This is a genomic window from Murinocardiopsis flavida (genome assembly GCF_003014485.1).
GTDB lineage: Bacteria > Actinomycetota > Actinomycetes > Streptosporangiales > Streptosporangiaceae > Murinocardiopsis > Murinocardiopsis flavida.
Window position 1 is genome coordinate 55163 of sequence record NZ_PYGA01000004.1, and the last position, 226808, is coordinate 281970.

Consider the following 226808-nt stretch of genomic DNA (forward strand, 5'->3'; position numbering starts at 1 on the left):
GGCCGACGTGGTCGTCGCGACCACGGGGATCGGCTTCCGCGGGTGGATCGAGGCGTGCGAGACGTGGGGGCAGGCGGCGCCGCTGCTCGCCGCGATCGGCGCGTCCCGGGTGCTGGCGCGCGGCCCCAAGGCGAAGGGGGCGATCCGCGCCGCCGGGCTGACCGAGGAGTGGTCGCCGCCGTCGGAGTCCTCCAGCGAGGTCCTGGACTACCTGCTCGACGGCGGCGTGGCGGGGCTGCGGGTGGCGGTCCAGCTGCACGGGGAGCCGCTGCCGGACTTCTGCGCGGCGCTGCGCCTGGCCGGTGCCGAGGTCATCGAGGTGCCGGTGTACCGGTGGACGGTGCCCGAGGACGTCGACGCGCTCGACCGGCTCATCGACGCCGTCGCAGCGGGCCAGGTGGACGCGGTGACGTTCACCAGCGCACCGGCCGCGGCGGGGCTGCTGGAGCGTGCGGCGCGCACCGGCGGGGCCGGGCCGCTGGAGCGGGCGCTGCGCGGCGACGTGCTGGCCATGTGCGTCGGCCCGGTGACGGCCGCCCCGCTGATGGACCGCGACATCCCCACGGTGTGGCCGGTCCGCGCCCGGATCGGCGCCCTGGTCAAGCACCTCGCCGAGGAGCTGCCCGAGCGCAGTCCCGCGCTCGCCGCCGCGGGGCACCGGGTGCGGCTGCGCGGGCAGGCCGCGGTGGTGGACGGCGAGCTGCGTCCGCTCTCGCCCGCGCTGATGCGCGTCCTGCGCGTGCTCGCCCGCCGCCCCGGGCGGGTGTGCCCCCGCGCCGACCTGCTCCCGGCGCTGGGCGCCGACGCCGACGCGCACGCGGTGGAGACGGCGGTGGCCCGGCTGCGCAGCGGGCTCGGCGCGCCGCGGATCATCCAGACCGTGGTGAAGCGCGGGTACCGGCTGGCGTTGGACACCGCCGACTGCCCGCCCGAGGAGCGCTGACGTGGCGGCCCCGGCGCTGCTGCTCGCCGTGCACGGCACGCGCGACCCCGCGGGCGCCGCTGTGGCGCGCGGGCTCGCCCGGAGCACGGCCGCGCTGCTGAACGGGCCGGAGCGCCCGCCCGGCGACCCGGACGCGCGGCGGGTCGCGGTGCGGCTGGCGTTCGCCGACGTGCTCTCCCCCGATGTGGCGCAGGTCGCGGCGCGCCTGGCGGGGCCGGCGGTGCTGGTCCCCGCGTTCCTCGCCGCCGGGTACCACGTCCGCGCGGACATCCCCGCCCAACTGGAGCGTGCCGGCCGCGGCGACATCGCCGTCGCCCCCGCGCTCGGCACGCACCCGGCCCTGGTGCGGACGGCGGTGCGGCGGCTGGCGGGCGCCGGGTGGCGGCCCGGCGACGCCGTCGTCCTCGCCGCCGCGGGGTCGAGCGACCCCGCAGCGGCGGCGCAGGCGGGCGAGGCGGCCGACGCCGTCGCGGCGGCGCTGCCGGGAACCGTCCGCCCGGCGTTCATCGCCGTGGGGACGCCCGGGGTCGCCGACGCGGTCGCCGACCTGCGCGCCCGCGGGCACCGCAGGGTGTGCGTCTCCCCGTGGCTGCTCGCACCGGGCGTCTTCCACCGGCGCCTGGGCACGGCGGGGGCCGATGCGGTCGCGGCCCCGCTCTGCCCCTCGGCCGCGGTCGCCTCGGTGCTGGCCGACCGCTACCTCGCCGCTGCGCGGACCCACAGCGGGGTGGCACGCACCACGTCGTGACCTGCGGGCTCCGGACGGCGATCGCCGTCCGGTAGGCGGCGGGCGCACCGTTGCGGCCGACGGCGCCGCGTGCGGGGGACCGCCGGGTCACGCGGTGACCGGGCGGGGCTCGTGGCGGATCAGGATCACGCCGTAGCCGACGAGCCAGGCGGCCCACAGCAGCCAGCCGGAGAGGCCGACGAGTCCGTAGAGTTGGCCGTGCTCCATGACCAGCGGGGTGAGGGTGGCCGAGGCGAAGTTGAGCGCGGCCGACAGCAGCCCCAGCCCGGCGTGCCAGCGGGGGGTCAGGCCCGCGCGCGCACCGCCGATGGACAGTCCGGTGAGGGCGACCGCGAGGAAGGTGCCGTTGAGGGTGAACAGCGCCTCCTCCAGCGCCCAGAGAGCCTCGACCGCCGAGCCGTCGTGCGCCGCCTCGGCCAGCGCGAGCCGGAGCGCGATGACCCCGGCGAAGGCGCTGTTCTGCAAGATCAGGCCGGCGAACCCGACCAGGGACCACGCTTCGCCGCGTTCGCGCTCAACGGGCCACAGCGCCGCGACCGCACCGGCGCCGAACAAGGTGGCGAGCACCCAGGCTGCGGGCGTGAGTGCGCTGGAGAGGGCGACGGCGCCCTGCTGCGTTCCGAAGAACGCGGCGGCCTCGCGGGGCGCGGCGCCGGTGAGGGGCAGCCCGGCGGGGACGAGGACCGCGTTGCCGAGGACGATCATGATGACGAAGCCGATGCCGCTGAAGCCGCAGACCCGGGAGAAGGTCATGGCGGCGGGCCTACCAGATTTAAGTTTTCGTTGCATATATTCAATATAGATAGCAGTAATCCAAAAGGGCAATCATGAGTGCAGAGACAGGCAGGCGCCGCTACGACTCGCTGCGCCGGACGATGCAGGCGCAGGAGACCCGGGCCGAGATCGCCCGCGCGGCCCTCCGGCTCTTCGTCGCCAACGGCTGGGCGGCCACGACGATCCGCGACGTCGCGCGCGACGCCGGGGTGTCCGTACCGACCGTCTACGCGGCCTACGAGCACAAGAAGGGGCTGGTGTGGGCCCTGGCCGACGCCGCGGGGCTGTCGGCCGACGTCCCGCGGATGCTGGCCGAACTGGAGGGGGAGGAGGCCGACCCCAGGAGCCAGCTCGCGGCGATGGCGGGCTTCGACCGGCGCCTGTACGAGCGCGCCGGCGACGTCATCGTGCTGCTGCGCGACGCCGGCCGCACAGAGCCCGAGCTGGCGACGCTCTACGTCGAGGCGCGCCGGCGGGCCGACGAGACCCGGGTGCAGACGTTCTCGTCCTGGCCGCCCGGTGTCCTCCGGCCGGGGACCGACGTGACCGCTGCCGTCGACGTCTACGCGGCGCTGTGCAACATCGACGTCTACAGCACGCTCACGACGGAGCGCGGCTGGCACCCCGACCGGATCGAGCAGTGGTGGAGCGGCGCCCTCGCCCGCGAACTCCTGGCCTGAGGCCGCGCCCGGGCGCGGCCTCAGCCGTCGATCGTCTGGTAGAGCGTGGTCCAGAAGTCGTGGATGAGCCACGCCGAATCCGGGGTGGACATCCCGACCTGGGGTGAGCAGGATTCCGGTAAGCCGTTCGGCCGGGTCGGCGTAGGTCGTGGTGCTCCATGGCCGACCTGTCATCGAGACAACCGAACGGACCCGATGAGTTCGCGGCCCGCGGCCGGTCCAAACTCGTGACACCCGAGGAAAGGACACAGCCATGTCAGAGCTTCTCGTCGACTTCATCACCTCCCTCGACGGCTACGCGTCGGGAGAGGGCTGGCCCGGGTTCTGGGGCCTCGAAGGCCCGGAGTACCTCGCTTGGCTCGGTGAGCAGCCCGAGGTCACCTACCTAATGGGAGCGAACACCTACCGCCAGATGTCAGGCTTCGCCGCCGGGGAGGTCCCGAATGGCCAAGACGCGTTCAGGGCCGAAGAAGAGGCGTCCGTCGACGAGCTCACGCAGGCGTCCAAGGTGGTGTTCTCCTCCTCGCTCAAGGAGCCACTGACATGGGCCAACTCCACGCTCATCCGCGACGACGCCGTCGAGACGGTCCGCGCCATGAAGGAGAACGGCTCGGGGCTCCTCAGCACGATCGGCAGCCTCAGCCTGTGCCGGTCCCTGCTGCGGGCCGGACTCGTCGACCGCTTCCGGGTCGGGATGTTCCCGGTGATCACCGGGGCCACGGGTGCAGAACGCATCTACGACGGCTACCCGGACGTCGCCCTCGAAATGATCGGGCACCGGACCTTCGACGGCCGCATCCAGCTGGTCGAGTACACGCCGCGCGTGCTCGAGCACCCGCCGCTCGCTGCCCCTGCGTGACGCCGCCCCGTCCGCAGGCGTCGAACGCCACCGCCCGCCGCCTGGCACCTGCCCGACGGGCGGTACGTGGTCGACCTGCGCGGTATCGACGTGATCTCCAGCGTGTTCATCCGCCACGACAACCAGCCGGTTTGTGAGGTGACCGGCACCCTGGTGCAGGCCACCAGGGCTGATGGCGAGCGGCGACCCCGAGAAGCCGCTCCTCTGCCGTGGCCCGGCGCGATGAGTCTGGCCCCCAGAACCGGTCTACACCCCCTGACACGGATACCGGTGGGCCGCGCGCTCCACCGGCCCATGGAAGACCGCAGCAGAAGGTGAGCACGACCGCGATGGGCAAGATCTTCAGCCATATGACAATGTCCCTGGACGGCTACATCGCCCAGCCGGATGACCAGGTCGGCGAACTGTTCGACTGGTACCACGCCGGGGACACCTCCGTACCGAACCCCAACGAGGACGTCTCGTTCGCGGTTGACGATGCGGGGGCGCAGGCATGGCGGCGCCTGACGGAGAACACCGGCGCGCTGATCGCCGGTCGGCGCCTGTTCGACATCGCCGGCGGCTGGAACGACCAGCACCCCGCCGACGCGCCCGTCGTCGTGGTCACCCACCGCCCGCCCGAAGACGCCGCCGAGAAGTGGCCGAGGACGACCTTCGCCGGCGGAGTGCGGGAGGCGGTCGGTCGGGCCAGGGAGATCGCCGGCGCCAAGGACGTCGTCATCGCCAGCGCGAGCGTGACACAGCAGGCGCTCGCCCTCGGCCTGGTCGATGAGGTCTGCGTCAGTCTCGTGCCGGTGCTGTTCGGCGACGGCGTTCCCTACTTCTCCGCGCTTGAGGGCGGGCACGTCATGTTGGAGGACCCGGTCGCCATCCAGGGCCGGCGCGCCCTGCACCTCATGTATCCGGTGCGCCGTTAGGCGCGGCGAGGCCGGCGCTCCTGAGGGCTGAAGGCCGACAGGCAGGCCGCCGGCCGGCCGTTCCGATCAGTGATCCGCTTGCGGACGCGTGTGCCGGCGGCCTGTTCCCTCCTGCCGGTCTTACAGGTCGGTGAGCGTGGGCCCTCTTCGAGGGGGACCCCGCAGGGCCACGATGCCCGGAAGGCCGCGCGCATGAGGTGGCCAGGCCCCGGAAATGGACTCCCGGCCGGAATTATCAGGTACCTTATAGTCAAGTATCAGGTTCCTGATTGTGAGGTGGATCGTGAAGGTCATCGTGATCGGCGCGGGGATGGGTGGGTTGACCCTCGCCCAGGCGCTCCGCCGCTCGGGCATCGACGTGGCCGTGCACGAGCGCGACCGCGCCGCCGAGGCCACGGGCGGGTACCGGCTCCAGCTCGACGGGACGGCCTGTGAAGCGCTGCGCCGCCACCTCGCCCCGGCCCACTACCAGGCCTTGCTGGCCAGCTCAGCAGGGCCGCAGGCGTTCACCCGCTTCGCCGTCGCCGACCACCGCATGCGCCTGATGTTCGCCGATCCGACGGACCGCTCGGCGGAGACCCTGATGATCGGCCGGATCCCGCTGCGGCGGCTGCTGGCCCACGGCCTCGATGACGCGCTGCACTGGGGTTCGGAGTTCACCGGCCATGAGGTGCACCCCGACGGCACGGTCACCGCGCACTTCGCCGACGGCGGCACCGACCGCGCCGACCTGCTCGTGGGCGCCGACGGCGCGGGCTCACGCGTCGCCGCTGCGCTCGCCGGGCGGCCGACCTCGGCCCCGGCCGGAGTCAGCGGTATCGCCGGCCGCACCCCACTGACCGCCGAGACCCGGGACCTCGTCCCCGATCTGCTGGCCGCTGGACCGGCGCTGGCGTTCGGCCCGGGCGGGATCGGGCTGTTCCTCACCCGCCACGACCCGGACGCACGTCCCATGGTCGACCCCGCCACCTGCACACAGGTCGCGGCGATCACCGAACCCCCGTCGCTGATCTGGGGCCTGATGGCGCCGGACCGCACCTACCCGCCCGGCTGCCGGGGGCTCGACGGCGCCGGGCTGATCCGGGCCACCGACGCGCTCCTGCGGGGCTGGGACGGGTCGGTGCGCGCCCTGGTCCGCGCCGCGGCCCCCGAGACCACGGCGTTCTTCGGCTTCCACGCCGCCGACCCCGCCGCCGACCTCACCCCCTGGCCGGCCGGCCCCGCGACGGCGCTGGGCGACGCCGTGCACGCCATGCCGCCCACCGGGGGCCGCGCCGCGGCCACGGCGATCCGCGACGCCGACGTCCTCGCCGGGGAACTCGCCCGCGTGCGGGACGGGGAGTCCACCATCCCGCTGGCGGTCCACCGCTTCCAGGGCCGGATGAACGGCTACGCCGGCGACGCCGTGCGCACGTCCATGCAGCCGCTGCGCTGGGTGCACCGGCTCGCGACACCCATGGGGACCCGGGCCGCCCGGATCGCGCTGCCGACGATCACCGCGGCCGCGCGGCTGGGCCGCCCGCTGGCGGGGACCCGCAATGGGTGACCCGCGTCCCGGCGAGGGGACGTGGGCCGAGGGCGAACCCGAACTTCCGCTGTGGGAGCTGATCCAGACCTCCTACGCTGTCGCGCGCGGATTCACCGAGGTCTTCGGCGCCGTCGGGCTCACCCCGATCCAGTTCGGCGTGCTGGCCTCGCTCGCCGATGGCGACGACGACCTCAGCCAGGCCGACCTGGCGCGCGCCGTCAATGTGCGCCCGCAGAGCCTCGGCGAGGTCGCGACGGGGCTGATCGGGGGCGGCCTGGTGGAGCGCGAAGGGCCTGGCGGGCGCGGCCGCCGGGCGGGGCTGCGGATCACCGCGGCGGGGCGCGCGCTCCTCGACCGCGTGCTGCCCGGCGTCGCGGCGTTCAACGCACCGGAGTCCACCGGACTCTCCGCGGCAGAGTCCGCCGAGCTGATCCGGGCCCTGCGCACCATCCGCGAGACCCTGTCCGGCGGTCGGTGACCGCACCCCCCGCGAGGGCGCGGCGGGCGCATGCGCACGATGGAACCACCTGGCCCCTTGCGGACTCGAAGGTGCGGGCGCCTTCCTCGGCGCGCGGAAGGGGACATGTGGACTTCTGGTTCTTCGGTGCCGCGGGTGTGGTGCTCATTGCCGTCGGGCTGTGGCGCGGTGTCCCGGTAGTACGGCGCGTGTCCCTGGCGCGGCGGCTGCGGTCCCAGGGGCATCGCGTCGAGGGCCTGGTCGAGTGGGTGTCCTCGGTGGGGCGCAACGACCACGGTGTGTGCAGCCGGGAGTTCCTGATGTCGTTCCCCCTGGCCGAGGGCGGAATGAAGCGTCTCACCTACACCAAGCCGACGGGTTCGCTGCACCCGCGCCCCGGCCGCACCGTCGAAGTGCGCTACCCGCCCGGCGACCCCGGGGCCGCGGTCGTGGTGGGAACGGAGGGGGCGGCGACGCGGCCGCCGGTGCGGAGGGTCACCAGCGCCGCTGCGCTGTTCCTCATCGGAACGGGCCTGCTCGTACTTACGGTGTTCCTGCCCGAGGTCCGCGAAGGATGGCTCACCGGTCTTCTCGGCCCCGGCGACGCGTGGCCCGACGGCCTGCTCACCCTGGCGGCGGTCGTGGCGGTGGCACCGCTCATCGCGTTCGCGGCCACGGTCTCCCACCTCGCGCAGGGGTTCCACGAGTGGTGGGACCACGCGGTGGGCCGCCGTACCCGCGGCGTGGTCACCGAGATCTGGCCGGAGCAGGTGTCCGAAACGCGGCAGGTGCAGCCCCTGTGGTCGCGCCGGGGCCAGACGTCCATCAGGACCGTCGAGTACACGGCCCAACGGTTCGCCGTGCGCTTCACCACGAAGAAGGGCCGGGTCGTCCAGGAGACCTGCGCGCACCTGTCCGTAGGCGACGGTGTCCTCCTCGGACAGGAGGTCGGTCTGCGGTACCGCCGACGCGACCCCACCCGATTCCACGTCGCCGAAGCCCTCTCCTACTCGCCCGGCCACGAACTCGCCGTCCTGCTGGTGCTGCGCTTCTGGCCGCTGTGGACGCTGATCCTGATCGCCGCCTACCTCATCTGGTGGACCTGAGGGCCCTGCCGCGGCCCCGGCGCCCCGACAGCCTTTCGGGCACGAGTGCGATAAGCACCGACGAACCGTCCGAAAAGGGACTGACGTCGGTCGGCGCGGGCCGTTTCCCGGCGGGTCCGGACCGTATCGGCGGCGGGCGTTGGCGCCTCCGCAGGGGTGGGCAGGCTCCCGCATGCCGCCGATCCCTGCCGACTGGAGGATGGATTTGAACGCGACCGGACGCCGGTCCCACATTCCCGACCCCCGTGAGGACCGCGCCGCCGGTGCCCTGCTGGGAGCGGCCGCGGCACTCGTGATCGCCGGTGCGCCGACCCGGGCGGCGGCCGGCCTCCTCGGGGCCGGGACCGGCGCCGACCACGGCACCGCGCACCCGGGACACCTGGTTCGCGCCGTGCTGGAGCGCATCGGCGACCCCGGCGCCGTTGCCGGGGCCGTGGACGGCGACGCCGAGCGCTCTTGGGCGCTCGCCCTGCGCGCCCTCGTCGCAGGCGACACCGCACCGCCCGTCCGGGCGGGGGAGGGGAGCCACCCCGCGCAGGTCGCGCTGCGGGCCGCCGCCGAGGCCCCGGTCCCGCCGGACGACCCGGCGCGCGGGTCGTTCCCGTGCGGGCACCTCGTGGGCGCCGTGCACCGCGCCCACGCGCTAGACCGTGCGGTCCGCGGCGGCAACGGGCACGGGGACCCCGGCGGGCGCGGCGGGTGGGACGCCGCGATGTACGCCGGCGCACTGGCGGGGGCGCGCTGGGGCGCGTCCGGGATACCGCTCGACGCGCAGCGGCGGCTCTCCGAGGAGGCGGCGCCGCGCGCGTTCATCGGCAGCGCGCTGACTGCGCTGCGCGGCAGCGACCCCGGCACCTGGCCCGAACAGCGGAGCAACGACCCCGGCGCCGACCCGCACCTGGTGGTCCCGTTCCGGGTGGCGCACCCCGACGATCCCGGTGTCGTCCTGTGCAACATGCCCTTCGCCCGTGCCTGCGCGGACGCCGAGGCCGTCGTGTCGCTGTGCCGGCAGGGCACCGAGGACGGCCCCGCGCACCTGCGGCCGGCGGACCGCTCCGACGTGTGGCTGTTCGACCGGCAGGGCGCCAACCCGAACCTGGCGTTCGTGCTGGACGACGCGGCGCGGATGGTCGCCGCCATGCGGGCCGAGGGCAAGCGGGTGCTGCTGCACTGCGCCGCCGGCCAGTCGCGCACGCCCGCGGTGGCGGCGCGGTACGCCGTGCTGGCGCGGGGCGCCGAGGTGCGTACGGCGCTGCGCGGCGCGATCCGCGCGGTCGGCGGGCATCTCAACACGCCGGAGTTGGCGCGCACCGTGGCGTCGCTGAGCGGTGTCGCCCTGGCCGACCCGGTGGCCGAGCTGTTCCCGGCCGGGCTTCCGACGATGCGGCACGCCCTCGATCGTTAGGATTTCGGGATCACCGGGCGGCGGGTCGCACACCAGGGCTAAGGTAAAATCCGCGCAATCAGTTGACCGGGTGCCGGTTGGGGCGGTAGACACTGGTGTAGTCCGGTTCGAAATCGGTCGAACCCGGATTTTAGGCGCAATCGCCGCAAAGATCACCACGACTACCCAGAGGGAGATAAAAGGAACGTAACGCGATAACCACGTGATTAGTTCCACAATCTGCCCAAAACCGTCGTCGTGACCCTCCTGTGATGGTTACTCTCGGTCGCGGCGGTCTTCGAGACCATTCCAGCTCAGACCGCACACGACGCCTCGCCCCATGACTCCGGGCGTCGTAGCGCACTGGCCGACACCCCGCCCGCGAGCGGGATGCGAGCGCGCCTCCCTGTCCCCGTTCAAAGGACCCTTCGCTGTGGGCCGACACACGCCCGCGCTTGTCGAGCGCATCAAGTCCAAACGCCTGATCGTCCTCACCGCCGCCGCCGGTGCCGTCCTCGTCACCGGCGGCACCGCCGGGGCCGCCGCCGTCGGCGGCGAGCTGGTCGGCGACCCCGGGAACGCGGCGAGCAACGCCGCGGCAGGGCCACCCGAAGCCCAGACCGCCGCACCGGCGGCACCCTCCTCGCCCGCCCCGAAGAAGGACGACGCCGCCCAGCAGAAGCGCGACTCCGCCACCAAGCAGGCGAACCAGGCGGTCGACGCCCAGGCGAAGGAGTCCAAGAAGCAGGAGAAGCAGGAGCCCGACGAGCAGCCGCAGAGCAGCGGTGGCGGCGGGTCCGATCTCACCCCCAGCGGCGAGAGCGGGAGCTGCGAGATGTCGATGTACAGCGAGCCGCAGCCCACAGCGAGCGGCGAGCAGTTCGACCCCAGCGCCATGACCGCCGCGCACAAGACCCTGCCGATGGACACCATGGTCAAGGTCACCAACCCCGACAACGGCAAGAGCGTCACGGTCCGCATCAACGACCGCGGCCCCTACGTCGACGGCCGCTGCCTGGACCTGTCGACCGCGTCCTTCACCAAGATCGCCTCGGCGGGCCAGGGCGTCGCCGACGTCGACTATCAGGTCGTGAGCTGACCGCACCCCCTTCCCCCCTCCCCTCGCGTGGGGCCCGCCGTTCGCGGCGGGCCCCACGCGCGTCCGGCACCGCGGCCTCCCCGACCGCGCGGTGCCGAAGTGGCAGAATGCCGCCAACGGTCGGCGTGGGGAGGGAGGCACGGGTGTTCCGCACCGCATCGGATTGGGTGATCTCGCCCACCGACCTTGTCGACACCATGGAGTGCGACCACCGCAGTGCGCTGAAGACCGCCCTCGCCGCCGGTGTCGAGGGCGCGCCGGCGCCCGCCGACATCGACCCGCTCGTGGCGCGCCAGGGCGACGCGCACGAGCGCGCCGAACTGGAGCGGCTCCAGGGCCTGTTCGGCGCCGGTGTCGTGTGCGTCGACAACCCCGAGCCCACCGATTCCGCGCTGCGTGCCGCCGCCGACGCCACCGCCGCGGCCATGGACGCCGGCGCCCCCGTCGTCTACCAGGGGTCGTTCTACGAGCCGCTCGCTCCGGGCATCGCGTTCCACGGCCGCGCCGACTTCCTCATCAGCACCCGGGCGGACCCCGCGACCGGCCGGATCGACTCCGGCGCGCCCGCCGGGTACGAGCCGTGGGACACCAAGCTGGCCCGCCACCCCGGGCCGTCGGCGATCCTCCAGTTGTCGGCCTACGCCGACGCGCTGGGCCGGGTCGTGTCCGCGCCGCCCGAGCGCATGCACCTGCTGACCGGCGACCACCGGGTGCACACCCACCGCGTCGCCGAGTTCACCCCCATCCTCGGCACCGTGCGCGACCGCCTGGTCGCCCGGCTGCGGTCGGACCCCGCCCTGCCCGCGCCGCTGTGGGGCGAGCCGCGCCCGGGCTGCGACCGGTGCGGCTACGCCGCCTGGTGCACCGAAGGCAGGACGGCGGCCCGGCACCTGTCCCTTGTCGCCGGGATCCGCACCGACCAGGCGCGCCGGCTCGCCGACGCCGGGATCGACAGCATCGACCTGCTCGCCGTGGCCGCCGACGACGACCGGCCCGCCCTGCTGCCGCGCCACTCCTACGACCGGCTGCGCGCCCAGGCGGCGATCCAGGTCCGCCAGGACGCCACCCGCACGGCCGCCGACCCCACCGGCGAGGTCATCGCCGAGGTCTACGCCGACGAAGGGCTGGCGTCGCTCCCGGCGCCCAGCCCCGGCGACGTGTTCTTCGACATGGAGGGCTTCCCCTACTACGAGGGCGAGGACGGCCGCGGCCTGGAGTACCTGTTCGGCGCGACGACCGAGGAGGAGGGCGGCGGCGACCGCTTCCACGCCTTCTGGGCGCACGACCGGGCCCAGGAGAAGGCGGCGTTCCAAGGGTTCGTGGACTTCGCCGTGGCGCGGATCGACGCCGACCCCGACGCCCACGTCTACCACTACGCCTCCTACGAGGCCGACCGGCTGAAGCTGCTCGCCGCGACGTTCGGCACCCGCGAGACCGAGGTCGACACGCTGCTGCGCGACCGCAGGCTGATCGACCTCTACACCGTGGTCAAGAAGAGCCTGCGGGTGTCGCAGCGCTCCTACTCCATCAAGTACCTCGAACCGCTCTACCTCGACAGCGGGCGCGGCGGCGAGGTCACCACCGCCACCTCCAGCATCGACGCCTACGCCGAGGCCGTGTCGGCGGCCGAGTCGGGCGACACCGAGCGCGCGGAGAAGGTCCTCGACGGCATCGCCGCCTACAACCGCGACGACTGCGTGTCGACCGCCCGGCTGCGCGACTGGCTGGAGGACCGCCGGACGGAGCGCGGCATCCGCGCCCGCCCCTACGGGACGGGGGAACTGGTCACCGAGGACGAGAGCGAGCGCGCCGCCGAGCGGCGGCTGCGCAAGGAGGAGGCCGAGGCGCGGCTGCGCGCCGTCACCGACCCGCTGCTCGACGGCGTCCCCGCCGAGGCGCAGGAGCGCGATACCGCCCAGGGCGCGCGTGCGCTCCTCGCCGCGCTGGCCGGCTACTACCGGCGCGAGGAGAACCCCTCGTGGTGGGAGTACTTCCGCCGGCTGGCGGCGCCCATGGAGGAGCTGGAGGCCGACACCGGGTGCCTCGTGCCCGTGCGCCTGCGCGCGGGGGAGTGGCAGGACCCGGAGGGGCGCCAGCGCAAGGCGCGCCGGGAGCTGGAGGCGCACGCCGACCCCGCGCGTCCGCACCCCTTCACCACCGGCGACAAGGTGCGGCTGCTCTACCCCGGGCCGCCGGGGCAGGCCGCCGACGCCGTCGACGCCACCGTCGAGAAGGCCGACGGCAGGCGCATCACCCTGGTCGAGACCGCCGACCCCGGCGACCGCTACGCCCGCGTCCCGACCGCCGTGCTGCCCGGCGCGCCGGTGAAGGCGTCGCCCAAGGACACCGCGCTGCTGTCGCTCACCGAGGAGGCCGTGGCCGCACTGCCCGGCCTGCCCGACTCCGCCGCGCTGGACCTGCTGCGCCGCGACCCGCCCCGGATGCGCGGCGGCGGCGCCCTGGCCGGCCCGGCCGAGCACGGCGGCGACCCCGTCGCGGCCGTCATCGCGGCGGTCGACGCCCTCGACTCCTCCTACCTCGCGGTGCAGGGCCCGCCCGGCGCGGGAAAGACCTACCTGGCCGGGCGGCTCATCACGCACCTGGTGGCGGCCGGCCGCAGCGTGGGGGTGTGCTCGACCAGCCACAAGGCCATCGAGAACGTCCTGGCGGCCGCAATGAAGGCCGGGCGCCTCGCCGGGACCGAGATCCCCTGCGCCAAGCGCCCCTCGGGCAAGCCCGACCCCGGCGCCGCCTGGGACCAGCCCAAGACCATCCCGAACCTGCTGGCGTGGCGCGCCGGGCAGAGCGGCGGCCACCTGGTCGGCGGGACCGCGTGGAACTTCGCCAACAACGCGGTCAGCGTCGACCCGTTCGACGTGCTGATCATCGACGAGGCCGGGCAGTTCGCGCTCGCCGACACCCTCGCCGTGTCGGCGGCGGCGCGCAACGTCGTACTCCTGGGCGACCCCCAGCAACTCCCGCAGGTCGTGCAGGGCACCCACGGCGAGGGCGCGGCGGCGTCGGCGCTGGAGCACCTGGTCGGCGGCGAGGAGATCATCGACGCCGGGCGCGGCTACTTCCTGGACCAGACCCGCCGCATGCACCCCGCTGTGTGCGCGCCGGTGTCGCGGCTGTCCTACCGGGGGCTGCTGCACGCCCACCCCAGCGCGGCCGAGCGAACCATGAGCGGGGTCGAGGCCGGGCTGTACCGCCATCCGGTGCCGCACCACGGGCGCACCACGCACAGCCCCGAGGAGGTCGAGGCGGTGGTGGCCATGGCGGCGCGGCTGATCGGCCGCTCGTTCCGGGAGCCCGGCGCGACGGCCGAGCGCGAGATCACCGGTACCGACGTCATGGTCGTCGCCCCCTACAACCTCCAGGTCCGCGCGCTGCGCCAAGCGCTGTCGGACGCCGGGATGGCCGACGTCCGGGTGGGCACGGTCGACCGCTTCCAGGGCCAGGAGGCCCCGGCCGTCATCTGCTCGATGACGGTGTCGAGCGGCGCCGAGGCGGCCCGCGGGCTGGACTTCGTCCTGTCGCGCAACCGGTTGAACGTTGCGCTGTCGCGCGCCCAGGTGGTGGCGGCGCTGGTCTACGCGCCGGGGCTGGTGGTCGCGGCGCCCCGCTCGGTCGCGGAGCTGCGCGTCCTCGCGGGCTTCGCCGGCCTGTGCGGCGCGGCCCGCGACTGGCCGCTGTAACCGCCGGGGCCCGCTACCCACTGGTGCCGGGAACGGGCGCCGGTTCGGCGTCCCTTATGCGCTCCGGGGTCCAGTACTCCCCGTCCGGGACCTCGCTCTCGCGGGTGGCGCACGACGGGACGGCCGCGGCTCCCAGCGCGATCACCACCGCTGCCGCCAGAACGAGCAGCTTCGTGCGCGTCACGGCTCTCTCCGTCCCTGTGGCCGCGGCGGCGGGCGCCGTGGCGGCGGATCAGTCGAGGCAGAACTCGTTGCCCTCGATGTCCTGCATCACGATGCACGACTCGTCGAATCCATCGGCGGTCAGCAGTCGCACGCGGACCGCGCCGAGCGCGACCAGCCGTGCGCACTCGGCCTCAAGTGCGGCCAGGCGCTCCGCTCCCACGAGTCCGGTGCCGACCCGCACGTCGAGGTGCACTCGGTTCTTGACGGTCTTGCCTTCGGGAACGCGCTGGAAGAACAGCCGCGGGCCCGCACCCGTGGGATCACCGCAGGCGAACGCGGAACCCTGGCGCTCAGGCGGCAGCGCGCGCTCGAAGTCGTCCCAGGTCGCAAACCCGTCCGGCGGCTCCGGGACGACGTACCCCAGCACCTCGCACCAGAAGCGGGCGACGCGCTCGGGCTCCGCGCAGTCGAAGGTGATCTGGACCTGCCTGATAGACGCCATCGGGCCAGCGTAGAGGCGGCGGCGTGGCACGTCCACGGGCCCGCCCCCGGCAGCCCCCTACGAAAGTCGATCGAGGGCACTCACTTGGTCGATCCGCGAACCTCCGCGATGACGGTGCGGCGGCGCCGCCGCGGTTGCGACGCTGGCGGCGAGCCGGACGGGCCCACCCCGTCCACCGTCGAGAAGGGGGACCCATGTCCGACCCCGCCGCCCGCACGGCCGCCGAACCGCGGCGCCCGGAGACCAGCACCCCGCCCGCAGACACCCGCGGACGCCCCGTGTCCCGACGTGTCCCGGCCCTTGTGCTGTTCCTCCTCGCCCCGCTGGTGGGCGAGCTCCTTCTCGGCAACCTGCCGCTGGGCTCCCCGTCGACCCTGGCGGCGCTGCCCGTGCTCACGCTGCTCTACGGCGGGGGAGCGGTGCTCATCCGCGAGGTCGCCGTCCGCGCGCGGCGCGGCAGGCCCACGGTGGTGCTGCTCGCCCTCGCCTACGGCCTGATCGAGGAGGGGCTGGTCACCCAGTCGCTGTTCAACCCCTCCTACGCGACGCTCGACCTGCACGGCTACGGGATCGTGCCGGGACTCGGCGCCTCGGCTCCGTGGGCGCTGTTCGTGCTGTCGATCCACTCGGTGTGGAGCATCGTCGTGCCGATCGTCCTGGTCGAGACGCTGTACCCCTGCCGCCGCGCGACGCCCTGGCTCGGGCGGCCGGGCCTCGCCCTGATGTCGGCCCTGTACCTGCTCGGCGCGCTTGCCATGGGTGTCGCCACCCTGTTCGCGGAGTGGTTCGGCGCCGGGCCCGGCCGGCTCGCGGGAGTCGCCGTGCTCGCCGCGCTGCTGGTGACGGCGGCACTGGTGCTGCCGCGGCGCGACCGCGCCGGTGGCGGCGGCCGCGCGCCGCACCCGCCGGCGGCCCTCGCCGCAGCGGCCCTCGCCGGGGGCAGCGCCCTGTTCCTGCTCTACCACTTCGGTGCCAGTATGCGAATGCTCCCGGCGGGCGCCGTGACGGCGGCGATGCTGGTGCTGCTCGTCGGCACGGCGGCGGCGGTGCTGGGGGAGTCCCGGCGTGCGGGGTGGCAGCCGCGGCACGAGTTCGCGCTGGCCGCGGGCGCCATCCTGGTCTACGCGTGGGCGGGGTGGCTGGTCCAGATCGGCCAGTACGGCGCCCACCCAGTGGGGGTGGCCGTCCAGTGCTTCCTGGTCGCCGCGGCCGGAGGGCTGCTGCTCGCGGGACGGCGCCGGCTCGCCGCCCTCCCGACAGGTCGGACCGTCGACGGGCGCTAGGCCCGCTCCTGCGGTTCGTCCATCCTCGTCCCTGCTTGTACGGATTCCGCGCGGCGCCGGAGTGGGGCGAACCCGCAGGGCGACGCGCGGCACCAGGGCCAGGGTGCGGTCATCGCCCGCCGGAGGCGGCGGAGCGCCCTCGGATGCCGTCCAGGAGGTACATGGTGCGGCGGTCGTAGTCGTCCCGGGGAGGCCGCGTGCCGTGCTTGAGAGCGAGGGCGTTGTCGAGGACGAGTGCGTGGAGGTCGCCCGCCGTGAACTCCGGCCGCAGCGCACCGGAGGCTCGTGCCGCGGCGATGAACTCCTCATTGGCCTCGCTGCCGACCCGGCAGATCTCCATGAGCTGCCGCGAATGCGGATATGTCTGCAACAGGACGTCGTTGAAGGCGGGCTGGCGGTACTGGAGGTCGCGTATCGCGGTGAGGTAGTACGCGATCCGCTCGACGGCGCCGACGGACCGCGTGTGCTCGATGACGGCGAACAGCTCACGCGCCACGACCTCTTCGATAACGGCGTCGATGAGGCCGATCCGCCCGCCGAACCGGTTGAAGATCGTGGCCTTGCTCACCCCTGCCGCCTGGGCGACCTTCTCCAGCGGCACCGTCAGGCCCTGCCCCTGGAAGGCGCCGATCGCGGCGGAGCGGATCTGCTCGGAATTGCGCCGGGCGTCGGCGCGCAGCCGGGGTTCCGAAGGCGCCGCACCGGCCATGGCCCTCACCGTCTTCCTGATCACCCGCCGTCGTAATTTGACTCGCTTGGTCAGTTTACCTATGGTCGCAGACGGAAGCGAAACTGACCCGTGTAGTCAATTTATGGGTTCGCCCACCGCCACGCTCCGTGGGCACTCAGGAAGGTCACGAACATGATCGTTGTCACCGGCGCCACCGGCGGGCTGGGCGGCGCCACCGTCGAGCACCTCCTCAAGCGCCTACTCGCCGACCGGATCGGTGTCAGTGTCCGCGACACCGCCAAGGCCCGGCACTTCGCCGACCGCGGCGTGCGCGTGCGGCAGGGCTCCTACGAGGACCCGGCCGCACTGCGCGCCTCATTCGCCGGTGCCGAGCAGGTCCTGCTGGTGTCCGGCAACGACCCGGCCGCCGACATGGTCGGCCTGCACCGCAATGCCATCGACGCCGCGGTCGCGGCCGGCGCCCGGCGGATCCTCTACACGAGCCAGCAGGGCGCCGTCCCCGGCAACCCCTACCGGCCGTCGGACGTCCACATCGCCACCGAAGCGATCCTCGGCGGCTCCGGAGTCGCCTGGACCGCACTGCGCAACGCCGCCTACGGCCCGCTCGACCTGGTGCTCGGCCCGTGGCACCAGACCGGCGTCATAGCCCAGCCCGCAGACGGCCCCGTCCCGTACACCGACCGTGCCGACATCGCTGAGGCCACCGCGGCCCTCCTCGCCGGCGAGCGCTCCGTCGACGGCCCCGCCACCCTGGCCGCGCCGACCGCCGTCACCTTCGAGGATGTCGCCGGGATCGCCTCCGCCCTCACCGGTCGCACCATCAAGCGGGTCGTCCTGGACGACGACCAGTGGATCGCCGACCAGATCGCGATCGGTGTGCCGGAGCAGATGGCCCGATTCATGCTCACCTGGTACCAGGCCGCCCGCGCGGGCCACTTCGCCGAAACCGGCCCCCTACTGGCCGAACTCCTGGGCCGCGAGCCCCGCACCACCGCCGACCGGCTCGCAGCCCACGTCGCAGCCTGACGCCCGGCTGGACGCTCCTCGGTGGACTCCGCATCGTCGGCGTCTTCCGCTGGTCCGCCGGCTGATCCGAACGAAACCGCCTAGTCGTGCGGGACGTCCTTGACGAACAGCAGCGCGTCGATGCCGGGCAGGTGGGTCGGGTCGATTGGGGCGTAGCCGAACCAGGGGGACACGCGGGGCGCGGGCGGCGCGGCGCCGAGGGCGGCGGCCAGCCGCGCGGTGTCGATGACGCAGCGGTCCTCCGGGAGCGCGTACAGGAGCCCTTCGAGGGTGTCGGGCGGCGGCGTGTCCACCCCCTGGTGCCGGATCGTGCCGAGCGCCGTTGCCAGGAAGGCGTAGTCGGCGCCAAGGTGGGCGCTCACCAGGGCACCGGCGCTCCACCACTCCGGCCGCAGGTCGTCCGTCAGCCGCATGGAGCTCTTCGCCCGCTGGAGGTGGCCGTTGTGGGCGAAGACGAGTACCGGGCCCTGTTCGGCCAGGGCGAGGAGGTTGGCGGCCATCATCTGGTCCCGCACGCCGACCAGGCGGGTCATGCGGCCGGGTGAGGTGTCGGCCATCCAGTAGTGGTAGCGCAGCAGGCCGACGGCGGTTCGGCCGTACAGGCGCGCCCGCTGCCAGGCGTCCCGCGAGGTCGCGGCGATCAGGTGCGGCGTCTGCTCGTCGAGCAGCGCCACCAGGTCGTCGGCGAGCACCCGCAACTCCGCGGCAGCGGCCGACCGGCCCGCTGACCGGGCCGGGTCCATCATTGCGGCGGGTTCGGTCCAGGGGTCGTCGGCGCCGAGCAGGCGGGCGAGCGTCTCGGCGGTGCAGGGGAGCAGGTCCGCGTCCACCCGGGCCGCGAGGTAGGTGTGCAGTGCGGTGAGGGCCTGCCGGGGACTCGCGGCGCCGGTGATCTCCAACGGGCCGTCGAACCCGGCGAAGCGGACCCGTTCGGACGCCGGCCGGCCGTCGTTGTAGGCGCGCATCCAGCGCACGAGTTCGCGGTTGGCGGCCGATGCGCCGAACCCGTGGCTGAACCCGTGCTCCATGGCGTCGTCGAGGGTGCCGGTGCCCGAGGTGACGTAGTCGTTCACGGCCAGCCCCGCCATGCAGTCGCTCTCGATCGCGATCGACCGGTAGCCCTCCTGCTCGATGAGCTGCCGGAAGAGGTCGTTGCGCACGTCGAGGAGGATGTCCGCGCCGTGGGTGGGCTCGCCCAGGGCGAGCAGCCGCGGTCGGGACGGGAGCAGCCCCATGACGGCGGCGGCGTCGGCGGCAAGGGCGGTGTCTTCGATTCCATTGACCATGACTAAACGGTATCGTTGAACCCTCGGTTGAACCTTTCTCGCGATATCGGCAGGATAATGCGGCGGAACCCTCAAAACGGCGGCAACCTCAGGCCGATCGACCTGGCGCGCGGACACGGCCTGTCCACGCAGGCGGTCCGCAACTACGAGGAGGCCGGCATCCTGCCCGCCGCCGACCGCACCCCCCACGGGTACCGCACCTATACCCCGCTGCACGCTGCGGCGCTGGACGCGTTCCTCGCCCTGGTGCCCGGGCACGGCCACCCGACGGCGACGTCGATCATGCGGGCGGTGAACGAGGGCGCGACCGAGGAGGCGTTCCGCCTCATCGCCCAGAGCCACGCCCAACTCCTCGAGGACCGCAGGACCCTCCAGGCCGTGGAGTCCGCCCTCCGCGACCTGGCGCCCGCCGCGGCGTCCGAGCCCGATGCGCTGTCCGATGACCATGCCCCGGTATCCGGCCTCCGCGGCATGTTCATCGGGCCGTTGGCGGCCAAGCTCGGCCTCCGGCCCGCGACGCTGCGCAAATGGGAGCGCGCCGGGCTGGTGCGCCCGCGCCGCGACCCGTTGACCGGGTACCGCGTCTACGACGAGGACGACGTCCGGGACGTCCGGCTGGCCCACCAGCTCAGGCGGGGCGGCTACCTGCTGGAGCAGATCGCCCCGCTGATCGCCCAGGTCCGCACGGCCGGCGGGTTGGCGCCGCTGGAGTCCGCGCTCCACGACTGGCACACCCGGCTGTCCACGCGCGGCCGGGCGATGCTGGCCGGGGCCGCCGAACTGGACGCCTACCTCCGCGAGCGCTGATGGCGCCGACCCGGGGCGCTACCCGCCGTCCTCCAGGCTCGTGAGGAGCTTGCGCAGCAGCGCGGCGAGCGTGGCCTGCTCGTCCGGTGTGAGGCCGCCGATCAGGGCGAGTTCGTTGGCGATGTGCCCGTCGATGAGCCCGTCCGCCAGGCGGCGCCCCTCGTCGGTGAGGGACGTCCGCACCAGACGCCGGTTCTCGGGGTCGGTGGCCCGGGTGACCAGCCCCTTCGCGACCATGCGGTCGATGCGGTTGGTCAACGCGGCCGGGGAGATCATCGCGGCACCGGCGAGGTCGCTCATGCGCAGCGTGCTGCTGTCGCCCGCGCGCAGCAGGGTGGCGAGGATGTCGTACTCCCAGGCCTCCAGGCCGTGCGCCGCGAAGTAGTCCTTGAGGCCCTGGTCGAGCAGTCGGGACGTGCGGAAGATCCGCACCACCACGCCGATCGGCGCGGTGTCGAGGTCGGGCCGGACGGCTCCCCACCGCTCGATGATCCCGTCCACTGCGTCGGCCATGGCAGCAGCCTAGCGCTTCGACGTCGAAGCGTTTGACACCGGCACGACGCAGGCATACCTTTCGGTGCGATAGGAAATTACGATGTCGAATCATTAGCCATGGAAATATCAATGGCGGGTTCTCCCGGCTTCGTGACTTCGAGCGGATCGACGACTCAGGAGAGGTCATGCACTACATCGTCATCGTCCGGACCGACACCGTCCCGGACAGCGACCTTGGCCACTACCTCGCCAACGTCGGCGACACACTGGCCCGGCACAACGGGCGGCTCCTCGCGTTCGGCGCCCCCTCCCGGCTGGAGGGCGGCGTGGCCTACACGAAGACGGCCGTCATCGAGTTCGACTCCGAGGCGGCCGCCACCGGCTGGTACCACTCCGACGCCTACCAGGACCTGGCGTCTTGGCGTATCCAGACCCTCGGGCACGAGGTCGACATCAACCTGGTCCCCGGCCTGGGGCGCTGACCGCCGCCCGCCCGCGCGGCGGCGTGCGGGGCGGCCCCGGTGCCGCGGGGGCGGGGCGGCGCCGGGGCCGGGTTCGCGGGCTGTGCCGGGGCCGTGCTCAGGGCACCAGCAGCCACCGTCCCCGTTGTCCGCCGCCGGCGACCTTGTCGTAGGCCGTCGCGGCGTCCGCCAGCGGCACCCGGCCGGCGACTCGCACCTCCAGGACGCCGGAGGCGGCGAGGGCGAGCAGCTCGGCGAGCCGCGCGCCGTCGGGTTCGACGTTGACGATGCCGACGTCGATGCCCCGCTCGGACACCGCCGGGGACGCCGCGGTCACGCCGGCGAACGTCCCCCCGTCGCGGAGCGCGGGCAGGACCGCCGCGTGCAGGACGGCGCCGTCGACGACCGCGTCGAACGCCGGGCCCGGCAGCTCGGTGACGAGCGCACGGGCCCCGGCCCGCAGCACGAAGTCGCGGTCGGACGCACGCGCCAGACCGGTGACGGTCCAGCCGCTGTGGGCCGCCAGCGCGACGGCGTACCCGCCGACAGCACCGGCGGCGCCGGTGACCACCAGGGTCCGGCCGTCGGCGGGGCCGAGCCGGTCGACCAGCTGCGCCGCTGTCAAGGCGTTGACCGGGAGGGAGGCCGCGCCGACCGGATCGAGGCCGTCCGGCAGCGGTGCGGCGGCCGCCGCCGGAACAACGGTCTCCGCCGCGTGCGCGCGGACCGGGGCCGCGACGTCGCGGTGTACGGCGGCGACCGGGTCGCCGACCGAGAATCCGGTGACCGCCGCCCCGATCCCGGTGACGACGCCGGTGAGTGACCAGCCGAGCCCGACCGTGCCGGTGAGTCCGAAGACGGCACGGGCCGGTCCGCCGGCGAAGAGCGTGTCGACGGGGTCGACCGACGCGGCCGTGACACGGACCCGCAGGTCGCCGGGGCCCAGCGGGGGGAGCGCGACCTCTTCGAGGGTGATCGCCGGGGAGTCGGGCGCGGAGACGAGTGCGAGCGTCATGATGGTGCTCCTTCCGAGGCGTGGACTCCTCCACCATCGGTGCCCTACTCTCTTTTGGGAAGTAGGCACTTTAAAGTGGTGTAGGTACCCAGAGGTAAGCCATGGATGTGACCACCGCCGACGGCCCTGCGCCGCGGTTCAACGCGTTCGCCGCCTCCTGCCCCAGCCGGCGGCTGCTCGACACGATCGGCAACAAGTGGGCGAGCCTCGCGATCGTGGCGCTGGGTCTGAAGGGCCCGATGCGCTTCTCCGAGCTCGCCGCGCGCATCGAGGGGGTAAGCCAGAAGATGCTGACCCAGACCCTGCGGGGGCTGGAGCGCGACGGCCTGCTGACCCGCACGGTGACCCCGTCGGTGCCCGTGCGCGTCGACTACGAGCTCACGCCGCTGGGCCTGTCCCTGCTGGAGCCGATCCGCCACCTCAAGGAGTGGGCCGAGGCGCACATGGGCGAGGTCGACCGGGCGCGCGCGGAGTACGACGGGGCCGGCGCCTGACAGCGTGCCGCCGAGCGGCCCGTACCGCGGCGCACCGCCGGCCGCACACCGCCGTCCCGGCGGCGCGCACCGCCCGTCCACCGGCGCCCACTGGACCGGCCGCCGCGTGCGGCCGTGCCGCGGCGGGGGACGCCGCTACGGTGCCGGCCGCAGGACGAATCCGACCTGGACGAGCAGGGCGCGGAGGTAGCGGGTGGTCTCGGCGGGTCCGGGCGGTTCGGGGTTGAGGAGCAGCTGGTGGATGACCGCCCCTTCCATCATGTCGATGAGCAGGTCGACGTCTGCCGTCGGGTCGAGGTAGCCGTCGGCCTGCGCCCGGCGCATCGTCGCGCGTGCGCGCTCGCGGCGCGGCAGCACATGGTGCGTCCGGTAGGCGCGCAGCAGGGCCGGGTGGCTGGGCCCGGCGGCGAGCAGGTGGGCCGACAGCGCCCGGAACCGCCCGTTCGCCAGGATCTCGCCCCACCGGGGGAGCAGCAGTTCGATGGCGTCCGGCAGCGGGGTGTCGGGGCCGAGCTCGACAACCACGGCGGGCATCTCGTCGCGGACGGTCTCGATGGCCTGGGCGAGCAGCTCCTCCTTGGTGCGCCAGCGGCGGTAGACGGTCACCTTGGTCACCCCGGCGCGCTTGGCGATCCGCTCGATGCCGCACTGGTCGATGCCGCGCTCCATGAGGAGTTCGACGGCGGCGCGCAGGATGGCGGTGTCGGCCTCGGGGTCGCGCGGGCGGCCGGGCCCGCTGCGCCGCGCCTGCCCGGCCGTCATCGCACCACCGACCCGGTCTCCAACGCCGCGGCCAGCCAGCGCCGCAGGCCCTCCGCCGTCGACCCCCGCCACGCGAGATGGCCGTCGGGGCGGACGAGCAGGGCACCGCTCTCCGGGCACCCCGCACCGGGGTGCAGCACCGCGACCCCGGCCCCCAGCCGCTCGCGTGCCGCCGCCGCCAACTCCGGCACCGGCGCGGCGTCGGGCGCGAGCAGCACCCACCCGGCGCCGAGCGCCCGGGTGAGCCGCACGGGCGTGCCGTCGTCGCGGCGGCACTCGCGGTCGGGGATGCGGTCGCCCGGCCGCAGCCCGCCCTTCGCGGTGCGGCCGCCCAGCGGGCCCTTCCGGTAGGTCACCCAGAGCTGGGACGCTGCCGCGGTCGCCTTGCGCTGCATGGCCGGCATCCCGAGCAGGGGGATGAGCGCGTAGTCGCGCACCAGCCGCGTCACCGCGCCCTCGCCCACCAGCAGCCTGGTGTTGGTCGTGGTCGTGCTGAGGACCTCGGCCGCCAGGGGGCGCCGTTCGGCGGTGTAGGTGTCGAGCAGCGCGTCGCCGGCCCGCCCGTGTGAGACGAGCGCCAGCTTCCAGCCCAGGTTCTCGGCGTCGCCGATGCCGGTGTTCATGCCCTGCCCGCCGATGGGGCTGTGGATGTGGGCCGCGTCGCCCGCGAGGAGTACACGCCCGCAACGGTAGTCGGCGGCGAGGCGGCGGTGGACGCGGAAGACCGAGGTCCACACCGGGTCGGAGACCTTCGGCCCCGCCTCGCCCGAACGCACGGGGATCAGCTCGGCGAACCGGTCGAGGATCTGCTGCTCGCCGAGCCGCTCGCCGGTCTCGGACGGGGGGAGGTCCGCCATCAGCCGCCAGAGGTCGCCGGAGCCGTTCCGCTCCTCGTCCTTGGTGCGCATGGGCATCGCGAGCACGAGGCCGTCGCGGTGGAACCACCCGGACGACATCGAGCGGTCGCGGTCCCAGGTGGCGTGCACGTCGGCCAGCAGGAACCGCTCGACCACGGACACGCCGGGGAAGTCGATCCCCGCGGCCTGCCGGACGGCGCTGTGCGCGCCGTCGCAGCCGACCACCCGGTCGGCGCGCAGGGGCGGCCCTTCGGCGGTGTGCACGGTCACGCCGTCGGCGTCCTGCTCGACGCCGGTGATCCGGATGCCCCACTCGACCTCGGTGCCCAGCTCGGCGAGCCGGCGCCGTAGTTCGCCCTCCACCTGCGCCTGGGAGATGAACAGCGCCTGCGACGAGTCCTCGGCCATCGGCGCGAACCGCATCGTGGTGAGGCGGCGGCCCTGTGCGTGCATGGCTATGCCTTGCGGGGCGAGGGCCTGCTCGGGGAGGTCGCCCAAAGCGCCGAGCCGGTCGAGGACCTCCACCCCGCGCGCGTGCAGGATGTTCGCGCGCGAGGTGGCCGAGGGCCCGTCCGCGCGGTCCACCACTCGGACGGGGACGTGCTGTGCGGCGAGTGCGCAGGCCAGCGCGAGTCCCGTGGGACCGGCACCGACGACCAGGACGTTGTTCGGCTCTCTCATCGCTCCGCTAATTTTGGATACGTATACGTTTACGTATCCAAATTAGCACCGCCGCGCCGACCCCGCCAGGCGGGCCCATGCGGATGCGGCCGGGGCGGGACCGGCACGGCGCGCGGCGGTGCCTTCTACCGACGAGGTCCAGCCGCCCTGACCGCCGAGCGCGCGGGGCTCTCGCGTGTGCGGGGTGCGGCCGGGGCCGTCACCGGTTTCCCCGGGCCGCCGGGCGGCGGTGGGCAAGAAAATGGGGTGGACCCGGTGGCCGGTGGCCGCCTAGCTTGGGTGATTCCCTATGTGAGGACCTTGCGCGCATGACGCAGCCTGCTCTTTAGACCTGACTCTTCTGCACCGCATCGGTCGCCGACCACGCCGTTGGCTCTTTTCCCCATGCTCTTCGTCAGGTCTTCAGAGAGATCATGTCTGCACATCCTCATACCGTGCTGCCCTGGGCGGTGCGGCGCACCCGCCTGCCCCTGCTCGCCATCCGGTGCGCTGCGTGCCCGTCCGGCCGCGCCTCCACGGGCAAGGGCCGGTTCCGCGTCAACGCCAACGGCAAGCTCCTCGACGTCTGGCTCCTGGTCAACTGCGTCTCCTGTGACTGGACCGCCAAGCTCACCGTCCACGACCGCGTCCCGGTCCGCGCCCTGCCCGCCGACCTGCTGGCCGGGTACACGGCCAACGCGCCGTCCCTCGTCGCCGACACCGTGCTCGACCCGTTGATCGCCCGGCGCAACCGGTTCGCGCTCGATTGGGACGGGTGCTGGGAGCTCCACGCGCCTCCCGTTGCCGAGGATCCGTGGCCCGCCCACATCGCGGTCGCCTTCGACGATCCCGTGCCGATCCGCCCCGAACGGCTCATCGCCCGAGGGCTCGGCATCAGCCGCGCCGAGATCGCCCGCCGTGTCAAGATCGACATCCCACTGAACCGCAGGACGAAGCGGGACTTCTCCTTCGACCTGGTGTGGCCGGTTCACTGATCCGAGGCGCCGACGAGGCGCCGACCGCCGGGGCGGACCACGGCACGGCCGCGGTCCGCCCCGGTCACCGCCGGCCCCCGTTCCCGCCCCGCCCCCGCGCGTCCGCCGGTCGCGCGGGGGCGGGGCGGGCCCTGCCGATGGCGGTCCCCGGGGATGGCAGGATCGGGGCCATGACGGTGGTGTCGGGTGATTTCACGGTGACAATGGACGAGTTGCGCGCCGTCGCGCGCTTCGTGGCCGAGAGCGCCCAGGAGGACCTCCCCGTGTTCGAGGAGGCCGTTCCCGACGATCCCCGTCCACGCGCGGCCCTCGACGCCGCATGGCGGTTCGTCCACGGCGCGAACCGGACCCGGCTGCAACGCGTCACCTCACTCGACGCGCACCGGGCCGCCAAGGACGCGGGCACCGAAGCGGCGCGCCTCGCCGCTCGGTCCGCGGGCGACGCCGCATCGGCCGCCTACCTGCACCCGATATCGCGGGCCACCCAGGTCGGCCACATCCTGCGCGCCGCGGCGAGCGCCGCGCGCATCGCCGAGTTGAACGCCGACGGCGACCCCGCTGCCGCTGACCTGCTGCTCGAACGGGCCCGGCGGCGTGCCACGCCCACACTGGTCGCCGTCCTGTCCCGGTACCCGCCGGCGCCGACCGCCAAGAATCGCGTGGCGCACCTCATGAGCGCCTTGGACGCCTCCCTGCGCGCCGCGGACTGAAGAGGACCGATCGCACGAAAACGCCATGGCGGGGCCTACCGCGGCCTCACTACACTGCCGCGCATGGCATGCCGCATCAGTGAACTGGTCATCGAGGCCGCCGACCCGGAGCGGCTCGCCGACTTCTGGAGCCGGGTCCTCGGCTACGTCGAACTCGACCGGGAGGACGACGGCAGCATCGAGATCGGGCCGCCCGGCGGCGGCCCGCTGCCCACTCTCGTCCTCAGCCCCAACAGCACCCCGCGGACCGCGCAGCTGCGGCTGCACATCGACGTCAGCGCCACGGACCGCGACCAGGACGCCGAGCTGGAGCGGCTGCTCGCCCTCGGCGCCAGGCCCGCCGACGTCGGCCAGACCGGCGCCGAGAGCTGGCACGTCCTGGCCGACCCCGAAGGCAACGAGTTCTGCCTCCTGCGCACCCGGCTCCAGCCCGGCTGACCGCGTCCGCCCCGCAGACCCGAGGCCCGGGTGCGGCCGGGGGACCGCCCGGCGGCGGTCAGCGTCCGACCGCGCCGTCGATGAGTTCGCGGAGGATGTCGGCGTGGCCGGCGTGGCGGCCGGTCTCCTCGATCATGTGCGCGAGCGCCCAGCGGACGCTGGGAGCGGGGCGGCCCGGCCGCGGCCGGGGGACCGGCGCGCCGAGGTCGGCGCACCCGTCGAGGACGGTGTTCGCGCGCCCGACCGTCGCCCGGTAGCGGGCGACGACGTCGGCCGCGCTGTCCGCCGGGTCGGCCCGGAACGTGGCGGGCCAGTCGGTGACCGCCTCCCCGAGGAAGATCGCGCCCTCGACGCACGTCAGGTGGGTGAGCAGGCCGAGCAGGTTGGTGCCCGACGGCACCCCTGCCGTCCGGACCTGCGGTTCGGGAGCGTCCGCGACCTTCGCGGCGATGGAATCCCGGAGGTAGTCGAGGAAGCCGCGCAGGACCGCGGCCTCGCTGCTGCCGGTGCGGGGCGGCGGGGTGTCGCGGCGGCGGGTGCGGCGGGAGGCGGTGGGCATGGTGGTCTCCGTGGTTCGTCGGGCGGCGCGGCGGGAGGTGATCGGCGGCCCCGGTCGTGCGGGGCGCCGTCCCTTGTCACCAGCGCAGTCTCGCCGGAACCGGCACGATTTGGCACGAGTTCTTGCGGTTCTGGCAAGCTGGTCGGATGGACCGCGCAACGGAAGACGTACTCGACGTGGTGGGGCCGCGGCTGCGTGCGCTGCGCCGCGACCGCGGCATCACCCTCGCCGACCTCGCGGCGACCACCGGGGTGTCGGAGAGCACCCTGTCGCGGCTGGAGAGCGGCCAGCGCCGGGCGACCCTGGAGCTGCTGCTGCCGCTGTCCCGCACCTACGGCGTCCCGCTGGACGACCTCGTCGGCGCCCCGAGCACCGGCGACCCCCGGATCCACCTGAAGCCCATCCAGCGGCACGGGATGGTCTTCGTTCCGCTGTCGCGGCGGCCGGGCGGCACGCACGCGTTCAAGATGATGATCCCCGCTCGGCCGCAACCGCTCGAACCGACCCCGCAGACCCACGAAGGCTGTGAATGGCTGTACGTGCTCAACGGGCGCCTGCGGCTGGTGGTCGGCGAGCGCGACCTGATCCTGCCGCCCGGCGAGGCGGCCGAGTTCGACACCTCCGTGCCGCACTGGCTGGGCAGCGCCGACGGCGGCGCGGTCGAGCTGCTCATCCTGTTCGGCGTGCACGGGATGCGCGCCCACGTGCGCACCGGCCCCGCCTCCGAGCCCCGTTGACCGCTCCCGACCCGCCCGCGGCCGCCCCTCTCCCCGCAGCGGCACACCGGCCGGGGGCGGTGGTCAGCGCCGGGTCCCGTCCGCCCGGTCCGCGGCGGGCGGGGCACCGGCGTCCGTCCGGCCCATCCGGTGCAGCAGCCGGGCCTGCCGCGAAGCCCCGTCGGGGGGCGTTCCATCGGGGGCGCCGAAGAACCGGTGCGTCGTATCGGCACTGGTGGGGGACTCCCGGAGGGTGGCGTAGATGCGGGCGAGATGCGCGTCGATCCACGCGACGAGGTCGGTGTCGAGGAGGTCGTCCGCTCCGATCGCCCGCGCCAGGTCCCATGTGTGGACGGCGGCGTCGGTGATGCGGACGGCGAACGCCTGCCGCGCGCCGATCGCGCCCAGCGGGTAGTCGACCTCGCGGTCCATCGCGCCGGGTGCGGCGAACGCCGCCGCACATGTCCGCGCCGAGCGCGCGAAGGCGCCGAGCGGGTCGTCCCCGAGGGCGTCGGCGTCGCGGAGCCGCAGGAACTCCCCTGCGCTGCCGCCTTGCACCAGGCGCGCGTAGTCGAGGTTCCCGCGGGCCATGTGGTTGACCAGCCGGCGCACGTCCCAGTCGGGACAGGGCGTCGGCCAGGCCCACTGCTCGGTCCGGACCAGGCGCAACCGTCGCTCGAACCCCGCGTTGGCACGGTCGAAGCGGTCGAACAGCCCGTCGAATACATCGGTCATGGGCCCGACCCTGCCGCAACGCGGAGCTCGGCGCTGGCGGGTATCCGACACCGCGTGCTCTCCGCCTCGGCCGCGGAGCTGTCGGCCCGCAGTGGTCGGTGCCGACCCGGCCGGGAACGCCCCGTGGCGCGATGAGTTCCGGCCGGTCCGCGGGTCTGTTCCGGTGACCGTCGCGGGGACGTCCCGCGGCGCCCCGGAACGCGACACAACGGAGGATTTCCATGACGACCGCGCCCAAGGACCCCGCCGCCGCGCCGCCCGGCCGCCCGCCGGTCGTCGACATGGCCACCTGGCAGGCCGCCCGCGACGAACTCCTGGTCCGCGAGAAGGCCCACACCCGCGCGGGCGACGCCATCGCCGCGGCCCGCCGCCGCCTGCCGATGGTGGAGTTCGACGGGACGGTCGAGGTCGTCGGGCCCGACGGCCCGGTCCCGTTCCTCGACCTGTTCCAGGGCCGCGGCGAACTCCTCGTCTACAAGCACATGTGGTACGACGGCGCGCCGCACCAGGGGCAGTGCGAGGGCTGCACCGACGCGGTCTGGCACCTGCGCGACGCCGTCTACCTCAACGCCCGCGGCGCGTCGTTCGCCGTCCTCACCACGGGCCGGTGGGACGAGGTGGCCTCCTTTGTCGGGTTCATGGGCTACACCCAGCCCTGGTACTCGGTGCGCGACGTCGCCGCGCCGGTCGGCGAGAACATGGGCGACCTCGCCTGCTTCCTGCGCGACGGCGACCGCGTGTTCCTCACCTACACCACCACGGGCCGCGGCATCGAGGCGCTCAACGGGTCCTTCGGCCTGCTCGACATGACCCCGTACGGCCGCGGCGAGGCGTGGGAGGACAACCCCGAGGGCTGGCCCGAGGGGCGCCACGCGTGCTGGTACTGGCGCACGGCCGCCGACGGCACCGCCGCCTGGGGCCCGACCAGCCGCCCCGTGCCGCAGTGGACCCGCCCCGGCGCGGACCCCGTGGAGACCCTCGGCAGGCAGGGCGACCGGCACTGACACCGCTGCGCCGGCCCCCGCGGGCCGCCCGCGGGCCGGCGGCCGTCATGCCCCCGGGGTGCCGATCCGCCAGTGGTAGCCGTCGGGGTCGGTGAGGTGGCCGGCGTAGTCGCCCCGGTCGGTCCGGGCCGCTGCGGCGGCGACCCGGCCGCCGGCGGAGTCCGCGGCGGCGAGGAGGCCGTCGACGTCCGCGCGGGACGCGGCGGTGTGCGTCAGGACCAGCGCGGAGAAGCCGTCGCCGCGCTCGTCCACACCGGTGTCCTTGGCGAGGGCCTTGCGCGTCAGCAGGCCCAGGCGGCACGCGCCGTCGGCGACGGCGAAGTCGATGAACTTGTCGCCGTAGTCGTGCCGGACCTTCATGCCCAGCGCCTCGTAGAACGCCTTGGACGCGTTCGGGTCGGCGACGCCGAGGTAGGCGGCGGTCTCGGTGGGCTTCGGGGGGACGGGGGCGGGGCCCGCGTCCTTCTTCTCGGCGGCGGCCAGCTTCCAGACGGCCCCGTCCGGCGCCCGGTAGACGGCGGCGAACTCGCCGAAGAACTCCTTCTTCGCCGGTTTGACGACGGTCGCACCGTTGGCGGTCGCGGCGTCGAGGAGGGCCCTGACCTCGGCCGGTCGGGCGACGATGGCGGACAGGACGTAACCGCGGAATCCCGAGGCCGCCGGGTCCGCGCCGGTCTCGGCCGCGAGCGCGTCGAGCGCGTGGAGGTCGAGCCGTCCTTTGCCGTGCAGGTCCAGGTCGGCGGTGTGGTCGTGGTCGGTGGCCGCGGCGGAGAACGCCGACGAGTAGAAGGCGCCCGCGGCCTCCACGTGCGGCACACCGAGAGTGATGGTGTCGAGCGAGAGCGGCATGGCGTGGTTCCTTTGTGTGGTCAGAGGGCGAAGAGTCGTGCTGCCGGCGCCTTCGGGTGCGCGGTGCGGCACCGGTGGGCGCGCCGGAGGCGCGGTGGCCGGTGCCGTGCATGGGCACAACGCTACGCAGCGCCACCAGGCGCGTGCTTCTCGATTCCTGACCGGTCCGGCCGGAGGGGACGGCTCGCAGCGGCACGGGGCGGACATCGGTCAGGAATCGAGAAGCCCCAGGTCGCCGGCCCCATTAGCGTCGGGACCGCTGGACACGGATCACGGAGGGAGTCGCAGGGTATGAGCGAGAACACCGGTGCGAAAGGCGCGGACGGCTTCTCCGCGGAGGAGCGCGCCGCCATGAAGGCACGCGCCGAGGAGCTGCGCAACGAGGCCAAGCGCGGTCGCGGCGGCAAGGAGGCCGCCGAAGAGCTGGACGTGCTGGCGAAGATCGAGGAGATGGCGGCGCCCGACCGCGCGGTGGCCGAACGCATCCATGCCATCGTCACCGCCAACGCCCCGGAACTGGCGCCGAAGCTGTGGTACGGGCAGCCGGCCTATGCCAGGAAGGGCACGGTCGTGTGCTTCTTCCGCAGCGGACACACCGACAAGGAGCGGTACTCGGCCCTCGGCTTCACACCCGAGGCGAACCTCGACGACGCCAGCGGGCTGTGGCCCACGTCCTACGCGGTGACCGAGCTGAGCGGCGACGCCGAGCAGGCGATCGCCGACCTCGTCAAGAAGGCCGTGAGCTGACCCGCGGCGGCTACAGCAGCTGGACGATCGCGGCGGCGCCCACGACCACGACAAGGGCGCGCAGCACCGCGGGGCTGAGCCTGCGGCCCAGCCGCGCGCCCGCAAGGCCGCCGAGCGCCGAGCCGACCGCGAGGAGCACCACGGCCGTCCAGTCGAAGTCGGCGGAGACGAGGAAGAAGCACGTCGCCGCGGAGTTCACCACGGCGACCAGGACGCTCTTGACGGCGTTGAGCCGGTGCACGGTCGTGTCGAGGAGCACGCCCATCAGGGCGATGTAGATGATCCCTTGGGCCGCGGGGAAGTAGCCGCCGTACACGCTGGCCAGGGTGACGCCGGTCACCAGCAGGGGGCCGCCGTCGGGCCGGGCCGGGCCGCCGGTCCGCTCGCGGCGCCGCAGCACGGCCGCGCGGATCCGCGGTTGCAGGACGACCAGGACGACGGCGAGCCCCACCAGCGCGGGCACGATCCGCTCGAACGCCGCTGCGGGCAGCGCCAGCAGCAGCACCGCCCCGGTGACGCCGCCGACGAGCGCGCCGGTGCCCAGTCTCAGGAGGAGCCGGGCCTGGCCGCGGAGTTCCGCGCGGTAGCCGATGGCGCCGCTGATGGCGCCGGGGATCAGGCCGAGCGCGTTGGAGACGGCGGCGGTCACCGGTGGCAGCCCGGTGGCGAGCAGGACGGGGAAGGTGATGAGCGAGCCCGACCCCACAACGGTGTTGACGGCTCCGGCGCCGAGGCCCGCTGCGAGGACGGCGGCCATCTCCCACGGGGTCACGGGGTCCGCTGCCGCACGGGCCCGGTGGGGCCCGAATCGGGGGGCGCGGTCCGTTCCGTCCGGCGTTCGGCACCGGGCATGGTCATCATGGGGTCGACGCTAGGCCCCCGATACTTCGCCCGGCACCGAAGGGTCCCGGTGGCGCAACGCCATTGACGTGACGAGTGCGAGGATGTGTTCACGGCCCTGGTGACCCCTGGCCGGAGGCCCCGTTGATGGCCGCACGCGGCGCCCGGGGCCGGTCAGGCCGCAGGGTGCGGGGAGCGGCGGGTGAGCACGCGGGGGCCGTCCTCGGTGATGGCGACCGTGTGCTCGGAGTGGGCGGTGCGGGAGCCGTCGGCCGAGCGGATGGTCCAGCCGTCAGGGTCGTAGACGATGCGGCCGGTCGTGCGGGCGAACCAGGGTTCGAGTGCGATGGTCAGCCCCGGCTTGAGCTTGAGGCCGCGGCCGGCCTTGCCCTTGTTGGGGACATGGGGGCTCTCGTGCATGGTGCGCCCCAGCCCGTGGCCGCCGAACTCGGTGTTGACCGGGTAGCCGGCCTTGTCCGCGACCGCGCCGATGGCGGCCGAGATGTCGCCAAGCCGGTTGCCGGGACGGGCCGCCAGGATGGCGGCTTCGAGCGCATCCTCGGTGGCGCGGACGAGGCGGACGTCCTCCGCCGCCGGGGTGCCCACGATGACGGTGCGGGCGGAGTCGGCCACCCAGCCGTCGATGGCGACCGCGATGTCCATGCTCAGGACGTCGCCGTCGCGCAGCGTGTAGTCGAACGGCAGCCCGTGGAGGACGGCGTCGTTGACCGAGAGGCAGATGACGTTGCGGAACGGGCCTTCGCCGAAGGACGGGGCGTAGTCCCAGTAGCAGGACTCGGCGCCGCGCTCGCGGATCATGGCGCGGGCGCGGTGCTCCAGGTCCATGAGGTTGACGCCGACGTCGGCGGCCTCGCCGAGTTCGGCCAGCACCTGGGCGACGAAGCGCCCGGTGACGTGCATCCGCTCGATCTCCTGCGGGGACTTCAGCTCGATCACGGTTCTCTCTCTTCACATCGGCGATTGGTATAATAATACCAAGCCACCGGTGGCGGTATACAAATACCAGTCGTAGCATGGCGGCATGGTCCGCCACCCGCTCACACCCCAGCAGATCGAGGCCGGCCGGCGGCTCGGGGCCGTGCTGCGCGAGGCGCGGGCAGACCGCGACCTCGGCGACGTCGCCCACGAGGCCGGTATCTCGCCCGAGACCCTGCGCAAGATCGAGACCGGCCGGCTCCCGAGCCCGGCGTTCGGCACGATCGTCCGCCTCGGCGACGCCCTCGGCCTACCCCTGGACGCGCTCGCCGCGGCCTGGCGCACCGCCGTCCCCCTCGAAACCGCCCCCTGACCCGACCCCGGTCAGGCGAAGTCGAGGACCACTTTGCCGAAGGCCTGGCCGGAGGTGAGGTAGGCGGCGGCGTACTCGGCCTGGGAGAACGGGAACACGCGGTCGACGGCGGGGGCAATGGCGCCTTCGGTGAGGGCGGGGCGCAGGGCCGAGGCGGTCTCGGCGGCGATGGCGAACAGCTCCTCGCGGGTGCGGGTGCGGAACGTGCTGCCGATCAGGCGCACCCGGCGGCGGCCCAGCTGGTCCAGGTCGATCTCGGCGTGCCGCCCGGCCAGGTGCCCCAGGTGGACGATGGTGCCGCCCACAGCGGTGGCGGACAGCGCCTGCACGAGCGCGTTGCCGCCGAGGTGGTCGATCACCAGGTCGGCGCCGTGTCCCCCGGTGGCGTCGAGCACGGTCGCGGCCCAGTCGGGGCGGCGGGTGTCGATCGCCACATGGACGCCGTAGCGGTCGAGCCGGGTGCGCTTGACCGGGTCGGTCGAGGAGCCGATGACCGTGGCGGCGCCCGCGTAGTGCGCGATCTGGGTGGCGAGGACGCCCACACCGGTCGCCGCGCCGAGCACGAGCACGTGCTGCCCCTCGCGCAGCCCGCCCTGGACGATGAGCGCGTCGTACTCGGTGATGGCGGCCGAGGGGGTCGCCGCGGCCTGCACCGCGCTGAGGGTGAGGGGGACGGGCATCAGCAGCCGGTGGTCGATCGCGATGAAGTCGGCGAACGCCGAGGTGGCCATGTACATGACGCGGTCGCCCACCGAGGTGGTGGGCACCCGCTTGCCGACGGCGGCGACCTCGCCCATGCCGTCCATCCCGGCGATGGGCTGCTCGCGCGCCGCGAGAGCGGGGTTCACCGTGTAGCTGCCGTCGAGGACGAGCAGGTCGGCGCGGTTCAGCGCGGCGGCGTGCGTGCGGACCAGGACCTGGTCGGGCCCTGGAACGGGGACGGGCACCTCCTCGAAGCGCCATCCGCCGTCGCGGATGGCGATCGCCCGCATGGTGGCCGGGGGCGGCTGCGCCACCGACCGCGCCCTGCGCGGCCGTCTGATGCGCTTGGCGATGCGGTCGCCCTGCCGTGGGGTGCTGCTGTCAGTGGCGCTGCTGTCAGTGGCTGTCCTGTCTCTGCGTGCCGTCACACGGGGTCAGACGTACGGGAGGCCCGTATAGTTCTCCGCCAGTTGCGCCGATGCGGACCGGGACGACGCGATGAACTCCAGGTGCGCCGACTGGACGCGGCGGTCGAACGCGCTGCCGTTCGGGTCGCGGTGCAGCAGGCCGGTCATCCACGACGAGAAGTGCTCCGCGCGCCACACCCGGCGCAGCGCGGTGTCGGAGTAGCCGTCGACGAGGGTGTGGTCGCCGGTGGCGTGCCAGGAAGCGAGCGCCTCGGCGAGCAGCGCGGCGTCGTGCATCGCCAGGTTCAGCCCTTTCGCGCCGGTGGGCGGGACGATGTGCGCGGCGTCCCCGGCGAGCAGCAGCCGCCCGTGGCGCATGGGCTCGCAGACGAAGCTGCGCATCGGGGTGACGGCCTTGTCGGTGATGGGGCCGGTGGCGAGCTCCCAGCCGCCGTCGCGCAGCGCGAAGCGCGCGGCGAGCTCCGCCCAGATCCGGTCGTCGGGCCAGTTGCCGACGTGGTCGTCGTTGCCGACCTGGAGGTAGAGGCGGCTGACCCGCGGGCCCCGCTGGCTGTGCAGGGCGAAGCCCCGCTCGTGGCGGGCGTAGATCAGCTCGGTGGCCGACGGCGGCACGTCGGCGAGGATCCCGAGCCAGCCGAACGGGTAGGACTTCTCGAAGTGCCGGACCCGCTCCGCGGGGATCGACGGGCGGCCGATGCCGTGGAACCCGTCGCAGGCCACCACGAAGTCGCAGGCCAGCACCTGCTCGCCCGCCGCGGTGCCGTATCGGATGCGGGGACGCTCGCCCTCGATCCCCTCGATCGCGGTCGCCGCCGCCGCGAACCGGACGTCGCCGCCGTCGGCCAGCCGGTGCGCGATCAGGTCCTTGACGATCTCGGTCTGGGCGTAGAGGACGACGTCGCGCCCGCACAGCCCGGCGAAGTCGACCCGGTGGGAGCGCCCGTCGAAGCGCAGCTCGATGCCGTGGTGCACGGCCCCCGCGCGGTCCATCCGCGCCCCGGCCCCCGCCGCGCGCAGGATCCGCGCGACACCGTGCTCGACCACCCCGGCCCGCTGGCGGTGCTCGACGTGGTCCCTGGTGCGGGCCTCCAGCACCACCGACTCCACACCGGCGCGGTGCAGCAGGTGCGACAGCAGCAGCCCGGCGGGCCCGGCCCCGATGATGCCGACGCGGGTGCGCTCCTCAGCCATCGTCCTCCTCCAGCACCCGCTGCGCGATCGCGAACGCCTTGTTCGCCGCCGGCACCCCGCAGTACACGGCGGCCTGGAGGAACACCTCCTGGAGTTCCGCGGGGGTGAGGCCGTTGCGGAGCGCGGCGCGGACGTGCATCGCCAGTTCGTCCCAGTGCCCGTTGGCGCACAGCGCGGTGAGGACCATGCAGCTCCGCGTCCTGCGGTCGAGCCCGGGCCGGGTCCAGATCTCGCCCCAGGCGTAGCGGGTGATGAGGTCCTGGAAGGGCTCGGTGAACGGGGTCGTGCGGGCGCGGGCGGCGTCGACGTGCTCCGCGCCCAGGACGGCGCGGCGCACCGCGGTCCCTTCCGCGCGGGTGTCGGGCGCGGCGTCGTTGTCCATCGGCGTGTCCGTTTCCGGTCGTGGGATGTCAGTCCTTCGGGGCGGCCCCCAGGTGCGCGCGCAGCAGCCGGGTGGCGGCGCCGCTCTGCTCCCAGCTCGCCAGGTGCGCGGCCGCGGGCAGGACGTGCAGGTCGGCGCCGCTGATCCCGGCCGCCAGGCGCTCGCCGTGCTCGGGCGGGGCGGCGGGGTCCTCGGCGCCGGCGACCACCAGGGTGGGCGCGGTGACGCGGGCGAGGTCGGCGCGCAGGTCGAACCCCTGGATCGCCTCGCAGCAGGCGGCGTAGCCCTCGGCGGGGGTCGCGGCGACCATGGCGCGCATGCGCTCGACGGTGGCGGGCTCGCGCGCCGCGAAGCCGGGCGTGAACCAGCGCCCGATGACGGCCCCGGCGACCGCCCCCGTCCCCTCGGCGCGCACGGTCGCGGCCCGCTCCGCCCACGCCTCGGGCGGGCCGAGCCGCGCCGAGGTGCACAGCAGGGCGAGCCGGTCGACGCGCTCGGGCGCGTTCGCGGCCAGCCACAGTGCGGTCATGCCGCCGAGGGACAGCCCGGCGATGTGCGCGCGCCGCACGCCGAGGCGGTCGAGCAGGGCGAGGGCGTCGCGGCCGAGGTCGGCGACGGTGTAGGGGCCGGGCGGGACGGGGGAGCGCCCGTGTCCGCGCGTGTCGTAGCGCACCACGCGGAAGGTGTCGCGCAGCGCGGTGGCCTGCGGCTCCCACATGGCGGCGGTGCTGCCCAGCGACCCCGACAGCAGCAGCACGGGGGCGTCCGGCGGCCCGTCGACCGTGTGGTGCACCTCGACGCTCATGCGTGTCCCTCCTCGTGCGCGGGCCGGGCGCGGTGGGCGGCCAGTGCGCGGTCGGTGAACACCCCGGCGGCGCCCAGGTAGTCGGCGGGGTCGAGCAACGCCGCGAACCGGGCGCTGTCGCGGCGGCCGCCGGTGCGGCGCTCCAGCGCCGCGGCGAGCCCGGGGCCGCCGCCGGTGTCGCGGCAGGCGGCGGCGACCGCGTCGTGGGCCGCCTCGCGGCCCATCTCCGCGGCGAGTTCGGCGGTGACCCGCTCGGCCGTGAGGAGCCCGCCGGTGGCGTCGAGGTTGGCGCGCATGCGGTCGGGGTGGACGCGCAGCCGGTCGAGGCTCGCGCGCAGCCAGGACGCCGCCGCGCCGGTGAGGCGCAGCAGGGCGCTGAGCTGCGGCCACTCGGACTGCCAGGCGCCGGCCGCGCGCTGCTGCTCGGCGTCCATCGCGCCAAGGAGGCCCGCGGCGAGGGCGGGGGCCTGCGCGGCGCAGGAGCGGGTGGCGACCGCGGCGACGGGGTTGCGCTTGTGCGGCAGGGTGGAGGAGCCGCCGACGCCGGGGCCGGCGTCCTCGGTCACCTCGCCCACCTCGGTCTGGGCGAGCAGCACGATGTCGTGCGCCGCCTTGCCGAGCGCACCGCACAGCACCGCGAGCGCCGCGCCGGTCTCGGCGACGCGCGCGCGGTCGGTGTGCCAGGGGAGGACGGGTTCGGCGAGGCCGAGCTCCGCCGCGAAGGCGGCGGCCACGGCGGGGCCGCCGGGCCCCAGGGAGGCCAGGGTCCCGGCCGCGCCGCCCAGTTGCGCGGCCGTGCGGTGCGCGGCGACGTCGGCGAGGCGGGTGTCGGCCGACCCGATGCCGTTCAGCCACCCGGCGGCGACCGCGCCGAAGGTGGTGGGCAGCGCCTGCTGCAACAGGGTGCGGCCCGCCATGGGCGTGTCGCGGTGGCGGGCGGCGAGGTCGGCCAGCGCGGCGCCCAGGGCGCCGGTCTCGGCGGCGATGGCGCCGCAGGCCCGGCGCACGACCAGCATGGCGGCGGTGTCCATGATGTCCTGGCTGGTGGCGCCGGTGTGCACGAAGCGGGCCGCCTCGGGGTCGATGTCGTGCACGGCCGCGGTGAGGGCGCGGACCAGGGGGATCACCGGGTTGCCGCCGTCGGCGGCCGCGGCGCCCAGCGCGGCGGCGTCGAAGCGGGCGGGGGAGCAGGCCGCGCCGATGGCCCGTGCCGCGGACGCGGGGACGGCGCCCTCGCGCGCCTGGGCGCGCGCCAGCGCGGCCTCGGTGTCGAGCAGCGCGCGCAGCCACGCGGCGTCGCCGACCTCGGCCGCGGCGCCGCTGCGGGCGAAGATCCCGTCGAACATGGTCCCCCCGTTGGCCCGGTCAGACGTCGAAGAACACGGTCTCGCCCGGCCCTTGGACGCGGATGTCGAACCGGTAGCCGTCGTCGGCCGCCCGCGCCAGCAGGGTATCCCGCTCGCGGTCGTCGGTGATGGCGGACAGGACGGGGTCGGCGGCGCGGGCCGCGGCGTCCTCGGGGAAGTACAGGCGGGTCACCACCCGGCGCAGCATGCCGCGGGCGAACAGCGAGACGTCGATGTGGGGCGCCTGCGGTCCGGCGGGGCCGGGGACGGCGCCGGGCTTGCGGGTGAACACGGAGTAGGCGCCGTCGGCGTCGGTGGCGCAGCGGGCGAAGCCGCGGAAGCCGGGGCTGGTGCGGGCGCCGCGCGGGTCGGCGGGGTGGTCGAACCGGCCGTCGGGGTCGGCCTGCCAGGTCTCCACGATGGCGTCGGGCATCGGCGCGCCGGCGCCGTCGTAGACGGTGCCGCGGATCCACAGCCCGCCGGGCGCCCCCTCGTCGGCGGCGTAGGGGTCGTCCGCAAGGCCGATGTGCAGGAACGGACCCACGGTCTGCGAGGGCGTGGTGCGGGGCATCAGTCGTCGTCCGCTTCCTGCTCGAAGGGGGTGGTCTCCGGGCCGCGCAGCACGATGTCCCAGGCGAAGGCCAGCGCCCACTGGGGCTCGGTGGCGCCGTGGTCGTAGCGGGCGACCAGCCGCTGCCGGGCGGCCTCGTCGGGGATGGCGTTCCACATGGGGTCCTGGCCGAACAGCGGGTCGTCGGGGAAGTACATCTGGGTGACCAGGCGCTGGGTGAAGGAGGTGCCGAACAGGGAGAAGTGGATGTGGGCCGGCCGCCAGGCGTTGTCGTGGTTGCGCCACGGGTAGGCGCCGGGGCGGACGGTGACGAACCGGTAGCGGCCGTCGGCGTCGGTGAGGGTGCGCCCGGCGCCGTCGAAGTTCGGGTCGAGCGGGCACGGCCAGTTGTCGATGACGTGGCGGTAGCGGCCGCCCGCGTTGGCCTGCCAGACCTCCACGAGGGAGTGGGGGACGGGGCGGCCCCCGGCGTCCAGGACCCGGCCGTGCACGATGATGCGCTGGCCCTGGGGTTCGCCGGAGCGCTGCCGGGTGAGGTCGTGGTCGAGGTCCCCGATGCGGTCGTGGCCGAACACGGGGCCGGTGACCTCGGTGAGCATGTGCGGCAGCAGTTTCAGCGGGCGGGTCGGGTGGCGCAGCGCGGTGCTGCGGTAGGGCGGGTAGTCCAGGGGCGGGTGCGCGGCGTGGTCGCGCCGGAAGCCCGGCACGGTGAGGGGCGCTGCCGCCGGGGCGTCGGTGTTCTCCGTCATACCGGCTCCTGTGGGCTGTTCGGCTGTGGGCTAGTCGGCGTGGACGACGACCGCGAGCCCTTGGCCGACGCCGATGCAGATGGCTGCGAGGCCCCAGCCGCCGCCGCGGCGCCGCAGCTCGTGGGCCAACGTGCCCAGGATGCGGGCGCCTGAGGCGCCGAGGGGGTGGCCGATGGCGATCGCGCCGCCGTTGGGGTTGACGACCGCGGGGTCGAGGCCGTCCCACCTGCGCAGGCAGGCGAGCGCCTGGGCGGCGAACGCCTCGTTGAGTTCCACCACCGACAGGTCGCCCCAGCCGATCCCGGCGCGCCGCAGTGCGGTCTCGGCGGCCTCGACAGGGCCGATGCCGAACACGTCGGGGTCGACCGCCGCGACGCCCCGGCTCACGATGCGCGCCAGCGGATCCAGCCCCGACGCTTCGGCGGCGGCCGCGTCGCCGATGGCGAGGGCCGCGGCGCCGTCGTTGAGGGGGGAGGCGTTGCCGGCGGTCACGGTGCCGTCGGCGCGGAACGCGGGCTTGAGCGCAGCGAGCGCCTCGGGGCTGCTGGGTCGGATGCTCTCGTCGCGGGCGAGGTCGACACCGGGCAGCGCGGCGACCTCGGCGTCGAAGATGCCCTTCTCCCAGGCGCGCGCCGCCTTCTGCTGGCTGGCCAGCGCGTAGGCGTCCTGCTCGGCGCGGGTGATGCCGTCGGCCTGCGCGAGGCGCTCGGTGCTCTCGCCGAGCGCGATCGTCCACCGCTCGGGCATGGCGGGGTTGACCAGCCGCCAGCCGAGGGTGGTGGAGTGCAGGGTCTCGTGCCCGGCGGGGAAGCCCTTGGCGGGTTTGGGCAGCACCCACGGCGCCCTGCTCATCGACTCCACCCCGCCGGCCAGGACGAGGGAGGCGTCGCCCACCGCGACGGCGCGGTTGGCGGCGATGACCGCCTCCAGGCCGGAACCGCAGAGCCGGTTGACGGTCGCGCCGGGCACCGAGGTGGGCAGCCCGGCGAGCAGCGCCGCCATGCGGGCCACGTCGCGGTTGTCCTCCCCGGCGCCGTTGGCATCGCCGAAGTACACGTCGGCGACCGCGGCCGGGTCGAGGCCGGGGTTGCGGTCGAGGAGCGCGCGGAGCGCGTGCGCAGCGAGGTCGTCGGGCCGCACGCCCGACAGCGCCCCGCCGTACTTGCCGATGGGGGTGCGTACCGCGTCGAGGATGTAGGTCTCGCTCAACGGATCCTCCTCGGTCGTGTCGTCGGGTGGCTCATTCCGGGCCCGTATCCACTGGACACTCCCTGATCGTGCGGCGGCGCGGTCCGGCGGGGCCGGGTTCAGCCGTGCCCGGTCAGTTCGCGCAGGACGCGGAGTTCGCCGGGTTCGGGTGGCGGGGTGGCGGCGAGGTCGGGCGCGATGGCGAGGTCCCACCCCGTTGCCGCGCGGACCTGCTCGACGGTGCTGCCCGGGTGCAGGCTGACGAGGGTGAGCTGGGCGGTGCCGGGGTCGGGGGCCAGCACGCCGAGGTCGGTGATGACGCGGCCGGGGCCGCCGCCGCGCAGCCCGAGCCGGGCGCGGTCGCCGGGTCCGGTCCCGTACCCCACCGACGTCACGAAGTCGACGGCGTCGACGAAGGTCCGGCGGCTCTGCCGCAGCACGACGACCACCTCCTTGCAGGACGCGGCGATCTCGGGCGCGCCGCCCGCTCCGGGCAGCCGCACCGCAGGGTCGGCGTAGTCGCCGATCACCGTGGTGTTGATGTTGGCGTACCGGTCGATCTGGGCGGCGCCGAGGAACCCGACGTCGATCCGGCCGGGTTGCAGCCAGTAGTTGAACACCTCGGGGACGGAGACGACCGTGTCGGCCGTCTCGGCGAGGATCCCGTCGCCGATGGACAACGGCAGGTGGCCGGGTTTGGCGCCGAGCGTGCCCGACTCGTAGACCAGCCACAGGTCCGGCGCGTGCGTGCGCCGCGCGAGGTTCGCCGCGGTGCTGGGCAGCCCGATGCCGACGAAACACGCCATGCCGGAGCCGAGCGCCCGGGCCGCGGTCACGGTCATGATCTCGTCGGCGGTCCACTCCGCTGCCGCGATCACCGCTCGCCCCCGCTCGGGACGGCGGCGCCGATCTCCTCGTCCAGCCACCGCTGGAACGACGCGCGGTCGCGGGCCACGGCGTCCCACTGCCGGTAGGCGTCGTTGTCGCGGTCGTAGTAGCCGTGGGCGTAGGAGGGTCGCGCGCCGCCGGGCGCCGCGGCGACGGCGGTGACCACCCGGGCGGGCAGCACGACCTGGCCGGGGACGGGGTCGAGGGTGTCGACCACCTCCTCGACGGTGACGAGGGTGCGGCGGGCGGCGAGCACCGCCTCCTTCTGCACACCGGTGATGCCCCACAGTTGGACGTTGCCCGCGCGGTCGGCGCGCTGGGCGTGGATCACGGTCACATCGGGGGTGAGGGCCGACACCGCTGTCAGCTCCTCGCCGCTGAAGGGGCAGGTGATGGGCTTGATGGCGTCGGTCTGGCCCACGAGGTCGGTGCCGGTGTAGCCGCGCAGCACGGCGAAGGGGACGCCGCTGGCCCCGGCGACGTAGCGGTTGGCCATCCCGGCGTGGCTGTGCTCCTCGATCTCCAGGGGCGCGGGCCAGCCGTTCTGGATGGCGTCGCGGAACCGGTGCAGGGACCCCACACCGGGGTTGCCGCCCCAGGAGAACACCAGGCGGCGCGCGCACCCGGCGCCGATCATCTGGTCGTAGAGGATGTCGGGGGTCATGCGGACCAGGGTGAGGCCGCGGATCCGCTGCCGGATGATCTCGTGGCCGGCCGCGATGGGGATCAGGTGGGTGAACCCCTCCAGCGCGACCGTGTCGCCATCGCGGACGAGCGTGCGGACGCCCTCGTCCAACGGCACGATCATCCGCAGACCCCATTTCGTGCGCCATCCGAATGCATGTTCATACTGCGAACACTACTGGGACGTACGGTAATCCGGCCCGCCACCCCGGTCAAGACCCGCCACCGCAGGGAGTGCGGCCGCCGTCGCGGGCCCACGCTGAGCGACAATCCGCGAAGCGGGCGCAGTAGGGGACTGCGGAGCCCCCGGTTGCCGGGGGTGGCTGCCATCGCGGCCGCGAAGCGCCCGGCGGCGCGAAACACCACGCCGCGCTGTCCGCGCCGGACCCCGGCCCCAGACACGGCGGGCGGTCCGGGTGACGTGCTACACGTCCACGCGGCGGCGTCCCCCGCGGGTGGCGACCTCCAGGTCGGCCTCGATGCGCGCCGCGGTCGCCAGCAGCGGGGGCAGCAGGTCCCGCCGGACGTCCTCGACGGTGATCCGCCCGGCGTGGGCGGACACGTTCACCGCGGCGACCGTGCGCCCGGCGCGGTCGCGGATCGGGGCGGCGATCGACCGCAGGCCCTCTTCCAACTCCTGGTTGACCATGGCCCACCCCTGGCCGCGGACCCGCTCGATCTCGGCGCGCAGCCGCGGCCGCGAGGTCATGGTCTGCGCGGTGAGCGGGCGCAGGTCGGCCCGCTCCAGGTAGGCGTCCAGGTCGGGCTGTGCCGCGGCCGCCAGCAGCACCCGGCCCATCGAGGTGGCGTAGGCCGGGAACCGGGTGCCGACGTTGATGCCGACGGTCATGATCCGCGAGGTGGCGACGCGCGCGACGTAGACCACGTCATCGCCGTCGAGCACCGAGACCGACGAGGACTCGCGGACCTCGGCGGCGAGGCGCTCCAGGTGCGGCTGCGCGACCTCGGGCAGTGTCGCCGCCGACAGGTAGGAGAAGCCCAGCTCCAGCACCCGCGGTGTCAGCGAGAAGAGCCGCCCGTCGGTGCGCACGTACCCCAGGTCGACCAGTGTCAGCAGGAAGCGGCGCGCGGCGGCCCGGGTCAGGCCGGTGCCGCGGGCGACGTCGCTGAGGGTCATCGCCGGGGTGTCGGGGGAGAAGGCCCGGATCACGGCGAGGCCCCGCTCCAGCGACTGCACGAAGTGCTCGGCCCGGTGCGGTTCGCCGGACCCGGTCGGCTTGCTGTTCAACGGCTGCTCCATCGATCGGTGCGGTGGGGCGGGGCCCGCACGGGCGGCGCGGCCCGCCGTTCCACGGCACGCCGATGTTCTCATACCGAACACGAGTCTCCGGTTCGCGGCGAATCCGCCGGTCGGACCGGCCGCCGGAGCAGGAGGGGCGCCCATCGCCCCCGAACAACGGTGTGAATCGGTGTGAACGAAGCCTTGACTGAGTGATTGGCGTCACTTACGTTCGCTCAAAGAACAGCTGTTCGTCACACGTACACGTCGGCGGTCGCACCGCCGACACAGGGCGCCGCGCGCCCGTCGGGGCACAACGAGGTCGCCCCCTCCCGCTCCGCGACCCCCCAGCGAGCCGACCGGACGACCAGGACCCAGGTGAACCGATGCGCCACAGACTCATGGCCGTGTGCGGCTGCGCCGTACTGCTGGCCACCAGCGCGTGCGGCGGTGGCGAGGACGACGGCGGTCCGCGCGAGGTGACCGCCGGCGTCATCGCCATCGTCGATGTCGCCCCCATCTACCTCGGCAAGGAGCAGGGCTTCTTCGAGAAGCGCGGCATCGACCTGAAACTGGAGATCGGGTCCGGCGGAGCAGCGGCGGTCCCCGGCGTGGTCAGCGGCAACTTCGAGTTCGCGTTCGGCAACGTCACCTCGCTGCTGGTCGCCCGCGACGAGAACCTCCCCCTCAAGGTCATCGCCAACGGGGTCAACAGCAACGGCAAGGAGGGCGGCGACTTCAGCGCCGTCGTCGTCCCCGAGGACAGCCCCGTGAAGGGCCCCGAGGACCTCGAAGGCAAGACGGTCTCCGCCAACAACCTGAAGAACATCGGCGACACCACGGTGCGCAACTCCGTCCGCGAGGCGGGCGGCGACCCCGCCGCCGTCGACTTCGTGGAGATGGGCCTGCCGGAGATGTCGCCCGCGCTGGACAAGGGCCAGATCGACGCCGCATGGGTGGTCGAGCCGTTCGTGTCGATCGCGCTCAAGGACGGCCACCGCGAGATCGCGTCCAACTACGCCGAGTTCGACAAGAGCCTGACCGTCGCCACCTACTTCACCTCCGAGCAGATGCTCGCCGAGGAACCCGAACTGATGGAGGACATCGCGGCGGCCCTGGAGGAGTCCATGGCCTACGCCGACGAGAACCCCGACGAGGTCCGCCGCATCATCGGCAGCTACACCGAGATCGAACCCGCCCTCATCGACGACATGCGGCTGCCCCGGTTCCAGCCCGAGGTCGACCGCGACTCCGTGCAGAAGGTCGCCGACCTCGCCCGCAAGGACGGCCTGCTGGAGAAGGCCGCCGACGTGGACGAGCTGTACCGGTGAGCCCCGCACCGGCCGACACGCGAGGGCGCCGCCCCGCGGCACCCCGCACGACCACCGGCCGGCACGCCCCGCCCGGGCGGGAACGCCGGCGCTCCGGGAGGACCCGCTCCCGCCCCGAGGCGCCGCGCCTCCCGCGGGGCACGCCGTGACGGCCGCGCCCGCCGCCCGCACTTCCGACGCCCGCACGTCCGGCGCCGCCCCGGCCGCCGCGCACCCGGCGCTGCTCGGCACCGCCGGGGCCCTGGTGTTCCTGGCCCTGTGGGAGGCCGCCCCGCGCACCGGCCTGGTCGACGCCCGCGCACTCCCGCCGCTGTCCGCCGTCGTCCCCGAGCTCGTCGACCGCGCCTCCGGCGCCGCCTACTGGATCGCGGTCGGCGACACCGTCGCCGCAGCGGGCCTGGGACTGGCGATCGCCCTCGCCGCCGCGCTGGCCCTTGGGTTCGCCGTGGGGTCGGTGCCCGTCCTGCGCGCCTACACCGCCTCGACCGTGGAGTTCCTGCGCCCCATCCCGTCCGTGGCACTCATCCCGGTCGCCGTGCTGCTCTACGCCACCGACATCCGCTCGACGCTGCTGCTGGTGGTCTACGCGTCGTTCTGGCAGATCTACATCCAGGTGCTCTACGGAGTGGCCGACATCGACCCGGTCGTGGAGCAGACCGCCCGCTCCTTCCGCTTCGGCCGCGCCGCCCGCGTCCGCCACGTCATCTGGCCGTCGGCGCTGCCCTACGTGCTGACCGGTGTCCGGCTCGGCGCGGCGGTCGCGCTGATCCTGGCGGTCACCGCCCAACTGGTCATCGGCAGCCCCGGCCTCGGCAAGCAGATCCAGGCCGCGCAGGCCGGCGGCGCCGTGCCGGCGGTGTACGCGCTCATCCTCACCACCGGGGCGCTCGGCGTCCTGGTGAACGTGGGGGTGCGCGCCTTGGAGCGCCGGGTGCTGCGCTGGCACCCCGCCGTCCGCGGGGAGGCGCCGGTATGACCGCGGCCACGGCCCCCGCCCGCGGGCCCGGCACCGCCGCACACGCGGCCCGGCGCGCCTTCCGCGCTCTCGCGCTCCCGGCCGTGCTGATCGGCGTGTGGTGGGCCGTCAGCAGCGCCTCGGGCAGCTACCTCGTGCCGCCCCCCGATGTCATCGCGGCGGCGTTCGCCGAGCTGTGGTTCTCCGAGCGGTTCTTCGCCGATGCGCTCCCCAGCATCGCCCGGCTCCTCGGCGGGTACGCGCTGGCGCTGGCGCTGGGCATCGGCGCGGGCCTCGCTCTGGGCTCCGCACCGCGGCTGCGCGCGCTGACCGAGCCCGTCCTCGAGTTCCTGCGCGCGGTGCCGCCGCCGGTCCTGGTCCCCCTGCTGATCCTGCTCGCAGGTGTCGGCAACGGCATGAAGGTCCTGGTGATCGTGTCCGGCTGCGTGTGGCCGATCCTGCTGAACACCATCGAGGGGGTGCGCGCGGTCGACCCCGTGCTCGCCGACACCTGCCGCGCCTTCGGCGTCCGCGGCACCCGCCGGCTGCGCACGCTCGTGCTGCGCTCGGCGAGCCCGCAGATCATGGCGGGGGCCCGGCAGGCGCTGTCGATCGCGATCATCCTCATGGTGATCAGCGAGATGTTCGCCAGCTCCAGCGGCCTCGGCTTCACCGTCGTGCAGTTCCAGCGCAGCTTCGCCGTCCCGGAGATGTGGGCCGGGATCGTCCTGCTCGGCCTGATCGGGGTGGTGCTGTCGCTGCTGTTCCGCCGCGTCGAACGCCGCGTACTCGCCTGGCACACCGGCCTGCGCGCGGCCACCCGAGGGGAGTGAGGACCCGCTGTGCCCACCGATACCTCGCAGGAGGGCGGCCCGATGCCCGAACCGGCGCTTCCCCCCGACACTTCACAGGGGAGCGGCCCGATGCCCGAACCGATGCTCGACGTGGTCGGCCTCCACAAGACCTACCCGGGCGACGGGCGCCCGGTCGAGGCCGTCCGCGACCTCACCTTCCGGCTGGAGCACGGCGAGTTCGTGTGCGTCGTGGGCCCGTCGGGCTGCGGCAAGACCACGCTGCTGAAGTGCCTCGCGGGGCTGATGGCGCCCACATCGGGGCGGGTCGAACTGGCGGGCCGCCCGGTCACCGGGCCGCCGGCCGACCTCGCCGTGGTGTTCCAGGAGTACGGGCGCAGCCTCTTCCCGTGGCTGACGGTGCGCGCCAACGTCGAACTGCCGCTCATCGAGAAGGGCACCGGCAAGGCGCGGCGGCGCGAACTGGTCGAGGAGTCGCTGGCCGCGGTCGGGTTGAGCGGCTCCGCCGACGCGCACCCCTGGCAGCTGTCCGGCGGCATGCAGCAGCGCGTCGCCATCGCGCGCGCCGTCGCCTACGAGCCGGCGGTGCTGCTGATGGACGAGCCGTTCGCCGCTGTCGACGCCCAGACCCGCGGCGACCTGGAGGACCTGGTCCGCGACATCTGGCGGCGGCTGGACGTGACCGTCCTTTTCGTGACCCACGACATCGACGAGGCCGTCTACCTCGGACAGCGGGTGCTGGTCCTCTCGGCCGCCCCGACGGTGCTCCAGGAGGAGGTGCGGGTGGACCTGCCCGAGGAGCGCGACCAACTCGACACCCGCAAGGACCCACGCTTCGCGGAACTGCGGGCCTGGGCCTACGCCGAGATCCAGCGCGCCAAGGCCGACGTGCACCGCTCCGGTGCCGGGCCGCGGGAGTAGCGCATGAGCGAGGGCACGACGATGTCGCGGCGGACCTAGACCTGGGGGAGCGGTGCACGGAGCGGAGCCGGGGCGGGAGCGGCGCACGGTGCGCGATGCCGCGTTCGGCGTCATGCGCGAGTACGGCCTCACGACCGTCTTCACCAACCCGGGGTCGACCGAGATCCCGTTCCTCACCGACCTGCCCGAGGACCTGCGCGTCGTGCTGGGCCTGCACGAGGGGTCGGTGGTGGGGATGGCGACCGGGTGGGCGATCGCCCGCGACCGGCCCGCCCTGGTCCTGCTGCACACCACCGCCGGTCTCGGCAACGCGGTCGGCGCGCTGGCGACGGCGCGGGTGAACCGGGCGCCGCTGGTGGTCCTGGTCGGCCAGCAGGACCGGCGGCACCTGGCCCTGGAGCCGTTCCTCACCGGCCGGCTGCGCGGCATGGCGGGCGACTACCCGGTGTCCGTCGCGGAGCCGGCGCGGGCCGACGACGTCCCCGCTGCCATCGCCCGCGCCCACCACGCCGCCGTGCACGAGCGCGGCCCGGCGCTCGTCGTCGTGCCGATGGACGACTGGGCGGCACCGGCCGACCCCGCCGCCGTCCGTGCCGCCCCCGCCCGGGCCGTCACCTCGGCCGCGCCCGACGACGCCGCGGTGGCGGAGGTCGCCGCCCTGCTCAACGCCGCGGCGTCCCCCGTGCTGGTCGCCGGTGCCGGCAACGACACCGGCGCCGGGTGGGCGGCGCTGACCGTCCTCGCCGAGCGCCTGGGCTGCCCCGTGTACCAGGAGGCGTTCGCGGCGCGGGCCGGGTTCCCGCAGGACCACCCGGCGTTCGCCGGGATGCTGCCCGCCGACCGGCCCCGGCTGCGCGCCCTCCTCGGCGGGCACGACACCGTCCTCGCCGTGGGCGCCCCGGCGTTCCGGCAGTACGCCTACACCGAGGGGCCCCTGGTCCGGCCGGGGACCCGGGTCGCCGTCGTCGGCGACGACCCGGCGCAGGCCCGCCACAGCGCGGCCGACCTCACCGTGGTCACCGCGATCGCCCCGTTCGTGGACCGCCTCGCGGAGCGCGTGCGCGCCCGCCCCGGCGGGCCACCCGGCGGCGTCCCCGCCCGGGATCCCGCCTCGTCGGTCGCCGGAGCGCCGCGGGACTCCGCCGCCGCGCGGCCCTCGGGCGACGCCGGCACCTCTCCCGCGCGGCACCCCGCCCGTCCCGCGCCCGGCGGCCCGCCGGGCGGGGCGCCGCTGGACCCCGCCCACGTCCTCGGCGCGCTCGCCGAACGCGTCACCCCCGACACGGTGATCGTCGAGGAGACCCCCTCCAGCCGCCCCGAACTGCACGCGCTGCTGCCCGCCCGGCGGCCGCTGGGCTTCCTCTCCGCGGCGATGGGCGGCCTGGGCTTCGCCGTCCCCGCCGCGATCGGGCTGCGCATGGCAGACCCCGAGCGGCCCGTCGTCGCCGTCGTGGGCGACGGCTCCTGCCTCTACCAGGTCCAGGCGCTGTGGAGCGCGGCCCGCTACGGCGCCGGGGTGCTGTTCGTGGTGCTCGCCAACGGGCGCTACGCGGTCATGGACCGCCTCGCCGAGCAGCACGGCGGGAAACCGTCCTGGCCGGGCTTCGAGGACGTGTCGGTGTCGGCGCTCGCCGCGGGGCTCTCCTGCCCCGCGCGCCGCATCACCGACTGGACCGGGCTCACCGCCGCCCTCGACCGGGCCGTGCCGACACTCGCCCACCGCACCGAACCCCTCCTCCTCGACGTCGCCGTGACGGCGGGGACCACGTTCTCCCCGTGACACCGCACCGAGCGAAGGAGCCCACCGTGCACCTCATCGACCCCGATGTGTGGGGACACAAGGTCTTCACCGGCGCGTGGACGCCCGCCGCCGGCGGCACCACCCCCGTCGTCTCCCCGGCGACCGGCACCCACCTCGGCGCGATCGGCAGGGCCGGGCCCGAGGACGTCCGCGCCGCCGCCGACCGGGCCGCCGACGTCCAACCGCAGTGGGCGCACACCCCCTACACCGACCGGGCCGCCGTGCTGCGCACGGCGGGCGACCTGCTGGCCGAGCACAAGGAGGAGGCGCAGCGCTGGCTGCGGCTCGAAGGGGGGTCGGCGCGGGGCAAGGCCGCCTTCTCGGTGCACGTCGCGACCGCCGAGCTGTACGAGGCCGCCGCATTGGCGTCCCAGGCCCATGGCGAGGTGCTGCGCACCGCCCAGCCCAAGCTGAGCCTGTCCCGGCAGGTCCCCGCCGGGGTCGTGGGGGTCATCGCCCCGTTCAACTTCCCGCTCATCCTCGCCGTCCGCTCGGTCGCCCCGGCGCTGGCGCTCGGCAACGCCGTCGTCCTGAAACCCGACCCCCGCACGGCCGTGTGCGGCGGGGCGCTGCTCGCCGAGGTGTTCCGCCGCGCCGGGCTGCCCGACGGCGTCCTCCAGGTGCTGCCGGGCGGCGCCGACGCGGGCGAGGCGCTGATCGCCGCACCGCCCGTGCGCGTGGTGTCCTTCACCGGGTCCACCGCCGCCGGGCGCGCCGTGGGGGAGCTGGGCGCCCGCCACCTCAAACGCGTCCACCTGGAACTCGGCGGCAACTCCCCGCTGATCGTGCTGGCCGACGCCGACCCCGGCCGCGCCGCGGCGGCAGGGGCCTGGGGGTCGTTCCTGCACCAGGGCCAGATCTGCATGACGACAGGGCGCCACCTGGTCCACGAGCGGGTGGCCGACGCCTACGTCGACGCGCTCGCCGCCAAGGCCGACTCACTCACCGTGGGCGACCCCGACGGGGCGGAGACGGTGCTCGGGCCGCTCATCGACGCCGGCCAGCGCGACAAGGTCCACGCGCTGGTGCGCGGCAGTGTGGACGCCGGTGCGCGCCTCGCGGCGGGCGGCAGCTACACGGACCTGTACTACCGGCCCACCGTCCTGGACGGGGTGGCCCCCGACAGCCCGGCCTACGCGACGGAGGTGTTCGGGCCCGTGGCCCCCGTGGTCCGGTTCTCCTCCACCGATGAGGCGGTCCGCCTCGCCGCCGACAGCCCCTACGGCCTCTCCTTGGGGATCATCACCGGGAACCCGATGCGGGGCTTGGAGGTCGCCGACCGGATTCCCTCGGGGATCGTGCACATCAACGACCAGACCGTCGACGACGAGCCGACCGCCCCGTTCGGCGGCGTGGGCGACTCCGGCACGGGCGCGCGGTTCGGCGGCACCCGCGCCAACATCGACGCGTTCACCGAGACCCAGTGGGTGACCATGCGCGCCGACATCGCCCGACATCCGTTCTAGGGAGTGTTCCGGAAGGATTTTCGGGGCAGCGAGCCCGAAACGGCTTTCCAGACCACGACCTGGCCGCCCGATCGTCCCCGCCCCGCCGCCACCCCTCCCCGTGCGGCGGGGCGGGGGCCCACCGAGACCGCACCACCGCACCCGTCCGACCGCACACCGGGAGCCACCATGACCCGACCGGGGCCACGCCAGAGCCCGCCCTTCCGCGCCGACCACGTCGGCAGCCTGCTCCGTCCCCACCGGCTGCTCGCGGCGCGCGCCGAGCACGCGGCCGGGGCGATCGGGGACGCGGAGCTGCGCGCCGTCGAGGACGACGCGATCCGGGAGGTGGTCCGCGCCCAGGAGGACGCGGGCCTCCAGTCCGCCACCGATGGGGAGTTCCGCCGCGCGTCGTGGCACATGGACTTCATCTACCGGCTCGGCGGCATCACCCGGGCCTCCGACGAGCTGCACGTGACCTTCCACAATGAGAAGGGCGACATCGAGTTCACCCCGGCGGCGCTGCGCGTGCACGACCGGATCCGGTCGACCGAGACGATCTTCGCCGAGGCGTTCGACTTCCTCGCCACCCTGCCGAAGGCGGCCCTGCCCAAACTCACGATCCCGTCGCCGAGCATGGTCCACTACCGGGGCGGGCAGGCGGCCATCGACCCCGGCGTGTACCCCGACATCGAGGAGTTCTGGAACGACCTGTCGGCCGCCTACGCCGCCCAGGTCCGCGGGATCGCCGATCGCGGCTGCCGCTACCTGCAACTCGACGACACCAGCCTCGCCTACCTGAACGACCCCGAGCAGCGGGCCCTCGCGGCCGAGCGCGGCGACGACCCCGACCGGCTGCACGTGCGCTACATCCGGCAGATCAACCGCGCGCTGGCCGGCCGCCCCGACGGGCTGTCGGTGACCACGCACATGTGCCGCGGGAACTTCCGCTCCTCGTGGGTCGCGCAGGGCGGCTACGACTTCGTCGCCGAGGAGCTGTTCAACGAGCTGGACGTCGACGGGTTCTTCCTGGAGTTCGACGACGAGCGCTCGGGCGGCTTCGCCCCGCTGCGGTTCGTCCCCAAGGGCAAGTACGTGGTCCTCGGCCTGGTCACCACCAAGCGGGGCGAGCTGGAGGACAAGGACGCGTTGAAGCGCCGCATCGAGGAGGCCGCCCGCTACATCCCGCTCGACCAGCTGTGCCTGTCCCCGCAGTGCGGGTTCTCCTCCACCGTCGACGGCAACGAGCTGACCTTCGACGACCAGATGCGCAAACTCCGCCTGATCGTGGAGACCGCGGGGGAGGTGTGGGGGTAGGCCCCGCGGGTCACCGCCGAGCGGCGTCCTCCTCCAGGGGCCGCCGGTGGTGGGGGATGTCGTGGACGGCGTGGTAGGCGTAGCCGAGCGCCTCGGCGACCAGCGCGGCGAGGTGGTCGCTGGTGATCCGGTAGAGCATCCGGCGGCCGTCGCGCCGCGCCTGGACCAGGCCCGCGAGGCGGAGCCGTCCGAGGTGCTGCGACACCGACGGGCGCGACGCCGCCACCTGCGCGGTCAAGGTGGTGACGTCCTTCTCGGTGTCGAGGAGCCGCAGCAGGTGCAGCCGGGTGGGGTCGGCGAGCAGCGCCAGGACCTCGGCCGCGGCCCCGTACTGCTCCTCGGAGTCCGCATCGGGCCCGCCGGACATGTTGTGATGCGCGCACATGTTTGCATAATGTCGGACGCACAGCGCGCGCCGCAACCAGCGGGGCCGATCGACACCGGGGAACGCGAACGCGCATGGCGGACCACCACGGACACCGCGAAGGCCACGGGCACGGGCACGGACCGCCGCACGGCCCGGCGGCCTGGTGGGGGCGGCTGCGCCACGCCCTCACCCCGCACAGCCACGACTCCACCGAACGGTTCGACACCGCGCTGGAGGCGAGCCGGCTGGGGATACGGACCCTCGTGTGGTCCTTTCTCGTCCTCCTGGCGACGGCCGCCGCCCAAGCCGTCCTGGTCGTCCTCACGGGGTCGGTGGCGCTGCTGGGCGACACCGTCCACAACTTCGCCGACGCGCTGACCGCGCTGCCGGTCGGGATCGCGCTGCTGCTGGGCCGCCGGGCGGCGAGCCGCCGGTTCACCTACGGGCTGGGCCGCGCCGAGGACCTCGCCGGGGTCGTCGTGGTGGTGCTCATCGCGGCCTCAGCGGCCCTCGCGGGGTACGAGGCCGTCCGCCGCCTCGCCGAGCCGCAGCCGGTGGAGTACCTGTGGGCGGTCGCGGCGGCGGGGGTCGTGGGCTTCGCGGGCAACGAGCTGGTCGCCCGGTGGCGCATCCGGGTGGGGCGCAGGATCGGTTCCGCCGCGCTGGTCGCGGACGGGGTGCACGCCCGCGCCGACGGCTTCACCTCCCTCGCGGTGGTCGGCGGCGCGGCGGGCGTGGGCCTGGGGTTCCCCGTCGCCGACCCGCTCATCGGCCTCGCCATCACCGCGGCGATCGTGTTCGTCGGCTACGGGGCCGCCAAGGAGGTGTTCGCCCGGCTCATGGACGCGGTCGACCCCGCCGCTGTGGCGCTGGCAGAGGACGCCGCGGCGCTGGTGCCCGAGGTGCGCGGCGCCTACGACGTGCGCATGCGCTGGATCGGGCACAGCCTGCGCGCCGAGCTGTCGGTGGTCGTGGACGGCGGCCTGAGCGTCGCGGCCGCGCACCGGATCGCCCACGAGGTCGAGCACGCGCTGCTGCACGCCGTCCCGCGGCTGACGGCGGCCGTCGTCCACGTCGAGCCCCACACCGGGGCCGATGGCGCCCACGAGACCCTCGCCCACCACCACTGACGACCCCGCGCCACCCCCGGGAGCTCCGGCCGTTCCGGCCCGGTCCGGGACGGGTCCGGTTTGCGGGCCGTCGGTCCGTATCATCTGCATTGTGACAAACGAAAACGCGGAATACGGTCATGTGCGCGCCTCCCACGATGACCGGGAGCAGGTGGTGGAGCGGCTGCGCGAGGCGGCGATCGAGGGCCGGCTCGACCCCGACGAGCTGGACACCAGGCTGGGCCAGGCGCTGACGGCCAAGACCCTCTCCGATCTCGCACCCCTCACCGCCGACCTGGCACCCGTGGTGCCCCCGAGCGCGCGCACACCGCTCTCCCTCGACGGCGGCATCCACGGCGTGAAGCGCGAGGGGCGCTGGCAGGTGCCCGAGCGGATCACCGTGTACGGCGGCATGGGCGGCGCGAGGCTCGACTTCACCCGGACCGGGTGCCGCCTGCGGGAGATCGCGGTGGAGGCGCACGGGCAGATGGCCGGCGTCGTGATCATCATCCCCGACGGGTGGGCCGCCGACGTCGACCGCTTCGACCAGGGGCTCGGCGGCCTCAAGGACAAGACGACGCCCGACACCACCGCGGGCGCACCGCTGCTCCGCCTCAGCGGCACCGGCGGCATGGCGGGCGTGGTGATCCGCCACCCCAACAACAGGGAGCGCCGCAAACTCCGCAAAGAGGAGTCCTGACCCGCCCCGCCGTCGACTCCGGGAATCGCTCCACCCCCAGGTCAGGGGGCGTTGGGGGTTCTTCTGTGAAAATCTTCGGGGGGCGTGTCGATTCGCCCGGGTGCCGTTCGTCGTCATGGTGTACGGCGACCACGCCGTAGCGGAACGGCCGAACACAGAGGAGCCCGACCATGAAGTACATGCTGCTGATCAACGCCGGTGCCGTCGACGCCGACGGCGGGGCCGCCGGGTGCACCGTCGAGGACTGGATGGCCTACGACAAGGAGGCGCAGGACGCCGGGATCGTCGTCTCCAGCGAGTCGCTGGCCGACCTGGTCACCGCCACGGCCGTGCGAGTCGACGAGGCGGGGGAGCGCACCGTCACCGACGGGCCCTTCGCCGAGACCCGCGAGATCCTCGGCGGCTTCTACGTCATCGACGTGCCCGACCTCGACGTCGCGCTCGACTGGGCGGCGCGCTGCCCCGGTGCCCGCGGCGGCGGCTCGGTCGTGGTGCGCCCGATCGCCGACTTCGGGGCCTGACGGCGATGGGCGGGGGAACCCCGGGCAGCGGGCGGCCCGTCGCGTCATCGGTGGAGTCGGTGTTCCGCGAAGAGCACGGCCTGCTGCTCGCGTCCCTCGTCCGCCGCTACGGCGACCTCGACCTCGCCGAGGAGGTCGCCGCCGACGCCATCGAGGCCGCGCTCGTCCACTGGCCCGCCGACGGCGTCCCGGCCCGGCCGGGGGCGTGGCTGCTGACCACCGCGCGGCGCAAGGCCGTCGACCGGCTGCGGCGGGACCGCACCTACGCCGACCGGCTCGCCGTCCTGAAGGTGGACGCCGACCGGGCCGACCCCGCCCCGCCCGCCGACACGGTCGGCGGCCTCCCCGACGAGCGGTTGCAGCTGTTCTTCACCTGCGCCCACCCCGCCCTGCCCGCGGTGGACCGGGGGGCGCTGACCCTGCGCTGCCTCGCCGGGCTGACGACGCCCGAGGTCGCGCGGGCGTTCCTCGTGCCGACCGCGACGATGGCCCAGCGCATCGTGCGGGCGAAGAAGAAGATCCGCGAGGCCCGCATCCCGTTCCGGGTGCCCGGCGCCGACGAGCTGCCCGGCCGCCTGCCGGGGGTGCTCCAGGTCGTCTACTCGCTCTTCACCGAGGGCTACGCCGCGAGTTCGGGCGAGCGGCTCCAGCGGCTCGACCTCGCCGAGGAGGCCATCCGCCTGGCGCGGATCCTGTACCGGCTGCTGCCCGCGGAGCGGGAGGCCGCCGGGCTGCTCGGGCTGATGCTGCTGATCCACGCGCGGCGCGCCGCCCGCACCGGCCCCGGCGGTGCGCTGGTGCTGCTCGACGACCAGGACCGCGGCCTGTGGGACCGCACGATAATCGAGGAGGGCCGCGGCCTGGTGCTCGTCGCGCTGACCGGCGGGCCGCCCGGCCTGTACGGGGTGCAGGCGGCGATCGCCGCCCTGCACGACGAGGCGGCCGACGTCGCCACCACCGACTGGCCGCAGATCGTGGCGCTCTACGACGTGCTGTACGGCCTCACCCCGTCCCCGGTCGTCGCCCTGAACCGCGCGGCGGCGGTGGCGATGCGCGACGGACCGGAGGCGGGGCTGGCGCTGCTCGACACGCTCGCCGGTGAGCCGCTGCTGCGCGGCCATCACCCCTACGCCGCCGCCCGCGCCGACCTGCTGCGCCGGCTCGGCCGGTTCCCCGAGGCCGCCGCGGCCTACCGGGAGGCGCTCGCCCTGGCGGGGACCGACCCCGAACGGGCGCACCTGCGCCGCGCACTGGACGAGGTCGAGGACACGCCGGTCGCCCCCGGCGCCGGGGGCGCGGAGCCCCGCGGCCCCGCGCCCGAAGGGCCCGCCGGTGGCGTCAGGCCGTGACCGTCCGCGGCGCGGTGAACGCGTGGGCGTGGTCGCGGGCGAAGTCCGCCACGCTCCGCGGCGGGCGGCCCACCACGTCCTGGACGTCGGTGGTGGTGAAGTCGCCCCAGCCCGACGCGTAGGCCCGCGCGTACTCGGTGAGCATGCCGACCATCCAGTCCGGCACGCCGAAACCGCGCAGGCGCGCCTCGATCTCGTCGTCGGCGGCGGGGACGTAGCGGACGGGCGCCGCGAGGACCCGCGCGAACTCCGCAGCGACCTCGTCGAAGGAGACCGGTCGCGGTCCGGTGGGGGTGTAGACGGCGCCGTGGTGGGGGTCCGGGCCGTCGGTGAGCACCGTCGCGGCGAGCGCGGCGATGTCGCGCGCGTCGACCATGCCGAGGCGGCCGCCGCCCATGTTGAGCCGGAACTCCCCCTCGGCCGCGATGCCGTCGGCCTCGTTGAGCAGGTTCTGCATGAACCAATGGGGACGCAGGATCGTCCACCCCAGCCCGGACCGCTCGGTCTCGTGGTCGGAGAGCGCGTGGAGCCGACCGCTGCGGGTGGGGGCGTCGTGGGCCGCGCCCACCGCGGACAGGCGCACGACCCGCTCGACGCCGGCCCGGCGGGCGGCCCAGATCGCGTTCATGGCGTTCTCGGGCGCCTGCGGGCCGTTGGGGGTCAGCAGCCAGAGGTCGTGGACGCCCTCGAAGGCCGGTGGCAGCGAACGCGGGTCGCCGAGGTCGCCGACGACGGTGTGGACGCCCCGTTCCCGCAGCGGCGCCGCCTTCGCCTCGTCGCGCAGCAGTGCCCTCAGCCGCAGCGGGGTGTCCTCAAGGGCGTCGATCAACGCGCTCGACACGGTCCCGGTGGCACCGGTGATCAGCAGAGTGCGGTCCATGGTGCTACTTCCTTCCTGGTGTGCGTGCATTTCGCGGCGGACGGGGTGCGGCGGGGGACCGGCGGACGAGGGAGCGTGCCGCGTCCGGACTGAACTGCGCGGCCGCGATCGACAGCAGGCAGAGCCCGAACCCGACGCCCTGGAGCGGGGTGAGGGACTGGTCCAGCACCAGCCACCCCAGTGCCGCTGCCACCGCCGGCGAGAGCAGGGGGAGGAAGGAGACCGCTGTGACCGGGAGCCGGCCCAGGCCCTGGAACCACAGCACGTAGGCGAGCGCCGTGCCGACGAGGGTCAGCCAGGCGTATCCGCCGAGCGCCGCGGCGTCGGGGACCGGTGGGAGCCCTTCGGCGGCGAGGGCGAGCGGGGCGAGGAGAAGGCCGCTCGCTGTGAGCTGCCAGCCGGTGAAGGCCATCGTCCCGGTGCCCGGCGGGCGCCCCCAGCGCTTGGTCAGCACGATCCCGGCCGCCATCGACGCGGCGGCGGCGAGCCCGGCGAGGACGCCGACGAGGTCGAAGGAGACCTGCCCCCGCAACACCATCAGGCCGACGCCGACCACGCCGGCGAGCCCCCAACCGAGCCGCCATCGCGTCGGGCGCTCGCCGAGCAGCAGGAACGCGATCCCCACGACCAGGAGCGGTTGCACGCTGGTCAGCGTGGCCGCGACACCGCCGGGGATCCGGTAGGCCGCCACGAACAGCAGGGCGTTGAACGCGCCGATGTTCAGGGTGCCCAGCACGGCCGAGCGCCACCACCAGTGGCCCCGCGGCAGGGTCCGGGTGATCAGGAGCAGCAGCAGGCCCGCCGGGAGCACCCGGATCACGCCGGAGAGCAGCGGGATGCCCGGCGGCAGGAACTCGGTGGTCACCAGGTAGGTGGTGCCCCAGGACACCGGGGCGAGCGCGGTGAGGGCCGTGAGCAGCACGACCCGCTCGGACGCGTTCCCCGCCATCACAAACCCCTTAACATTGAACTGTTCGATGACGAGGAGCGTAGACAGCCGTTCTCTCAATGTCAAACAGTTCAACGTTAAGGACATATGGTGGGTGATGACCTGGACTGGGTGCTGGAGCAGTGGCGGGCCGAGCGGCCCGACATCGACGCGAGCCCGATGGGCGTGGTGGGCCGCATCCAGCGGGCGTCCCGAATGCTGGAACGCGGGCTGAGCGACTACTTCGCCACCCACGGCCTCCAGCTCTGGGAGTTCGACATCCTGGGTACGCTGCTGCGGTCCGGGCCGCCCTACGAGCTGACCGCGGGCGCCCTGAGCAGGGCGTCCATGATCAGTTCGGGCGCGGTGACCAACCGGATCGACCGACTGCTCGGCAGGGGACTGATCGCGCGCGCGCCCGATCCGGCGAACCGGCGCAGCATCCTGATCCGGCTGACCGACAGCGGGCGGGAACTCGCCAACACGGCCCTGGAGGGCCACGTCGACAACGAAGTCCGGCTGCTCGCCTCGCTCGGCCCCGACGAGCAGGAACGCCTCGCCGACCTGCTTCGCACACTGCTCACCGGGCTCGGCGACCTCCCTCCCGAGGGCCGCTGATCACCATCGGGGCGGCGCGGGGCGGCGGCGGGGCCTGAGGCGGGCGTTGGGCAGGGGAGGGGCGGGGATCCGGTCGTCGCCGTGGCCCGCGACCCGCCCGAACCGGGAATCGGCCCGCTGCCACTCCTCCCGGGCGCGCGCGATGTCCTCATGGCTGCGGCCGATGAAATTCCACCACATCACCAGCTCCTCCTCGAAGGGCGCGCCCCCGATGAGCAGCAGGCGGGCGTCCCCGTGCGCGGTGAGCCGGAGCCCGCTGCGCCCGGTGCCGAGGTACAGCAGGGGGCCGGGCGCGGTGTCGGTGCCCGCCACCGCCACCGACCCGGCGACCACCAGCACCGCGTGCTCGAAGTCCGGGTCCAGCGGGACCTCGGCCGTGCCCGGGGCCATGCTGATGTCGGCCCCGACGAGCGGGCTGTGCACGGTGGCGGCGGACGCGGCCCCGGCAAGGGAACCGACCAGCACGGTCGCGCGCAGCGGGCCGCGCCGCACCTGCGGCAGGTCGCCGTGGTGCTCGAACGCCGCTGCGCCGCCGCGCGCGGACTCGGGCAGGGCGATCCACAGCTGGAGCCCGTGCAGCGGCTCGCCGCCATCCGCACCCTCCGCGCCGCCCGCGTCCGCCGGCGAGAACTCCGAGTGGGACACGCCGTGCCCGCCGGTCATGAGGTTGAGTTCGCCGGGGCGCACGATGAGGTCGCTGCCGAGGCTGTCGCGGTGCCGGATCCGGCCGGTGAGGGGCCAGGTGACCGTCTGGAGCCCGGTGTGCGGGTGCGGGAGCACCCGCATGGCGGCCGCGGAGGGCCCGAACTCGTCGAGGAAGCACCACGCGCCGACGGTCGGCAGTTCCCGCTGCGGCAGGGTCCGGCGGACCGTGGTGTCGCGCACCCCGCCGAGCGGCACCTCGCGGGCCGCGAACACCCGCCCGGCCGGTCCGGGCGGCGCGAGCGAGGTGCACAGGCTCTCGGCCGGGTGCGGATCGAGGTTGCTCATGCGGCGTCGCCTTCCCTGTCGTACCGGGCACCGACCCGTGTGGCCGGACCGCGGGGCGGCGGCCCCGTGAGGACGCTGCCCGTCTGCGATGAGTATCCCGAGCGGGGCCAGTCTGCACCCGAGGTGACCGCCCGCGCGCGCTTGGCTGCCATGGGGGTGTCATTCCTTCCGGGGGGCGAGACCTGCGGCGACGATGTCGATAAGCAGGTCGAGGATCGTGGGATAGAGGTCGGGGGAGGCCAGGCGGTCGGCGTTCATCGGGACGAGCAGAACCGCCTGTAGCACGCCGACGATCACCGCGGGGTCGGCGTCGATCAGTTCGCCTGCCGCGTGCTTGCTGGTGATGACCTCGTACAGGGCGGTGACCGGGTTGTCGGGCGCCGAGGTCACCACACTCGGGTCGAGCCGGCGGGCCACCGCGGCCATCTCCTCGGGGTGGGTCATCAGGCGCCCGTAGAGGGGGTCGGTGGTCAGCTCGGTGATGGTCGCGTGCAGGAACCGGCGCAGTCCTTCACGAGCGTCCTCGGCGCTGAGCAGCCCCTCATCGACGACGTGCCGCTTGACCTCGGTCATACGGCGCGTCATCAACTCCAGGTAGAGGGCCTCTTTGGAGTCGAAGAACTGGTAGAAGCTGCTCTTGGCGATCTGGGCGGGGGCGACCAGTTCCTCCAGCGAGGTCTTGCGCAGGCCGCGGGTGGTGAACAGGGTGCGGCCTGTTTCCAGCAGCACGGCGGTGACGCGGGCCTTCTCTTCGGCGGAGAACGCGGGCGGCATGGCGGTACCTTCCTTCGGATGTTTGCGACCGTCGTGGTCATATGGTTTCAGAACTCGACGCCGCGCGGCCCTGTATGCCGCTGCCGCCGCGGCCCGTCAGGGACAGGCGCACGCCCCGCCACCGGGCCACGGCCACGATCACCGCCGTCATCACGACGGCACTGAGCCCCAGCGGAAGCACCGTGGCCAGGCCGTCGGCACCGGAATTGGCGATGGTCCAGGCGATCTTCAGGGCGAGTCCGCCGTCGATGACCACCAGCCCCCACCCCAGGGAACGCTGCCAGAACGCCGCGCACAACCCTCCGATCAGCGCAGGAACCAGGGGCAGGGTCGCCCAGGTGACCCAGGTCGGGTCGGCGAACAGTTCCTTTTCCATTTCCAGCACCCCCTGCATCGCGGGGTCGATCTCGCCCGGGGCGGGGGCGGGAAACCAGAAGAAGCTGGAGAGCATCGCCGCGATCGTCACCGCCAGCCCCACCGGTCGGCGCGTCCAGCAGAAGTAGGCGATCGGCAGGAAGAACAGCGGGCGGATGTACCAGCTGAGCGGGTTGAGGTGGCGGGGCCAGGCCCAGGTGAGGAAGTCGGTGAACAGGTCCATCTCGGATCCTTTCGTCGTGCGCACCCTTCATGCTTGATCCTATAAAAACATACTGGACATATGTTTTCAACACACGTGACCAGATGGCGGGTGCCACCGGTCGGTGGCACCCGGGGCATTGCGGCTCAAGCGGGGGCGGCCGTCATGACGTGGCGGGCGCACCGCGGGAACACCGGGACGCCGGTGCGGATCAGGTCGCGCCGCGCCGGGCGGCCCGTGAGCAGGGACCGGGAGCGGGCGGCGGACACGAGCATGTCGAACGGCGCGCGCTCGAAGTCGTAGACGGCGAGGCGGCCGCCCGGCTTCAGCACCCGCGCCAGTTCCGGGACCGCGCCGTCGGGGTCGTCCCAGTGGTGCAGGCTGAACGAGCTGACGATCAGGTCGAAGGAGTCGTCGGGGAACGGCAGGTCGGTGACGTCGCCGACGCGGGCCGCGGCGCGTGCGCCGAAGGGGCCGAGGTTGCGCTGTGCCGCGGCGACCATGTCGGCGGACAGGTCGACTCCGGTGATGCGCAGGTCGGCGCGGCGCCGGGCGATCTCCGCGACGAGGACGCCGGGGCCGGTGCCGACGTCGAGGACCGTGCCGTTGTCCGGGGCGACGTCGGCGACGTCCTCGGCGATGCGGGTGTAGAGGCCGCGCAGCAGCCACCGCGCGATGCGGTCGTAGGCCCGGGTGCCGCGTCCCTGGAACAGTTCGGGCATGTTGGCGGCGGGGAATTGTCCGTTCGTGTGCATGGCGCACACCCCTTAGAGTTGTGTCGTGCAACTTTCCCTGAGGGTACGAGCAATAGTTGTACAGCACAACTCTTAATCGCGGGTGACCCGCAGCAAGGAGGCGGAGGGCGTGGCCGAGTCGGTGCCCGAACGCGTGCACATGATGCTCATGGACCTCGTCCGGGGCGCGGGGCTGCTCCAGCCCGAGCGGCCGGTGCCCGGCCTGCCGGTGTCGCTCTCCCAGGGGTTCGCCCTGCACGAGCTCGACACCGACCCCCCGCTCTCGCAGCGCGACCTCGCCGAACGCCTCCGGCTGGAGAAGAGCACGGTCAGCCGCATGGCCGCGGACCTGGAGCGCAAGGAGCTGCTCAGCCGCGAGCGCGACCCGCACAACCGGCGGCTCTACCGGCTCCGGCTCACCGACCAGGGGCGCGCCCTGCACGAGCATATGGCCCGCACGTTCCACGGCGCCTACGTCCGCTGGGTCACCGCCATGACCTCCGAGGAGCGCGACGCCCTCCTGGTGGGGCTGCCCGCCCTGGTCCGCGCCATCCGCGCCGACAACGGCGGGGAGCAGTCCCCCTGAGCCCACCCGCCCGGGGCCCCGGGCGGCGTCCGCGGCGGGAACGGTGGTTCCATCGATAGAAAAAAGGGGGACGCGCGGTCGGCACCGCACGTCCCCCCGGGTCGCCCGCGCTACTGGTCGGCGCGGTCGGCCTGGAACTTCTGCCAGTCCTTCTGCACCGTGCCGAGGAAGCCGTCGGTGCTGGTCTTGCCGCCCAGCAGCTCCTGGGTGGAGGCCGACAGGGTGTCGTACATGGTGTCGGTCGACCAGTCGAGGTAGCCGACCTGGCCGTCGTCCTTCAGGGTGGCGTTCGCGGCGTCGATGCTCTCCTGGGAGAGCGGGTCCTTGCCCTTGACGTCGGGGGTGGCGACCGGGATGCGGCCGAGGTCGGCCAGCGTCTGGGCGAACTCCTCGTCCTGCTGCATGTCGAGCAGCGCGGTCGCGGCCGGGAGCTTCTCGGTCTTTGCGTTGATGTGCCACGGCAGCCCGGAGGAGCCCTGGGTGACGTGCCCGCCGCTCTTGCCAACGGGCGGCGCCATGAACCCGATGTCCTTCGCGCCGGCCTTCACCAGCGCCTCGGCGTTCCAGTCGCCGCCGATGAAGAACACGCCTTCGCCCTCGCCGAACTTGGTGGTGGCGTCGGCCTCGGCGAGCCCGTTGTAGCCCTTCTGGATGTAGCCCTTCTCCGACCATTCCACGAGCTTGTCGGCGGCCTTGAGGTTGCCCTCGGCGACGAAGTCGGCGCCCTCGGACCCGTTGATCCAGTCGGTGATGGCCAGCGGTTCGCTGTAGGCGCCCTGGAGCACGCCGAACACCTGGAACGCCGGGTACTTGTCGGCGTTGCCCAGCATGAGCGGCTGCTCGTTGCCGTCCTTGGCGGTCTTCATCGCCGCCTCAAGGTCCTCGATGGTCTCGGGCTGCTCGATGCCGAGGTCGGAGAGCTTCTTCTTGTTGTAGAAGACGCTGACGAGCTGGGTCACGGGGCTGATGCCGTACAGCGTGCCCTGGCCGAAGTGGTTGCCCGCGTCGTCCCAGCGCATGGACGCCAGGAACGACGGGCTGAGGTTGCCGCTCCACTTGTAGGCTTCGGCGATGTCGTCGATGGGGCGGATGAGTCCGCCCTTGACCAGCGCGCCGTCGACGGAGTACCCCTGGTTGCCCTGCACCAGGTCGGGCGCGTCCTTGCCGCCCGACTTCAGCGCGGGCACGACGGTCTTGGTGAGGTCGTCGAAGCTCTTGTAGGTGACCTTCACCTTGACGTTGGGGTACTTCTTCTCGAACTGCGGGACCAGCTCTTCGAGGGTGCCCTGTTCGTTCTTGTCGGCCCATACCCGCAGAGTGGTGGAGTCTCCGAGCTTCTCGACGTCGGCGTCCTTGAACGGCGACGTCACTTTCTCGTCCGGGGAGAGCTGGTGCGGCCCGCTCGCCTCGTCCCCTCCGGGGGCCCCGCACGACGCCGCCGTCAGCACGGTGGCGAGGACCGCGCCGACTGCGGCGATGCGCCGGCGGCCGGGGCGGCGCGCTGCGCCGCGGTGCGGGGTGATGGAACTCGGATCGGTCATGAGATTCATTCCTCCAGGGCCATAGCTGTCGCCTGGCCCCATGCGCAACAGTGGTGCTCGATGCTTTCAGGGAGCATTCCGGACAGTCCATAGCCAGAGCACCGTTAAACCCCGAGAGGTCGATGAATCGTTATAAACGATGATCGATCATTACCGAAGTGCGCGGCACGACCGTGATTCCATCGGACAATTCCCGCATTGTTCATTAATACGCGCAAACAGGACTGTACACCTCTGAAAGGTAATTCTTTCGCAAAACATGTTGTAGCGCCATTAACAGCATTATTCGGAGTTGACAGCGCGAAACCACCCAGCGCGGATGCCGGGTGCCCCCGCCACGCCGTGATCCGCCGACTCTGTGCATTCGCGCAGGTCGCATGGCATAAACAATGGGGCGCACGTCAAGGTGCGGGCCCGTGCCGGGGGAGTGCGCACCGGGGCGACCATCGGGCTCCTGGGGGTCGATGGTGTCCACTGCGCAACCGGGCGAGGGCGGTGTCTCGGGGGAGATGAACATCGTCCACGTGGCGATGATCGCCGGCGCCGCCGCCATGGGCGGGTTCCTGTTCGGCTACGACAGCTCGGTGATCAACGGCGCCGTCGAGGCGATCCAGGCCCACTTCAAGGTGGGCGCAGCCGAGACCGGGTTCACCGTCGCCGCCGCGCTTCTCGGCTCGGCCGCCGGCGCGGCCATCGCGGGCAGCATGGCCGACCTCCTCGGCCGGATCCGGGTCATGCAGATCGCCGCGATCCTGTTCGCGGTCAGCGCCGTCGGCTCGGCGCTGCCCTTCGCGATCTGGGACCTCGCGCTGTGGCGGGTGGTCGGCGGCATCGCCATCGGCATCGCCTCGGTGATCGCCCCCACCTACATCGCGGAGGTCGCGCCGCCGGCCTACCGGGGCCGTCTGGCGTCCCTCCAGCAGCTCGCGATCGTCCTGGGGATCGCGGTCTCCCAATTGGTGAACTACGCACTCGCCGCCTCGGCCGGCGGCAGCGCCCGCGGGATGCTCGGCCCCTTGCAGGCGTGGCAGTGGATGCTGGGCGCGGCACTGGTACCCGCGATCATCTACTACCTGGTCTCGCTGCTCATCCCCGAATCACCCCGGCACCTGGTGCGGGTGGGGCGGGTCGCCAAGGCCCGCACGGTCCTGTCCGAGGTCGAAGGCGGCGACGTCGACCTGCGGATCGAGGAGATCAAGACGGCACTGGGGTCGGAGTACAAGCCGCGGCTCAGCGACCTCGTCGGCAGGGCCGGCCTGCTGCCGATCGTGTGGATCGGCATGGCGCTCTCGGCGTTCCAGCAGCTCGTCGGCATCAACGTGATCTTCTACTACTCGGCGTCGCTGTGGCAGTCGGTGGGGGTGGACGAGAGCAACTCCCTGCTGCTGTCGCTGTTCACCTCCATCGTCAACATCGTGGGCACCTTCATCGCCATCGGCCTGGTCGACCGGATCGGCCGCAAGCCGCTGCTGCTCATCGGCTCGGCCGGCATGGCCGTCGCCCTCGGCACCACGGCGTTCGCGTTCAGCCACGCCGATGTCACCGGCGAGCAGGCCGCGCTGCCGTTCGCCTGGGGCGCGGTCGCCCTGGTCTCGGCGAGCACGTTCGTGCTGTTCTTCGCCCTGTCGTGGGGTGTGGTGACCTGGGTGCTGCTGGGCGAGATGTTCCCGCTGCGCATCCGCGCCGCGGCGATGGCGGTGTCCACCGCCACCCAGTGGATCGCCAACTGGCTGGTCACCGTCAGCTTCCCCAGCATGCGCGACTGGAACCTGACGGGGACCTACCTGGTCTACACGGCGTTCGCGGTGCTGTCGTTCCTGTTCGTGCTCCGGTTCATCACCGAGACCAAGGGCCGCACCCTGGAGTCCATGAAGCTGTGACCGTCCGGTGCCGCGGGCGGTGGCGGCCCGCGGCACCGGGGGTCACGACTTCTCGGTGGAGCGGACCCCGGCGATCGCGTCGTTGCGGAACGCGTCGACGAACAGGGCGTGGTCGCCGCGCACCTGCGCGGCGTAGCGGTGGGCGAAGTCGGCCATCCAGTCGGTGAACTCCTGCTCGCGGCCCGCCACGACGTCGAGGATCGCGGACTCGGTCTGGAACGGCACCAGCGACTGGTCGGAGTCGGAGTCGGAGACGCAGTGCGCCTTCGCGGTGGCGCGGCCCAGGTAGTCCAGGACGGGCAGGATCTCCTCGGGTTCGGTCAGCTCACTCCAGTCCAGGTCGGACACGTAGGGCGAGAGTTCGCTGACCACGAAGCCCACGCCGTTGATCTCGGTGTGGCCGAGCAGCGGATCGGCGTGCGCCTGGAGCGCCCGTTGCGACAGCGCTGTCCGGTGGCCGTGGTGGCGGAAGTAGCCGACGAGGCGCGGGTCGGTGACGACCCGCGAGGGCGCGGCGACGTTGCCCTGCTTGAGCGAGAGGATGACGTCGTTGTCGAGCGCCTCGCTGAACCCCTCGATCAGCACGCTGTAGGCGGGCAGCCCGGCGCTGCCGATACCGAACCCGGAGTTGCCCACCACGTCCTTGACCCGGTAGGCGATGGTGTTGTAGCGCTTGTCCTCGGGGATGGAGTGCAGGTAGGCGCCCAGCGCGTCGCACACGGTGTCGTACTCCGCCGCCGCCAGCCGCCGCACGCCGCCGACGTCGCGGAAGCGCCGCTCGTGGCCGTCGATGGAGGTGATCCTGTCGAGCAGCGCCACCCGGCTGTTCAGCCGGGCGTCCTGGAGCACGTCGTGCACTGCGCCGTCGGTGGAGTCCAGGCGCAGGGAGTACTCTTCGTCGCCCGTGTTGTGCGCGAACCAGCGCACCTGGTCGAGGTAGGCGCCGACGTAGCCGCGGACGAGCCGGTCGATCTCGGTGTCCGACAGCGCCTTGCTCCACGCCATGAGCGCGATGCTGGCGACGAAGCGCTGCACGTCCCAGGTGAAGTGCCCCAGGTACGCCTCGTCGAAGTCGTTGACGTCGAAGATCAGCCGGCCTTGGGCGTTCATGTAGGTGCCGAAGTTCTCGGCGTGCAGGTCGCCCTGGATCCACACCCGGGAAGTGCGGTCGTCGGCCCAGGGGTCGTCCATTCCGATCACGTCGGCGTAGAACACGCAGGCGCCGCCGCGGTAGAACGCGAACGGGTCGGCGGCCATCTTGCGGAACTTGGTGCGGAACGCGCCGGGGTCGGCCTCCATGAGCTCGGAGAACGCGTCCACGAGGGTCCGGACGATCATCTCCTGCCGGTCGTCGGTGCCGGGCGAGGGGGCGTGCTGAAGTCGGGGCATGCCCGGCTTCTCCCCACCGCCGCGCCCGGAAAACCGCCTGGCGGCCCGGTATCGGCGGTGACCGGGCCGCTGCGGGTCGGGCGCGGGCCGAGGCGCCCGCGGCTAGGCCGCCGCCGCGCCGTCCCACAGCTCGGGGCTGTGCGCCCGGATGCCGGCGCCGATGCCGGTGAGGACGTCGGCGGCGGGGCGCGGGCCGAGGCGCCGCCCGTCGCGCAGGCGAAGGGAGAGCAGGTCGTCGGCCGCCTCCCTGGCGCCGATGACCGCCTGGTAGGGGACCAGGCGCTCGGCGCGGATGCGGGCGCCGAGGCTGCCGCGCTCCGGCCCGGAGGTCGCGGCCCGCAGCCCCAGGTCGGCACAGCGCCGGACGAGCGCAGCCGCGCCGTCCTGCTCCGCGTCGGAGACCGGCAGCACCACCAGCTGGGTGGGGGCCAGCCAGGCGGGAAAGGCGCCGCCGTGCTGCTCGATGAGGTGGGCGACGGCGCGCTCCACGCTGCCGATGACACTGCGGTGGACCATGACGGGGCGGTGCTCGGCCCCGTCCGCGCCGGTGTAGTGCAGGCCGAACCGCTCGGGCTGGTGGAAGTCGACCTGGACGGTGGACAGGGTGGACTCGCGGCCGGCGTGGTCGGCGACCTGGACGTCGATCTTGGGGCCGTAGAACGCGGCCTCGCCCGCGACCGCCTCGTACGGCAGGCCGGAGCGGTCGAGGACCTCGGTGAGCAGCGCGGTGGCGCGACGCCACAGGTCGGGCGCAGCGACGTACTTCCCGCCGGGGCCGGGCAGGGAGAGCCGGTAGCGGGCGCGGGTGATGCCGAGCGCGGCGTAGGCGCGGCGGATCATCTCCAGTGCCGCGCGCGCCTCGTCCGCCACCTGGTCGGGGGCGCAGAAGATGTGCGCGTCGTTGAGCTGGACGGCCCGGACGCGGGTCAGCCCGCCGAGCGCGCCCGACAGCTCGGAGCGGTACATGCCGCCCAGTTCGGCGATCCGCAGGGGCAGCTCGCGGTAGCTGCGCCCGCGGGACCGGTAGATCAGCGCGTGGTGGGGGCACAGGCTCGGGCGCAGGACGACCTGGTCGGCGCCGAGGTCCATCGGGGGGAACATGTCGTCCCGGTAGTGCGACCAGTGCCCCGAGATCTCGTACAGCTCCCGTTTGGCCAGTACCGGCGAGTACACGTGCCGGTAGCCCGCCCGCTGCTCGGCGGTGCGGATGTAGTCCTCCAGGGCGTGGCGCACGGCCGCGCCGTCGGGCAGCCAGTACGGCAGTCCGGATCCGATGAGCGGGTCGGTGTCGAACAGGTCCAGGTCGCGGCCGATCCTGCGGTGGTCGTGCATGGTGGGCTCCTCACGGGCGAGGGGCGGGTGACCACACGGCGAAGCCCCGGGGCACTCGCCCCGGGGCTTGGATTCGCGACATCGGTCAGCGCGCCGGGACGGTCTCCGGCGTCGTCGTCATCGCGGCACGCTGCATGCCGGACACGGTAGCAGGGTGCGGCGGCGCGGGCACCCGGGTTTGCGCGGCCGGTGTGGCGGGTGCCGGCGCAGGGGGCGGTCACCGCGCGGGCAGGCCGTGCATCGCGATTTCGACGGCGCGTCGCATGGCCGCCCAGAACTCCTCGGGCGACTGCCCCAGTTCGATGCTCGTCAGTGCCGCCGCCCGAGTGGCGCCCACCATGGCGCCGACCACGGCACTGGAGCTGATCGGGTCGAGGTCGTCCGGGTAGGCCTTGAGCAGGGCGGCGGAGATCTCCTTTTGGAGGTCGAACACCATGTGCAGCGCTTTGGCCTGGAGGGCGGGCACGGCCATGACCAGCCGGGTGTAGGTCTCCATGAGGGCGGGGTCGCGCTGGCCGACACCCTCGGCCCGGTAGTCGGCGAGCAACGCGTCGTAGATCCGGACGACCAGGTCGGGGATGCTCTCGCCGGGGCGCCGGTCGGCGATCACGTCGAGCGGGATCGCGTGGCTGTACAGGGTGTCGGCGAACAGCACGTCGTCCTTGCTGGGGAAGTGGTTGAAGAACGTCTTCGTCGCCACGTCGGCCGCCGCGGCGATCTGGGCGACGGTCGTCTGCTCATAGCCCTGTTCGTCGAACAGCCTGATCGCCGTCTCGGCGAGCAGCCGCCGGGTCTGCCGCTTCTTGCGTGCGCGCCGTGACTCGTCCATGCGAAAATATTACATCATGACTATCATTGCGCTTGCTGCATTCTTACATGCGATGTAATTTTGTGAGGACGAGGTCGAGTTCGCCGGCGGACCCGGCCCGCCGCATCCTGGCGAATCGAGGCGGGTGGGCGCGGATCCGCGCCCACCCGGTGAGGACGACGACGATGACGACCGAACCCCTGACGTTCCCGCTGACACGCACCGGCCCCTTCGACCTGCCGGCCGAGGTCCTGGCCATGCGCGCCGACCGCCCCATCACCCGCGTGCGCTACCCGGACGGCCGCACGGGCTGGCTGGTCACCCGGCGCGCCGCCGTCCGCGCGGTGCTCGCCGACCCGCGCTTCAGCGCGCGCCAAGAACTGCGGAGCACCCCCTTCAACACCGCCGCCGAGACCCCGCCCGCCATTCCCGGCATGTTCATCGGGATGGACCCGCCCGACCACACCCACTACCGGCGGCTGCTCACCGGCCAGTTCACGGTGCGCCGCATGCGGCGGCTCACCACCCGCGTCGAGCAGATCGCCGCGGAGCACCTGGACCTGATGGCCGCCGCCGGGCCGCCGGCGGACCTGGTGCCCGCCTACGCCGTCCCCATCCCCGCCCTGGTGATCTGCGAACTCCTCGGTATCCAGCCCGCTATGCGGGAGCCGTTCATGCAGGCGACCGCGCGGATGTCCCGGATCGACGCCGCCCTGGAGGAGAAGCAGCGGGCGATGGCCGAGGTCTCCGGGCACATCGCCGAAATGGTGCGGCACAAGCGGGCCGAGCCGGCCGACGACCTGCTCAGCGGGCTCATCGCCGACGGCGGCAGGCTGACCGACGACGAGGTCACCACCATGGCCTTCCTCCTGCTGGGCGCCGGGTTCGACACCACTGCCAACATGCTGGGCCTCGGCACGTTCGCGCTGCTGTCCAACCCCGACCAGCTCCCGGCGGTCACCGACCCCGCCACCGTCGACAACGCGGTCGAGGAACTCCTCCGCTACCTCCCGATCATCCCGGGCACCATCCGCTCGGCGCTGGAGGACATCGAACTCGAAGGCGTCCGCATCGCGAAGGGCGAGAGCGTCATGGTCTCCATCCCCGGCGCCAACCGCGACCCCGAGCACTTCGCCGACCCCGACACGCTCCGCACCGCCCGGGACACGGCCGGCCACGTCGCCTTCGGGCACGGCGTCCACCAGTGCCTCGGACAGCAGCTCGCCCGGGTCGAGATGCGGGTGGCCCTCCCCGCGCTGTTCCGCCGGTTCCCCGACCTGGCGCTGGCGGTGCCGCCCGAGCAGGTCCCGCTGCGCGACGACATGGTCATCGGCGGCGTCCACGCGCTGCCCGTCACCTGGGGGGCCTGATGCGGGTCCAGGCCGACAGGGAGGTCTGCATCGGCGCGGGCATGTGCGTGCTGACCCTGCCCGAGGTGTTCGACCAGGACGAGGACGACGGCAGGGTGGTCCTGCGCACGCCCGAACCCGCGCCCGCGCTGGCGCAGCGGGCGCGGGAGGCGGTCGCGCTCTGCCCGTCCCGCGCCCTGTCCGCGGCCCCCTGAGCGCCGGGCGGCGGCGCGCTGCCGCCGACCGCAGCGGCGGACCCGGAACCGGCCGGGAGAGACCGACACAGGCGGGTCGGCCTCTCCCGGCCAGAATGGACTCCGCCCGGGCCCCGGCGGCTCGGCGCACCGGACACGGACAGGGGAGTACGGCATGCTCGACCGGCACGCGGTCCACGAATTCTTCGTCTCCTACGGCCGCGCACTGGCCGACGGCGACCTCGACGGCATCGCCGCCTGCTACGCCTACCCCGCCTATGTCGCCGGGGACGCCCAGAGCATCGCCGTCGCCGCCCCCGAAGACGTCATCGGTGCGTTCGCCGGTGCCGCCGAGCGGTACAGGCGAAGCGGCGTGACCCGCGCCGTTGCCGAGACACGGGGGGTCGAGGCGTTGACCGATTCGCTGATCTCGGCCGACGTCCGCTGGTCCTATACCGACGACCGCGGCACCGAGGCCCGCACCGAGTCGTTCCGGTACCTGCTCCGGGCGGGCGGGGGTACCGTGCGGATCTGCGCCGTGGCGGCGACGGCGGACGCGGCGTCCCGGTAGGCCGCGGGCGCGCTGCCGTTGGCGGCCGGTTCGCGCGGCGTGGGACGATCCCCTGAGGGAAATCGAACGCGCCGGGCGGGCGCGCGTCCCGCGCCGCCGCTGCTGGCACCGAGAACCGCCCCGCCCCGGAGCCGGGGCGCGGCCGGAGGTCGCATGTCGCCGAAGAAGAAGCGGAAGAACCGCACGACCCGCGAGGGGAGGACGCCGACCGGGCCGCGGAACGAGGCGGCCGGGCCCCGGGACGAACCGGCCGCCGCCGAGCCCGCGACCGTGCGCACCGTGAGCCGCACCCCCGTCGTGCTCGACCCCGAACCGCGCTGGCCGGTGGCGGTGTGGTCGGCCGCCGCATTCGTGTGGCTCGTCGGCACCGCCCTGTTCTTCGTCCTGTACCTGGCCGAGGGCTTCGCCATGCTCGGCGAGGCCGAGGTCACCGACGCCGCGCGGCGCGCCACCGGCTGGTACCTCGTCGGGCTGCTGGTGTGCGCCCTCGTGGTCCCGCTGGGCGCCGGCGTGGCCGCGGCCCTCATGCGGCGCCGCATCGCCGCCATCGGGTTCGCGGTGGCCCTCGTCGCCTCGGCGGCCGTCCTGTTCTCCCTCGCCTCGCCGGGGGAGTTCGCCATGGGCATCAGCGGCGCGTTCGGCTGAGTCGCGGCCCGCCGTCGGCCATCATGGACGCTGATGAGCACCGAACCCCCCGACACCGGCCTGCTGCCCGCGGAAGTGCGCACCCGCCTGGCCGCCCCCAGCGTCCTGGTCGACACCGAGGCGCTGGAGGCGGTGCGCCGCCGCTTCGACGACGAGCAGGCCGCGGCGCTGGGCCGCTACCTCGCCTCGGCGCAGTCGCCCAACACGCTGCGCGCCTACCGCGCCGACTGGGTGGCGTTCTGCGCGTGGTGCCTGGCCCAGCAGCGGCAGTCCCTCCCGGCGGCGCCCGTGGACGTCGCGGTGTACCTAGCGGGCCTGGCCGAGCTGACCCGCGACGGCGAACCGGGGCGCTGGGCGCTGGCCCCGGCGACCCTGGAGCGCAAGGCCGCCGCCGTCGCCGCCGTCCACGGCGCCCACGGGCTCGACTCGCCCACCCGCGCCGACGTCGTGCGCATGACCCTGCGCGGCATCCGGCGCAGCCGCCGCACCGCCCCCCGCCGCAAGCGCCCCGTCGTCCTGGCGACCCTGGAGGCCCTGCTCGCCGAGCTCCCCGCGGCGGGCGCCGCCCGGCGCCGCGACGCCCTCCTGCTGCTCACCGGCTTCGCCGGGGCGCTGCGCCGCAGCGAACTCGCCGCCCTGTCCGTCGACGACGTCGCCGTGGACACCGACGCGCGCACCGGCGAACCCCTGCTGGTGGTGGGTTTGCACGCCACGAAGACCGACCAGGAGGCGCGGCACGGGCAGTCGGTGGCGCTGCCGCGCGGCCGCCGCGCCGCGACCTGCCCGGTGTGCCTGTTCGCCGACTGGACCGACGTGCTCGCCGCGCACCGCGACGGCGGGACCCCCGCGGTGCGCGCCCTGCTCGGCGCCGCACCGGAGGCCGACGGCGCGCACCGCTGCCACACCTTCGCCGGCACCCCCCTCGCCGACGGGACGGGGCGCCCCCTGTTCCCCGCCATCGACCGGCACGGCAACCTGGGCGGGCGCGCCGTCTCCGGGCGCGCAGTGGCCGAACTGGTCAAGCGCTACGCCGAACGTGCCGGTCTGGACCCCGGCGTCTATAGTGGGCACTCGCTGCGTTCGGGGTTCGCCACCCAGGCGGCGCTCGGGGGCGCGGGCGATCGCGAGATCATGCGCCAGGGCCGCTGGACCAATCCCCGGACCGTGCACGGCTACATCCGAACGGCCAACCCGCTGGAGGACAACGCGGTCACCCGGTTGGGGCTGTGAGGGCCGCCAGGCCCCGCGCAGCCCCGCCACCTGCCCGCGGCTGTTCCCCTTGTCTGTTATGTGTAAGGATGCCCGGGTGATCGCTGAGTTTCGCGCCGCGTTCCAGGAGCTGATCGACGCCTCTGTCGCCGCTGATCCCCGCTACTTCGCCCCTGCGGTCCACAAGGTCTACCAAATGGCCTCGCAGGTGCCCATGGAGGAGCGGGAGCAGGCGCTGAAGGTCCTCGGCCCGATATTCGCCGGGGGATACCTCACCCCTGGCGTGGCCGCCGACCTGTCGGTGGTCGCCGGCGCCCTGGTCGAGATCGGTACGCGCCCCGGCGACACCGGCGCCGAAGTGCTGCGCATCACCCGCACCACCGGCCAGTCCGCCGCGGTGTTCCTGCACGCCTGGAAGGAGACCGGCGGCGGCACCCCGCCGGAGCCCGAGCAGGTCACCGACGCCGAAGAGGAGCGGGTGGCGCGCACCCTCGGCGACAACGCCCCCGGCGCCACCATGGCGTGGTGGACCGCGCGCCGCTACGGGCTCGCGGCCAAGACCATGCTCAGCGACGGCGGGGTGCGCGCCGCCGTGCGCTCCGACCCGGAGCTGGGCGCCGAGCTCGTCGCCATCGCCAACCAGCTCTCCGGCGCGCTGACGGAGTTCGGCGAGGTGCGGGCGCTGCTGCGGATGGCCGAGGCCACCTCCGCGGTGGTGCTCGACCGCGCCTCCGGGCGCGGTTTCCGGGTGCTGTTCGAGGGCATCGGCGACAACTTCCAGCTCCACACGCTGCTGGCCGACGCCCTGGTGGGCGGGCAGGGCCGCGGCCTCGCGGGGGAGCGTCCCGACCCGCGCTGGACCGCGTCGTTCGTCGACTCCGACCCCGACCCCGCGGCGGGGGTCGTGCACGGCTGGTGGAACATGGTCACCGCCGACGGCTCCTGGGTGTGGAACGAGGGCGTGCCCGCCGACATCCCCATGGTCGAGGGCGAGCGGGTGCTGGTCCTGGAGGAGCAGCCCTACGAGCGCACCTGGAACGCCGGGCGGGTGCACCCGCAGGTCCGGGGCTGGCTCGACGTCGACGAGGAGCTGACCCCCGCCGAGGCCGCCACCTGGTGGCAGCGGGTGAGCCCCTCGGAGGCGGCCGCGCCGCTGCACTCCCCGCACGAGGCGCAGCAGCCGCCGCCGCAGCTGCCCGACTGGGAGGTCGCCGAGGAGGCCACCGCGCCGCCCGACGAACTCGCCGCCATGGAGGCCCGCGCCGCGTCCTGGCCCGAGGACCGGCCTGCCGCGCCCCACGCCGAGCCGCCGACCGAGCACGCCGTCCCGCAGTACGCCCCGCAGTGGGCGCCCGAACCCGAGGACGCCCCGGCGCCCCCGCCCGCCCCCTGGTCCGGGCCCGCGGATCCGCCCGCGTGGCCGGAGGCGCCCGCCGAGCCCGCCGCGCCGTACGCGCCGGAGGGCCCCACCGAGGAGGGCGCCCCGCGGCGCACCCCGCCCGGCGCCGGGCTGCTGCCCCCGCTGCCCGAGGGCGTGTCCGACAGCGCCGCATGGGGCCCCGCCTGGCGCGACTACTGAGCCCGGTGGGGCGCGCGGGTCAGTAGGCGCGGGCCCGCGTGGGGACCACCCGGACCACGGTCGACAGGTCGGTGTAGACCTCGTCGGGGGTCATGCCGGCGGAGTCCATCGAGGCGGCGCTCGGCCCGGGCCGCGGCCGCCTCCGGGAGGAGGGGGAACATCCGCCGATCGTAGCGGAGGCGGTTTCGTTCTCAGGGGGTGCGCGGCGGCCGCCGCGGGCCTGCCGCGCACCCACGCCGCTACTCCTTGAGTGCGCCGTTGAGCAGGCCGTTGATGAAGCTGCGCTGGAGGACGAGGTACATCGCGACCAGCGGCAGGGCGACCAGGACGGCCGCTGCGGCGGTGGCGCCGGAGTCGGCCATCTTGCGGTTGCCGGCGAAGAACGACAGCGACAGCGGCGCGGTCTGCACGTCGGGGTTGTCGGGCACCAGCACCAGCGCGAGCAGGAAGTCGTTCCAGGTGTAGAGGAACACGATGAGCGCGAGCGCCATGACCGCGGGCAGCGCGGCGGGCAGCAGCACCCGGGTGAGGGTCTGCAAGCGGGTGGCGCCGTCGATGGACGCGGCCTCGGGCAGCGAGCGCGGCAGCCCGCGGAAGTAGGTGCTCATCCAGAAGATGCCGAGGGAGACCGACAGGCCGATCTGCGGCAGGATGAGCGCCCATGAGGTGTTGACCAGGCCGAAGTCCTCGATCATCGCCTGGAGGGGGACGATGATCCCCTCGTAGGGCAGGACCAGGCCGATGAGCAGCACGCCGAGGATCGCCCCGCCGAAGGGCACCCGCAGCCACGCCAGCGCGTAGCCGGCCAGGACGGACAGGGTGACGGTGACCAGCACGACGCAGATGGCGACGAACGCGCTGGACATCAGCGCCGCCTCGAACCCGCCGTCGGTCCAGGCCTTGGCGAAGTTGTCGAGCGTGAAACTGCGCGGCACCCCCAGCGCCGAGGGGCGCCCGCTCGGTTCGCTCAGCGACAGCACCAGGATGTACAGCGCTGGGTAGACGGCGATGACCGCGCCGATCACCAGAATGAGATGGCTGATCACGGACTCGCGGCGCGATCTCATCGGCGCGGCTCCTTGTCTCGGAAGAGGAACAGCACGAGCCCGGTCACCACCAGGACCAGCGCCGCGAGCAGCACGGACAGGGTCGCCGCGGTGCCGTAGTCGCGTGTGTTGAACGCCGCCTTGTAAATGATCACGCTCGGCATGATCGTGGTGTCGCCGGGCCCGCCCTGGGTGGTGTTCCAGACGACGTCGAAGTTGCGCAGGGCGTAGGTCGTGGTGAGCACCAGCGCGAAGGAGATCTCGCGCCGCAGCCCCGGCAGGGTGACGGTGAAGAACTCGCGGATGGGGCCGGCGCCGTCGATGCGCGCGGCCTCGTACAGCTCGGCCGGGATCCGCTGGGCGCCCGCGAGGAACAGCACCATGCACAGCCCGAACATCACCCAGGTGCCGATCGAGCCGACCGCCGGCAGCGCGGTGCCGAACTCGCCCAGCCACGCCGTGGCCAGCCACCCCAGCCCGACCTGGCCGAGGAGCGCGTTGAGCGGCCCGTCGATCGCGTACATGTAGCGCCAGGCCACCGCGACGACGACGCCCGACAGGATCTGGGGGACGAACAGCGCCGTGCGGAAGAACGTCAGCCCGTGGATGCGGATGCGCGCCATGATGCCGGTGAACATCAGCCCGATCGCCGCGGGCAGCACCGCGTAGAACACGATGAACACGAAGGAGTTGATGAGCGCCTTGCGGCTGTCGGGCTCGGTGAGCACGTCGATGTAGTTCTGCGGGCCGACCCAGGTCGCCGCGGTGACCCCGTCCCACTCCCACAGGCTCAGCCACACCGACTGGCAGAGCGGGTAGAGCACGAACACCGAGAAGAACACCAGCGCGGGCAGGATGTAGAGCAGGCCCACCCAGTCCCAGCGCCGGTGCAGGCGCGGCGCGGTGCGGCGGGGGCCCCGGGGCGTGCGCCGGGTCCCTGGGCTGGTGCTCAGAGCGGTCATGGCCGGTCCTGGGTGGGTCAGCGGCAGGCGGGACGCGCGGCGGGCATACGCCGGATCGAGGTCCGAGGCCGACCGAAGGGGGTGTCGGATGGCGTGGTGCTGCATGTGGCCGGGCACCGGGCACGACGCTGCCGGGGACGGCGGGAACCGCCGGGACTCCCCGATGGTCTGCGACCGGTGATCCGGAGAGAACCCTAGTGGAGGCGGCACGCCCCGATTCGCCACACAGGCACCGTTTCGGGCCTGGGCACCCGGTTTCGGTGCGTCACAAAGTACAAGTGCGGTGGTCCGCCCGGCAATCCGGGGTGGGGCGCACCACGCCCGCCGCCTCCCCGCACGCGGCGATCGGGGGCCCGCGGCGGCGCCGGCGGGCGGCGGCCGGGCGCACACCGGCGCACGCGAAGACGAGACGATACTGTGACATGGGCGGAGACGCACCCCCGGCGCGGGACCCCTGGTCGGCGGCCCGGGTGGCGCCCGCCACCCGGTCTGGAGACCCCCCGCACTCTGGTATGAAGCGATACGCTGACCCAGCCGCGACGCTTCATAACGATCTACTCCACTTTGGGGTGATTTCGCGTTAGGCGCCTGGACGGCCCCGTTTCGGCTCTGTAAGCATTTGCGCCCCTACACTCCCATTTCGGTCGGCGGACACGCCGGCCTGGAGGAAAGCCACCATGACATCTCCCTACGTCACGCCCCCTGAACGCCCGGTCGCCGGGCCGGGTGGACCTCGAATCGGCCCGGCCCTCCTGGGAGCGACCCTGGCCCTGTGCCTCGCGGCGACGGCGTGCGGCGCCCCAGGCGGAGGTGGCGAGGGCGGCGGCCCCTACAAGGTGCCCGAGGACGAGAAGATCAAGGAGCCGGTCTCGCCCGAGCAGCTCGCCAAGAAGGGCGACGTGACGCTGCGCCTGGGGATCGACGCCAACCTCGAAGCCGAGATGGAGCGGGTCGTGCCGCGCTTCGAGGAGAAGTACCCCAACGTCGACGTCGAGATCAAGTACAAGTCCTTCGAGGACCAGATCAAGACCGTCATCCCCACCCTGAAGTCCGGCGGCGCCAAGGCCCCCGACCTGGTGGGCGGCAACCAGGGCTACTCCATCGACGGCGCCATGGTCGAGGGCGGGCTGGCGCGGCCCATCGACGACATCGCCGACGCCTACGGCTGGTCCAAGACCATGAGCCCCTCGCTGCTGTCGACGCTGCGCTGGTCCGAGGACGGCCGCAAGTTCGGCGTCGGCGACCTCTACGGCATCGCGCCCGACACCCAGAACGTCGGCATCTTCTACAACAAGAAGACCCTCGACGAGATCGGCGTCGAGCCGCCCGAGACCTTCGCGGACTTCGAGAAGGCGCTGGCGGCGGCCAAGGACGCCGGCGAGCAGCCGCTGCTGCTGGGCAACGCCGAAGGCTACGGCGCCTACCAGGCGTTCGGCATCATCCAGGCCGCGCACAGCGACACCCTGCCGCTCACCGAGTGGATCAACGGCTCCGAGGGCGCCGACTTCGTCAACGAGACGAACCTGAAGGCCGCCGACGGCATCGTCGAGTGGGTGGAGAAGGGCTACTTCCAGGAGGGCTACAACAGCCTCACCGACGTCGACGCCACCACCAAGTTCGGCGAGGGCGAGGGCGTCTTCATGATCGCCGGCGACTGGAACGCCACCTCGCTGGTGCAGGCCAAGGCGAAGGACATCGGCTTCCTGCCCGCGCCCAAGGGCAAGAGCGGCGCCCACATCGCCCAGGGCGCGGCCGGGCTGCCCTGGCACGTCAACGCCAAGACCAAGAACATCGAGGCGGTCGCCGCCTTCCTCGGCATGGTCATGGACGAGCAGAACGCCGCCGACCTCGCCGAGATCGGCCGCATCCCGCGCATCGCGCCGGAGGACACCTCCGACCTCGACCCGCTCACCAAGGACGCGATCGAGGCGACCCAGGTGACCCTGGAGGACGAGGGCCTGGTGGGCTTCATGGACTACGCCTCCGACACCATGTACGACACGCTCGGCGCCGAGACCGAGAAGCTGCTCGGCGGCAAGCTCGACAGCGGCGAGTACCTTGGCGCCATCCAGAAGGACTGGCAGAAGTTCCAGACCGACCGCGCCAAGGGGTAGCAGCCGGGACCGCCCGCACTGCGCCGCTCTCCGCCCCGGTGGCGGGGACCTCGTTCGGGGTCCCCGCCACCGCCGCGCCCCGGGGCGCGCCCCCGGGCGCGCGGGGCGGCGGGGCGGTTCGTCCGGGGGCGCGCCACGGCCGCCGCAGGGCCGCCGATAGACTGCTGTTGTCATGACGAGTCCTCATGACGATCCCACCGGCCCGGCCCCGGGCACCGATCCCGCGCAGCATGCAACGGCCTACGCCGCGGCCTTCAACGCCGGCGACGCCGCCGCCCTCGACCGCGCCTATGAACCCGGCGGCGTCGTCGTCCCGCACCCCGGGCATCCCGCGCGGGGGCCGGAGCGCAGTGCGGCGACCGCCTATCTCCTCGGCCTCGGCCTGCCCATGGACGCCCGCGTCCGCCACACCTACGTCGCCGGCGACATCGCCCTGCTGATCGTGGACTGGTCGATGCGCGGCACGGCGCTCGACGGCACCGCGGTCGACTTCGCGGGGACGGCGAGCGACGTCCTCCGGCGCGGCCCGGACGGGTGCTGGCGCTACGTCATCGACAATCCGTTCGGCACCGCTTGATCCTTCGGCGTGGCCCGTCCCACGGGGCGGGCCGCGCCGGCGCGCGGGCCCGCGCGCCGGGCCGCAGCCGGGGCGGCCCGGCGTGGTTCCATGCGCCCCCACCTGCACCAACGCACAATGACGTCATTAGGCGTCAAACACGACTTGCAATGACGTCTCATTAGCGTCATAGTGATGTCATGGATCTTTCGCCGTACGTCGACACCCTCCGCCGCGAACTCGCGGTCGCCGCCGCAGCGGGCGGCGAGGACGCCCGCGCACTGGCCGAGCGCCTCACCGCGTCGCTCGACTCCGCTGCGCGGCTCGCGCTGCTGGAAGCCCTGTCCGCGGCGGCGGACGAGATCACGCTCGAACTCGCCCCGGGCTCGGTCGACGTCCGGCTGCGCGGGCGCGACCCCCGGTTCGTCGTCACGCCGCCGCCCGCCGAGCAGCCGCCGGAGAACGCCCCCCAGAGCAGCCTGGCCGGCGCACTGGCCGGTGCGATGGAGGTCGCGATGGGGGTGCGCGCGCCCGTGGCGCCGCCGCCCGAGGCCGACGACGGCGGCACCGCGCGCATCACGCTGCGCATCCCCGACCACCTCAAGCCCCGGATCGAGGAGGCGGCGGGCGGGGCGGGGGTCTCGGTCAACACCTGGCTCGTCCGCGCCGTGTCCGCCGCGCTGGAACCCGGCGAGCCCGACCACGCCACCCAGCGGCGCGCACCGCGCGGCGGCCAGCACTACACCGGCTGGGTCCGCTAGCGGCACCCGCCCCTCTCCACCCGCCCCACCAGCAGGGGGCTTTCCGCAGATCCCTCAGAAAGGCATCGCCATGCCGACCTTCACCACGCCCGAACCGATCTCGGTCAAGATCGACCTCGCGGCCGGCCACCTCCGGATCATCGCGAGCGACCGCACCGACACCCGGGTCGAGGTGCGCCCGAGCGACGCCGCCAACGAGTCCGACGCCAAGGCCGCGGAGCAGGCGCGCGTCGATTACGCGGACGGCAGGCTCCTGGTCAAGGCGCCGCAGCAGTGGCGGCAGTACGGCTTCTTCGGCAGCGGCCCGGCGATCGATGTGACGGTCGAGCTGCCCTCGGGCTCGCACGTGGAGGGCGACACCTCGGCGGCGGCGTTCCACTGCGAGGGGCGGCTCGGCGAATGCCGGATCAAGTCGGGCGCCGGCGACATCGCACTCGACCAGACCGGCCCCCTCCGGCTGAGCACCACCGGCGACATCACCGTGGGCCGCGCGGTGGGCCACTGCGAGGCCACGACCGCCTCCGGGTCGGTGCGCATCCGCACGATCGACGGCACCGCGGTGATCAAGAACTCCAACGGCGACACCTGGATCGGCGAGGCGACCGGCGATCTGCGGTTGAAGTCCGCCAACGGCCGTATCTCCGTCGGCAAGGCGCACGCGACGTGCGGCGCCACCAGCGCCAACGGCGACATCACGATCGGCGCGGTCATGCGCGGCTCGACCTCGCTGGAGACCGCGGTCGGCGAAGTGGAGATCGGCATCGTCGACGGCACCGCGGCCCGGCTCGACCTCAGCACGCAGTTCGGCACCGTGCACACCGACCTGGACGCCGCCGACGGCCCCGGCCCCGGCGACGAGACCGTCACGGTGCGCGCCCGCACCGCCTTCGGCGACATCGTGGTGCACCGCTCCTGACCGCCCGACCGACACCCCGACGACAAGGAGCCGGCCTGGCCGAAGCCCACCCGTAGCACCCGGCGGCGACCCCGCCGCCCCTGCCCCACCGCCCCACCGCGCAGCGCATCACCCGGCCCGACCGTCGACCCGCCGTCCGGTCCGGCCCCGCCCTGCCGCTCCCGGCCCCACTGCGCCGGGCCCTCCCGGCGGCGCCGCACCGCGCCGCCCGGCCACCACTCCACGCCGCCGCCCCGAGCCGCGGGCTGCCCGCGTCCCGGCCGCGCGCCGTCGCCACCACGACCTGCCACGGCCGCCACGACACATCACGTACGCCCTTTTCACGAATCGAGGAACCATGACCACCGCCCCACCCACCCCGGCGATCGCGGCGACCGCGCTGCGCAAGTCCTACGGGGACCATCTCGTCCTCGACGGCATCGACCTGGACGTCCCCGCCGGCACGGTGTTCTCGCTGCTGGGCCCCAACGGCGCGGGCAAGACGACCGCGGTCAAGATCCTGTCCACGCTGATCGGCGCCGACAGCGGGGACGTGCGGGTGGCGGGCCACGACGTCGCCCGCGACCCCGACGCGGTCCGCGCGGCGATCGGTGTCACCGGCCAGTTCTCCGCGGTGGACAACCTGCTCACCGGCCGGGAGAACCTGATGCTGATGGCGGACCTGCACCACCTGGGCCGGGACGAGGGCCGGCGGCGCGTCGCCGACCTGCTGGAGCGCTTCGACCTGGTCGGCGCGGCCGGCAAGCTCGGCTCGGCCTACTCCGGCGGCATGCGGCGCCGGCTCGACCTCGCCATGGGCCTGGTCGGCGACCCCCGCATCGTCTTCCTGGACGAGCCGACCACCGGCCTGGACCCGCGCAGCCGGCGGTCGATGTGGCAGATCATCCGCGACCTGGTCGACGGCGGCGTCACGATCTTCCTCACCACCCAGTACCTGGAGGAGGCCGACGAGCTCGCCGACCGGATCGCGGTCCTCGACCACGGGCGGCTGGTCGCCGAGGGCACCGCCGACGAGCTCAAGCGCCTCATCCCCGGCGGCCACGTCCTGCTGCGGTTCACCGACATCGGCGCGGTGGAGTCGGCCGTCCGGATCCTCGGCACGGGCGTGGCCGACACCGCCGCGCTCACCGTGCAGGTCCCCGGCGACGGCGGGGTCCGCTCGCTGAAGGCCCTGCTCGACCGGCTCGACGACGCCTCGATCACGCCCGAGGAGCTGGCGGTGCACACCCCCGACCTCGACGACGTGTTCCTCACCCTCACCGGCCACCCCTCCGACGACGCAAAGGAAGCAGTCCGATGACCGCCCTCTCCGCCACCCTCACCGACGCGGCGACGATGTCGCGGCGCCAGCTCCGGCACATGGTGCGCTATCCGTCGCTGACCCTGATGCTCATCGGGCAGCCGATCCTCTTCCTGCTGCTGTTCGTCTACGTCTTCGGCGGCACCCTGGGTGCGGGACTCGGCGGCGCCGCGGGCGGGCGCGGCGAGTACCTGAACTACGTGGTCCCCGGGATCCTGCTGATGGCCGCGGCCAGTGTCTCCATGGGCACCGCGGTGTCGGTCGCCATGGACATGACCGAAGGCGTCGTGGCCCGCTTCCGCACCATGGCCATCGCCCGCTCCTCGGTGCTGACCGGGCACGTCGTGGGCAGCATGATCCAGGCGATGCTGAGCATGGCGGTCGTGATCGGCGTCGCGCTGCTGATCGGGTTCCGGCCGAGCGCCGGGCCGGGTGCGTGGGTCGCCGCGGTCGGCATGTTCGCGCTGCTGTGCTTCGCGCTGACCTGGTTGACGGTCGCGATGGGCCTGGTGAGCGAGAGCGTCGAGACCGCGAGCAACATGCCCATGCCGCTGGTGCTGCTGCCGTTCCTGGGCAGCGGGTTCGTGCCCACGGACTCGATGCCGGCCGGGATCCGCTGGTTCGCCGAGTACCAGCCCTTCACCCCCGTCATGGAGACCCTGCGGGGGCTGCTGATGGGCACCCCGATCGGCGGCAGCGGCGTCCTGGCCGTCGCCTGGTGCCTGGCCATCGCCCTGGGCGGGTACCTGTGGGCGCGGGCGCTGTACAACCGCGACCCGTCGAAGTAGCCGCCGCCCGGTCGCCCCGGCCCCGGGAGGGGGCGGGGCGACCGGGCGACGTGGCGCGCCCGCGGCGGCGTCAGCCCGCCAGCGCGGCGTAGCGGTCCAGGGTGGCGGCCCAGGCGTCGGGGGACTCGAACAGCGCGCGCATGGACGCGGTGTGCTCGCCGTAGCGCTCCACGTGGCGGTGCACCAGCACCAGGCGGGTGCGGCCGGGCCCCTGCTCCTCGAAGTCGATCTCGACCTCGGTCTCCAGCGCGGGGTCGTAGGCCCAGTCGAAACCGATCTGCCAGACGAGGACCAGCCGCCCCGGCGGCTCCCACACGGCGACGCGCCCCCAGGGGGTCTCGGTGCCGTCGGTGCCGCGCTCGAACCACCGGCCTCCGGCGCGGGGTTCGATGACGACGGCCGCCATGGGGGATTCGCCGATGGAGTGCTCACCCCAGAACTCGCTGATGCGCGTGGTGAACAGTGCGAACGCGCGTGCGGGGTCGAGCGGGACGCTCACGGAGCGGCGGACTGCGATCTCGGCGGCGGACTCGGTGCTCAAGGGTGTTCTCCTTCGGGTGGTGGTCGGTCGGGTCGTCGTCGGTCGTCGTCGGGTGGCCGCGGGTCGCGGCGGGCCTCGGCCTCGGCGAGCGCCGCGAAGTTGTCGAGTGTGGTCGCCCAGAAGCGGTCCAGGTAGGCCCGGACCGCTTCGATGCCGGTGGGGTCGAGGCGGTAGAGCCGGCGGGTCCCCACAGCGGACTCGGCGACCAGCTCGGCGTCCTTGAGCACGCGGAGGTGCTGGGACACGGCGGGCCGCGAGACGGGCAGGCGCTCGGCCAGCGCACCGACCGCGAGCGGCCCGTCGGCGAGCCGTTCGAGGATGCTGCGCCGGGTCGGATCGCCGAGTGCGTCGAGGACGGCGGATGCGGTAGCGGGCACATCCGTAAGTCTGGACGAACGGTAAGCCGCCGTCAACCGTAAGTTTGAACTAACGGAGTTCGTCGCCCGGGTTGTGCCGTGGGTGCTCTTGTGTGTGCCCTGTGTCACACCTAGGATCGGCGCGGATGTGCTGCGCGTCCGCCGCGACCAGGGAGGACCACCCCATGGCGTCGACCCCGTCCCCGCAGGCCGACGCGGGCTCCCAGCGCCGCCGGGTCGCCGTTGCGAGCTTCGTCGGCACCGCCATCGAGTGGTACGACTTCTTCATCTACGCCACAGCGGCGCAACTGGTGTTCGCCGCGCAGTTCTTCACCGACCTCTCGCCCACGGCGGCGGGCCTCGCCTCCTTCGCCACGATCGGCGTCAGCTTCATCGCGCGCCCGCTGGGCGGCGTGCTCATGGGCCACTTCGGCGACCTGCTGGGACGGCGTGCCATGCTCGTCGTGTCGCTGCTGCTCATGGGGGCCGCGACGGTGGGGGTGGGGCTGCTGCCCACCTACTCCCAGATCGGACTCGCCGCACCGGTGCTGCTGGTCGTGCTGCGCCTGCTTCAGGGGCTGAGCGCGGGCGGCGAGTGGGGCGGGGCCGCGCTGCTGGCGGTGGAGCACGCGCCGGAGCGGCGGCGCGGCTTCTACGGCGCCTTCCCCCAGTTGGGCGCGCCCGCCGGACTGGTGCTGGCCAACGCGGTGTTCTTGGTCTCGGGGGCGGCGATCAGCGACGCGCAGTTCGCCGCGTGGGGGTGGCGGCTGCCGTTCCTGTTCAGCGCCGTGCTCATCGTGGTGGGCTTCGTCATCCGCCTCAAGGTCGGCGAGAGCCCGGAGTTCCTGCGCCTCAAGGACCGCAGCGAGCGCACCGCCCGCCCGATCGCCGAGGTCTTCGGGGCGCACCGCCGCGCGTTCCTGGTCGCGGCCGGGGTGTTCATCGCCAACAACATGGCGGGCTACATCTTCCTCGCCTACATCCTCGGCTACGCCACCGAGCACCTCCGCGTCCCCCAGTCCACGATGCTGGTCGTCGTGGTGGTCGGCGCGCTCGCCTGGATCGCCACGACGCTGTGGGCCGCGCACTGGTCGGACACGGTGGGCCGGCGCCCGGTCTACCTGCTGGGCAGCGTGTGGCTGCTCGCGTGGTCGTTCCCGTTCTTCCTGATGCTCGACACCGCCCGGCTGCCGCTGATGCTGGGCAGCGTGCTGGTGCTCGCGGTCGGCCTGGGCCTGACGTACGGGCCGCAGTCGGCGCTGTACGCCGAACTGTTCCCCTCGCGGGTCCGCTACAGCGGGGCGTCGCTGGCCTATGCGGTGGGCGCGGTCCTCGGCGGCGGGTTCGCGCCGTTCGTGGCGGCCGCGCTCCAGGCCGCCACGGGCACGTCGCTGTCGGTCTCGGCCTACATGGCCGCCGTCTGCCTGGTCAGCCTGGGGGCGGTGCTCGCCATCCCCGAGACCCGCGCCCAGGTCGCCGAGCGCCGCGCCGCCTGACACGGGGCCTGCCGCCCCGGCCCGGGGGCGGCCGCCGACCGGGAACGCGCGGCCGGGGCGGCGCGTCCTACCCATCGGCTTGGCGGGCGGACGAGGGGAGCGGGGCCGTTGCTGGTGGTGGTTCTGGCGGTCGGGGTGCTGCTGGTGGTGGTTCTGCTGCGGGCGCGGCGGACGACCGCGGTGGTCGACGAGGTCCACAAGACCGCGATCCGCGGTGTGTCCGAGACGCTCGCCCTGCACGACGCCTACCCCGCGTCCCGGTTGTGCGCGGTGCGGGGCCGGGCGGTCCTGCCCGACGGGGAGGCTCCGCAGGGTCCGATGAGCGAGCGGCCGTGCGCGTGGTGGCGGGTGCGCGTGCACCCGCGCAGCCTGATGACGGTCGCGGCGGTGCACCTGCCCGTCGACGAGATCTCGCAGCGGCCCTTCCACATCGAGGAGGGCGGGCGGCGGGTGCGGGTCGATCCCGATCCGGAGATGGCGAACCGGTACACGGTGGTGTCGCGCCTTACGGAGGCGCAGCCGCGGGCGTTCGCCGACCGCGGCACCCCGGTCACCGACCGGGTCCGGGCGCGTTTTCCCGCGGTCCGCGCCTACCTGGCGCCCCTGCTGTTCCGCAGCGTCGACTTCACCGAGTGGCGGGTCCCCGCGGGCGTCGACGTCACCGTGACCGGGTGGCTGTCCTGGGACCACGAGGCGGGCGAGGGGGTCCTCGCGGCGCGCGGCACACCGGGGGAGGGCCCGGCGACGCTGGACGTGCGCGTCAACGCCGCGTGAGGAACCCGGCCGCGGCGTGCCGCCGTCGTCCAGGTGAGCGGGGCCGTGGAAGCGCCCTCTCGCCCGTTTCCGGCAATGGCATTGGGGTTAGGGTCGCACCATGGTCGATGCGGGGGAGATGCGGCTGCTGCGCCGCTGCGTGGAGCTGGCGCGCGAGGCGCTGGAGGACGGCGACGAGCCGTTCGGGTCGGTGCTGGCCGGCGGCGACGGCACCGTCCTCGCCGAGGACCGCAACCGGGTCGCCGCGGGCGACCGCACCCGCCACCCGGAGTTCGCGCTCGCGCGCTGGGCGGCGGAGCACCTGAGTGCGCGCGAGCGGGCGGCGGCAACGGTGTTCACCTCGGGGGAGCACTGCCCGATGTGCGCGGCCGCGCACGCCTGGGTGGGGCTGGGCCGCATCGTGTACGCGAGCTCCTCGGCGCAGCTCGTGGCGTGGCTCGCCGAACTGGGGGTGCCGGAGGCCCCGGTGCGGCCCCTGCCGATCCGCGCGGTCGCGCCCGGGGTCGTGGTGGAGGGCCCAGTTCCCGAACTCGCCGAGCAGGTCCGCGCGCTGCACCGGCGCCTGCACCGCGGCGCCTGAGACGGCCGCGGGCCGCGGCGGCGCCGGTGGGCGCGGCCGCGGCCCGGTGGGATCGCGGTGGCCGGGCGGCGCCGCGGGTGCGGGCCCCCGGTCCGGGGTCAGGCATGGGAGGGGCGGCGGCCGTGCCTGCGCCGGGGCTGCTCCTCGTACTCCTCCTCCTCGCTGTCGTAGAGACCGTCGAAGTACTCCTCGACCTCGTCGGTGGAGTGCGCGGCCTGGTAGCGGCGCCACCGGGCGGGCAGGAACATGGGCACGATCAGGGCGACGCTCAGCGGCAGGAACACGCCGAGGGCCAGCAGGGTCTGCGCGCCGTCCATTCCGGGGACGGCGGGTAGGCGACCGATCAGCTCGGGGCGCATCACGTGGGCGGCGGTCACGCCGACCAGGGACAGCCCGGCGATTCCCGGCAGCAGAGGGGTGAGGCGCGGCGCCGCGGCGGACAGGCCCAGCAGGACGGCGAGGACGCTGAGCACGCCGACGGCGGACAGTCCGGTGGCGCTGACGAACGTCGCGCCGTCGCGGGCGGCGATGGCGGCCAGGCGGGGGTAGGCCCAGCCCAGGCCGATCAGGACGATTGGAGCGAGCATCATTCCGACGATGAAGCCGACGACATGTCGCACGGGGGTCTCCTCTCAGAGCTGATCATGCACCCTAGCGACAAAACAGAACTTATGGGAGGAACTCGTACAGGCCGCGGAGGGCCGGGGGCGGGTCCGCCGCCCCGCGGCGCGGGTCTGCGCCGCCGTCGTCACGCCCGGCGGGAAGCGTGCGGGCGGCGCCGCTGATGCGGGCCGCGCGGCGGCCGGGGACGGTGGGACGGGCGGCCGCGGAGCGCCCGGCGGTGCGAAACACCACACTGCGCCGGCCCGCCGTGCCGAGCCCCGCGTGCCGGGGGCGGACCGCGGTGGTGCACGCCCCGCCGCGCGCGGTGCGCCGGTCCGGGGACCGCTTCGGTTGCGGGGCCGCGCGCCGGACCCGCCGGCGGCGCCCGCGGCCCTGCTCGCCGGTGCGCGCCCCCATCGGATCTAGGCTGGTCCCGTGAGTACCGACGACCCCACCAGCGATCCCGTCCACGACCCCGAGGTCGTCACCCTGGCGACCAAGATCTTCCAGCTCGCCCGTCGCGGCGAGAGCGAGGCGCTGGCCGCCTACCTCGCCGCCGGGGTCCCCGCCGACCTCACCAACGACAACGGCGACACCCTGACCATGCTCGCCGCCTACCACGGGCACGCGGCGACGGTCGCCCTGCTGTGCGAGCACGGCGCCGACCTCGACCGGCTGAACGACCGCGGCCAGTCGCCGCTGGCGGGGGCGGTGTTCAAGGGTGAGGACGCCGTGGTGCGCGTCCTCACCGAGCACGGCGCCGACCCCCACGCCGGGGCGCCCTCCGCCGCGGAGGCCGCGCGCATGTTCGGCAAGGACCAGTACCTGGACCTGTTCGCCGACCCGCCGCAGCGGTGAGCGGGGCCGCGCGGCCCCGCCTCGCCCCGCTGCCGCCGCGGGCCCTGGCGCTGCTGCGCGCCGAGCAGGCCCCGCCGCGCCTGGTCGCGCACCTGCGCCTGGTCCACGACGTCGCCGCGCGGCTGCTCGGCTGGGTGGGGCGCCACCACCCCGGTGTCCCGGTCGACGCCGAGGCTGTGCTGTTCGGTGCCGCGGTCCACGACATCGGCAAGACCGTGCACCCGGGCGAGCTCAGCGGGCCCGGGCACGCCCACGAGGAGGCGGGGGAGGCGCTGCTGCTGGCGCGCGGCGTGCCCCCGGGCCTGGCCCGGTTCTGCCGGACCCACGCCCGTTTCGCCGAGCCCGACCGCACCCTGGAGGACCTGCTGGTCAGCCTCTCCGACAAGGCGTGGAAGGCCCGGCGCTGCGCGGACCTGGAGGACCGGGTGTGCGCCCGGCTCGCCGCGGCCGGGACCGCGCCGCTGTGGCAGGTGTGGTCCGGCCTCGACGAGGAGTTGGACGCGGTCGGCGCCGGGGCCGAGGAGCGGCTGGCCTACCAGGCGCGCCACCCGCTGCACGGGTGAGGGCGGCGCGGCCGGGCGGCGGCGCCCTCACCCGACCGGGTCGGGTTCGCGCGGGCCCACGGGGCCGATGCGCAGCGCGGTGACCAGGTCGCGGTAGAGCGCGTCGGCGGCGAGGAGTTCGGTGTGGGTGCCCGCGGCGCGGCACCGCCCGGCCTCCATGACGATGATCCGGTCGGCGTCGACCACGGTGGAGAGCCGGTGGGCGATGGTGACCACGGCGCCGCGCGCGGCGATGGCGCGGATGGAGCGCTGCACGGCGGCCTCGGTCACCCCGTCGAGCTGGGCGGTGGCCTCGTCCAGCAGCAGGATCTCGGGATCGGACACCAGGGCGCGGGCCAGGGCCACGCGCTGGCGTTCGCCGCCGGAGATGGCGGCGGTGGACATCGGGGTGTCGAGGCCCTGGGCGAGGCCGCGGGCGCGCTCCGCCAGGTGCACCGCTGCCAGGGCCTGCCACAGCCGGTCGTCGTCGGCGTCGGGGTTGGTGTAGCGCAGGTTCTCCGCGAGGGTGCCGGGGACCAGCGGGGTGTCCTGCTCGACGTAGACGACGCGGCTGCGCAGGGTCGCGAGCGGCCAGTCGGTCAGGGGGCGGCCGTCGAGGCGCACCTCGCCGGCCTCGGGGTGCAGGAACCGCAGCATGAGCGAGAACATCGTGGTCTTGCCCGCGCCGGAGGGGCCGACAATCGCGGTGTGGCCGGTGCGGGCGATGTCGATGGAGACCGCGTCGAGGGCGGCGGGGGTCGCCGGGGCGTAGCGGGCGGTGACCCCGTGGAAGGACATCACGGGGCCGCCGTCGGCGGGTCCGGCGGCCGGCCCGGCGTCGGCGCCGGGCCGGTCGGTCTCCACGCCCAGCGCCTGGATCTCGCTCATCCGGGCCGCGGCGGCGATGCCCGACTGCAACTGGGTGAAGACCTGGGTGAGTTCCATGGCGGGAGTGGTGAGCTGGAACGCGTACAGCAGGAACGCCACCAGGCCTGAGACGGCCAGTTCCCCGGAGCTGACCCGGTAGGCGCCGATACCGAGGATGAGCATGATGGCGATGGAGATGCCCGCGCCGGTGATGGTCCAGGTGACGGCTTCGATGCGGACGGCGCGGATGCTGTGGCGGGCCGATTCCCTGGCCTGGTCGAGGATGCGGCCGGACTCGCGCTCCTCGGCGCGGCTGGCCTTGACGGTGCGGATGGCGCGCATCGCGCCCTCCAGCGCGGCGCCCATGTGCCCCACGGACTCCTGGGCCTGCTTCTCGGCGCGCGCCAGCCCCGGCATGAGCAGGGCGATGACGACGGCGACGACGAGGAGCGTGGCGAAGGTGGTGGCGAGCAGCACCCAGTCGAGGACCGCCATGAGCACCAGGGCGCCGATGATGCCGACGGCGCCGTTGACGAACTCCACGACGCTGGAGGCGGCGGCCTCGCGCATGAGCACGGTGTCGGAGGTGACACGGGTGACGAGTTCGCCGCTGGAGCGGCCGGTGAGGTCGCCCATCCGGACGCGCAGCAGCCGGCGGACCATGGCGGTGCGGGCGTCGAGGACGATGTGCTCGCCCATGCGGCCCAGCATGATCCACTGCACCAGGCCCACGGTGGCGCCGACGGCCATCAGCACGATCAGGACGGCGACGGCGGGCGCGATGGGCTGCCCGGTGCCCAGTCCGTCGAGGACCCATTTGACGACCATGGGTTCGGCCAGGCCCATGCCGGTGGTGAGCAGGCCCAGCAGGATGCCGGCGACGAGCACGCGGCGGTAGGGCCGGACGTAGGACCACAGCACGCGCAGGTTCGCCCAGCGCGCCGGGGTGCCGGGGGTCCCCAGGGTCCCGGGTGCGGCCTCATGGTCGGTGCGCACCGATTCCTCCAGTGAACATGATGATCCGATAATTGATCCCCAGACTACCAACGTGGGACACCGATGTTCCAAAAATATCTGCCGGTGCCCCTTTATCGGCCATCGCGGTTATATTGAGGGCCATGAGCCGCGCAGCCGCCGCCGAGTCCGGCACCCGCAACCGCACCCGGCGGGCCATCCTCGACGCGGCCGCCACCGCCCTGTACCGCAACCGCAAGGCGCCCCTGGCCGACATCGCCGCGGCCGCCGACGTCGGCCGCAGCACCCTGCACCGCTACTTCCCCGACCGCGAGGAACTGGTGAGCGCGGTCATCGCCGACGCCTTGCAGCGGCTGTCCTCATCGGTGGAGGAGGCGCGCGTCGACGAAGGGCCGCCGCGCGAGGCCATGCGGCGCCTGATCGCCGCCATGGTCGCCTCAGGTGACGGCCTGCTGTTCCTGCTCCACGACCCGAACATCTTCGAAGGGCTCGACGCCAACGGCGAGCCCTGCGGCGCCGACGCCGAGGACCCCGACCACGACCTTCCCGTCCTGGACCTCATCGAGCGCGGCCAGGCCGCGGGCGTGTTCGACCCCGAGGTCAGCACCGCCTGGGTGCTGAGCGTCCTGTGGGGCCTGGTCTACACCGGGTGCGAGGCCGCCAACGAGGGCACCCTGGCGCGCCACGCGGTGGCCGCCACCGTCATCCGCACCTTCGAGAACGGTGTGGCGGTGACCTGAGGGCACCGCGGCGTGCCGGGCGAACCGCAGGGCCGACCGTCCGTCCCGAGTGCGCCCCTGCGCCCCGCCCGGCGCCCCGGCCCGGGGAGCGGGGAGCAGGACGTTCCGCGGCCGCGCGTCTTGCCGAAACGGCAACCGCATTTGGCACTCCGGCGTGTGCGGGGCGACGATCGGGGCAGATGCGGCAAGCCACACCACCACCGAGCAGGGGCGCGTGCCGCGCGCCCCGGAACAGGACGCGGCCATGACCAACACCCCCACCGCCGACGAGGAGTACTGGGACGCCCGCTACGGCAAGGACGACCAGGTCTGGAGCGGGAACCCCAACGTCGCCCTGGTCCGCGAGACCGCCGACCTGGCCCCGGGCCGCGCCCTGGAACTGGGCTGCGGGGAGGGCGCCGACGCGGTCTGGCTCGCGGAGCAGGGGTGGCAGGTGACCGCCGCCGACGTCTCCGGCACCGTCCTGGATCGGGCGGCCCGGCGCGCGGCCGAGGCCGGGGTCGCCGACCGCGTCGACTGGCAGCGGCATGACCTGGGATCGACCATGCCCGAAGGGCTCTTCGACCTGGTCTCGGCCCAGTTCCTGTACTCCGTGGGCGACGTGCCGCGCGAGCAGATCCTGCGCCGCGCCGCCGCGGCGGTCGCGCCGGGCGGGGTGCTGCTGGTGGTCGGCCACGCGGGCTTCCCCGACTGGGAGCACGACCACGACCCCGACACGCACTTCCCCACGCCGCACGAGGTCCTGGCGTCGCTGGAGCTGCCCGACGGGCAGTGGGAGGTCCTGCACACCGACGAGCACGAGCGCGTCCAGACCGGCCCCGACGGGCAGCCCTCGACCCGCACCGACAACACCCTCAAGATCCGCCGCCTGCCCTGACCCCCGTCCGGTGCCGCGGGTCGGACCCCGCGGACCGGGCCGCGGGGTCCGGCCCAAGGGCACGGCCGCACGCCGACGGCCGCACGCCGACGGGCGACGGGCGACGGGCGACGGGCGACGGGCGACGGGCGACGGGCGACGGGCGACGGGCGACGGGCGACGGGCGACGGGCGACGGGCGACGGGCGACGGGCGACGGGCGACGGGCGACGCTACCGGTTGACGCGGACCCGCCAGATGCTCACCGACGGTGTTTCGACCGTGTAGAAGACGACGAGGTCGCGGGTCTCCAGGCGGTAGGCGCGGGGGATGTCGGCGTAGGGGTCGGCGGCCGCTGGGGCCGGGTCGGCGAGGAGTTCGGCGCAGAGGTCAACGAACGCCCGCTGAAGCGCGCGCGGCAGCTGCGGCAGGTGGGCGTGGACCTCGGGGTCGATGAGCAGGTGGCGCCGCGTCACCGCCCCAATCCCAGCCGCGCGGCCAGGTCGTCGGCGCTCTCGTAGCGCACCATCCGATCGGGCTCGGACTGGGCGGCCGCGCGGCGCTCGCGCACCGCCCGCTCGTCCTCCTGCTCGCGCAGGCGCTGCAACTCGGCGAAGTCGGTCGGTGAGACCAGCACCGCGGCGGGGCGGCCGTGGCGGGTGACGGCGGTGGCCGCCCCGGCGTGCTCGGCCCGGCCCACCGCGTCGGAGAGGCGGCGGCGGAACTGCTCCAAGGGCAGACTGTCCATACGTCGATCCTACAGAACCCGGAGAACCTCCAGGTTTTCCGCCGTCACCTGTTCCGCGGCACTGCTCGGCCGGCGGGACGGCGGGGTGGGAGATGGCCGGGATGGCACGGTGCTCTGGGCCGCCGCCTGTCCGTACTCCGCGGCGTCGGCCGGACGGCGGCCATGCGCCCCGGGCCGCCTACCGGACCGGCTACGGCGCGAGGCGGGCGAGCGTACCGGACTCCAGGGCGGTCCACACCGCGCCGTCGGACCCCAGGGCGATGCCGTGCGGCTCCGACCCCTGGGTCGGCAGCCCGTAGCCCTCGACGTCCCCGTCGGCCGTGATGCGCCCGATGCGGCCGGCCCCCCATTCGCTGAACCACAGGTCGCCGTGCGCTCCGGCGGTGATGGCGTGCGGGCGCGCTTCGGCGTCGGACAGCGCGGTCTCGGTGACCGCCCCCGCCGTCGTGATCCGGCCGATCCGCCCGGCACCGATCTGGGTGAACCACAGCGCCCCGTCGGGTCCCGCTGCGATCCCCACCGGCGCCGCACCGGAGCGGGGCAGTGGATACACCGCGACCTCGCCGTCCAGGGCGATGCGGCCGATCGCGTCGGCCTGGTTGAGGGTGAACCACAGGGCGCCGTCCGGGCCCGCGGCGATCATCGCGGGGAAGGCGCCCGACACCGGCAGGGGGAACTCGGTGACCTCGCCCTCGGTGTTGATGCGCCCGATGCGGTCGGTGTTCATCTCGGTGAACCACATGGCCCCGTCGGGTCCCGCCGCGATGCCGTACGGGGCGCACTCGGGGCTGGGCAGCGGGAAGGACTCGGCCGCGCCGGTCGCACTGATGCGCCCGATGCGGTGATCGCGGTTGCGGGTGAACCACAGCGCGCCGTCGGGGCCCGGGGTGATGACCATCGGCCCGCAGGTGGGGGCGTCCAAGGAGTGGACGCGGTGGCTCCCGTCGGTCTCCAGGCGGCCGATACCCCCGCTGTGCACCAGGGTGCACCACATCGCCCCGTCCGGTCCGGCCGTGACCCCGTAGGGCCCGTCGCCGGGGGCGCCGATGGGAAACTCCCGGATCCCGTCGGGTGCGGTGTGCGCGGCGCTCGCCATGGTCGTTTCTCCGTTCTCCACGTTGCTCGTGTCCGGCGGCGAGCCTCGCGCGCGGGTGCCGCGCACGTCAACCGGGTTTCGCACAGGTCACGCCGTGCACACACTCGCCTCGCGGGTGCAGCAGGGGAGCAGCGGGAGCAGCGGGAGCACTGGGAGCGGCGGCAGAGCGTGCGGCCGGACTCCGCGATCGGGAGCGCGTGGCCGCGTGGTCTGTTGCTGGCCCCTGTCCGCAAGCGGTACCCGGCCGACCTGGCAGTAAGGGCGGCACCAACGGCGGGCGGAGCTCCTGGCCTCGGTCGCACCGGCTAGTGAAGTCGCTTCGGTCCACCCCCGCCTGCGCGGGGCTTGGGCTCCAGGACCGGGGGTACCGCCATCTCGTGGAGGTCCACCCCCGCCTGCGCGGGGCTTGGCTTCACGGACCCGCCGGAGGCGGTGAAAGCCCCGGTCCACCCCCGCCTGCGCGGGGCTTGGGGAGTATTCCGGCTCTCGGAAGAGAGTAGCCTCGGTCCACCCCCGCCTGCGCGGGGCTTGGTCGGCGACCCCGTCCTCCAGCAGTTCGGTGGACGGTCCACCCCCGCCTGCGCGGGGCTTGGCCCGACCCGGGCGGCGACCCGCAGGTGTGGATCGGTCCACCCCCGCCTGCGCGGGGCTTGGACGGGATCATTCAGGGGCGATTCCGTGCGCGTCGGTCCACCCCCGCCTGCGCGGGGCTTGGTCGCCGACCGGCGACAGCGACCCCACGATCGTCGGTCCACCCCCGCCTGCGCGGGGCTTGGCAGGTGCAGCGGGCCGGTCTCGGCGGACAGCGCGGTCCACCCCCGCCTGCGCGGGGCTTGGTGGGCGTCCCGCAGGCGCCAGTCGGCCTGCTCCGGTCCACCCCCGCCTGCGCGGGGCTTGGAGTTAATGACCTGGGACTTTGTAGCGTGTTATTGAAATGTGATGTGCGGGTTCGGCCGACTCTCTCTCCCCGTTGCTGCGATTGAACAGCATGCACCACCACCGCCGCACCACGTCGAGCAACACGGGACTCGCCATCGCCGCAGAAGGTGCGCGTTGCGGGCGGGCCGAGGGGCGAATCCCGCGGTGCGCCCGGGCCGGGCGGGGGTCGGCGGGCGCGGCTGCTCAGCCCGTGTGCGGGTGGCCCACGGCCAGCAGGGCGAGCGGCACGTGCCCGGGTTCCAGCGCCCCCTCCAGTGCCGCGGACAGCAGCGCGTCGTCGAACCCGCCGACCAGCACCGACCCCAGGCCCAGGGCAGCGGCGTACAGCGCGGCGTTGTGCGCGGCGCAGCCGGCCTCCATCGCGAGGTAGCGCTCGCCGCGGCGGCCGTCGTCCTGCTGGTCGGCGAAGTGCTCCAGCATCGCGGGCAGGTCGCCGGAGACCACGACGATCGCGGGCGCCTCGAACAGCCAGGGCTGCTCGCCGACCGCGGCCTCGGCGACGCGCCGCCCCGGGCCGGGGCCCGCCTCGACGGGTTCCAGCCCGGCGAAGGGGTGCTGGAGGTAGCAGCCCTGGCCGAGGCCGTCGACGTTGCGGGCCAGCACCGCCAGGCCCAGCGGGTACAGGCCGTCCGCTGAGGGCGCGGTGCGCCGGGCCCCGCCGTCGAGCCGGCCCTGCGCGGCCCACAGCACGCGGTCCAGCGCCGCGGCGTCCAGCGGGCGCTCGGCGAAGCGCCGCACGCTGACGCGCCGGCGGAGCAGGTCCGCCAGCGCCTCGGGCAGCCACTGCGGCGGTCCGGGTGGGGTCATGGGTGCGTCCCTCGGGTGGCGGTGTCCCGCGGCGCCCCTCAGGGGCGCCGCGGCGTCGGGCAGCCGAATCCGGCAATTTGCCAGTATGCCCGCGCTGGAGGGCCTCCGGCGCCGCGGCGCACCGCCGACGGGCTATCCGGCGCGGTGGCGGCGCACCGGGCGCGCTGCGACAATGGCCGCGCATGAGTACCGACCACCACGACGCGGCCCGGCGGTCCCTGGCCGCCCTCGCCGTCGGCGACGCGTTCGGGTCCCAGTTCTTCGTCCCGGGCACCCGCACCCACCTCGCCGAACACACCCTGCCCCCGGCGCCCTGGCAGTGGACCGACGACACCGAGATGGCGTGCTCGGTCTACCGGGTGCTGGTGGAGCAGGGCCGGGTCGACCAGGACGCGCTCGCGGCGAGCTTCGCCGCCCACCACGACTTCGACCGCGGGTACGGCCCCGCCACCACCCGGATGCTGCGCCAGGTCCGCGAGGGCGGCGACTGGCGGGACCTGGCGGCGCGGCTGTTCGAGGGGCGGGGGTCCTTCGGCAACGGCGCGGCCATGCGGGTGGCGCCGCTGGGCGCGTGGTTCAGCACCGACACGGCGGTGGCCGCGGAGCAGGCGGCGCGCTCGGCGACCATCACCCACACCCACCCCGAGGCGGTGGCCGGGGCCGTGGCCGTGGCGGTCGCGGCGGCGGTGGCCGCGCGCGACGGCGAGCTGAAGCCGGGCCCGTTCTTCGACGAGGTCATCGCGCACGTTCCGCGCGGCCTGGTCCACGACGGGCTGGGGTACGCGCGGCTGCTGCTCACGGTGCGCGACCCGCGCACGGCAGCGCACCACCTGGGGTCGGGGCAGCGGGTCAGCGCCCAGGACACCGTCCCGTTCACGGTGTGGGCCGCGGCCAAGCACCTGGCCGTGCGGGAGGGCTCTTTCGAGGCGGCGATGTGGGACGCCGTGAGCGGCGGCGGCGATGCCGACACCACCTGCGCCATCATCGGTGGGATCCTGGGCGCCCGCCTCCCGCCGCCGCCCGAGTCGTGGCGTTCCCGCGTCGAGGCCCTGCCCGCCTGGTCGGGCGCCTGAGCGGGGCGCCGTGCCGCCGTGCCCGCACACCGGTGGCCCGCGGTGTGCGGCTGCCGCGCGGGGGTGATCGCGGGCCGGCCGGGGCGCCCGGGCACGGGAGTGCCGCCGCCGCGGCACCGGCGGCCCGCTGCGCCGGTCCGCGCGCGGGGGGCGCGGATGCCGGCGGACCTCACCGACCACCTCTCCGACGCCGCGCCCCGCGCGCGGGGGCCGCGGGCTGAGCTGCGTGGTTCGCGGGTCCGCCCCGGGTCGGGGCGCCCGTGGGCGGCGGTGCGGCGCTGGCTAGGATTCGGCCCATGGACTCCGTGTACCTCCCGCGCCTCCCCACGTGAGCGCCGCCCCCGCGCGCCACCGCGCCTCGGGCCTGGCCCTCGGGCTGGCGTCGGCTCTGGCCTTCGGCGGGTCCGGGCCGGTCGCGAAACCGCTGATCTCCGCGGGCATCGACCCGTTGCACGTCACCTGGCTGCGCCTGGCCGGGGTCGCCCTGGTCCTGCTGCCGGTGGCCTGGCGGTACCGGTCGGTCGTGCGCACCCACCCCTGGCTGCTGCTGGCCTACGGGGTGTTCCCCATGGCGGGGGTGCAGGCGTTCTACTTCGCGGCGATCTCCCGCATCCCGGTGGGGGTGGCGCTGCTGCTGGAGTTCCTGGGCCCCGTGCTCGTGCTGGCCTGGATCCGGGCGGTGCGCCGCCAGCACGTGTCCCGCGCGGCCGCCATCGGGGTGATACTCGCGGTGGCCGGGCTGGGCTGCCTGGTGGAGGTGTGGGCGGGGGCGACTTTGGACCCGGTGGGGGTGGCGCTGGGCCTGGCCGCGGCCGCCTGCCAGGCCGGGTACTTCCTCATCTCCGACAGCGCGGGCGATGAGGTCGACCCGGTCGCCCTCATCGCGTTCGGGTCGATCGCCGCGACCGTGCTGATCACGGTGGTGGCGCGCCCGTGGGAGCTGGACTGGGCGGTGCTGGCCGCCCAGGTCCCGGTGTCGGGGGTGGAGGTGCCCGCGATGGCGCTGGTGGCGTGGATCGTGCTGGTCACGACCGCGCTCGCCTACGTGACCGGGGTCGCGGCCATCCGCCGGCTGTCCCCGGTGGTCGCCGGGGCGGTGGCCTACCTGGAGGTGGTCACCGCGATCGTGCTGGCCTGGCTGATGCTGGGGGAGGCGCTCAGCACGGCCCAGACCGTCGGGGCGGTCATCGTGGTGGCGGGGGCGTTCATCGCCCAGTCCGCGGTGCCCTCCGCTGCGCCGCCGCCCCCGGATCCGCCCCGGGACCAGGACCGGGCCCCGGGGCAGAGCCGCCCGGTGTGAGGTCCAGGGCGCGCCCGCTGGGCGGGCGGGCCCCGAAGCGGCCGCGCGCCCAGCAGGCCAGCCCCACCACGGCCGCGCTCGCCGCGGTGGCCGCCAGCGGCGGGCGCTGGGCGTCCATGAACACCATCGCGACGAGCACGGCGACCAGGGCGAGCAGCGTGGCCGCGCTGAGGTAGGGGAACCCCCACATGCGGAATGCCGGTGCCTCGCCCGCGCGCCGCATCCGCACCCCCAGCACCAGGTGCGACACCAGGATCGTGATGAACAGCACCAGCAGGATCGCGCCGATGGAGTTCACCAGGAACCAGAAGATCGAGGCGGGCCACATGTAGTTGGCGGCGACCGAGGCGAAGCCCACGACCGTGCCCGCCAGCAGCGCCCGCGCCGGGACGCCGCGGCGGGTGAGTTTCGCGAGCGCGGCGGGGGCGTCGCCCTGGCGGGTCAGCACGTGCAGCATCCGCGAGGAGGTGTACATGGCGGCGTTGAGGACGCTCAGGACCGCGATGAACACCACGATCTGCATGATGGTGCCCGCGCCCGGCACGCCCAGGCCCGCCATGACGGCGACGAACGGGCTGTCGTCGGGGTCGCCGGAGACGGTGTCCCACGGCAGGACGGTCACCACGACCAGCAGCGAGGCGATGTAGAACAGCGCGATGCGCCACACCACGTTCGTGGTGGCCCGGGCGACGTTGCCGACCGGGTCGTCGGACTCGCCCGCGGCGATCGCGGGGATCTCCACCCCGCCGAAGGAGAACAGCACCACCACGACGGCGGCCAGCACCGCCGCCCACCCCTGCGGGGCGAACCCGCCGTGGGCCCACAGGTTGGCCACCGCGCCGCCCGGCGCGCCGGGCCACCACCCGGCGGCGAACAGCACGCCCATCACCAGGAACACCGCGATGGTGGCGACCTTGACCAGGGAGAACACCGACTCGGTCTCGCCGAACACCCGCACCGACACCAGGTTCGCGCCGGTCATGGCCACCATCAGGACCAGCGACAGCACCCACGGGGGCGCGTCGACCCAGGCCGCCAGCAGCGCGGCGCCGGCCACGGCCTCGGCCGCGATCAGCACCGCGTACAGCCACCAGTACAGCCAGCCGATGCAGAATCCCGCCCACGGGCCCAGCGCCATGCGCGCGTAGTCGGCGAACGCCCCGGCGGACGGCCGGGCGACCACCATCTCGCCGAGCGCCCGCAGGGTCAGCAGGACCATCGCCCCGGCGATGGCGTAGGACACCACCGCGGCGGGGCCCACCGCGTGGATGACCACACCGGAGCCGACGAACAGCCCCGAGCCGACGGACCCGCCGATGGCGATCATGGTCAGGTGGCGGCGGCGCAGGCCGCGGCGCGGGCGGGCCGGGGGCGCGGCGGGGGAGCCGGGCGGGTCGGCGTGGGCGTTCACACCCACCGAGGCTAGCCGCCCGCACCCCCTGCCCGAACCCGCCACACCACCCCTGACCTGCACCGGGCCGCCGGATGTGGGCGACACCACCCCTCGGGAGGCGCAAGGGGCGCCGGCGGCCCGCGCCCCGGGGGGCCCGTCGGGGCGCGGGCCGCCCGGTGGGCCTCCCTCCCCGGGGGGAGGCCCACCACCGGCGGCGTCTGCCAGCATGAGCAGGTGTGAGGCTCCTGCGCATGGTCCCGGCCCCGCTGATCGCGACCACCACCTACACCCGCTGGGTGTACCTGGTCGTGGGCGGCGGCGTGTTCATGCCCTACGCCATCGGCGCGGCCGTGCTCGTGTCCCTGTTCCTGCCCGGAACCTGGACCGACCCCACCGAGCAGCGCGAACTCCTCAACACCGCGCCCGTGGGCCTGACCTCGCTGCTGCTGGCCCTGGTGCTGACCACGGCCACCGGGTGGCTGCCGGGCGCGCACGCCTTGCAGACCCAGATCGCCCGCGCCCTACTCGGCGGGCCGATCACCCGGGACCCGGCCGCGGCCGCGCCCACCACCTGGCGGTCGCGGGCCCGCACCGGGGTGTGGCTGAGCCTGCACCTGCTCACCGGGTTCGCCCTGAGCCTGGCGACGATGATCCTGCTGACCCAGGCGGCGCTGCTGGCGGCGGCGCCGTTCGCCCCGGTGGGGTTCGGCGGCGCCCAGGACCTGCTGGACATGGTGCCCGCCGCGGTGGTCACCGGCCCGTGGCGGCCCCTGGCGCCCGCGGTGGGGCTCCTGGTCCTCGCCGTGCTCGTGTCGCTGGTCGCCACCGTCGGGCACCTGCTCGCGATGGCGGCCCCGTTCCTGCTCGGCCCCTCGGCGGCCGACCGCATCAGTGCCGCCCAGGCCCGCGCCGACTCCCTGGCCGAACGCAACCGGCTCGCCCGCGAACTGCACGACTCCATCGGCCACGCCCTGTCGGTGGTCACCCTGCACGCCGGGACCGCGGCCCGCCTCATCGACACCGACCCCCGCTTCGCGCGCACCGCGCTGGAGGCGATCGCCGACACGGCCCGCACCGCCACCGAGGAGCTCGACCACGTCCTGGGCCTGCTCCGCGACGAACGGGCCGCCACCGCGCCGCTGCGCGACCTCACCGACCTGCCCGGCCTCATCGACGCCACCGGCGCCCTGGGCCTGCACATCGACACCGCCATCACCGGCGACCTGGCGTCGGTGCCCGCCGTGGTCTCCCGCGAGACCTACCGCGTCTGCCAGGAAGGGCTCACCAACGCCGCACGCCACGCCGGTAAGGTGCCCATCAGCCTCACCCTGGCCGTCGGCGACGAAAGGCTCCGCGTGGAGATCAGCAACCCCCGGCCCGCCCGGGCCCCCGCACCGGCGCGGCGCGGCGGCCGGGGGCTCGACGGGATGGCCGAGCGGCTGCGGCTGCTGGGCGGGCGCCTCGACGTCGGGGCCCACGGCGGGGTGTGGCGGCTGCGCGCCGACATCGGCTGGGGGAGCGGGCGGTGATCCGCCTCGCCCTCGCCGACGACGAGGCCCTCGTCCGCGCCGGGCTGCGCGCGCTCCTCAACGCCGAACCGGACCTCAGCGTGGTCGCCGAGACCGACGACGGCACCGGGGTCCTCGACATGGTGCGCCGGCACCGCCCCGACGTCGTCCTGATGGACGTGCGCATGCCCCGCATGGACGGCATCGCCGCCACCCGCGCGCTGATCGCCGCGCTCGACACCCCGCCCAAGATCGTGGTCGTCACCACCTTCGAGAACGACGACCACGTGCACGCCTGCCTGCGCGCGGGCGCTGATGCGTTCCTGCTGAAACGCGCCCGCCCCGAGGACATCCTCACCGCGGTGCGCGTGGTTGCCCAGGGCGACGCCCTGCTGTTCCCCGCGGCCATCCGGTCCCTTGCCGCCGCCAGCCCCCACCCCGGGCACCCGGCCGCGGCGGCGGTGGGGGCGCTGACCCAGCGCGAGGCCGAGACGCTGCGCCTCATGGCGCGCGGGCACTCCAACACCGAGATCGCGGCCGAGCTGTTCGTGGGCGTGCAGACCGTGAAGACCCACGTCTCCAACATCCTCGCGAAGCTGGGGGTGCGCGACCGCACCCAGGCGGTCATCGCCGCCTACGACTCCGGCCTCATCCAGCCCGGCGGCGCCCCGTGAGCACCGGACCGGAGCGGCCGCGCATCATCGCCATCACCGGGATCCCCGGCGCGGGCAAGTCCAGCCTGGCCCAGGCCCTCGCCGAACGGCGCGAGCGCAGCGTCCACCTGCGCGCCGACACCTTCCGCCGCCTCATCGTCAACGGCGCCGCCCCGGTGGTGGGCGGGCCCGCCCACGAGGAGCTGTTCCAGCTGCGGATGCACCACCAGCTGGCCGCCGACGCCGCCGCCACCTTCTCCGCGGGCGCGTTCAGCGTCATGGTGCAGGACGTGTTCCTCGGCACCGCGTGGCCGCACTTCCTGGGCCGCCTCGTCGACTACCCGCTGGCCATCGGCCGCCGCAACGTGCACGCGGTCATGCTCGCCCCCCGGCCCGACACCGTCCAGGAGCGCGCCCCGGCCTGGTCCGGGCCCCCGCTCGCCGAACTCGACGCCGTCCTGCGCGAGGACACCCCGCGCATCGGCCTGTGGCTCGACACCACCGCCATGGGCGTCGCGGAGGCGGCCGACCACGTCCTGGCGCACCTGGGCGAGGCGGTGCCCGACCCCGCGGCGCTGCCCGACCCGCTGCCCGTCTCCGCCCCCGGGTCGCCCTCGGGGCGGGTCGTCTCGCGGCACTTCAGCCCCGCCGAGGTCGAGCACGCCCGCACCTACTGGACCGAGGAGCGCATGCGCCGCTCCACCGGCGCCTGACGCCGGGCGCCGCTCACACCGGGCTGTCGGGGGTGCGGGGCGGGTGCTCCAGCGCGTTCAGGGTCGGACCCCACTGGGCGCGGGCCGCGACCAGGTCGGCGGCGTCGGCGACCAGCGTGGTGAACGCCTCGGGCTGGTCGAGGCTGACCATGTGCCCGGCGCGCGGCACCACCAGCAGCCGCCCGTCGACGCAGGCGTCCAGGTACAGCTTCTCGTGGATGCGGAAGTGGTCGCGGGCCCCGTTGATGAGCCAGACGCTGTGCGGGTAGGACGCCAGCAGCGCCAGCGCGTCCATGGCCACGATCTCCTCGATGACCTCCCGCGCGGCCTCCATCGCGAGCCCGCCGTCCAGCACCGCCTCGGCGGCCTCCGCCGGCAGCCGCAGCCGGTGCAGGCGCTCGTTGACGGCCAGCCCCTTGTCGGGCAGCCGGCCCAGCAGCGCCGCGGGGATGCGGTACATGTGCGCGAGGGCGTTGACGGGCTTGGCCGAGCAGCCGGTGGCGACCAGCCCGGCGACACGCCCGGGGTAGGCCGCCGCGGCGGCGATGGACACGAACCCGCCCAGGCTCAACCCCACGACCAGGGCGCGGCCGCCCACCTCGTCCACGGCGTCGCGCACGGCCTCCACGGCGCCGCCCAGGGTGAACGCCTCACCGCGGCGCGCCCCGTGCCCGGGCAGGTCGGGGGCGCGCACCTGGCGGCCCTGGGCGCGCAGCACCTCGACCTGCGACCGCCACATGCTGCCCGAGATCCGCAGGCCGTGCACCAGCACGATCGGCATGCCCATGACCGCTCCCACCCCCGTTCGACGACGTACGGCCCACGCGCGGCGCCGGCCGCCGCGCGCCCGCTCAGTCGTAGACGACGGTGACCGGGGCGTGGTCGGACCAGCGGGTGTCGTGGCTGGGCGCGCGCTCCACCCGGGTCTCGCGGGCGCGCCCGGCCAGCCCCGGGGTGGCGACCTGGTAGTCGATGCGCCACCCGGTGTTGTTGTCGAAGGCGCGGCCGCGCACCGACCACCACGAGTAGGGGCCCTCGACGTCGCCCACCAGGGTGCGCACCACATCCACCAGGCCCACCTCGTCGAAGATCCGCGACATCCACGCGCGCTCCTCGGGCAGGAACCCGGACTTGGTGCGGTTGGCCCGCCAGTTCTTCAGGTCCTGCTCGCGGTGGGCGATGTTCCAGTCGCCGCACACCACCAGGTCGCGGCCCTGGGCCTGGACCTCGTCGCGGCGGCGCACCAGGTAGTCGAGGAAGGCGGCCATGAACCGCTCCTTCTCGTCCTGGCGCTCGGTGCCGACCTCGCCGGAGGGCAGGTAGAGGCTGGCGACGGTCACGGGGCCGAGGTCGGCCTCGACGTAGCGCCCGGACTCGGCGAACTCCGCCACCCCGAACCCGACCCGCACGGCGTCCGGTTCGGCGCGCGTGTACAGCGCGACCCCGGCCCGGCCCTTGGCGGCCGCGGGGCACAGCACCACGTGCCAGCCCTCGGGCGCGAGGACCTCGGGGGCGAGCTGGTCGTGCTCGGCGCGAGTCTCCTGGAGGCACACGGCCTCGGAGTCGGTGGCGGCGAGCCACTCCACGAACCCCTTGCGCGCGGCGGCGCGCAGCCCATTCACGTTGACCGTAGAAATCTGCACGTCGGCCAGCCTAGCCAACCCCGCGCACAGCGGCGGCCGGGGGCGCGGTCGCCGCCGGGGCCGGATCCGGCAGCCGCAGGGGGAGCGGCGCTTGCACCACCCCACCACTTTGACCGATCGTTCCAAAAAAGGGTAGGTTCGCGGCCATGGCACGGAGCAAGGAGTTCGACCCCGACGCGGCACTGCACCGCGCAATGGGGCTCTTCTGGGAGAAGGGCTACGAGGCGACCTCAATGGCCGACCTGGTCGAACACCTGGGGATCGGGCGGGCGAGCATCTATGCGACGTTCGGCGGCAAGTCCGAACTCTACCTCCGCGCCTACGACCGCTACCTGGAGAACGGCACCGACATCGCCGGCCCCCTGGGCCGGGCCGACCCCGTCCTGCCCGCCGTGCGCGCCCTGGTGGAGCGCTTCGCGCACGAATCCGCCCACGACACCGCGCGCCGCGGCTGCTTCGTGGTGAACACCGCCGTGGAACTCGCACCCCACGACGCGCGCCTGGCGCGCCGCGTCGAGGCCAACTGGGACGCCATCGAGTCGGCCCTCGCCTTGGCGCTGGAGCGGGCCCGCGACCGCGGCGAGCTGGCCGCGGACAAGGACCCCCGGGCGCTGGCCCGGTTCCTGCTGACCGTCATGCAGGGCATGCGCGTCATCGGCAAGAGCTCCACCGACCCCGCCCGGCTGCACGACACCGCGGCCCAGGCCCTGTCCGTCCTCACCTGACCCGACCCCGGGCGCGAGGGGAGCGCGCCCTGCCACGCCCAAATACCAGAACGATCAGTCAAAAAACGGGGGCGGGGACACCCCGCACCGCCACCACCAAGGAGACACACCCGATGCGCAGCAACCGATTCCACACCCAGGTCGCCCTGGTCACCGGCGGCGGAACCGGCCTGGGCCGCGCCGCCGCACGCGCCTTCGCCCGCGAAGGCGCCACCGTCGCCGTCGCCGGACGCACCGCCGCCGCCCTCGACCAGACCGTCACACTGATCGAACAGGACGGCGGGCGCGCCTCCGCCATCACCGCCGACGTCACCAACGAGGACGACGCCGCCCGCATGGTCGCCACCACCGTCCAGCGCCACGGCGGACTCCACATCGCCCTCAACAACGCCGGAACCTTCGGCCAGGCCGCCCCGCTCGCCGACCTCGACGCCGACACCTGGCGCACCGCCATCGACACCAACATCACCGGCGTGTTCCTGGCGATGAAGCACGAGATCCGCCACATGCGCGACCACGGCGGGGGAGCGATCGTCAACACCTCCTCCAACATCGGCGCCCACATCCGCCTCCCCGGCCTGAGCCCCTACGCCTCCTCCAAGGCCGCCGTGAGCACCCTGACCCGCGCCGCCGCCCTCGACCACATCGGCGACGGCATCCGGATCAACGCGGTCAGCCCCGGCGCCAGCGACGGGCCGATGTCCTTCCTGCCCGGAGAGACCCGGGAGCAGCGCGACGCCCGCCTCACACCGGACATCCCCCTGGGACGCGTGGGGACCCTGGCGGAGGTCACCGCCACCGTGCTCTGGCTCGCCTCCACCGAGGCGGGCTTCGCCGTGGGCCACGACCTCGTCATCGACGGCGGCGCCTCCGCCTGACCGCGCCCCGGACGCATCCGCACCGCACCCAGGACCGGCCCGCGGATGCGTCCGGCCGCCCGCGCCTTCCCCCTCATGCCCCCGATGTCGTCCACGTCGCCGTTCCGACGACCTCACGACCATCGAAAGAGAACCGCTAATCCGCGCCGAGCTCGCGGGCGCGCGCGGCGGCGGTGGCGCGGTTGGGCACCCCCAGCTTGGTCAGGATGCGCGACACATGCACGCTCACGGTCTTCGCGGAGATGAACAGCGCCTCCGCGATCTGGGCGTTGGTGCGCCCCCGCGCGACCAGTCGCAGTACCTCGCCCTCGCGCCGGGTCAACCCCGCCGGGCCCGCCCCCGCGCCGGTGGCCGCCCCCTCCGGGGCGCCCACCCGCGCCGCCAGGTCGGTGCCCCGGCGCACCAGCACCGCGGCCCCGGCCCGCTCCGCCGCCGCGACCCCCTCGGCCACCGCCGCCCCCGCACCCGCCCGGTCACCCGCGGCCGCGGCCGCCTCGGCCAGGCGCAGCAGCGCCGCCGCCCGCTGGTAGGCGTCGTCGGCCCGGCGCCACCGCGCCACCGCATCCCGCCACGCCTCCACCGCCGCACCCGCCGCGCCGCCCGGCCCGTCCGCCGACCCCACCAGGTGCGCCCGCACCGTCGCCCGGAACGCCTCCTGCGCCGGCCCGTTCGCCCGCATCCCCGCACACGCCGCCTCCACCGCCGAGCGCAGCCGCGCCGTCTGCGCCGCGCCCGCCTCCCGGCCCGCCCGCACCACCCGCGCCGCCCCCTCCAGCAGCGGCCACGCGTACTGCGGCCACACCTGCACGTCGTAGCCGTCGACGACCTCCAGGACCGCGGCGACCGCCCCCGCCGCATCGCCCTCCACCAGCAGCAGCTCCGCGTCCAGCAGCGCCGCGGGCACCTCGTTCTGGGTGTGGGCGTGGCGGAACGACGCCGCGGGCCGGTGGCGCCGCCCGTCCTCCCGCGCCGCCGCCACATCGCCCATCGCCAGCGCCGCCAGGCCGCGCCGCGTGTGCAGGTTCAGCCGCAGCAGCTGCATCGGGGCCCACGACAGCGCACGCCCGGCCACCCCCCGGCACTCGGCGAACTCGCCCACGAAGTACAGCGCCTCGGTGAGGTTGACGGTGACCAGGGTGCCCAGCGTGCGCAGCGTGCCCAGCTCCCGGGCCCGCTCCAGCGCCGCACGGCCCGACTCCACGGCCTCGGCGGTGCGCCCCCCTTCCCACAGCAGCGCCACGCGGATCCCCAGCGCGCGCGTCTCGGTGGTGGGGTCGTCGGTGCGCCGGGCCTCCTTGAGGCACGCCTGCACCTCCTCCAGCGCCTCCGAGGTCCGCCCCGCGTACCCCTCCAGCGTCGCCAGCGTGATGCGGGCGTGCAGCGCGCTGCACGCGTGCGGCCACACCACCGCCCCGGGCGGGGGCCCCGCCGCGGCCGCCGCCGCGGTCTCGGCGGCCGCCCGCGCCTCCCACGCCACCTCGGCGGCTTCGGCGAACCGGGAGCGCAGCGCCAGCTCACCGGCCAGCGTCGCCAGGATCGAGGGCCGGTGCGGGCTGGGCTCCGGCAGGATCCGCGCCGCCTCCCGCAGATCGTCCAGGGCGCCCGGGGCGCTGAGGTCGCGGTGCGCCTGCCCGCGCCGGCGCAGCAGCAGCGCCCGCCGGGCCGCGGCGAGATCCCCGCCGCCCCCGCCCAGCGCCGCCAGCCCGGCCTGCGCCAAGTCCATGCCGCGGGCCGTCTCCCCGCTGTCGATCGCCGCCTCCGACGCCTGCTCCAGCACATCGACCAGCGGCATCCCGACCCGCTCCGCGGCATCGGGCACCCGGTCCCACAGGTCGATGACGCGCTCCAGCATCCGCAGCTGCTCGGCGTAGCCGTAGGACGCCGCGGCGCTGCCCGCCGCCCGCCACGCCGCGCTCAACGCGCGGGGCTGCTCGTGCGCCTCGTAGTAGTGGTGGGCGAGCTCCGCCGCCCGACCACCGCCCCACCCCGCCCCCGCGTCCTGCTCCAACGCCGTCGCATAGGCCAGGTGCAGGCGGACCCGCCGCCCGGGCAGCAGGTCGGCGTGCACCGCCTCGCGCAGCAGCGCATGGCGGAACCGGTACCCGCTCTCGTGCACCCGCAGCACGTTCACGTCGACCAGCGCGCCCAGCGCCGCCTCCACCCGCTCCGCGCCCAGGCCCGCCACCCGCTCCAGCAGCCGGTGCTCCACCCCCGCCCCGCCCCCGGCCCCCACCGCCGCGACCGCCGCGATGTCGCGCGCATCGGCGCCCAGCGCGCGCACCGGGCCCAGCAGCAGCTCCCGGGGGCGCTCCGGCAGCTCCGCCCCGTGCGGCACTCCCAGTTCCAGGAACGACTCGACGAACAGCGGATTGCCCGAGGTGCGCTCGTACAGCACCGCGAGCTCGGCGGGGGAGGGCTCCGCCCCGCGGATGGCGCGCGCCTGCGCGGCGACCTCCTCGCGGGTCAACGGGGCCAGCTCCATCCGGCTGACCACCGCCAACCGCTCCAGCTCCGGCAGCAGCCGCCGCAGCGGGTGCTCCCGGACGAGGTCGTCACTGCGGAACCCGGCCACGATCTGCACCCGGGCGGTGTCGAGATTGCGCACCAGGAACACCAGCAGGTCACGGGTCGCCGAATCGGCCCACTGCAAGTCCTCCAGGATCACCGTGAGCCCGGCATCCTCCGCCGCCGCCCCCAGCACCCCCAGCACCTGCTCGAACAGCCGCCCGCGCGCCTCGGGGCGCTCCTCCGGCGGCGGCCCCAGCTCCGGCAGCAACCGGGCGAGCTCCCGCGGCCCCCCGCCGCCCGACAGCGCCGCGAAGGCCTCCGCCCCCACCGACCGCCGCAGCCGGCGCAGCACCGTGACGAACGGCGCGAACGGCAGCCCGTCCACCCCCAGCTCCAAGCAGCCGCCCACCGCGACCAGCCCGTTGCCCGTGCGCCCGGCGAACTCCTCCAGCAGCCGGGTCTTGCCCACCCCGGCCTCCCCGCCCAGCAGCAGCGCACCCGCCGCCCCGGTACGGGCCCCGCGCGCATGCTCCACGAGCCGCCGCAGCTCGGCGGACCGCCCCACCAGGACGGGACTGCTACCGGAGGTACCCATGGCGCCAGTATGGCGAACCGCGCCCCGCCCGTCCCGGTGCGGCACCGCCCCGGGCCCGGCTCAGCCCTGCGTGCAGGCGCGCAGCAAGCGCAACTGCCCGATCTCGGCGACGTTCTTCATCAGCTCCGCGTTCACCCACGCCACCGTGTGCGCGAACGTCATCGCCGGATCGTCCTGGAACGGAAACGGCGCCGGCGCGGCCAACTCCGCCGGGCCCAGCCCCTCCAGCACCGCGACCCACTCCGTCCGCAGCCCGCGCAGCCACGCCACCGCCGACGGCCCGTCACCGGGCCAGGTCACCGACTCCCGCTCCCGCGGCGCCCGCCCCTGCCCATGGTCGATGGTCACCCCCCACCACCAGCCGATGTGCCAGCTCACCCACCCGATCGTGGGCACCGGCACGGGGTCGGGCTCGGGCTCGGCCCAATCGGGCCGCCACACCCCGTCATCGCCCCGGCGCACCGTCCAGCACACCGGGGCGGGCTCCCACAGGAAGTCCCCGGGGTCCACCCGCTCCAGGTGGTACTCGAACAGCGACCACGTCAGGTCGAACTGCCACCGCATCAGATCAGTACTCGTCGCAGACACCCGGCCGACCCTGCCGCAGGCCCCGCCCCGCCCGCAAACCCTTTTCCCCCCGCCAGGGGGCGGCACCGGATCAGGCGGCCCGGCCGCGGTCCAGGTCGCGACGCAGGTGGGAGCGGCGCAGCCGACGCGACCGGACCAACCGGGACAGGTCCGCGCGAGTGTCATGCGAGAGCTGGACGTGGAAGTAGTTCACCTGCTCCAGCACCGCGAACACCCACAGCGCCGCCCCCGGCCACACCCCCGCCCCGCCCCCGCTCTCCACCGCTCCCGCACCCACCACGGCCGCGCCGCCGGCCAGGACGACGACGTTGACCCGGTCCAGCACCCGGAACACCCCCATCCCCGCCGGAGCCGCGGCCCCCGCCGCCAACTGCACCGACTTCACCCACCAGTACGCGCCGCCCTCCGCCAACACCACCAGGACCAGCGCGAGACCGGCCAGGTTCGCCGCCGTCACCGGCATCCGCAGCACACCGACCAGCACCCACGCGATGAGCGCGATATTGACGAACTCCAGAACCGCGAGCGTGCGCACCCGGCGCAGCACCCGCGCCGACTCCGACGACACGACAACGCCCCGTCCCGGCCCCCGACCCACCCCGCACCGCCCCCGACTACCCGGCGCCGTCGGGCAGGAACAGGCAGAACGGGTGCCCCACCGGGTCGAGGTAGACCCGCACATGCGCCTGCGGCTGGAACCCCGCCACCACCGCGCCCAGCCCCTCCGCGAACGCGCCCGCCGCCGCCAGATCCGCCACCTCCACATCCAGATGCGCCATCATCTGCTGCGCACCGCCCCGCGCCGGCCACACCGGCGCCACGAACAGCGGCTCCGCCTGGAACGACAGCCCCGCCCCGCCGCCCGGCGGCCGCAACTCCACCCACTCCGCCCAGTCCGCCACCACCTCCCACCCCAGCAGCGCCCGGTAGAACCCCGCCAGCGCACGCGGATCAGGGGCGTCCAACACCGTCGCGGCCACCCGCAACCGCGGACGATCACTCATACCGGCTCCCACCGCCACCGGGCCGCCCCGGCGGCGGCCACCCTGCACACCCCCCATCCCCGCCCCCGCGGCCCTCACCCCTCCCCGGACCCCGCCAACCGCCGCAGCACCCCATAGGTCCGATTCGACCGCGCCGCCTCCCGCTGCGCCCGCGCCGTCACATCGATGTAGGACTGCGACGAACTGATCGAGGCGTGCCCCAGCAACCGCATGATCTCCGACACCGACGCCCCGTCCTCCGCCAACCGCGTCGCGAACGTGTGCCGCAGCGCATGCACCAGCGTCCCCTTCGCCACCCGGTCGCCCACCCCCGCATGCCGGTAGCACTGGCGCACCAGATACTGGAGCCCGCCCCGCCGCAACGGCCGCCCCCCGTTGTCGACCAGCAGCGCATCACCCGGCCGCACCGCCACCCCGAACCGCGCCTCCCGCGACACCAGATACGCCTCGACCAGCGCCTCCAACGGCGCCTCGATCGGCACCGACCGCACCGTGCCGCCCTTGCCGACCACCCGCACCCGCCGCTCACCGGGCCGCCCCCCGACCGACTCCACCCGCAGCCCCAGCATCTCCGCCGAACGCAACCCCGTCAGCAGCGCCAGCGCCAGCACCGCCAGATCACGCTCCGGCCAGGGGTCGCGCGCCTTGCGGCACCCCGCCGCCAACGCCTCCAGCAACCGCTCCGGGGTGTCCTCGCCCAGCAGCGGCTTCGGCTCACGCGGCCCCACCCGCGGACGCCGCACCGCCGGCATCGGATTGCCCTCCACCACCGCCTCGCTCACCAGGAACGAGAAGAACCCGTTCCAGGTCGACCACGCCCGCAGCACACTGGACGCCGCCCGCTGCCCCGCGAACTCCGCGAACGCCCGCCGCAGCACCCCCGCCGACAGATCCGCCACCACCAGGTCGGCGACCCCGCACCCCAGCACCCCCGCGGCGCACTCCAGCACCCCGCGCAGGTCGCGCCGATACGCCGCGACCGTGTGCGGCGACGGCTTGGCCGGCGCCCGCGCCACCAGGTACTCCTCGACCGCATCCCATGCACCCGGCCCGACCCGCCGCGCACCCGCACCCTCGACCTGCTCCCGCGTTGCACTCATGCCCCCACCATCCCCGATCCGCACGGGAATGATCACCGCACCCCCCAACGATTCGAACACGACACCCCCGCCATGTTCGAACCACGACCACCCAGCCTTCGGGGGTCAGGGGATGCGCTTGGCCGCCCACAACGACACCGCGTGCAGCGGACCCTCCAGCGGGCCCCGGCGCACCAGCAACCGCCACACCGTCGCGAACACCAACGACCCCACCAGCACCGACACCGCCAGATCACTGGTCAGCCACCACAGCACCGTGCCCTCGAACACCCCCCGCTCGGCCGCCCAGATCAGCACCACATGACCCACATACGTCGTCAGCGCCAACGCCCCCACCGCCGCCAACGGGTACAGCACCACCCACAGGCGGTCGGCCACCAGCAGGCACACCCCCAGCACCACCATCGCCACCCCGCCCGCCCCCACGATCTCCAGCGGCGACCCCCCGTGCGGCGCAGCAGTCACCAACCACGCCCAATCGTTGACCGGCAGCGTGCCCGGCAAGCCCCGCGACAGCGTCTCGTCCAACCCCTGACCGCCGTACCGCTCCACAATCCCGCCCGTGAACGACCCCGCCAACCGCTCACGCACCCCGCCCACCGACAACGCGACCCACGCCGCACCATAAGCGGCCGCCGCCAGCACCGCCCCCACACCCACCAGCGCCCACCGCACCCGCACCGCACGCAGATCCAACCGGCCGATGGCCAACCCCGCCAACACGAACGGCATCCACGTCAGCGCCGGATAGGCCCCCGTGAGCAGGAAATCCACCACACCCTCGCCCGACCAGCCCACCAACGGGTCATAGGCGTCGACCGCCCGCACCGGCCCCGCCAGCGACCCCCGCCCCGTCGCCAACCCCCGCAGCCAGAACGACACCACCGGCCCCGCGAACGCCAGCACCGCGGCCGTCCCCGCCACGATCTTCCACCGCTCCCACAACAGCGGCGCCGCCAGCACGAAGAACAACGCGTAGTAGGCCAGGATCACCGACACCCCGGTACCCAGCATCGTCAGCGCGGTCCCCAACGGCAGCATGATCAACCCGCGGATGACCACCCGCCACAGCGCCACCCCCATGTCCTTGCCCTGCTTCGGCGCCGACCCGCCCGACAACAGCGCAATCGACACCCCCGCCAACAAAGCGAACAGCGCAGCCGACCGCCCCGACACCACCGGGTACAGCGCGTTGGACCCGTCGGCCGCCTCCCACCCCACCCCCACATGCACCACGAACATCCCCAGCACCGCGATACCCCGCGCCACATCGATGCCCATGAGCCGCTCGCGCCGCCGCCCCGCCGCGCCGCGCAGACGCCGCACCAGCCCGCGGCGCCCCTCGGCACCCGGCTGCGGGACAGCCGCCGCACCGGACGGCGCCGCCGCCTCCGGCCCGGGCGGCGTGGGGGAGGAAGCCGCCGACGCGGCCGGCGCAGAAGGTTCAGTGCGGTTCGACACCCTTCGAGGATCCCCCGACACGCCCCCGAAAGCAGGTGTTTTCACCGCTTGTGACCGATTGTGGTCGTCGGCGGGGAATTCGCCCACCCCCGGTCAACGGTTCACACCCGCACCGCGTCAGCCCCCCGCCTCCTCCAGCTGCGACGACCCCCCAGAAGCCGCCACGCTCAACTGGAGCCGGGTGAGCTTGTCGTGATCCACACTGCCCGCCTCCGCACTGAGCATCACCACCCGCAGCTCCGTCCCCGGCACCGCCAACGTCTGGCAGTCCAGATCCAGCACACCCAGCTCACCGTGCACGACCCGCTTGCGCAGCGCCGCATCCGCCCCCACCCCATGCCGCCGCCACTCCGCCGCGAACCCCGGCGACCACGCCGCGAACGCCCCCACCAACCGCCGCAAGCCACCATCGTCCGGACGCCGCGCCAACGCCTCACGCGACTGCGCCGCCGCCTGCGCCTCGAACCCGCCCACCGCCCCCGGCGGCGCCGAGCACACCGCGCCCCCCAACCGCATCGCCAACCGCAGCACATTGCGCTCCGCCGCCGGCAGCGCACCGAAATCCGCCACCAGCGCCGCCGCCACCCCGTTCCACGCCAGCACGTCATGGCGCGCATCGCACACATACGCCGCAACCGGACCCAGCCGCCCCAGCAGCGCCAGCACCCCCGGCGGCACCCGCTCCACCCCGCCCGACCGCACCGGCGGCGCATGCCCCGCCAACCGCGACAGATGCGCCCGCTCCGCCTCCGACAGCTCCAGAGCCCGCCCGATCGCGTCGACCACCTGCGGCGACGGACGCGGCGCCCGCGCCTGCTCCAACCGCTCGTAATAGTTCACCGACACACCCGCCAGCCCCGCGACCTCCTCACGCCGCAACCCCGGCGTGCGCCGCACCCGCCCGAACTCCGCAAGGCCCACATCGACCGGACGCAGCGCCTCACGGCGCGCACGCAGAAACCCGCCCAGCTCTCGCTTGTCCACCCCCCAACCCTGCCACGCACCGCCCCACCCAGCCACGGACCACCGGTCCGGGGACAACACCGCCGTTCCCCCCGACACCCCACCCCGCCACCGTGGCAGCACACCGACCCCCCACAACGGAGGCCCCCATGGACCGAACACCCGACCAGATACTCCACCGCATGCTCGAACTCCTCACCGCCAAGGACATGGACGCTATCGCCGACCTCTGGGCACCCCACGGCACCGCCGCGTTCCCCTTCGCCGAAGCCGGCGCACCCACCCACCTCAGCGGACGCGAGACCATCCGCGCCTACCTCGCCGGATACACCGACGTCTACGACGTCACCGGCGTCCCCGCCATGCACGTCCACCACACCGGCGACCCGGCCACCGTCATCGTCGAGTTCACCGCCACCGGCCGCACCGTGCGCACCGGCGACCCCTACCGCATCGACTACATCACCGTGATCACCGTCCACGACGGACACATCACCGAATGCCGCGACTACTGGAGCCCCGTCCAGACCGCACGCGCCAGCGGCGACCTGGACGCACTCCGACAAGGACTGAACGCATGACGATCCTGGTCACCGGAAGCACCGGCAACACCGGCCGCCCCCTCACCGCGACACTGCGCGCCCGCGGCGCCGACGTACGCGCCACCAGCCGCACCCCCGGCCCCGACACCGTCCCCTTCGACTGGACCGACCCCCGCACCCACCCCCGCGCACTCGCCGGAGCGCACACGATCTACCTGGTACCGCCCCCGCTGACCCTGGACCCCACGCCGCTGGCACGGCCCTTCCTCGCCGCCGCGCGCACCGCCGGGGTGCGGCGCGTCGTCCTGCTCGGCTCCCTGGCCGAACTGCGCGGCGCCCCGGCACCCGCACCGGGCGGTTCCCCGGGCGGCCCCCCTGGACCCGCCGCACTGGCCGCGGCCGTGCGGTCGTTCCCGGAATGGGCGGTGCTGCGCCCGTCGGGGTTCATGCAGAACTTCACCGGCGCCCACCCCGTGGCCGCGGGCATCCGGGAGCGCGGCGAAATCCGTTCGGCAACGGGGGAGGGGCGGCTCGGCTGGATCGACGCCGCCGACATCGCGGCGGCAGCGGCGGAGCTGCTGCTGGCGCCGGGCCCGGTCGCGGGCGAGTACGTGCTCACCGGGCCGGAATCGCTCGGATACGCGGAGGCCGCGGCGATCATCGCGGCCGCCATCGGACGCCCGGTGCGCCACACGCCCGCCCCGGTCGCCGAGCTCATCCGGCGCAACCTCGACGCGGGCATGCCGGAGCCCTTCGCGGCGGCGCTGGTCGGGGTGGACACCGACATCGCCGCGGGCAGCGAGGACCGCGTCACCGACACGGTCCGCCGGCTGACCGGCCGCCCGCCGCGCTCCTTCGCCGACTTCGTCCGGACCCGCCCGGGGGAGTGGTCCACCGCGTGAAAAGGCGGGGCGTACCCCGGTGACCCGAGCACCGGCCCCGCTGCGGCGGGGCCGCACAAGGGACCCGGTAGATTTTTTTCAGGGCCTGCGCCGCCCGGCCCCTCGGCCCGGTTCCCGCAGCTCAGCCCGCACGGCGGGGGAGCGGACCACCGCACCACCAAGCGTCGACGACCCATCACCGTGTCAATGAATCGCATTCAGCACTTGAATGAACGGGCGTTGTTTCGTATGCTCTTCATCAGAAGGCGAGCACGAAAACCCGCGGAGCCCCCACTCCAAGGATCCCCACGTGCCCGCCGACGAAGGACCGGTAGGACCCCGTGCGGGGCCCCGCGGAGCCCCCACTCCGAGCGGCCCCGCACGGGACCGGCCGGCAGCGTACGGCGCAACGGAGCCCCCACTCCCGCCCGCCACGTCTCTGGGAGCCCCCAATCTCCAGAGCCGGCGCACAACGACAAGCGGCGGCCCGCGCCGGCACTGAGGAGCCCCCACTCCCAGCGCCCGGAGCGGGCCGTTCGCATGCGCGCCAGGCCCACCCCAGGGCCCGCGCCCTACGCGCGGTCACCGAAGATCCGCCGGCACACGATCTCCAACTCCCAGCGCAGATCCTCCACCCGGCTCTCCGACGGCTCCACCGAGAACACCCGCCGACACCCCTCGACCACCACATCCACCGCATGGCGCCCCAGACCCGGCACCGCCGACGGCGACCGCAGCCCCCCGGCCCGATAACTGGCCTCCGCCGCCGCCATGACCGTCGCCGCCCAGAAGTCCAGGTGCTCCTCCCACTCCACCCGGTAGGGCGCCACCCCCTCGGCCTCATCGCCCGAATCGGTCACCGCCATCGCCACCGCCGCCAGCAGCACCGGGCGCCGCTGCCGCCAATGCCCGATCATCACGTCGAGCAGCCGCCCGATGTAGGAGCCGAACGCCTCGCCCTCGCGCAACCCCAGGTCGACACTGTCGAACAGTTCGGCGTTGCGCCGCCGGATCAGATCGGCGAGCAGATCGCGCTTGGACCCGTAGTGGTTGTACAGCGCCGGCGCCTTCAACCCCGCCTGCGCGGCGATCAGCGGCATCGTCAACCGGTCGTAGCCCACGTCGTGCAGCACAGTCTCCGCCGCCTCGCACAACCGCATCTTGTTCGCCTCGCGCGCCGCCTCGCGCAGCGCACCGGAGTTGTCACGGCGCTGCCGCAGCTCTTGCGCGGTCAATCGCGGGGGAGTGGCTTCGTTCATTGCGACGATCTCTATTCCTGTGCCCATCAACGGTCGTGGGAGCCAGAGCCGCGCTCCCGAGGACCGGGGGACGACGCGGTCGATGGTGGCATTCAGCCTAGCCGCCGTACCCAGGCACGCCGCCACCGGCGCACCCGGCCGGTGCGGGACCGCACCCGTACAGCGCAGGCACCGAGTCTAGGATGCGGCCATGCCCCAACCCCACGTCCTCGCGCTGTTCACCGCCGCAGCGATCGCGCTCATCGTCGTCCCCGGACCCAACCTCCTCTACATCCTCACGCGCAGCGTCAGCCAGGGGCGCCGGGCCGGGGTGATCTCCGCGTTCGGCGTGGAGACCGGCACCCTCGTCCACGTGGCCGCCGCGGCGATCGGGCTGTCCTCGCTGCTGGCCACCTCCGCCGTGGCCTTCGACATCGTCCGGTACGCGGGCGCGGCCTACCTCGTCTACCTCGGGGTGCGCGCCCTCGCCGACCGCGCGCCGCTGGACCTCGGCACGGAGGCGGCCCCGCCGCGCGCCCTGGCCCGAGTCTTCCGCGACGGGATGCTCGTCAACGTGTTCAACCCCAAGGTCGCGCTGTTCTTCCTGGCGTTCCTGCCGCAGTTCGTCGACCCGGCCGCAGGACCGCCCGCGATGCAGATCCTGGTGTTCGGGGCGATCATGGCGTCGCTGGGCCTGGCCATGGACCTGACCTTCGCCTTCGGCGGGGGAGCGGTCAGCGCCTGGCTGCGGCGGCGGCCCGCGATCGCCTCCCGCCAGCGCTTCGCCGTGGGCGGCGTGTACCTGTCGATGGGGGCCGCGGCGGCGCTGAGCGGACGCCACTGAGGCGGGGAGTAGCGGATCGGGGCGTCGGAGCCAGGCACCCCGCCCTGTTTCCGATAATTCCTACCGATTTGCTGCATAATTAGCTTTATGCAGCAAAAATCGCACTGGCCGGGATGGGAGCGGGGGTGCACCGCTCTGCGGGGGAGGCTGCGGCGCGGCGGCCCCACCACGGCCCGGCCTGGGCACACGCACCGATGATCAGATCCTGACCTGCGCCGATGCGGTGGACGCCGTGGGTGCGGTGACCGTGCGTCACGCGCCGCGGCGCGGTCGGTACCGAGCGGCCCGGGACGCGTCCGGACACCCGCGCCGGCCTGGCCCAGCGACCCGACGGCGGCACCCGCAGCCGCACTGGGTCCGGCCCACAGCACCCGCACGACGACCGGGACGGGTGCCGCCCGGCGGGAAAAGCCGCCGCGGGCGCGGCCCGCAGGGGACGGCGTGTCGGCGTGACACCGTCACCGGATAACCCGTTACTTGACATAATGTACATTATCGGCGCGCTATCGGGAGGAGCGGAAACCCCGCAACCGCCTGGACGCCATCACCGACGGCGGCGACCGCACCCCGGTGACAGTGCGTATCGGCACCCCGCTGCCCGACACGCTCTCCGACCACGGCGACTTGTGCTGCCCATGGCCGATCCTGGGCCTGTCGGTCCGGCTGGACTGGCTGGGCCTGCCCGACCTGGGATTCGCGGTCGACCCGCACGCCCTCATGACGTCCGCGGGCGGCAGCCGACGCTCAGCGCCGCGGCGCCCCCGCAACGGTCCGGCTCCTCCCCCGCACCCGCCCGCAGTATGCGAACACTTGTTCGCACGCCGACTCCCCCGGGCCCCGAGCCCGTGACCTGGGCTCCGGGGCGCGTGCTGCCGTTCTCCACCCGCCGCTCCCCTGCCGTGTGCGGCGGTCTCAGCCGGTGAACAGCTGGGCGGAGGTCAGGGCGATGCGCACCACCCCGTAGCCCAGGAGCAGGGTGACCAGGGTCCAGGCCAGGGCGAGCCACAGGGCGGGGTTGCGGGCCGCCGCGGGGGCACCGCTCTCGGTCACGGCAGCGGCCGCGTTCGCGTCCGTGCGGGCTGCGGCGGGTTCGTGGAACCGGTCAGCGACGGGCCGGACCAGCAGGTTGGCGGTGAACCCGATGGCGAGCAGGCCCACCATGGTCAGCAGCGGCACGGTGTAGGCGGCCTGGGTGAGGGTGCCGGGTTCGCCTTCGGCGTCGAGGAAGGTGTTGATGATGAGGGGCCCGGCGATGCCTGCGGCCGACCAGGCGGTGAGGAGCCGGCCGTGGATGGCGCCGACCTGGTAGGTGCCGAAGAGGTCGCGCAGGTAGGCGGGGACGGTGGCGAACCCTCCCCCGTAGAACGACAGGATGACGCAGGCCAGGGCGACGAACAGGGCGACGGAGGTGGCGCCGGTGGTGGCGAGGACGGCGTAGAGGACGGCGCCGAGGCCGAGGTAGAGGAGGTAGACGTTGCGGCGGCCGATGATGTCGGAGGTGGAGGACCAGACGAATCGGCCGAGCATGTTGAACAGGGAGAGCATGCCGACGAATCCGCCGGCCGCGGCGGCGGTGATGGCGGTGGCGCCGTCGGTGCGGAAGAAGTCCTGGATCATGGGGCTGGCCTGTTCGAGGATGCCGATGCCGGCGGTGACGTTGGTGAACAGGACGATCCACAGGAGCCAGAACTGGGGGGTGTGCACGGCGTTGCGGGCGGAGACGTCGGCGGTGGTGATCATCGGGTTGGTGCTGCGGGTGGTGCGGGTGGTGGGCGGGTGCCAGCCTTCGGGTGGGATGCGGATGAGGGCGACGCCGAGGCTCATGAGGGCGAGGTAGCCGAGGCCGAGGGTGACGAAGAGGGCGACGAGGGCGTTGCCGGAGGCGGGGTCGCCGGTGCCGTAGGCGGGGTCGTAGAGGGTGAGGAGTTGGTTGGACAGGGGTGTGGCGACGAGGGCGCCGCCGCCGAAGCCCATGATGGCGAGTCCGGTGGCGAGTCCGGGCCGGTCGGGGAACCATTTGATGAGGGTGGAGACCGGTGAGATGTAGCCGATGCCGAGTCCGATGCCGCCGATGACGCCGTAGCCGAGGTAGAGCAGCCAGAGTTGGCTGGTGGCGATGCCGAGGGCGCCGATGAGGAATCCGCTGGACCAGCAGAGGGCGGAGACGGCCATGGAGGCGCGGGGGCCGTGGCGTTCGACCCAGGTTCCGCCGAGGGCGGCGGAGAGGCCGAGCATCACGATGGCGATGGAGAAGATGATGCCGATCTGGGTCTGGCCGGTGTCGAAGTGGGCGATGAGGGAGTTCTTGTAGACGCTGGTGGCGTAGGCCTGGCCGATGGAGAGGTGGACGGCCAGGGCGGCGGGCGGGATGAGCCACCGGTTGTAGGTGTGGGGGGCCACGGAGGCGGCCTTGTCGAGCAGCTTGGGTGCGGGCACGCTGCTGTCCTCACGTCCGGGGTGGGGTGTGTGGGCCGGGTGTGTCGTTGAAATTGGTATCAATCGGCGGGGTGAGGTTCAAGGGCGGGGGTTCGGTGCCCGTGGCGGGGGGCGGGGGGCGGATCTAGGGTGGGCGCCATGGTGTTGGAGCGCGAGGTCGATCTGGTGGTCCCGTTGTGGCAGGGCGGTGATGACGTCCGGGTGGCCGCGGGTGCCGCGGAGTTGGCGCGGATGGTGCCTGCGGGCGGGGGCCGGCTGCATGTGGCGGTGCCCGATGGGGGCCGCGAGGTGGTGGAGGGTGTGCGCAGCCTGGAGGTGGTGGCGGAGGTGGTGCGGCAGTTGCGGGAGCGGTTGGCGCATCGGGATCCGGGGCGGGTGCTGACGCTGGGGGGCGATTGCCTGTCGGATGTCGCGGCGGTGGGGCATGTGGCGGGGCGGCATCCGGGGTTGGTCGTGTACTGGGTGGACGCGCATGCGGATTTGAACACGCCGGAGAGTTCGCCGAGTGGGCGTGCGCATGGGATGGGGTTGCGGGTGCTGCTGGGTGAGGGGCATCCGCGGTTGGTGGGTTCGGGGGGTGCGGCGTTGGCGGCGTCGCGGGTGACGCTGGTGGGGGTGCGGGATCTGGATGCGGCGGAGGCGCTGTTCGTGCGGGAGGCGGGGATGGCGGTGGTGGATCCGGTGGAGGTGATGGCGGATCCGGGGCGGGTGGTGGCGGGTCGTGCCGCGGGGTCGCCTGCGTATGTGCATCTGGATATGGATGTATGCGATCCGTTCGATCTGCCGGCGATGGCGTGTCCGACTCCGGGGGGTCCGCCGGCTGCGGCGGTGGCGGGGGCGTTGGCGGCGATCGCGGCGCATCACGATGTGGTGGGTGTGGGGGTATGCGAGTACGTGCCGGTGGTGGAGCACGACCAGGGGAAGGTGCGGGCGCTGCTGGGTGCGTTGGGGTTGGTGGGGGCCTGAGTGGCGGGGCGTGCGGTTCGGGTGGGTGCCGCTCCCCTGCCGGGTGGTCGGTGTGCCGGTGGTCGTGCCGGGTGGGGCGGTGCGGGCTGATGCGGCCGGGGCGCGCCGGTGTTGGCGGATGACGGCTGATTCGACCGAGGCGTGTCGCTGAGCAGCGGGGACGCGAGGCCAGGCCGGTGGTGGGCGGGTCGGTGTGGCCGACGCCTCACCCGCAAACTGTACCGGATGGAAGGTACAGTTTGCGGGTGAGTCATCCCTGCATTGAGAAGGCGCCCGACACGGCCGCGCGCCGGTGGTCGATGCTGGCCACCATTGCCGCCGGGCTGCTGCTGATCACCCTGGACAACTCGATCCTGTACACCGCGCTGCCCACGCTGACCACGGAGTTGGGGGCGAGCGGCACGCAGAGCCTGTGGATCGTCAACGCCTACCCCGTGGTCATGGCGGGCCTGCTGCTGGGCAGCGGCACCTTGGGCGACCGGGTCGGGCACGTGCGGATGTTCGTCGTCGGCCTGATCGTGTTCGGCCTGGCGTCGCTGGCGGCGGCGTTCTCCCCCACCGCCTGGGCGCTCATCGCGACCCGCGCCCTGCTGGCGGTGGGGGCGGCGATCATGATGCCGGCGACGTTGGCCCTGATCCGGGTGACCTTCACCCGCGAGCGCGAGCGCAACATCGCGATCGCGGTGTGGGGCAGCATGGCCGTGGTCGGCGGCGCGCTGGGGCCCATTGTGGGCGGCGCGCTGCTGGAGTTCTTCTGGTGGGGGTCGGTGTTTTTGATCAACGTGCCGGTGGTGGTCGCGGCGCTCGTCGCGACGGCGCTGATCGGCCCGCGCAACGACCCCGACCCCGCGAAGCGGTGGGATCTGCTGTCGTCGGTGCAGGCGATGGTGGGCCTGGTCGCGGCCGTGCTGGCGATCAAGGAGCTGGCCCACACGCCGCCGAGCGGGGTGGTCCTGGTCGCGGCCCCGCTGGTTGCGGCGGTGTCCTTCGTCCTGTTCGCGCGCCGCCAGCGCCGCCTGGCCGATCCCCTGCTGGACTTCGCGATCTTTTGCAACCCGGCGTTCTCCTCGGGGGTGCTGGCGGCGGGGTTCGCCATGTTCACCATGGGCGGGCTCCAGCTGGTCACCACCCAGCGGTACCAGTTGGTGGCCGGGTTCACGCCCATGGAGGCGGGGTTCCTGGTCGCCGCGGTGGCGGCGGGGTCGCTGCCCACCGCGCTGCTGGGCGGCGCGTTCCTGCACCGGACCGGGCTGCTGCCGCTGGTCACCGGGGGTTTGGCGGGCGCCTTGGCGGGTGTGGTGATGGCGATCGCGGGGTTCCAGTGGTCGTTCGCGGTGCTGGTGGTCGGGCTGGTGCTGACCGGGGGCGGGTTGGGCGCCGCGATGTCGGTGGCCTCGGCCGCGATCGTGGGCAACGCGCCGCGCAACCGGGCGGGGATGGCCTCCTCGGTGGAGGAGGTGTCCTATGAGTTCGGCAACCTGAGCGCGGTCGCCCTGTTGGGCAGCCTGCTCACCGTCGTCTACGCTGCCGCGGTGGACCTGCCCGCGGGGGCGCCGGGGCGGGCCGGGCTGAGTCTGGCCGATGCGCGGGCGGCCGCCGGGGGCGATGCGGCGGTCGTCGGGGCGGCCAACGCGGCCTTCGACACCGCCTACCTCGTGGTGATGGTGGTGGTGGCCGCGTTCTTGGCGGTGGGGGTGGCCGTCACCGGGTTCCTGCTGCGCCGCCACGGCCCCGGGACGGTCTCGCAGCTGCACGCCGACCACTGACGACGGAGGGGCGCCGCGATGCGTCAGAGCAAGAGGACCCAGATCCTGGACGCCGCGTTCCGCGTCGTTCAGCGCGCGGGTGTGCGGGCGGTGACCTTCGAGTCGGTGGCCGCGGAGTCGGGGCTGACCAAGGGCGGGCTGCTGTACCACTTCCCGTCGCGCGAAGCCCTGTTGGAGGCCATGCACGGCCACATGGCGCAGCGGTGGGAGGAGGAGTTGGAGGGGGCGGTGGGCGGCGCGGCCGGGGAGGTGTCGGCGCGGGAGCGGTCGGCCGCCTACGCGGCGGTGACCGCGCGCAGCTCGACCCGGGCCGAGCTGCTGCTGATGCTGGAGGGCGCCAACGAGCCGGCCATGTGCGCGCCCTGGCATGGGGTGCTGGAGCGGTGGGCGCCGGCGCCCGTGTCGGCGGAGCCGTCGCGGCGGGAGTTGGAGGCGTTCGTCCACCGGTTGGCCGCCGACGGGTTGTGGCTGTACGAGTCGTTGGCGGAGCGGCCGCTGGATCCGCGGGTCCGGCGGCGGGTGGCGGAGTATCTCGCCGCGGCCTCGGCCGAGGGCCCGGAGGAGGACGAGGACGGGGACGCCTGAGCGGGCGGCGGGTCGCGCGCCGCTCCCCCGGTCCCGTGCGGTGGGGCGGCTGCGGGCGGCGGGGGCCCGGTTGTGCGGTGCGGCCGGTCCCCCGGGGTCAGCGGGGCGGGGTGCGGTAGTCCTTCGGGGCGGCGCCGAGGACGCGGCGGAACATGGTGGAGAACGCGGCGGGGCTGTCGTAGCCGAGGCGGGCGGCGATGCGGGTGACGGGTTCGCCGCGGGCCAGGGGTGTGAGGGCGTGCAGGACGCAGGCGCGTTGGCGCCATGCGGCGAAGCCCATGCCGGTTTCGGTGTGGAAGAGGCGGTTCAGGGTGCGTTGGCTGATGTGCAGTCGGGCGGCCCAGCGGGCGGGCGGGTCGTGGATGTGGGGGGCGTCGAGGAAGTCGGCGCAGAGGGCGCGCAGGCGGGTGTGGTGCGGCAGGGGCAGGTCGAGGGGCAGGGGTGCGAGTCGGTTGATCTCGTGCAGGATCAGGGCGATGAGGGCGGCGTCGCGGCTGCGGCGGCGGTAGTGGGGGGCGATGTCGACGGCGTCGAGGAGGAGTTCGCGTAGGAGCGGGGAGACGTCGACGACTTGGCAGCGCGGGGGGAACCAGGGGGCGGCGCCGGGTTCGATGTAGAGGCTGCGGGTGGTGACGTCGTCCATGGTGACCTGGTGGTCGGTGTGGGCGGGGATGAGGACGGCGCGGTGGGTGGGGACGGTCCAGGTGCCGTCGGCGGTTTCGACGCGCATGGTGCCGGTGGCGCCGTAGAGGAGTTGGGCGCGGCGGTGCCGGTGGGTGGGCAGGAGGTGGTGGGGCGGGTAGTCGGTGCCGATCGCGAGGACGGGGCGGTCGATGGTGTCGACCTCGGCGATGGGGATGTTGCGCATGCGGGCGACGGTACCGGTGCTGTCTGTTTCGCGAAAGGAGTTGGCGTTCTTTCGGATGCGCGCCATGGGGTGGGTGGTTAGCGTCGGGCGGGTGGGTGATTCGGTTCTGCTTCTTCTGGTGTTCGGCTGCCTGACCGGGGTGACGACGGTCCTGTTCGGGTTCGGCGGCGGTTTCGTGACGGTGCCGGTGGTGTATGCGTTCACGGTGGCCCGGTCGGGGGGCGGGGTGGATGCGATGCATGTGGCGGTGGCCACGTCGGCGGCCGTCATGGTGGTCAATTCGGTGGGGGCGACGCTGGCGCAGGCGCGGTCGGGGCGGTTGCGGCGGGAGTACCTGTGGCCGCTGGGGGCGTGGGTCGCGGTGGGTGCGGCGGCGGGGGCGCTGGGGGCGGTCGCGGTGGGCGATGCGGTCCAGCGGGTGCTGTTCGCCGTGTATCTGGGGGTGACGATCCTCGACAGTGTGGTCCGGCGGGGGTTTGTCGCGGGGGGTGTTGCGGGGGCGGGGCCGCGTCCGCTGGGGCGGGTGGCCGCGTCGGCGGGCGGGGTGGGGATCGGGGCGGTGGCGAGTGTGCTGGAGGTGGGGGGCAGTGTCATGACGGTGCCCCTGCTGCGGCGCCGGGGGGTGGCGATGGCGGATGCGGCGGCGATGGCGAACCCGTTGAGCGTGCCGGTGGCGGTGGTGGGGACGGCGGTGTACGCGCTGGTGGGCAGTGGGGCGGCGCCGGGGCATGTGGGGTATGTGGACGTGGTGGCGGCGGGGCTGCTGCTGGCGGGGTCGCTGCCGGCGATCGCGGTGGTGCGCCGGGTGGTGGGGCGGGTGCCCGACCGGGTGCACGCCGTGGCCTACATCGGCCTGCTGGTGGTGGTGCTGGTGGCCATCGTCGTGGTGTGAGGGGCCCGGGCCCGGGTCAGCGGCCGGGGGGTCGGCGGCCGGGGCGGGAGCGGCGCAGGGTGAGGGTGGTGGCGGTGAGCAGGCCGCCGAAGGTCGCGAAGACGGCGGCGACGCCGAGTCCGGCGGCGAGGGTGCCGGCGAGCAGCGGCAGGGTGGCCTGGCCGAGGTGGTTGCCGGTCATGCGCAGGGCCATGGCGCTGGCGCGGGAGGTGGGTGCGGCGGCGTCGGCGACCCAGGCCATGGTGAGGGGTTGGCCGATGCCGAGTCCGAGTCCGGCGGCGGTCATGGCGAGGGCGAGGGCCCAGAGGGGCAGGGGGACGGTGAGCAGGGTGACGGCGGCCGCGGACAGGGCGATGCTGGCGATGAGGACGGTGTGGCGGCCTTTGCGGGCGACGGCGGCGCCGAGGAAGAGCCGGGAGATGACGGAGGAGGCGGCGCGCAGGGCGAGCAGGAGGCTGACGGCGGTGGCGGAGAGTCCGCGTTCCTCGCCGAGGGCGGGCAGGTAGACGGTGATCATGTCGATGCTGGCCAGGACGGCGAGGCTCGCGAGGATGGCGGGGGTGATGCCGGGGGTGCGCAGGACGTCGATGGAGCGTTGCGGCGGGGCGGGGCGGGTGGTGGCGCTGCGGGGGGCGTGGGGGGTGCGGGGCATGCCGAGCAGGGCGAGGAGGGAGCCGGCGGCGGCGATGCCGCAGCCGGTGAAGGCGAGGGTGGTGAGGGAGGCGGGTTCGGTGGCGGCGAGCCCGGCGAGCAGGAGGGGGCCGAGGAGTTGGCCGGCGGATCCGGCGAGGGAGAAGTAGCCGAAGCGCGTGTCGAAGGTGTGGCGGGGTGAGCGGTTGGCGACGATGGCCTGGGCGGCGACCATGGCGAGGATGATGCCGATGCCGGCGGCGATGGAGCAGGCGATGATGGTGGCGGGGCCTCGGGCGTAGGCGAGTCCGAAGGCGGAGGCGGTGAGGAAGGCGCTGCCGGCGAGGTAGGCGGGGCGTTCGTCGTGCAGGTCGACCCAGCGTCCGATGGGGATGGCGACGATGAGGGGGACGAGGGCGAGCGCGGTGGTGAACACGCCGAGCCAGACGGGGCCCATGCCGAGTTCGAGGGCGCGGTAGGAGATGACGGGGCGCAGGGTGGAGAAGGCGCCGTGGAAGAGGACGCCGTGGATGAGGATGCGGACGAACCAGCCCACGTGCGTGTCCTTTCGCGCCGGGGTGGCTCACTCCCCCGGATGTGTTCGTTAGCGTAACTAAGTTGTTTGCGCGTGTTCAGGAGTACCAAGACGGCGCTGCCTTGGCAAACCGGCGCCCACCTGCTGGGACGCGCTACCCCGGGTGCGGTGCCGCGCGCCGGTGCGGCGCGGGGTCCGGGCCGGATGCGCATCGCCCCAGATGGGCGGCCGGGCAGGGCGGGGCGGCCCGACCGGTCACTCCCCCGCTGCCGGACGGCGCCGCGCGGGGTGCGGCTATTCCCCGACGGCGTCGGCGCCGTTGCTGTGGGCGATGGCCGTCGCGACGACGAGCAGGACGACGACCGCCGCGAACCCGGCGGCCGGGACGATCAGCACCCCGGGGGCGGAGAACACCCCGGTGGCGGCGAGGACCGCGGACGCGATCGTCAGCGCGCCGCTGAGATAGCCCGTGTACGCGCAGGCCAGCAGCCACGGGGCCGCGGCCTGGTGGCCTGCCGCCCAGGCGGCGTCCGATGACTTCGTGATCGACGTCCGCAGCCCGACCGCGGAGTTCCGGCCCAGGCCCCCCTGCGTGGTCGCGTGCTGGACGTGGTGGGCCACTCCGGACACGGAGGCGATCCCCACAGCGGCGCTGAACAGCGGCGCCAAGGCTTCCATGGCAGGTCGCGCATTTCTCTCGGATGCGGTCACCGCGGTGATACGGGAGGGCTCGCGGCGGCACCCATCGAATCGCGGACGCGCTCACCGCGTCAATTCAGGGGACCGCCGTCCGCAGGGCCGGGAGCCGGGCGCGCCGCGGCCGCTAGGGTGCGGGGATGGTCGCACACGTGCCGTTCACCGGCGGCGAGAAGCAGAGCCTGCACATTGCCCTGGACCGGCACCGCGACGCGGTGCTGTGGAAGCTCGACGGACTGGACGAGGACCGGCTGCGCCGCCCGGTGACCCCCTCGGGCATGAGCCTGCTGGGGCTGGTCCAGCACCTCGCGGGCGCCGAACTCGGCTGGTTCTGCCTGACGTTCGGCCGCCCGTGCGAGCCCCTGCCGTTCGCGGTCGAAGGCGATGCGGCGTCCGACTGGCACGTGGCGTCCGACGAGCCGGCCAAGGACGTCCTGGAGTTCTACCGCCGCGCCCGGGCCGCCGCGGACGAGGCGATCGAGGGCCTCGACATCGACGCCACCGGTACCGCGTTCGCGTTCTTCGACGGCGCCACTGTTTCGCTGCGCTGGACCCTGATCCACATGCTCGAAGAGGTCGCCCGGCACGCGGGCCACGCCGACATCCTGCGCGAGTCCCTCGACGGGTCCACGGGAGACCACCGCCGGGGCTGAGGGTCGGCGGTGGGCCGCCGTGGCGTGTCCCGACCGAGGCTGGTGGGGTGCCGTCCTCGCCTACCCCGATCGCCGAAGGGCGTCCTCTCGGCGGGAATCCGGACGGGTTCCCCTTCAGGCCCTGAGGTGTCCGCCGCGAACCGCCCCCCGTTGGCCGGTGGGGACGGTCTGCGCCCCGGTTCGCGCCCGCGCGCGGGCGAGGGTCCGGGCCGCGTTCCCCAGACGACAGGAGGTGCCCGCGCGCGGGATGCCCCGACGCTGGGCAGGCGGAGGATCCGAGGACGGTCGCGATGGTGCTGCACAGGTGCGGCTGGGCTCCGGGCGGGGCCCGCGCCGGGGCCACGGACGTGCTTACGGCGGCCGGCGTGTACCGGCCCCGTGCGATGAGCAGGGCCCCTGGGGGGTGTGCGGGGCTACCGCCCAAAAATTTTGCCGGTACGGAAATATTGCCTTTTCGGCAAAATGTATTACGGTGGTCGGCATGGCACCAGGAGAGCGCGTCCCCGCGGGGCTGCGTGAACGCAAGAAGCAGCAGACCCGGGCCGCGCTGACCCGCGCCGCGATCCGCCTCACCGTCGAACGCGGCTTCGACGACGTCACGGTGGAGGACGTCGCCGCCGCGGCGGAGGTGTCGGTGCGCACCTTCCGCAACTACTACTCCGGCAAGGCCGAGGCGATCGCCGCCGGGCACCTCCAGCGCGCCCTGCGCATCGCCGAGGAGCTGCGCGCCCGCCCCGCCGCCGAACCCCTGTGGGACGCACTCGCCGCCGCGGTCCAGGCCCCGTTCGCCCCGGAGCCCGACACCGACACCTTCACCGAGACCGGGACCGACTCCCCCGGCGCCCGGCCCTGGATCGGCGGGCTCCGCCTCATGCTCACCGAGCCGGCCGTGCGGGGCGAAGTCCTCAAGGCCGACGCCGCCGCCCAGGACGCGCTGGCCGCCGCCATCGCCGAGCGCACCGGCACGGCCGCCGAGGCGATGTACCCGCACCTGGCCGCCGCGGTGGTCTCCGCCGCGCTCTCGGTGGCCGTACAGCGCTGGCTGCGGTCCGAGGAGCCGGGCGACATCGCCCCGCTGCTGCGCGACGCCCTTGCCCAGGTCACGGCGGGCCTGCCCGCCCCTTAGCGGCCGCCGCGCCGCTCCCTTCCACCCCTCCGCTGCCTTCGGCCCTCGCTGTCCCGGCGCACCGTCGGCCCGTGCCGGGCCGGGCCACCCGCGCCTCCCCTCCCATCCCGCTCCCCCGCCGCCCCGCTGTCCGCGCATGCCCCGGCTCCGCTCCCCCGCGCCTCCAGCGCAGGCTCCCCGGGAGGGCAGGACGGCCGCCCCGCGAAGCCGCGGACAACGCACCCAGTAGCCAACGCACCCATGAACCACACCGGCCCGCCCCGGGCCGCCCGACAACGCACGGAGAACCGATGATCGCCGATGTCGTCATTGCCGGAGGCGGCCCCAACGGGCTGATGCTGGCCTGTGAACTGGCCCTGGCCGGGGTCCGCCCCCTCGTCCTGGAACGCCTGCCGGAGCCCAGCCGCGAACCCAAGGCCAACGGCCTCCTCGGCCAGGTCGTCACCGTGCTCGACCGCCGCGGCCTGTACACGCCCCTCAGCGGCCACCCCGGCCCGCCCCAACCCAACACCGGCTATTTCATGTTCGGCGGGCTGGCCCTGGACCTGGGCATGCTGGCCGACAGCCCCGTCCACGCCCTGGCGGTGCCCCAGCGCCGCATCGTCGAGGTCTTGGAGGAGCGCGCCGGGGAACTCGGCGTGCGGATCCGGCGCGGGCACGAGGTCCGCGCATTCCAGCAGGACGGCGACGCGGTCACCGTCGAGGCGGGCGGTCCCGACGGCGCCTACCGGGTGCGGGCCCGCTACCTCGTGGGCGCGGACGGCGCCCACAGCGTCGTCCGCAAGCGGTCGGGGATCGGGTTCCCCGGTGTCAGCTACGACCGGACGACCACCCGCACGGCGCACGCCGCGGTCCCGGCCGGCTGGGTGGACCCCGGCAGCGGGGTGCTGACCGTGCCCGGTCACGGCCCCGTCCGGCCGTTCCTGCCCCTGCGCACCGAGCACGGAGGGTTCTCCTATGCGCCGCTGCCGGGCGGGCCGCCGCTGGTCAGCACCACCGAATGGGACCTCCCCGCCGACGGGGGCCCGATGACGCTGGCGGAGCTCCAGGCGAGCATCCGCCGGGTCCTGGGCGCCGACGTGCCGCTCGACCCGCCCGAAGGGATGGACGCGCCGGTGCTGCGCCGCCTGTCCGGGGGCAACACCCGCATGGCGGAGCGGTTCCGCGACGGCCGCGTGTTCCTGGTCGGCGACGCCGCCCACGTGTTCACCGCGGGCGGCGGTCCCGGGCTCAACCTCGGCATGCAGGACGCGGTCAACCTCGGGTGGAAGCTCGCCGCCCGGCTCCGCGGCGGCGCCCCGGACGGGCTGCTGGACACCTACGAGCAGGAGCGGCGCCCCGCTGCCGCGCGCATGGTCACCTACGCGCGGGCGCAGGCGGCGCTGCTCGCCCCGGGCGGCGACGTCACCGCGCTGCGCACCCTGGTCGGGGAGTTCCTCGGCGAGCAGGGCGTCGTGCAGCGCCTCGCCGACCTCACCGCGGGCACCGACGTCGTCTACCCCATGGGCGGCGGCGCGGGGCATCCGCTGGTGGGGCGGTGCGCCCCGGAGATGGAGTTGCGGACCGCCGAGGGGCCGGTGCGCCTGGCGGAGGCGGCGGCGGGCGGGCGGCCGCTGCTGCTCGACCTGACCGGGGGCGCCGCGGCGGCGGGGGCGCTGGCGGCGTGGCGGGGCCGGGTCGACACCGTCACCGCGGCGCCCCCGGACGCCGATGCCGGCGCCGGCGCCGGTGGAGGTGCCACCGCGCTGCTGTTGCGGCCGGACGGGTACGTGGCGTGGGCGTCGGAGTCGGCCCGCCCGGGCCCCGCGGAACTGGACGCGCTGCGCGCGGCGGCGCAGCGGTGGTTCGGTACGCCCGCCCCTGCTCCCGTCTGAGGGCCGCGCCGACGTTCCGGCCCCTCGGCCCACGCGCGAGTACCGCTGCCCTCAGGCCGGCCTAGCGGCCGGAGCCGGGGCCTGGTTAGGTTATGGCGCGCAGGCAGTGGCGGACGGAGGAGGAGCGCCGGTGGCGGTCGGACAACGGGTGGGCGGGTTCCGCCTGGTCCGACAACTGGGCGCGGGCGGGTTCGGCACGGTCCACCTGGGCGAGGACGCTGCGGGTCGGCGGGCGGCGGTGAAGTTGCTGCACCCCCACCTTGCCCAGGATCCCCAGGTGCGCCGCTACTTCGTCCAGGAGCTGGCCACCGCGCGCACGGTGCAGGGGTTCTGCCTCGCGGCGATCGTGGCCGCCGACGCCGCGGGCGAGCGGCCCTGGATCGCCACCGAGTACGTCGACGGCCCCACCCTGGACCAGGCCGTGCGCGAACACGGCCCCCGCACCGGCGGGGACGTGCAGCGCCTGGCGGTGCAGACCATCACCGCGCTGGCGGCGATCCACGCCGCCGGGGTGGTGCACCGCGACCTCAAACCCGCCAACATCCTGCTCGGGCCCGACGGGGCGCGGGTGATCGACTTCGGTATCGCCCGCGCCCTGGACGCCGGCACCGCCTCGGCCACCCGCATCGGAACCCTGGGTTACATGGCGCCGGAGCAGGTCGAGGGCACCGCGCTGGGCCCGGCCGCGGACCTGTTCGCCTGGGGCGCGGTCATGATCCACGCCGCGACCGGCGCGGAGGCGTTCCCCGGCCCCACCCAGGCCGCCCGCATCCACCAGGTCCTCACCCACCCGCCCCAGACCGGGGACCTGGCCGACCCCCTGCTGGGCATCGTCCTGGCCTGCACGGCCAAGGACCCCGCCCACCGTCCCACCGCACGCCAGGTCCTGGACATGCTCCTCACCGGCCGCACCACGCCCCCTCCGGATACGGAGCAGACCCGGCGCTACACCGCCGACGAGACCGTGCCCGAACCCGATCCGGCATTGTGGGACAGCAGCGCCACCGACCCGACCCCCTTCACCGCCGACGCCCTGCTCCCGCAGCGGTTCACCACCGACAATGCCATCGCGTTCGCCCGGGTGGCCACGGGAGCCCGTCCCTGCACCAAGGCCGCGACCGGCAAAGGCGGGCTCACCGCGGAGGAGGTGATCGAGGAGATCACGGCCCGCGGGTGCACGCAGGTGATGACCGGGGTCTATGTGGAGCAGCCCGGCCCGCGTGCCACCCCCGGCAACCCCGTCCAGGTCTCGGTCATGGTCCTCCCGTTCCCCGACACCGCAGCGGCCCGCGACGCCCGTGACTACCTCAGCGGCCCCGCGCGCTGGCACCTCACCACGTGGCGTGAGCACACCGGCCCCGGCACCCGGCCCATGACCCCGCACATCCGGTACTACCGCTGGTCCCACAACCGCCTCGCCCACCGGTACGTGGTCACCGTGATGGCCCACCGCACCGACCTCACCACCGACGGCGGGATCAAGCCGTGGCTGGAATCCGCGGCGGCCGAAGCCTGCCGCTCCAGCGGGCCGCAGAACCACCGCGGCCCCTGACCGGGCCCGCCGCCGCGGTCAGCCGGGCCTGCTGGGCGTGCGGGCCGTACCCCGTTCGAGCGTGCGCAGCCGTGTGAACGGCACCGCTGCGGCGAGCGCCACGGCGACCGCCCCCACGAGCAGGAGGGCGGGCCCGGGGCCGGAGCCGTCGATGACGGCGCCCGCGGCCGCGGACGCCAGCGACGCCCCGAGGTTCACGGCGGTGTTGACCCAGGTCGAGGCTTCCGTCCGGCTGCGCTCCGCAACGATCGTGTCGGCGATGAGGTACCCGGTGATGAGGGACGGGGCGAGGAAGAACCCGACGAGCGCGAGGCCCGCGGCGACGGGGACGAGCGCGTCCAGCCGGGACACGAGAACCGCGGCGAGCCCCATGCCGGCGCACAGGGCGAACAGCCGCGTTCCGATTCCCGCCCTCAAGTTCAGCTGCCCGTAGAGGAGCCCGCCGAGGGCGCTTCCGCCGGCGAAGGCCGCCAGGAGCCAGCCCGCGGCCGCGACGGAACCGTGCTGCTCGGCGACCGCCGGTGCCGCGATCTCCGCGACGCCGAGTACGCAGCCGACACCGAGGAGGGCGAGCAGGACCCGTACGAAACCGGGCTGCCGCAGCGGGCGGTCACCCCGCGCAAGCACCCCCCGTGTTCCGCGAAGTGCCCCCGACGACGCGCTGGAGGTCATCGCCGCGGTGCCGAGGAGGACGGCCACCGCGGTCACCCAGAGCCCGGCACCGGGAGAACTGGCCGCGATCACCGCGGTGATGATGACGGGGCCGCCGACGAAGAGCAGTTCTTCGCACACCGCGTCGATGCTGAATGCTTTCGTCCGCTGGTCGCCGGCCGTCGTGAGCGACGCCCAGATCGTTCGCATCGCCGCACCCAGGGGCGGCGATGCCAGGCCGACCACCGCGCTGAGGACGAGGAACCACACGACCGCGACCCCCTCCGCCGCCGCGGCGAGGGCCAGGGCGATGAACCCGGCGGCTTGGACCGACGCCATGGTGAGCAGCGCGATCCGCTGACCGAACCGGTCGACGGCCCGGGCGCGCCACGGCGCGGCGACGACGTTGGCGATTCCGAACGCCGCAGTCGCGAAACCGGCGTGGGCGTAGGAGCCCGTGCTGTCGTGGACGGCGAGGAGGAGGGCGAGACCGCCCATCGCGAGCGCCGAGCGGCCGATCAGGGCGGGGACGAAGGCGCGCAGCGCGCCGGGAAGCAGAAGTACTGCGAGCACGGGAAGGCTCCGATGATGTGCGGCCGCCGCGGTGTGCGCGGCCGCCGTTGATCTGACGGTGGGCGAGGTCCGGAGGGCAGGACGACCTGCACCCTCAACGGATGAGAACCCGGGCGGGAGGGACCCGGGACCGTCAGACGAACATCAGGATGAGCATCCGGAGATCCTAGCCGATGGCGCGTCGTGGGATGCCGGACACGCGGGCGGCCTCATGCCCCGGTGTGGAGGCAGGGCGGGCCAGGGCGCGGGCGGCGAGGCCGCCCCCCACGCACCCGTGCCGATGGCCGTAGACGGTCACACCGGGCGTTCGATCCGTTTCGGGCCGTACCGTCCAGGCGTGGACATCACCCTCGCCGACGCCTGGGATCTGTGGTGGTCGGGTCGTCAGCTCACCGGCTACTCCCTGCACGGGGCCCCGGTGCCGTGACCGGGCCGCGGCGGGAAGATCCTCGCGTTCCCGGCGGCGCCACCATTGTGCTGGACGCCATCGGATCCGAGCGCATCATCGCCTGGGGCGGCCGGTTGCAGAAGAACTCATGGCTGAGCACAGCACGGGCGGCCGTGGGCGCTCCGCTGGCGGTTGGCGCCATCGCGTCCCAGATCGGCAGGACGCCCCCACCGAGCGTTGAAACGTTCGCGCGTGGCCTCAGGCGTCGGCGTAGAGGGCGGCCAGGGCGCGGACGGAGCGGGCCGCGAGGGCGACCGCCTCGGGCGGGGCGAGGACCTCGGCGTCGGCGCCGAACTGGAGGAGTTGGTTGACCCCGCCCAGGGCGGGATAGGTCAGGTCGACCTCGGTCCACTCCCCCGGGGTCTCCGGGGTCTGCTGTGGGGCGGCGGCGCGGCCGCCGACGATGCGCAGGAACATGTCCAGGCGGCGGGTGCGCACGCGGGCGCGGACCCGGACCTCGCCGGGGCGGTGCTCGACCTGGTGGCGCAGCCCCTCCCACACCTGGGCGAGTTCGGCGCCGTCGCGGCGGCGCACCGGGGTGTCGGTGAGGTGCGCGGCGGCGACCCGTTCGGCGCGGAACAGCCGCGGTGCGCCGCGGTGGTCGGCGACCAGGTACCACACGCCGGCCTTGGCGACGAGCCCGTAGGGGTCGACGGTGTAGGTGCGGGGGGCGGGCGTGTCGCTGTGGCGGTAGCGCAGGCGCACGCGGCAGTCGGCGAACACGGCGGCGTGCAGCGACTGGAGGTCGGCGTGGGGGCGGGGGTCGGCCATCCAGCGGTCGGGATCGATGAGGACGCGGCGGCTCATCTGCTCGGCGGCGGGGCGGTGGGCGGCGGGCAGGGCCGCCATGACCTTGCGCAGGGCGGATCCCAGGGCGCCGTCCAGGCCGAGCGCGGTGTGCGCGCCTTGGGCGGCGAGGACGAACAGGGCGGCGGCTTCGTCGGCGGTGAGCCCGGTGACGTCGGTGCGGAAGCCGGGGAGCAGGGCGATGCCGCCGTGGCGGCCGCGTTCGGCGTAGACGGGCACGCCCGCGGTGGACAGCGACTCCACGTCGCGGTAGATCGTGCGGGGCGAGACTTCGAGGCGGTGGGCGAGTTCGGTGGCCCGCACCCGGTCCCGGGTTTGCAGGAGCAGCAGGATCGACAGCATCCGGTCGGATTTCACGCCCTCCAGGATGCCCGAAAAACATGACGGGGATTGTCAACTTTGCGCGGCAGTGTCGGCACCGCTCACCGGGGGTGGCCGGGGCCCGGGCCCGGGCCGTTCGCGCCCCCGCATCACACCGACACGAACAGGAACACCGCATGACGCACCAGGACACCGCCGCGGGGATCGACCGCCTGCGCGCCGACGTGCGCGGGGCCGTGCTCGTCCCCGGCGACCCCGCCTACGCCTCCCACACCACCGGTTTCAACACCGCCGTGGTCCACCGGCCCGCCGTCGTGGTCGCCGCCCGGACACCGGCGGACGTTGCCAATGCCGTGGCCCACGCCGCCGCGCACGGGCTGGCGGCGGGCGTGCAGGCGACCGGGCACGGCGCCGCTCAGGCGGCCGCGGGCGGGGTGCTCGTCTCCACCCGGGCGATGGACGGGGTGCGGGTGGACGCCGGACGGCGCCGGGCCGTCGTCGGGGCCGGGGCACGCTGGTCGCAGGTCATCGAGGCCGCGGCCGAGCACGGCCTGGCCCCGCTGAGCGGGTCGGCCCCGCACGTGGGCGCCGTCGGCTACACCCTGGGCGGCGGGTTGAGCCTGCTGGCGCGCCGCCACGGCTACGCCGCCGACCACGTGCACGCCATGGACGTGGTCACCGCCCAGGGCCGCGAACACCGCGTCGATGCCGACACCGACCCCGAGCTGATGTGGGGCCTGCTGGGCGGGCGCGACAACCTCGCGATCGTCACCGGCATGGAGATCGGCCTGGTGGAGCTGCCCGCGTTCACCGGCGGCGGCCTGTACCTGGACGCCGCCGACCCGGCCGCGGTGCTGGCGGGGTGGGCGAAGTGGACCCGGGAGGTGCCCGAGGAGCTGACGACCTCGATCGCGCTGCTCACCTTCCCCGACGTGGCGGGCCTGCCCGAACCGCTGCGGGGGCGCCGCGCCGCCCACGTCCGCGTCTGCCACACCGGGCCGGAGGAGGAGGCGCGGCGCCTGGTGGAACCGCTGCGCGGGCTGGCCCCGGTGGTGATGGACACGGTCGCCGCGATGCCCTACACCGCCTCCGGCACCATCCACGGCGACCCGGCGGAACCCATGGCCTACACCGGCGACAACGCCCTGCTCGACGGCGTGGACGGGGCGGTTGCGGGCGCGGTCGCCGACGCGGTGGGGCCCGGCGCGGCCGCGCCCGCCATCGTGGAGGTGCGCCACCTGGGCGGGGCGCTGGAGCGGCGCCCGGGCGGGGACACCGCGGTGGGCCACCGCGGTGCCCGGTTCCTGGTGTCCTCGGCGGGGATGCTCGGCACCGCCGACGACGCGGGGGTGCGCGCCGCCCAGCGGCGGCTGATGGCGGCGTTGGAGCCGCGGACGGTGGGCCGGTTCCTCAGCTTCCTCGGCCCTGACGCGGGCCCCGAACGGGTCGCCGACGCCTATGAGGCGCACGACCTGGCCCGGTTGCGGGCGCTGAAGGCCGCCCGGGACCCCGGCACCGTGTTCCGCATGGGCCACACTCTCGCCCCGGCGGCGGCGCGGGGGTGACCCGTGCGGGGGTGACGGCGCGGGTGCGCCCCTGTCCGCGGTGACCGCGGACGCGGGCGTCCTCCGGGGGCTCAGGCGTGCTCATCGGTGCCGCCTTGGGGGACGCGGGGCGGCTGGGCGGCCAGGCGGGCGCACAGCTGTTCCAGGGTGGGGGCGCGCAGCAGCAGGGCCAGGGCGCCGGGGCGGGCGGTCTCGGTGAGCACGGCGGTGTAGTCGGGGCGGCCGTGCTCGTCGTGGAGCTCGCTGATGGCGTAGTGGGCGAAGCGCGCCCGCGCCTGACGTAGTGCGGCGCTGGGGTAGAGGACGTACACCGGGGTCACCCCGCACCGACCGGGACGGTGCGCACGGTGGTGGTGATGCGGCACGCGGCGAGGGGTCCGCCGCTGAGCGGCGCCCGGTCGGCCAGCGCGCGGGGGTCTCCGGGGCCGGGGGCGACGTGGATCCACAGGCCGGCGGCCGGGGTGAAGGCGCCGCGGATCTCCAGCCAGTCGCGCAGCGGGCCGAGGAGGTCCAGGCGCCGGGCCAGGTCGGTGAGTTCGCGACCGCGCGGTCCGGGCGGCCGGGGCGGTCCGCCGCGGAAGAGGCCGACGGTGCGGGTTTCGGTCCGTCCGCGGGAGATCTCTTTCGACAATGGGGTGGGAGTGGGGTCGGGGCCGTGCGGCGAAAGGGTGCGCCGAGCGGGGTTGTTAAGGTGCGACATGGGTCCGCCTTGTCCGAGGAACAGGTCGGGGACCCACGGCCCTGACCGGTGCTCCACCACTGGTCGGGGCCACTTCTCATGGTCGGCGCCGGCGGTGGGTCCCCGCATGTTCGCCGCGGCCCGAAGGGCCGTCGCTGAGCGCCTCAGCTCTAATTTGAACGGCCCTGGACTCTGCACGCCAGCAGCTTCAACGGACGCTCATAATTCCTCAGAAGCGGTGGCGGGACGTGGTGGGTCGATGGTCGAATTCGGAAGACATCGGCTTATCCCCTCCCGGAGGCCCGGAATGGCCATGAAGAAGATCAGCCCCGTATGGAAACGGTACGGCGCAGAAGTCCGCAAATGGAGAGAACTGGCGCAACTGACGCAGACCCGTCTCGCCGCCAAGGTGTCACTCTCGTCCTCTGCGGTCTCCTACATCGAAGCCGGGGTGCTCCGCCCGCAAGCCGACCATGCGCACGCCTTGGACGCAGCCCTCGACGCAGGCGGAGCACTGGTCCGCATGTGGGAGGAGTACACCAAGCAGGGGACGTTCCCGGTAGGGTTCCGTCAGTTCGTCGACTTCGAACGAATCGCCATCGAACTGCACGAGTACCAGAACATTCTGGTGCCGGGAATCGTGCAGACGGCGGATTATGCGCGGGCGCTGATTTCCCAGACCCGTCACGGAGACTCCAAGGAATCCATCGATCTGATGGTGGAGAGCCGCATGCGCAGGCAGGCGATCTTTGCCCGCCCGGACCCTCCACTATTGTTGCTGGTAGTCGAAGAAGTCGCCATCCGGCAGGTCGTCGGAAATGCGGCTATTGCTGCGCGCCAACTGGACCGCCTCGCCGCCTTGGCGGAAGAACGAAAGATCCGCCTTCAGGTCGTCCCGCAGGGACTCAGCCCGCACCCGGCGCTCTTGGGGCCGTTCCGCATGTACATCTTCAAGGACCGACCGACGATCGCCTCGTGTGAGCATGCCGTCGATGAGCAGGTCATCGATGACGCCGAACAGGTACGGCGGCTGCGAGGAGTATTCGGAGCACTGCAAGCCGAGGCACTATGCGTCAGTGAGAGCGTCGACCTGATCCGTCGCATCCAAGGAGGCATCGATGAATGACCAGCCCCGCTGGCACAAGTCCAGCTACAGCAACGGCAACAACTCAAGCTGCGTCGAGGTCGCCGAGGGCGCACCGGTCCGGGTGCGCGACACCGACCACCGCCACCTCGGCCACCTTACTTTCACTCCCGCCGCCTGGACGGTGTTCCTCCGCCAGGTCGCGGCCGAGCGGACCCGTTGACGGGCGACGATAAGGCCAGGTCCTAGGGTGCTGGGGTACCGGCGCCCGCACGCGCCGGCCGCGAACGTCGGGCAACGAGTCGAGGAGTGTGCGCCGTGGGGGTTGCCGAGGAACTGGTGGCGGCGGTCGGAGCGGAGCAGGTCGTCACCGACCCCGCCGTCATGGCGGGCTACGCCCACGACGAGGCCGAATGGGCGCCCCACGGCGCCCCCGCCGCGGTGGTGCGCCCCCGCTCCACCGACGATGTCGCCGCGGTGGTGCGGGTGTGCGCCGCCACCGGCACCCCCGTCGTGGGGCGCGGCGCGGGCACCGGCCTGTCCGGCGCCGCCAACGCCGACCACGGGTGGGTGGTCGTGTCGTTCGAGCGGATGGACAAGGTCCTGGCGGTGGACGCGGCCGAGCAGACCGCCACCGTGCAGCCCGGCGTCGTCAACAACGCGCTTCGGGCCCGCGTCGCCGAGGACGGCCTGTGGTACCCGCCCGACCCCGCCTCCGCCCCCTGGTCCACCATCGGCGGCAACGTCGCCACCAACGCGGGCGGGCTGTGCTGCGTCAAGTACGGGGTGACCCGCGACTACGTCCTCGGGATGGAGGCCGTCATGGGCTCGGGCGAGGTGGTGCGGCTGGGCCGCACCACCGCCAAGGGCGTCACCGGCTACGACCTGGTCGGGCTGATGGTCGGCTCCGAGGGCACCCTGGGCCTGGTCACCGAGGTCACCGTGCGCCTGGCGCCACTGCGCCGCGGCGGCGAGCACACCGTCGTCGGCTACTTCGACACCCTGGTCCAGGCCGGGGACGCGGTGGCGGCCGTCGCCGCCGCCGGGGTGGTGCCCTCCGCGCTGGAGCTGATCGACCGGTTCTGCCTGGAGGCCGTGGACGCCTGGAAGAACATGGGGCTGGCCGCCGAGGGCGCCGTGCTGCTGCTGGGCCGCAGCGACGCCCCGGGCGCGGCGGGCGAGGCCGAGGCCGCGCAGATCCTGGCGTGCTTCGAGGGCGCGGGCGCCGTCATGGCGATGCGCTCCACCGATGAGGAGGAGGCCGAGGCGCTGTTCGAGGCGCGCCGGCTGGCCTACCCCGCCCTGGAGCGGCTGGGCCCGCTGCTCACCGAGGACGTGTGCGTGCCGCGGGGCCGCGTCCCGGAGATGCTGCGCCTGATCGAGGACGCCGCCGCCCGCTTCGACACCCGCATCGGCAACATCGCCCACGCGGGCGACGGCAACCTGCACCCGCTGTTCATCGTCCCCGCCGGGGACGCGGCCGCCAAGGAGCGCGCCCAGGAGGCGTTCGAGGTCATCGTGGACGGCGCCCTCGCGCTGGGCGGCACGGTCACCGGCGAGCACGGGGTGGGCCTGCTGAAGATGCGCGGCGCGGCCGACGAGCTGGGCCCGGAGGTGCTCGCCATGCACCGCGCCCTGAAGGACGCCCTGGATCCGCGGGGGGTCTTCAACCCCGGCAAGGTGTTCGCCTGAGCCCGGGCCCGCTCCGGGCCCCGGCGCACCAGAGGGCGGGACCCGGGGTCAGTAGTCGACGGGGTCGCGCACGAGCGGGCACGTCATGCAGTGCCCGCCGCCGCGCCCCCGGCCCAGTTCGGCGCCGACGATCGTGATGACCTCGATCCCGGCCTTGCGCAGCAGCGTGTTGGTGAGCGTGTCGCGGTCGTAGGTCATGACCACGCCCGGTTCCAGGGCGACCGCGTTGTTGGCGCTGTCCCACTGCCGGCGCTCGGAGGCGTAGATGTCGCCGCCGGTCTCGATGACCCGCAGCCGGGCCAGGCCCAGCGCCTCGGCGACCACGTCGACGAACGCCCGGTCGCCCTCGTCGGTGACCTCCACCCCCGGGGCCGCATCCGCGGGGCGCAGCGAGAACGTGCGCACGGCGTCCATGATGTGCGGGTACAGGGTGACGGTGCCGCGGTCGACGAAGGTGAAGACCGTGTCGAGGTGCATCGCGGCGCGCAGCTTCGGCATGGCCGCCACGACCACCCGCTCGGCCGCGCCGTTGGCGAACAGGGCCGCCGCGACCTGGGTGATCGCCTGGCGGGACGTGCGCTCGCTCATGCCCATCAGCACCACCCCGTTGCCGACGGGCATGACGTCGCCGCCCTCGAAGGTGGCCTGCCCCCAGTCGCGCTCCGGGTCGCCCCACCACACGGTGTCCGCGGCGAAGTCGGGGTGGAACGCGTACACGGCCTTCATCAGCAGGGTCTCGCCGCGCCGCGCCGGCCAGTACAGCGGGTTGAGCGTCACCCCGCCGTACAGCCAGCAGGTCGTGTCCCGGGTGTAGAGGGTGTTGGGCAGCGGCGCCAGGAGGTACTCGCGCACCCCCGTCGACTCCCCGGCCAGGGCGAGCGAGCCGGGGCGGAACTCCGGCGGCAGGTCGGCGGCCGCCACCCCGCCGATGAGGAGCTCGGCGAGCCGGCGGGGGCTCTGCGCCTCCAGGAACGCGCGGGTGGCCTCGGTGAGGCCGAGGCCGACCTCGTTGGCGGTGATGCGGCGGTCCAGCAGCCAGGAGCGGGCCCGGGGCAGCGCCATGGTCTGGGCGAGGGCGTCGTGCAGCTCGACGACCTCGACGCCGCGGTGCCGGAGCTTGTTGACGAAGTCGGCGTGGTCGCGCTGGGCGTTGTCGACCCACAGCACGTCGTCGAACAGCAGCGCGTCGGAGTTGGACGGGGTGAGGCGGCGGTGCGCGAGCCCCGGCGCGCACACCAGGACCTTCCCCTGCCGACCAAAACACCCCACCCCCACCAACACGGACTAGGGAGCTGCCAGGTCGGCGAGGAGGCCGAAGTGGTCGCTGGCCCACACCCCGTCCACGGGCTCCGCGAACAGCCGACGGCACGCGCGTACCTCCAGCGTGGGCCCGCCGTGCTCGCCGCACCGCACGAGGATGTAGTCGATGCGCCGGAACGGCCAGTCCCCGTCGGACATCAGCGGGTTGTCGGGCGTGTAGGTGTGCCCCGGCTCCCCGGGGTTGGCGCTGTCCCAGGCGTCGCGGAAGCACACGCTCGTCCCGCCCAGCGACTGGCGGCCGGTGAGGAACCGGATGCTCGCCGCCGCCGGGTCGGCGTCGAGGTCCCCGGCGAGGACCACATGCCCGCCCTCGGGCGCGGCCTCCTGCGCCGCACGCGCCGCGATGACGGCCTGCGCCTCCCGCTCGGCCTCCATGTCAAGCTTCCAACTGGGGAAATGGTTCACCAGCAGCACCGGCCCCGCGGGCGTCGGGGTGCGCGCCAGCAGCGTCGTGCACGCGAAGTCCGCCGTGCGGGGGCTGACGTCCAGGTCGAGCCGGCGCACCTGTGCCAGCGGCCACCGGCTCGCGATCGAGGCCCCCGACCCGTTCGCGGCGCGCCCCACCTGGTGGGCGATGTGGTACTCCTCCCCCAGCAGGTCGCGGACCTGGTCGTAGGACTCGGTCACGATGGTCTCCTGCAAGGTGAGCAGGTCGGGGTCCGCCCGGCGCAGGCCCGCGCGCAGCACGGCGCGGCGCTGCTCCCAGTCGCCGAAGACGCCCCACACGTTCATCGTGGCCACGCGCACGCGACCGCCGCCCCGGCCCCGGCCCCCGCCCTGGTCCTGGTCCTGCGACACCCCCGGCCCCCTCTCGCCTCCGCCTCCGCCTCCGCATCGGACACCGCCATCCTCCGGCCCGCCCCGCACCACCGGCCCCGCCCGCGCACCCCTCCCCGCGGGTGCGGGCCGGGAGCTCGGTCACCGCAGGCGCAGCCAGCCGGTGCGGACCTCGAAGGACCGGCCCGCGCGCAGGTGGTCGACGACCGCGTGTTCCAACCGGGTCGCCGGGACCACCGCCTCCGGGTCGGCCCCGCGGTGGCGGAACACGAACCGGAACACGTCGTCGTCGCCGGGCGCCCCGCCCGGCACCAGGGTGAACCGGTCCGCGAACCCCAGGATGTTGGAGTCGGCGCCCAGGTACTCGCGCAGCTGCGGGTCCAGCAGCCACGACGTGCACGTCGCCACCGGGTAGTCGGCGCCCAGGTGCGCGGCGAAGAACGGGCGCGCCCGCGCCAGCGACCCGCCCACCGCCTCCGGCGCGAACGACCCCGGCGCGGGGATGTGCACCCGCAGCACCGGCGCCCCCGCGCGCAGCTCCGCGGGCAGCGTGGTCTCCTCCGCGGCCCGGTACCACCGCACCGGGCCCTGCTCGCCCAGCCGGTGCGGCTCGAACTGGAGCCGGCCCAGCTCGAACAGGCCCACCCGGTAGTGCAGGGCGATCCACCCCGCGACGTCCAGCCCCAGCACCCCGTACATCGTGCGGGTGTGGCCGACGTGGCGGCCCACATCGGCCAGGGTCGCCCCGGTGACGGCCGGGTCGACGCCGAGGCGGGCGTGGGCGGCGTGCAGCGCGGGCGCCTGGGCCGCGAACGCGAACACCGCGGCGGTGCGCGCCCGCACATCGGCGACCGCGGCCAGGTCCGGCCACGGCACCCACGGGTCCCCGGCGGCCGAGGCCGCGGCGAGGTCGGCGGCCAGGCGGGCGCACATCAGCTCCAGCAGCCGCCGCGCCGGCGCGGGCCAGGACCCGTCCGGCCACACCTGGAGCAGTTCGGCGGTGTCGCGGGGGTCCAGGTGCAGCGGGGCGAGGGCCTGGGCGTCGGCGCGGGCGGGCAGGTCCACGGTGACCGGGGGGAGTTCGGCGGCGCGGTCCAGCCAGTCCCGCATGGCCTCCGGCAGTCCGAGCGCGTCGGTGAGGGCGGCAGTGTCCATGGCGTTGATCATCGCCGCCCGGGCCCCGGATTGTCACCACCGCCCCCGCGCGGACCTCGCCCCGTCCCCAGGGGTCTCGGTGATCCGGCCCCGCTGCGCCGCGCTCCTGCCCGCCGCGCTTGCCGACGCGGTCGCACCTGCCCGCCGCGACCACATCGCTGCGAAGGCGGACGCACGGACGGGCGGGTGGCCGCCACAGGGAGGGGGTGCAGGGCGTCATCGGCCACTGCGGGCAATGCAGCGGCGCCCGCCGGAGCACATCCTTGATCGGGGCAGGTCAGGACGGCACCCCAACGGCCCCTCAGGGGGCGGTGATCGCGACGGCGACGGCCCAGGCGATGTAGGCGGTGTTGACGGCCAGCCGCGCGGCGATCCCCGCGGGGCGGTCGATGAAGCGCGCGCGGTCCGCGTGGGCGTGCCGGGCGGCGTCCAGGTGGGACGCGAGGTAGCCGGTGATCAGCGCCGCCGCGGCCCACCCGCCGGCCGCGCGCAGGCCCGGCGCCATCAGCAGCCCGGCCACGGCGATCTCCGCCAGGCCGGTGGCCGCCACCACCGCGCCCGGGGCCGGGACCCAGGCGGGCACCAGGGTGCGGAAGTAGGCGGGCGCCGCGAAGTGCGCGGCGCCCGCGGTGACCAAGAAGACGCCGAGAACGATGGCCGCGAGAGTGTGCATGCGGCGATCATCGTGGGCATGGGCGGATGGCGGATTGAACGAAACGATCGCCGCGCGGCCCTGGTCCCCGGTGACGAGGCCACGGTGTACGCGGAGAGCGCGGCGGCCGCCGTGACCCGGCACGTCCACCCCGTGTGGAAGGTCGTGCTGCCCGTGGGCGGGACGGTGTGCGTCGCCGCGGGCGCGGGGCGGCCCTGGCACGCGCCCGGCGCGGTGGTCCCGCCGGGGCTGGCGCACACCTGCGCGACGTCGTCGGGGTTCCTCGCGCTGTTCGTGGACGCGTGGCGGCTGCCGCCCGCGGCCGGGGCCCTGCCGCTGGACGCCGGGGCGGCGCTGCGGCTGCTGCGCGCGCTGGACAACACGGCCGCAGAGGAGGGCGCAGGGGAGGCGGTGGCCGCCGCCGACACCGGCACGGCCCGGCGGGGGCGGGTACGCCCCGGGGAGGGGCACATCACACCCACCACATAAGCTGTCGGGTGAAACCCGACATCACCGCCCCCGCCACCGGGGCCGCCGGGACGCACCAAAAGGGGGGTCGAGACACGCATGGGCGACATGGGCGAAGCCGAGCAGCAGGTCAAGGCGTGGCTCGCCGAATACGGCTCCGAGCAGGCATGCGTGGCGCACCTGCTGTGCGACCGCCACCCCGCCCACGCCCCCGCCGTCACCGAGATCGGCCCCGACCTCACCCCCACCGACACCACCTTCGGTGAGCTGCGCGAGTCCTCCCAACGCCTCGCCGCCGGACTCGCCGGGCTCGGCATCGGCCCCGGCGACCGCGTGGCGACCCTCATGGGCCGCGGCACCGACCTCACCACCGCCGCCCTCGCCATCTGGCGGCTCGGCGCCGTCCACGTCCCCCTCTCCCCCGGGTTCGCGCCCTCCGCCATCGCCCTGCGCCTGGCCGCCTCCGGCGCCGCCGCCGTCATCGCCTGCCCCGACCAGCGCCCCAAACTCGACCCCGGGCCCCACACCCCCGTCCACGTCATCACCGCAGGCCCCGCACCGGCCCGCCCCGGCGAACCCACCACCCGCGGCCTCGCCGAAAACGCCGGGACCGCACCCGCCCGCCCGGTCGCCGTGGGCGGCGACGCCCCCTTCATCCGCCTCTACACCTCCGGCGCCGCTGGCACCCCCCGCGGCGTCGACGTGCCCGTGCGCGCCCTGGCCGCCATCGCGTCCTACCACCACTACGGGCTGGAGGTCGCCGACGACGACGTGTACCTCAACACCGCCGACCCCGGGTGGTCCTACGGCCACTTCTACGGCCTGGTGTCGCCCCTGCTCGCCGGGCACCGCAGCCTCGCCCTCAACGCGCCCCCCGACCCCGAACTCCTCCTCGACGTCCTCGCCACCCACGGCGTCACGAACTTCGCCGCGACCCCCACCGCCTACCGGGCGCTGCGCGCCACCATCAAGACCGTGCCCCCCGAGATCTGGGTGCGGCGCCTGTCCAGCGCGGGCGAACCCCTCACCGCCGAACTCCTCGACTGGGCCTACGACACCTTCGGCACCCACCTGGGCGACCACTACGGCCAGACCGAACTCGGCATCGTCGCCGCCGACCACAACCCCCGCACCCGACCCGGGTCCATCGGCGCGCCCCTGCCCGGGTGGGACGTCCTCGTCCTCGACGCCCTCACCGACGACCCCGCACCCACCGGGGCGCGCGGCCGCATCGCCGTCGACCTCGCCGCCAGCCCCGCCATGTGGTTCACCGGCTACCACGGCCAACCCGCCCACACCCCGCCCCGGTTCACCTCCTCAGGGCGCTACTACCTCACCGGCGACCTCGGCACCCGCGAAGCCGACGCCACCCTGCGGTTCGCCGCCCGCACCGACGACGTCATCATCTCCGCGGGCCAGCGCATCGCCCCCACCGACATCGAAACCGTCCTGCTGGAGCACCCCGCCGTCACCGAAACCGCCGTCTACGGCGCCCCCGACGACCGCTACGGCCAGACCGTGGCCGCCCAGGTCGTCGCCGCCGACCCCGCGCCCGGACTCGACGCCGAACTCCACGCGCTGCTGCGGGACCGGTTCCCCGCCCACACCGCCCCGCACCGCATCACCTTCGTCGCGGCCCTGCCGCGCACCCGCGCCGGGAAACTCCAACGGGCCCGGCTGCGCGGACCCGTCTGAGACCACCCCCCACCTCGGGGAGCACCCACCTCACCCGGGCAGTTCCTGGGCGACCACCGTGTCGATCCGCCCCGCCATGGCCAAATCGCGCCGCGTCACCGCGCCGGTGTCGTGGCTGGTCAACCGGAACACCACCCGGGTGTAGCGGATGTCGATGTCGGGATGGTGCCCCGACGCCTCGGCCTGGCGCCCCACCTCCGCCACCAACCCCAGTGCCGCGTTGAAATCCGGGGCGTCCACCGCGCGCACGATCGCCGCGCCCTCGCGCTCCCACCCCTGCAACGCCCGCAGGCCCTGCTCGATCTCCGCATCCGACAACGCACCCATCAGCACACCCCTTGTCAGCGCCCTCGCGTCCGCCCCGGGCGGGGCGGCCGCACCCCCACCCCTGCCCAAGGCACACCACCCCTACGCCCCCGGCGCCGCCACCGTGTACAGCACGAACGGGGCGCCGCGCAGCACGATCGGCCGCGCACCCCCCATGCCCAACCGGCGCATCACCGCGCGCGACGCCGTGTTCTGCGGCTCGGTGAACGCCACCACCTCCGCGGCGCCCAGCCCGCCGAACGCCAGCGCCAACCCCGCCGCGCCGATCTCCACGGCGAACCCCCGCCGCTGCATCCGCGGGTGCACCGTCCACCCCACCTCCAGGCGGCGCACCCCCTCCACCGCGGCGAACGACAGGCCGCCGCGCCCCACCAGGGCACCCGACCCCCGCTCGTACGCCATCCACTTGCCCGCGCCCTCCACCCGCCACCGGTGCGCCATGGACTCCGCGAACGCCCGCGCCCGACCCCACGACCACGCCCCGTTGTGCCAGAACGCCACATCGGGGTGCGCGTGCAGCTCCACCAGGTCCTCGACGTGGCCCGGGCCCACCGGGACCAGGCGCAGCCGCGCCGTCACCACCGCCTGCCTCACGCCATGCCGCTGGGGTCGTCCGGCACACCCGGGTCGCCCGACTGCTCGGGGTCGATCGGCACCGACGGCACATCCGACGGCGAGGGGCCCTGCGACGGATCCGGCGGCGGCTCCGAACCCCCCGGCGACTGCGACGGCTCCGGACCCGACTCCGACGGCGACGGGGACTGCGACGGCGACTGCGACTGCGACGAACTCGGATCCGGCGACGTCTCCACCGGCTGCGCACTGGCCTCCGCGAACAACTGCGCCAAGAAGAAGTACAACGCCACCAGCAGCGCCAAGAACAGCAGCAGCACCATCAGCAGCCCCACCACCACCGCCTTGTTGGACCGCGCGTCCACCGCGGCGCCCCCGCCGCGCCCCGCCGACAGCCACCCCCACCGCGCCGCCGCTGGCCCCGACGCGCCCGCCCAATACGGCACATACGACGGCCCGCCCGCACCGCCCGGCTCCCCCGCCACCGCCTCCAGCAGCTCCCGGGCATCACCCCCGCGCACCGCCGCCCACGACGACGCCGACGCCGTGTTCGACGCCGCCACCCGCCCCGAACGCTTCGCCGCCGCCGCGAACCGGTCCCGCGCCGCAGGATCGGCCGACGCGCCCTGGCTCAGCATCGCCACACTCACCGCGCGGCCCGCACCGTCGACCGCCGCGTACACCACCCCCTCACGGGTGGCGAAGGTGCGCTCCCGCAACCGGAACGCCCCCACCTGGCGCGGATCCTCATCCGTCAGCGGCCCAGGTCCCAAAACCCCGACCCACCCTTCCCAGCCTCGACCCGCACGGAAACGGCCCGCGCCCCACCGGGGCGCCAACCGGCACAACCAGCCCTCAAACGGGTAGTCTCGCCCCTACGTCCCCCACAACGTACCCGGCGCACCGCCGCGCCGCCCACGACCCGCGACGACACACGAGAAGGACACGCGCGCCGATGGCTGATGCCGAGTCCCGCCCCGAACCCAACGGCACCACACCCCCGGCCCCCCCGGCCGAACCAGCGCCCGCGGACCCGGCCGGCCAGCCCGCCAGCGAATCGACCCGGCTGCTGCGCGCCGCGATGAACGAGGTCTCCACCGTCATCGTCGGCCAGGACCAGATGGTCGAACGCACCCTCGTCGCACTCATCGCCAAAGGCCACTGCCTCCTCGAAGGCGTCCCCGGCGTCGCCAAAACCCTCGCCGTGTCCACCCTCGCCACCGTCACCGGCGGCACCTTCACCCGCCTCCAGTTCACCCCCGACCTCGTCCCCTCCGACATCGTCGGCACCCGCATCTACCACCCCTCCACCGAACAGTTCGACGTCGAACTCGGCCCCGTCTTCGCGAACTTCGTCCTCGCCGACGAGATCAACCGCGCCCCCGCCAAAGTCCAGTCCTCCCTCCTGGAGGTCATGGCCGAAAAACAGGTGTCCCTCGGCGGCATCACCCACCCCCTCCCCGACCCCTTCATCGTCATCGCCACCCAGAACCCCGTCGAATCCGAAGGCGTCTACCCCCTCCCCGAAGCCCAACGCGACCGGTTCCTCATGAAGGTCCTCGTCCCCCACCCCCGCGCCCACGAAGAACTCGACATCCTCCGCCGCATGTCCGCCGCCCCACCCGTCCCCCACCGCATCCTCGACCCCATCACCCTCAAAGAACTCCAATCCGACGCCGAACGCGTCCACGTCCACCAACTCATCGCCGACTACATCGTCCGCATCGTCATGGCCACCCGCGAACCCGAGAACTACGGCCTCGGCGACCTCCGCCGCGTCCTCGAAATCGGCGCCAGCCCCCGCGCCAGCCTCGGCCTCGTCGCCGCCACCCGCGCCCTCGCCCTCATCCGCGGCCGCGACTACGTCCTCCCCGAAGACGTCCGCGTCCTCGCCCGCGACATCATGGCCCACCGCCTCGTCCTCACCTTCGACGCCCTCGCCGACGGCATCACCCCCACCCACGTCATCGACCGCGTCCTCGCCACCGTCCCCCCACCCCGCGTCATCTGGGACGACCCGCCCGCCACCACCGCGGCCGCCGCCGCCCACTGACCCCATGCCCGCACACCCGCCCCACCTCGACCCGCGCACCCACACCGCGCTACGCCGCCTCGACCTCACCATCGTGCGCCGCCTCGACGGCCTCCTCCACGGCGAACACCTCGGCCTGCGCCTGGGCCCCGGCTCCGAACCCGCCGAAGCCCGCGTCTACCAACCCGGCGAAGACGACGTCCGCCGCATGGACTGGTCCGTCACCGCCCGCACCACCGTCCCCCACGTCCGCGACCTCGTCGCCGACCGCGAACTCGACGCCTGGACCCTCCTCGACCTCTCCGCCAGCATGGAATTCGGCACCGCCGACGCCGAAAAACGCGACGTCGCCATCGGCGCCCTCGCCGCCGTCAACGTCCTCACCCAACGCATCGGCGACCGCTTCGGCGCCCACTTCCTGCACCGCGGCAACATCCGCCGCTGGCCCGCACGCTCCGGCAAAGCAGCCCTCCTCGCCCTGCTCACCACCGCCGTCGAAGCACCCCGCCACACCACCCCCGCCACCGGCGGCGCCGACCTCACCACCGCCATGGCCGACCTCGCCCGCACCCGCACCCGCCGCGGACTCCGCGTCGTCATCTCCGACTTCCTCGACCAGGCACCCCCCAACCCCCAAGCCCGCGCCCCCTGGGAACGGCCCCTCCGCCAACTCGCCACCCGCCACCAGACCCTCGCCATCGAAATCCTCGACCCCCGGGAACTCGACCTCCCCGACATAGGATTGACGGCGATGCACGACCCCGAAACCGGCCGGCTCCGCGAAGTGCACCTCACACCGCAGCTCAGGCACCGCTACGCCGCAGCCGCCCACGCCCAGCGCACCGGCATCCGCGCCGCCCTGCGCCGCTGCGGCGTCCCCCACCTCACCCTGCGCACCGACCGCGACTGGATCCTCGACATCGCCCGCTTCGTCATCGAACAACGCCGCACCGCCCACCGCCTCGCCCGGCACACCCCCGCCGACCCCCGATGACACCCGCCCCGAGCCCGCGGCACCGGACCCAAGGAGCACCCGAGTGAACATCCTCGAACTGCGCTTCCTCAGCCCCTGGTGGCTCCTGCTGCTCCTCGTCCTCGCCGCGTTCATCGGCGCCTACATCTACCTCCAAGGCCGCCGCAAGCACTACGCCGTCCGCTTCACCAACCTCGCCCTGCTGTCCAGCGTCGCCCCCAACAACCCCGGCTGGCGACGCCACGCCTGCGCCGCACTGTTCTGCCTCACCACCGCCGTCCTCATCATGGCCATGGCCACCCCCGCCATGCCCGTCCAAGTCCCCCGCGAACGCGCCACCATCATCGTCGCCATCGACGTCTCCCCCTCCATGGCCGCCACCGACGTCTCCCCCGACCGCCTCAACGCCGCCAAGGAATCCGCCCAAGGATTCGTCGACACCCTCCCCGACCGGTTCAACGTCGGACTCGTCGCGTTCTCCAACACCGCCTCCGTCGTGTCCTCCCCCACCCAGGACCACCAGGCCGTCGCCGACTCCATCGAAAACCTCCGCATCACCCCCGGCACCGCCATCGGCGAAGGCGTCTACACCTCACTCAAATCCATCGAATCCTTCGACGAAGAAGCCGCCCAAGACCCCCCGCCCGCCGCCGTCGTCCTCCTCTCCGACGGCGAGAACACCAGCGGCCGCCCCGTCTCCACCGCCGCCGACGCCGCCGCCGAAAGCGAAGTCCCCGTCTCCACCATCGCCTTCGGCACCGGCGCCGCCATCATCGAGATCCACGGCCAACTCGTCGAAGCCGACATCGACAAGGCCGCCCTGGAACGCCTCGCCGACACCACCGGCGGCAACTTCTACGAAGCCGAATCCGGCTCCGAACTCTCCGACGTCTACGACGACATCGGATCCTCCCTCGGCACCGACACCGTCGACGAGGAAGTCGTCACACTCTTCGTCGGCATCGCCCTCCTCCTCGCCGCCGCAACCGCCACCGCGTCGCTCCTCTGGTTCCAGCGCCTCCCCTGACCCACCCCACCCATGGCCTCAACCGGCCACGAACCAGGACAAACACCGACACAACACCCCCCGACTGCGCTACCGTGGACCCGTTTTCGCACCACACGCACCGGGGGACCCGCCATGCCCGACACCGCCACACCCACCGCCGTCTTCTTCGACCTCGACGACACCCTCCTCGACGACCACACCGCCACCGCCGCCGGCCTCCACACCCTCATGGAACTCCTCGGCCACCCCGACAGATCCGCGGCACGCCACCTCTGGGACGTCCAAACCGACATCTCCTTCGGCGCCTACATCGCCGGCCGCCTCACCCTCACCGAACAACGCCGAGAACGCATCCGCGCCCTCGCCACCCAAGCCGGCCACGCCAGCATCTCCGACCACCACTGCGACGACCTCTACAACCGCTACCTCGCCGCCCACCGCCACGCCTGGCGCGCCTACCCCGACGCCACCCCCGCCCTCACCCACCTCGCCGCCAACGGCATCAAACTCGGCATCATCACCAACGGCACCGAAACCCTCCAACGCGACAAACTCGCCGCCCTCGACCTCACCCACCACTTCCACAGCATCGTCTGCGCCGACGCCGCCGGCGCCGGCAAACCCGACCCCCGCATCTTCCACGCCGCCTGCACCCACATCGGCACCCCGCCCGAGAACGCCTGGCACATCGGCGACCAGCTCCGCGCCGACGCCATCGGCGCCATCGCCGCCGGAATCCGCCCCATCCTCCTCGACCGCCGCACCACCCACGGCCCCCAACCCGACATCACCACCATCACCACCCTCGACGAACTCCCCGCCCTCCTCACCCCCCACCCCACAACCGAACCCAGCCACCCCTGACCCCACCAGCCCCACCCGCCCGGCATAATCACCCCATGGGCACCCCGACCAGCGACGACACCACCACCCCGACCACCCTGCGACGCGCCACCGCCCACACCCTCACCACCGCACCCCCCGACCGCGCCGTCCGCCCCACCACCCCCCACCTGCCCGGCGCCCGCATCCGCTTCGGCGACGACCCCGCCGCCACCGCCCGCACCGCGGCCGGACTCCCGCCCCACACCCCGCTCACCGCACACCACGTCCGCACCGAACTCACCACCGTCACCACCCCCGACGGCCCCCGCCCCCTCCACATCGACCGCATCTACTACACGACCCCCGCCACCGGCGGCCCCGCAGCGACCATCCCCCTCACCGCGACCATCCCCCTCACCGCGGCCCTCGCCCTCCCCGCGACCCCCACCGCCGCCGACCTCGTCGCCGACGAACTACCCCACACCGGACACCGGCTCCGCCGCTTCGCCGCCTACGGGCTCGTCACCGACCCCACCGGCCGCCTCCTCCTCTCCAAGATCGCCCCCGGCTACCCCGCCGAAGGCACCTGGCACCTGCCCGGCGGCGGCGTCGACACCGGCGAAACCCCCCAGAACGCCCTCACTCGCGAGATCTACGAGGAAACCGGGCAGCACGGCACCACCGGCGCCCTCATCGGCGTCGATCACCACCGCCGCGCCGGCCAAATAGGCCCCGAAAGCCCCGACACCGACATCTACGCCTTGTGGGTGTACTTCCACGTCCACATCGCCGACCCCGACGAACCCCGCGTCACCGAGATCAACGGATCCACCATCGACTGCGGCTGGTTCACCCCCGACGACCTCCCCCACATCCCCCTGTCCAGCACCGCGCGCAAGGGCCTCACCGCCCTCGCCGCCACCTGAACCCCCCGCCGCGCACCGACAACGGGCGGCACCACCCGCCGCACGCCTGCCGCGACCATGCGGCCCTCGCGGCGGAACGCCCCTCAGCGACTGGTGGGTACCGGTCCGGATCCCGGCCGAGAGGACGTGTCTCGGCGGTCGCTGCTGCGCAGCAGCGACCGCCGAAGCACATCCCGACCGGGAAACCCCAACAGCCGCTCAAGGGCCGCTCAGGCCCGCCGAGGCGCGACCCGACCACCAGTGCCGGCCCAACCACACCCCCGCGCCCACCGCCAGCACCGCGGCCCCCACCAGCACCGACCCCGTCGGCAGGCTCAGCGCCAGCACCACACACCCCACCAGCCCCACGATCGGCACCAGCAGCGGCGGCCGGTTCTCCTCCGGGCCCAACCGCAGCGCCGACGCGTTCGCGATCGCGTAGTACACCAGCACCCCGAACGCCGAGAACCCGATCGCCCCCCGCAGATCGACCGAGAGCACCAGCACCACCACCACGGCCCCCACCGCCAACTCCGCCCGGTGCGGCACCCCGAACCGCGGATGGATCGACGCCAGCGCGCGCGGCAGGTGGCCGTCGGCCGACATCGCCAGCACCGTCCGCGACACCCCCAGCACCAGCGACAGCAGCGCCCCCAGGCACGCCATCGCCGCACCCACCGCCACCACCCACACCAGCCACGGCCCCGCACTCGCCAAGGCGAGGTCCTCCACCGGTGCCACACTGCGCGCCAGGTTCCGCGGCCCCAGCACCGCCAGCGCCGACACCCCCACCGCCAAATACACCAGCAGCACACCCACCAGCGACGCCGTGACCGCCCGCGGGATCACCCGCGCGTCGCGCACCTCACCGGCCAGCGTCGACACCCGGGCATAGCCCGCGAACGCGAAGAACACCATGCCCGCCGCACCGAACAGCCCGAAGAACCCCGGCCAGTCGGCGCCCAGGTCCAACCGGGCCGGGTCGGCGCCCCCGCCCGTCCACGCGGCCACCACCACCGCGCCCAGCGCCAGCAGCACCCCCGCCAGCAGCACCCGGGTCACCGCCAGGGAGCGGCGCAGCCCCACATAGTTGACCGCGGTCAGCACCACCACCGCGCTCACCGCGACCGCGCGCTCGTACCCGGGCAGCACATAGGCCGCGAAGGTCAGCGCCATGACCGCGCACGACGCCACCTTGCCCACGACGAACGACCACCCCGCGAGGTAGCCCCACACCTCGCCCAGGCGCTCGCGCCCGTACACGTAGGTGCCGCCGGACTCGGCGTGGCGGGCCGCCAACCGGGCCGAGGAGGTCGCATTGCAGTAGGCCACCACGGCGGCGATCAGCATCGCCACCGGCAGCCACACGCCCGCCCGGTGCGCGGCCGGTGCGAACACCGCGAAAACGCCGGCGCCGATCATCGCCCCCGCGCCGATCAGCGTCGCGTCGCCCGCGCCGAGCACTCGGGCGGGCTCACCGCGCTGCTCAGAAGGAGAGGTCATGTAGGCAGAGTCTGCCGCACCTCGATCACCGAAGGGTCAACGACGCACCTGCCGCGAGCGGCCGGACCTGGCCGATCCCCGCTGTAGGGCGGCTTTGCGGGAGTCTGCGGCGGCGTAGCCGCCGACGATTCACGTGGTTGTCGCTTTTCGCCTTCCGAACCGTCACCTTTACAACGTAGATTCATAACTGCGTGGCGGCGGGGGAGCTACTCGACCCCCGCGCCCAGCGTCCGGCCGCCGTCGAGGGTGTGCGTCTGCCCCGTCACCCACGCCGCGTCGTCGGACGCCAGGTACGCGATCGCCGCCGCCACATCGTCGGGCTCCCCCAGCCGCCCCAGCGGGTAGCCCGCCGTGACCGCCGCCTCGTCCCCCGCGAACAGCGCCTCGGCGAACCGCGTCCGCACCACCGCCGGCGCCACCGCGTTCACCCGGATCCCCGGCGCCAGCTCATAGGCCAACTGGCCGGTCAGGTTGATCAGCGCCGCCTTGCTGGCCCCGTACACGCCGATCCCCGGCGATGGGTGCTGGCCCGCCAGCGACGCGACGTTCACCACCGCTCCCCCGTTGTCCCGCATCCACGCGTGGTACACCGCGCGCACCCACGCCGCCGCGGCGATCACGTTGACCTCGAACACCTTCGCCATGGCCGCCTCCTCCACGTTGACCACCGCGTCGAAGACCGGATTGGTGCCCGCGTTGTTCACCAGCACGTCGATGCGCCCGAACTCCGCCAGTGCGCGCCGCACGGCCTCCTCCCGGTGCTCGGCGTCGTGGGCCTTGCCCGCGACGCCGAGCGCACGCCCCGGCCCGCCCAGCGACGCCACCGCCTCCTCCAGCGGGCCGGCCGACCGGCCGGTCACCACCACCCGGCCGCCCTCCTCGGCGATGCGCCGCGCCGCCGCCAGCCCGATCCCCCGGCTCGCCCCGGTGACGATGGCGACCCTGCCCTCGAAACGTCCCACCACGCCGCTGCCCGCCTTCCCTCGACCACGTTGCATGTCGCGCCACACAGTACAGACCGTCCGGTCGGTCCGCCGCCCGGTGGCAGGGCACACCGTCATCGCCGCTGGTACCGTCGCCGCGTGGCCCAGCACTACTTCGACCCCGAGCCCGGCGCGGCACACCGCCCCGGCACCGTCGACCTCGTCCTGCCCGACCTGCACCTGCGGCTCGGCACCGACAGCGGCGTGTTCTCCCCCGACCAGGTCGACCTCGGCACCCGCATCCTGCTCGACACCGTCCCCCCGCCGCCGCCCCGCGGCCGCCTCCTCGACGTCGGCTGCGGCTACGGGCCCATCGCCCTGGCCATGGCCCGCCGCGCCCCCGCGGCCGCCGTCCTCGGCGTCGACGTCAACACCCGCGCCCTCGACCTCGCCCGCGCCAACGCCGCCGCCAACGGCATCGCCAACGCCCGCTTCGCCGCCGTCACCGACACCAGCGACGACAGCGACGGCGAGCTCGACGGCCCTTTCGACGCCCTGTGGTCCAATCCGCCCATCCGGGTCGGCAAGGCCGCCCTGCACACCCTGCTGCGCACCTGGCTCGCCCGCCTGTCCCCCGGTGCCCACGCCCACCTCGTCGTCCACCGCCACCTGGGCGCCGACTCCCTGCACCGCTGGCTCGACGCCCACGGCCACCCCGCCGAACGCGTCGCGTCCCGGTCCGGCTACCGCGTCCTGCGCACCGGGGCCCCTGAGCACCCGCCCCGCCCACCCGGTGCGACCTGCCGCTAAACTGGGCCGGGCACACACCCGACCCCGACCGCACAGCCGAGGAACACACACCTGGTGAGCACGCAACTGCGCCCCACCGACGTCAAGCGGCTGAACCGCCAATGGCGCCGACGCACCGAGGGCCGCATCGCCCTCCTCGTCGAATCCGTCACCCAGCCGTTCAACCTCGGCTCCATCCTGCGCAGCGCCGCGGCCTTCGGAGTCCAGACCGTCTGGCTCACCGGCAACGCCATCGACCCCGACCACCCCCAGGTCGGCAAGACCGCACTGGGCTCCGAGCAGAAGCTGCGCTGGGCGAAGCTGCGCACCAGCGCCGAAGCCGCCCAGGCCGCGCGCGACGACGGCTACCGCGTCGTCGCCGTCGAACTCACCCGCGACGCCGCCCCGCTGCACGAGGCCCCGCTCGACGGCGACATCTGCCTCGCGGTGGGCGCCGAGGACCACGGCTGCTCCCCCGCGCTGCTCGCCGCCTCCGACGCCCGCGCCTACATCCCGCAGATCGGCCGCGTCGGCTCCCTCAACGTCGCCGTCGCCACCGCCATCGCCCTGGCCGAGACCCGGCGCCGCGAATGGCAGGCCGGCGCCGACAGCGCACCCCACGGCGCCACCGACCGCGCCCTTGACAGTGCTTCTAAAGCCCCGGTGAGCAGCGCCGACACCGTGAACTGACCCGCGGCCCCCGCCCCGCCCGCCGCCGGCGACCCGCCATGGCGGGCCTTGCGGCGACCGCGCACCCGAGCCGATGATTCAACATGACGCAGGCGGGAACTTCACAGCCACGGCACGCGTCTTCACCGCATCCAGGCGAACCAATCGAGAGAGGACCATTGGACCCGTCCCGAAGTAGTCGCAGCGTCCACACCGGACGCTGTGCCTCCGATATCGACGAACCCCCCTCACCAGCGAGCGCGCGCTCCGAGACCATCCGCTCCGAGGCGGTGCGCGCGACATGATGATCTTCCTCAACATCCTCCTCGGAGCACTGGTGGTCTTCCTGATCACCGTCGCCACCGGGTATTTCGTGGCCCAGGAATTCGGCTACATGGCGGTCGACCGGTCCCGCCTCAAGTCCCGCTCCGCCCAAGGCGACACCGGAGCCACGCGGGCACTCGCCATCACCTCGCGCACCTCGTTCATGCTCTCGGGCGCCCAACTCGGCATCACCGTCACCGGGCTGCTCGTCGGCTACGTCGCCGAACCCATGATCGGCACCGGCCTGGGCGAGCTCCTCGGCGGTGTCGGCGTCCCCGACGGCGTCGGCGTGCTCCTGGGCACCACGCTCGCCCTGCTGTTCTCCACGGTCGTGCAGATGGTGTTCGGCGAGCTGTTCCCCAAGAACCTCGCCATCGCCCGGCCCGAACCCGTGGCGCGCTGGCTGGCGCTGTCCACCGGCATCTACCTCAAGGCGTTCGGCTGGCTCATCTGGCTGTTCGACCAGGCCGCGATCCTGCTGCTCAAGGCCATGCGGATCGAGCCGGTCGAGGACGTCCAGCACGCCGCGACACCGCGCGACCTCGAACGCATCGTCGCCGAGTCCCGCGACTCCGGCGACCTGCCCGCCGAGCTGTCCACCCTGCTCGACCGCACCCTGGACTTCCACGAGCGCACCGCGGCCCACGCCATGATCCCGCGGCCCCAGGTCGCCTCCATCGAGGTCGACGACCCCGTGAGCCGCGTGATCGAACTCATGGCCTCCGGCCACTCGCGCTTCCCCGTCCTCGGCAACGGCGTCGACGACATCGTCGGCGTCATCTGCCTGCGCGACGTCCTCGCGCTCGACGACGACCGCGCGCTGTCCGACACCACCGTCGGCGAGGTCGTCCGCGAAGCCGTCATGGTGCCCACGTCCCTGCCGCTGACCGGCGTCCTGCACCAGCTCCGCGAGAACGGCGAGGAGTTCGCCTGCGTCGTGGACGAGTACGGCGGCCTGGCCGGGGTCATCACCATGGAGGACATCGCCGAGGAGCTCGTGGGCGAGATCGCCGACGAGCACGACCCCGAGGACGAAGGCCGCGCCCGCGTCGGCGACGACGGAAGCTGGCTCATCCCCGGCGCACTCCACGTCGACGAGGTCGAACGGCTCCTCGGCCACGACCTGCCCGAAGGCGACTACGAGACCATCAACGGCCTCGTCATCGCCGAACTGCGGCGGCTGCCCGAACCCGGCGACCAGGTGACCGTGCACCTGCCCCGGCCGCCCAGCGCCCACGACGCCGACCCCGACCACTCGGTCCGGCTCACCGTCGAAAGCGTCGACCGGCACGTGCCCGAGACCGTCCGGCTGGAGCTCGACGCGATCCCCGCCGACTCCGCCGACCGGGAGGTGACCGCATGAGCGACATGAACCCCGCGGTGGCACTCGCCATCTCGGCCGTCATCATCGCCCTCAGCGCGTTCTTCGTCGCCATCGAGTTCGCGCTGGTCGCGGCGCGCCGCTACCGGCTTGAGGAGGCCGCCGAGACCAGCGCCTCGGCGCGGGCCGCGCTCAAGAGCGCCCGCGACCTGTCGCTGCTGCTCGCCGGGTCCCAGCTCGGCATCACCCTGTGCACGCTCGCCCTGGGCGCCATCACCAAGCCGGCCGTCCACCACCTCATGGAACCCCTGTTCCACGGGTGGATGCCCACGTCGGTGTCCTATGTGGTGTCGTTCGTCGTCTCCCTGATCGTGGTGACCTTCCTGCACCTGGTCGTGGGGGAGATGGCGCCCAAGTCCTGGGCCATCTCGCACCCCGAGCGGTCGGCGACCCTGCTGGCGATCCCCATGCGGGCGTTCATGTGGGTCACCCGCCCCGTCCTGGTGCTGCTCAACGGCATGGCGAACTGGTGCCTGCACCGCGTCGGCGTCGAGGCGGTCGACGAGGTCGCCGGCGGCCACTCGGCCGACGACCTGCGCCAGCTCGTCGACCACTCGGCACAGGCCGGCGCGCTCGACGCCGACCGCCGCGCCCAGCTCGCCACCGCGCTGGAGGTCAACCGCAGCCCGCTGCGCGAGATCGTCACGCCCAAGGCCGAGCTGGCGTCGGTGCGGCCCGGCGCCGACCTCGACGAGATCAAACGGGTCTCCCGCGAGTCAGGGCACATGCGCCTGGTCGTCAGCGACGGCGACCAGCCCATCGGGGTACTGCACGTACGCGACGCCCTGACCACCGCCGACGGCACAACCGCCGACGAACTCATGCGGCCGGTGCTCACCCTCGACGCGGAGACGCCCATCTACGCGGCGCTGAGCATCATGCGCGAGAGCCGCAGCCACCTCGCCCTGGTCGAGGACGAAGGGCACGAGTCCCTGCTGGGCCTGGTCACCTTGCAGGACATGCTCGACCGCCTGCTGCTGACCGACACCGCGGCCTGACCGGCCGGGCCGCCCCGTCCGCGGGGCGGCCCGGCCGGGGGCGGGGCGCCGCCACCCGGGCCGTACCCGCCGGGTTAACCTCCGGGAATGCAGCTCCCGACCGACCCCGAGATCCGCGCCCTGCACGCGCGGCACGCGCCCACGCCCGCGGCCTTCGACCTCGTCTACACGCACTGCGCGATCGTCTGCCGGATCGCCGAGCAGTTCCTCGACCGCCGCGGCACCGGACTCGACCGCGGCCTGGTGCGGGCCGGCAGCCTCCTCCACGACATCGGGGTCTACCGCCTCTTCGGCGCGTCCGGCGAACTCGACCACGCGCGCTACATCCGGCACGGCATCCTCGGCCACGAGATCCTGGCCGAAGAGGGCCTTCCCGACGCGCTGCGCCGCTTCTGCTCCCACCACACGGGCATCAGCAGCGACGACGTGCGCGCCCAGTGCCTGCCCGTCCCCATCGGCGACTACCTGCCCGAGACCGGCGAGGAACTGCTCGTGAGCCACGCCGACGCGTTCCACAGCAAGACCGACCCGCCGGTGTTCCGCACCGCGGCGTCCTACACCCACAGCATCCGCCGCTTCGGCGCCCACAAGACCACGCGGTTCGCCGCGATGCTGGCGGCGTTCGGCGAACCCGACTTCGGGCCGCTCACCGCCGCCTACGGGCACGCCCTGGCGGACCGGCCCTCCAGGCGGTCATTCCGAGACGGCTGAGGGGGCCGCGGGGGCCGCCGTGCGGCGGTGCTCGCCGGGGGTCCCGCCCGACCAGGCGCGAAACGCCAGGTGGAACCCTGCCGTGGAGCGGTAGCCGACCCGTTCGGCGATCCGGGCCTGGGACATGTCGGTCTCGGTGAGCAGCCGCGCCGCCTCCTGCATGCGGCGGGCGGTCAGATGCGCCATGGGCGGCTCCCCCACCAGCTCGCGGAACACCGCGGCGAACGCCGAACGCGACAATCCGGCCTCCGCGGCCAGGGACTCCAGCGTCCACGGCTCCGCGAAGCGGGTCTGCACGGCCAGCAGCGCGGCGGCGACCGCCGGGTGCCCCACCGCCCGCAGCAGCGGTTCCGAGTGGGCGAGCCCGCTGAGTGCCGCCCGCATGGCCAGCACGAACACCATCTCGAACGCGCGCAGTGCCACCAGCGGCCCGCCGGGACCGGTGTGCACGTCGTCCGCGGAGATCCGGCCCAGCGTGTCCGCGAGCATCGGTTCGGACTCGACCGCGGCCCGGTCGAGGACCAGGACGGCCGGCAGCGCGCGGTAGAGCGGGGCAGCGGCAGCGGCGGCGTAGTGCAGCCCGCCGCAGATCAGCTCCGTGCGCGGTCCAGGACCACCGGTGCGCACCGTGCGGACCGCACCCGGCGGGCGCCGCGGCAGCAGGTCCACGAGCGGGACCGTGTCCCGCCCGGGCCGGTCGCCGAGCCGGTGCGCGGTTCCGTGGGGGAAGACCGCCAGGTCGCCCCGGCGCAGCAGCAGCGGTTCGCTCCGCCCCGCCAACTCCACCGCGCACTCGCCCTCGCGGATGTAGTGCAGCAGCGCGCAGTCCTCCGAATCACCCGCGATCCCCCACGGGGCGGCCAGCGACCAGCGGCTGTGGAACACGCCGTGCAGCCGCAGCGGCGCCAGCAGCTCACTCAGCAGATCGCGGTCCCGGACGATCCTTGATTGTTCGGAGACGTTCATTCATTGATCGTACTGTGCCGCCATGGCGACAATAGCGGCACACCATCGAATCGGACACGGAAGCGGAGACCTCATGGCAATGGCGCAGCACCGGCACGACCTGGTGACCGGGGCCGGCGGCGCCCAAGGCGGCGCGGTCGCCCGGCGCCTGCTCGCAGCAGGGCACCAGGTCCGCGGACTGGTCCGCACCGCGGCCGGCCGACAGCGCGTTCCCGTCGGGGCCCGGCCCCACACCGCCGACCTCGGCGACTCCGCAGCAGTCGAGGCGGCGTTCGACACGGTCACCCATGCGGCCCTGCACCTGCCCCTCGTCCACGACCCTGCGGCCGCGGCGCACCACGTCGCGAACATGGCCGCCGCCGCACGCGCGGCGGGCCTCGAGCAGATCGTGTACAGCACCGGCAACCGGATCCCCGCCGCACCCACGGGCATCGCGGCATTCGAGACGCTGCGGGCCGCCGCCGCGACCCTCCTCGCACCGGACCTGCCCACCGTGGTCCTGCGCCCACCCGTGTTCCTGGACAACCTCCGCGCCCCGTGGGTCACCGGCCCACTGCTGCACGAGGGGGTACTGCGCTACCCGCTGCCCGCCGCGGCCCCTGTGGCATGGCTGAGCCACGACGACCTCGCCGCGGCCACTGCCGCGGCACTCGACCGGCCGGACCTCGCCGGGTGCAGCCTGGACCTCGGCGGCCCCGAAGCACTCACCGGGCCGCAACTCGCCCGCGCGTTCTCCGACGTCCTCGACCGCCCCGTGCGCTACGAGGAACAGGATCCCGACGCGTTCGAAGCCGGCCTCTCCGCCGTACTCGGACCCGCTGCCACCGGCATCGCCGACACCTACCGCCACGCCGCCGCCGACCCCGCGCTCTACGCGGCCGACCCTGCCCCCGCCCACCAGGCGCTCGGCATCGAGCCGACCCCGCTGCGCACCTGGATCGCGGCACAGCCGTGGCACGCGCCTGCCGGGGCCGCCCGATGACCGGGCCGGACGGAGGGCAGGCAGCGGCACACGCCGAGATCCGGCGCCAGCACCGCTTCCTCCAGGACTGGTTCGCCGGGACGCTCCCCCGCACCGCCGAGGCGTTCGCACCCTTCGCCGCGTCGACCCCGCCCGACTTCACGTTCATCGACACCAGCGCCGCCCGGACGTCGCGGCCGGAGCTGCTCCGCCAGGTCGAATCGGCGCACGGCGCGGTCCCCGGGCTCGTGATCGAGGTCAGCGAGGTGTCCCTCATCGCCGCGGCCGGTCCGCTCGTCATCGCCGGCTTCACCGAGGTGCACGTCACCGCCGACGCGCGCACCACCCGCCTCGTGACCGCCGTGCTGCGCCACGACCCCGCCGCCCCCGGCGGCCTGGCGTGGCTGCACCTCCACGAGACCGCGCGCTGAACCCCCATCCCACGGGCCGCGACAGGCAACGACCGGGCGGGAGCCCCCGGGTGCCGCCCGCGGCCGGCGGGGAGCCGCAGGGACGGCCCGCGGCGCCGCCGCACCCGCCGGGCGGGGTGCGGGGCCGTCCGGCGGGAGAGCCGGGGAGGACCACGGACGCGCCCGGGCGCGCGCACGCCGGGCCCGGCCCGGGTCCGCCACCGCCGCGACGACCTGCGGGCGATACGATTCGGATGAAACCGGGCAGCAGCCGGGTGGTCCCGCCGTCACGCCCCTGCCGTCTCCCGCCCACTGCGCACCAGAGGATCGTGGCACGTGACCCAACCGCACCCGCCGGCCCGCACCCGAGGCGCCGACCGCATGTGGGCGGTGGCGCTGGCCGCCGCGTTCTGGGGCACCTCCGCGCTGATGCGCGAACCACTCGCCGCGCACCTGCCCGCCCCCACCATCGTCTTCTACGAACACGTGATCATCGTGCTGTGCCTGAGCCCGTGGATCGTCCCGGCGATGCGCGCACTGGCGGCAGCGGGGCCCCGCGTCATCGCCGCGATGCTCGTCATCGGCGGCGGGTCCTCCGCGCTCGCCGCCACCCTGTTCACCGCCGCCTTCACCGTCGGCGACCCCATCACCCCGCAGGTCCTCCAGAAGCTCCAGCCGGTGTTCGCCATCGTGCTCGCGGTGTGGCTGCTGGGCGAGCGCCTCACCCCCCGCTTCGCCTGGTACGCCGTCCCCGCGCTCCTCGGCGCGTGGCTGCTCGCCTTCCCCGACCCCTTCGCCGTCGGCGTGCAGAGCGCGCAGGCCGCCGCGCTCGCCATCGGCGCCGCCCTGCTGTGGGGCGCGGGCACGGTGCTGGGCCGCATCGCCGGCGCCTCACTGTCACCGATCCACGTCACCGCGATGCGCTTCACCATCGCCCTGCCCGTCGCACTGGGGCTCTCCCTCGCCACCGGCTCGTCCCTGGCGATCGGGGCGGCGCACCTCCCGCTGCTGCTCGCCCTCGCTCTCATCCCGGGCCTGGCCGCCCTCGCCCTGTACTACTGGGCGCTGGGCCGCACCGCCGCCACCCGCGCCACCCTCGCCGAACTGGCCTTCCCGCTGGTGTCGGCGGTCGTCGGGGTGGTCTTCCTCGGGGCGAGCCTCGGCTGGTCGCAGTGGGTGGGCGCGGCGATCGTCCTCATCGCCGTCACCGCCATGACGCTCAGCCGCTCCCGCCGCCCCAGCGGCGTCATCGCCCCCGACATCGCCCCGGCCCCGCAGCCCTGACCCGCCCCGGTCACGGGCACCCCGCGGCACAGCGGCGCCGAGCGCGGTCCCGACTGCCCGCACGCGGGCGCACGGGGTCCTGGCCGGTTGCGCGTGCCAACGGGCCTCGTTCCGCTGCCCGCGCGGGCGCGCCGCGCGGCCTGCGCCGCTACGCGCGCCGCGGTGCGGCGCAGTAGGCCGCCAGCACCGCCGCCCCCCACACCGCCTGCACCGCGAGGAGCGGGCCGCTCACCCCGATGGTGAACGCCGCGAGCGCGGGCAGGCACCCGAGTGCGGCGATGTCGGCGCCTGCCAGCGCCCACATCGCCGGGCCGAGCGGCACCGCACCGAGGGGCGTGTCCAGGACGGGCATCGCGTGCTCGACAGGAGGGCGCCGCGCCATCCGCAGCGCGCCCGCGGCCAGCGCCGGAGCGCACAGCAGCCCGAGCGGCCAGAAGGGCCCGCCCGGCACCGCGGTGTCGAGCCCGGCCAGCGCGGCACTCAGCCACGCGCCGCCGAGCAGCGCGGGCAGCACCGCCCGCGCCGCGAGGAGCGCGCGCGGACCGGCGCCCAGCAGCCGCGCCAGCGCCGCGTCCCCGGCGTCCCGCCGCGCCCCCGCGGTCCCCGTCGCCGCGACCGCCAGCGCGCCCGCGGCGAGGACGGCCAGCGCCGCCGGTGTCCCGCCGCCCGCCTGCGCGGCCAGCATGGGCAGCGCCGAGGCCGCGGCCGCCAGCAAGAGCCGGCCCGGCCGCCGCGCCACCCGCCGCCAGTCCAGCCAGGCCACCGCCGCGGCCCCGCGCAGCCGCGGCGGCCACGCGCGCGACCGCAGCACGCGCGTTCGCCAGTGCGCGTCCTCGGCGATCCAGGTCAGCGCGCCCGGGTCCATGACGGTCAGCGCGCCCGCCGCATTGCCCGCCCGGGTCGAGGCGTCCAGGACCGCGCGGGCCGGCATGCGGGCGGCAACGGCCCAGGCCCGCCCCGCGAGGCAGGCCGCGACCGCCGCGGATGCCGACGCCGCCGCCGTCCACGCCGCCGAGGGGGCGGACGCGATGCCGACGAGCAGCCCCTGCCCCGGCCCCATGCTCATGACCACCGCGGCGGCCGCCGCGACCACCAGGGCGACGAGGACGGCGACCAGCCGGGCGTCCCACGCCGGCGACGCCTGCGCCAGCACGGCCGCCGCCATGCCGCCCAGCGTCCACGACGCGCCCAGCACCACCGACGCGAGCAGCCGGAGGGTCAGCGCGTCGGAGGCGCCGAGCGCGCTCAGCAGCGCCAGCCCGACGACCGCGCCGACAGCGGCGCCCACCACGGCGAGGACCAGCAGCGTGCGGGCCAGCACGCTGCGGCGCGACAGCGGCGAGAGCACCAGCCACGCCGCGTCCGCCGACGACACCGCAACGGGCCCGACCACGCGCGCGAGGGCGAGTGCGCCCGCCAGCAGCACGCCGACCAGCGCCAGCCCCGCGCCCGCCCGCGCCGGGTCGACGCCCGTGGGCACGGCCGCCACCGCGCGGTCGATCACCGGGGCCGCCAGCACCACCAGCAGGCCGAGGGTCAGCAGGGTGATGTACCGGTCGGACCAGCTGCGGCGCGTGCGGCCGCGCGCCCGCACGAACGCCCGGACCGCCGCCACCCCGGTCACGCGGCGGTCTCCAGGACGACGGTGCGGGCGTCCTCGGCGAACAGCGGGTCGTGCGTCACCATCACCACAGTGCCGCCGTCAGCGGCGTAGGCGGCGAGCAGCCCCGCGAGCCGTTGTCGGAAGGCCGCGTCGAGCCCCCGCTCCGGCTCGTCCAGCAGCAGCAGGCGGCTCGGCCGCAGCAGCGCCATGGCCAGGGACAGCCGCTGGCGCTGCCCAGTCGACAGCGACAACGGGGCCCGGTCGGCGCACCCGGCCAGCTCGAACAGCTCCAACGCCGCCTCGACCGCCAGCCGCCCGGGGCCGTGCACCGCGCGCATCAGGCCCAGGTGCTCCCGCACGGTGAGCCCCGGGTACCAGGTGGGCTCGTCGCCGACCAGGACGACGTCGCGCCAGAAGTCCGGCTCGTCGGCCGGCGGGCGGCCCAGCACCCCCACGCTGCCCGCCGCCCGCTGCAAGCCCGCGAGGCAGCGCAGCAGGGTCGTCTTCCCGGCACCATTGGCGCCGGTCACCGCGACCACCTCCCCGGCGGCGACCGTGAGGTCGACTCCGCGCAGGACCGGGGCGCCGCCCAGCTCCACGCCCACGTCTCGGGCCACGATGATCGATTCGGTCACCGGCCCAGCCTAGGACCCGGACCCGGGTACCCCGGTGCTGCTTTGCTGTGGGGTGTGGGGGTGTGCGATGCCGCGCCACAGCGGGGTGTGCACAGAACGGCCACCTTTACATCGTAGATTTCTTATGGTCGGGGTTGTCGGTGCCGGTCGGCATACTGGGCACCGACCGCGGAACGCGATCACGAGGGGGCGCGCGGTGCTGGTTCTGCACGGAGGGTGGCACGACGACGCCCTGCTGGTGTGGGGCGAAGACGCCGGCCTCCCCGCGCGCACCGCCTCCCGCGCCGCCGTGCGGCCGCACCCCTACGCCGCGGCCGAACCCGCCCTGCGCGAGGCGCTCACCGCACGCGCCGCAGCCGCCGAGCACCCCGAGCCGGAGAAGGCCGAGCCCGCCGTACTCCGCATCGACCTGCCCGGATCCGCCGCCCATCCGCTCCCCTCCCCCGCGCTCGGGCCGCTGCCGGGCGCGCCGGCGCTCCGCTCGCCCGCGTTCCACCGCTGGAGCGCGCCCGCCCTGCGGTTCCGCCCGGCCGCGCTGCCCGCACTGGCCGCCGTCCTCGACGGCGGCGGCAGCGGCGACACCGCCCTCGGGCCCGGGCTGCGGCACTTCACGGCGGTCGCCGCGTTCGCCGGGCGCCTCATCGACTCCGGGCGGCTGGTGCCGCTCCTGGTCGGCGAGCCCGCCGAGGCCCGCTGGCGCCCCGTGCTCACCGGGGCCGACTCCGCCCACTTCCGGGCGCTGGTCGCCGCCCTGCCCGAATCCGCAGCGGCCCTGCGCACGGCGCACGCCGCCGAGCCGCCCCGCACGCCGGCGCCCGACCTCGTCTTCCGCACCCTGTGCGCCGTGCTCGACGCCGCCGCCCGGCTGCGCACACCCCCGACCGCCCGCGGGGCCGCATCGGGCCCCGCCGCGCACCTGGCCCGCGCGCTCACCGGCGCCGACCCCCTCTTCGACGCGACCGCAGCCGGGCGCCGCACCGGCAGCGACCGCCGGGACGGCGAGGACGCCGCCGTGCAGCGGGCCCGGCTGGGCGCCCGGCTGCGGTCCTGGGCCGACGCCTGCCACCAGCGGGGCGACCGCGCGCAACTCGGGTTCCGCCTGGTCGAACCCGAGCACCCCGGCGCGTCCGGCGGCGACCCCGCGCCGCCGGGCGGGCCCGAGGAGTGGCGGGTGGAGTTCTGGGTCCGCTCCGACCGCGACCCCAGCCTGCACGTGCCGCTGCGCGAACTGTGGCTGGGCAGCGGCGCGGCGTGGCTGCCCGACGACATCGAGTCCACGGTCCTGCGCGACCTCGCCCGCGCGGCCCGCAGCTACCCCGCGCTGCACCGCGTCCTGCGCGACCTCGCACCGTCCGCCCTGACCATGGGCACCGGCGGCGCCCACGCCTTCATCCGCGACGCCGCGCCCGCGCTCGCCGCCGCCGGGTTCGAGGTGGTCCTGCCGCAGTGGGCGCGCGGCACGGGCCTCGGCCTGCACATGGAGGCGGCCGAGCGGGGCCCCGCACCGGCGGGCGGCGGCATCGGGATCGCGGACCTCGTCGACTTCAGCTTCGCGGCGGTCCTCGGCGAGAACCGCCTCGACCTCGACGAACTCACCGAGCTCGCCCGGCTCAAGCAGCCGCTGGTGCGGCTGCGCGGCCGGTGGGTGTGCGCCGACCCCGAGCAGATCGACGCCGCACTGGAGTTCCTGCGCCAGCGGGGGCGCGGCACGATGCGCCGCGACGAGGCGCTGCGGATGCTGCTGTCCCCCGGCGGCGACACTCCCCCCGTCACGGGCATCGACGCCGACGGCGCACTGGGCGCGCTCCTCAGCGGCGGCACCGAGCGCACCATCACCCCGCTGGCCGACCCCGCGGGGTTCACCGGCACGCTCCGCCCCTACCAGCAGCGCGGCGCGTCGTGGCTGCGGTTCCTCGGCGGTCTCGGGCTCGGCGCGGTCCTCGCCGACGACATGGGGCTCGGCAAGACCGTCCAGCTCCTCGCGCTGCTGGCCGACGAGCGCGCCCCCGGCACCGGCACCGCGCCCGTGGGGCCCACGCTGCTGATCTGCCCGGTGTCGCTGGTCGGCAACTGGCGCCGCGAGGCCGCCCGGTTCACGCCCGGCCTGCGCGTCCACGTCCACCACGGCCCCGACCGCCCGCACGGCAACGCGCTGGCCCGGCTCCTCGGCGGCACCGACCTCGTCGTCACCACCTACGGCGTGGTGCTGCGCGACGCCGAGGAGCTCGCCGCGATGCCCTGGTACCGGGTGGTGTGCGACGAGGCCCAGGCGGTGAAGAACAGCGGCACCCGGCAGGCGCGCGCGGTCCGCTCGCTCCCCGCGGCGACCCGGATCGCCCTCACCGGCACCCCGGTCGAGAACAACGTCGGCGAACTGTGGTCGATCATGGAGTTCGCCAACCCCGGGCTGCTGGGGTCCCGGGCGTCCTTCGACACCCGCATCGCCGCGCGGGTCACCGGCCCCGACGCGGAACCCGGCGACGGCGCGGAACCCGGCGACGGCGCGGAACCCGGCGACGGCGCGGCCCTGCTCAAGCGCCTGACCGGCCCGTTCATCCTGCGCCGGGTGAAGACCGACCGCAGCATCATCTCCGACCTCCCCGCGAAGAACGAGATGCGCGCCTGGTGCACGCTCACCCCCGAGCAGGCGTCGCTGTACCAGGCGGCCGTGACCGAGATGACCGAGCGGGTCGACGGCGCCGACGGCATCCAGCGCAAGGGCCTGATCCTGGCGACCATGGCGCGGCTCAAGCAGATCTGCAACCACCCCGCCCACTTCCTCGGCGACGGTTCGGCGCTGGCCGGCCGGTCGGGCAAGCTCGCCCGGCTGGAGGAGCTGCTCGCCGAGGCGCTCGCCGAGGGCGACAAGGCGCTGTGCTTCACCCAGTACACGGCGCTGGGCGAACGGCTGGCGCCCTACCTGGCGGCGCGGCTGGGACGCCCGGTGCTGTGGCTGCACGGCGGCACCCCGCGGGCCCGCCGCGAGGAGCTCATGGCGCGCTTCCAGAACGCGGCCGAACCCATGGTGTTCCTGCTGTCGCTCAAGGCCGCCGGCACCGGGCTGAACCTGACCGCGGCGAACCACGTGGTGCACATCGACCGCTGGTGGAACCCCGCGGTCGAGGACCAGGCCACCGACCGCGCGTTCCGCATCGGCCAGCGGCGCGACGTCCAGGTCCGCAAGCTCGTCTGCGTCGGCACCATCGAAGAGCGGGTCGACGCGATGATCGAGACGAAGAAGGCGCTGGCGCACAGCGTCGTCGGCACCGGCGAGGACTGGCTGGGCGGGCTGTCGACCGCCGAGCTGCGCGCGGCCGTGCGGCTCGCCCCCGAGGCGGTGGCCGGATGAGCGGCGCCGAGGAGCGCCCGGAGCACTCCTGGTGGTCGGGGCGCTTCGTCGCGGCGCTGGAGTCGCGCGGCGACCGCGCCCGGCTCCAGCGGGGCCGCGGCTACGCCCGCGGCAACGCGGTGCGCGACCTCGCGGTGCGCGAGGGCGAGGTCACCGCGCGGGTCCAGGGGTCGCGGGCCCGCCCCTACCGGGTCAGCCTCATCGCGGCGACCCTCGACGACGACCAGTGGGCCCTCGCCACCGCGGCGCTCGCCGCCCAGCCGCTGTTCCGCGCCGCGCTGCTCGCCGGGCGGCTGCCCCCCGAGGTCGAGGAGGTGTTCGCGGTCCTGGGGCTGCCGCTGTTCCCCCGCGGCCCCGACGACCTCGTGCTCACCTGCTCGTGCCCCGACTGGGGCCACCCGTGCAAGCACGCGGCCGCCACCCTGTACGTGCTCGCCGCACAACTCGACGCCGACCCCTTCCTGCTGTTCGCGTGGCTCGGCCGCGACCGCGCGGCCTTCCTCGCCGAACTGCGCCGCAGCGCCCGCACGGCCACCGGGGCGGCTCCCGGCGAGGGCCCGGCGACCGGCGACCTCGCGCCGCCGCCCTGCGAGCCGCGGCCCGAGAGCGGCGCGCCCGCCGACTTCTGGGACGCTCCCCCGCTGCCCGTGCCCGCGCCGCCCGGCCCGCCGCGCCCCCCGGTCCTCGCCGACCTGGAGCCAGGCGGCGGCCAGGAGCCCGGCGGCGGCCCCGGCCTCGCCGCCGCGCTGGAACCCCTCTACGCCGCCTGGACCGGCGCGGTCCGGCAGCGGTGAGCGGCCGCACCGGCGGTCGTCCGACGGCCCCGGCGGGGCACCCGTGCGAGGATGAGCCCATGACCGAGGATCCGGCCAAGCCCGCCGGGCGCGGGCTGCGCGCCGACGCCTCGCGCAACCGCGAGCGCATCATCCACTCGGCAACGGCCCTGCTCGCCCACCATCCCGCGGCGACGATGGACGAGCTCACCGCCGCCTGCGGACTCGGCCGCACCACCGTCTACCGCCACTTCCACACCCGCGAGGAGCTGGTCGCGGCGGTCTACGCCGGCGCGTTCGCGGGCGTGCGGCAGGTGTTCGCCGACGCCGGGCTGCACGAATGCGACCCCGACGTGCTGCTCGACCGGGCGGTGCAGGCGTCCATCCGCGCCCTGAACGCCTACCCGGTGCTGGTCAGCGGGCCCGGACCGGAGGCGGCGGGCGAAGCGGGCGGCCGCCTCGCCGCCTGCCTCGAACCGCTGGAGCTGGCCATGCGCGCGGCGCAGCGGCACGGCCTGCTCGACGGGTCGCTGCCGCCGCGCTGGCTGGCCAGTTCGCTGCTGGACGACTGCGCCGGGGCGGTGCTGTTCGCCGCCGAGCTGCGCGCCCGCGGCCACGACCCGGGCACGGTGGTACGCGGGTCGTTCGAGCGGGCGTGGGCCGCAGGCTGAGCCCCCGCCCCTGCGGCCCACCCGCCGCCGCGCGCGGCACCCTGCTAGACAGGGACCGGCACCGGACCACGGGAGGGGCGGACATGGACGACGGCGCGGCGCCGGGCGGCGGCGAACGGCACTGGGGCACCCTGCTGCACGCGTTCGGCCGGCAGGCCGAGACCTTCGAGGACGCCCGCTACAACACCGCGTTCACCATGCACCTGGACCGGCTGGTGGACTTCGCCGCGCCCGCCGCCGAGGACGTGTGCCTGGACGCCGCGTGCGGCACCGGGATCGTCGCGCGCGCCCTCGCGCCCCGCGTGCGCCAGGTGCAGGCGCTCGACGCCACCCCGGAGATGCTGGCCGCGGGCAAGGAGCGGGCCGCGGCCGAGGGCGCGCACAACGTCCTGTTCCAGCGCGGCGACGCGGCGGCGCTGCCGTTCCTGGACGACTCGTTCTCCCTGGTCGTCACGCGGTTCTCGGTCCACCACGTGGCCGACCCCGCGGCGCTCACGGCGGAGCTCGTGCGGGTGTGCCGCCCCGGCGGGCGGGTGGTCGTGGCCGACATGGTGGTGGACCCGGCGCTGCCCGGCGACATCGACCGGGTGGAGCGCCTGCGCGACCCGTCCCACGGCACCACGCTGCCGGTCGAGCGCATCACCGGGCTGCTGGCCGCCGCCGGGGCCCGGGTCGAGCGCAGCGACGTGTTCGACGTCCCGCGCCCGCTGCGGCCGTGGCTCCAGCAGGCCCGCACCCCCGACGATGTCGGCGCGCGGATCGAGGCCGAGCTCCGCGCCGAGATCGGCGGCGGCCCCGCGACGGGCGCCCGGCCGCACCTGGTCGACGACGCGCTCTGGTTCACCCAGACCTGGGCGCACCTGCTGGCCGCGCCGCACCCGGCGGGCTGACCCGGCCGCGCCGCCCGCACCTCCCCGCCCTGCGCCGCACTGGGGCCCGGCGGTGTCGCCGCGGGCAGCGGGGGCACCTCCCTGCGGCCCGCCGCCCGGTGCGGGCCCGGCGTCAGCGCGCGGCGCCGCGGACGGTGTCGGCGAGGCCGGAGTCGCGGGCAACGCGGGTCAGCCCGGCGGTGAAGCGCGCCATGTCGTGCCCGTCGACGAGGCGGCCGAGCGCCTGCTCGTCCGCCGGCAGGCCGACCGCTTCGGCGCCGCGGCGGGCGAGCGTGTCGGTGTAGGGGCGCAGCCAGGACCAGACGTCCTGCGCCTCCCGGCAGAACATGTGCGCCCCGGTGGGGCCGATGCCGGGGAACCCCTGGAGGCGCGACTCCAGCCGCGCGCGGTCGTGCTGCGCGGCGTTGGCGAGGCGGCGCAGGTCGCCGCGGTACTCGTCGGTGACCTGGGCCGCGCAGTCGCCGAGGCGGGTGGCGGTGCTCTCGTCGTAGCGGACGTAGTGCGCGCGGCCCAGGGCGTCCACGCGGTCCTGCCAGGTCAGGCCGGCCATGCCGTGCGGGGTGGTGCCGCCCGCGGTGTTGAGCTCGCGTGCGGCGGCGATGGCGATGTCCGCGGAGATCCGGGTCGAGAGCAGGTTGACCAGGACCAGGAGCTGCCACAGGGGCGCGGGCTTGTCGGCGAGGCGGATCCGCGCCTCCTCGGCGAGGGTGTGTCCCGCCTCGCGCAGGACGGCGCGGGCGCGCTGCTGCTGGGTGCTCATGTCCTCGTTCCTTCCTCCCGGCCTTCCCCCGGCCTTCCTTCCCGGGCCGGGGCCCGCCGGTCGTGCCCCCGCTACCCGCAGCGGGCGGGCCCACCCGTGCGGGTTCAGTCGGCGGGGTGCGGTTCCGACAGCGGCAGGTCGGCCGCTCCGAGGCGCACGCCGTCGCGGCGGATCCAGTAGCGGCAGAGGACGTCCAGGACGACCGAGACGCGGATCCCGCCGACGCCGGGCAGCCGGGCGAGGTCGACGGAGAGGAAGTCGGCGAGGCGCTCCTCGTCGGGGAAGACGCCGTGCAGGATGAGGGCCTCGGCGCCGGCGACGATCGTCACGTAGCGGGCGTGCGGGTCGTCGGCCAGCGCGTCGGCGACCGCGGTGATCGCCCCCGGCTGCACGGTGAGCGCGAGCACCGCTTCCAGGCCCATGCCGAGCAGGGCGGGTTCCACCTCGACGCGGGGGCGCACCACGCCGCGGCCGAGCAGCGACTGCACCACCCGGTAGGCGGTGGACTGGCTCACGCCGAGTTCGCGGGCGACCTCGCCGGAGGCGGTGCGGCCGTTGCGGTGCAGCAGGCGCGCGACCGCCAGTTCCTGGGGGGAGAGCGGGTCGGTGTCGCCGTGCGCGCCCGCGGCGGGCACGGCGTGCGGCTCCAGTGCCGCGACCCGGTCGGGGGTGAGCCGGCGCAGCCGCCAGGAGTCGGCGCGGCTGACCGGGCGCAGGACGAGGTCGGAGCGTGTCGCCACGATGCCGGGGATGGAGGGGACGTCCAGGGTGAGCAGGTCGCGCACCGCCGCGCGGCCGCGGGGGTGCAGCACCCCGTAGACGTCGGCGTCGCCGCTGGTCATGGCGACGAACTGGGTGTCGCCGCGTTCGGCGAGGCGGTGCGCGACCTCCTGGGCCCGGCCGGGCACGGTGCTGATCCAGACGTGGCGGGGGCGCGCGTCGGAGAACAGCCGCCAGTCGACCTGGCCGATGACGCGCAGCAGCGACTCTGCGTGCAGGCGCTGGATGCGGCGTCCGACGGTGCTGGCGGAGGCGCCGAGGACGTCGGCGACGACGTTGGCCGGCGCGCGGGGGGCGACCTGCAAGGCGGCGATGAGGTCGAGATCGAGGTCGTCGAGCATCGTGCTCCGATCATATCGGCTATCGCGTCGGATCCCCATGAATGATCCCACCACACTGATGCGCCTATTTGACAAATTCAGCCACAGGATCTGAGATGGGCCGGTCGGGGGCAGGAAGATCCGCCCTGCTCGCCACCCACGAGAACGAGGAGCAGCGTTGGCAGCGCCGAACTCCGCCCCACCCGCACGCTCGATGCGTGTCCTGCTGCGCACCCTGGGCGCCGTCGAACGGCTCGGCAACAAGCTGCCGCACCCCTTCTGGCTCTTCGTGATCATGGCGGGCGTCGTCGTCGCGCTGAGCGTGGTGCTCAACGCCCTCGGGGCGTTCGCGGTCTCGCCCGTCGACGGCGAGCGCATCACCGTGAAGAGCCTGGTCTCCGCCGAGGGCATGCAGACCATCGTCGGCGACGCCGTCACCAACTTCGCCACCTTCCCGCCGCTGGCGCTGATCATCGTGGTGATGCTCGGGGTCTCCGTCGCGGAGAAGGCGGGCCTGCTGCACGCGCTGCTGCGCGGCAGCGTCACCAAGGTCCCCGCGAAGTGGCTGACCTTCGCCCTGGCGCTGACCGGGGTCACCGGCAGCGTGGCCTCCGACGCCGCCTACGTCGTCCTCATCCCCTTGGGCGCGCTGGTGTTCAAGGCGGCGGGGCGCAGCCCGATCCTGGGCCTGGTGGTCGCGTTCACCTCCATCTCGGCGGGCTACGACGCGTCGCTCGTCCTCACCCCGACCGACGCGCTGCTGGCGGGGATCACCACCTCGGCCGCGCAGGTCATCGACCCCGACTACGTGGTCAGCCCGCTGGCCAACTACTTCTTCACCGCCGTGAGCGCGGTGTTCCTCGCGGTGCTGATCACGATCGTCGCCGAGTTCGTGCTGTCGCGCAGCACCAAGGAGGTCGAGGCCGACGGCGAGGACTCCGACAAGGAGCTCGGCTCGATGCTGCTGAGCCCCGAGGAGCGCCGCGGGCTGCGCAACGCCGGGATCGCCGTCCTGGTCGTCCTCATCGCCCTCGCCGCGGCGCTGATCCCCAGCGGGTCGCCGTTCCGCGGCGAGGACAACGGCGTGCTCAACTCCCCGCTGATCACCGGGATCGCCTACATCCTCGGCCTGCTGTTCCTGGTCATGGGCTACGCCTACGGCCGGGCCGTCGGCACGATGACCCGGCTGCGCGACGTCCCCGAGGCGATGGCCGGCGGGGTGCGCGACCTCGCACCGGTGATCGTGCTGTTCTTCGCCGCCTCGCAGTTCCTCGCCTACTTCAGCTGGACGGGGCTGGGCGAGATCATCGCGATCCGCGGCGCCGACGTCCTCAAGTCCGCCGAGGTGCCCCCGGTCGTGCTGTTCCTCGGCATGATCGTGATCGTCGCGGTGATGAACCTGCTCATCACCAGCGGGTCGGCGCAGTGGACCCTCATCGGGCCGATCTTCGTGCCGATGCTCATGCTGCTCGACGTGCCGCCGGAGACCACCCAGGCGCTGTACCGCATCCCCGACTCCACGACGAACGTCATCACCCCGATGAGCCCGTACTTCGTCATGGCGCTCGGCTTCCTCCAGCGCTACCGCAAGGACGCCGGCATCGGCACCCTCATGTCGATGACCCTGCCCATCTCCATCACCCTGCTCATCGGCTGGACGCTGCTGTTCCTCGGCTGGTGGGCGCTGGGCATCCCGCTGGGGCCGGGGGCCCCGGTGCACTGACGGCCCGCACTGACGGGTCCGCACTGACGGCCCGCACCGGCGGGCACCACCGAGGTTCGACAACGAGGGGGCGAGGGACATGACCGCTGCGGCGGCACCGGAACTGCGCGAGGCGGCACAGCGACACCTGAACGAGGTGCTCGACGACCTGCGCACACTGGTCGAACTGGAGACGCCCAGCAACGACAAGGCCCTGCTGGACGCCGGGCTCGACGGGATCGAGGCGTGGCTCGGCGCCCGGCTCGGCGCCCCGGCGGAGCGCACCCGCTTCGCCGGCGGCGACCACGGCGACGTGCTGGAACTCCGCTACCCGGGCACCGCCGAGGCGGAGGTGCTGATGGTGTGCCACTACGACACGGTGTGGCCGCGCGGCACCCTCGCCCAGTGGCCGGTCACAGTCGAGGGCGACCGGTTCAGCGGACCGGGGTGCTTCGACATGAAGGCCGGCCTGGTCCAGGGCGTGTGGGCGCTGCGGCTGCTGCGCGCGGCCGGGCTCCCGACACCGGCGGTGCGCCTGCTCCTCAACGGCGACGAGGAGATCGGCAGCCCCGCGTCGCGCCCGCACATCGAGCGCGCCAGCGAGGACGCCGTCCTCACCCTGATCATGGAGCCCAGCCGCGCCGGGCGGGTCAAGACCGGCCGCAAGGGCATGGGGCTGTTCGACATCACCGCCACCGGGGTCGAGTCGCACGCCGGGCTGGACCCCGAGGCGGGCGCCAGCGCCGTCCACGCACTCGCGGGCCTGGTCTCCCAGGTCGCCGCCCTGGAGAACCCCGCGCAGGGCACCACGGTCAACGTCGGGGTGTTCACCGGCGGGACCGGCCGCAACGTCGTGGCCGGCCGCGCCGTCTGCGAGGTCGACGTGCGCATCCAGGACCCCGCGGAGATGGCGCGCATCGACGACGGGCTCGCGGCGCTGAAGTCCGCCGACCCCCGCGTCGAGATCACGGTCAGCGGGGAGTGGAACCGGCCGCCGATGAACCCCAACGCCGAGACGCGGCGCATGGTCGCGCTCGCCCGCGAGGTGGCCGCCGACCTCGGCGGCGACCTCGGCGAGATCGCCGTGGGCGGCGCCAGCGACGGCAACTTCGTCTCGGCGCTGGACCGCCCCGTCCTGGACGGCATGGGCGCCCAGGGCGCCGGCCCTCACTCTCGCGACGAACACGTCCAGATCAGCGGCACCCCCCACCAGATCGCCCTGGCAGCCGCCCTGATGACCCGCCTGGCAGAAAAAGGCTGACCTTCCCGCGGTCGGTGCCCCGTCCGATACCGGAAGGAGCACCGACCGCATACCCGACGACTGCGCCGCGGTCAGAACATTGCGTTGTCCGGCGCGAACAGGGCACCGTCGATCGTGCCGCCACCCTGAGCGGACGACACGGATTCGGTGTCCTGAGGGAGGAACGGGCTCGGGGTGCCGGACCATGCGATGACGAGCGCGTCGCGGGCGCGGGTCGCGGCGACGAACAGGAGCGAGCGGGCCTTCTGGAGTTCGCGGCGGTAGCGGAGCGGATCGGCGTCGCGCAGGCGCGTGACGGCCGCGCGCGGGATGATCCCGTCGGCCGCACCGGCGATGAGGACATGGCGGTATTCGAGGCCCTTGAACCGGTGCAGCGTGCCGACGTGCACCGAACCGCTGTCCTCCGCGGCGTCGCTGCCGATCGTGACGGAGCGGAGGCCGGCCGCGAGCAGGCGCCGCTGGACCTCGCCCACCATGGACTTGGTCGGGGCGGCCACGGCGACCGCGGCTTCGTCGCCGTACCGCCGATGCCAACCGGAGACGACCTCGGCGACGGTGTCGAGTTCCTCCTCGGGGGTCGCCGCGGCCAGGAAGCGCAGGGGCGGGCCCGTGAGGACCGAGCGGTAGCCGGCCAGATCGTCGCTCTGGTCGTCCATGTCGTCCCAGCTCTCGTCGCCGAGGAGCCGCATGGCCGACCCGAGGATCTGGCGGGTGGTCCGGTAGCTCAGGGTGAGGCGGGACGACCGCCCCCGGATGTTGACGCCGAGACTGCTGAGGGACACGTGGTTGTCGTAGATCCGCTGGTGGGTGTCCCCGACGAGGAAGATGTCGTCGTCGCGCTCGGCGACCATCGCCCGCAGCAGGGTCCAGTGCGCCGGGCTGAGATCCTGGGCCTCGTCGACGACGATGTGCTCGTAGTCGTAGCGCAGGCCGGCCCACGACTGCTCCTGGCGGTGCAGGAAGACCGCCCCGTGCTCCTCCTCGCGGCGTCGGTTCTCCTCGATCTTCGCCGCCTGCTCCGCCTTGACCCGGGCCGCGGTCTCGGCCACCTGGCGATAGGTCCATACGCCCTTCTCGTTGAGCCGCATGGTGAACCGCTCGACGAGTTCCCAGATCCGGGCACGCTGGGCCCGGCTGATGCGCTGCCCGCGGCCGGCGCGCCGCGCGCGGAAGTACCCGGACCGGGTGGCGATGCCCTGACCGAGGATCACCTGGTTCCATTCGGCACTGAGGAACTCCGCGTCCCACGAGGTCTCGCCCAGCTCGACGAGCATGTCCCGCCACTCGTCGGTCGCTTGCAGGTCGTTGATGCGGCGCCGGCGCCCGCCCAATGCCGCCTCGGTGACGATGCGGCTCGCGAGCTTGTCGATGTTGACGATGTCGACGCGGTCGACCAGCTCCTGCCCGCCGAGTTCGAGCAGGCGCTTGCGCAGGTCGGCGACGAGATTGGTGGTGAACGTGGTGAGGAGTACCTGCTTGCGCTTGGCCGGGGGCAGCTGCTCCACCAGGTACTTGACCCGATGCAGTGCGACGATGGTCTTGCCGGTGCCGGGCCCGCCGCTGACCCGTGCGGGCCCTTTGTAGGAGCGGCGGACCAGCTTCCGCTGAGCCGGGTGGAGGAAGACCTTCCACCGGTTGAACGGGTCCTCGATGGCGTCCTGGAGATCGGTGTCCTCGGTGCTGACCCGGGTGGCCGGGCGCCGCAGCGCCGCGCCGAAGTCACTGGTGTCGACCGGTTCGGGTACCGCGACGGGCCGGGTGATCTGCTCCAGTACCTCGTCGAAGCCCTTGCCGTCGGCCAGGGCCAGCAGCACCTCCTCGGTCATCGACGGGGCGTACTTGATGAGTCGGAGCAGGGTCTCCTCGGAGTCGACTGCCATGGCGCTGGGGATGAGCACCTCGGTGACGCCGAGTTCGCGCAGGCCTTCGGCGCCGATGTGGGCGAACATCGACTGCGGAGTGTCGGGGGCATTGGCAGGGGCCGTCGGCCGGGACGGCGGGGCCGACTCTGGCTCCGGTGCGGCGACGGGGACGGCCGCCGTCTCGGGGGGCTGTGCGTCGATCTCCGTCGAGGGCACGATCTCCAGGAACTCGATCGCGCCGGTGACTTCGTTGATCTGCGTCCGGAAGCGGTCGAGGTTGTCGTAGACGTCCTGGCGGGCCCGGACCCCGACGAGGATGTAGTCGTTGTCGCCCGCGTGCAGGATCAACGCGCGGTAGTCGCTCGTCACCCGCGCCGAATACAGCAGGTCGTGCCCCTGGAGCCGCTTGAACTGGAGACCTGGGGTGGCGGGGTTCTCCCGGAAGCGGTACTGGAAGTCGTAGATCGCGCCCTTGACCGGTCGGGGCAGTGCGCGGATCTGCTTGTCGGCCTTGTCCAGCAGCCGCAGTGTGGCCTTGCCGTGCACGCTCATTCCTTTCGTCCGCCTCTCTCCGCCAGTCGGCGCGCGATCTCCGCGGCCTCCCACGCCTGTGCACCGCGCGCCTCCCAGCCCGCGCGCGCGTAGGCGTCGTCGCGCTTGCGCTTCTCCTCGGCGTGCATGGCCCCCACGACCCGGATGTCCTCCAGGACCACGGCGATCTGCACCTCGGGCCACGCGAGTTCGGCCTGGAATCCGTCGCGGGCCAGTTCATAACCCACCTCGGGTGCGGGTGCCCCGCGGCGGAACAGGCTGCGGGCGAGCTCGGCCAGCCCGGCCTCCTCCGGCTCGATCAGTTCGAGTACCTCTGCCCAGCCGGGGTCGCCGATCGGCTCGGGGGTGCCGGCGTGTTGTGCTTCGGGTGTTTGTGCGGCTCGAATCCCCGCCGGCGTCCCGGAATCGGCGCGCCGTGGTGCGGACGGTCCGTCCTCGGGCGCTGCGGCGCCGTCCGCCGCGTCCCGTTCCAGCAGCGGCCTCGTCAACCGGGTCCGGTCGAGCGTGTCGCCGAACGTCGCCTCCGCGTCGTCCGCTCCGATGGGAGCGGCTGCGATGTCGGCGTCGAGACCCGTCCCACCGGCCACGGCGAGGATCCCGGTGTCGAACCCGTCGAGTTCGCTCCATGCCAGCTGGGCGCACTCGCCTTCGCCGCTCGCCAGGAACTGCACCAGGTTGCCCCAGTACAGCCAGGACCGCCAGCGCCGCTTGCGCACCTCCGGCTCCTGTGTCGCCGCCGTCTCCGGTCGGTCGTCGAAGACGACGAAACCGCTGAACACGGGCGGGTTCTGGCCGACAAGCACGGTGACCGGGGTCCCTGCGGCGTCCGCCGCCCGCACCAGCGCGTGCGGCGCGCCCGACCGGTCCGGCGGCAGGGGCGCTCCCCGAAGGCCGTCCGCCACTGCCGACGGCACCGCCGCGGCGCCGATACGGGCGCGCTGCGCGCCGCGCACGGCCGGCAGCCCTCCGAGGGCGGCCTCGACACGCCCTCGCCACACCTCGGGGTCAGGGTCGGTCAGGAACGCCAGGAGGGTGTGCACGGGGTTGGTCCACACCGTCCGCGCGAGTTCCTCGGGATCACCGCCGCGGCGCCGGTAGGCGGCGCGGGCCTCCTTCATCGGGTTGTGGCTGTACGGCTGCCATGCCGGTGACGTCACCGTCGCCCGCTCGTCCTCCCAGGCGCTGACGTCTTCCAGGTTCAACTGGAACACGGTGACCCCGTGCGCGCGCAGCCGCGCCCGCTTCGCGGCGTCGTCGGCCGTGCGGTCGGTGTCCGGCGCGGCGTGGTAGGTGTAGCCGTCGAGGTAGACGGCGACCTGCACGGGCCGGTTGTCGCGCCGGCGGAACACCACGTCGGGCCGGGTGCCGCGCAGGGTGTTCTGAAGGACGACCTGCCAGTTCTCCACGGTCCCGGTCGGGCTCTCGACCCGCAGGGTGCCCGTGATGCGGTCGATCAACCGGCTGTCGGTGGTGAACGACCGGCCCGTTCCGGGTTCATCGGCCCATCGTTGCAACCGGCTGAGGAAGCGCCGTTCGAGTTCGCTCTCCACCTGGTCCCAGAGGGAGATCTCGCTGATGCCCCCGATGCTCTCGACGTCCCAATCGCCCAGGAGTTCGTCGAGCATCTCCTTGGCCGTTGCGCGGTCGGCGTAGGAGAACTCCTCGTCGGTGACGTGCAGGAGCAGGCACCGGTGGCACGCCGCGAGAGAGGCGTCGACGCGGCAGTCGCACTCGGCGACGATGTCCCGTGCGGCTTCGAGGACCTCGCGGATGCCGTCGGGCCCCGACCTCGGGTACAGGTAGCCGCTGCCGCCCGGGAGTGTGTCGTAGACGACGAGGTAGCGCCGCAGCCCGTCGATCTCCCTGTCGGGCATCGTCGCCACGGTGGCGTCGAGATGGCCGAGCGTGCCGCCGAAGATCCGCGCGAACCCTGCCATCAGGGCGGCCTTGAACGAGACGGTCCGTTCGGGGACGTGGATGGTCGCGGCGGGCAGCAGGATGCGCAGCGCCTCGGTGTGCAGGGTGTGGGCGAGCACGAGTTGGACGTGTTCGACCTCGCGTCCGCGGCGGCGGGGGCACCACGGCCGGTGGTAGCCGGGCTGGGTGTCGTGCCCGCTGCTGGTGTGCGGTTGGGCGGAGCCGGAGTCGGGCACGCCGGTGGAGGTGGCACCGCCGCAGGACGTGCAAATGTGGAAGGGGTGGTACCGGACCAGCCTCCCGGCGAGCACCCCGTCGGCGGCCCCGTGCATGCGCACCGGTCCGAGGTTGAGCAGGCGCACTGCCGCCCCCCGGCTGAACTCCACGCCGAAGGCGCGCTCTCGGCGCCGCCACGCGCCGGGCACGATGGTGTCCTCAGGGATGTCGATGGCCGTGGCGACCTCGTAGTACACACGTCGGCGCTCGTCGCGATCGTCGCTGATGCGGGCGTCCTCGCGGCGGTCGCGGGAGTAGACGCGGGTGGGTTCGAGCACGCGGTGCAGCGCAGACTGGTCGCCGATGTGCCCGCTCTTGCAGCGGGGGCAGGGGCTCGTGTCGGCGGCGGCCCCCGTGGTGCGGGCGTAGCCGCACTGGGGGCAGATCCGCCAGCTGCGGTAGGCAGGGCTGGTGGGCGCCCCGATGTCCAGTCCGTTCACGGAGTGGCGATATCCCAGGACGTAGAAGTCGTTGCCGGGAGCGAGCTCGGTCAGGGCGCGGCGGGCCGGCCGCCCGTGCTCGTAGATCACCGACTCGTAATGGCGGTCGCCGTCATCGGTACGGTCGTTCCAGAACACGGTGGCTTCGAGGAAGGTGGGCGTGTCGGTCAGCGAGTAGTTGGGGAGGACGCCGAGCTCGACCAGCGCGCTGTGGGCGGTGGTCCGCCCGATCTCGCGGATGCGCTTAGCGACGGCCTTGCGTTCGGCACGCAGTTCGCGTTTGCGCCGGAACTGCTCGGGGTCGGAGTCGATGAGGGCGCCCGCCGCTGTGTCGAGGACATCGATCCGGGCGCGCAGGTCGCTCAGTCGGTCGTGCCAGGTGTTCTCGGCAGCGGCCAGTTCCTCCTTGATGCCGACCTGGGCGAAGTCGCGCAGGTGCGTCGCGGCCTCGACCGAGACGGGCTCCCCCGCCCCGCCGAACAGCGCGAGGAACCGTTCCACCAATGCTGTTCCGTGGGCTTGGGCGGCGGCTCCGAAGGCGGGCAGCCAGCCGCTCTCACCGAACAGGGATGTGGCCCGGCCGGGGAGGGGCAGGACGTCGGCCAGTAGGCCGCGTGCCGCTGAGTCGACCAGGTAGGCGGCGTATTGGCGGCGCAGGATCTCCACGGCGGAGGTGAAGCTTCCCGGCGGGACGATCTCCCCGGCGATCATGTCCAGCGGTTCGCGGAGGTAGTAGCGTTCCCGCGCCCGCCGCCCGACGAAGGTCAGCACGAGCGCGTTTCCGGAGCTGCGCCCGGCGCGCCCGGCGCGCTGGACGTAGTTGGCCGGGCCGGGCGGCAGGGAACCGAGCAGCACCACCGACAGCGCTCCGATGTCGATGCCCAGTTCGAGGGTCGGTGTGCAGGAGAGCACATTGGGGTCGGTGTAGCGGTCGCCCACGACGAACCGCTGCTCCACCCGTTCGCGCTGGGCGCGGGTCAGCTGGCCGGTGTGCTCGGCCGTGGTGACTCGGAACGGCCCGGCGTCCAGGTAGAGCCGCCGGTAGTAGTCGTCGGCGAAGCGAGCGTCGTCGTGCGGTCCGAGCCGGCCGGTGCACCGGTAGCGCGGGCATGCCGCCCCGGCCCATCGGTCCAGGGTGTCGGGGTGGGCGGTCTGGCGCCAGTTGCAGACGGGGCAGAGGACGCCGCCGCCCTTGGCGCCGTCGGCGTCGAGCCGGCGGACGAGCACGTGGCCCGGGGTGATCCCGTAGACCCGGGTCGCGCCGTCGTTGGCGGTGGTGCGGGTGAGGACCCCTTCGTCGTGCAGCAGGTCCAGCAGCCGCGGCAGGTAGCGGTCGGCGGTGTCGGGATCCACGTTGAGGCTGCGCTTGGTGAAGTCCTGGTACCAGTTGCCGCGGCCGGCCACCGAGTCGACGTCGCCGGACCGTGCGGCCCGGCCGCCTTTGGCGCGGTCGATGACGAACCGGGGTGCGGGCACTCCGGTGGGGAACGCGGGCATGCCGTCGGGGCGCTGGCCCCAGATGGTGCCGTAGCGCCTGGCCCCGGCGGCCTTGACCCACGGCTGCAACCAGTGATGCGCGATCCCGCCGCGGGTGCGCACCCGCTCCAGGAGGCCCCGGAGGTAGGCATGGAAGGTGTCGGGCCCGGGGACGGCGTCCAGGGACATGGCCCCTTCGTGCGGGGCGTGCACGAGGATGTCCCTTGCCAGCGCCGCGAGCCGGACGGGGTCGCCCAGGTCCACGTCGACCGATGCGGTGCGGGTGAGTTCCAGGGTGCGCCCTTGCCGGGAGCGGAGCCCGAACTCCATGACCGCCGCGAACGCCAGGCGCTCCCCGATGAGCTGCCACGTCTTGGTCCCGCCGGTACTCGTCCCGGCGAGGACCGGGTCGATCTCGGTTCGCCCGTGCAGGTCCGGGGGGACGACGCAGGCCAGGTACGCCGGTGTGGCCGCCTCGCGGACGGTATCGGCGATGAGGTCGTTGAGGGCCACGGGGGTACCGTCGGCGGGCAGCCGGGCGGCGAGGAGACTGCGCAGCGAGAACGTGTACGAGCGGTTGGAGACGAACCCGGCGCGATGGGCCGCGTCCTGGACGGAGTCGTTGAACAGCAGCGTCTTGGGCGGTTCGGCGGCGCCGTCCCCGCCGAACCGCCCGGTGAACAGTTCGGTGATGGCAACCGATGCCAGCGCGGCGAGGCCCGAACCGAGGAAGCGGGTGCCCTGCTCGGCGCCGCATGCCGGACACCGGTCGTTCTCGGCGTCGCGGAAGGCGTCGGGGTTGTGGGCGAGGTCGGCGAGGACGAAGGCGCCGTCGAGGTCGCCGCGTGCGGCCCGGTCGAAGTCGACTCGCTCGTCGACGGGCCGGATGCGCCCGCCGTGGCCTTCGAGGACGTGCACGCCGCCGTCCTTCAGGTGCCTGCGGGCCTCGCCGGCGGTCGCGCTGATGAGGGAGCGCACGAAGCGCTTCGCGGAGATACCGGAGCGATAGATCTTATCGGGGTCGGTGTCGAGGTCGTGGGGCCGGCTCTCGGGCGAGTAGGCGGCCCAGCCGGAGCGCCCGCAGTGCCGGCAGTAGACGGCCGGCAGGCTGGCGCGGGACGTGATCGACGCCGTCGTCTCGGTGTCGAGGGCCGGTGCCGCTTCGCCGTGCCAACTGAAAGCGGGTCGGCCCGTGCCGATGGTGCGCAGGAGTCGGCTGACCGAGCGGATCCACATGTGGACCTCGACGGTGAGCAGCGGGGAGTCGGGGTCGTCGGGGTCGCGCGCGGTCGACAGCAGCGCGATGTAGCGGGCGAGCGCCTCGGCCGCCAACTGCGGCGTCCCCTTGATCGCGCGCCCCCACGTGTAGGCGCCCCGTTGCGGCAGCCGGGGGAGCAGCAGGTCGAGGTCCATCACGCCGCCGGAGAGGATGTCCAGGAGGGCGTGGGTCAGGATGTGCTTCTTGAGGACGCGTCCGAGCTCGGCGGGGTCGAGGTCGTCGCGGTCGGTGAACGCGCGCATGACCGGGGCGAGCGTGCCGGTGGAACCGTACGGGTCGCGGATGTTGGCGACGCCGACCGGGTCGGGGACCGGCAGGCTGTAGTCGAGGTCGTCCATGAACCGGGCGGGGTCGATCCGGTCCTCGCCGATGAGGGAGTCGGCACCGAAAGGAGTGCCGAAGACCGCGGACGCGACCGCGAGGACGTCCTCGCGGCGGTAGCCGGTGTCGCCGGCACCGAGGGTCGCGCTGGTGGCGACCGGGCAGATGTCGCCGAGGGGTCGGTCCGAGCGGCTGTGTCCGGTGGCGGCCGCGAGCCGGCGCAGCAGCATGGCGACATCGGTGCCCTGCGCGCCGTCGTAGGTGTGGAACTCGTCGACGACGATGTAGGCGAGGTCGGCGTCCTCCCACAAAGGGACGTCCTGCTCGCGCTGGAGCAGCAGGTCGAGCATCTTGTAGTTGGTGATCAGCACGTCGGGGCGGGCGCGCCGGATCGCCGTGCGATCGGTGCGCACCCGGTCGTACCCCGTCTCCGGGGTATCGCCGATGTAAAGGCCCGCGCTGACCTGCTCCATGCCGGGGCCGCGCAGGAATTCGTTGATCCGCCCCGCCTGGTCGGTGGCGAGTGCGTTCATCGGGTAGAGGAGCACGGCCTTCACACCGGCCCGCCCTTGAGCCCGCATCCGGCGGCAGTGGTCGAGCACGGGCACGAGGAAGGATTCGGTCTTGCCGGATCCGGTGCCGGTGGTGATGACGGTCGGCTGCGCCGGCCCTGACCGTGTGGAAAGCCGATGGAAGGCCGCGGCCTGGTGCCGGTAGGGCGTGAACCCCGGGGGGTGCCAGTCGAGGTGCTCTCGCCACCCGTCGGCGGCCTTGCGGAAAGGGGTGCGCAATCGCAGGTAGGGGCCGCGGAAGATGCCCTCGCTCTTGTGGCCGAGGAAGTCCTCCAACCCTTCGCGCACGTGCTCGTCGGCGAGCGCGAAGGTCGTGGCGAGGTACTGCGTGACGTTGCGCCGCACTTCGGCCGCTGCGAGAGTCGGCTGCATGGGTCGGAGGTGCTCCCGTCGCTCGTCCATCGCCTCACCCGCAGCACGGGGCGGCCCGGCCCAGTGGCTGTGGGCTCGCCTGTACCGACCCTAAAGGGTCCGCACCCGTTGGTGCGTCCGCGATCGCGGGCTATGTCCCCTCGGTACTGCGGGCGCATATTGTCGCAGTCGGCCGAGGATCATGGGGACAGATCGGCCGGTTCCGGCCGGTGCGCGGCCGGCCGCCGTCGCCGTACGTCCGACCGCGCCCGGAAGCGGCGCGCCCCGAAGCGGTCTCGGACCGTGCACGCTCGGCGTTTCGATAACCTGCCCCTATCGACAGGCGGAGGAGGACGCGTGGCCAAGGTGACCCGCCCGAAGATCGTCGACACGCGTCCGAGCGAGTTGGTGGACTGGGCGCGCGACGGCCGGATCCGATTGCCGTCGTTCCAGCGCTCCTACCAGTGGGAGTCGTCGGATGTTCGACGGCTGTTCGACAGCCTGCTGCGCGGTTACCCCATCGGCAACCTGCTCGTCTGGGAGCGCCCCGCCTCAGCCGAGGACGTGACGATCGGCCATCTCACCGTGACCGCCGCGGATACGCACTCCGCCTACTGGGTGGTCGACGGACAGCAGCGCATCACCTCCCTGGTCGGGGCGCTCACCGCCACCGGCGACACGGTCGACCCGCGCTTCCGCGTCTACTACGACCTCGACTCCGGCGACTTCGCGACCCTGCCGCGCCGGCGCAAGCCCTCTCCCGACTGGTTCCCGGTACCGCTGACCCTGGACACGGCGCGGGCGAACGCGTGGATCCGTGAGCGGCCGCATCTCACCGGTGAGCAGATCGCGCAGGCCGACGAGCTCATCGCCGCGGTCCGCGACTACCGGATCCCGATGTACATCGTCTCCGGCGACGACGAGCGCGCACTGCGCGAGATCTTCGACCGGATGAACACCTACGGCAAGGCGTTGAAGAGCGCCGACGTGTTCCGGGCGCTGCACGCTTCGTCCGACGCCCGCGAGCCCGGAGACCTCACCTCGCTCAGCGCCGAGGTCGAGGCCCACGGCTTCGGCCGCTTCACCGACCAGCTCCTCATGCAGAGCATCCTGGCAATCCGGGGGCCAGTACTCGACCGGGACTTCCGCAAGGAGTTCGCCGATGCGGAGGACCTGAAGCACGCGCTCTCATCGACCCGCGACGCTTTGGGCCACGTGGTGGACTTCCTCCGCGACGAGGCCGGAATCCCGCACATCAAGCTGCTGCCCTACGCGCTCTTCGTGCCGGTCCTGGCCCGCTTCGTCGCCGCGTTCGGCCCGCCCCGGGGCCGCTCGGAGCGACTTCTGCGCCGCTGGATCTGGCGCGGTTCCGTCCTCGGCGTGGCTCCGCAGGGCAACACCGTGGGTCTGCGGAAGAACGCCCAGGCGGTGCGGGACGACCCCACCGCGAGCGCCGAACGGCTGATCGGACTGCTGCCCGCCGGGGCGGCGGCGACCTGGGTACCGGATCTCTCGCACACCCGCATCAACTCGGCCCTCGGCAAGGTCAACATCCTCGGGCTTCTCTCTCGCGCGCCCCGGCCGCTGCCCAGCGCGGGCACGCTCATGCGCACCGAGGCCGAGGAGCGCCCCATCGACATCTCCGCTGTTCTCGAACTGGATGCCCCGCCTCCACTTCTCGCACCGGTCTTCGACCTCGCGTGGCCGGAGGGCGAGAACATCGCCAACCGGCTCGTCGCGCCGGGGGCCAAGGCGGCCCAGGTGCACGCCGCGCTGCTCGACGGGGAGGTCGACGACCGGTTCCTCACCGGCCAATGCCTCGATGCAGCCTGCCTGAAGTTCCTGCGCTCCGGCGACTCCCACGGCTTCCTGGCCCACCGCGGTGAGCTCGCGCGATCCGTGATCGCGGCCCACGTCCAGGAATACGCCCTGTTCGGATTCCGCGACGGACCGACACTGTCCACCATGTTCGAGGACACCCCGCTCCCGGTGGATTCCGACAGAGGAGACCGCGCATGAGCGAACGCACCGCAGGGGTCTTCCTCGGCGAGCGCAGGGTGGGCACGCTCGGCTACGCCCACGGCAACACCTGGTTCGACTACGAGGACTTCGCGCCCGACCACCCGGTGCTCGGCCAGGCGTTCGAGGCGGACCCGTCGTTCCGTCGGACAGCGAGCGGCTCGGTACCCGAGTGGTTCGCCAACCTCCTGCCGGAGCGCGGCAGCGGCCTGCGGCGCATCATCGGACGCGAACTCGGTATCGAGCACCCGCACGACTTCCAGGTCATCTGCCGCATCGGCGACGACCTGGCCGGGGCCGTCCGCGTCCGCCCCGATGCCGACCTCGGCGAGTTCTCGGTCTTCGGTGAGGAGAGCGACTGCGCACACGACCACCCCGTCCGCTTCTCCCTGGCGGGGGTCCAGGCGAAGTTCTCCATGCGCTGGGAGGGCAAGGGCCTGGTCCTGCCCATGACGGGCGAGGGCGGCGACTGGATCGTCAAGCTCGCCGATGCCCGCTTCCCCGACGTGCCCCGCAACGAGTTCGCGATGCTGACGTGGGCCGCGTCCGCAGGGGTCGAGGTCCCCGACATCCGGCTCGTTGCCACGACCGAACTGCGCGGCCTGCCAGAGGGCCTCGCCGGGAGCGAAGAGTCGGTACTGGCCGTGCGCCGCTTCGACCGCGCCCAAGACCACCGCATCCACCAGGAGGACCTCGCCCAGGTGCGGGAGGTCTCGGTCGACGCCAAGTACGACCGCGCCTCCTACAGCGGGATCGCCCGTGTCATCAACGCGCTGTGCCCGCAGGACATCGACGAGTACATCCGCCGCCTCGCCGCGATCGTCGTCATGGGCAACCTCGACGCCCATCTGAAGAACTGGACACTGCGGTACCCCGACGGCCGCTCCGCGCGGCTGTCCCCCGCCTACGACTTCGTGTCGGTCTCCTCCTACGCCGGTCACGACGCCTCGTTCCGCGACGACCGCCTCGCCTTCGCCGTCAACGGCGGCCAGACGGCGCGGCTCGTCACGCTGCGGCACTTCCACCACCTGGCCGACCGCGCCGGCCTCGACCCGGATCGCGTCCGCGGCGTGGTCCGCGACACCGTCCGGACGATGTCCGACACCTGGGCCGAGGTCAAGCGGGAGGCGCCCGTCCCCGGGTTCCTCGCCGAACACCTCGATGCCCGGCTGGCGTCGCTCCCGCTCGTGACCGACGTGCGCCTCCGCACCTGACCGTCGACTCTCGGTTCGTGGCCGCATCGGGCCGTCCGCCTCGCCCCGTTGCGCCCGTTGTGTCGCGGCCCGCCCATAGGGTCACGCGAGAAGGGATCCACAACTGAAAGGCGGACGCCGCTGATGCAGCCCTCCTCCCGACCGCAATGGCTGGCCGATGTGATCGCGGCGGTGCGTACGTGGCACAAGGCCGAAGGCGGCGGAGCGGCCGACAAGAGCAGGGCCGATGTCGACCTGGGGCGGGTACTGACGGAGTCCACCCGCGGGCCTGGCTGGTTCCTTTGGTCGGCCCGCGACTCCCCGCCCGACGAGACCGCCCTCGAAGAGGCCTACCTGGCACCGGCGTCCGGTAGCAAGGACATCCGCTACCGGCTCCGCGAGACGATCAACGACGAGGGGCGGCTCCTCATCCGGGTCGCCACCGACGCACCGCGCGAGGGCCTGCACCTGTGGAAGCGCGGGCGGCCCACGGCCCATCTGGTGCAGACGCTGCTCGACGGCCTGGAGCGCCTCACTGGCGACGGCCCCGCAGCGGCGTTCGGGGCAGGACGCGCCGACCCGCTGAGGAGCGAACTCGCCGGGCCCGTCGCCGGCCTCAACCCGGGCCAGCGGCTGGCCTATTCCGCCTGCGTCTCACCGGGGCTGCAACTCGTCTGGGGGCCTCCGGGGACCGGCAAGACCGAGGTCATCATCCGAGCGCTGCTCAGTGCAATCAAGACCGGGAAGTCGGTGCTGCTGGTCTCGGGTACGAACGTCGCCGTGGACAACGCCCTCGACCGGGCCATCAGAAGCCTGCGCCCGGCCGCGGGGACGGTCATCCGGGTGGGCACCCCGCATCTCGCGTCCGTCGCCGACAACCCCAACGTGTCCCTGACCACGCTGAAACGCCGCCGCCAGGAGGCCAAGGAGAAGGAGGTGCTCGACCTCGAACAGCGGGTGGTGCAGGCCCGCGTACCCGTCGAGACGCTCGCAAAGGCGCAGGAGCGCCTCGCGCGGTTCGACCCCGCAACCGACCGCGCGGCGCGTGCCCGCATCGCGTCCGCTGACCGCGCGGCTCGTATCGCCGCCGAGGTCGCGGCGGCACAGGAGCGGCTCAACGCCAAGGGCGCGGAGCTGGAAATCGGGCGGCAGGTCGCCGCCGAGGTCGAGGAGGAATGGGCGTCGGTCTCCCTCGCAGCCGAACGATGGTCGAGGATCGACCGGAGCCACCGAGAACTGGCCGAGCTCGGGCAACGGCGCGATCGATCGGCGCTGGCCGTCAGCGACGGCCGGTCAGCCGTGCGCGCGGCCGAGGAAGAGCGCGACCGACACACTGCAACCGGGATGTTCTCACGCCTCCGTGACAGGCAACAGCGCAGAACCGCGGAGCAAGGAGTCGTCGACGCACAGCACCGCCTCGCTGCCGCCGAGGCCGAGCACGCGGCGCTGCTCCCGGTGCTGGCCCGGGAGGAGGGCCGGGTCAACGCGTTGATCGCCGAACTGGAGCGGCAGAACCACGGTACCCCCCGGTACTTTGTTCAGAACGTTTCGCGGCGCCTGGCCGAAGCGCGGCGGACCGTTCGCGATGGCAGCACCGCCTACGACCGGGCCGTCGGCGACCACCGGCGCTTCGAAGCGAACCTTGCCGAGGCGCGTGCCCGCTCCATGCCCACCGACCACGACCGGAAGCTCGTCGCGTGGGCCGACCGGAACGGACTGCTCCGTCTCCATCAAGGACTCGACGCCCTTTCCAAGGCGGCTGAGCAAGCGCTGTCGGAGGTCAAGCGGCTCACCACGGCACGGCAGAAGGCCGAACAGGAGCTCGCCGAGTTGGGCCGCGACGCCGAGCGCTACTTCGTCGGCCGGGCGACCGTGGTGGCCACCACCCTGGCCATGATGCGGATGAAGCCGGTCATCGGCTCCCGCACCTACGACCTCGTGATCGTCGACGAGTGCGCTGCGGCCGGCATCCCTGAGGTCCTGCTCGCGGCCGGACGCGCCACCTCCGGGGTCACCCTCCTGGGCGACTTCATGCAGAACATGCCGATCGAGGCGGCCAGTCTGCGCCGGAACAGCGACCCCCACGTGAAGCGGTGGCTGGCGCCCCGGGACTGCTTCGCCGCGCTGGACGTCACCCGCCCCGAAGAGGCCGAGGCCGCGCCCGGCTGTGTCGTGCTCACCGAGCAGCACCGCTTCGGCCCGGAACTCACCCGCCTGGTCAACGCCGCCTCATACGGCGGCCTGCTCACCTCCGCAGCGGGAGCCGCGGCGACCGACATCTGCTTCGTCGACGTGGACGGCCTCGGGGACTCCCTCGCCGGTGTCCATCCGAGCCCGGACGGCGCCAAGGGCAAGTGGTGGAGCGTAGGCGGCGTCATCTCCCGCGCCATCGCCGAGCAGCAGCTTGCGACCAAGGAGGCGCGCAGTGTCGGCATCGTCGCCCCGTACAAGGTGCAGGCCGGTCTCACCAAGGCCATCATCGACGACGCCGGCGGGAACCCGCTGATCGACATCGGCACCTCGCACCGTTTCCAGGGCCGGGAGTTCGACACGGTCGTGTTCGACATGGTCGAGGACGGCAACGGCTGGGTCGCGGCGGGCGAGTTCGGTTCGAACGGATTCAAGCTCGCCGGGCTCAAGCTGAGCAACGTCGCGATGACCCGGGCGCGCCGCCGCCTGTACCTCATCGGCAACGGCGCCGCAGTCGAACGCGCCCGCTCCGGGGTCCTCTCCCACATCCGCGCTGGGATCGGCCGCGGCGACATCCGAGTGGTGCCGGTCCGCGACATCCTGCACAGCCCTGCGCCCTCGGCTCTCGAAGGCCCCGCCGCGGACCTGTGGGACGCGGTGAGCCAGTACGTCAAGTACACCGGGTTGTACGACGAGGGCGACCTGCCCGACGAACTGGTCTCCCGGATCGAGGGGGCCCGCCGCAGCGTGTGGCTGTGGGCGCCCTGGACCGGCGCACGGCTCCACGAGTTCCTGCCCGCGCTGGAGGCGGCCCAGGCGCGCGGGGTCCATGTCCAGGTGACGACACTGCCCACGTGGGACGAGATGTACCGGGGGCCCAGCCCCAAGGCCCAGCGGATGCGCGACTGCCACGAGGATCTGACCACGCGTGTCCGCAAGGTCGTGTACATGGAGAACATGCACCAGAAGATCGCGGTGATCGATGAGGAGGTCGTCTTCATCGGCAGCATGAACGTGCTGTCCCACCGGCGCGACGGAGGCCGTCGGGAGATCATGACGGTCGTGGAGAGCGCCGCCTATGCCCGGCACATCCTCGACTTCGAGCGCGTCGACCAGTTGTCGCGACCGCCACGCTGTCCCAAGTGCAATGAGCGCATCCGCACCTTCGCCTTCAAGAAGCCGTCGAAGGCCCCGGCCCTGTACTGGTTGTGCCGGTCCGCACCGCCGTCCACTCCGGGGAGGACCCCGAGGGTCTGCTCCGAGCAGGCCTTTCCTCCCCTGTCGCGGGGACGCAACCAGCAGCGCGGGTCCCGGTAACCGGGATGGCAGGGCGGAACAACCCGCGTGCGAGCGTCCGCTACGCCCGGTAATGTCGGCACCGTCGCCGAACTCCCCCTGCGGCGCGTGGCGCGAAGGAGACGATCCCCCGTGGAATTCCCCAGTTCCCCCGTTCCTGCTGCGTGGCTCGTCCGCGCCGGCCGCGACGGCGAACGCGAGAAGGAAGCCCTCGAGGTCGGCCTCGCCATCGCCGGATGGCACGAACTCGACGATCTCAGCGTGTTCGCCACCAGGGAGGGGCTGCGGGAGTACGTCCGTGCGACCTATCCGCATGCCGGCACCGCCCTAGTGGGCAACTGGACCGGCCAGCTGTGGCGGTTCTGCTCCCAGATCGCCGTAGGAGACCACATCGTCATGCCGATGAAGACCCGGCCGGGCGTGGTCGCCGTCGGCCGGGTCACCGCCGAGTACCGTTACCGTGCCGATTCTCCGGTGGGGTTCCAGCACGTGCGCCCGGTCGAATGGCTGCGCACCGACATCGCGAAGGCCGCCATCAGGCAGGACCTCCTCGACAGCATGGGGTCACTGCTGACCGTGTGCGGGTTGACCCGCTATGACGCCGCCCGCAGGGTCGCCGCACTCGCCGAGCGCGGAATTGATCCGGGCGCGAGTGACGACGTCGGCGCGGACATCGCGGTGCAGAACAGCCGGGACCTGCTGAACGAGGCCGCGAGGCGTGATGCGAACGACCCGGTCCGAATGACGGTCCGCGACTTCTTGGACCGGTGGGGCCTGGTCCGGCGCGGGTCCACCTCCGTCGAACGCGTCACGGCCGACCTGGCCGAGCAGGGCTTGACCACGCGGCCTCCGTTCCCTGACGTCGGCATCGACAGCACGATCGACATCATCCAAGTGGGCGAAGAGCCCACTCTGAAGTTCGCGCTGACCGAGGCGCAGACGGCCGAGGACACCAAGGACGCCTCCGAGATGCCGTCGGTGAGCCTGCACGTTGGTGCGCTGCCCGCCGCCAACCAAGGGGTGGCGAGCGTGCGCCCGGACGACACGCTCAAGCAGGCCACGACCACGATGCTGACCAAGCGGTACTCACAGCTGGCCGTGATCGACGGGGACGGCAAGCTACACGGCGCGGTGAGCTGGCAGTCCATCGCCGAAGCGTGGATCAATGATCCTGGGGCACCGCTCACGAAGGCCATCGCACGATCGAAGCCGGCCGCCTTCGACGAACCGCTGCTGGACCTCATCAAACCGATCTCGGAAAACGACTTCGTGTTCGTGCTCGGCGCGGACAAGGTCAGCATCGTTGGAATCGTGACCGCAGCAGACCTCACCCAGCGGTTCGGCGATCACGCCGGACCGTTCGTCCTACTGGAGGAGATCGAGCGCCGCTTGCGGCAGGTGGTGGACAACAGTGTGCCGCGCGATCAGATCACGAAGCACGCCCGCGACAAGAAGCTCGCGAGCCTGCACGGTGCGTCCGCACTGACGATGGGAAACTACTGCCGCCTGCTGAGTGATGCGGACAACTGGCAGCGCCTGGCCTGGAGCATCGACCACGCTCTCTTCCTCCATGAACTGGATGAGGTGCGCAATATCCGCAACGAAACCATGCATTTCAGCGCGGACCCGATCCAGAAGGATCACATCAGGCGGCTCGACGGCTTCCTCAATCTCATCAGGACCGTCACCCCGGATTTCTGACCGGCCCGGGGTCGGCGGGCGTCCTTGTGCCGCCCAGCGTGTTCCGGCGCCGTCGTCCACAGGCCCTGACTTGCGCTGGCCGAGCGGTTCTCCCGGGCCGCATGGTTGCACCATGGCACGGTCCCTTTCACTGCCGAGCGACCTCATGCGGACCGCTGCCGCCCAGCACGGCCTGGTCACGCGGCGGCAGGCGTTCTTCCAGGGCCTCAACGACACCGGGATCAAGCGGCTCCTGCGCGAGGGCCGCCTGCAACGGTGGCACCCCGGCGTCTACGCCGTGCGCGCACTGACCGGCGAGGGCAGCGCCGCCGGTGACCTCCGCACCGCGGTCATGGCCGCCCAGCTCGCCATCGGCCCGGCCGCGGTCGCGGTCGGGCCCACCGCCGCGTCCCTGTGGGGCATGCAGGGGCTTGCTGCCCGAGACGGAGGGCCGGTCCACGTGAGCGTTCCCGGCAGCGCGCGCTTCCTCCTCTCCGGGGTGGCCGTCAACGCCGGCGCCGTCCACGCCGACGAAACCGTCCGCCGGGCCGGCATCCGCATCACCACGCCGGGGAGAACACTGCGCGACACGGTCCTGTCCACGCCCCGAGAGGTGGCGGTGTCCCTGATGGACTCCGCGCGCAACGGCGGGATGCTCAGCGAGGCGGAGTTCGCGTCGCTGCGGTCGGCCAACGCCGGGCGGCGCGGGCAGCGCGCGTCGGCGCCGTGGTGGGCACTCTCCGACCCCCGCGCGCAGAGCCCGCTGGAGACCCGAATCCGGCTCATCTGCACCGACGCCGACCTGCCGCCCGACGACCTCCAGCACCCGCTGCGCCTGCCCGGGGGCCGCTCGACCGCCTACGGCGACCTGTGGTGGGACCGGGGACCGGTGCTGGTGGAGGCCGACGGCGCCGGCCCCCACTCCCGTCCCGATGCCCTGTTCCGCGACCGGCACCGGCAGAACGCCTTGCTCCACGCCTACCCGGGGCTGCGCCTGCTCCGCTTCAGCTGGCGGGACCTCCGCCACCCGCGCGCCCTGGTCGCGGAGATCGCGCGGGCGGGGGCGGGGTAGATGGTGGGTGCACGGGCGGTGCAGGAGGCAGGGTAAGGGCGTTGGGTCTGCTGGGCGGCCTTGTCCGCGGGCGGTGGCCCCGCACCTGTGGGGAAAGCAGCGCCAAAGGCGGGAGCGGGGGCCGGTGGGCGGTCATCCGCGGCGCTCCCGGTGCCAGGGTTCAAGCGGGCAGCAAAGGCGGGTGGTGGTCCGGGTCCGCGGTCATCCGCAGGCCCTCAGGAGGAGAAAGCGGACATAGGGCGCATCTCACTGGCTGGTGGGCATCGAGACTGACGGAGCGTGCAGTCTCGATGCCTGAAGCTGACGGTGATGCAGTCTCGGTGCGGAATGGCGCGACGGGAGACCGCGGTACCGCCCACGCAGGGCCGCAGGCGACCGCCGAGCCGGACCACCACCTGCCTTTGCTGCCCGCTTGAACCCCGGCACCCGGGACGCTACGGGCGACCGCCCACCGGTCCCCGCTCCCGCCTTTGGTGCTGCTTTTCCCCACAGGACACCCGGCAGGCGCCCGCGGACAAGGCCGCCCAGCAGACCTGACGCCCGCCCCGCCCCCGCAGGCGTGGGGGCGGGGCCCGACCCGGGTGGCCGACCGGGCGGCCTCAGGCCGCGCCCCAGGCGCTGTCCGCGAGGTCGTAGGCCAGGTGGAACCAGACGTGGCGGTAGGACTGGCCCCCGAAGTCGCCCCACGCGGTGGACAGCGCGTCCACCAGGGCGAGGCCGCGGCCGTGCTCGGCGCCGGTGGCGCCGGTGGCACCGCCGTCATCGCCCATGACCAGGGCACCGGCGTACAGGGGGCGGGGGTCCTGCGCGGGTCCGCGTCGGCCCGGGGCGATGACGCCCTCGTCGCGGCAGGTGAGGGTGAGGCCACCGGTTCCGCGGCGGACCACGAGGGCGTAGGTGCCGCCCGGACGGCCGGAACGGGAGTGCACAAGGGAGTTCGAGGCCAGCTCGCAGCCGAGGAGGGTGAACACGTAGCGGTAATCGGTGTCGTGCTCGGCGGCGCAGGTGTCCAGGAACGCCCGGACGAGGGGGAGGAAGCCGCGGTGGCCAGGGAAGTCGTACCGGCGCAAGGTGTAGTAGGGGCGGTCTGGGAAGCCGCTGAAGTAGTGCTGGTACAGGGGTGGAACCAGGTCGCCGAGGGCAACGGTCACCGAAGGCAGCGGCGGAATCGGGTCGAGCGCGGGCATGGGGCACACTCCTCCTGGCAGCAGGAAGTAGGCGGAAGGACCGGAGGCGCCCGCACGAGTCGACGAGTTCACCGTTCAGGGCAACGGACACCGGAGTAGCGTGACCGGGAGAGACCGAGGGTGATGGGGTGGTCACTGGCTACATCATCAGCTTGAAACTCGATATTCGAATTGTCAAGCTAGTTCTCGATATTCGAGCACGAGGAACGTAGACTTCCTGCCATGCCTCGCCCCTTCAGCCCGACAGTCCGCCGCAAACGGCTCGCCCGCGAACTGCGGCGCCTGCGTGAATCACACGACCTCAAGCTCTCGATAGCCGCGAAGCAGGCGGACGTACCGCAGTCGACCCTGAGCAACATCGAGAGCGCCGAAGCCCGCCGCATCAAGCCCCGCGACATCGATGCTCTGGCCGACCTGTACGAAGCCTCTGCCGACGTACGGAAGGCGCTGCACGAACTGGCCCGCGAGTCGAAGGAGCAGGGCTGGTGGTCCAAGTACAGGGACGTCTTCAGGGGCAACGCGCTGCCCGACTTCGAGGTCGAAGCGTCCATGATCAGGACGTATCAGAGCCAGGTCGTTCCGGGCTTGTTGCAGACCCCTGAATACAGCGAGGCAGTCTTCAGCGGTGGCGGCGCCTACACCTCCGAGGAGATCAAGCGGCACGTCGACGCCCGGCTACGCCGACAGCAGATCCTCAACCGGCGACACCCGCCGCACCTGTGGGCCGTGATCGATGAAGCCGCGCTACGACGCGAACTCCCCGACGCTGAGATAATGCGCGAGCAACTTCAGCACCTCGTCAACCTGGCCACTCACCACAACATCGACATCCAGGTACTACCGTTCAGCGCGGGCATGCACGCCGGCCTCGCGGGGTCGTTCCTCCTCTTCGACTTCCCGAGCGAAATCGACCCCTCGGTCGTCTACACGGAGACCGCGACAGATAGCCTCTTCGTCCAGGATGCCGACTCAGTGAGCCGCTTCGTCACGATCTTCTCCCACCTGAATGCGGCTGCACTTCGGACACCCGAGACCGTCAACTACATCCGCGCCATCCTGGAGATGCACGACCGACATGGAAATTTCTGACCAACTCGCGTTCTACAAGTCCACATACAGCAGCGACCGGGTCGACTGCGTCGAGGTCGCTGACCTTCCGCTTGGCTCCGCCATCCGCGACTCCAAGCGTGCGGACGAAGGCCACCTCGCGTTCCCGGCCGCCGAGTGGGACGCGTTCCTCACAGCTGCGAAGGCTGCCCACCTCTGACCGGGGGCGCGCGATGCCTGTGCGCCCGCGATTCCACTAGGGATTCCCGTCCCACTCCCCGCTCGCCTTGGCGCGCTCGACACGCTCGGTGAAGTAGGCGTGCGCCTGACGGTATTCGCCCTCCCGGTCGGCCTTGTAGAAGGGGGCCGTGTATCCCTCGGGCGGGGTTGCGCCCCCTTCCTTCTCCTGGAAATTCATGAACTGCTTGTAACTCTCCTTGGTCTGGATCTGGCCGTGCGTCCGGTGGTACCCGGCCAGTTTCCATCCGTTCGCGTCGAACCAGGTCGTTTCCTCAAACCGGTTAAGCACGGGGAAGCGCGCCCGGTAGGCGGCGATTAGGGCGTCGACATCCATCCGCAGCCAGACGGCAACCAACGCATCGATCTCGACCAGAGCCGAACGTCGAGCGCGTTCGCTGCGCAATGGAATCTGGTACTCCCACACGGAGCCAACCTCACCGAGCGGCTGAATTCCGGGCCATTCACATGCCCAAGATTCCTTCGCCCAATCCGCGTCGTAGAGCTCCTGCCAGAGATCGGAATAAGCGTTTGTCAAGCAGTTTAGCCGCGCAGTTCGAAGCACGAGTGACTTAGACAACGGGTGTTCGAGGTGTCCAACCAGCAAGCTCCGGGCATTGGAAGTATCCAAATGCCCGACTCCAGTAACGCGCAGGAAATAGTCGAGGGGAACTGAACTCCAAAAGCCTGCCGACAAGACGGTCATTTCGTCACTTGCAACCCAGGAACTTCGAACACTATGAACATGTGAAACACTACCAGGAATAATCGATGCATAAAGACTGCGTTCAGTATCAGGTGCAATCATTTCTCGCCACGCCAACCGATAAAATTCGGTGTAACGCCGCATGGCCTTCGCAATCAGGCGATCCCGAATCTGTGCTTCGGTGACATCGCCCTTGTTAATCTCCAAAACCTCACTAATTGCAACCCGTGCCGACTCCACCTCGTCCGGATTGTCAAGGATCCGGTTCAGTCTTTGGTAATCCAACCAGCGTGACTGCGCCTTCTGGAAAACACTTGTGCTGGCGACCCGCCTGTACTCGGTTTCCGGGACGGCGTCCTCTGGCAGGGTCATCAGGTTGACGCCGAGCACGTCATTACTCCCGGCCGTCGGGGATTTGAAGAGCGGTGTGGCGACCCCGATCTGAACACCCTTGAGGATCACCTCGGACCAGTCGCCAGGTGCGGAGAGGTTGTACCCGATCAGCCCTTCGTTCTTCGCTCCGCTTTCGTGGTAGCCGGATGAGATCTGCGGTTGGAACTGGCCGAGCCGAACCGGGTACTCCGCCAGTGCCTTGATCGCGTCGTTCTCCGCCGTGCTCACCGGTGTCAGCAATCTGGCCTGCTCGACAGGTTTTCCGTCTTCTCCGGTGAGTGACTGCCATAGGGCGAGGAGGTCGGGGGTCACCCGGATGACGCGGGATCGGTGCGGGCGCTCGTCCAGTTGCCCTTTGTACCGGACTCCCGGCGGATCTCCTGAACCGTCGTGGTCGAATGATTTCCGGAGTGCGTCGGCGCTGAACAGCCAGCAGAGGTGATCGAACCCGATTTCCCCGTCCGCACCGTAGATGTGCATTCCGAAGTGGCTGGACTCGCCGACCGGCTCGGGGAAGAAGCGATGCCCCGGGTTGACGAAATCACCGTGCACGCGGAGCCGACGGTAGGCGGCGGTGCGGAGCGCTCCTTCATTGTCACCGGAGAAATGGGTATCCGGGTGGAGCAGGCCGACGACTCCAACGAGGGCCGCGTTTCCCCAGGTGCGGATCATGAAGCAGCGGTAGACGTCCGGCTGCGTCCCTGTCACCAACGGGTACACCTGCTCCGAGCTGAAGAAGGCCACCATTCCGCTGGTGCCGGTCCGCTCGTCGAGAAGCCGGTGGCTGATAGAAGAGGATCCGAGGACGCTCGCCTTGCGCTGCTGCTTGACCTCCAACGACGGTTTCTCGACCAACTTGAACCACGGATCACTCTCCGCGAGCACAGCACTCTCGTCCCACCTCGGCCGCACCCACGGCGGGTTGCCCACCTGGATGTCGAAGCCGCCCCGTGCGAAGACCTGGGCGAACATCAGTTCCCAATGGAAGAACCCCTGCTTTGCCGCGATCTGCTCCGCCTTGTGCAGCCAGGGGAAACGCTCTCCCAGCTTTACCTCGTCCTCCATGCCCATCAGCAGCGGCAGCTGCTGCTCGGCGTCGTCCAACTCCGCGAGGGTGGCCAGTTCCGAGAACAGCGATCCTTCGGGGATGTCGACGCGGCCGAGCAGGGCCTCGGCGAAGTCCAGCCAGTCGGTCAGGTCCCGCAGCGGTGTGCCTACCGGGTCGCCGCCGAACAGGGAGCCCTCGCCCCCCGGAACGCTGAGTTCGCCGACCTTCCCGAGGCGCCGGTACTCCTCGTCCGACCCGTTGAGCAGGCCCACGTCCTGCACCGGCCAGAACCACAGCGCGCACCACGCGTCCATCAGGGTCTTCAGCCGCCAGAATGGGGTGCCCTTCTCCTGGAGGTCCCGCAGGACCTCCTCGCGCGGGACCACGCTCTCCGGGTGTTCGATACCCTCGGCACCCCACACCTCGATGGGGCGGCTGATCTCCCGTTCCGATACCTGGAGCCGCCTGATCACCAGCTCCCACAGGTACTCGACCCGCCCCGCCAGCGCCTTGAGCCGGTTGGTCTGGGACTTCTTGCCGTTGCCGCCGGTGGGCTGCTTGCGCATCCCGGTACGCCACTTCGCCAGGGCCTTCGCCTGTTCCGGGGCGAGGTTCTTCGCCTCCTTCTCCTTGGAGACGACGCCCCACCCGTGCGCCGGCAGCAGGAAGTGGTGGATGCCGCCGTCGGGCCGCACTCCGTCGCGGAACGGTACGTCCAGCGGCGCGGACGTCAGCCACGCACCCTTCTTCAGCTCCTCCGGCCGGTAGAACCGGCGCCCGCACCCCACCAGCGAGTTGCCGCGCCGCAGGTGCAATCCGAACCACGGCGCCTGCAAGCCCCGGTGCATCACGTTCAACCACAGCGACACCTCTGCCAGTTCGACGGCGGTCTCGTTGAGGTCCACCCCGTAGGAGTTGTGCAGGGCGATGTAGGCCTTGGCCTTCTGCAACTCCTCCAGGCGCTCCTCGGGGTCCAGGTGCTCGCCCAGCTCGGCTTCGCGCCGCTTCACATACTCCTCGGCGACCTGGTTGATCGCCTCGTTGAGGAACGCACCCGATCCCAGCGCGGGCTCGCAGATCGTCCAGTCCAGGAGTTCGCGCGCCGGGGTCGTCTCCCCGTCCTGGTCCAGCCGCTCCCGCAGGGTCAGCTCGACCGTCAGCCGGGTCAGCGACTCGGGTGTGTAGTAGGACGCGCTGGTCTCCCGGTCGCGGCCCGCCAACCGGTACACGAACGCCCCCGGCCGGTACTCCACCCGCTCGTCGGTGGCCTTGCCGTCCTCGTCCTTGGCCTTGACGAACACCTCGTTGAGGAAGTCGTCGGCCTTGGAGTGCGGCACCATCCACGAGCCGTCCTTGGGGTTGCCGTTCTTGGCGACCTCGTACAGGGCCTCATCGGCGATGAACCCGGTGTAGGACATCAGCCCCTCGTACACCGCGCCCAGCTGGTTGATGCCGAGCTGGGCGTAGGAGATGAACCCGCCGCGCTCCTTGCGGCGGCCGCGCGACAGCATGAGCAGGCGCAGGACCTTGTGTAGCGCGGTGTCGCGCAGCCGGGTGTCCAGGCGCGGCATGCGGGGCTCGTCGAGGTCGTCGTCCGGGTGCTGGAGGCCGCGCCCGATGAGGCGAGTGCGCTCCGGGTCGAACAGGTCGGCCTTCAGCGGTTCGAACCGCAGCCCCTCCCCCTCCGACAGGCCCTCGGCCTCCTCCTCGGTGAGGACGTGCCCGCGCGGGCGGTGCCCCTTGTCGACCATGCGGAACAGCACGTCCAGCGACTCGTACAGGTGGAAGCCGGTACGCGCCTCCTCCCCCACCAGGTCGTGCACGACGAGGTCGCCCAGGCGGGCCATACTGTAACCGCGGACGTAGGCCTCGTCCTTGGCGGGCACCACGCCCAGGTCGGGGCGGGCCTCGGCGTACAGCAGGAACAGGACCCGGTACAGGTAGCGCAGCGACTGGCGGGCCAGGTCGTCGGCGAACGCCTTGGTCGAGCCAGTGACCTGCTGCGGGGTGACGCCCTGCTCCCGCAACCGGTCCAGAACTTCGTTGGCGATGATCTCAACCGAGCGCTGCAAGCCTTCGCGCAGGTCCTTGGAGACGCCCACCGCATGGTCGCGCGACGCCTTGCCCAGCACGGCGAGCGGATCCTCGCCGCCCTCCTCGGGCGGGCGGAGCTGCTCGGCGCTGAACAAGGCGGCGATCATGGCGAGTTCGTCGTCGCCGTTACGGCCGAACGCGACGTCCAGGCTCACCGCGAGGTAGCGGCCCTCCCCCCACACGGTGCGATCGGCGAGCACGACGACCCCGCCGGCGAGGAGCAGGACGTAGCGCAGGTGCTCATCGGCGGCGAACAGCGCCGAGACGAGCTTGGTGGCGTGCGTGATCCGCTCCCGCCCGCCCAGCTCCACCGGGGTGAGCAGCAGTCCGGCGCCCTCGGGGTCCATCGCGGCGTCGGTCTCCGTGGCCCAGCCGCATTCCACGGCGGCGATCGTGGGCTCGCGCAGGGCCAGTACCGCCGGCGAACCGCCCGCGCCGAGGTCGAACGTCGGCGGGTCTCCGTGCGCCGCCGCCTCGAAGCCTAGCCCTGCCATCAGCTCCGCGTGCAGCTTGTGCAGGCGGTCGGTGTAGAGGGCGTCGTCGGCGGGGCGGCCCACTCCGGTGTTCCGGTTCTCGGTGTACTCCGCGAAGAACGACCGCTCGTCGACGTAGCGCGAGCGGTAGCCGCGCAGCCCCTGGCGCGGGGTGACCCGGTTCGGACGCCCGCCTTCGCGCTTCACCCGGGCGCGCTCGGCCGCCTCGCGCTCCGCCCACGCGGCGTAGGGTCCGTCCTTGCCTTTGAGCCGCTTGGGCAGGACCTCCGCGAGGTAGTGCGCGGAGAAGTAGTCGCCCCGATTGGCGATCGAGTCATAGGACATATCGGTTCCTCACGCGCCCTTCACCACGGCGAGGATCCGCAGCAGCGGCTCGCCCATGGTCCGCATCTTCCGCATCAGCTGCTGCTGCTCGGCCACCGTCGCATCGACCTCGCCGCGCCGGTTGGCGCGGCGCCAGTCCTCGCCGAGGCCGTCGAGCGCCATCTGCTCGAAATCCGCGAGGCGCTCTTCGGGGGCCCGCAGGTCGCGCTCGATCTGCGCGTCGTAGACCGCGCGCTGCGCGTCCAGGTGAACGCGTGCGGCGTCCACAGCAGGACCGACGAGCTCCTGGAGCGCGGCGAGGTCGCCCGGCGCGCCCGTGTTGATCATGCCGGGTCCGATGCCGGCCGCGCGCACCACCTCGAACATGTCGCCCACGCGCGGGGCGTCAGGCAGCCCGGTGACGGCCATCCACTCCACGACGGTGGGCTGGCCCAGCTCATTGGAGTAGACCCCCTGCACCAGGAACACCGGCGACGGGACGTCGGCCCGGATGACGGGGGCCTGGCTGCGGTGCAGCCGGACCTGGAGCTTGTCGACCAGCCACTCCACGAGCGGGTGGAGGTCGCTGGCGTAGCCGATCTCCGGCCACGCCGACCTGGTGGTCCGCGCCTCGTCGCGCTTCTCCGCGGCGAGATGCCGGTCGAAGGTGACCTTGAGCCGGGCGGTGACCGCGCGCTCCTTCAAATACGAGGCGGGCAGCGCCTTGAAGCGGTGCGCGAGGTCCTCGGGAGGGGCGAAGGCGAGCATTCCGTCCTCGAAGTTCACCTCGGTCTCGGGGGCGACCACCGGCAGCCCGGTGAGGACGAACTCCTCGGTGGAGGAGAACAGCCGCGGCACTGGGGCATACTCCGGTTCGGGCAGGTCGTCCTGCGGGTCGGAGTCGCCGAAGAACCCCGCCATCGACGCGACCTCCACCGCAGCCTCCTCCGCGGCCTCCGCCGATGCCACCGACTCCTCGACAGTGCGGCCGGCCAGCAGGTCGCGCAGCAGCCGGTCCTCCTCGCTCTTCGCGGTGTACTCGCCGATCACCGCCTCGACGCTGCCGATGCTGCGGTGGGCGGCGTCCTCCCGTTCGAGCAGCTTCTCCGCCACCGTCCGATCGTCGAAGGCGCCCTCGGTCTCCGAGGTCAGCACCAGGGCGCTGAACTGCGGCTGGTGCTCCTGGCCGTAGCGGTCGATGCGGCCGTTGCGCTGCTCGATGCGGATCATGCTCCACGGCAAGTCGTAGTGGATGAGCTGGTGGCACTGCTGGTGCAGGTTCACCCCCTCGGAGGCGATGTCGCTGGTGAAGAAGATGCGGACCTTGGAGTCGGCCAGTTCGAAGTCCGCAAGGACCTGCTGCTGCATGGTGTCGGGGAGTTCGCCGTGCAGCAGCGCCGTCTCCGCCTCGGTCATGCCGAGCGCGCCGGGCACGGTCGCCCGCAGCCACTTCAGGGTGGGCCGAGACTCGGAGAAGACGACCACGCGTTCGGGGCTGCGCGGCCCGACGCCGATCTCGCGGAGCTTTGCGATCAGGGCGGCGCGCTTGGCGGAATCGTCGTCGCCGACCCCCTTGGCCGTCTCCTTGAGGCGCAGCAGCGCCGCGTGCTCCTTGTGCCTGGCGGGGTCCTTGAGTGTGCCGCCGTCCGGGCCGGTGAGGGCGGTCAACCGTGCCTCAACGGTGGTCTCCAGCGCCTTGTGCGAGGACAGGAACGCCTTCACCAGGGTGTAGGGGAAGAGACGGCGCTCCTTGGTGACGACCGGGCCGCCGTCGAGGGGAGCGGCGCCCAGCCAGGTGCCGGCCAGTTCGGCGAACACGCGCTCCTCGGCATCGGACGCGGCGCAGTTCACCGGCCGGGACGGGCCGCGCTCGGGCCACTCCTCCCCCATCTGGTCGCGCACCTCGTCATTGGCCTTGGTGCGGCGGATGTAGAGGTGGGAGATGTCTGGGGGCGAGTAGCGGTCGGGGTCGGCGATGGCGGCGGGGTCGAGGAGGCGGATCAGCTCGGCGAAGGAGCGGGTGTCGCCATTGTGCGGGGTGGCGCTGGCCAGCAGCAGGGCATCGGTGTGACGGGCGAGCAGCCGGGCCAGCTTGTTGCGCAGATTCCCCTGGTTGATGAGGTTGTGCGACTCGTCGATGACGACGGCGTCCCAACTCGTGTTACGCAGATGCTGGCCGTACTTGCCCTGGTTCTTCAGAGTGTCGACGGAGATGATGGCCCGCTTGAAGTACAGGAATGGGTTGCGCCCGGCCGGTATCTCGCGCTGCACCCGTTCCAGGCCGACCGAGTCCAACCGCACCAGCGGGATGGCGAAGCGTGTCCACAGTTCGCGCTGGAACTGCTCCAGCACCTGTTGGGGAGTGACGACGAGGATGCGCTCGCCGCGGCCGCGGCGGATCAGCTCGGCGAGGATGAGCCCGATCTCCAGGGTCTTGCCCAGGCCGACCACGTCGGCGATCAGGATGCGCGGGCGAAGTCCCCGCAACGCGAGCTCGGCCGGGCGCTGCTGGTAGACCTTCCGGTCGAGCAGGAACGCGTCGGACATGGCGAGTCGGCGCTCGGTCTGCGGCAGCGGGGTCCGACGCAGCACCGACTCCAGGAACAGCCGGCTCGTGGTGAACCGGTCCGAGAGGTCGGGAACGAGCCGGGTGTCCTCAGGGCGCAGCGGACGCACCTCGTCGATGCCGGTGAAGAAGACCGCGTCCTCCTCGCGTACCAGCTCCGATACCCCGGACGCGCGAATCACCCACCCGTCCTCATCGAAATCGTGCGCCCGGGTGCAGGTGCGCACCATCCACTCGGTGTCGCGCACCTCGATGCGCGCACCCGGCGCGTACGGGTCGGCCTGAGGGTTGTCCTGACCGGTCTCCACCACTACGACGACCTCACTATCCACGAATTTCCGCGCATCCATTCTCCGGCGCGTCGGGCATGCTCCGGCACGGGAGCGGGCCGACGGAGTCACTGTCGGGCCCATCCCGGCGGGGACCCCCTACGGCGGTCAGGCCGCTTTGGGACGCGCGTAGTCCCGACGCAGCCGCTCCGCGACACGTACGACCACTCCGTCCTCCGTTCCGACCTGCGGCGACGGGCGCACTGGAGGAGGCAGCGGGGGCACCGGGCCATCAGTGACGACGCCGCCGGCCGCATCATCCGGATCGGGCACATAGCAGGCACGGGCGAGTTCGGCCCGCGCCGCCGCCGGCGTGCGTCCGGAAGCGGCCACCATCTCGCGCAGCGCGGTGCGGACCGCACCGAGATCGGGCCGGTCCGCAGGATCGAACGCGAGCATGGCCGCGAACAGCGGCTCCAGCGGAGCGGGCAGCCCCGACAGGTCACGCGGCACGGCCGACGTGGCGACGGCGGCGAGCAGTGCGTCCCTGGAGTCCCGCTGCACGGGGAAGTGCCCGGTCGCGGCGAAAAGCACAGTGGCACCGAGTCCGTAGACGTCTGCGGCCTCGGACACCGCCTTCGGGTCCGTGATCTGTTCCGGGGCCATGCACAGCGGAGTCCCCAATGTCGTGGTGCTCCCGGTCAGCTCGCCTCCGGCACCGCCGATGGCGACCAGTCCGAAGTCGATGACCTTGGGGCCGTCCGGGCCCATCATGACATTGGTCGGTTTCAGATCGCGGTGCAGGATCCCGGCGTCGTGCACCGCCGCCAGGGCCTCTGCCAGCAGCAGGCCGAGCGCGGCCGCCGCCTCGACGTCGAGCAGTCCACTGCGATCGACGTGCTCGCGCAGTGTCAGACCGGGGACGTATTCCATCGCCAACCATGCCGGGCTCTCGCCCGGTTCCGAGGAGGTCATCAGTTCCGAGGTCCCCGGCGACTGGACCATCCCCATCGCCGCGATCTCCCGTTCGAATCGTTCGACGACAGCAGTCTTGTCGGTGTGGGCGTAGTGCACGGTCTTCACCGCGACCCGGTCGCCGTCCTCAGTCCGGCCGAGGTAGACGCGGCCCATCCCGCCCTCGCCGAGCCGGCCCAGGATTCTGATGTCGCCGACGACCTGTGGGTCGGTGTCCTTGCGAGGGTGCACAGCCAGCCTCCATTGCCGCGATGGCCGAGAGGCCGTCCGGCTCCGTCCGGAGCGTCAGCCTAATCCGTATACCCGGCGCCATGGGGTGAGAGGCGATCCGCGGCTGCTCCGGGGGCGGGCCGTAGGGTGGTCGTGGGTGCCGGGACGGTCGGTGCGGTGGGGCGCGACGAGGGGTGCGGGCGATGGAGTTCGACATGGTGGTGGAGATCCCGCAGGGGTCCCACAACAAGTACGAGATGGACCATTCCATCGGGCGGATCCGGTTGGACCGCACACTGTTCACCGCGACCCAGTACCCGGCCGACTACGGCTACATCCCCGACACCCTCGCCGAGGACGGCGACCCGCTGGACGCGATCGTGCCGCTCGACCGGCACACCTTCCCCGGGTGCGCCGTGCACGTGCGGCCGGTGGCGGTGTTCTGGATGCGCGACGAGCGCGGCCCCGACGCCAAGGTGCTGTGCATGCCGGCGGGCGACCCGCGGGTCGAGCACGTCCAGGACCTGCGCGACATGCCCGTCTTCCAGCTCAACGAGATCAGCCACTTCTTCGAGATCTACAAGCGGCTCGAACCGCACAAGAGCAGCGAGGTGCGGGGCTGGCAGGACCGCGCCGCCGCCGAGGCCGCGGTCACCGACGCCCGCCACCGCGCCGCCCCCTGACCCGCAGCGTCGCTCGGTCTCCGCTCGCTCAGGCCGGGCCCGTCAGGACCGGGAGGGTGCGGGGGTGGTTCATGATCGGGGAGGGTTCGGGGATGTCCTGGTCCGGGGCGAGCCGGAGGTCGGGGAAGCGCGCGAAGATCCCCGGCAGCGCGATGGACAGCTCCAGTTCCGCCAGCGGGCGGCCGAGGCAGTGGTGGACGCCGTGCCCGAACGCCAGGTGCGACTGGTGCGCGGCGACGGCGTCGAACGCGGTGGCGGCGGGCCCGTGGCGGTCGGGGTCGTGGTTGGCGGCCATGAAGCACAGCAGGACCGCGTCGCCGGCCCTGATGACCTCCCCGCCCGGGTAGTGGACGTCCTCGGTGGCGAACAGCCAGCCCAGCGTGTTGACCGGCCCGTCGTAGCGCAGCCCCTCCTCGACGACCTGCCCCCACGTGGTGGCACCGGAGCGGACCGCGGCGAGCTGCTCGGGGTGCTCGAGCAGTGCGCGCACGATGTTGGTCAGCGCGCCCATCGTGGTCTCGAACCCCGCTGAGACGAGCAGCATGGCGTTGGCGGTCAGCTCCGCGTCCGACAGCGGCGCGCCGTCGGCGTCGCGGGCGGTGAGCATGTGGGACAGGATGCGGTCGTCGGGCGCCGCGCGCTTCTCCGCCAGCACGTCGGTGACGAAGGTGCGCACCGCGGCGTTGGCGGTCTCGTCCTGCTGGTTGAACGCGCGGCGGATGTGCTCGCCCATCTCCGGGATGTGCTGGGCGTCGAGGCCCAGCAGGTGGCACAGGACGCGCACGGTCAGCGGGAACGACAGCGCGGCCTTGAGGTCGACGGGCTGCGGTGCGCGGGCGACGTCGTCCAGGAGCTCGTCGAGGATCGCGGAGACGATCGGCCGCAGCGCCTCCATCGGCCGCCGGGTGAAGCCCGGTTGCAGGATCTTGCGCAGGCGCAGGTGGTCGTGCCCGTTGGCGGTGAGCATGTGGTCGACGTTCATGAACTGCACGATGGGGTGCTCGGTGTCGATCTCCCCCTCGGTGTACGCGCGCCAGTGCCGGATGCCGCGGACGAAGCGGGGGTCGGTCAGCGCGGCGCGCAACTCGGCGTCGCGGGTCAGCGCCTTGACCACGATCCCGCCGGGGAACTCCACGGTCGGCACGGGGCCGGCCTCGTAGAGTTCGCGCGCCATGGCGTGCGCGGGGCGGTCGGCAGAGGTGTGGATGGAGATCCGGTCGGTGCGTTGCATGGCAGTGGCCTTCGGCAGGGAGCCGGGCGGGGCCGGGGCGGCCCGCGCTACCGGGAGAATCAGAATTTTCCGGGATCCCGCGGCGGCGGACAATGCGTTTGCCCGGGCCGGGTGCGGCCACGGTCCGGGCGGCGCCCCGTCCGCGGTCCCTTCCCCGTGTGCGGCCCCGCCGCGTTCCCGGCACTCGGCGCTGGGACGGCGCCCGGTGGCGGGCCGGGGAGCACGCGGTCGGCGCCCGGTGCCGGGAAGCCCCGCGCCCGGCGCCCGGTGCGGGCGCGCTGACCCCGCGACCGGTCGATCCGACCGGTTCCGGCCGGACGCCCACCACCGCCGAACCCGCCGTCACCGATGGCGACCGGCCTACCAGAGCGGCCCGGGCGGCGCATAACCGGCGGCGCCCAGGGGCCGGGCGCGGTGGACTCTGCGATCCTTGGCGCATGCCGACCGCGTCAACCGAACCCGTCAGCGCCGATCCGCCGCACGCCATCGCGCGCCCGCTGCTCACCCAGTCGTGGCGCGATCTCGCGTTCGTCCACTGGGCGGTCGACCCTGCCGCGGTCGCGCCCCTGCTGCCGCCCGGGACGGCGCCCGACACCGTCGACGGACGCACCTACGTGGGCCTGGTGGCGTTCCGGATGCACCGGGTGGGCTGGTTCAACCTGCCCGGAATCCCCTACCTGGGCAGCTTCCCAGAGACCAACGTCCGCCTCTACTCGGTGGACGGCCGCGGGCGGCGCGCCGTGGTGTTCCGCTCGCTCGACGCCTCCCGGCTGATCCCGGTCGCGGTCGCGCGGGCCGTCTTCCGCCTGCCCTACGTGTGGTCGCGCATGGCGGTGCGGACCAGCGGCGCCACCGTCCGCTACGCGAGCGTGCGGCGCTGGCCGGGACCGCGCGGTGCGTCCAGCCGCCTCGCGGTCCGGGTGGGCGAGCGCATCGCGGCGCCCAGCCCGCTGGAGGACTTCCTCACCGCGCGGTGGGGCATGCACAGCGCGTTCGGCGGCCGGACGATGTACCTGCCCAATGCGCACCCCCGGTGGCCGCTGTACCAAGCCGAACTGCTGGCGTGCGACGAGGACCTGGTCGCGGCGGCGGGGCTGCCCGCCCCGCTCGGGGACCCGGTGAGCGTGCTGTACTCGCCCGGCGTCGCGGTGCGCTTCGGCGGACCCCGTTGACTCTGTTGGCTCCGTTGGCTCTGTTGGCTCCGTTGATTTCGCTGACTTCGCGGGCTCCGCTGACCCCGCTGGCCCGCTGATTCCGCCCCCGCCTGCTCCGCCGGCCGCACTGACCCCCCTGTCCGCGGATCCGCTGAGAACCCCGGCCCCGCAATGCCGGCGATCCTGCGGGGCCCGGCGCGTCGGCCGGGCCCCGCGGGATCGGGTTCAGCGCCGCAGGGGTACCGGCAGGAAGGCGATGCGCTCGTAGAGCCCCGACTCCCCCGTCTCGTAGAGGACCCCGACGGAGCGCCCGCCGAGTGCCACCAGGTCGGAGTAGCCGGCCGGGCCGGGCGGTGCCGCGTGGGCGTCGGCCCAGCTCTCCCCGTTGTCGCTGCTCGCACGCAGCACCAGGTCCGCGCGGGCGTCGGCGCGGCCGGGCCCGGAGAACAGCAGCGGGCCGCCCCGGGGTTGCAGCACGCTGCCTTGCACGACCGGGCCGACCAGGTCCGGCGCCATCGTCGGCGGGGACGCGAAGCTCTCGCCGCCGTCCGTGCTCAGGCTGACCGCCCGCGTGCCCGCCGCCGTCCCGTTCTGGTCGCGGTGGTTGACGTGCAGTCGGCCGTCCGGGAGTTCGGCGACAGTGGACTCGTTGGTGTTGACCTCGCCTTCGTAGGAGTCGTCCACCGCGCCGATGTGCCAGCTCGCACCGGCGTCGTCGCTGTAGAGCAGGTGTGCCCCGTAGTACTTCGCCTCGTCGCCCTGGTCGCCGCTGCCCGGAGCGGGGGCGGCGGAGTGGTTCGCCGGGACGACGAGGCGCCCGGCGTGCGGCCCGCTGCGCAGGGCGATCCCGTGCACCGGGCCGGTGGCGTACCAGCGCCAGTCGCCGCGCTTGGCGTCGCCGGTGATGTCGCGCGGCGCGCTCCAGGTGCCGCCGTTGTCGTCGGAGTGCTGGACCCACACCCGGCGGGTCTCCTCCGCGCTCGCCTCGCCCCGCAGGATCTGGTCTTCGTCCACCGTCCCCGCGTTGTGCGTGCTCAGCAGCACCACCCGGCCGGTGCGGGGGACCACGACGGGGACGGGGTTGCCGAAGGTGTTCGCGCCGTTGTCGCCCACGACCGTGAGCGGGCCCCAGGTGCGGCCCTTGTCCGCCGAGCGTTTGAGGACGAGGTCGATGTCGCCGGTGTCGGACGGGCCGCCCTTGCGCCCTTCGGCGAAGGCCAGCAGGTCCCCGTTTGCGGCGGCGACGACAGCCGGGATGCGGAAGCTCGCGTACCCTTCGCCGCCCGCTGCGAAGACCGTTGCGGCTGCGGGCGCCGGTCCCCGCTCACCCCCGCCGCCCGTCCCATTGTCGGCCCCTATGACCGCCGCTGTGTCCGCCGCCGCGGGCGGCACCGCGGTGGCCGCGGCCGCGGCCACCGAGACCGCCAGGACCGCCGCCGATCCCAGGAGGCGCGCGGCGCGCACCCGGCTCACGCGTCGTCCCCCTCGGTGGGCAGCCCCGCCGCGGCGAGGTGCTCGCGCACCACCGCCCGCTCGGCGTCGTCCAGGGCGACCATGGGCAGGCTGGTGGTCGCGGCGCCGATGACGCCGCGCAGCCGCAGCCCCTCCTTGAACGCGCCGATCGCCGAGGAGTAGGGCCCCATGCGCGCCGGGTTGCCCGCCTTGACCAGGCGGAACAGCGCACGGAGGCGGACCTGTTCGCGCTCTGCGGCCGTCCAGTCGCCGCGCCGCGCCGCGTCGTAGAGCCGCACGTAGCCGTGCGGGTCGACGTTGCCGAGGCCGGGGACGATGCCGTGCGCGCCGATCCGCAGGCCGAGGTCGGCGACCACCTCGGAGCCGGTGAAGACGCGCAGGCCGGGCGGTGCGAGCTCCAGGACGGCGCGCAGCGCGTCGAGGTCGCCGCTGCTGTCCTTGAGCCCGTCGATCGTGCCCTCCTCCGCGAGTTCGACCACGGTCTCGGCGTCGAGTTTGGTGTGGGTGAAGGACGGGATGTCGTAGGCGTACAGCGGCAGGTCCGCCGCCGCGCGCACCGCGCGGAAGTGCGTCCGGATCTCGGCGGGGTGGGTGGGCACGTAGAACGGTGCGGTGGCGACCAGGGCGTCGGCGCCGCCCGCCTTCGCGGCCGCGGCGTGCGCGGCGACGCGCGGGGTCGCGGTGTCCACGATCCCGGCGAGGACGGGGACCTGCCCTGCCGCCGCCGCTGCGACCACCTCCAGGGTGCGGCCCCGCTGCTCGTCGGTGAGGTAGGCGACCTCGCCGGTGGACCCGGCGACGAACAGGGCCGCCGCGCCCGCCTCGATCTGGAATGCGACGAGGCGCTCCAGGGCGGGCGCGTCGACCGCGCGCTCGGGCGTCAGGGGTGTGCACAGCGGCGGGACGACACCGCTGAGGGCGTCGGCGCGCGCGGTGTTCGGTCCGGGCGCCGGGGCGCCCGGGGTGCTCGGCGAGTCCGAGGTGTTCGGCGTGCTCGGCGTGCTCATGGTGTGGTGGGCTCCGTTCCGTCGGGAGGGGTGGTTCCGGTCGGTCCGCTGTGCGGGGCGGCTGCGGCGCGCAGCTCGGGGGCGACCTGGTCGGCGTCTGTGGTGCGGTCGACCATGACCTCGGTGTCGGGTGTGAACAGCCGCTGGACGCGCGCCGGTGCGTCGATCGCGATGAGGACGATGACGACGAAGGTGAGGCCGAAGGCGAGCCCGCCGAGGGCGACGGCGAGGCTGGTGCGCTCGGCGATCTGCGCGCCGATCACCGGTGCCGCCGCGCCGCCGAGCGCACCCACGTTGTAGGTGAACCCGAGCCCGGCCGCGCGCTGGGAGGTGTCGAAGTAGCCTCCGATGAGCTTGGGCAGCAGCCCGGAGATGCCCTGGCCGAACGCCTGCTGGAGGAAGAGCAGCGCACCGAGCAGCAGGAGCAGGTCGCCGCCCATAGCGAACACCGGCAGGATGAAGACCAGGGAGATCCCCAGGCTGATGACGTAGGCGTACCGGGTGCCGAGCCGGTCGCCGAGGAAGCCGCCCATCCAGCAGCCGACCATCGTGCCCAGCCCTGAGAACGCCAGGACGCCGCTGACCTGGCCGGGGGTGTAGTCGAGTTCGGTTTGGAGGTAGGTCGGCAGCAGCGCCTGGATGGGCCAGGAGTACAGGAACGCGCAGAACACCACGACCATGAGGGTGATCATCATCGGGGTGCGGGAGCGGGCGAACTGCGCGGCGAACCCGATGAGCCCCGCGGCGGCGACCGCGATGAGCAGCCACACGGCCCAGCCCGACGCCCCGAGCGCGAAGATCCCGAACAGGGCGCCGAACACGGCGATACTCGCGAGGACGTTGAACGGCGCGACCCGCCCGGTGTAGAGGACCTCGATGAAGGAGTCCTCGCGCTTGGCGGCCGCCTGGTGCTGCCAGTCGGGCGCCTCGGGGATGCCGCGGCGCAGCCACAGCGCGAGCGCGATCGGCAGGATCCCGATGAAGAACAGGGACCGCCAGCCCAGCGCCGGCACGACCAGCGCGTAGGCCTGCGCCGCGAGCACGCCGCCCAGGGAGAAGCCCGAGATGAGGAATCCGCTGGCCCGGTTGCGCAGGGCGCGGGGCCAGCTCTCGATGACGTAGGTCGCGCTGGCGCTGTACTCGCCGGCCATGCCGAGTCCGACGACGAGCCGGGCGGCGAACAGCGTCCAGTACCCGACGGCGAGCCCGCACGCGAAGGTGCCCACCGAGTACAGGACGATGCTCAGGACCATCGCGGGACGCCGGCCGTAGCGGTCGCCGACGGCGCCCAGCGCGAGGCCGCCGAACCAGCGGGAAATGAACGCGGCGGACACCAGGGTCGCGACCGTGACCGTGTCGAGGTGGAACTCACGGCCGATCTCGGTGAGGACCAGTGTGATCAGGACGAAGTCGAAGCCGTCCATGGCGTAGCCGAGCCACGCCGCGAAGAACGCCTTCCAGTCCTTTCGGGACAGTTGCCGGTACCACCGTGTGGTCGGTGGGCGTGCGGGGGGAGCCATGTGCGCCTCCTGGCCGTGCCTCGTGACTCATCCCACATGGGACATGGGATGAGTAGGTACCGTAATCTCGGAACCACCGGCTGACAAGAGGGAGATCGATGAGAGCCAACGGGCCAGAGCTCCAGGACCGGATCATCGACCTGATCCTCGACCGCGGATTCGCCCCTGGCGCGGCCATGCCATCGGAGCCCCGGCTGGTCGAGGAGCTGGGTGCGAGCCGCAACTCCGTCCGCGAAGCACTGCGCGCCCTGCACACCCTCGGAATCGTGGAGATCCGGCACGGCTACGGCACGTTCGTCGGGCAGGCACCGCTCACCGCGTTCGCCCCCGGCCTGCTGTACAGCACCCGCCAGTCCGTCCGCTCCGACCCCGCGGCGCTGGGCGAGCTGCTGGAGGTCCGGCGCATCCTCGAAGCGACCCTGATCGAGCAGGTCGTGGAGCGCGCCGACGACGCGTTCCTCGCCGAGTTGGACGACGCGGTCACCGCCATGGACGCAGAGGGGCTCTCGTCGGCCGACCGGAACTTCCACCAACTCCTGTACCGGCCGCTGCACAACCGGTTCGCCGGACAGCTCATCGAGCTGTTCTGGGTCGTGTACCACCAGGTCGAGTCGGAACTCGAACCCGCGGGCGATCCCGAGGAGATCCGGCGCGGGCACCGCGGCATCGTCGACGCCGTGCGCGCGGGCGACCCCGCCGCCGCGAAGGCCGCCATGACCCGCCACTTCACCGACATCGAAGCCAGAGTCGCCCGCGTACGCGCCCACCACCACGCCCCCGCCTGACCCGCCGGTGCGGCAACCCGGTACGCGGGATCGGGGGGCGTGGTGTCCGGTTTTCGCGGGTGGGGCGAGCCTGCGGCAAGGCGGGGTGACCACCCAGACGTCATGCGGATGCTGTCTAGATTGTCCCTCCCATCGACTTCTCACGATGTGAGACGCGAGGAGTAATGGGGTGCCGCACCCGGGCCGCTGACCTGCCCTTCTGTGCAGGGCGATGCGCCGACCCCACCCAATGCCGTGGACTCAACGGGAACGACGGCGTGCTCACGCACCCTGCGACTCGGGCGCCAGAAGGACTGCCGCTGCGCGGCACCGTGCGGAAGCGGGCACGGGCACCCGGAGACGAGACCGTCCCAGAAGCCAGGCGCCCGCGGGCGAGGGCGTCCTTGCCCCCAAGGGACGGTGCCCAGGCTGCCGGGGTGCCTGCGCAGCAGCGACGGCCGACACACATCCCGCACCTCGACCGCCAGGCCCGACGCCGCGCGGAACCCACCGCAACCACGCCCGGGCGCCCCGCCCGCACCAACACCACAGCACTGTCAGTGACAAGCACCCCCGGTCGCGCGCTCAGTACGCGGCGGGCCTTGGGCGTCCACCCCGGCGTCTGCTTCGGCCGTCGCTGCTGCGCAGGCTCCCCGGCAGCCCAGCCCAGGTCCGCTGGGGGCAAGGACGCTCTCGGCACCCACCCCCGGCATGAATACGCGGCCCGCCGACAAGGCCGCGCAGCAGACGAACCGACCACCCCGGAAGCCGGATCGATACCGCCGAACCCCGACCCCTCGCCGCCGTTGGCGCTGCTTCTGACCACAGACCACACGTCCGCGGACCAGCGAGAAGGCCGCCCCGCGGACGGGCCGAGCCGACAGTCCACTTGTTCACCAAGTCAACGGAACGGGGGTGGTGCGGCGGCCTTCGGCATCGCGGAGGCGACGGGGCATGGCGAGCCCGGTGCTCCTTCGGTGCCATGGCGCCTGGGTCCGCGCCGCGCGAAACACGGGCGGGCCGGGCTCAGGTCCCCGGTGCCGTCAAGGCGCGGCGGGCCGAGTCTCGCAACGTCGCCACCACGGCCGGAACCGGGTCGGGCGGACGGCGGCGGTGGACCACGTAGATCTCCCGTGCGAGAGCCGACTCCGGCAGCGGGCGCGCGGTCCAGCCTCCGGGCGGGGCCGCGCCCAGGATGCTGCTCGGCACGAGTCCGACCCCGACCCCGGCGCGGATCAGCGCGAGCATCACCTCGTAGTCGCGGGTCTCGTACGCGACCTCGACCGACACCCCTTCGGCGCGCGCGGCCGCCTCCAGCGCGACCCGGTTGGAGATGCCGGGGGCGCCGCAGATCCACTCCTCACCGGCGACGTCGCCCAGGCCCGGCCGGGCGCTGCGCGCCGCCGGGTGGTCCTCCGGGAGCACGAGCAGCAGCGGGTCGACCAGGATCTGCTCGCGGTGCAGCCCCGTTGCGGCGGGCAGGGTGACGCCCGGATAGCGGTGGGTGACCAGGAGGTCGAGGTCGCCGGACGTGACCAGCCCGTACCCGTCGGGCGGCTCGACGTCGGACAGTGCCAGGCGCACGTGCGGGTGTGTCCGGCCGAACGCCACGATCGCCCCGGGGACCAGTACCTTGCCCGCGCTGGCGAAGGCGCCCAGCGCCAGCCGGCGCGGCGCCTCGCCCGCCGCCGCGCGCACCGCGGCCTCGGCGTCGCGCAGTTCGCCGAGGACCCGCTCGCCGTAGGCGAGCAGCACCCGCCCCGCCCCGGTGAGCCGGACGCCGGTGCGGCCGCGCTCGACCAGGACGCAGCCCACCTCCCGCTCCAACTTGGTGAGCTGCTGGGAGAGCGCGGGCGGTGTGAACGACATGCGCTCGGCAGCGCCCGAGATGGATCCGGCGTGTGCGACCTCCACGAGCACGCGCAACCGGTTGGCGTCTAGCACGGCGGCCCCGCGGTCGTGCGTCCACGCGGACGGGACCCGGCCCGCTTCCGCAGAAGGGCCCGGCGCACCGGCCCCGGAGTCGTGCGTCCACGCGGATGGGGCCCGGCCTGCTGCCGCCGGAGAACTCGGCGCACTGGCCCCGCGGTCGTGCGCCCGCGCGAACCGGGTCCGGCCCGCTGCCGCCGGGCGGCCGGGCGCGGACCGGGTCCGCCGCACCTACGCACGCTCCGCACCGACCTCCAAGCTAAGCACTGCTTAATCATCCTAAGCAGCGCCAACTTTATCTTATGGCTGGATCGGGGCAGAGTAGGGGCATGAGACCGAGCACGGCAGTCCCGACGCGTATCCCTACCGCTGTCGACGTCCTCGCCGCGGCCGACCGCATCGCCGCCCACGCGCGCCGCACCCCGCTGCTGCACAGCGAGATCGACGGCCGCCCGGTCACCCTGAAACTGGAGCACCTCCAGCTCACCGGGGCGTTCAAACTCCGAGGGGCGCTCAACGCGCTGATCGCCGGAGGCATCACCGACCGGGTCGTCACCGCCTCTGGCGGCAACCACGGCCTGGGCGTCGCCACGGCGGCCGCCCGCCTCGGCGTCTCCGCCGTCGTCTACGTGCCCGAGACCGTCCCCGACGCCAAGGCGCGCCCGCTCGCCGCCACCGGCGCAGAGATCGTCCGGGTCGGCGACCACTACGCCGAGGCCGCCGCGGCGGCACGCGCCCGCGCCGAGACCGAAGGGGTGCGCTACCTGCACGCCTACGACGACCCCGACGTCGTCGCCGGGCAGGGCACCATCGGCTACGAGATCGCCGCCGACGCACCCGAGTGCGACACCATCGTCGTGGCAGTGGGCGGCGGCGGCCTTGCCGCGGGCGTCCGGCAGGGCTGCGGCGACCGGCTCGTGGTCGGCGCCGAGCCCGAGGGGTGCCAGAGCCTGCACGCCGCACTGGCGGCCGGCCACCCCGTCGACACCACCGTCGACTCCGTGGCCTCGTCGGCGCTCGGCGCCGCCCGCCTCGGCGACATCCCCTTCGCCGTACTGGAGGCGAACCCCATCACACCGGTCCTGGTCGACGACGCGGAGATCATCGCGGCGCGCGACCGGCTCTGGACGGAGTTCCGCATCGCCGCCGAACCCGCCGCCGCCGTCCCGTTCGCCGCATGGCTGGCCGGACGCGTCCCCGGCGAGCACCCGTGCCTCGTGGTGTGCGGCGCCAACGCCGAGTGGACCCCGGCCTGACCCGCAGCGGACTCCCACGCCCCGCCCGGCGGGGAAGGCGCCCCGACTCCGAGACGGGTACGCCATCCACACCCGCCTCGCGCTCGATCCGCACCCGACCCGCGCCCTGACACGTACCGGACACACGGTCAGCGGGGCGCCCATTCGCGATCTGGCACACGCCGGACGCGGGCTCGGTCGGGGTACCGGTCTGGTCGACCCCGACCAGGACGTCCTTCGGCGGTCGCTGCTGCGCAGCAGCGACCGCCGAAGGCTACCCCATCGCCCGAAAGCGGGACCGGCGGCGACGCAGGACCCGGTATCCCGGCGTCCGTTCAGCAGGGCCCGGCCACACCTCGTGTGCCCTCGCACTCTCCGGGCGCCCTTTGCCGCCGCGTGCCGTACCGGACGGGCGGCGCCGGTGTCAGCCGTCCGGGGTCGACTGCGATCCGGCACCCTCGATGGCCTGCTCGATGCGCGCGGCGATCTCCACGTCCTGCGCGGTGACACCGCCCGCCTCGGGCGTCGCCACCCGCAGGACGACGCCGTTGGGCGTCTCCACGGTGGCGACGTGGTCGCGGGCGTCACCGCTCACCTGCGCGACGACCATGCGGAACTCCGCCACGCGGTCGGTCGGCGCGAGCCGGGCCAGGCTGTCCACCTGGTGCTCCCAGTTGGCAAGGCCGACCAGTGCCGTTGCGACGTCCTCGTCACTCAGTGGTTCCGCTGTCATGGCTGCTGCCTCTCCTCGGTCGGGCGCGTGCGCGCGGTTCCCGCCTTCGGGGACCCCGCTCTCGCCCGGGCCTCTACCCGGCGCCGCGCACGCCATCCCCGCCATCCCCGCCGTCCCCGCACCCCCGCGTCCCAGCGCCCGGTGTTTCCACCCCTGCTTCCACCCCTCGCGCGCCCCATGCCCGCACGCATCTGCACATCCCGCCGCAGCACAGCGGGGCCTCGGTCCGCTGCGGAACCGCCGCCCGGGTGCCGGCCGGGGACGCCGTGCGGGTAGGTTGCCAACTGTTCACCGGTACGGCCCCCACCGCCCGGACCTGCGCGACGAGGAGGCAGCAGTGCTCTACAGGACGATCCGGCGGACCTGTTCGGCGCTCGCGCGAGCCGTCTACCGGCCCCGGATCGAGGGCCTGCACCACGTCCCGACCCGCGGCCAGGTGATCCTCGCCAGCAACCACCTGTCGTTCTGCGACAGCGTGGTGATCCCGCTCGCCGTGCCCCGCCGGGTGCGGTTCCTCGCCAAGTCCGACTACTTCGACGGCCCCGGGCTGAAGGGCCTGGCGTCCAAGGCGACGTTCGGCGCGCTCGGCGCGATGCCGGTCAGGCGCGGCACCGGGCGCGACGCGATGACCGCCCTTGAGGACGGCCTGAACGTGCTGAACAACGGCGAGGTGTACGCCATCTACCCCGAGGGCACCCGGTCCCGCGACGGCCGCCTGTACCGGGGTCGCACCGGGGTGGGGTTCCTGGCGCTGGCGTCCAAGGCGCCGGTGGTTCCGGTGGCACTGTGGGGCACTCAGGAGATCCAGCCCATCGGGGCGCGGATGCCGCGGGTGCGCCCGATCCGGGTCCGGTTCGGCGCGCCCCTGGACTTCTCCGCCGGGTACGACCACCTGGCGTCGGGGAAGGCGCGCCGGGTGGTCACCGACGAGATCATGGACGCCGTGCACAGCCTGTCGTGCCAGGAGCGCGCCGACATCTACAACGAGCACGCCGACCGCGATGCCCTGTGACCCGGCCCGGCCGCCGCCGGGCCCGGTCAGCGGCCGGGCCCGGTCGCGGTCGGTCCTCAGCCCTGCGGGGCGACGCGCGCCATCCACGCCTCGACGTCGGCGGCGGTGCGCGGCAGCCCGTCCGACAGCACCCTGTTCCCCTCCGGGGTCACCAGCACGTCGTCCTCGATGCGCACACCGATCCCGCGCAGTTCCTCGGGCACCGTGAGGTCGTCGGGCTGGAAGTACAGCCCCGGCTCGACGGTCAGCACCATCCCCGCTGCGAGGCGGCCGTCGATGTAGTCCTCGGTGCGGGCGACGGCGCAGTCGTGGACGTCGAGGCCGAGCATGTGGCCGGTGCCGTGCAGGGTGTAGCGCCGTTGCAGGCCCAGTTCGACGACGCGCTCCACGGGACCGTCGAGCAGGCCCCACGCGATGAGCCCTTCGGCGAGGATCCGCTGCGCGGCGTCGTGGAAGTCGCGGTAGGCGCGGCCCGGCGCGACGGCGGCGATCCCGGCCTCCTGCGCGGCGAACACCAGGTCGTAGACGCGGCGCTGGGTGTCGGTGAACGTGCCGCCGATGGGGATGGTGCGGGTGACGTCGGCGGTGTAGAGGGTGGTGGTCTCCACACCGGCGTCGAGCAGCAGGAGTTCGCCGGAGCGCACGGCGCCGTCGTTGCGCATCCAGTGCAGGGTGGTGGCGTGCGGCCCGGCGGCGGCGATGGTGCCGTAGCCGACATCGTTGCCCTCGACCCGGGCGCGCAGGAAGAACGTGCCCTCGATGTAGCGCTCGGAGGTGGCCTGCGCGGCGTCGAGGGTGCGCACGACGTCCTCGAACCCGCGGACGGTGGAGTCGACGGCGCGCTGCAACTGGCCGATCTCCCAGTCGTCCTTCACCAGGCGGGCGTCGTCGATGTGGATGGCGAGTTCCGCGTCGGCATCGTCGGTCGTGTCGGCGTCGGCATCGGCGCGCAGCTCGGCGAGGGCCTGGTCGAGTTTCGCGTCGTGGCCCCGGACAATGCGCGTGGGGGCGGCGGGCGCCTCGCGCAGCACGGTGTCGAGGGTGCGGACGTCGGCGGCGTGCACACCGAGGAGGCGGCCCGCTTCGGTCAGGCTGTCGCGGCGGCCCGACCAGAGTTCGCCGTGCGCGTCGAGCCAGAACTCGCCGTTATCGCGGTTGGAACGGGGGCGCAGGTAGACGGTCGCGTCGTGGCCGCCGTCGGGGCGCGGTTCGAGCACCAGGCAGCCGTCGTCGGACTGGTCGCCGGTGAGGTAGACGTAGTCGCAGGCGGCGCGGAACGGGTACTCGGTGTCGTTGGAGCGGGTCTTCAGTCCGCCCGCCGGGATGACGAGCCGCTCCCCGGGGAAGCGGGCGCTGAGTGCGGCGCGGCGCTTGGCGGCGTAGGGCGCCTGCTCGATCGGCTCCAGTTCGCTGCGCTCGGTGTCGGCCCAGCCGGTGCGCATCCACGCGGACAGTTCGTCGGAGACGCTGCGGTACACGCCGTTCTTGCGGGACTTGAACACCGGGGCGCCGTCGGCCGCTGCGGTGTCGGGGGGCGGCTGCTGCTGTCCCTGGTGTTCGGTCACGGTCAGGACCTCCTCGGTCGGTTCGGCCGCAGGAAGCGCGGCGTGCACACCCCCGATGGTAGGACGTGTCCGCTGTGTGCGCTTTCACCACTCCGGCGACCCAGTCGTTGCGGGGACGGCCGTCACAGGGGGTTGGGCTGCCGTCGCGGCTCACGGTCCGTTCCCCGGGCCGACCCGGGGCCGTTGAGGGCTGGGGACGGATCCTAGACTGGCGCCGACGCTCCCGTTGGGCGGAGCACCGTTGTGGGGGCGTGATGGTCGACGCGAGCGCTTTTGCGGGGATCGCCTTGGTGGGGCTCGGACTGGTGCTGACCCCCGGGCCGAACATGGTCTACCTGGTGTCGAGGTCGGTGACCCAGGGGCGGCGGGCCGGGTTCGTCTCGCTGGCGGGCGTCGCGGTGGGGTTCTTCGTGTACCTGGCCGCCGCCGCGCTGGGCATCGCGGCGCTGTTCGCCGTGGTGCCGCAGCTCTACCTCGCGGTCAAGCTCGCGGGAGCGGCGTACCTGCTCTGGCTCGCGTGGCAGACCGTGCGCCCCGGTGCCAGGTCGGTGTTCGACCCGCAGCCGCTGCCGACGGAGCCCGCGCGGCGGCTGTTCGCGATGGGGCTGCTCACCAACCTGCTCAACCCGAAGATCGCCATCCTGTACGTGTCGCTGCTGCCGCAGTTCGTCGACCCCTCCCACGGCAATGTCGCGGCGCAGAGCCTGGTGCTCGGGCTGGTGCAGATCGCGGTCGCCCTTGCCGTCAACGGGCTGATCGTCCTCACGGCGGGGACCTTGGCGGCGTTCCTGGGCAGGCGGCCGCTGTGGCTTCGGGTCCAGCGCTACGTCATGGGCTCCGTGCTCGCGGGACTGGCCGTGCACGTGGCCACCGACCGGTCGCGCGCCGCCGTCGCCTGAGTCCGGGCCCGGAGCCGCCCGCAACGACACTCCAGGGCGGTGCTGCTCGAGGGCAGTACGGCCACAGGGCGGTACCGCTTAAGGGCAGTGCGGCCGGAGGTCGGCGCGGCCGGAGCGCGGTGGTGCCACCCGACAATGTTGCTACAGGTGTAGCGGAATCTCTGGTAGAAATGCGCCATGAGCGGCGAGCGGACGCGCCATGGCGCGTGCACCCTGTGCGAGGCCATGTGCGGCCTGCGGGTCGGCACCAGCGGCGACCGCATCACCGCCATCCGCGGCGATCCCGACGACCCCCTGTCCCGCGGGCACATCTGCCCCAAGGCCCTCGCCCTCCAGGACGTCCGGGACGACCCCGACCGGCTGCGCCGACCCGTCCGGCGCACCGCCACCGGATGGCAGGAGATCTCCTGGCCCGAGGCGATCGCGATCACCGCCGACGGCCTGGCCGCCGCCCGGCGCGACCACGGCGCCGACGCCGTGGCCAGCTACCTCGGCAACCCCGGCGTGCACAGCCTCGGCACGATGACGCACGCCCCGCCGTTCGTGCGCATGCTGGGCAGCCGCAACCGGTTCACCGCCACCTCACTCGACCAGCTCCCGCACCACGTCGTCAGCAGGCACCTCTACGGGCACCAGTGGCTGCTGCCCGTCCCCGACATCGACCGCACCGATCACCTGCTGGTCTTCGGCGCCAACCCCGCGGTCTCCAACGGCAGCCTCATGACCGCCCCCGGGATCGTGCGCCGGATCCGCGCGCTGCGCGAACGCGGCGGGACCCTCGTCCTGTTCGACCCCCGCAGGACCGAGACCGCCCGGCTCGCCGACGAGCACCACTTCGTGCGGCCCGGCACCGACGCCGCGCTGCTGCTCGCCATGGTCCGCGTCATCCTGGACGAGGGCCGCGCCGCCCCGGCCGCCTACGTCGACGGCCTCGACCGGGTGGGCGCGGCCGTCGACCCGTTCACCCCGGACCGCGCCGCCGCGGCCACCGGGGTGGCGGCGGCGACCATCGTCCGGGTCGCCCGCGACTTCGCCGCCGCCGGAGCGGCCGCCGCCTACGGCCGCACCGGGGTGTCCACCCAGCGCCACGGCGCACTGTGCCATTGGGGGATCCAGCTCCTCAACGTGGTCACCGGCAACCTGGACCGGCCCGGCGGCACCCTGCTCTCCCGCCCCGCGGTCGACCCGATCCGATCGGGCCTGCTCGACTCCGGGCACGGCGGCCGCTGGCACAGCCGCGTCCGCGGCCTGCCCGAGTTCGGCGGCGACCTGCCCGCGAGCGCCCTCGCCGAGGAGATCGGCACGCCGGGCCCGGGCCGGGTGCGGGCGCTGCTCACCGTGGCCGGCAACCCGGTCCTGTCCGCACCCGGCGGCCGGCGGACGGACGCCGCGCTGGCGGGGCTGGACTTCATGGCGGCCGTGGACTTCCACATCAACGAGACGACCAGGCACGCCCACGTCATCCTGCCGCCGACGGCCCCGCTCGAACGCGACCACTACGACCTGGTGTTCCACATGCTCGCCGTGCGCGACACCGCCCGCTACACCCCCGCTCCCCTCCCCCGGCCCGAGGACGCGCTGCACGACTGGGAGATCCTGCGCGACCTGTCCCGCGCCTACCGCCGCCGCGTCCGCCGCGCCGGACGCTGGGCGGACCGGCTGGCACTCGCCTGTTCACCCGCCCTGCTGGTCGACCTGGGCCTGCGCGCGGGCCCCTACCGGTTGTCGCTGCGCGCGCTCGCCGCGCACCCCAGCGGTGTCGACCTCGGGCCGCTGAAACCGTCCCTGCCGAAGCGGCTCGCGACCCGCGGAAAGCGCGTCGACGCCGGGCCGGCGGAGCTGACCGGCGCTGCGGCGGACGCCGCCGGCGCGCTCCTCGCCCCCGCGGACGGAGGGCTGCTCCTCATCGGCCGCCGCCACGTGCGTGCGAACAACTCCTGGATGCACAACCATGCGCGGCTGGTCAAGGGTGCGCCGCGGCACCACCTCCTCGTCCACCCCGATGACCTGGCCGAGCGCGGGATCGCCGACGGCGAGCGGGTCCGGCTCCGTTCGGCCGAGGGCGCCGTGGAGGTCGAGATCGCGGCCAGCGCCGACGTGATGCCCGGTGCGGTGAGCCTGCCGCACGGGTACGGCCACGACCGGCCCGGTGTCCGGCTCGGCGTCGCCGCCGCGGTGGCGGGCGCCAGCGCCAACGACGTCACCGACCCCGCCGAGACCGACGCTGCCTCGGGCGCCGCGGTGCTCAACGGCGTCCCGGTCACCGTGGAGCGGATCGCGTGAGCAGCACGCTCCCGGGATGGGCGTGACGGGGTCCGCGCGGGTACGACTAACGGGGATGGACACGAACCGCATCTTCTCCGAGCGGCGGGGGCACGGCAGCCCATTGGTGCTGCTGCACGGGCTGGGGCACCGGGGGCAGGCGTGGTACCCGGCGCTGAACGCCCTCAGCGCCCGGCACGAGGTCTTCGCGATCGACCTCCCGGGTTTCGGCCGCTCCCCGGCACCTGATCCCAACGAGCCGTATACGGTCCTCTCGCTGACCGACACCATCCAGGAGTGGTGCGCGGGCATGGGGTTGGACCGGCCCCACCTGGCGGGCAACTCACTCGGCGGCGCGATCGCCCTGGAACTCGCGGTGCGCGGCGCTGCGGCGTCGGTGACCGCGCTGGCGCCGATCGGCTTCGGGTCGCCGCGCAGCGAGGCCCGGACCCGGCTGCTCGCGCTCGGCGCCCCGGTCGCGGCGCTCATCCCCGAGTCCGTCCGGCTCGCCGCGGCGGGCAGCCGGCCGGGCCGGGCACTGGCGCGGCGGGTCCTGCGCGGCAGCATCACCGGCGCGCACACCCGCCAGGTGACCTTCGACGCGCGGGCGCTGTCGAGCGGGTCGTCCCTCGTCCGCCTCGCCCGCGAGGTCGCGGCCTACCACTACCGGCAGCGGGAGATCGCCTGCCCGGTGACCATCGCCTGGGGCGACGGCGACCGAGTGCTGCCGCCCGGGAACGCGCGGCGCGCCCTGCGCCGGGTCCCCCACGCGCACCTGGTGGTCCTGCTGGGGTGCGGCCACATCCCCGTCGCCGACGCGCCCGGCGTGGTCGCCGACACCATCCTGCGCACCTGCGCCGAGGCGGAGGGTCACCGCGCGTTGGGCCCGTAGCGGGTGTCGACCTCACCCGGATCGTCGGGGTCGCCGGAGTTGCCGACGATGGCGGCGATCGGCGGCAGCACCATGGCGACCAGGCACATCGCCAGGGCCCACCCGGTACCGGCGAGGTACCACACGGGCAGCGACCCCGCGAACAGCACCAGGCAGGCCGTCATGAGCCAGGCGTACCTCCGCACCCGCCGCTTCATGCCTCCAGGCTACGCCTGCGCCCCGGCGGCGCCGGGTCCGCGCGCCGGCCAGGTGTCGGCCAGGTGTCGGGGTCGCCCAACCCCACGAACCCGCGCCGCAGGTCATAGCCTGCCGCCACCAGCCGCTCCCGCGCCGCGACCGAGCGGCGGATGGTGACCTCGTCGAACAGCTTGTTGTAGAGCGCCTGCGGGCTCGCGTGCAGGACCGAGCGCAGCACGCCCAGGGCGGCGGTCGCCGCAGGCTGCGTACCGGGGACCTCGGGCAGGACCGCGTAGGCGCGGCGGGCCCACGCGGGGAGGGTGTGGTAGGCGAGCGCGCCCACCGGGAACCACAGCGGTTTCAGCGGCGCCAGCCCCTTCAGCCGCTCCGGTACGGCCGGCCACAGCAGGAACCGGACGGCCCGCACCGCCTCAGGGGTCGCGCGCAGTACCGGCCGCACCCCGGCCAGGTAGCGGCGCATCTCCGGCACCGAGGCGGGGACGTCGACGGGGCGCAGCCCGACGTAGGCCGCCATGCGGGCCTGCTCGGCGAAGTAGCGGTCGGCGTCGCCCGGTGCGAGCCGCAGCCCGGCCCGCACGACCACCTCCAGGTAGGACACGACCTCGGCGCAGTGGACCCACAGGAGGAGGTCGGGATCGTCGGGGCGGTGCCGCCGGCCGGTCGCGGGGTCGGTGAACCCGAGCCGGCGGTGGACGGCGCGCACCCGCCCGGCCAGCGTCTCGGCCTCCGCGGGGCTGCCGTAGGTGGTGGTTGCGACGTAGTCGGCCGTGCGCAGCAGCCGCCCGGTCGGGTCGGCCATGAAGTCCGACCGCTGCCATACCCCCTGCATGGCGACCGGGTGCAGCGCCTGGAGCATCAGGCTGCGCACACCGGCCACCCACATGGCGCGGTCCAGGTGCACCCGCCAGGTGACGCTCTGCGGTGCCGCGACGGTGGGCTCCATGGCCGACGGCTCCCTTCTCCGCTTCCCGGCTACGTTTTCCGGCTACGTTCCCCTGCTCCGGTGCGGTCCGCCGGTCCCATGGCGCGCCGCGGGACCATCCGATCACCGGCCGCGCCGCGGTGTCCAGGCGCGCCCGGGCGGGCCACCCCGTGGAGAAGGGTCGACCACCGCGCTCAGAGTCCGGCGGCGATCCCCGCGACCACATCGGCGGCGGGACCGGCCGCAGCGGACCGGAAGGACGTCCCGGCCCACAGGTGCAGGGTGTCGGCGTCGCCGACCCGGGCCGCCTCGGCGCGCAGCGGTCCGGTGAGGTAGTGCACGTGCGGATAGGCGGCCGGGGCGTGCGCGCTGTGGCGGCGCAGGAACGCGTTGGCGAGACCGCGCGCGCTGCGGCCGCTGAACGCCCGTGTCACGGCGGTGCGCTGGAAGCGTTCGTCCGCGAGCGCGTCCTTGTGGGTCGCTTTGGCTCCGCTCTCCGCCGTCCGCAGGAACGCGGTGCCCGCCTGGGCGGCGACGGCGCCCGCGGCGCGGACCGAGTGCGCCGCGTCGGCATCGGCGATCCCGCCCGCCGCGACGAGGGGCAGGGCGACGGCGGCGCGCACCTCCGCCAGCACCTGCTCCAGGGTGGCCGCGGCGCCGCGGCGGCCGGTGTCATCGAAGGTCCCGCGGTGCCCGCCCGCTTCCGGGCCCTGGAC

Annotated in this window: 208 protein-coding genes, 1 pseudogene and 1 CRISPR repeat array (2 of these 210 running past the window's edge); of the genes and pseudogenes, 114 read left to right on the top strand and 95 right to left on the bottom strand. The window is 73.7% G+C overall.

Features of this window, described 5'->3' with window-relative positions:
• Positions 1-943, top strand: partial view of a uroporphyrinogen-III synthase gene (locus CLV63_RS07370; protein ID WP_106582167.1) — the 3' portion only. The gene continues 230 nt to the left of window position 1, outside the view; 943 of the gene's 1173 nt are visible here — the last part of the coding sequence; the start codon falls outside the window, past its left edge; the stop codon is at positions 941-943.
• Position 944: 1 nt separating this feature from the next.
• Complete coding sequence (locus tag CLV63_RS07375; RefSeq protein WP_106582168.1) at positions 945-1691, top strand: sirohydrochlorin chelatase; 747 nt, start codon at positions 945-947, stop codon at positions 1689-1691.
• Positions 1692-1778: 87 nt separating this feature from the next.
• Here CLV63_RS07375 and CLV63_RS07380 read toward each other — a convergent pair whose 3' ends face one another.
• Positions 1779-2444: a hypothetical protein gene (locus tag CLV63_RS07380; protein ID WP_211301202.1), complete on the bottom strand. Its 666-nt coding sequence runs from the start codon at positions 2442-2444 to the stop codon at positions 1779-1781.
• A gap of 74 nt (positions 2445-2518) precedes the next feature.
• Between CLV63_RS07380 and CLV63_RS07385 the strand changes: the two genes are divergently transcribed.
• The 9 genes from CLV63_RS07385 to CLV63_RS07430 all read left to right on the top strand — a co-directional run bounded on the left by CLV63_RS07385 (position 2519) and on the right by CLV63_RS07430 (position 14193).
• A complete protein-coding gene (locus tag CLV63_RS07385; RefSeq protein ID WP_106582169.1) occupies positions 2519-3145 on the top strand; it encodes a TetR/AcrR family transcriptional regulator in 627 nt (208 codons plus the stop codon).
• A 253-nt stretch (positions 3146-3398) separates the two neighbouring features.
• Positions 3399-4004 (top strand): dihydrofolate reductase family protein, encoded by a 606-nt coding sequence (locus tag CLV63_RS07395; protein ID WP_106582170.1) that lies wholly within the window; start codon positions 3399-3401, stop codon positions 4002-4004.
• Between the two features lie 314 nt (positions 4005-4318).
• On the top strand, positions 4319-4921 hold the full coding sequence (locus CLV63_RS07400; protein WP_211301203.1) for a dihydrofolate reductase family protein: 603 nt from the start codon (positions 4319-4321) through the stop codon (positions 4919-4921).
• 283 nt (positions 4922-5204) lie between these two features.
• Complete coding sequence (locus CLV63_RS07405) at positions 5205-6467, top strand: FAD-dependent oxidoreductase (protein WP_146165518.1); 1263 nt, start codon at positions 5205-5207, stop codon at positions 6465-6467.
• Positions 6460-6927 carry a MarR family winged helix-turn-helix transcriptional regulator gene (locus CLV63_RS07410; protein WP_106582173.1) on the top strand — a complete coding sequence of 156 codons (468 nt, stop codon included), beginning with the start codon at positions 6460-6462 and terminating at the stop codon, positions 6925-6927. The genes CLV63_RS07405 and CLV63_RS07410 overlap by 8 nt, the downstream gene beginning before the upstream one ends.
• Positions 6928-7034: 107 nt before the next feature.
• Positions 7035-8012, top strand: coding sequence for a DUF3592 domain-containing protein (locus CLV63_RS07415; RefSeq protein ID WP_106582174.1), 978 nt, complete (start codon positions 7035-7037; stop codon positions 8010-8012).
• Positions 8013-8217: 205 nt separating this feature from the next.
• Complete coding sequence (locus tag CLV63_RS07420; RefSeq protein WP_245928639.1) at positions 8218-9417, top strand: dual specificity protein phosphatase family protein; 1200 nt, start codon at positions 8218-8220, stop codon at positions 9415-9417.
• A 412-nt stretch (positions 9418-9829) separates the two neighbouring features.
• Complete coding sequence (locus CLV63_RS34455) at positions 9830-10495, top strand: septal ring lytic transglycosylase RlpA family protein (RefSeq protein ID WP_245928640.1); 666 nt, start codon at positions 9830-9832, stop codon at positions 10493-10495.
• 143 nt (positions 10496-10638) lie between these two features.
• On the top strand, positions 10639-14193 hold the full coding sequence (locus CLV63_RS07430; protein WP_106582176.1) for a TM0106 family RecB-like putative nuclease: 3555 nt from the start codon (positions 10639-10641) through the stop codon (positions 14191-14193).
• A 13-nt stretch (positions 14194-14206) separates the two neighbouring features.
• On the opposite strand, the gene CLV63_RS33475 is transcribed toward CLV63_RS07430, so the two are convergent.
• Together CLV63_RS33475 and CLV63_RS07435 are read right to left on the bottom strand one after the other, a co-directional pair.
• Complete coding sequence (locus CLV63_RS33475) at positions 14207-14377, bottom strand: hypothetical protein (protein ID WP_170134168.1); 171 nt, start codon at positions 14375-14377, stop codon at positions 14207-14209.
• 48 nt (positions 14378-14425) lie between these two features.
• Positions 14426-14860: a VOC family protein gene (locus tag CLV63_RS07435; RefSeq protein ID WP_106582177.1), complete on the bottom strand. Its 435-nt coding sequence runs from the start codon at positions 14858-14860 to the stop codon at positions 14426-14428.
• 194 nt (positions 14861-15054) lie between these two features.
• Here CLV63_RS07435 and CLV63_RS07440 point away from each other — a divergent pair, with 194 nt between their 5' ends.
• The gene (locus tag CLV63_RS07440) at positions 15055-16143 is read left to right on the top strand and encodes a hypothetical protein (protein WP_106582178.1); all 1089 of its coding nucleotides are present in this window, start codon (positions 15055-15057) and stop codon (positions 16141-16143) included.
• Positions 16144-16252: 109 nt separating this feature from the next.
• Here the strand turns inward: CLV63_RS07440 and CLV63_RS07445 are convergent, their stop codons facing one another.
• Complete coding sequence (locus CLV63_RS07445) at positions 16253-16852, bottom strand: TetR/AcrR family transcriptional regulator (protein ID WP_106582179.1); 600 nt, start codon at positions 16850-16852, stop codon at positions 16253-16255.
• Positions 16853-17005: 153 nt separating this feature from the next.
• On the opposite strand from CLV63_RS07445, the gene CLV63_RS07450 reads away from it, so the two are divergent.
• Entirely contained in the window at positions 17006-17860 is an 855-nt protein-coding gene (locus CLV63_RS07450; protein WP_106582180.1) for an NmrA family NAD(P)-binding protein, read from the top strand.
• Positions 17861-17940: 80 nt separating this feature from the next.
• On the opposite strand, the gene CLV63_RS07455 is transcribed toward CLV63_RS07450, so the two are convergent.
• A complete protein-coding gene (locus CLV63_RS07455) occupies positions 17941-19146 on the bottom strand; it encodes an erythromycin esterase family protein (RefSeq protein ID WP_106582181.1) in 1206 nt (401 codons plus the stop codon).
• A gap of 57 nt (positions 19147-19203) precedes the next feature.
• On the opposite strand from CLV63_RS07455, the gene CLV63_RS07460 reads away from it, so the two are divergent.
• Positions 19204-19953 (top strand): TioE family transcriptional regulator, encoded by a 750-nt coding sequence (locus CLV63_RS07460; protein WP_106582182.1) that lies wholly within the window; start codon positions 19204-19206, stop codon positions 19951-19953.
• An 18-nt stretch (positions 19954-19971) separates the two neighbouring features.
• Here the strand turns inward: CLV63_RS07460 and CLV63_RS07465 are convergent, their stop codons facing one another.
• Complete coding sequence (locus tag CLV63_RS07465; RefSeq protein ID WP_106582183.1) at positions 19972-20466, bottom strand: MarR family winged helix-turn-helix transcriptional regulator; 495 nt, start codon at positions 20464-20466, stop codon at positions 19972-19974.
• 167 nt (positions 20467-20633) lie between these two features.
• On the opposite strand from CLV63_RS07465, the gene CLV63_RS07470 reads away from it, so the two are divergent.
• Positions 20634-20930, top strand: a complete 297-nt coding sequence (locus CLV63_RS07470; RefSeq protein WP_106582184.1) for a DUF1330 domain-containing protein — start codon at positions 20634-20636, stop codon at positions 20928-20930.
• 97 nt (positions 20931-21027) lie between these two features.
• Here CLV63_RS07470 and CLV63_RS07475 read toward each other — a convergent pair whose 3' ends face one another.
• Positions 21028-21924, bottom strand: a complete 897-nt coding sequence (locus CLV63_RS07475) for a zinc-binding dehydrogenase (protein ID WP_106582185.1) — start codon at positions 21922-21924, stop codon at positions 21028-21030.
• A gap of 101 nt (positions 21925-22025) precedes the next feature.
• Between CLV63_RS07475 and CLV63_RS07480 the strand changes: the two genes are divergently transcribed.
• Positions 22026-22418: a winged helix-turn-helix transcriptional regulator gene (locus tag CLV63_RS07480; RefSeq protein WP_106582186.1), complete on the top strand. Its 393-nt coding sequence runs from the start codon at positions 22026-22028 to the stop codon at positions 22416-22418.
• A gap of 135 nt (positions 22419-22553) precedes the next feature.
• On the opposite strand, the gene CLV63_RS07485 is transcribed toward CLV63_RS07480, so the two are convergent.
• Together CLV63_RS07485 and CLV63_RS07490 are read right to left on the bottom strand one after the other, a co-directional pair.
• The gene (locus CLV63_RS07485; RefSeq protein ID WP_106582187.1) at positions 22554-23180 is read right to left on the bottom strand and encodes a TetR/AcrR family transcriptional regulator; all 627 of its coding nucleotides are present in this window, start codon (positions 23178-23180) and stop codon (positions 22554-22556) included.
• The gene (locus CLV63_RS07490; protein ID WP_106582188.1) at positions 23177-24718 is read right to left on the bottom strand and encodes an FAD-dependent monooxygenase; all 1542 of its coding nucleotides are present in this window, start codon (positions 24716-24718) and stop codon (positions 23177-23179) included. The genes CLV63_RS07485 and CLV63_RS07490 overlap by 4 nt, the downstream gene beginning before the upstream one ends.
• 434 nt (positions 24719-25152) lie before the next feature.
• Here CLV63_RS07490 and CLV63_RS07495 point away from each other — a divergent pair, with 434 nt between their 5' ends.
• The 3 genes from CLV63_RS07495 to CLV63_RS07505 all read left to right on the top strand — a co-directional run bounded on the left by CLV63_RS07495 (position 25153) and on the right by CLV63_RS07505 (position 26840).
• Entirely contained in the window at positions 25153-25692 is a 540-nt protein-coding gene (locus CLV63_RS07495; RefSeq protein WP_245928641.1) for a DUF1062 domain-containing protein, read from the top strand.
• A gap of 170 nt (positions 25693-25862) precedes the next feature.
• Positions 25863-26402, top strand: a complete 540-nt coding sequence (locus tag CLV63_RS07500; protein ID WP_106582412.1) for a putative immunity protein — start codon at positions 25863-25865, stop codon at positions 26400-26402.
• A gap of 63 nt (positions 26403-26465) precedes the next feature.
• Positions 26466-26840, top strand: a complete 375-nt coding sequence (locus tag CLV63_RS07505) for a VOC family protein (RefSeq protein WP_106582190.1) — start codon at positions 26466-26468, stop codon at positions 26838-26840.
• A gap of 58 nt (positions 26841-26898) precedes the next feature.
• Here the strand turns inward: CLV63_RS07505 and CLV63_RS07510 are convergent, their stop codons facing one another.
• Positions 26899-27399: a DinB family protein gene (locus tag CLV63_RS07510; RefSeq protein WP_106582191.1), complete on the bottom strand. Its 501-nt coding sequence runs from the start codon at positions 27397-27399 to the stop codon at positions 26899-26901.
• 146 nt (positions 27400-27545) lie between these two features.
• On the opposite strand from CLV63_RS07510, the gene CLV63_RS07515 reads away from it, so the two are divergent.
• The gene (locus CLV63_RS07515; RefSeq protein WP_106582192.1) at positions 27546-28136 is read left to right on the top strand and encodes a helix-turn-helix domain-containing protein; all 591 of its coding nucleotides are present in this window, start codon (positions 27546-27548) and stop codon (positions 28134-28136) included.
• A 63-nt stretch (positions 28137-28199) separates the two neighbouring features.
• Here the strand turns inward: CLV63_RS07515 and CLV63_RS07520 are convergent, their stop codons facing one another.
• The gene (locus CLV63_RS07520; protein WP_106582193.1) at positions 28200-28850 is read right to left on the bottom strand and encodes a TIGR03086 family metal-binding protein; all 651 of its coding nucleotides are present in this window, start codon (positions 28848-28850) and stop codon (positions 28200-28202) included.
• Positions 28851-29071: 221 nt separating this feature from the next.
• Here CLV63_RS07520 and CLV63_RS07525 point away from each other — a divergent pair, with 221 nt between their 5' ends.
• On the top strand, positions 29072-29854 hold the full coding sequence (locus tag CLV63_RS07525; protein WP_106582194.1) for a DUF899 family protein: 783 nt from the start codon (positions 29072-29074) through the stop codon (positions 29852-29854).
• 45 nt (positions 29855-29899) lie between these two features.
• Here the strand turns inward: CLV63_RS07525 and CLV63_RS07530 are convergent, their stop codons facing one another.
• The gene (locus CLV63_RS07530; protein ID WP_106582195.1) at positions 29900-30703 is read right to left on the bottom strand and encodes a VOC family protein; all 804 of its coding nucleotides are present in this window, start codon (positions 30701-30703) and stop codon (positions 29900-29902) included.
• A 291-nt stretch (positions 30704-30994) separates the two neighbouring features.
• On the opposite strand from CLV63_RS07530, the gene CLV63_RS07535 reads away from it, so the two are divergent.
• Positions 30995-31450, top strand: coding sequence for a DUF1801 domain-containing protein (locus CLV63_RS07535; protein WP_106582196.1), 456 nt, complete (start codon positions 30995-30997; stop codon positions 31448-31450).
• A 10-nt stretch (positions 31451-31460) separates the two neighbouring features.
• Here CLV63_RS07535 and CLV63_RS07540 read toward each other — a convergent pair whose 3' ends face one another.
• Entirely contained in the window at positions 31461-32222 is a 762-nt protein-coding gene (locus CLV63_RS07540) for a sulfite exporter TauE/SafE family protein (protein ID WP_106582197.1), read from the bottom strand.
• 242 nt (positions 32223-32464) lie between these two features.
• On the bottom strand, positions 32465-33247 hold the full coding sequence (map, locus tag CLV63_RS07545) for a type I methionyl aminopeptidase (RefSeq protein ID WP_106582198.1): 783 nt from the start codon (positions 33245-33247) through the stop codon (positions 32465-32467).
• A gap of 85 nt (positions 33248-33332) precedes the next feature.
• Between map and CLV63_RS07550 the strand changes: the two genes are divergently transcribed.
• On the top strand, positions 33333-33599 hold the full coding sequence (locus CLV63_RS07550) for a helix-turn-helix transcriptional regulator (protein WP_106582199.1): 267 nt from the start codon (positions 33333-33335) through the stop codon (positions 33597-33599).
• An 11-nt stretch (positions 33600-33610) separates the two neighbouring features.
• On the opposite strand, the gene CLV63_RS07555 is transcribed toward CLV63_RS07550, so the two are convergent.
• From CLV63_RS07555 to CLV63_RS07605, 11 genes are all read right to left on the bottom strand, one after another.
• Positions 33611-34615: a zinc-binding dehydrogenase gene (locus tag CLV63_RS07555; protein ID WP_146165519.1), complete on the bottom strand. Its 1005-nt coding sequence runs from the start codon at positions 34613-34615 to the stop codon at positions 33611-33613.
• Between the two features lie 120 nt (positions 34616-34735).
• Positions 34736-35920 (bottom strand): 4-hydroxybenzoate 3-monooxygenase, encoded by a 1185-nt coding sequence (locus tag CLV63_RS07560; protein ID WP_106582201.1) that lies wholly within the window; start codon positions 35918-35920, stop codon positions 34736-34738.
• Positions 35913-36302 carry a 4-carboxymuconolactone decarboxylase gene (gene pcaC / locus CLV63_RS07565; protein WP_106582202.1) on the bottom strand — a complete coding sequence of 130 codons (390 nt, stop codon included), beginning with the start codon at positions 36300-36302 and terminating at the stop codon, positions 35913-35915. Before pcaC ends, CLV63_RS07560 begins: the two co-directional genes overlap by 8 nt.
• 28 nt (positions 36303-36330) lie before the next feature.
• Positions 36331-37107 (bottom strand): 3-oxoadipate enol-lactonase, encoded by a 777-nt coding sequence (gene pcaD, locus CLV63_RS07570; RefSeq protein WP_106582203.1) that lies wholly within the window; start codon positions 37105-37107, stop codon positions 36331-36333.
• Positions 37104-38453, bottom strand: coding sequence for a 3-carboxy-cis,cis-muconate cycloisomerase (pcaB, locus tag CLV63_RS07575; protein WP_106582204.1), 1350 nt, complete (start codon positions 38451-38453; stop codon positions 37104-37106). The genes pcaD and pcaB overlap by 4 nt, the downstream gene beginning before the upstream one ends.
• Before the next feature lie 19 nt (positions 38454-38472).
• Positions 38473-39024, bottom strand: a complete 552-nt coding sequence (pcaG, locus tag CLV63_RS07580) for a protocatechuate 3,4-dioxygenase subunit alpha (protein ID WP_106582205.1) — start codon at positions 39022-39024, stop codon at positions 38473-38475.
• Positions 39024-39773, bottom strand: coding sequence for a protocatechuate 3,4-dioxygenase subunit beta (gene pcaH, locus CLV63_RS07585; protein ID WP_106582206.1), 750 nt, complete (start codon positions 39771-39773; stop codon positions 39024-39026). Before pcaH ends, pcaG begins: the two co-directional genes overlap by 1 nt.
• Before the next feature lie 30 nt (positions 39774-39803).
• Positions 39804-40982: a thiolase family protein gene (locus tag CLV63_RS07590; RefSeq protein ID WP_106582207.1), complete on the bottom strand. Its 1179-nt coding sequence runs from the start codon at positions 40980-40982 to the stop codon at positions 39804-39806.
• A 98-nt stretch (positions 40983-41080) separates the two neighbouring features.
• Entirely contained in the window at positions 41081-41836 is a 756-nt protein-coding gene (locus CLV63_RS07595; RefSeq protein WP_106582413.1) for a CoA-transferase subunit beta, read from the bottom strand.
• The gene (locus CLV63_RS07600) at positions 41836-42657 is read right to left on the bottom strand and encodes a CoA transferase subunit A (protein WP_106582208.1); all 822 of its coding nucleotides are present in this window, start codon (positions 42655-42657) and stop codon (positions 41836-41838) included. Before CLV63_RS07600 ends, CLV63_RS07595 begins: the two co-directional genes overlap by 1 nt.
• 300 nt (positions 42658-42957) lie before the next feature.
• Entirely contained in the window at positions 42958-43782 is an 825-nt protein-coding gene (locus CLV63_RS07605) for an IclR family transcriptional regulator (protein ID WP_245928642.1), read from the bottom strand.
• Between the two features lie 377 nt (positions 43783-44159).
• On the opposite strand from CLV63_RS07605, the gene CLV63_RS07610 reads away from it, so the two are divergent.
• The 7 genes from CLV63_RS07610 (at position 44160) to CLV63_RS07640 (ending at position 52355) form a co-directional block, all read left to right on the top strand.
• Positions 44160-45104 (top strand): ABC transporter substrate-binding protein, encoded by a 945-nt coding sequence (locus CLV63_RS07610; protein WP_106582210.1) that lies wholly within the window; start codon positions 44160-44162, stop codon positions 45102-45104.
• 145 nt (positions 45105-45249) lie between these two features.
• The gene (locus CLV63_RS07615) at positions 45250-46080 is read left to right on the top strand and encodes an ABC transporter permease (protein WP_106582211.1); all 831 of its coding nucleotides are present in this window, start codon (positions 45250-45252) and stop codon (positions 46078-46080) included.
• Positions 46077-46892: an ABC transporter permease gene (locus CLV63_RS07620; RefSeq protein WP_106582212.1), complete on the top strand. Its 816-nt coding sequence runs from the start codon at positions 46077-46079 to the stop codon at positions 46890-46892. The genes CLV63_RS07615 and CLV63_RS07620 overlap by 4 nt, the downstream gene beginning before the upstream one ends.
• Positions 46893-46994: 102 nt before the next feature.
• The gene (locus CLV63_RS07625) at positions 46995-47792 is read left to right on the top strand and encodes an ABC transporter ATP-binding protein (protein WP_106582414.1); all 798 of its coding nucleotides are present in this window, start codon (positions 46995-46997) and stop codon (positions 47790-47792) included.
• A gap of 52 nt (positions 47793-47844) precedes the next feature.
• Positions 47845-49572, top strand: coding sequence for a thiamine pyrophosphate-dependent enzyme (locus tag CLV63_RS07630; RefSeq protein WP_245928643.1), 1728 nt, complete (start codon positions 47845-47847; stop codon positions 49570-49572).
• A gap of 26 nt (positions 49573-49598) precedes the next feature.
• On the top strand, positions 49599-51059 hold the full coding sequence (locus tag CLV63_RS07635; protein ID WP_106582213.1) for an aldehyde dehydrogenase family protein: 1461 nt from the start codon (positions 49599-49601) through the stop codon (positions 51057-51059).
• Between the two features lie 168 nt (positions 51060-51227).
• A complete protein-coding gene (locus tag CLV63_RS07640) occupies positions 51228-52355 on the top strand; it encodes a 5-methyltetrahydropteroyltriglutamate--homocysteine S-methyltransferase (protein WP_106582214.1) in 1128 nt (375 codons plus the stop codon).
• 10 nt (positions 52356-52365) lie between these two features.
• On the opposite strand, the gene CLV63_RS07645 is transcribed toward CLV63_RS07640, so the two are convergent.
• Positions 52366-52740, bottom strand: a complete 375-nt coding sequence (locus CLV63_RS07645) for an ArsR/SmtB family transcription factor (RefSeq protein WP_106582215.1) — start codon at positions 52738-52740, stop codon at positions 52366-52368.
• A gap of 74 nt (positions 52741-52814) precedes the next feature.
• On the opposite strand from CLV63_RS07645, the gene CLV63_RS07650 reads away from it, so the two are divergent.
• The 4 genes from CLV63_RS07650 (at position 52815) to CLV63_RS07665 (ending at position 56401) form a co-directional block, all read left to right on the top strand.
• The gene (locus tag CLV63_RS07650) at positions 52815-53852 is read left to right on the top strand and encodes a cation diffusion facilitator family transporter (RefSeq protein WP_106582216.1); all 1038 of its coding nucleotides are present in this window, start codon (positions 52815-52817) and stop codon (positions 53850-53852) included.
• Positions 53853-53943: 91 nt separating this feature from the next.
• Complete coding sequence (locus CLV63_RS07655; RefSeq protein WP_245928644.1) at positions 53944-54531, top strand: DUF1707 SHOCT-like domain-containing protein; 588 nt, start codon at positions 53944-53946, stop codon at positions 54529-54531.
• Positions 54532-54701: 170 nt separating this feature from the next.
• A complete protein-coding gene (locus CLV63_RS07660) occupies positions 54702-55052 on the top strand; it encodes a YciI family protein (RefSeq protein WP_106582218.1) in 351 nt (116 codons plus the stop codon).
• Between the two features lie 5 nt (positions 55053-55057).
• The gene (locus CLV63_RS07665; RefSeq protein ID WP_106582219.1) at positions 55058-56401 is read left to right on the top strand and encodes an RNA polymerase sigma factor; all 1344 of its coding nucleotides are present in this window, start codon (positions 55058-55060) and stop codon (positions 56399-56401) included.
• On the opposite strand, the gene CLV63_RS07670 is transcribed toward CLV63_RS07665, so the two are convergent.
• Both CLV63_RS07670 and CLV63_RS07675 read right to left on the bottom strand, forming a co-directional pair.
• The gene (locus CLV63_RS07670) at positions 56391-57281 is read right to left on the bottom strand and encodes an SDR family oxidoreductase (protein ID WP_106582220.1); all 891 of its coding nucleotides are present in this window, start codon (positions 57279-57281) and stop codon (positions 56391-56393) included. The genes CLV63_RS07665 and CLV63_RS07670 overlap by 11 nt on opposite strands.
• Before the next feature lie 4 nt (positions 57282-57285).
• Positions 57286-58230 carry an EamA family transporter gene (locus CLV63_RS07675; RefSeq protein WP_106582221.1) on the bottom strand — a complete coding sequence of 315 codons (945 nt, stop codon included), beginning with the start codon at positions 58228-58230 and terminating at the stop codon, positions 57286-57288.
• Between the two features lie 87 nt (positions 58231-58317).
• On the opposite strand from CLV63_RS07675, the gene CLV63_RS07680 reads away from it, so the two are divergent.
• Positions 58318-58827 carry a MarR family winged helix-turn-helix transcriptional regulator gene (locus CLV63_RS07680; protein WP_342751366.1) on the top strand — a complete coding sequence of 170 codons (510 nt, stop codon included), beginning with the start codon at positions 58318-58320 and terminating at the stop codon, positions 58825-58827.
• Here the strand turns inward: CLV63_RS07680 and CLV63_RS07685 are convergent, their stop codons facing one another.
• From CLV63_RS07685 to CLV63_RS07700, 4 genes are all read right to left on the bottom strand, one after another.
• On the bottom strand, positions 58828-59817 hold the full coding sequence (locus CLV63_RS07685) for a pirin family protein (protein WP_106582222.1): 990 nt from the start codon (positions 59815-59817) through the stop codon (positions 58828-58830).
• A gap of 159 nt (positions 59818-59976) precedes the next feature.
• Entirely contained in the window at positions 59977-60591 is a 615-nt protein-coding gene (locus tag CLV63_RS07690; RefSeq protein ID WP_106582223.1) for a TetR/AcrR family transcriptional regulator, read from the bottom strand.
• A gap of 37 nt (positions 60592-60628) precedes the next feature.
• Positions 60629-61189, bottom strand: coding sequence for a hypothetical protein (locus tag CLV63_RS07695; protein ID WP_106582224.1), 561 nt, complete (start codon positions 61187-61189; stop codon positions 60629-60631).
• 125 nt (positions 61190-61314) lie between these two features.
• Positions 61315-61923, bottom strand: a complete 609-nt coding sequence (locus CLV63_RS07700) for a class I SAM-dependent methyltransferase (protein WP_106582225.1) — start codon at positions 61921-61923, stop codon at positions 61315-61317.
• Positions 61924-62005: 82 nt separating this feature from the next.
• Between CLV63_RS07700 and CLV63_RS07705 the strand changes: the two genes are divergently transcribed.
• Entirely contained in the window at positions 62006-62488 is a 483-nt protein-coding gene (locus tag CLV63_RS07705) for a MarR family winged helix-turn-helix transcriptional regulator (protein WP_106582226.1), read from the top strand.
• Positions 62489-62598: 110 nt separating this feature from the next.
• Here the strand turns inward: CLV63_RS07705 and CLV63_RS07710 are convergent, their stop codons facing one another.
• Positions 62599-64029, bottom strand: coding sequence for an ABC transporter substrate-binding protein (locus CLV63_RS07710; protein WP_170134169.1), 1431 nt, complete (start codon positions 64027-64029; stop codon positions 62599-62601).
• Between the two features lie 464 nt (positions 64030-64493).
• Here CLV63_RS07710 and CLV63_RS07715 point away from each other — a divergent pair, with 464 nt between their 5' ends.
• Positions 64494-65909, top strand: coding sequence for a sugar porter family MFS transporter (locus CLV63_RS07715; protein ID WP_106582228.1), 1416 nt, complete (start codon positions 64494-64496; stop codon positions 65907-65909).
• Positions 65910-65951: 42 nt separating this feature from the next.
• Here CLV63_RS07715 and CLV63_RS07720 read toward each other — a convergent pair whose 3' ends face one another.
• The 3 genes and pseudogenes from CLV63_RS07720 to CLV63_RS07730 form a co-directional block, all read right to left on the bottom strand.
• Positions 65952-67298, bottom strand: a complete 1347-nt coding sequence (locus tag CLV63_RS07720; RefSeq protein WP_106582229.1) for a DUF2252 domain-containing protein — start codon at positions 67296-67298, stop codon at positions 65952-65954.
• Positions 67299-67400: 102 nt separating this feature from the next.
• Positions 67401-68636: pseudogene (gene thrS, locus CLV63_RS07725) on the bottom strand (threonine--tRNA ligase); the annotation flags it as partial.
• Positions 68637-68847: 211 nt separating this feature from the next.
• A complete protein-coding gene (locus tag CLV63_RS07730) occupies positions 68848-69459 on the bottom strand; it encodes a TetR/AcrR family transcriptional regulator (protein ID WP_106582231.1) in 612 nt (203 codons plus the stop codon).
• Between the two features lie 164 nt (positions 69460-69623).
• On the opposite strand from CLV63_RS07730, the gene CLV63_RS07735 reads away from it, so the two are divergent.
• From CLV63_RS07735 to CLV63_RS07760, 6 genes are all read left to right on the top strand, one after another.
• Positions 69624-70808 (top strand): cytochrome P450, encoded by a 1185-nt coding sequence (locus CLV63_RS07735; protein ID WP_106582232.1) that lies wholly within the window; start codon positions 69624-69626, stop codon positions 70806-70808.
• Positions 70808-71002 carry a ferredoxin gene (locus CLV63_RS07740; RefSeq protein ID WP_106582233.1) on the top strand — a complete coding sequence of 65 codons (195 nt, stop codon included), beginning with the start codon at positions 70808-70810 and terminating at the stop codon, positions 71000-71002. The genes CLV63_RS07735 and CLV63_RS07740 overlap by 1 nt, the downstream gene beginning before the upstream one ends.
• A gap of 154 nt (positions 71003-71156) precedes the next feature.
• Positions 71157-71552, top strand: coding sequence for a DUF6841 family protein (locus tag CLV63_RS07745; RefSeq protein ID WP_106582234.1), 396 nt, complete (start codon positions 71157-71159; stop codon positions 71550-71552).
• 153 nt (positions 71553-71705) lie between these two features.
• Entirely contained in the window at positions 71706-72197 is a 492-nt protein-coding gene (locus CLV63_RS07750) for a hypothetical protein (protein ID WP_106582235.1), read from the top strand.
• 33 nt (positions 72198-72230) lie between these two features.
• Positions 72231-73427, top strand: a complete 1197-nt coding sequence (locus CLV63_RS07755; protein ID WP_106582236.1) for a site-specific integrase — start codon at positions 72231-72233, stop codon at positions 73425-73427.
• Positions 73428-73503: 76 nt separating this feature from the next.
• Entirely contained in the window at positions 73504-74985 is a 1482-nt protein-coding gene (locus CLV63_RS07760; protein WP_106582237.1) for a hypothetical protein, read from the top strand.
• Between the two features lie 239 nt (positions 74986-75224).
• Here CLV63_RS07760 and CLV63_RS07765 read toward each other — a convergent pair whose 3' ends face one another.
• Together CLV63_RS07765 and CLV63_RS07770 are read right to left on the bottom strand one after the other, a co-directional pair.
• Positions 75225-76052 (bottom strand): carbohydrate ABC transporter permease, encoded by an 828-nt coding sequence (locus CLV63_RS07765; protein WP_106582238.1) that lies wholly within the window; start codon positions 76050-76052, stop codon positions 75225-75227.
• The gene (locus CLV63_RS07770) at positions 76049-76993 is read right to left on the bottom strand and encodes a carbohydrate ABC transporter permease (protein WP_106582239.1); all 945 of its coding nucleotides are present in this window, start codon (positions 76991-76993) and stop codon (positions 76049-76051) included. Before CLV63_RS07770 ends, CLV63_RS07765 begins: the two co-directional genes overlap by 4 nt.
• A 677-nt stretch (positions 76994-77670) precedes the next feature.
• On the opposite strand from CLV63_RS07770, the gene CLV63_RS07775 reads away from it, so the two are divergent.
• The 6 genes from CLV63_RS07775 (at position 77671) to CLV63_RS07800 (ending at position 83428) form a co-directional block, all read left to right on the top strand.
• Complete coding sequence (locus CLV63_RS07775; protein WP_106582240.1) at positions 77671-79107, top strand: ABC transporter substrate-binding protein; 1437 nt, start codon at positions 77671-77673, stop codon at positions 79105-79107.
• A gap of 172 nt (positions 79108-79279) precedes the next feature.
• Complete coding sequence (locus CLV63_RS07780) at positions 79280-79684, top strand: YybH family protein (protein WP_106582241.1); 405 nt, start codon at positions 79280-79282, stop codon at positions 79682-79684.
• A 179-nt stretch (positions 79685-79863) separates the two neighbouring features.
• A complete protein-coding gene (locus tag CLV63_RS07785; RefSeq protein WP_106582242.1) occupies positions 79864-80424 on the top strand; it encodes a hypothetical protein in 561 nt (186 codons plus the stop codon).
• Positions 80425-80494: 70 nt separating this feature from the next.
• Positions 80495-81340: a DUF4097 family beta strand repeat-containing protein gene (locus CLV63_RS07790; protein ID WP_106582243.1), complete on the top strand. Its 846-nt coding sequence runs from the start codon at positions 80495-80497 to the stop codon at positions 81338-81340.
• A gap of 337 nt (positions 81341-81677) precedes the next feature.
• The gene (locus CLV63_RS07795) at positions 81678-82640 is read left to right on the top strand and encodes an ATP-binding cassette domain-containing protein (protein ID WP_106582244.1); all 963 of its coding nucleotides are present in this window, start codon (positions 81678-81680) and stop codon (positions 82638-82640) included.
• Complete coding sequence (locus tag CLV63_RS07800; RefSeq protein WP_106582245.1) at positions 82637-83428, top strand: ABC transporter permease; 792 nt, start codon at positions 82637-82639, stop codon at positions 83426-83428. Before CLV63_RS07795 ends, CLV63_RS07800 begins: the two co-directional genes overlap by 4 nt.
• 70 nt (positions 83429-83498) lie before the next feature.
• Here the strand turns inward: CLV63_RS07800 and CLV63_RS07805 are convergent, their stop codons facing one another.
• Both CLV63_RS07805 and CLV63_RS07810 read right to left on the bottom strand, forming a co-directional pair.
• Complete coding sequence (locus tag CLV63_RS07805) at positions 83499-83969, bottom strand: SRPBCC family protein (RefSeq protein WP_106582246.1); 471 nt, start codon at positions 83967-83969, stop codon at positions 83499-83501.
• Positions 83966-84346, bottom strand: a complete 381-nt coding sequence (locus tag CLV63_RS07810; protein WP_106582247.1) for an ArsR/SmtB family transcription factor — start codon at positions 84344-84346, stop codon at positions 83966-83968. The genes CLV63_RS07805 and CLV63_RS07810 overlap by 4 nt, the downstream gene beginning before the upstream one ends.
• A gap of 164 nt (positions 84347-84510) precedes the next feature.
• Here CLV63_RS07810 and CLV63_RS07815 point away from each other — a divergent pair, with 164 nt between their 5' ends.
• The 3 genes from CLV63_RS07815 (at position 84511) to CLV63_RS07825 (ending at position 87175) form a co-directional block, all read left to right on the top strand.
• Positions 84511-85821, top strand: a complete 1311-nt coding sequence (locus CLV63_RS07815) for an MFS transporter (protein ID WP_106582248.1) — start codon at positions 84511-84513, stop codon at positions 85819-85821.
• Between the two features lie 108 nt (positions 85822-85929).
• Positions 85930-86595 (top strand): hypothetical protein, encoded by a 666-nt coding sequence (locus tag CLV63_RS07820; protein ID WP_106582249.1) that lies wholly within the window; start codon positions 85930-85932, stop codon positions 86593-86595.
• A 100-nt stretch (positions 86596-86695) separates the two neighbouring features.
• Positions 86696-87175 carry a nucleoside deaminase gene (locus CLV63_RS07825; protein ID WP_106582250.1) on the top strand — a complete coding sequence of 160 codons (480 nt, stop codon included), beginning with the start codon at positions 86696-86698 and terminating at the stop codon, positions 87173-87175.
• A gap of 98 nt (positions 87176-87273) precedes the next feature.
• On the opposite strand, the gene CLV63_RS07830 is transcribed toward CLV63_RS07825, so the two are convergent.
• Positions 87274-87795, bottom strand: coding sequence for a hypothetical protein (locus CLV63_RS07830; RefSeq protein WP_106582251.1), 522 nt, complete (start codon positions 87793-87795; stop codon positions 87274-87276).
• A gap of 418 nt (positions 87796-88213) precedes the next feature.
• Here CLV63_RS07830 and CLV63_RS07840 point away from each other — a divergent pair, with 418 nt between their 5' ends.
• Together CLV63_RS07840 and CLV63_RS07845 are read left to right on the top strand one after the other, a co-directional pair.
• Positions 88214-88636 (top strand): ankyrin repeat domain-containing protein, encoded by a 423-nt coding sequence (locus CLV63_RS07840; protein WP_106582253.1) that lies wholly within the window; start codon positions 88214-88216, stop codon positions 88634-88636.
• A complete protein-coding gene (locus tag CLV63_RS07845) occupies positions 88633-89199 on the top strand; it encodes an HD domain-containing protein (RefSeq protein WP_106582254.1) in 567 nt (188 codons plus the stop codon). Before CLV63_RS07840 ends, CLV63_RS07845 begins: the two co-directional genes overlap by 4 nt.
• 27 nt (positions 89200-89226) lie before the next feature.
• On the opposite strand, the gene CLV63_RS07850 is transcribed toward CLV63_RS07845, so the two are convergent.
• The gene (locus CLV63_RS07850) at positions 89227-91041 is read right to left on the bottom strand and encodes an ABC transporter ATP-binding protein (RefSeq protein WP_342751367.1); all 1815 of its coding nucleotides are present in this window, start codon (positions 91039-91041) and stop codon (positions 89227-89229) included.
• 122 nt (positions 91042-91163) lie between these two features.
• Between CLV63_RS07850 and CLV63_RS07855 the strand changes: the two genes are divergently transcribed.
• On the top strand, positions 91164-91760 hold the full coding sequence (locus CLV63_RS07855; RefSeq protein WP_106582255.1) for a TetR/AcrR family transcriptional regulator: 597 nt from the start codon (positions 91164-91166) through the stop codon (positions 91758-91760).
• 244 nt (positions 91761-92004) lie between these two features.
• Entirely contained in the window at positions 92005-92637 is a 633-nt protein-coding gene (locus CLV63_RS07860; RefSeq protein ID WP_106582256.1) for an SAM-dependent methyltransferase, read from the top strand.
• A gap of 211 nt (positions 92638-92848) precedes the next feature.
• Here the strand turns inward: CLV63_RS07860 and CLV63_RS33480 are convergent, their stop codons facing one another.
• The 4 genes from CLV63_RS33480 to CLV63_RS07880 all read right to left on the bottom strand — a co-directional run bounded on the left by CLV63_RS33480 (position 92849) and on the right by CLV63_RS07880 (position 96205).
• The gene (locus CLV63_RS33480; protein ID WP_106582257.1) at positions 92849-93091 is read right to left on the bottom strand and encodes a type II toxin-antitoxin system RelE/ParE family toxin; all 243 of its coding nucleotides are present in this window, start codon (positions 93089-93091) and stop codon (positions 92849-92851) included.
• Positions 93088-93363, bottom strand: a complete 276-nt coding sequence (locus CLV63_RS07870; protein WP_106582258.1) for a type II toxin-antitoxin system Phd/YefM family antitoxin — start codon at positions 93361-93363, stop codon at positions 93088-93090. Before CLV63_RS07870 ends, CLV63_RS33480 begins: the two co-directional genes overlap by 4 nt.
• A gap of 190 nt (positions 93364-93553) precedes the next feature.
• Positions 93554-94480 (bottom strand): Vgb family protein, encoded by a 927-nt coding sequence (locus CLV63_RS07875; protein WP_245928645.1) that lies wholly within the window; start codon positions 94478-94480, stop codon positions 93554-93556.
• A 299-nt stretch (positions 94481-94779) separates the two neighbouring features.
• Positions 94780-95357: a CRISPR direct-repeat array (repeat unit 29 nt; unit sequence CGGTCCACCCCCGCCTGCGCGGGGCTTGG).
• 224 nt (positions 95358-95581) lie between these two features.
• A complete protein-coding gene (locus tag CLV63_RS07880; protein ID WP_106582260.1) occupies positions 95582-96205 on the bottom strand; it encodes a nitroreductase family protein in 624 nt (207 codons plus the stop codon).
• 182 nt (positions 96206-96387) lie between these two features.
• Between CLV63_RS07880 and CLV63_RS07885 the strand changes: the two genes are divergently transcribed.
• Positions 96388-97278: an ADP-ribosylglycohydrolase family protein gene (locus CLV63_RS07885; protein ID WP_106582261.1), complete on the top strand. Its 891-nt coding sequence runs from the start codon at positions 96388-96390 to the stop codon at positions 97276-97278.
• Between the two features lie 328 nt (positions 97279-97606).
• Positions 97607-98578: an EamA family transporter gene (locus CLV63_RS07890; protein WP_106582262.1), complete on the top strand. Its 972-nt coding sequence runs from the start codon at positions 97607-97609 to the stop codon at positions 98576-98578.
• On the opposite strand, the gene CLV63_RS07895 is transcribed toward CLV63_RS07890, so the two are convergent.
• Positions 98484-99911, bottom strand: a complete 1428-nt coding sequence (locus CLV63_RS07895) for an amino acid permease (RefSeq protein ID WP_106582418.1) — start codon at positions 99909-99911, stop codon at positions 98484-98486. The two genes, CLV63_RS07890 and CLV63_RS07895, sit on opposite strands and share 95 nt — an antisense overlap.
• 296 nt (positions 99912-100207) lie before the next feature.
• On the opposite strand from CLV63_RS07895, the gene CLV63_RS07900 reads away from it, so the two are divergent.
• From CLV63_RS07900 to CLV63_RS07910, 3 genes are read left to right on the top strand one after another with little or no spacing between them, the layout of a single operon-like run.
• Positions 100208-101500, top strand: coding sequence for a sensor histidine kinase (locus CLV63_RS07900; protein WP_106582263.1), 1293 nt, complete (start codon positions 100208-100210; stop codon positions 101498-101500).
• Positions 101497-102153, top strand: coding sequence for a response regulator (locus CLV63_RS07905; protein ID WP_106582264.1), 657 nt, complete (start codon positions 101497-101499; stop codon positions 102151-102153). Before CLV63_RS07900 ends, CLV63_RS07905 begins: the two co-directional genes overlap by 4 nt.
• Positions 102150-102845 carry a zeta toxin family protein gene (locus tag CLV63_RS07910; protein ID WP_106582265.1) on the top strand — a complete coding sequence of 232 codons (696 nt, stop codon included), beginning with the start codon at positions 102150-102152 and terminating at the stop codon, positions 102843-102845. The genes CLV63_RS07905 and CLV63_RS07910 overlap by 4 nt, the downstream gene beginning before the upstream one ends.
• A gap of 13 nt (positions 102846-102858) precedes the next feature.
• Here CLV63_RS07910 and CLV63_RS07915 read toward each other — a convergent pair whose 3' ends face one another.
• Entirely contained in the window at positions 102859-103632 is a 774-nt protein-coding gene (locus CLV63_RS07915; protein WP_106582266.1) for an alpha/beta fold hydrolase, read from the bottom strand.
• Positions 103633-103696: 64 nt separating this feature from the next.
• Positions 103697-104488, bottom strand: coding sequence for an exodeoxyribonuclease III (locus CLV63_RS07920; protein ID WP_245928646.1), 792 nt, complete (start codon positions 104486-104488; stop codon positions 103697-103699).
• Positions 104489-104634: 146 nt separating this feature from the next.
• On the opposite strand from CLV63_RS07920, the gene CLV63_RS07925 reads away from it, so the two are divergent.
• Together CLV63_RS07925 and CLV63_RS07930 are read left to right on the top strand one after the other, a co-directional pair.
• On the top strand, positions 104635-105213 hold the full coding sequence (locus CLV63_RS07925; RefSeq protein ID WP_106582267.1) for a TetR/AcrR family transcriptional regulator: 579 nt from the start codon (positions 104635-104637) through the stop codon (positions 105211-105213).
• Positions 105214-105326: 113 nt separating this feature from the next.
• Complete coding sequence (locus tag CLV63_RS07930; protein WP_106582268.1) at positions 105327-106091, top strand: SDR family NAD(P)-dependent oxidoreductase; 765 nt, start codon at positions 105327-105329, stop codon at positions 106089-106091.
• Positions 106092-106227: 136 nt separating this feature from the next.
• On the opposite strand, the gene CLV63_RS34980 is transcribed toward CLV63_RS07930, so the two are convergent.
• The 7 genes from CLV63_RS34980 to CLV63_RS07965 form a co-directional block, all read right to left on the bottom strand.
• On the bottom strand, positions 106228-109194 hold the full coding sequence (locus CLV63_RS34980) for a helix-turn-helix transcriptional regulator (RefSeq protein WP_106582269.1): 2967 nt from the start codon (positions 109192-109194) through the stop codon (positions 106228-106230).
• A gap of 60 nt (positions 109195-109254) precedes the next feature.
• Positions 109255-109782 (bottom strand): DinB family protein, encoded by a 528-nt coding sequence (locus tag CLV63_RS07940; RefSeq protein WP_449288801.1) that lies wholly within the window; start codon positions 109780-109782, stop codon positions 109255-109257.
• Positions 109783-109852: 70 nt separating this feature from the next.
• Positions 109853-110350: a hypothetical protein gene (locus tag CLV63_RS07945; protein ID WP_245928647.1), complete on the bottom strand. Its 498-nt coding sequence runs from the start codon at positions 110348-110350 to the stop codon at positions 109853-109855.
• A 46-nt stretch (positions 110351-110396) separates the two neighbouring features.
• Positions 110397-110786 carry a VOC family protein gene (locus CLV63_RS07950; protein WP_106582272.1) on the bottom strand — a complete coding sequence of 130 codons (390 nt, stop codon included), beginning with the start codon at positions 110784-110786 and terminating at the stop codon, positions 110397-110399.
• 74 nt (positions 110787-110860) lie between these two features.
• Positions 110861-111886 (bottom strand): tyrosine-type recombinase/integrase, encoded by a 1026-nt coding sequence (locus CLV63_RS07955; protein ID WP_106582420.1) that lies wholly within the window; start codon positions 111884-111886, stop codon positions 110861-110863.
• A gap of 105 nt (positions 111887-111991) precedes the next feature.
• On the bottom strand, positions 111992-113212 hold the full coding sequence (locus CLV63_RS07960) for a DUF418 domain-containing protein (RefSeq protein WP_245928648.1): 1221 nt from the start codon (positions 113210-113212) through the stop codon (positions 111992-111994).
• A 252-nt stretch (positions 113213-113464) separates the two neighbouring features.
• Positions 113465-114331, bottom strand: a complete 867-nt coding sequence (locus CLV63_RS07965) for a helix-turn-helix transcriptional regulator (RefSeq protein ID WP_106582421.1) — start codon at positions 114329-114331, stop codon at positions 113465-113467.
• Positions 114332-114459: 128 nt separating this feature from the next.
• On the opposite strand from CLV63_RS07965, the gene CLV63_RS07970 reads away from it, so the two are divergent.
• On the top strand, positions 114460-114891 hold the full coding sequence (locus CLV63_RS07970; protein ID WP_106582274.1) for a nuclear transport factor 2 family protein: 432 nt from the start codon (positions 114460-114462) through the stop codon (positions 114889-114891).
• Complete coding sequence (locus CLV63_RS07975) at positions 114888-115754, top strand: NAD(P)H-binding protein (protein ID WP_106582275.1); 867 nt, start codon at positions 114888-114890, stop codon at positions 115752-115754. Before CLV63_RS07970 ends, CLV63_RS07975 begins: the two co-directional genes overlap by 4 nt.
• Positions 115755-116305: 551 nt before the next feature.
• Here the strand turns inward: CLV63_RS07975 and CLV63_RS07980 are convergent.
• Positions 116306-116992, bottom strand: a complete 687-nt coding sequence (locus tag CLV63_RS07980; protein WP_170134170.1) for a TetR/AcrR family transcriptional regulator — start codon at positions 116990-116992, stop codon at positions 116306-116308.
• 190 nt (positions 116993-117182) lie between these two features.
• On the opposite strand from CLV63_RS07980, the gene CLV63_RS07985 reads away from it, so the two are divergent.
• On the top strand, positions 117183-117815 hold the full coding sequence (locus CLV63_RS07985; RefSeq protein WP_106582277.1) for a LysE family translocator: 633 nt from the start codon (positions 117183-117185) through the stop codon (positions 117813-117815).
• A 912-nt stretch (positions 117816-118727) separates the two neighbouring features.
• Here the strand turns inward: CLV63_RS07985 and CLV63_RS07990 are convergent.
• Complete coding sequence (locus CLV63_RS07990) at positions 118728-120251, bottom strand: OFA family MFS transporter (RefSeq protein ID WP_170134171.1); 1524 nt, start codon at positions 120249-120251, stop codon at positions 118728-118730.
• Positions 120252-120389: 138 nt separating this feature from the next.
• Between CLV63_RS07990 and CLV63_RS07995 the strand changes: the two genes are divergently transcribed.
• The 3 genes from CLV63_RS07995 to CLV63_RS08005 all read left to right on the top strand — a co-directional run bounded on the left by CLV63_RS07995 (position 120390) and on the right by CLV63_RS08005 (position 123568).
• Positions 120390-121217 (top strand): arginase family protein, encoded by an 828-nt coding sequence (locus CLV63_RS07995; RefSeq protein ID WP_106582423.1) that lies wholly within the window; start codon positions 120390-120392, stop codon positions 121215-121217.
• A 299-nt stretch (positions 121218-121516) separates the two neighbouring features.
• Entirely contained in the window at positions 121517-122983 is a 1467-nt protein-coding gene (locus CLV63_RS08000; protein WP_106582278.1) for an MFS transporter, read from the top strand.
• 18 nt (positions 122984-123001) lie between these two features.
• Positions 123002-123568: a TetR/AcrR family transcriptional regulator gene (locus tag CLV63_RS08005; protein WP_106582279.1), complete on the top strand. Its 567-nt coding sequence runs from the start codon at positions 123002-123004 to the stop codon at positions 123566-123568.
• A 97-nt stretch (positions 123569-123665) separates the two neighbouring features.
• Here the strand turns inward: CLV63_RS08005 and CLV63_RS08010 are convergent, their stop codons facing one another.
• Entirely contained in the window at positions 123666-124436 is a 771-nt protein-coding gene (locus CLV63_RS08010; protein WP_106582280.1) for an AraC family transcriptional regulator, read from the bottom strand.
• On the opposite strand from CLV63_RS08010, the gene CLV63_RS08015 reads away from it, so the two are divergent.
• Positions 124402-125328: a sulfite exporter TauE/SafE family protein gene (locus CLV63_RS08015; protein WP_342751368.1), complete on the top strand. Its 927-nt coding sequence runs from the start codon at positions 124402-124404 to the stop codon at positions 125326-125328. The genes CLV63_RS08010 and CLV63_RS08015 overlap by 35 nt on opposite strands.
• Before the next feature lie 16 nt (positions 125329-125344).
• Here CLV63_RS08015 and CLV63_RS08020 read toward each other — a convergent pair whose 3' ends face one another.
• Together CLV63_RS08020 and CLV63_RS08025 are read right to left on the bottom strand one after the other, a co-directional pair.
• A complete protein-coding gene (locus CLV63_RS08020; protein ID WP_106582282.1) occupies positions 125345-126514 on the bottom strand; it encodes an MFS transporter in 1170 nt (389 codons plus the stop codon).
• A 273-nt stretch (positions 126515-126787) separates the two neighbouring features.
• A complete protein-coding gene (locus CLV63_RS08025) occupies positions 126788-127171 on the bottom strand; it encodes an SdpI family protein (RefSeq protein ID WP_146165522.1) in 384 nt (127 codons plus the stop codon).
• Between the two features lie 158 nt (positions 127172-127329).
• On the opposite strand from CLV63_RS08025, the gene CLV63_RS08030 reads away from it, so the two are divergent.
• The 4 genes from CLV63_RS08030 (at position 127330) to CLV63_RS08045 (ending at position 132394) form a co-directional block, all read left to right on the top strand.
• On the top strand, positions 127330-127842 hold the full coding sequence (locus CLV63_RS08030) for a DinB family protein (RefSeq protein ID WP_106582284.1): 513 nt from the start codon (positions 127330-127332) through the stop codon (positions 127840-127842).
• A gap of 481 nt (positions 127843-128323) precedes the next feature.
• Positions 128324-128968: an acyl-CoA-like ligand-binding transcription factor gene (locus tag CLV63_RS08035; protein ID WP_106582424.1), complete on the top strand. Its 645-nt coding sequence runs from the start codon at positions 128324-128326 to the stop codon at positions 128966-128968.
• 290 nt (positions 128969-129258) lie between these two features.
• Positions 129259-130842, top strand: a complete 1584-nt coding sequence (locus CLV63_RS08040; protein WP_106582285.1) for an FAD-dependent monooxygenase — start codon at positions 129259-129261, stop codon at positions 130840-130842.
• A gap of 130 nt (positions 130843-130972) precedes the next feature.
• Positions 130973-132394: a serine/threonine-protein kinase gene (locus tag CLV63_RS08045; protein WP_106582286.1), complete on the top strand. Its 1422-nt coding sequence runs from the start codon at positions 130973-130975 to the stop codon at positions 132392-132394.
• A gap of 18 nt (positions 132395-132412) precedes the next feature.
• On the opposite strand, the gene CLV63_RS08050 is transcribed toward CLV63_RS08045, so the two are convergent.
• Together CLV63_RS08050 and CLV63_RS08055 are read right to left on the bottom strand one after the other, a co-directional pair.
• Positions 132413-133618 carry an MFS transporter gene (locus tag CLV63_RS08050; RefSeq protein WP_106582287.1) on the bottom strand — a complete coding sequence of 402 codons (1206 nt, stop codon included), beginning with the start codon at positions 133616-133618 and terminating at the stop codon, positions 132413-132415.
• 646 nt (positions 133619-134264) lie between these two features.
• Entirely contained in the window at positions 134265-135230 is a 966-nt protein-coding gene (locus tag CLV63_RS08055; RefSeq protein ID WP_106582288.1) for a helix-turn-helix transcriptional regulator, read from the bottom strand.
• Between the two features lie 140 nt (positions 135231-135370).
• Here CLV63_RS08055 and CLV63_RS08060 point away from each other — a divergent pair, with 140 nt between their 5' ends.
• Positions 135371-136759 (top strand): FAD-binding oxidoreductase, encoded by a 1389-nt coding sequence (locus CLV63_RS08060; protein ID WP_170134172.1) that lies wholly within the window; start codon positions 135371-135373, stop codon positions 136757-136759.
• A 71-nt stretch (positions 136760-136830) separates the two neighbouring features.
• Here the strand turns inward: CLV63_RS08060 and CLV63_RS08065 are convergent, their stop codons facing one another.
• Both CLV63_RS08065 and CLV63_RS33485 read right to left on the bottom strand, forming a co-directional pair.
• On the bottom strand, positions 136831-137070 hold the full coding sequence (locus CLV63_RS08065) for a hypothetical protein (protein ID WP_146165523.1): 240 nt from the start codon (positions 137068-137070) through the stop codon (positions 136831-136833).
• A gap of 5 nt (positions 137071-137075) precedes the next feature.
• Complete coding sequence (locus CLV63_RS33485; RefSeq protein ID WP_170134173.1) at positions 137076-137459, bottom strand: hypothetical protein; 384 nt, start codon at positions 137457-137459, stop codon at positions 137076-137078.
• Positions 137460-137745: 286 nt separating this feature from the next.
• On the opposite strand from CLV63_RS33485, the gene CLV63_RS33490 reads away from it, so the two are divergent.
• From CLV63_RS33490 to CLV63_RS08080, 3 genes are all read left to right on the top strand, one after another.
• Positions 137746-138564, top strand: a complete 819-nt coding sequence (locus tag CLV63_RS33490; RefSeq protein WP_170134174.1) for a helix-turn-helix domain-containing protein — start codon at positions 137746-137748, stop codon at positions 138562-138564.
• Entirely contained in the window at positions 138557-138745 is a 189-nt protein-coding gene (locus CLV63_RS08075; protein WP_106582292.1) for a DUF397 domain-containing protein, read from the top strand. The genes CLV63_RS33490 and CLV63_RS08075 overlap by 8 nt, the downstream gene beginning before the upstream one ends.
• A 161-nt stretch (positions 138746-138906) precedes the next feature.
• Positions 138907-140214 (top strand): FAD-binding oxidoreductase, encoded by a 1308-nt coding sequence (locus CLV63_RS08080; RefSeq protein ID WP_245928664.1) that lies wholly within the window; start codon positions 138907-138909, stop codon positions 140212-140214.
• Positions 140215-140262: 48 nt separating this feature from the next.
• On the opposite strand, the gene CLV63_RS08085 is transcribed toward CLV63_RS08080, so the two are convergent.
• The 4 genes from CLV63_RS08085 to CLV63_RS08100 all read right to left on the bottom strand — a co-directional run bounded on the left by CLV63_RS08085 (position 140263) and on the right by CLV63_RS08100 (position 144139).
• Positions 140263-141495, bottom strand: a complete 1233-nt coding sequence (locus CLV63_RS08085) for an arginine deiminase (RefSeq protein ID WP_106582294.1) — start codon at positions 141493-141495, stop codon at positions 140263-140265.
• A 3-nt stretch (positions 141496-141498) separates the two neighbouring features.
• On the bottom strand, positions 141499-142266 hold the full coding sequence (locus tag CLV63_RS08090; protein WP_245928665.1) for an endonuclease/exonuclease/phosphatase family protein: 768 nt from the start codon (positions 142264-142266) through the stop codon (positions 141499-141501).
• A 186-nt stretch (positions 142267-142452) separates the two neighbouring features.
• Entirely contained in the window at positions 142453-143466 is a 1014-nt protein-coding gene (locus CLV63_RS08095) for an acyltransferase domain-containing protein (RefSeq protein WP_146165525.1), read from the bottom strand.
• 301 nt (positions 143467-143767) lie between these two features.
• A complete protein-coding gene (locus CLV63_RS08100; protein ID WP_106582297.1) occupies positions 143768-144139 on the bottom strand; it encodes a hypothetical protein in 372 nt (123 codons plus the stop codon).
• Positions 144140-144157: 18 nt separating this feature from the next.
• Between CLV63_RS08100 and CLV63_RS08105 the strand changes: the two genes are divergently transcribed.
• Together CLV63_RS08105 and CLV63_RS08110 are read left to right on the top strand one after the other, a co-directional pair.
• Positions 144158-144607: a hypothetical protein gene (locus CLV63_RS08105; protein ID WP_146165526.1), complete on the top strand. Its 450-nt coding sequence runs from the start codon at positions 144158-144160 to the stop codon at positions 144605-144607.
• Positions 144608-144685: 78 nt separating this feature from the next.
• Entirely contained in the window at positions 144686-146281 is a 1596-nt protein-coding gene (locus tag CLV63_RS08110; protein ID WP_342751369.1) for an AMP-binding protein, read from the top strand.
• A gap of 30 nt (positions 146282-146311) precedes the next feature.
• Here CLV63_RS08110 and CLV63_RS08115 read toward each other — a convergent pair whose 3' ends face one another.
• The 3 genes from CLV63_RS08115 to CLV63_RS08125 all read right to left on the bottom strand — a co-directional run bounded on the left by CLV63_RS08115 (position 146312) and on the right by CLV63_RS08125 (position 147915).
• Positions 146312-146608 (bottom strand): 4a-hydroxytetrahydrobiopterin dehydratase, encoded by a 297-nt coding sequence (locus tag CLV63_RS08115; RefSeq protein WP_211301204.1) that lies wholly within the window; start codon positions 146606-146608, stop codon positions 146312-146314.
• An 81-nt stretch (positions 146609-146689) separates the two neighbouring features.
• Positions 146690-147202, bottom strand: coding sequence for a GNAT family N-acetyltransferase (locus CLV63_RS08120; protein WP_106582299.1), 513 nt, complete (start codon positions 147200-147202; stop codon positions 146690-146692).
• Positions 147199-147915, bottom strand: coding sequence for a hypothetical protein (locus CLV63_RS08125; RefSeq protein WP_245928651.1), 717 nt, complete (start codon positions 147913-147915; stop codon positions 147199-147201). The genes CLV63_RS08120 and CLV63_RS08125 overlap by 4 nt, the downstream gene beginning before the upstream one ends.
• A gap of 221 nt (positions 147916-148136) precedes the next feature.
• Here CLV63_RS08125 and CLV63_RS08130 point away from each other — a divergent pair, with 221 nt between their 5' ends.
• The 5 genes from CLV63_RS08130 to CLV63_RS08150 all read left to right on the top strand — a co-directional run bounded on the left by CLV63_RS08130 (position 148137) and on the right by CLV63_RS08150 (position 152946).
• Positions 148137-149234: an AAA family ATPase gene (locus CLV63_RS08130; protein ID WP_106582301.1), complete on the top strand. Its 1098-nt coding sequence runs from the start codon at positions 148137-148139 to the stop codon at positions 149232-149234.
• A gap of 4 nt (positions 149235-149238) precedes the next feature.
• Positions 149239-150207 (top strand): DUF58 domain-containing protein, encoded by a 969-nt coding sequence (locus tag CLV63_RS08135; RefSeq protein WP_106582302.1) that lies wholly within the window; start codon positions 149239-149241, stop codon positions 150205-150207.
• A 58-nt stretch (positions 150208-150265) separates the two neighbouring features.
• On the top strand, positions 150266-151213 hold the full coding sequence (locus CLV63_RS08140; RefSeq protein ID WP_106582427.1) for a VWA domain-containing protein: 948 nt from the start codon (positions 150266-150268) through the stop codon (positions 151211-151213).
• Positions 151214-151327: 114 nt separating this feature from the next.
• Positions 151328-152059 carry an HAD family hydrolase gene (locus CLV63_RS08145; RefSeq protein ID WP_106582303.1) on the top strand — a complete coding sequence of 244 codons (732 nt, stop codon included), beginning with the start codon at positions 151328-151330 and terminating at the stop codon, positions 152057-152059.
• Positions 152060-152094: 35 nt separating this feature from the next.
• The gene (locus CLV63_RS08150) at positions 152095-152946 is read left to right on the top strand and encodes an NUDIX hydrolase (protein ID WP_106582304.1); all 852 of its coding nucleotides are present in this window, start codon (positions 152095-152097) and stop codon (positions 152944-152946) included.
• A gap of 198 nt (positions 152947-153144) precedes the next feature.
• Here CLV63_RS08150 and CLV63_RS08155 read toward each other — a convergent pair whose 3' ends face one another.
• Both CLV63_RS08155 and CLV63_RS08160 read right to left on the bottom strand, forming a co-directional pair.
• Positions 153145-154428 carry an APC family permease gene (locus CLV63_RS08155; protein ID WP_106582305.1) on the bottom strand — a complete coding sequence of 428 codons (1284 nt, stop codon included), beginning with the start codon at positions 154426-154428 and terminating at the stop codon, positions 153145-153147.
• Positions 154429-154634: 206 nt separating this feature from the next.
• Positions 154635-155393, bottom strand: coding sequence for an SDR family oxidoreductase (locus tag CLV63_RS08160; RefSeq protein WP_245928652.1), 759 nt, complete (start codon positions 155391-155393; stop codon positions 154635-154637).
• Between the two features lie 117 nt (positions 155394-155510).
• Between CLV63_RS08160 and CLV63_RS08165 the strand changes: the two genes are divergently transcribed.
• From CLV63_RS08165 to CLV63_RS08185, 5 genes are all read left to right on the top strand, one after another.
• Positions 155511-156161 (top strand): class I SAM-dependent methyltransferase, encoded by a 651-nt coding sequence (locus CLV63_RS08165; RefSeq protein WP_106582306.1) that lies wholly within the window; start codon positions 155511-155513, stop codon positions 156159-156161.
• 54 nt (positions 156162-156215) lie between these two features.
• The gene (locus CLV63_RS08170; protein WP_106582307.1) at positions 156216-156830 is read left to right on the top strand and encodes a TrmH family RNA methyltransferase; all 615 of its coding nucleotides are present in this window, start codon (positions 156216-156218) and stop codon (positions 156828-156830) included.
• Between the two features lie 280 nt (positions 156831-157110).
• Positions 157111-158496 carry a hemolysin family protein gene (locus CLV63_RS08175; protein ID WP_106582308.1) on the top strand — a complete coding sequence of 462 codons (1386 nt, stop codon included), beginning with the start codon at positions 157111-157113 and terminating at the stop codon, positions 158494-158496.
• Complete coding sequence (locus CLV63_RS08180; RefSeq protein ID WP_106582309.1) at positions 158493-159512, top strand: hemolysin family protein; 1020 nt, start codon at positions 158493-158495, stop codon at positions 159510-159512. Before CLV63_RS08175 ends, CLV63_RS08180 begins: the two co-directional genes overlap by 4 nt.
• Positions 159513-159599: 87 nt before the next feature.
• Entirely contained in the window at positions 159600-160223 is a 624-nt protein-coding gene (locus CLV63_RS08185; RefSeq protein WP_106582310.1) for an HDIG domain-containing metalloprotein, read from the top strand.
• On the opposite strand, the gene CLV63_RS08190 is transcribed toward CLV63_RS08185, so the two are convergent.
• Complete coding sequence (locus CLV63_RS08190) at positions 160206-161189, bottom strand: AraC family transcriptional regulator (RefSeq protein ID WP_106582311.1); 984 nt, start codon at positions 161187-161189, stop codon at positions 160206-160208. The two genes, CLV63_RS08185 and CLV63_RS08190, sit on opposite strands and share 18 nt — an antisense overlap.
• Positions 161190-161262: 73 nt before the next feature.
• On the opposite strand from CLV63_RS08190, the gene CLV63_RS08195 reads away from it, so the two are divergent.
• From CLV63_RS08195 to CLV63_RS08205, 3 genes are all read left to right on the top strand, one after another.
• Positions 161263-162171: an NmrA family NAD(P)-binding protein gene (locus CLV63_RS08195; RefSeq protein WP_106582312.1), complete on the top strand. Its 909-nt coding sequence runs from the start codon at positions 161263-161265 to the stop codon at positions 162169-162171.
• Positions 162168-162581, top strand: coding sequence for a hypothetical protein (locus CLV63_RS08200; protein ID WP_146165527.1), 414 nt, complete (start codon positions 162168-162170; stop codon positions 162579-162581). The genes CLV63_RS08195 and CLV63_RS08200 overlap by 4 nt, the downstream gene beginning before the upstream one ends.
• 315 nt (positions 162582-162896) lie before the next feature.
• On the top strand, positions 162897-163844 hold the full coding sequence (locus CLV63_RS08205) for a DMT family transporter (RefSeq protein ID WP_245928653.1): 948 nt from the start codon (positions 162897-162899) through the stop codon (positions 163842-163844).
• Between the two features lie 148 nt (positions 163845-163992).
• Here the strand turns inward: CLV63_RS08205 and CLV63_RS08210 are convergent, their stop codons facing one another.
• Positions 163993-165468 carry a DUF6297 family protein gene (locus CLV63_RS08210; RefSeq protein ID WP_245928654.1) on the bottom strand — a complete coding sequence of 492 codons (1476 nt, stop codon included), beginning with the start codon at positions 165466-165468 and terminating at the stop codon, positions 163993-163995.
• The gene (gene ccmA / locus CLV63_RS08215; protein WP_106582314.1) at positions 165465-166082 is read right to left on the bottom strand and encodes a heme ABC exporter ATP-binding protein CcmA; all 618 of its coding nucleotides are present in this window, start codon (positions 166080-166082) and stop codon (positions 165465-165467) included. Before ccmA ends, CLV63_RS08210 begins: the two co-directional genes overlap by 4 nt.
• A gap of 196 nt (positions 166083-166278) precedes the next feature.
• On the opposite strand from ccmA, the gene CLV63_RS08220 reads away from it, so the two are divergent.
• The 4 genes from CLV63_RS08220 to CLV63_RS08235 all read left to right on the top strand — a co-directional run bounded on the left by CLV63_RS08220 (position 166279) and on the right by CLV63_RS08235 (position 171765).
• Positions 166279-169431, top strand: a complete 3153-nt coding sequence (locus CLV63_RS08220; RefSeq protein WP_106582315.1) for a DEAD/DEAH box helicase — start codon at positions 166279-166281, stop codon at positions 169429-169431.
• Positions 169428-170225, top strand: coding sequence for an SWIM zinc finger family protein (locus tag CLV63_RS08225; protein ID WP_106582316.1), 798 nt, complete (start codon positions 169428-169430; stop codon positions 170223-170225). The genes CLV63_RS08220 and CLV63_RS08225 overlap by 4 nt, the downstream gene beginning before the upstream one ends.
• A gap of 59 nt (positions 170226-170284) precedes the next feature.
• A complete protein-coding gene (locus CLV63_RS08230) occupies positions 170285-170875 on the top strand; it encodes a TetR/AcrR family transcriptional regulator (protein WP_106582317.1) in 591 nt (196 codons plus the stop codon).
• An 83-nt stretch (positions 170876-170958) separates the two neighbouring features.
• Positions 170959-171765 carry a class I SAM-dependent methyltransferase gene (locus CLV63_RS08235; protein WP_106582318.1) on the top strand — a complete coding sequence of 269 codons (807 nt, stop codon included), beginning with the start codon at positions 170959-170961 and terminating at the stop codon, positions 171763-171765.
• 112 nt (positions 171766-171877) lie between these two features.
• On the opposite strand, the gene CLV63_RS08240 is transcribed toward CLV63_RS08235, so the two are convergent.
• Together CLV63_RS08240 and CLV63_RS08245 are read right to left on the bottom strand one after the other, a co-directional pair.
• Positions 171878-172525, bottom strand: coding sequence for an endonuclease (locus CLV63_RS08240; protein ID WP_106582319.1), 648 nt, complete (start codon positions 172523-172525; stop codon positions 171878-171880).
• Between the two features lie 104 nt (positions 172526-172629).
• A complete protein-coding gene (locus CLV63_RS08245) occupies positions 172630-173646 on the bottom strand; it encodes an Lrp/AsnC family transcriptional regulator (RefSeq protein WP_106582320.1) in 1017 nt (338 codons plus the stop codon).
• A 193-nt stretch (positions 173647-173839) separates the two neighbouring features.
• Between CLV63_RS08245 and CLV63_RS08250 the strand changes: the two genes are divergently transcribed.
• The gene (locus tag CLV63_RS08250) at positions 173840-175348 is read left to right on the top strand and encodes an AbgT family transporter (protein ID WP_106582321.1); all 1509 of its coding nucleotides are present in this window, start codon (positions 173840-173842) and stop codon (positions 175346-175348) included.
• Positions 175349-175427: 79 nt separating this feature from the next.
• Positions 175428-176588 carry a M20 family metallopeptidase gene (locus CLV63_RS08255; RefSeq protein ID WP_106582322.1) on the top strand — a complete coding sequence of 387 codons (1161 nt, stop codon included), beginning with the start codon at positions 175428-175430 and terminating at the stop codon, positions 176586-176588.
• A 71-nt stretch (positions 176589-176659) separates the two neighbouring features.
• Here CLV63_RS08255 and CLV63_RS08260 read toward each other — a convergent pair whose 3' ends face one another.
• Together CLV63_RS08260 and CLV63_RS08265 are read right to left on the bottom strand one after the other, a co-directional pair.
• Positions 176660-179002, bottom strand: a complete 2343-nt coding sequence (locus CLV63_RS08260) for a UvrD-helicase domain-containing protein (RefSeq protein WP_106582323.1) — start codon at positions 179000-179002, stop codon at positions 176660-176662.
• Positions 178999-185685 carry a DEAD/DEAH box helicase gene (locus CLV63_RS08265; RefSeq protein WP_245928655.1) on the bottom strand — a complete coding sequence of 2229 codons (6687 nt, stop codon included), beginning with the start codon at positions 185683-185685 and terminating at the stop codon, positions 178999-179001. Before CLV63_RS08265 ends, CLV63_RS08260 begins: the two co-directional genes overlap by 4 nt.
• 306 nt (positions 185686-185991) lie before the next feature.
• Here CLV63_RS08265 and CLV63_RS08270 point away from each other — a divergent pair, with 306 nt between their 5' ends.
• The 5 genes from CLV63_RS08270 to CLV63_RS08290 all read left to right on the top strand — a co-directional run bounded on the left by CLV63_RS08270 (position 185992) and on the right by CLV63_RS08290 (position 195084).
• Entirely contained in the window at positions 185992-187653 is a 1662-nt protein-coding gene (locus CLV63_RS08270; RefSeq protein ID WP_245928656.1) for a DUF262 domain-containing protein, read from the top strand.
• A complete protein-coding gene (locus tag CLV63_RS08275; protein WP_106582326.1) occupies positions 187650-188867 on the top strand; it encodes a type II toxin-antitoxin system HipA family toxin in 1218 nt (405 codons plus the stop codon). The genes CLV63_RS08270 and CLV63_RS08275 overlap by 4 nt, the downstream gene beginning before the upstream one ends.
• Positions 188868-188990: 123 nt before the next feature.
• The gene (locus CLV63_RS08280) at positions 188991-192353 is read left to right on the top strand and encodes an AAA domain-containing protein (RefSeq protein ID WP_106582327.1); all 3363 of its coding nucleotides are present in this window, start codon (positions 188991-188993) and stop codon (positions 192351-192353) included.
• A gap of 111 nt (positions 192354-192464) precedes the next feature.
• A complete protein-coding gene (locus CLV63_RS08285) occupies positions 192465-194033 on the top strand; it encodes a CBS domain-containing protein (RefSeq protein WP_106582328.1) in 1569 nt (522 codons plus the stop codon).
• A gap of 112 nt (positions 194034-194145) precedes the next feature.
• Complete coding sequence (locus CLV63_RS08290) at positions 194146-195084, top strand: type IV toxin-antitoxin system AbiEi family antitoxin domain-containing protein (RefSeq protein WP_211301206.1); 939 nt, start codon at positions 194146-194148, stop codon at positions 195082-195084.
• 599 nt (positions 195085-195683) lie between these two features.
• On the opposite strand, the gene CLV63_RS08295 is transcribed toward CLV63_RS08290, so the two are convergent.
• The gene (locus CLV63_RS08295; RefSeq protein ID WP_106582330.1) at positions 195684-196271 is read right to left on the bottom strand and encodes an ATP-binding protein; all 588 of its coding nucleotides are present in this window, start codon (positions 196269-196271) and stop codon (positions 195684-195686) included.
• A gap of 222 nt (positions 196272-196493) precedes the next feature.
• On the opposite strand from CLV63_RS08295, the gene CLV63_RS08300 reads away from it, so the two are divergent.
• Positions 196494-197360 (top strand): helix-turn-helix domain-containing protein, encoded by an 867-nt coding sequence (locus CLV63_RS08300; protein WP_106582331.1) that lies wholly within the window; start codon positions 196494-196496, stop codon positions 197358-197360.
• Complete coding sequence (locus CLV63_RS08305; protein WP_106582332.1) at positions 197347-197538, top strand: DUF397 domain-containing protein; 192 nt, start codon at positions 197347-197349, stop codon at positions 197536-197538. Before CLV63_RS08300 ends, CLV63_RS08305 begins: the two co-directional genes overlap by 14 nt.
• A gap of 36 nt (positions 197539-197574) precedes the next feature.
• Here the strand turns inward: CLV63_RS08305 and CLV63_RS08310 are convergent, their stop codons facing one another.
• The 3 genes from CLV63_RS08310 to CLV63_RS08320 all read right to left on the bottom strand — a co-directional run bounded on the left by CLV63_RS08310 (position 197575) and on the right by CLV63_RS08320 (position 206634).
• Positions 197575-202614 carry an Eco57I restriction-modification methylase domain-containing protein gene (locus CLV63_RS08310; protein WP_106582333.1) on the bottom strand — a complete coding sequence of 1680 codons (5040 nt, stop codon included), beginning with the start codon at positions 202612-202614 and terminating at the stop codon, positions 197575-197577.
• A 9-nt stretch (positions 202615-202623) separates the two neighbouring features.
• Positions 202624-205491, bottom strand: coding sequence for a DEAD/DEAH box helicase (locus CLV63_RS08315; RefSeq protein ID WP_245928657.1), 2868 nt, complete (start codon positions 205489-205491; stop codon positions 202624-202626).
• 105 nt (positions 205492-205596) lie between these two features.
• Positions 205597-206634, bottom strand: a complete 1038-nt coding sequence (locus CLV63_RS08320) for a serine/threonine-protein kinase (protein WP_106582335.1) — start codon at positions 206632-206634, stop codon at positions 205597-205599.
• Positions 206635-206816: 182 nt separating this feature from the next.
• On the opposite strand from CLV63_RS08320, the gene CLV63_RS08325 reads away from it, so the two are divergent.
• The gene (locus tag CLV63_RS08325; protein ID WP_106582336.1) at positions 206817-207296 is read left to right on the top strand and encodes an inorganic diphosphatase; all 480 of its coding nucleotides are present in this window, start codon (positions 206817-206819) and stop codon (positions 207294-207296) included.
• Positions 207297-207324: 28 nt separating this feature from the next.
• Here CLV63_RS08325 and CLV63_RS08330 read toward each other — a convergent pair whose 3' ends face one another.
• Positions 207325-208527, bottom strand: a complete 1203-nt coding sequence (locus tag CLV63_RS08330) for a cytochrome P450 (protein WP_106582337.1) — start codon at positions 208525-208527, stop codon at positions 207325-207327.
• Between the two features lie 437 nt (positions 208528-208964).
• On the opposite strand from CLV63_RS08330, the gene CLV63_RS08335 reads away from it, so the two are divergent.
• Entirely contained in the window at positions 208965-209699 is a 735-nt protein-coding gene (locus CLV63_RS08335; protein WP_106582338.1) for a YqjF family protein, read from the top strand.
• Positions 209700-209906: 207 nt separating this feature from the next.
• Here the strand turns inward: CLV63_RS08335 and CLV63_RS08340 are convergent, their stop codons facing one another.
• The 3 genes from CLV63_RS08340 to CLV63_RS08350 are packed head-to-tail and all read right to left on the bottom strand — an operon-like array spanning position 209907 to position 213681.
• On the bottom strand, positions 209907-211154 hold the full coding sequence (locus CLV63_RS08340; RefSeq protein ID WP_211301207.1) for a sialidase family protein: 1248 nt from the start codon (positions 211152-211154) through the stop codon (positions 209907-209909).
• Complete coding sequence (locus CLV63_RS08345; protein ID WP_106582339.1) at positions 211151-212161, bottom strand: dihydrodipicolinate synthase family protein; 1011 nt, start codon at positions 212159-212161, stop codon at positions 211151-211153. The genes CLV63_RS08340 and CLV63_RS08345 overlap by 4 nt, the downstream gene beginning before the upstream one ends.
• Positions 212158-213681 carry an MFS transporter gene (locus CLV63_RS08350; RefSeq protein WP_106582340.1) on the bottom strand — a complete coding sequence of 508 codons (1524 nt, stop codon included), beginning with the start codon at positions 213679-213681 and terminating at the stop codon, positions 212158-212160. The genes CLV63_RS08345 and CLV63_RS08350 overlap by 4 nt, the downstream gene beginning before the upstream one ends.
• Positions 213682-213779: 98 nt before the next feature.
• Between CLV63_RS08350 and CLV63_RS08355 the strand changes: the two genes are divergently transcribed.
• Positions 213780-214466, top strand: a complete 687-nt coding sequence (locus CLV63_RS08355) for a FadR/GntR family transcriptional regulator (protein ID WP_106582341.1) — start codon at positions 213780-213782, stop codon at positions 214464-214466.
• Positions 214467-215471: 1005 nt separating this feature from the next.
• On the opposite strand, the gene CLV63_RS08360 is transcribed toward CLV63_RS08355, so the two are convergent.
• Entirely contained in the window at positions 215472-216389 is a 918-nt protein-coding gene (locus CLV63_RS08360; protein ID WP_106582342.1) for a LysR family transcriptional regulator, read from the bottom strand.
• A 314-nt stretch (positions 216390-216703) separates the two neighbouring features.
• Here CLV63_RS08360 and CLV63_RS08365 point away from each other — a divergent pair, with 314 nt between their 5' ends.
• Positions 216704-217630, top strand: coding sequence for a serine/threonine dehydratase (locus CLV63_RS08365; RefSeq protein WP_106582343.1), 927 nt, complete (start codon positions 216704-216706; stop codon positions 217628-217630).
• A 403-nt stretch (positions 217631-218033) separates the two neighbouring features.
• Here the strand turns inward: CLV63_RS08365 and CLV63_RS08370 are convergent, their stop codons facing one another.
• On the bottom strand, positions 218034-218342 hold the full coding sequence (locus CLV63_RS08370; protein WP_170134175.1) for a 4a-hydroxytetrahydrobiopterin dehydratase: 309 nt from the start codon (positions 218340-218342) through the stop codon (positions 218034-218036).
• A 337-nt stretch (positions 218343-218679) separates the two neighbouring features.
• Here CLV63_RS08370 and CLV63_RS08375 point away from each other — a divergent pair, with 337 nt between their 5' ends.
• Positions 218680-219354 carry a lysophospholipid acyltransferase family protein gene (locus CLV63_RS08375; RefSeq protein WP_106582345.1) on the top strand — a complete coding sequence of 225 codons (675 nt, stop codon included), beginning with the start codon at positions 218680-218682 and terminating at the stop codon, positions 219352-219354.
• Positions 219355-219410: 56 nt separating this feature from the next.
• Here the strand turns inward: CLV63_RS08375 and CLV63_RS08380 are convergent, their stop codons facing one another.
• The gene (locus tag CLV63_RS08380) at positions 219411-220919 is read right to left on the bottom strand and encodes an aminopeptidase P family protein (RefSeq protein ID WP_245928666.1); all 1509 of its coding nucleotides are present in this window, start codon (positions 220917-220919) and stop codon (positions 219411-219413) included.
• Between the two features lie 254 nt (positions 220920-221173).
• Here CLV63_RS08380 and CLV63_RS08385 point away from each other — a divergent pair, with 254 nt between their 5' ends.
• The 3 genes from CLV63_RS08385 to CLV63_RS08395 all read left to right on the top strand — a co-directional run bounded on the left by CLV63_RS08385 (position 221174) and on the right by CLV63_RS08395 (position 224972).
• Entirely contained in the window at positions 221174-221818 is a 645-nt protein-coding gene (locus tag CLV63_RS08385; RefSeq protein ID WP_106582346.1) for a LysE family translocator, read from the top strand.
• A 177-nt stretch (positions 221819-221995) separates the two neighbouring features.
• The gene (locus CLV63_RS08390; protein WP_106582347.1) at positions 221996-224101 is read left to right on the top strand and encodes a molybdopterin-dependent oxidoreductase; all 2106 of its coding nucleotides are present in this window, start codon (positions 221996-221998) and stop codon (positions 224099-224101) included.
• A gap of 55 nt (positions 224102-224156) precedes the next feature.
• Positions 224157-224972 carry an alpha/beta fold hydrolase gene (locus CLV63_RS08395; protein WP_106582348.1) on the top strand — a complete coding sequence of 272 codons (816 nt, stop codon included), beginning with the start codon at positions 224157-224159 and terminating at the stop codon, positions 224970-224972.
• On the opposite strand, the gene CLV63_RS08400 is transcribed toward CLV63_RS08395, so the two are convergent.
• The 3 genes from CLV63_RS08400 to CLV63_RS08410 all read right to left on the bottom strand — a co-directional run.
• Positions 224951-225169, bottom strand: a complete 219-nt coding sequence (locus CLV63_RS08400; protein WP_106582349.1) for a DUF3099 domain-containing protein — start codon at positions 225167-225169, stop codon at positions 224951-224953. The genes CLV63_RS08395 and CLV63_RS08400 overlap by 22 nt on opposite strands.
• Positions 225166-226113 carry an oxygenase MpaB family protein gene (locus CLV63_RS08405; RefSeq protein WP_106582350.1) on the bottom strand — a complete coding sequence of 316 codons (948 nt, stop codon included), beginning with the start codon at positions 226111-226113 and terminating at the stop codon, positions 225166-225168. The genes CLV63_RS08400 and CLV63_RS08405 overlap by 4 nt, the downstream gene beginning before the upstream one ends.
• 173 nt (positions 226114-226286) lie before the next feature.
• On the bottom strand, positions 226287-226808 hold the 3' portion of the coding sequence (locus CLV63_RS08410) for a nitronate monooxygenase (protein ID WP_106582351.1). The gene runs 516 nt beyond the window's last position; 522 of the gene's 1038 nt are visible here — the last part of the coding sequence; the start codon falls outside the window, past its right edge — the gene reads right to left on this strand; the stop codon is at positions 226287-226289.

Excerpts from the sequence above, each read along its gene's own strand:
- CLV63_RS07385 (WP_106582169.1), top strand. The coding sequence starts at position 2,519 with ATGAGTGCAGAGACAGGCAGGCGCCGCTACGACTCGCTGCGCCGGACG.
- CLV63_RS07410 (WP_106582173.1), top strand. The coding sequence starts at position 6,460 with ATGGGTGACCCGCGTCCCGGCGAGGGGACGTGGGCCGAGGGCGAACCC.
- CLV63_RS08075 (WP_106582292.1), top strand. The coding sequence starts at position 138,557 with ATGAATGACCAGCCCCGCTGGCACAAGTCCAGCTACAGCAACGGCAAC.
- CLV63_RS07465 (WP_106582183.1), bottom strand. The coding sequence starts at position 20,466 with ATGGCCGACGCAGTGGACGGGATCATCGAGCGGTGGGGAGCCGTCCGG.
- CLV63_RS07440 (WP_106582178.1), top strand. The coding sequence starts at position 15,055 with ATGTCCGACCCCGCCGCCCGCACGGCCGCCGAACCGCGGCGCCCGGAG.
- CLV63_RS07925 (WP_106582267.1), top strand. The coding sequence starts at position 104,635 with ATGGCACGGAGCAAGGAGTTCGACCCCGACGCGGCACTGCACCGCGCA.
- CLV63_RS08225 (WP_106582316.1), top strand. The coding sequence starts at position 169,428 with ATGAGCGGCGCCGAGGAGCGCCCGGAGCACTCCTGGTGGTCGGGGCGC.
- CLV63_RS08005 (WP_106582279.1), top strand. The coding sequence starts at position 123,002 with ATGCGTCAGAGCAAGAGGACCCAGATCCTGGACGCCGCGTTCCGCGTC.
- CLV63_RS07795 (WP_106582244.1), top strand. The coding sequence starts at position 81,678 with ATGACCACCGCCCCACCCACCCCGGCGATCGCGGCGACCGCGCTGCGC.
- CLV63_RS08405 (WP_106582350.1), bottom strand. The coding sequence starts at position 226,113 with ATGGAGCCCACCGTCGCGGCACCGCAGAGCGTCACCTGGCGGGTGCAC.
- CLV63_RS07955 (WP_106582420.1), bottom strand. The coding sequence starts at position 111,886 with ATGAGTGCAACGCGGGAGCAGGTCGAGGGTGCGGGTGCGCGGCGGGTC.
- CLV63_RS07800 (WP_106582245.1), top strand. The coding sequence starts at position 82,637 with ATGACCGCCCTCTCCGCCACCCTCACCGACGCGGCGACGATGTCGCGG.
- CLV63_RS07640 (WP_106582214.1), top strand. The coding sequence starts at position 51,228 with ATGACCCGACCGGGGCCACGCCAGAGCCCGCCCTTCCGCGCCGACCAC.
- CLV63_RS07625 (WP_106582414.1), top strand. The coding sequence starts at position 46,995 with ATGCTCGACGTGGTCGGCCTCCACAAGACCTACCCGGGCGACGGGCGC.
- CLV63_RS07645 (WP_106582215.1), bottom strand. The coding sequence starts at position 52,740 with ATGTGCGCGCATCACAACATGTCCGGCGGGCCCGATGCGGACTCCGAG.
- CLV63_RS33485 (WP_170134173.1), bottom strand. The coding sequence starts at position 137,459 with ATGTCGCACCTTAACAACCCCGCTCGGCGCACCCTTTCGCCGCACGGC.
- CLV63_RS07485 (WP_106582187.1), bottom strand. The coding sequence starts at position 23,180 with ATGACGGCCGGGCAGGCGCGGCGCAGCGGGCCCGGCCGCCCGCGCGAC.
- CLV63_RS08230 (WP_106582317.1), top strand. The coding sequence starts at position 170,285 with ATGACCGAGGATCCGGCCAAGCCCGCCGGGCGCGGGCTGCGCGCCGAC.
- CLV63_RS08025 (WP_146165522.1), bottom strand. The coding sequence starts at position 127,171 with ATGGAAGCCTTGGCGCCGCTGTTCAGCGCCGCTGTGGGGATCGCCTCC.
- CLV63_RS08000 (WP_106582278.1), top strand. The coding sequence starts at position 121,517 with ATGCTGGCCACCATTGCCGCCGGGCTGCTGCTGATCACCCTGGACAAC.
- CLV63_RS08235 (WP_106582318.1), top strand. The coding sequence starts at position 170,959 with ATGGACGACGGCGCGGCGCCGGGCGGCGGCGAACGGCACTGGGGCACC.
- CLV63_RS08275 (WP_106582326.1), top strand. The coding sequence starts at position 187,650 with ATGAGCGAACGCACCGCAGGGGTCTTCCTCGGCGAGCGCAGGGTGGGC.
- CLV63_RS08190 (WP_106582311.1), bottom strand. The coding sequence starts at position 161,189 with ATGAACGTCTCCGAACAATCAAGGATCGTCCGGGACCGCGATCTGCTG.
- pcaD (WP_106582203.1), bottom strand. The coding sequence starts at position 37,107 with ATGAGCGTCGAGGTGCACCACACGGTCGACGGGCCGCCGGACGCCCCC.
- CLV63_RS07685 (WP_106582222.1), bottom strand. The coding sequence starts at position 59,817 with ATGAGCAACCTCGATCCGCACCCGGCCGAGAGCCTGTGCACCTCGCTC.
- CLV63_RS08060 (WP_170134172.1), top strand. The coding sequence starts at position 135,371 with ATGACGCACCAGGACACCGCCGCGGGGATCGACCGCCTGCGCGCCGAC.
- CLV63_RS08400 (WP_106582349.1), bottom strand. The coding sequence starts at position 225,169 with ATGAAGCGGCGGGTGCGGAGGTACGCCTGGCTCATGACGGCCTGCCTG.
- CLV63_RS07775 (WP_106582240.1), top strand. The coding sequence starts at position 77,671 with ATGACATCTCCCTACGTCACGCCCCCTGAACGCCCGGTCGCCGGGCCG.
- CLV63_RS08080 (WP_245928664.1), top strand. The coding sequence starts at position 138,907 with ATGGCGGGCTACGCCCACGACGAGGCCGAATGGGCGCCCCACGGCGCC.
- CLV63_RS08130 (WP_106582301.1), top strand. The coding sequence starts at position 148,137 with ATGGCTGATGCCGAGTCCCGCCCCGAACCCAACGGCACCACACCCCCG.
- CLV63_RS07970 (WP_106582274.1), top strand. The coding sequence starts at position 114,460 with ATGGACCGAACACCCGACCAGATACTCCACCGCATGCTCGAACTCCTC.
- CLV63_RS08095 (WP_146165525.1), bottom strand. The coding sequence starts at position 143,466 with ATGGACACTGCCGCCCTCACCGACGCGCTCGGACTGCCGGAGGCCATG.
- CLV63_RS08010 (WP_106582280.1), bottom strand. The coding sequence starts at position 124,436 with ATGCGCAACATCCCCATCGCCGAGGTCGACACCATCGACCGCCCCGTC.
- CLV63_RS08310 (WP_106582333.1), bottom strand. The coding sequence starts at position 202,614 with ATGTCCTATGACTCGATCGCCAATCGGGGCGACTACTTCTCCGCGCAC.
- CLV63_RS07950 (WP_106582272.1), bottom strand. The coding sequence starts at position 110,786 with ATGAGTGATCGTCCGCGGTTGCGGGTGGCCGCGACGGTGTTGGACGCC.
- CLV63_RS08030 (WP_106582284.1), top strand. The coding sequence starts at position 127,330 with ATGGTCGCACACGTGCCGTTCACCGGCGGCGAGAAGCAGAGCCTGCAC.
- CLV63_RS07690 (WP_106582223.1), bottom strand. The coding sequence starts at position 60,591 with ATGCCGCCCGCGTTCTCCGCCGAAGAGAAGGCCCGCGTCACCGCCGTG.
- CLV63_RS07620 (WP_106582212.1), top strand. The coding sequence starts at position 46,077 with ATGACCGCGGCCACGGCCCCCGCCCGCGGGCCCGGCACCGCCGCACAC.
- CLV63_RS07670 (WP_106582220.1), bottom strand. The coding sequence starts at position 57,281 with ATGGACCGCACTCTGCTGATCACCGGTGCCACCGGGACCGTGTCGAGC.
- CLV63_RS08305 (WP_106582332.1), top strand. The coding sequence starts at position 197,347 with ATGGAAATTTCTGACCAACTCGCGTTCTACAAGTCCACATACAGCAGC.
- pcaH (WP_106582206.1), bottom strand. The coding sequence starts at position 39,773 with ATGACGGAGAACACCGACGCCCCGGCGGCAGCGCCCCTCACCGTGCCG.
- CLV63_RS08195 (WP_106582312.1), top strand. The coding sequence starts at position 161,263 with ATGGCAATGGCGCAGCACCGGCACGACCTGGTGACCGGGGCCGGCGGC.
- CLV63_RS07790 (WP_106582243.1), top strand. The coding sequence starts at position 80,495 with ATGCCGACCTTCACCACGCCCGAACCGATCTCGGTCAAGATCGACCTC.
- CLV63_RS07525 (WP_106582194.1), top strand. The coding sequence starts at position 29,072 with ATGACGACCGCGCCCAAGGACCCCGCCGCCGCGCCGCCCGGCCGCCCG.
- CLV63_RS07380 (WP_211301202.1), bottom strand. The coding sequence starts at position 2,444 with ATGACCTTCTCCCGGGTCTGCGGCTTCAGCGGCATCGGCTTCGTCATC.
- CLV63_RS08155 (WP_106582305.1), bottom strand. The coding sequence starts at position 154,428 with ATGACCTCTCCTTCTGAGCAGCGCGGTGAGCCCGCCCGAGTGCTCGGC.
- CLV63_RS07550 (WP_106582199.1), top strand. The coding sequence starts at position 33,333 with ATGGTCCGCCACCCGCTCACACCCCAGCAGATCGAGGCCGGCCGGCGG.
- CLV63_RS07855 (WP_106582255.1), top strand. The coding sequence starts at position 91,164 with ATGAGCCGCGCAGCCGCCGCCGAGTCCGGCACCCGCAACCGCACCCGG.
- CLV63_RS07665 (WP_106582219.1), top strand. The coding sequence starts at position 55,058 with ATGGGCGGGGGAACCCCGGGCAGCGGGCGGCCCGTCGCGTCATCGGTG.
- CLV63_RS07995 (WP_106582423.1), top strand. The coding sequence starts at position 120,390 with ATGGTGTTGGAGCGCGAGGTCGATCTGGTGGTCCCGTTGTGGCAGGGC.
- CLV63_RS08265 (WP_245928655.1), bottom strand. The coding sequence starts at position 185,685 with ATGGACGAGCGACGGGAGCACCTCCGACCCATGCAGCCGACTCTCGCA.
- CLV63_RS07780 (WP_106582241.1), top strand. The coding sequence starts at position 79,280 with ATGACGAGTCCTCATGACGATCCCACCGGCCCGGCCCCGGGCACCGAT.
- CLV63_RS07870 (WP_106582258.1), bottom strand. The coding sequence starts at position 93,363 with ATGGACAGTCTGCCCTTGGAGCAGTTCCGCCGCCGCCTCTCCGACGCG.
- CLV63_RS08040 (WP_106582285.1), top strand. The coding sequence starts at position 129,259 with ATGATCGCCGATGTCGTCATTGCCGGAGGCGGCCCCAACGGGCTGATG.
- CLV63_RS07880 (WP_106582260.1), bottom strand. The coding sequence starts at position 96,205 with ATGACCCCACCCGGACCGCCGCAGTGGCTGCCCGAGGCGCTGGCGGAC.
- pcaB (WP_106582204.1), bottom strand. The coding sequence starts at position 38,453 with ATGTTCGACGGGATCTTCGCCCGCAGCGGCGCCGCGGCCGAGGTCGGC.
- CLV63_RS07930 (WP_106582268.1), top strand. The coding sequence starts at position 105,327 with ATGCGCAGCAACCGATTCCACACCCAGGTCGCCCTGGTCACCGGCGGC.
- CLV63_RS08385 (WP_106582346.1), top strand. The coding sequence starts at position 221,174 with ATGGTCGACGCGAGCGCTTTTGCGGGGATCGCCTTGGTGGGGCTCGGA.
- CLV63_RS07470 (WP_106582184.1), top strand. The coding sequence starts at position 20,634 with ATGCACTACATCGTCATCGTCCGGACCGACACCGTCCCGGACAGCGAC.
- CLV63_RS07475 (WP_106582185.1), bottom strand. The coding sequence starts at position 21,924 with ATGACGCTCGCACTCGTCTCCGCGCCCGACTCCCCGGCGATCACCCTC.
- CLV63_RS08390 (WP_106582347.1), top strand. The coding sequence starts at position 221,996 with ATGAGCGGCGAGCGGACGCGCCATGGCGCGTGCACCCTGTGCGAGGCC.
- CLV63_RS07715 (WP_106582228.1), top strand. The coding sequence starts at position 64,494 with ATGGTGTCCACTGCGCAACCGGGCGAGGGCGGTGTCTCGGGGGAGATG.
- CLV63_RS08035 (WP_106582424.1), top strand. The coding sequence starts at position 128,324 with ATGGCACCAGGAGAGCGCGTCCCCGCGGGGCTGCGTGAACGCAAGAAG.
- CLV63_RS08325 (WP_106582336.1), top strand. The coding sequence starts at position 206,817 with ATGGAGTTCGACATGGTGGTGGAGATCCCGCAGGGGTCCCACAACAAG.
- CLV63_RS07700 (WP_106582225.1), bottom strand. The coding sequence starts at position 61,923 with ATGCACACGAACGGACAATTCCCCGCCGCCAACATGCCCGAACTGTTC.
- CLV63_RS07695 (WP_106582224.1), bottom strand. The coding sequence starts at position 61,189 with ATGGACCTGTTCACCGACTTCCTCACCTGGGCCTGGCCCCGCCACCTC.
- CLV63_RS07765 (WP_106582238.1), bottom strand. The coding sequence starts at position 76,052 with ATGAGATCGCGCCGCGAGTCCGTGATCAGCCATCTCATTCTGGTGATC.
- CLV63_RS08115 (WP_211301204.1), bottom strand. The coding sequence starts at position 146,608 with ATGGGTGCGTTGTCGGATGCGGAGATCGAGCAGGGCCTGCGGGCGTTG.
- CLV63_RS08365 (WP_106582343.1), top strand. The coding sequence starts at position 216,704 with ATGAGACCGAGCACGGCAGTCCCGACGCGTATCCCTACCGCTGTCGAC.
- CLV63_RS07505 (WP_106582190.1), top strand. The coding sequence starts at position 26,466 with ATGGCATGCCGCATCAGTGAACTGGTCATCGAGGCCGCCGACCCGGAG.
- CLV63_RS08395 (WP_106582348.1), top strand. The coding sequence starts at position 224,157 with ATGGACACGAACCGCATCTTCTCCGAGCGGCGGGGGCACGGCAGCCCA.
- CLV63_RS07445 (WP_106582179.1), bottom strand. The coding sequence starts at position 16,852 with ATGGCCGGTGCGGCGCCTTCGGAACCCCGGCTGCGCGCCGACGCCCGG.
- CLV63_RS08370 (WP_170134175.1), bottom strand. The coding sequence starts at position 218,342 with ATGACAGCGGAACCACTGAGTGACGAGGACGTCGCAACGGCACTGGTC.
- CLV63_RS07755 (WP_106582236.1), top strand. The coding sequence starts at position 72,231 with ATGAGCACCGAACCCCCCGACACCGGCCTGCTGCCCGCGGAAGTGCGC.
- CLV63_RS08345 (WP_106582339.1), bottom strand. The coding sequence starts at position 212,161 with ATGAGCACGCCGAGCACGCCGAACACCTCGGACTCGCCGAGCACCCCG.
- CLV63_RS07515 (WP_106582192.1), top strand. The coding sequence starts at position 27,546 with ATGGACCGCGCAACGGAAGACGTACTCGACGTGGTGGGGCCGCGGCTG.
- CLV63_RS08250 (WP_106582321.1), top strand. The coding sequence starts at position 173,840 with ATGCGTGTCCTGCTGCGCACCCTGGGCGCCGTCGAACGGCTCGGCAAC.
- CLV63_RS08135 (WP_106582302.1), top strand. The coding sequence starts at position 149,239 with ATGCCCGCACACCCGCCCCACCTCGACCCGCGCACCCACACCGCGCTA.
- CLV63_RS07740 (WP_106582233.1), top strand. The coding sequence starts at position 70,808 with ATGCGGGTCCAGGCCGACAGGGAGGTCTGCATCGGCGCGGGCATGTGC.
- CLV63_RS08015 (WP_342751368.1), top strand. The coding sequence starts at position 124,402 with ATGGTGTCGACCTCGGCGATGGGGATGTTGCGCATGCGGGCGACGGTA.
- CLV63_RS07720 (WP_106582229.1), bottom strand. The coding sequence starts at position 67,298 with ATGCCCCGACTTCAGCACGCCCCCTCGCCCGGCACCGACGACCGGCAG.
- CLV63_RS07825 (WP_106582250.1), top strand. The coding sequence starts at position 86,696 with ATGGTCGATGCGGGGGAGATGCGGCTGCTGCGCCGCTGCGTGGAGCTG.
- CLV63_RS07520 (WP_106582193.1), bottom strand. The coding sequence starts at position 28,850 with ATGACCGATGTATTCGACGGGCTGTTCGACCGCTTCGACCGTGCCAAC.
- CLV63_RS07610 (WP_106582210.1), top strand. The coding sequence starts at position 44,160 with ATGCGCCACAGACTCATGGCCGTGTGCGGCTGCGCCGTACTGCTGGCC.
- CLV63_RS08245 (WP_106582320.1), bottom strand. The coding sequence starts at position 173,646 with ATGCTCGACGACCTCGATCTCGACCTCATCGCCGCCTTGCAGGTCGCC.
- CLV63_RS07785 (WP_106582242.1), top strand. The coding sequence starts at position 79,864 with ATGGATCTTTCGCCGTACGTCGACACCCTCCGCCGCGAACTCGCGGTC.
- CLV63_RS07510 (WP_106582191.1), bottom strand. The coding sequence starts at position 27,399 with ATGCCCACCGCCTCCCGCCGCACCCGCCGCCGCGACACCCCGCCGCCC.
- CLV63_RS07480 (WP_106582186.1), top strand. The coding sequence starts at position 22,026 with ATGGATGTGACCACCGCCGACGGCCCTGCGCCGCGGTTCAACGCGTTC.
- CLV63_RS07660 (WP_106582218.1), top strand. The coding sequence starts at position 54,702 with ATGAAGTACATGCTGCTGATCAACGCCGGTGCCGTCGACGCCGACGGC.
- CLV63_RS08295 (WP_106582330.1), bottom strand. The coding sequence starts at position 196,271 with ATGCCCGCGCTCGACCCGATTCCGCCGCTGCCTTCGGTGACCGTTGCC.
- CLV63_RS07815 (WP_106582248.1), top strand. The coding sequence starts at position 84,511 with ATGGCGTCGACCCCGTCCCCGCAGGCCGACGCGGGCTCCCAGCGCCGC.
- CLV63_RS07915 (WP_106582266.1), bottom strand. The coding sequence starts at position 103,632 with ATGGGCATGCCGATCGTGCTGGTGCACGGCCTGCGGATCTCGGGCAGC.
- CLV63_RS07435 (WP_106582177.1), bottom strand. The coding sequence starts at position 14,860 with ATGGCGTCTATCAGGCAGGTCCAGATCACCTTCGACTGCGCGGAGCCC.
- CLV63_RS08175 (WP_106582308.1), top strand. The coding sequence starts at position 157,111 with ATGATGATCTTCCTCAACATCCTCCTCGGAGCACTGGTGGTCTTCCTG.
- CLV63_RS07975 (WP_106582275.1), top strand. The coding sequence starts at position 114,888 with ATGACGATCCTGGTCACCGGAAGCACCGGCAACACCGGCCGCCCCCTC.
- CLV63_RS07710 (WP_170134169.1), bottom strand. The coding sequence starts at position 64,029 with ATGACCGATCCGAGTTCCATCACCCCGCACCGCGGCGCAGCGCGCCGC.
- CLV63_RS07395 (WP_106582170.1), top strand. The coding sequence starts at position 3,399 with ATGTCAGAGCTTCTCGTCGACTTCATCACCTCCCTCGACGGCTACGCG.
- CLV63_RS07885 (WP_106582261.1), top strand. The coding sequence starts at position 96,388 with ATGAGTACCGACCACCACGACGCGGCCCGGCGGTCCCTGGCCGCCCTC.
- CLV63_RS07650 (WP_106582216.1), top strand. The coding sequence starts at position 52,815 with ATGGCGGACCACCACGGACACCGCGAAGGCCACGGGCACGGGCACGGA.
- CLV63_RS07535 (WP_106582196.1), top strand. The coding sequence starts at position 30,995 with ATGAGCGAGAACACCGGTGCGAAAGGCGCGGACGGCTTCTCCGCGGAG.
- CLV63_RS07460 (WP_106582182.1), top strand. The coding sequence starts at position 19,204 with ATGCGGCGGAACCCTCAAAACGGCGGCAACCTCAGGCCGATCGACCTG.
- CLV63_RS08090 (WP_245928665.1), bottom strand. The coding sequence starts at position 142,266 with ATGAACGTGTGGGGCGTCTTCGGCGACTGGGAGCAGCGCCGCGCCGTG.
- CLV63_RS08105 (WP_146165526.1), top strand. The coding sequence starts at position 144,158 with ATGGGCGGATGGCGGATTGAACGAAACGATCGCCGCGCGGCCCTGGTC.
- CLV63_RS07745 (WP_106582234.1), top strand. The coding sequence starts at position 71,157 with ATGCTCGACCGGCACGCGGTCCACGAATTCTTCGTCTCCTACGGCCGC.
- CLV63_RS08355 (WP_106582341.1), top strand. The coding sequence starts at position 213,780 with ATGAGAGCCAACGGGCCAGAGCTCCAGGACCGGATCATCGACCTGATC.
- CLV63_RS08240 (WP_106582319.1), bottom strand. The coding sequence starts at position 172,525 with ATGAGCACCCAGCAGCAGCGCGCCCGCGCCGTCCTGCGCGAGGCGGGA.
- CLV63_RS07680 (WP_342751366.1), top strand. The coding sequence starts at position 58,318 with ATGGTGGGTGATGACCTGGACTGGGTGCTGGAGCAGTGGCGGGCCGAG.
- CLV63_RS08280 (WP_106582327.1), top strand. The coding sequence starts at position 188,991 with ATGCAGCCCTCCTCCCGACCGCAATGGCTGGCCGATGTGATCGCGGCG.
- CLV63_RS07450 (WP_106582180.1), top strand. The coding sequence starts at position 17,006 with ATGATCGTTGTCACCGGCGCCACCGGCGGGCTGGGCGGCGCCACCGTC.
- CLV63_RS07730 (WP_106582231.1), bottom strand. The coding sequence starts at position 69,459 with ATGGACGAGTCACGGCGCGCACGCAAGAAGCGGCAGACCCGGCGGCTG.
- CLV63_RS08350 (WP_106582340.1), bottom strand. The coding sequence starts at position 213,681 with ATGGCTCCCCCCGCACGCCCACCGACCACACGGTGGTACCGGCAACTG.
- pcaG (WP_106582205.1), bottom strand. The coding sequence starts at position 39,024 with ATGCCCCGCACCACGCCCTCGCAGACCGTGGGTCCGTTCCTGCACATC.
- CLV63_RS07860 (WP_106582256.1), top strand. The coding sequence starts at position 92,005 with ATGACCAACACCCCCACCGCCGACGAGGAGTACTGGGACGCCCGCTAC.
- CLV63_RS07560 (WP_106582201.1), bottom strand. The coding sequence starts at position 35,920 with ATGGCTGAGGAGCGCACCCGCGTCGGCATCATCGGGGCCGGGCCCGCC.
- CLV63_RS08110 (WP_342751369.1), top strand. The coding sequence starts at position 144,686 with ATGGGCGACATGGGCGAAGCCGAGCAGCAGGTCAAGGCGTGGCTCGCC.
- CLV63_RS07675 (WP_106582221.1), bottom strand. The coding sequence starts at position 58,230 with ATGGCGGGGAACGCGTCCGAGCGGGTCGTGCTGCTCACGGCCCTCACC.
- CLV63_RS07750 (WP_106582235.1), top strand. The coding sequence starts at position 71,706 with ATGTCGCCGAAGAAGAAGCGGAAGAACCGCACGACCCGCGAGGGGAGG.
- CLV63_RS07490 (WP_106582188.1), bottom strand. The coding sequence starts at position 24,718 with ATGAGAGAGCCGAACAACGTCCTGGTCGTCGGTGCCGGTCCCACGGGA.
- CLV63_RS07500 (WP_106582412.1), top strand. The coding sequence starts at position 25,863 with ATGACGGTGGTGTCGGGTGATTTCACGGTGACAATGGACGAGTTGCGC.
- CLV63_RS08260 (WP_106582323.1), bottom strand. The coding sequence starts at position 179,002 with ATGAGCGTGCACGGCAAGGCCACACTGCGGCTGCTGGACAAGGCCGAC.
- CLV63_RS07980 (WP_170134170.1), bottom strand. The coding sequence starts at position 116,992 with ATGAACGAAGCCACTCCCCCGCGATTGACCGCGCAAGAGCTGCGGCAG.
- CLV63_RS08100 (WP_106582297.1), bottom strand. The coding sequence starts at position 144,139 with ATGCACACTCTCGCGGCCATCGTTCTCGGCGTCTTCTTGGTCACCGCG.
- CLV63_RS07770 (WP_106582239.1), bottom strand. The coding sequence starts at position 76,993 with ATGACCGCTCTGAGCACCAGCCCAGGGACCCGGCGCACGCCCCGGGGC.
- CLV63_RS07455 (WP_106582181.1), bottom strand. The coding sequence starts at position 19,146 with ATGGTCAATGGAATCGAAGACACCGCCCTTGCCGCCGACGCCGCCGCC.
- CLV63_RS33490 (WP_170134174.1), top strand. The coding sequence starts at position 137,746 with ATGGCCATGAAGAAGATCAGCCCCGTATGGAAACGGTACGGCGCAGAA.
- CLV63_RS07530 (WP_106582195.1), bottom strand. The coding sequence starts at position 30,703 with ATGCCGCTCTCGCTCGACACCATCACTCTCGGTGTGCCGCACGTGGAG.
- CLV63_RS07735 (WP_106582232.1), top strand. The coding sequence starts at position 69,624 with ATGACGACCGAACCCCTGACGTTCCCGCTGACACGCACCGGCCCCTTC.
- CLV63_RS08150 (WP_106582304.1), top strand. The coding sequence starts at position 152,095 with ATGGGCACCCCGACCAGCGACGACACCACCACCCCGACCACCCTGCGA.
- CLV63_RS34980 (WP_106582269.1), bottom strand. The coding sequence starts at position 109,194 with ATGGGTACCTCCGGTAGCAGTCCCGTCCTGGTGGGGCGGTCCGCCGAG.
- CLV63_RS08200 (WP_146165527.1), top strand. The coding sequence starts at position 162,168 with ATGACCGGGCCGGACGGAGGGCAGGCAGCGGCACACGCCGAGATCCGG.
- CLV63_RS08255 (WP_106582322.1), top strand. The coding sequence starts at position 175,428 with ATGACCGCTGCGGCGGCACCGGAACTGCGCGAGGCGGCACAGCGACAC.
- pcaC (WP_106582202.1), bottom strand. The coding sequence starts at position 36,302 with ATGGACAACGACGCCGCGCCCGACACCCGCGCGGAAGGGACCGCGGTG.
- CLV63_RS07985 (WP_106582277.1), top strand. The coding sequence starts at position 117,183 with ATGCCCCAACCCCACGTCCTCGCGCTGTTCACCGCCGCAGCGATCGCG.
- CLV63_RS08330 (WP_106582337.1), bottom strand. The coding sequence starts at position 208,527 with ATGCAACGCACCGACCGGATCTCCATCCACACCTCTGCCGACCGCCCC.
- CLV63_RS08335 (WP_106582338.1), top strand. The coding sequence starts at position 208,965 with ATGCCGACCGCGTCAACCGAACCCGTCAGCGCCGATCCGCCGCACGCC.
- CLV63_RS08290 (WP_211301206.1), top strand. The coding sequence starts at position 194,146 with ATGGCACGGTCCCTTTCACTGCCGAGCGACCTCATGCGGACCGCTGCC.
- CLV63_RS08185 (WP_106582310.1), top strand. The coding sequence starts at position 159,600 with ATGCAGCTCCCGACCGACCCCGAGATCCGCGCCCTGCACGCGCGGCAC.
- CLV63_RS07600 (WP_106582208.1), bottom strand. The coding sequence starts at position 42,657 with ATGATCGTGCCGTTGGACGAGGGCGTCCGCACGCTCGTCCGCGATGGC.
- CLV63_RS08300 (WP_106582331.1), top strand. The coding sequence starts at position 196,494 with ATGCCTCGCCCCTTCAGCCCGACAGTCCGCCGCAAACGGCTCGCCCGC.
- CLV63_RS08180 (WP_106582309.1), top strand. The coding sequence starts at position 158,493 with ATGAGCGACATGAACCCCGCGGTGGCACTCGCCATCTCGGCCGTCATC.
- CLV63_RS08145 (WP_106582303.1), top strand. The coding sequence starts at position 151,328 with ATGCCCGACACCGCCACACCCACCGCCGTCTTCTTCGACCTCGACGAC.